The sequence below is a fragment of the Luteimonas sp. RC10 genome, from assembly GCF_014192745.1.
GTDB lineage: Bacteria > Pseudomonadota > Gammaproteobacteria > Xanthomonadales > Xanthomonadaceae > Luteimonas.
This window is the reverse complement of record NZ_JACHYJ010000005.1, coordinates 1-230,686: the sequence shown is the minus strand read 5'-3', so window position 1 is coordinate 230,686 and position 230,686 is coordinate 1. Positions and strand designations below refer to the sequence as shown.

Annotated in this window: 180 protein-coding genes, 2 tRNA genes and 1 riboswitch (1 of these 183 cut by a window edge); of the genes, 68 read left to right on the top strand and 114 right to left on the bottom strand. The window is 69.2% G+C overall.

All coding sequences use genetic code 11. From position 1 onward, the window contains the following. The 10 genes from FHW73_RS10845 to FHW73_RS10800 all read right to left on the bottom strand — a co-directional run. Positions 1–187, bottom strand: partial view of a hypothetical protein gene (locus FHW73_RS10845; RefSeq protein ID WP_183426727.1) — the 5' end (the start) only. Its footprint begins 353 nt before the window's first position; only the first 187 of its 540 coding nucleotides appear in the window; the start codon lies at positions 185–187; the stop codon falls past the left edge of the window. Positions 188–1,237: 1,050 nt separating this feature from the next. Beyond that, positions 1,238–1,633 (bottom strand): glycine cleavage system protein GcvH, encoded by a 396-nt coding sequence (gene gcvH, locus FHW73_RS10840; protein ID WP_183426726.1) that lies wholly within the window; start codon positions 1,631–1,633, stop codon positions 1,238–1,240. A gap of 68 nt (positions 1,634–1,701) precedes the next feature. Then, the gene (gcvT, locus tag FHW73_RS10835) at positions 1,702–2,799 is read right to left on the bottom strand and encodes a glycine cleavage system aminomethyltransferase GcvT (RefSeq protein ID WP_183426725.1); all 1,098 of its coding nucleotides are present in this window, start codon (positions 2,797–2,799) and stop codon (positions 1,702–1,704) included. 81 nt (positions 2,800–2,880) lie between these two features. Then, positions 2,881–3,312, bottom strand: a complete 432-nt coding sequence (locus FHW73_RS10830) for an NfeD family protein (protein ID WP_183426812.1) — start codon at positions 3,310–3,312, stop codon at positions 2,881–2,883. Positions 3,313–3,322: 10 nt separating this feature from the next. Continuing rightward, a complete protein-coding gene (locus tag FHW73_RS10825) occupies positions 3,323–4,285 on the bottom strand; it encodes an SPFH domain-containing protein (RefSeq protein WP_183426724.1) in 963 nt (320 codons plus the stop codon). Positions 4,286–4,432: 147 nt separating this feature from the next. Continuing rightward, complete coding sequence (locus FHW73_RS10820; protein WP_183426723.1) at positions 4,433–5,380, bottom strand: DUF6607 family protein; 948 nt, start codon at positions 5,378–5,380, stop codon at positions 4,433–4,435. Beyond that, positions 5,377–6,045 (bottom strand): Hemin transport protein, encoded by a 669-nt coding sequence (locus FHW73_RS10815; protein WP_183426722.1) that lies wholly within the window; start codon positions 6,043–6,045, stop codon positions 5,377–5,379. The genes FHW73_RS10820 and FHW73_RS10815 overlap by 4 nt, the downstream gene beginning before the upstream one ends. A 2-nt stretch (positions 6,046–6,047) precedes the next feature. Then, positions 6,048–8,315, bottom strand: a complete 2,268-nt coding sequence (locus FHW73_RS10810) for a TonB-dependent hemoglobin/transferrin/lactoferrin family receptor (RefSeq protein ID WP_183426721.1) — start codon at positions 8,313–8,315, stop codon at positions 6,048–6,050. A 134-nt stretch (positions 8,316–8,449) separates the two neighbouring features. Next, positions 8,450–8,671: a hemin uptake protein HemP gene (locus tag FHW73_RS10805; protein WP_183426720.1), complete on the bottom strand. Its 222-nt coding sequence runs from the start codon at positions 8,669–8,671 to the stop codon at positions 8,450–8,452. Between the two features lie 93 nt (positions 8,672–8,764). Then, a complete protein-coding gene (locus tag FHW73_RS10800) occupies positions 8,765–9,730 on the bottom strand; it encodes an aldo/keto reductase (RefSeq protein ID WP_183426719.1) in 966 nt (321 codons plus the stop codon). Between the two features lie 187 nt (positions 9,731–9,917). On the opposite strand from FHW73_RS10800, the gene FHW73_RS10795 reads away from it, so the two are divergent. The 4 genes from FHW73_RS10795 (at position 9,918) to dusB (ending at position 14,041) form a co-directional block, all read left to right on the top strand. Continuing rightward, positions 9,918–11,216, top strand: coding sequence for a nucleoside transporter C-terminal domain-containing protein (locus tag FHW73_RS10795; RefSeq protein WP_183426811.1), 1,299 nt, complete (start codon positions 9,918–9,920; stop codon positions 11,214–11,216). Positions 11,217–11,256: 40 nt separating this feature from the next. Further along, the gene (locus FHW73_RS10790; protein ID WP_183426718.1) at positions 11,257–12,210 is read left to right on the top strand and encodes a ribokinase; all 954 of its coding nucleotides are present in this window, start codon (positions 11,257–11,259) and stop codon (positions 12,208–12,210) included. Positions 12,211–12,272: 62 nt separating this feature from the next. Next, a complete protein-coding gene (locus tag FHW73_RS10785; RefSeq protein ID WP_183426717.1) occupies positions 12,273–12,995 on the top strand; it encodes a DUF4893 domain-containing protein in 723 nt (240 codons plus the stop codon). A gap of 50 nt (positions 12,996–13,045) precedes the next feature. Next, positions 13,046–14,041 (top strand): tRNA dihydrouridine synthase DusB, encoded by a 996-nt coding sequence (gene dusB / locus FHW73_RS10780; RefSeq protein ID WP_183426716.1) that lies wholly within the window; start codon positions 13,046–13,048, stop codon positions 14,039–14,041. 24 nt (positions 14,042–14,065) lie between these two features. Here dusB and FHW73_RS10775 read toward each other — a convergent pair whose 3' ends face one another. Next, a complete protein-coding gene (locus FHW73_RS10775; protein ID WP_183426715.1) occupies positions 14,066–15,115 on the bottom strand; it encodes a metal-dependent hydrolase in 1,050 nt (349 codons plus the stop codon). 199 nt (positions 15,116–15,314) lie between these two features. On the opposite strand from FHW73_RS10775, the gene metK reads away from it, so the two are divergent. From metK to FHW73_RS10755, 4 genes are all read left to right on the top strand, one after another. Next, positions 15,315–16,526: a methionine adenosyltransferase gene (metK, locus tag FHW73_RS10770; RefSeq protein ID WP_183426714.1), complete on the top strand. Its 1,212-nt coding sequence runs from the start codon at positions 15,315–15,317 to the stop codon at positions 16,524–16,526. Between the two features lie 214 nt (positions 16,527–16,740). Beyond that, a complete protein-coding gene (locus FHW73_RS10765; protein ID WP_183426713.1) occupies positions 16,741–18,153 on the top strand; it encodes a circularly permuted type 2 ATP-grasp protein in 1,413 nt (470 codons plus the stop codon). Positions 18,154–18,163: 10 nt separating this feature from the next. Further along, a complete protein-coding gene (locus FHW73_RS10760) occupies positions 18,164–19,171 on the top strand; it encodes an alpha-E domain-containing protein (RefSeq protein ID WP_183426712.1) in 1,008 nt (335 codons plus the stop codon). Between the two features lie 64 nt (positions 19,172–19,235). After that, positions 19,236–19,985 carry a peptidase gene (locus FHW73_RS10755; protein ID WP_183426711.1) on the top strand — a complete coding sequence of 250 codons (750 nt, stop codon included), beginning with the start codon at positions 19,236–19,238 and terminating at the stop codon, positions 19,983–19,985. A 48-nt stretch (positions 19,986–20,033) separates the two neighbouring features. Here the strand turns inward: FHW73_RS10755 and FHW73_RS10750 are convergent, their stop codons facing one another. Further along, a complete protein-coding gene (locus tag FHW73_RS10750; RefSeq protein WP_183426710.1) occupies positions 20,034–22,535 on the bottom strand; it encodes a prolyl oligopeptidase family serine peptidase in 2,502 nt (833 codons plus the stop codon). Between the two features lie 258 nt (positions 22,536–22,793). Next, a riboswitch (S-adenosyl-L-homocysteine riboswitch) is annotated at positions 22,794–22,909 on the top strand. Positions 22,910–22,944: 35 nt separating this feature from the next. Here FHW73_RS10750 and ahcY point away from each other — a divergent pair. Further along, positions 22,945–24,405: an adenosylhomocysteinase gene (gene ahcY, locus FHW73_RS10745; protein WP_183426709.1), complete on the top strand. Its 1,461-nt coding sequence runs from the start codon at positions 22,945–22,947 to the stop codon at positions 24,403–24,405. 90 nt (positions 24,406–24,495) lie between these two features. Here ahcY and FHW73_RS10740 read toward each other — a convergent pair whose 3' ends face one another. Together FHW73_RS10740 and FHW73_RS10735 are read right to left on the bottom strand one after the other, a co-directional pair. Beyond that, positions 24,496–25,728, bottom strand: coding sequence for a DUF4832 domain-containing protein (locus FHW73_RS10740; RefSeq protein WP_183426708.1), 1,233 nt, complete (start codon positions 25,726–25,728; stop codon positions 24,496–24,498). A 279-nt stretch (positions 25,729–26,007) separates the two neighbouring features. Continuing rightward, a complete protein-coding gene (locus FHW73_RS10735) occupies positions 26,008–28,866 on the bottom strand; it encodes a TonB-dependent receptor (RefSeq protein ID WP_183426707.1) in 2,859 nt (952 codons plus the stop codon). Positions 28,867–29,266: 400 nt separating this feature from the next. On the opposite strand from FHW73_RS10735, the gene FHW73_RS10730 reads away from it, so the two are divergent. Together FHW73_RS10730 and FHW73_RS10725 are read left to right on the top strand one after the other, a co-directional pair. After that, positions 29,267–30,556, top strand: coding sequence for a D-tagatose-bisphosphate aldolase, class II, non-catalytic subunit (locus FHW73_RS10730; protein WP_183426706.1), 1,290 nt, complete (start codon positions 29,267–29,269; stop codon positions 30,554–30,556). Next, positions 30,528–31,700: an SIS domain-containing protein gene (locus tag FHW73_RS10725; protein ID WP_255492923.1), complete on the top strand. Its 1,173-nt coding sequence runs from the start codon at positions 30,528–30,530 to the stop codon at positions 31,698–31,700. The genes FHW73_RS10730 and FHW73_RS10725 overlap by 29 nt, the downstream gene beginning before the upstream one ends. Before the next feature lie 57 nt (positions 31,701–31,757). Here FHW73_RS10725 and FHW73_RS10720 read toward each other — a convergent pair whose 3' ends face one another. Then, the gene (locus tag FHW73_RS10720; protein ID WP_183426705.1) at positions 31,758–32,315 is read right to left on the bottom strand and encodes a DUF3228 family protein; all 558 of its coding nucleotides are present in this window, start codon (positions 32,313–32,315) and stop codon (positions 31,758–31,760) included. Positions 32,316–32,400: 85 nt separating this feature from the next. Further along, positions 32,401–34,098: a malate dehydrogenase (quinone) gene (mqo, locus tag FHW73_RS10715; protein WP_183426704.1), complete on the bottom strand. Its 1,698-nt coding sequence runs from the start codon at positions 34,096–34,098 to the stop codon at positions 32,401–32,403. A gap of 183 nt (positions 34,099–34,281) precedes the next feature. Here mqo and metF point away from each other — a divergent pair, with 183 nt between their 5' ends. Beyond that, a complete protein-coding gene (gene metF / locus FHW73_RS10710; protein ID WP_183426703.1) occupies positions 34,282–35,106 on the top strand; it encodes a methylenetetrahydrofolate reductase [NAD(P)H] in 825 nt (274 codons plus the stop codon). A gap of 41 nt (positions 35,107–35,147) precedes the next feature. Then, the gene (locus tag FHW73_RS10705) at positions 35,148–35,726 is read left to right on the top strand and encodes a hypothetical protein (RefSeq protein ID WP_183426702.1); all 579 of its coding nucleotides are present in this window, start codon (positions 35,148–35,150) and stop codon (positions 35,724–35,726) included. An 88-nt stretch (positions 35,727–35,814) separates the two neighbouring features. Here the strand turns inward: FHW73_RS10705 and FHW73_RS10700 are convergent, their stop codons facing one another. From FHW73_RS10700 to FHW73_RS10675, 6 genes are all read right to left on the bottom strand, one after another. Continuing rightward, positions 35,815–37,155, bottom strand: a complete 1,341-nt coding sequence (locus FHW73_RS10700) for a HAMP domain-containing sensor histidine kinase (RefSeq protein ID WP_183426701.1) — start codon at positions 37,153–37,155, stop codon at positions 35,815–35,817. Next, complete coding sequence (locus FHW73_RS10695) at positions 37,142–37,825, bottom strand: response regulator transcription factor (protein ID WP_183426700.1); 684 nt, start codon at positions 37,823–37,825, stop codon at positions 37,142–37,144. Before FHW73_RS10695 ends, FHW73_RS10700 begins: the two co-directional genes overlap by 14 nt. Before the next feature lie 15 nt (positions 37,826–37,840). Continuing rightward, positions 37,841–38,308, bottom strand: a complete 468-nt coding sequence (locus FHW73_RS10690) for a hypothetical protein (RefSeq protein WP_183426699.1) — start codon at positions 38,306–38,308, stop codon at positions 37,841–37,843. A 252-nt stretch (positions 38,309–38,560) separates the two neighbouring features. Beyond that, the gene (gene rimK / locus FHW73_RS10685; protein ID WP_183426698.1) at positions 38,561–39,481 is read right to left on the bottom strand and encodes a 30S ribosomal protein S6--L-glutamate ligase; all 921 of its coding nucleotides are present in this window, start codon (positions 39,479–39,481) and stop codon (positions 38,561–38,563) included. Positions 39,482–39,587: 106 nt separating this feature from the next. Next, positions 39,588–39,661, bottom strand: a tRNA-Gly gene (locus FHW73_RS10680). 78 nt (positions 39,662–39,739) lie between these two features. Beyond that, positions 39,740–41,593, bottom strand: coding sequence for an autotransporter domain-containing protein (locus FHW73_RS10675; RefSeq protein ID WP_183426697.1), 1,854 nt, complete (start codon positions 41,591–41,593; stop codon positions 39,740–39,742). Positions 41,594–41,766: 173 nt separating this feature from the next. Between FHW73_RS10675 and thiS the strand changes: the two genes are divergently transcribed. The 4 genes from thiS to FHW73_RS10655 all read left to right on the top strand — a co-directional run bounded on the left by thiS (position 41,767) and on the right by FHW73_RS10655 (position 45,841). Continuing rightward, positions 41,767–41,967 (top strand): sulfur carrier protein ThiS, encoded by a 201-nt coding sequence (gene thiS / locus FHW73_RS10670; RefSeq protein WP_183426696.1) that lies wholly within the window; start codon positions 41,767–41,769, stop codon positions 41,965–41,967. A 376-nt stretch (positions 41,968–42,343) separates the two neighbouring features. Further along, a complete protein-coding gene (locus FHW73_RS10665; protein WP_183426695.1) occupies positions 42,344–43,144 on the top strand; it encodes a thiazole synthase in 801 nt (266 codons plus the stop codon). Between the two features lie 10 nt (positions 43,145–43,154). Beyond that, the gene (gene trmB, locus FHW73_RS10660) at positions 43,155–43,892 is read left to right on the top strand and encodes a tRNA (guanosine(46)-N7)-methyltransferase TrmB (RefSeq protein WP_183426694.1); all 738 of its coding nucleotides are present in this window, start codon (positions 43,155–43,157) and stop codon (positions 43,890–43,892) included. A 98-nt stretch (positions 43,893–43,990) separates the two neighbouring features. Continuing rightward, on the top strand, positions 43,991–45,841 hold the full coding sequence (locus tag FHW73_RS10655; protein WP_183426693.1) for an SLC13 family permease: 1,851 nt from the start codon (positions 43,991–43,993) through the stop codon (positions 45,839–45,841). Positions 45,842–45,897: 56 nt separating this feature from the next. On the opposite strand, the gene FHW73_RS10650 is transcribed toward FHW73_RS10655, so the two are convergent. Next, the gene (locus FHW73_RS10650) at positions 45,898–46,248 is read right to left on the bottom strand and encodes a Rieske (2Fe-2S) protein (protein ID WP_183426692.1); all 351 of its coding nucleotides are present in this window, start codon (positions 46,246–46,248) and stop codon (positions 45,898–45,900) included. A 78-nt stretch (positions 46,249–46,326) separates the two neighbouring features. On the opposite strand from FHW73_RS10650, the gene FHW73_RS10645 reads away from it, so the two are divergent. The 4 genes from FHW73_RS10645 (at position 46,327) to FHW73_RS10630 (ending at position 49,392) form a co-directional block, all read left to right on the top strand. After that, positions 46,327–46,623 carry a hypothetical protein gene (locus FHW73_RS10645; RefSeq protein WP_183426691.1) on the top strand — a complete coding sequence of 99 codons (297 nt, stop codon included), beginning with the start codon at positions 46,327–46,329 and terminating at the stop codon, positions 46,621–46,623. Positions 46,624–46,655: 32 nt separating this feature from the next. Next, entirely contained in the window at positions 46,656–47,381 is a 726-nt protein-coding gene (locus tag FHW73_RS10640; protein ID WP_183426690.1) for a fumarylacetoacetate hydrolase family protein, read from the top strand. 35 nt (positions 47,382–47,416) lie between these two features. Beyond that, complete coding sequence (gene mscL / locus FHW73_RS10635) at positions 47,417–47,854, top strand: large-conductance mechanosensitive channel protein MscL (RefSeq protein WP_183426689.1); 438 nt, start codon at positions 47,417–47,419, stop codon at positions 47,852–47,854. 95 nt (positions 47,855–47,949) lie between these two features. Further along, entirely contained in the window at positions 47,950–49,392 is a 1,443-nt protein-coding gene (locus FHW73_RS10630) for a M28 family peptidase (RefSeq protein WP_183426688.1), read from the top strand. A gap of 37 nt (positions 49,393–49,429) precedes the next feature. Here FHW73_RS10630 and FHW73_RS10625 read toward each other — a convergent pair whose 3' ends face one another. The 5 genes from FHW73_RS10625 to FHW73_RS10605 all read right to left on the bottom strand — a co-directional run bounded on the left by FHW73_RS10625 (position 49,430) and on the right by FHW73_RS10605 (position 57,168). Continuing rightward, positions 49,430–50,326: a TrmH family RNA methyltransferase gene (locus FHW73_RS10625; protein WP_183426687.1), complete on the bottom strand. Its 897-nt coding sequence runs from the start codon at positions 50,324–50,326 to the stop codon at positions 49,430–49,432. Position 50,327: 1 nt separating this feature from the next. After that, positions 50,328–51,818 carry an alanine/glycine:cation symporter family protein gene (locus FHW73_RS10620; RefSeq protein ID WP_183426686.1) on the bottom strand — a complete coding sequence of 497 codons (1,491 nt, stop codon included), beginning with the start codon at positions 51,816–51,818 and terminating at the stop codon, positions 50,328–50,330. Between the two features lie 129 nt (positions 51,819–51,947). Beyond that, positions 51,948–52,496: a GNAT family protein gene (locus FHW73_RS10615; protein WP_183426685.1), complete on the bottom strand. Its 549-nt coding sequence runs from the start codon at positions 52,494–52,496 to the stop codon at positions 51,948–51,950. Positions 52,497–52,921: 425 nt separating this feature from the next. Then, complete coding sequence (locus FHW73_RS10610; protein WP_183426684.1) at positions 52,922–56,056, bottom strand: efflux RND transporter permease subunit; 3,135 nt, start codon at positions 56,054–56,056, stop codon at positions 52,922–52,924. Further along, entirely contained in the window at positions 56,053–57,168 is a 1,116-nt protein-coding gene (locus tag FHW73_RS10605) for an efflux RND transporter periplasmic adaptor subunit (RefSeq protein ID WP_345776175.1), read from the bottom strand. Before FHW73_RS10605 ends, FHW73_RS10610 begins: the two co-directional genes overlap by 4 nt. A gap of 173 nt (positions 57,169–57,341) precedes the next feature. Between FHW73_RS10605 and cysK the strand changes: the two genes are divergently transcribed. Then, positions 57,342–58,301 (top strand): cysteine synthase A, encoded by a 960-nt coding sequence (gene cysK / locus FHW73_RS10600; RefSeq protein WP_183426682.1) that lies wholly within the window; start codon positions 57,342–57,344, stop codon positions 58,299–58,301. A 13-nt stretch (positions 58,302–58,314) separates the two neighbouring features. On the opposite strand, the gene FHW73_RS10595 is transcribed toward cysK, so the two are convergent. Then, positions 58,315–58,773 (bottom strand): hypothetical protein, encoded by a 459-nt coding sequence (locus tag FHW73_RS10595; RefSeq protein ID WP_183426681.1) that lies wholly within the window; start codon positions 58,771–58,773, stop codon positions 58,315–58,317. Between the two features lie 89 nt (positions 58,774–58,862). On the opposite strand from FHW73_RS10595, the gene FHW73_RS10590 reads away from it, so the two are divergent. After that, entirely contained in the window at positions 58,863–59,381 is a 519-nt protein-coding gene (locus tag FHW73_RS10590; protein WP_183426680.1) for an O-acetyl-ADP-ribose deacetylase, read from the top strand. Positions 59,382–59,463: 82 nt separating this feature from the next. Here the strand turns inward: FHW73_RS10590 and FHW73_RS10585 are convergent, their stop codons facing one another. The 7 genes from FHW73_RS10585 to gap all read right to left on the bottom strand — a co-directional run bounded on the left by FHW73_RS10585 (position 59,464) and on the right by gap (position 69,455). Beyond that, complete coding sequence (locus FHW73_RS10585; RefSeq protein ID WP_183426679.1) at positions 59,464–60,471, bottom strand: class I fructose-bisphosphate aldolase; 1,008 nt, start codon at positions 60,469–60,471, stop codon at positions 59,464–59,466. Between the two features lie 189 nt (positions 60,472–60,660). After that, positions 60,661–62,151 (bottom strand): pyruvate kinase, encoded by a 1,491-nt coding sequence (pyk, locus tag FHW73_RS10580; protein WP_183426678.1) that lies wholly within the window; start codon positions 62,149–62,151, stop codon positions 60,661–60,663. 129 nt (positions 62,152–62,280) lie between these two features. Continuing rightward, positions 62,281–62,925, bottom strand: coding sequence for an HAD hydrolase-like protein (locus tag FHW73_RS10575; RefSeq protein ID WP_183426677.1), 645 nt, complete (start codon positions 62,923–62,925; stop codon positions 62,281–62,283). Then, entirely contained in the window at positions 62,922–64,097 is a 1,176-nt protein-coding gene (locus tag FHW73_RS10570) for a phosphoglycerate kinase (protein WP_183426676.1), read from the bottom strand. The genes FHW73_RS10575 and FHW73_RS10570 overlap by 4 nt, the downstream gene beginning before the upstream one ends. A gap of 165 nt (positions 64,098–64,262) precedes the next feature. Then, on the bottom strand, positions 64,263–65,615 hold the full coding sequence (locus tag FHW73_RS10565; protein ID WP_183426675.1) for a DUF3999 domain-containing protein: 1,353 nt from the start codon (positions 65,613–65,615) through the stop codon (positions 64,263–64,265). Beyond that, the gene (locus FHW73_RS10560; protein ID WP_183426674.1) at positions 65,612–68,335 is read right to left on the bottom strand and encodes a DUF2339 domain-containing protein; all 2,724 of its coding nucleotides are present in this window, start codon (positions 68,333–68,335) and stop codon (positions 65,612–65,614) included. Before FHW73_RS10560 ends, FHW73_RS10565 begins: the two co-directional genes overlap by 4 nt. Before the next feature lie 115 nt (positions 68,336–68,450). Further along, the gene (gene gap, locus FHW73_RS10555) at positions 68,451–69,455 is read right to left on the bottom strand and encodes a type I glyceraldehyde-3-phosphate dehydrogenase (RefSeq protein ID WP_183426673.1); all 1,005 of its coding nucleotides are present in this window, start codon (positions 69,453–69,455) and stop codon (positions 68,451–68,453) included. A 226-nt stretch (positions 69,456–69,681) separates the two neighbouring features. On the opposite strand from gap, the gene FHW73_RS10550 reads away from it, so the two are divergent. From FHW73_RS10550 to FHW73_RS10510, 9 genes are all read left to right on the top strand, one after another. Then, complete coding sequence (locus tag FHW73_RS10550) at positions 69,682–70,299, top strand: OmpW family outer membrane protein (protein WP_183426672.1); 618 nt, start codon at positions 69,682–69,684, stop codon at positions 70,297–70,299. A gap of 43 nt (positions 70,300–70,342) precedes the next feature. After that, positions 70,343–71,152, top strand: a complete 810-nt coding sequence (locus FHW73_RS10545; protein WP_183426671.1) for a S1/P1 nuclease — start codon at positions 70,343–70,345, stop codon at positions 71,150–71,152. Positions 71,153–71,220: 68 nt separating this feature from the next. Next, complete coding sequence (locus FHW73_RS10540) at positions 71,221–72,084, top strand: MBL fold metallo-hydrolase (RefSeq protein WP_183426670.1); 864 nt, start codon at positions 71,221–71,223, stop codon at positions 72,082–72,084. Positions 72,085–72,159: 75 nt separating this feature from the next. Continuing rightward, complete coding sequence (locus FHW73_RS10535; protein WP_183426669.1) at positions 72,160–72,672, top strand: molybdopterin-dependent oxidoreductase; 513 nt, start codon at positions 72,160–72,162, stop codon at positions 72,670–72,672. 21 nt (positions 72,673–72,693) lie between these two features. After that, positions 72,694–73,479, top strand: coding sequence for a molybdate ABC transporter substrate-binding protein (modA, locus tag FHW73_RS10530; protein ID WP_183426668.1), 786 nt, complete (start codon positions 72,694–72,696; stop codon positions 73,477–73,479). 8 nt (positions 73,480–73,487) lie between these two features. Next, entirely contained in the window at positions 73,488–74,195 is a 708-nt protein-coding gene (gene modB, locus FHW73_RS10525; protein ID WP_183426667.1) for a molybdate ABC transporter permease subunit, read from the top strand. Further along, positions 74,192–74,857 carry a molybdenum ABC transporter ATP-binding protein gene (gene modC, locus FHW73_RS10520; RefSeq protein ID WP_183426666.1) on the top strand — a complete coding sequence of 222 codons (666 nt, stop codon included), beginning with the start codon at positions 74,192–74,194 and terminating at the stop codon, positions 74,855–74,857. The genes modB and modC overlap by 4 nt, the downstream gene beginning before the upstream one ends. A 127-nt stretch (positions 74,858–74,984) precedes the next feature. Further along, the gene (locus FHW73_RS10515; protein ID WP_221187517.1) at positions 74,985–76,406 is read left to right on the top strand and encodes a carbon-nitrogen hydrolase family protein; all 1,422 of its coding nucleotides are present in this window, start codon (positions 74,985–74,987) and stop codon (positions 76,404–76,406) included. A gap of 24 nt (positions 76,407–76,430) precedes the next feature. Then, positions 76,431–76,988: a flavin reductase family protein gene (locus FHW73_RS10510; protein ID WP_183426664.1), complete on the top strand. Its 558-nt coding sequence runs from the start codon at positions 76,431–76,433 to the stop codon at positions 76,986–76,988. Positions 76,989–77,058: 70 nt separating this feature from the next. Here the strand turns inward: FHW73_RS10510 and fhuE are convergent, their stop codons facing one another. Continuing rightward, positions 77,059–79,254: a ferric-rhodotorulic acid/ferric-coprogen receptor FhuE gene (gene fhuE / locus FHW73_RS10505; RefSeq protein WP_183426663.1), complete on the bottom strand. Its 2,196-nt coding sequence runs from the start codon at positions 79,252–79,254 to the stop codon at positions 77,059–77,061. A 216-nt stretch (positions 79,255–79,470) separates the two neighbouring features. Between fhuE and FHW73_RS10500 the strand changes: the two genes are divergently transcribed. The 4 genes from FHW73_RS10500 to FHW73_RS10485 all read left to right on the top strand — a co-directional run bounded on the left by FHW73_RS10500 (position 79,471) and on the right by FHW73_RS10485 (position 83,598). Continuing rightward, the gene (locus tag FHW73_RS10500) at positions 79,471–79,932 is read left to right on the top strand and encodes a transporter substrate-binding domain-containing protein (RefSeq protein WP_183426662.1); all 462 of its coding nucleotides are present in this window, start codon (positions 79,471–79,473) and stop codon (positions 79,930–79,932) included. Further along, on the top strand, positions 79,929–80,918 hold the full coding sequence (locus FHW73_RS10495; RefSeq protein WP_183426661.1) for a cation transporter: 990 nt from the start codon (positions 79,929–79,931) through the stop codon (positions 80,916–80,918). Before FHW73_RS10500 ends, FHW73_RS10495 begins: the two co-directional genes overlap by 4 nt. A 163-nt stretch (positions 80,919–81,081) precedes the next feature. Beyond that, a complete protein-coding gene (locus FHW73_RS10490) occupies positions 81,082–83,058 on the top strand; it encodes an acetyl-CoA hydrolase/transferase C-terminal domain-containing protein (RefSeq protein WP_183426660.1) in 1,977 nt (658 codons plus the stop codon). Positions 83,059–83,250: 192 nt separating this feature from the next. After that, positions 83,251–83,598 carry a BolA family protein gene (locus FHW73_RS10485; protein WP_183426659.1) on the top strand — a complete coding sequence of 116 codons (348 nt, stop codon included), beginning with the start codon at positions 83,251–83,253 and terminating at the stop codon, positions 83,596–83,598. 134 nt (positions 83,599–83,732) lie between these two features. Here the strand turns inward: FHW73_RS10485 and tkt are convergent, their stop codons facing one another. Both tkt and FHW73_RS10475 read right to left on the bottom strand, forming a co-directional pair. After that, positions 83,733–85,721, bottom strand: coding sequence for a transketolase (gene tkt / locus FHW73_RS10480; protein WP_183426658.1), 1,989 nt, complete (start codon positions 85,719–85,721; stop codon positions 83,733–83,735). 99 nt (positions 85,722–85,820) lie between these two features. Then, positions 85,821–87,239 (bottom strand): dicarboxylate/amino acid:cation symporter, encoded by a 1,419-nt coding sequence (locus FHW73_RS10475; protein WP_221187516.1) that lies wholly within the window; start codon positions 87,237–87,239, stop codon positions 85,821–85,823. Between the two features lie 79 nt (positions 87,240–87,318). Here FHW73_RS10475 and recQ point away from each other — a divergent pair, with 79 nt between their 5' ends. After that, positions 87,319–89,181 carry a DNA helicase RecQ gene (gene recQ / locus FHW73_RS10470; RefSeq protein ID WP_183426657.1) on the top strand — a complete coding sequence of 621 codons (1,863 nt, stop codon included), beginning with the start codon at positions 87,319–87,321 and terminating at the stop codon, positions 89,179–89,181. An 83-nt stretch (positions 89,182–89,264) separates the two neighbouring features. Here the strand turns inward: recQ and FHW73_RS10465 are convergent, their stop codons facing one another. The 23 genes from FHW73_RS10465 to FHW73_RS10355 all read right to left on the bottom strand — a co-directional run bounded on the left by FHW73_RS10465 (position 89,265) and on the right by FHW73_RS10355 (position 124,207). Next, a complete protein-coding gene (locus FHW73_RS10465; RefSeq protein WP_221187515.1) occupies positions 89,265–90,602 on the bottom strand; it encodes a DUF11 domain-containing protein in 1,338 nt (445 codons plus the stop codon). A gap of 132 nt (positions 90,603–90,734) precedes the next feature. After that, positions 90,735–94,409 (bottom strand): hypothetical protein, encoded by a 3,675-nt coding sequence (locus FHW73_RS10460; protein ID WP_255492917.1) that lies wholly within the window; start codon positions 94,407–94,409, stop codon positions 90,735–90,737. Positions 94,410–94,423: 14 nt separating this feature from the next. After that, on the bottom strand, positions 94,424–103,822 hold the full coding sequence (locus FHW73_RS10455; RefSeq protein ID WP_183426655.1) for an isopeptide-forming domain-containing fimbrial protein: 9,399 nt from the start codon (positions 103,820–103,822) through the stop codon (positions 94,424–94,426). A 966-nt stretch (positions 103,823–104,788) separates the two neighbouring features. Further along, the gene (locus tag FHW73_RS10450) at positions 104,789–105,514 is read right to left on the bottom strand and encodes a response regulator transcription factor (RefSeq protein WP_183426654.1); all 726 of its coding nucleotides are present in this window, start codon (positions 105,512–105,514) and stop codon (positions 104,789–104,791) included. A 90-nt stretch (positions 105,515–105,604) separates the two neighbouring features. Then, complete coding sequence (locus FHW73_RS10445; RefSeq protein ID WP_183426653.1) at positions 105,605–110,044, bottom strand: DEAD/DEAH box helicase; 4,440 nt, start codon at positions 110,042–110,044, stop codon at positions 105,605–105,607. A 151-nt stretch (positions 110,045–110,195) separates the two neighbouring features. Further along, positions 110,196–110,924 (bottom strand): hypothetical protein, encoded by a 729-nt coding sequence (locus FHW73_RS10440; RefSeq protein ID WP_183426652.1) that lies wholly within the window; start codon positions 110,922–110,924, stop codon positions 110,196–110,198. 177 nt (positions 110,925–111,101) lie between these two features. Next, positions 111,102–111,177: transfer RNA gene (locus FHW73_RS10435), tRNA-Lys, on the bottom strand. Positions 111,178–111,328: 151 nt separating this feature from the next. Beyond that, positions 111,329–111,502, bottom strand: coding sequence for a hypothetical protein (locus tag FHW73_RS10430; RefSeq protein WP_183426651.1), 174 nt, complete (start codon positions 111,500–111,502; stop codon positions 111,329–111,331). A 228-nt stretch (positions 111,503–111,730) separates the two neighbouring features. Further along, positions 111,731–112,411, bottom strand: coding sequence for a 7-cyano-7-deazaguanine synthase QueC (gene queC, locus FHW73_RS10425; RefSeq protein WP_183426650.1), 681 nt, complete (start codon positions 112,409–112,411; stop codon positions 111,731–111,733). A gap of 96 nt (positions 112,412–112,507) precedes the next feature. Continuing rightward, positions 112,508–113,188: a 7-carboxy-7-deazaguanine synthase QueE gene (gene queE / locus FHW73_RS10420; protein ID WP_183426649.1), complete on the bottom strand. Its 681-nt coding sequence runs from the start codon at positions 113,186–113,188 to the stop codon at positions 112,508–112,510. 4 nt (positions 113,189–113,192) lie between these two features. Further along, complete coding sequence (gene ybgF / locus FHW73_RS10415) at positions 113,193–114,020, bottom strand: tol-pal system protein YbgF (protein WP_183426807.1); 828 nt, start codon at positions 114,018–114,020, stop codon at positions 113,193–113,195. An 8-nt stretch (positions 114,021–114,028) separates the two neighbouring features. Next, entirely contained in the window at positions 114,029–114,541 is a 513-nt protein-coding gene (pal, locus tag FHW73_RS10410; RefSeq protein ID WP_183426648.1) for a peptidoglycan-associated lipoprotein Pal, read from the bottom strand. Positions 114,542–114,607: 66 nt separating this feature from the next. Next, on the bottom strand, positions 114,608–115,930 hold the full coding sequence (gene tolB, locus FHW73_RS10405) for a Tol-Pal system beta propeller repeat protein TolB (protein WP_183426647.1): 1,323 nt from the start codon (positions 115,928–115,930) through the stop codon (positions 114,608–114,610). Between the two features lie 80 nt (positions 115,931–116,010). Continuing rightward, on the bottom strand, positions 116,011–116,385 hold the full coding sequence (locus FHW73_RS10400) for a cell envelope integrity protein TolA (protein WP_183426646.1): 375 nt from the start codon (positions 116,383–116,385) through the stop codon (positions 116,011–116,013). A gap of 3 nt (positions 116,386–116,388) precedes the next feature. Further along, on the bottom strand, positions 116,389–117,399 hold the full coding sequence (gene tolA, locus FHW73_RS10395) for a cell envelope integrity protein TolA (RefSeq protein WP_183426645.1): 1,011 nt from the start codon (positions 117,397–117,399) through the stop codon (positions 116,389–116,391). Beyond that, on the bottom strand, positions 117,400–117,837 hold the full coding sequence (tolR, locus tag FHW73_RS10390; protein ID WP_183426644.1) for a protein TolR: 438 nt from the start codon (positions 117,835–117,837) through the stop codon (positions 117,400–117,402). 51 nt (positions 117,838–117,888) lie between these two features. Beyond that, the gene (gene tolQ / locus FHW73_RS10385) at positions 117,889–118,686 is read right to left on the bottom strand and encodes a protein TolQ (protein ID WP_183426643.1); all 798 of its coding nucleotides are present in this window, start codon (positions 118,684–118,686) and stop codon (positions 117,889–117,891) included. Positions 118,687–118,692: 6 nt separating this feature from the next. Next, positions 118,693–119,142: a tol-pal system-associated acyl-CoA thioesterase gene (gene ybgC, locus FHW73_RS10380; RefSeq protein ID WP_183426642.1), complete on the bottom strand. Its 450-nt coding sequence runs from the start codon at positions 119,140–119,142 to the stop codon at positions 118,693–118,695. A gap of 44 nt (positions 119,143–119,186) precedes the next feature. Beyond that, positions 119,187–120,224, bottom strand: coding sequence for a Holliday junction branch migration DNA helicase RuvB (gene ruvB / locus FHW73_RS10375; RefSeq protein WP_183426641.1), 1,038 nt, complete (start codon positions 120,222–120,224; stop codon positions 119,187–119,189). Positions 120,225–120,365: 141 nt separating this feature from the next. Then, positions 120,366–121,349, bottom strand: a complete 984-nt coding sequence (locus FHW73_RS10370) for an LLM class flavin-dependent oxidoreductase (RefSeq protein WP_183426640.1) — start codon at positions 121,347–121,349, stop codon at positions 120,366–120,368. A 148-nt stretch (positions 121,350–121,497) separates the two neighbouring features. Further along, the gene (locus FHW73_RS10365; protein WP_183426639.1) at positions 121,498–122,145 is read right to left on the bottom strand and encodes an anaerobic ribonucleoside-triphosphate reductase activating protein; all 648 of its coding nucleotides are present in this window, start codon (positions 122,143–122,145) and stop codon (positions 121,498–121,500) included. A gap of 14 nt (positions 122,146–122,159) precedes the next feature. Further along, positions 122,160–122,342, bottom strand: coding sequence for an anaerobic ribonucleoside-triphosphate reductase (gene nrdD / locus FHW73_RS10360; RefSeq protein ID WP_183426638.1), 183 nt, complete (start codon positions 122,340–122,342; stop codon positions 122,160–122,162). Positions 122,343–122,482: 140 nt separating this feature from the next. Continuing rightward, positions 122,483–124,207: a ribonucleoside triphosphate reductase gene (locus FHW73_RS10355; protein ID WP_183426637.1), complete on the bottom strand. Its 1,725-nt coding sequence runs from the start codon at positions 124,205–124,207 to the stop codon at positions 122,483–122,485. A gap of 266 nt (positions 124,208–124,473) precedes the next feature. Here FHW73_RS10355 and FHW73_RS10350 point away from each other — a divergent pair, with 266 nt between their 5' ends. Beyond that, the gene (locus FHW73_RS10350) at positions 124,474–125,355 is read left to right on the top strand and encodes a chorismate mutase (protein WP_255492913.1); all 882 of its coding nucleotides are present in this window, start codon (positions 124,474–124,476) and stop codon (positions 125,353–125,355) included. Positions 125,356–125,521: 166 nt separating this feature from the next. On the opposite strand, the gene FHW73_RS10345 is transcribed toward FHW73_RS10350, so the two are convergent. From FHW73_RS10345 to FHW73_RS10300, 10 genes are all read right to left on the bottom strand, one after another. Continuing rightward, entirely contained in the window at positions 125,522–126,406 is an 885-nt protein-coding gene (locus FHW73_RS10345) for a U32 family peptidase (RefSeq protein ID WP_183426636.1), read from the bottom strand. Between the two features lie 4 nt (positions 126,407–126,410). Further along, positions 126,411–127,409: a peptidase U32 family protein gene (locus FHW73_RS10340; RefSeq protein WP_183426635.1), complete on the bottom strand. Its 999-nt coding sequence runs from the start codon at positions 127,407–127,409 to the stop codon at positions 126,411–126,413. A 69-nt stretch (positions 127,410–127,478) separates the two neighbouring features. Further along, positions 127,479–128,951, bottom strand: a complete 1,473-nt coding sequence (locus tag FHW73_RS10335; protein WP_183426634.1) for a UbiD family decarboxylase — start codon at positions 128,949–128,951, stop codon at positions 127,479–127,481. 134 nt (positions 128,952–129,085) lie between these two features. Further along, the gene (locus FHW73_RS10330) at positions 129,086–130,375 is read right to left on the bottom strand and encodes a diguanylate cyclase (protein WP_183426633.1); all 1,290 of its coding nucleotides are present in this window, start codon (positions 130,373–130,375) and stop codon (positions 129,086–129,088) included. 101 nt (positions 130,376–130,476) lie between these two features. Further along, complete coding sequence (locus tag FHW73_RS10325; RefSeq protein ID WP_345776179.1) at positions 130,477–132,339, bottom strand: potassium transporter Kup; 1,863 nt, start codon at positions 132,337–132,339, stop codon at positions 130,477–130,479. 99 nt (positions 132,340–132,438) lie between these two features. Then, positions 132,439–133,029, bottom strand: coding sequence for a Holliday junction branch migration protein RuvA (gene ruvA / locus FHW73_RS10320; protein WP_183426631.1), 591 nt, complete (start codon positions 133,027–133,029; stop codon positions 132,439–132,441). Positions 133,030–133,096: 67 nt separating this feature from the next. Then, positions 133,097–133,618 carry a crossover junction endodeoxyribonuclease RuvC gene (ruvC, locus tag FHW73_RS10315; protein WP_183426630.1) on the bottom strand — a complete coding sequence of 174 codons (522 nt, stop codon included), beginning with the start codon at positions 133,616–133,618 and terminating at the stop codon, positions 133,097–133,099. 23 nt (positions 133,619–133,641) lie between these two features. Further along, on the bottom strand, positions 133,642–134,373 hold the full coding sequence (locus tag FHW73_RS10310) for a YebC/PmpR family DNA-binding transcriptional regulator (RefSeq protein WP_183426629.1): 732 nt from the start codon (positions 134,371–134,373) through the stop codon (positions 133,642–133,644). 32 nt (positions 134,374–134,405) lie between these two features. Further along, positions 134,406–135,029 carry an alpha/beta fold hydrolase gene (locus FHW73_RS10305; protein ID WP_183426628.1) on the bottom strand — a complete coding sequence of 208 codons (624 nt, stop codon included), beginning with the start codon at positions 135,027–135,029 and terminating at the stop codon, positions 134,406–134,408. Beyond that, positions 135,026–135,838 (bottom strand): AraC family transcriptional regulator, encoded by an 813-nt coding sequence (locus tag FHW73_RS10300; RefSeq protein WP_183426627.1) that lies wholly within the window; start codon positions 135,836–135,838, stop codon positions 135,026–135,028. Before FHW73_RS10300 ends, FHW73_RS10305 begins: the two co-directional genes overlap by 4 nt. Before the next feature lie 117 nt (positions 135,839–135,955). On the opposite strand from FHW73_RS10300, the gene FHW73_RS10295 reads away from it, so the two are divergent. Continuing rightward, positions 135,956–136,381 carry an organic hydroperoxide resistance protein gene (locus FHW73_RS10295; protein ID WP_183426626.1) on the top strand — a complete coding sequence of 142 codons (426 nt, stop codon included), beginning with the start codon at positions 135,956–135,958 and terminating at the stop codon, positions 136,379–136,381. A 34-nt stretch (positions 136,382–136,415) separates the two neighbouring features. Here the strand turns inward: FHW73_RS10295 and FHW73_RS10290 are convergent, their stop codons facing one another. The 10 genes from FHW73_RS10290 to bla form a co-directional block, all read right to left on the bottom strand. Continuing rightward, the gene (locus tag FHW73_RS10290; protein ID WP_183426625.1) at positions 136,416–136,973 is read right to left on the bottom strand and encodes a GNAT family N-acetyltransferase; all 558 of its coding nucleotides are present in this window, start codon (positions 136,971–136,973) and stop codon (positions 136,416–136,418) included. An 85-nt stretch (positions 136,974–137,058) separates the two neighbouring features. Beyond that, the gene (locus tag FHW73_RS10285; RefSeq protein ID WP_183426624.1) at positions 137,059–137,697 is read right to left on the bottom strand and encodes a cytochrome c3 family protein; all 639 of its coding nucleotides are present in this window, start codon (positions 137,695–137,697) and stop codon (positions 137,059–137,061) included. Beyond that, positions 137,694–138,209, bottom strand: coding sequence for a nitrate reductase cytochrome c-type subunit (locus FHW73_RS10280; protein WP_183426623.1), 516 nt, complete (start codon positions 138,207–138,209; stop codon positions 137,694–137,696). The genes FHW73_RS10285 and FHW73_RS10280 overlap by 4 nt, the downstream gene beginning before the upstream one ends. 1 nt (position 138,210) lies before the next feature. Beyond that, entirely contained in the window at positions 138,211–140,709 is a 2,499-nt protein-coding gene (napA, locus tag FHW73_RS10275) for a periplasmic nitrate reductase subunit alpha (protein WP_183426622.1), read from the bottom strand. After that, on the bottom strand, positions 140,706–141,023 hold the full coding sequence (locus FHW73_RS10270; protein ID WP_183426621.1) for a chaperone NapD: 318 nt from the start codon (positions 141,021–141,023) through the stop codon (positions 140,706–140,708). The genes napA and FHW73_RS10270 overlap by 4 nt, the downstream gene beginning before the upstream one ends. Beyond that, the gene (napF, locus tag FHW73_RS10265; protein ID WP_183426620.1) at positions 141,016–141,537 is read right to left on the bottom strand and encodes a ferredoxin-type protein NapF; all 522 of its coding nucleotides are present in this window, start codon (positions 141,535–141,537) and stop codon (positions 141,016–141,018) included. The genes FHW73_RS10270 and napF overlap by 8 nt, the downstream gene beginning before the upstream one ends. Before the next feature lie 12 nt (positions 141,538–141,549). Further along, positions 141,550–141,759, bottom strand: a complete 210-nt coding sequence (gene napE, locus FHW73_RS10260; protein ID WP_183426619.1) for a periplasmic nitrate reductase, NapE protein — start codon at positions 141,757–141,759, stop codon at positions 141,550–141,552. Between the two features lie 124 nt (positions 141,760–141,883). Continuing rightward, on the bottom strand, positions 141,884–143,647 hold the full coding sequence (aspS, locus tag FHW73_RS10255; RefSeq protein WP_183426618.1) for an aspartate--tRNA ligase: 1,764 nt from the start codon (positions 143,645–143,647) through the stop codon (positions 141,884–141,886). A gap of 122 nt (positions 143,648–143,769) precedes the next feature. Next, a complete protein-coding gene (locus FHW73_RS10250) occupies positions 143,770–144,105 on the bottom strand; it encodes a zinc ribbon domain-containing protein (protein WP_183426805.1) in 336 nt (111 codons plus the stop codon). 149 nt (positions 144,106–144,254) lie between these two features. Beyond that, positions 144,255–145,166 carry a class A beta-lactamase gene (gene bla / locus FHW73_RS10245; protein ID WP_183426617.1) on the bottom strand — a complete coding sequence of 304 codons (912 nt, stop codon included), beginning with the start codon at positions 145,164–145,166 and terminating at the stop codon, positions 144,255–144,257. A gap of 169 nt (positions 145,167–145,335) precedes the next feature. Between bla and FHW73_RS10240 the strand changes: the two genes are divergently transcribed. Continuing rightward, positions 145,336–146,223: a LysR substrate-binding domain-containing protein gene (locus tag FHW73_RS10240; protein ID WP_183426616.1), complete on the top strand. Its 888-nt coding sequence runs from the start codon at positions 145,336–145,338 to the stop codon at positions 146,221–146,223. 214 nt (positions 146,224–146,437) lie between these two features. Here FHW73_RS10240 and FHW73_RS10235 read toward each other — a convergent pair whose 3' ends face one another. The 4 genes from FHW73_RS10235 to FHW73_RS10220 form a co-directional block, all read right to left on the bottom strand. Then, positions 146,438–146,623: a hypothetical protein gene (locus tag FHW73_RS10235; protein ID WP_183426615.1), complete on the bottom strand. Its 186-nt coding sequence runs from the start codon at positions 146,621–146,623 to the stop codon at positions 146,438–146,440. A gap of 5 nt (positions 146,624–146,628) precedes the next feature. Next, positions 146,629–147,483, bottom strand: coding sequence for a hypothetical protein (locus FHW73_RS10230; protein WP_183426614.1), 855 nt, complete (start codon positions 147,481–147,483; stop codon positions 146,629–146,631). Positions 147,484–147,640: 157 nt separating this feature from the next. Beyond that, complete coding sequence (locus tag FHW73_RS10225) at positions 147,641–148,333, bottom strand: hypothetical protein (RefSeq protein ID WP_183426613.1); 693 nt, start codon at positions 148,331–148,333, stop codon at positions 147,641–147,643. 59 nt (positions 148,334–148,392) lie between these two features. Further along, a complete protein-coding gene (locus FHW73_RS10220; RefSeq protein ID WP_183426612.1) occupies positions 148,393–150,252 on the bottom strand; it encodes an ABC-F family ATP-binding cassette domain-containing protein in 1,860 nt (619 codons plus the stop codon). A gap of 163 nt (positions 150,253–150,415) precedes the next feature. Between FHW73_RS10220 and FHW73_RS10215 the strand changes: the two genes are divergently transcribed. Together FHW73_RS10215 and ybaL are read left to right on the top strand one after the other, a co-directional pair. Continuing rightward, positions 150,416–152,812: a TonB-dependent receptor gene (locus tag FHW73_RS10215; protein ID WP_183426611.1), complete on the top strand. Its 2,397-nt coding sequence runs from the start codon at positions 150,416–150,418 to the stop codon at positions 152,810–152,812. Positions 152,813–153,000: 188 nt separating this feature from the next. Continuing rightward, positions 153,001–154,725, top strand: coding sequence for a YbaL family putative K(+) efflux transporter (gene ybaL / locus FHW73_RS10210; RefSeq protein ID WP_183426610.1), 1,725 nt, complete (start codon positions 153,001–153,003; stop codon positions 154,723–154,725). 12 nt (positions 154,726–154,737) lie between these two features. On the opposite strand, the gene FHW73_RS10205 is transcribed toward ybaL, so the two are convergent. Both FHW73_RS10205 and clpB read right to left on the bottom strand, forming a co-directional pair. Beyond that, on the bottom strand, positions 154,738–155,637 hold the full coding sequence (locus FHW73_RS10205) for a TIGR01777 family oxidoreductase (protein WP_183426609.1): 900 nt from the start codon (positions 155,635–155,637) through the stop codon (positions 154,738–154,740). Between the two features lie 296 nt (positions 155,638–155,933). Beyond that, positions 155,934–158,519 (bottom strand): ATP-dependent chaperone ClpB, encoded by a 2,586-nt coding sequence (clpB, locus tag FHW73_RS10200; protein WP_183426608.1) that lies wholly within the window; start codon positions 158,517–158,519, stop codon positions 155,934–155,936. 188 nt (positions 158,520–158,707) lie between these two features. Here clpB and FHW73_RS10195 point away from each other — a divergent pair, with 188 nt between their 5' ends. From FHW73_RS10195 to otsA, 4 genes are read left to right on the top strand one after another with little or no spacing between them, the layout of a single operon-like run. Further along, a complete protein-coding gene (locus tag FHW73_RS10195) occupies positions 158,708–159,433 on the top strand; it encodes a glutathione S-transferase (protein WP_183426607.1) in 726 nt (241 codons plus the stop codon). Positions 159,434–159,485: 52 nt separating this feature from the next. Continuing rightward, on the top strand, positions 159,486–160,295 hold the full coding sequence (gene otsB, locus FHW73_RS10190) for a trehalose-phosphatase (RefSeq protein WP_183426606.1): 810 nt from the start codon (positions 159,486–159,488) through the stop codon (positions 160,293–160,295). Beyond that, entirely contained in the window at positions 160,292–162,082 is a 1,791-nt protein-coding gene (locus FHW73_RS10185; RefSeq protein WP_183426605.1) for a glycoside hydrolase family 15 protein, read from the top strand. The genes otsB and FHW73_RS10185 overlap by 4 nt, the downstream gene beginning before the upstream one ends. Then, complete coding sequence (otsA, locus tag FHW73_RS10180) at positions 162,079–163,449, top strand: alpha,alpha-trehalose-phosphate synthase (UDP-forming) (RefSeq protein ID WP_183426604.1); 1,371 nt, start codon at positions 162,079–162,081, stop codon at positions 163,447–163,449. Before FHW73_RS10185 ends, otsA begins: the two co-directional genes overlap by 4 nt. A gap of 102 nt (positions 163,450–163,551) precedes the next feature. Here the strand turns inward: otsA and gloA are convergent, their stop codons facing one another. The 6 genes from gloA to rluD form a co-directional block, all read right to left on the bottom strand. Continuing rightward, positions 163,552–164,085: a lactoylglutathione lyase gene (gene gloA, locus FHW73_RS10175; protein ID WP_183426603.1), complete on the bottom strand. Its 534-nt coding sequence runs from the start codon at positions 164,083–164,085 to the stop codon at positions 163,552–163,554. Between the two features lie 108 nt (positions 164,086–164,193). Next, complete coding sequence (locus FHW73_RS10170) at positions 164,194–164,748, bottom strand: DUF4166 domain-containing protein (protein ID WP_183426602.1); 555 nt, start codon at positions 164,746–164,748, stop codon at positions 164,194–164,196. A 53-nt stretch (positions 164,749–164,801) separates the two neighbouring features. Continuing rightward, positions 164,802–166,412 (bottom strand): hypothetical protein, encoded by a 1,611-nt coding sequence (locus FHW73_RS10165; RefSeq protein ID WP_183426601.1) that lies wholly within the window; start codon positions 166,410–166,412, stop codon positions 164,802–164,804. Positions 166,413–166,629: 217 nt separating this feature from the next. Further along, positions 166,630–168,894, bottom strand: coding sequence for a TonB-dependent receptor (locus FHW73_RS10160; RefSeq protein ID WP_183426600.1), 2,265 nt, complete (start codon positions 168,892–168,894; stop codon positions 166,630–166,632). Between the two features lie 223 nt (positions 168,895–169,117). Beyond that, on the bottom strand, positions 169,118–169,891 hold the full coding sequence (gene pgeF / locus FHW73_RS10155; RefSeq protein WP_183426599.1) for a peptidoglycan editing factor PgeF: 774 nt from the start codon (positions 169,889–169,891) through the stop codon (positions 169,118–169,120). Continuing rightward, a complete protein-coding gene (rluD, locus tag FHW73_RS10150) occupies positions 169,888–170,877 on the bottom strand; it encodes a 23S rRNA pseudouridine(1911/1915/1917) synthase RluD (protein ID WP_183426598.1) in 990 nt (329 codons plus the stop codon). The genes pgeF and rluD overlap by 4 nt, the downstream gene beginning before the upstream one ends. Positions 170,878–170,965: 88 nt before the next feature. Between rluD and FHW73_RS10145 the strand changes: the two genes are divergently transcribed. The 7 genes from FHW73_RS10145 to FHW73_RS10115 all read left to right on the top strand — a co-directional run bounded on the left by FHW73_RS10145 (position 170,966) and on the right by FHW73_RS10115 (position 178,945). After that, positions 170,966–171,823 (top strand): outer membrane protein assembly factor BamD, encoded by an 858-nt coding sequence (locus tag FHW73_RS10145; protein WP_183426597.1) that lies wholly within the window; start codon positions 170,966–170,968, stop codon positions 171,821–171,823. 66 nt (positions 171,824–171,889) lie between these two features. Beyond that, positions 171,890–172,816 carry a lauroyl acyltransferase gene (locus FHW73_RS10140; protein ID WP_183426596.1) on the top strand — a complete coding sequence of 309 codons (927 nt, stop codon included), beginning with the start codon at positions 171,890–171,892 and terminating at the stop codon, positions 172,814–172,816. Further along, positions 172,813–173,379 (top strand): PH domain-containing protein, encoded by a 567-nt coding sequence (locus tag FHW73_RS10135; protein WP_183426595.1) that lies wholly within the window; start codon positions 172,813–172,815, stop codon positions 173,377–173,379. The genes FHW73_RS10140 and FHW73_RS10135 overlap by 4 nt, the downstream gene beginning before the upstream one ends. Further along, on the top strand, positions 173,366–174,916 hold the full coding sequence (locus FHW73_RS10130; protein WP_183426594.1) for a PH domain-containing protein: 1,551 nt from the start codon (positions 173,366–173,368) through the stop codon (positions 174,914–174,916). The genes FHW73_RS10135 and FHW73_RS10130 overlap by 14 nt, the downstream gene beginning before the upstream one ends. Before the next feature lie 87 nt (positions 174,917–175,003). Further along, positions 175,004–177,130, top strand: coding sequence for a TonB-dependent siderophore receptor (locus FHW73_RS10125; protein WP_183426804.1), 2,127 nt, complete (start codon positions 175,004–175,006; stop codon positions 177,128–177,130). Between the two features lie 4 nt (positions 177,131–177,134). Beyond that, entirely contained in the window at positions 177,135–178,268 is a 1,134-nt protein-coding gene (locus tag FHW73_RS10120) for a PepSY-associated TM helix domain-containing protein (protein WP_183426593.1), read from the top strand. 236 nt (positions 178,269–178,504) lie between these two features. Then, complete coding sequence (locus tag FHW73_RS10115; protein ID WP_183426592.1) at positions 178,505–178,945, top strand: beta/gamma crystallin-related protein; 441 nt, start codon at positions 178,505–178,507, stop codon at positions 178,943–178,945. 27 nt (positions 178,946–178,972) lie between these two features. Here the strand turns inward: FHW73_RS10115 and FHW73_RS10110 are convergent, their stop codons facing one another. After that, positions 178,973–179,953 carry a glycosyltransferase gene (locus FHW73_RS10110; RefSeq protein ID WP_183426591.1) on the bottom strand — a complete coding sequence of 327 codons (981 nt, stop codon included), beginning with the start codon at positions 179,951–179,953 and terminating at the stop codon, positions 178,973–178,975. A 99-nt stretch (positions 179,954–180,052) separates the two neighbouring features. On the opposite strand from FHW73_RS10110, the gene FHW73_RS10105 reads away from it, so the two are divergent. Next, complete coding sequence (locus FHW73_RS10105; protein WP_183426590.1) at positions 180,053–180,802, top strand: glycosyltransferase family 2 protein; 750 nt, start codon at positions 180,053–180,055, stop codon at positions 180,800–180,802. Positions 180,803–180,913: 111 nt separating this feature from the next. Here FHW73_RS10105 and FHW73_RS10100 read toward each other — a convergent pair whose 3' ends face one another. From FHW73_RS10100 to def, 4 genes are all read right to left on the bottom strand, one after another. Then, a complete protein-coding gene (locus FHW73_RS10100) occupies positions 180,914–181,747 on the bottom strand; it encodes a glycosyltransferase family 2 protein (RefSeq protein ID WP_183426589.1) in 834 nt (277 codons plus the stop codon). A gap of 39 nt (positions 181,748–181,786) precedes the next feature. Further along, positions 181,787–183,085 carry a 16S rRNA (cytosine(967)-C(5))-methyltransferase RsmB gene (gene rsmB, locus FHW73_RS10095; protein ID WP_183426588.1) on the bottom strand — a complete coding sequence of 433 codons (1,299 nt, stop codon included), beginning with the start codon at positions 183,083–183,085 and terminating at the stop codon, positions 181,787–181,789. Between the two features lies 1 nt (position 183,086). Beyond that, on the bottom strand, positions 183,087–184,031 hold the full coding sequence (gene fmt, locus FHW73_RS10090; protein WP_183426587.1) for a methionyl-tRNA formyltransferase: 945 nt from the start codon (positions 184,029–184,031) through the stop codon (positions 183,087–183,089). Positions 184,032–184,135: 104 nt separating this feature from the next. Next, the gene (gene def, locus FHW73_RS10085) at positions 184,136–184,651 is read right to left on the bottom strand and encodes a peptide deformylase (protein ID WP_183426586.1); all 516 of its coding nucleotides are present in this window, start codon (positions 184,649–184,651) and stop codon (positions 184,136–184,138) included. 130 nt (positions 184,652–184,781) lie between these two features. Between def and FHW73_RS10080 the strand changes: the two genes are divergently transcribed. From FHW73_RS10080 to FHW73_RS10045, 8 genes are all read left to right on the top strand, one after another. After that, a complete protein-coding gene (locus tag FHW73_RS10080) occupies positions 184,782–185,945 on the top strand; it encodes a LysM domain-containing protein (protein WP_183426585.1) in 1,164 nt (387 codons plus the stop codon). A 109-nt stretch (positions 185,946–186,054) separates the two neighbouring features. Beyond that, positions 186,055–187,191: a DNA-processing protein DprA gene (gene dprA / locus FHW73_RS10075; protein ID WP_183426584.1), complete on the top strand. Its 1,137-nt coding sequence runs from the start codon at positions 186,055–186,057 to the stop codon at positions 187,189–187,191. 33 nt (positions 187,192–187,224) lie between these two features. Continuing rightward, positions 187,225–187,698 carry a DUF494 family protein gene (locus FHW73_RS10070; protein ID WP_183426583.1) on the top strand — a complete coding sequence of 158 codons (474 nt, stop codon included), beginning with the start codon at positions 187,225–187,227 and terminating at the stop codon, positions 187,696–187,698. A gap of 367 nt (positions 187,699–188,065) precedes the next feature. Further along, on the top strand, positions 188,066–189,037 hold the full coding sequence (locus tag FHW73_RS10065; RefSeq protein WP_183426582.1) for an RDD family protein: 972 nt from the start codon (positions 188,066–188,068) through the stop codon (positions 189,035–189,037). A 147-nt stretch (positions 189,038–189,184) separates the two neighbouring features. Beyond that, on the top strand, positions 189,185–191,752 hold the full coding sequence (locus FHW73_RS10060; RefSeq protein ID WP_183426581.1) for a DNA topoisomerase I: 2,568 nt from the start codon (positions 189,185–189,187) through the stop codon (positions 191,750–191,752). Between the two features lie 19 nt (positions 191,753–191,771). Beyond that, positions 191,772–192,341 (top strand): Sua5/YciO/YrdC/YwlC family protein, encoded by a 570-nt coding sequence (locus tag FHW73_RS10055; RefSeq protein ID WP_183426580.1) that lies wholly within the window; start codon positions 191,772–191,774, stop codon positions 192,339–192,341. 207 nt (positions 192,342–192,548) lie between these two features. After that, complete coding sequence (gene gltB, locus FHW73_RS10050; protein WP_183426579.1) at positions 192,549–197,006, top strand: glutamate synthase large subunit; 4,458 nt, start codon at positions 192,549–192,551, stop codon at positions 197,004–197,006. A 64-nt stretch (positions 197,007–197,070) separates the two neighbouring features. Next, on the top strand, positions 197,071–198,564 hold the full coding sequence (locus FHW73_RS10045) for an FAD-dependent oxidoreductase (RefSeq protein ID WP_183426578.1): 1,494 nt from the start codon (positions 197,071–197,073) through the stop codon (positions 198,562–198,564). Positions 198,565–198,660: 96 nt separating this feature from the next. Here the strand turns inward: FHW73_RS10045 and FHW73_RS10040 are convergent, their stop codons facing one another. Next, positions 198,661–201,744, bottom strand: coding sequence for a TonB-dependent receptor (locus FHW73_RS10040; RefSeq protein WP_183426577.1), 3,084 nt, complete (start codon positions 201,742–201,744; stop codon positions 198,661–198,663). Between the two features lie 825 nt (positions 201,745–202,569). On the opposite strand from FHW73_RS10040, the gene FHW73_RS10035 reads away from it, so the two are divergent. Then, the gene (locus FHW73_RS10035) at positions 202,570–203,082 is read left to right on the top strand and encodes a hypothetical protein (protein WP_255492909.1); all 513 of its coding nucleotides are present in this window, start codon (positions 202,570–202,572) and stop codon (positions 203,080–203,082) included. Next, entirely contained in the window at positions 203,079–203,699 is a 621-nt protein-coding gene (locus FHW73_RS10030) for a DUF4124 domain-containing protein (protein WP_183426575.1), read from the top strand. Before FHW73_RS10035 ends, FHW73_RS10030 begins: the two co-directional genes overlap by 4 nt. A gap of 22 nt (positions 203,700–203,721) precedes the next feature. Here the strand turns inward: FHW73_RS10030 and FHW73_RS10025 are convergent, their stop codons facing one another. From FHW73_RS10025 to FHW73_RS09995, 7 genes are all read right to left on the bottom strand, one after another. Continuing rightward, positions 203,722–204,498, bottom strand: a complete 777-nt coding sequence (locus tag FHW73_RS10025) for an SDR family oxidoreductase (RefSeq protein ID WP_183426574.1) — start codon at positions 204,496–204,498, stop codon at positions 203,722–203,724. 662 nt (positions 204,499–205,160) lie between these two features. Further along, entirely contained in the window at positions 205,161–206,273 is a 1,113-nt protein-coding gene (locus FHW73_RS10020; protein WP_183426803.1) for a GDSL-type esterase/lipase family protein, read from the bottom strand. Positions 206,274–206,355: 82 nt separating this feature from the next. After that, positions 206,356–206,994, bottom strand: a complete 639-nt coding sequence (locus FHW73_RS10015; RefSeq protein WP_183426573.1) for an RpiB/LacA/LacB family sugar-phosphate isomerase — start codon at positions 206,992–206,994, stop codon at positions 206,356–206,358. Positions 206,995–207,073: 79 nt separating this feature from the next. Continuing rightward, positions 207,074–207,829 carry a 2-dehydro-3-deoxy-D-gluconate 5-dehydrogenase KduD gene (gene kduD, locus FHW73_RS10010; RefSeq protein WP_183426572.1) on the bottom strand — a complete coding sequence of 252 codons (756 nt, stop codon included), beginning with the start codon at positions 207,827–207,829 and terminating at the stop codon, positions 207,074–207,076. A gap of 58 nt (positions 207,830–207,887) precedes the next feature. After that, positions 207,888–208,736 carry a 5-dehydro-4-deoxy-D-glucuronate isomerase gene (gene kduI / locus FHW73_RS10005; protein ID WP_183426571.1) on the bottom strand — a complete coding sequence of 283 codons (849 nt, stop codon included), beginning with the start codon at positions 208,734–208,736 and terminating at the stop codon, positions 207,888–207,890. A 219-nt stretch (positions 208,737–208,955) separates the two neighbouring features. Next, entirely contained in the window at positions 208,956–210,002 is a 1,047-nt protein-coding gene (locus FHW73_RS10000; RefSeq protein WP_183426570.1) for a LacI family DNA-binding transcriptional regulator, read from the bottom strand. Positions 210,003–210,086: 84 nt separating this feature from the next. Then, positions 210,087–211,721 (bottom strand): family 43 glycosylhydrolase, encoded by a 1,635-nt coding sequence (locus tag FHW73_RS09995; protein WP_345776174.1) that lies wholly within the window; start codon positions 211,719–211,721, stop codon positions 210,087–210,089. Between the two features lie 158 nt (positions 211,722–211,879). Between FHW73_RS09995 and FHW73_RS09990 the strand changes: the two genes are divergently transcribed. Continuing rightward, a complete protein-coding gene (locus tag FHW73_RS09990) occupies positions 211,880–212,749 on the top strand; it encodes a methylglyoxal synthase (protein WP_183426568.1) in 870 nt (289 codons plus the stop codon). 69 nt (positions 212,750–212,818) lie between these two features. Here the strand turns inward: FHW73_RS09990 and FHW73_RS09985 are convergent, their stop codons facing one another. The 4 genes from FHW73_RS09985 to FHW73_RS09970 are packed head-to-tail and all read right to left on the bottom strand — an operon-like array spanning position 212,819 to position 216,423. Continuing rightward, the gene (locus FHW73_RS09985; RefSeq protein ID WP_183426567.1) at positions 212,819–214,105 is read right to left on the bottom strand and encodes a TRAP transporter large permease; all 1,287 of its coding nucleotides are present in this window, start codon (positions 214,103–214,105) and stop codon (positions 212,819–212,821) included. 1 nt (position 214,106) lies between these two features. After that, entirely contained in the window at positions 214,107–214,625 is a 519-nt protein-coding gene (locus FHW73_RS09980; RefSeq protein ID WP_183426566.1) for a TRAP transporter small permease, read from the bottom strand. 17 nt (positions 214,626–214,642) lie between these two features. Then, positions 214,643–215,635: a TRAP transporter substrate-binding protein gene (locus tag FHW73_RS09975; RefSeq protein ID WP_183426565.1), complete on the bottom strand. Its 993-nt coding sequence runs from the start codon at positions 215,633–215,635 to the stop codon at positions 214,643–214,645. After that, positions 215,632–216,423, bottom strand: a complete 792-nt coding sequence (locus FHW73_RS09970; RefSeq protein WP_183426802.1) for a 2-keto-4-pentenoate hydratase — start codon at positions 216,421–216,423, stop codon at positions 215,632–215,634. Before FHW73_RS09970 ends, FHW73_RS09975 begins: the two co-directional genes overlap by 4 nt. A gap of 241 nt (positions 216,424–216,664) precedes the next feature. On the opposite strand from FHW73_RS09970, the gene FHW73_RS09965 reads away from it, so the two are divergent. Further along, a complete protein-coding gene (locus FHW73_RS09965; RefSeq protein ID WP_255492931.1) occupies positions 216,665–217,579 on the top strand; it encodes an alpha/beta hydrolase in 915 nt (304 codons plus the stop codon). Then, positions 217,576–219,171: a carboxylesterase/lipase family protein gene (locus FHW73_RS09960; RefSeq protein WP_183426563.1), complete on the top strand. Its 1,596-nt coding sequence runs from the start codon at positions 217,576–217,578 to the stop codon at positions 219,169–219,171. Before FHW73_RS09965 ends, FHW73_RS09960 begins: the two co-directional genes overlap by 4 nt. A gap of 51 nt (positions 219,172–219,222) precedes the next feature. On the opposite strand, the gene FHW73_RS09955 is transcribed toward FHW73_RS09960, so the two are convergent. From FHW73_RS09955 to FHW73_RS09945, 3 genes are all read right to left on the bottom strand, one after another. Beyond that, the gene (locus FHW73_RS09955) at positions 219,223–223,032 is read right to left on the bottom strand and encodes a LamG-like jellyroll fold domain-containing protein (RefSeq protein WP_183426562.1); all 3,810 of its coding nucleotides are present in this window, start codon (positions 223,030–223,032) and stop codon (positions 219,223–219,225) included. Positions 223,033–223,180: 148 nt separating this feature from the next. Next, the gene (locus tag FHW73_RS09950; protein ID WP_183426561.1) at positions 223,181–226,318 is read right to left on the bottom strand and encodes a TonB-dependent receptor; all 3,138 of its coding nucleotides are present in this window, start codon (positions 226,316–226,318) and stop codon (positions 223,181–223,183) included. A gap of 267 nt (positions 226,319–226,585) precedes the next feature. After that, the gene (locus FHW73_RS09945; RefSeq protein ID WP_183426560.1) at positions 226,586–229,348 is read right to left on the bottom strand and encodes a TonB-dependent receptor; all 2,763 of its coding nucleotides are present in this window, start codon (positions 229,346–229,348) and stop codon (positions 226,586–226,588) included. Between the two features lie 198 nt (positions 229,349–229,546). Here FHW73_RS09945 and FHW73_RS09940 point away from each other — a divergent pair, with 198 nt between their 5' ends. Continuing rightward, entirely contained in the window at positions 229,547–230,572 is a 1,026-nt protein-coding gene (locus FHW73_RS09940) for a sugar kinase (RefSeq protein WP_183426559.1), read from the top strand. Positions 230,573–230,686 lie beyond the last annotated feature (114 nt).

The following is a 230,686-nucleotide window of genomic DNA, read 5'->3' as shown; positions in this document are numbered from 1 at the left end:
TAGCCTTCTTGGCGGTCTTCTTGGTGGCCTTCTTCGCAACCTTCTTGGTCGCCTTCTTCGCGGCCTTGGCGACCTTCTTCGTCGCCTTGCTGGCCTTGCTCACGGCCTTCTTGGCAGCGGACTTGCGGACGGTCTTCTTGGCCGCCTTCTTGGCGGTGGTCTTCTTTGCAGCTTTCTTCGTGGCCATGGGATGGCTCTCCTCGTCAGTGGACTTGCATGTACAGCTGCCCAGTACTCAAAACGGCGCGCGGGAGTCGGACCCGCGTGCACCCGTCGACGCGCCCTGCGCATCGGGACGGATTCGGTCGGAAGGTCGTCGCATGAGCGACAGCATCCCGGTGATGCGAAGGCACCCGCGTCGCACGCGACGGGGTGCCGGATTCGATGTCGGGGAATTGCGGCGGAGATGCTGCCCGCATCCACCTTGTGATGTTCCTGGCGGAGGTCCGAGTTGTGCAGCGCGTTGTTGTCGGGGCTCGACTCACTCGTTTGATAGCGGGCGTGTGTTGCCGCGAAACCTAATCACGGTTTTTTCCACTGTCAACAGGCGGACATGCTTTTGTCGCGCCCGATCTCCGACCTCCGTCGCGGCGGTGATGCGCACGAGACGGATCGCTTGCTGACGTGACCCGCGGCGTGCGCGATCGGCCGTCGCATGCAAAGCGACGAAAGTGCTTGAAACAAGCACTTTGCACGACAGTCGTCCGGCATTGCGATGTCCACCGAGCACGCGCAAGCGACGCGGTGCGGTGTGGTGAAACATTCATCACCGCGCCAACCGGCCGGTGAACGCGATGTAGACACGGACCGGCCGATGCGTCGCCGCAACATCGGTTTGCGCGAAAAGTGCGCGACGCATTCGCCCCGCGACACCTCGCACAAGACACCTCGACCGGCATCGCCACGACGACCGACGATGAGAGACCAACCAACGACCGACGACCGACGACAAAGGACAGAGGACAGAGGACAGAGGACAGAGGACAGAGGACAGAGGGTCGACCGTCGAAGTCGGACTTTGCGCATCTGCCCCGATGCCGGAGCACAAGCCGCGGTGCGTGAGTCGCCATTCGCACATGCGCATCTGGCCGAACGTGGGCGCGTACCGGAACCACTGGGAACGAGACCTGACAGCGGCCTATCTCGCACCGCCTGCTTGCCGGATGATGCAGGGAAACAACCAAAAAAAACGCGCCCCTTGGGGCGCGCTTTGGTGAACACGGATCGCGAGGCGGCCTTAGTCGGCCTCCTCCTCCAGCAGTTCGGCGTAGTCGTCGGGCGAGAGCAGATCGGCGAGCTGGTCGGGATCGTCGAGCTCGATGACGAACAGCCAGCCTTCGCCGAAGGCGTCTTCGTTGATGGTCTCGGGCTTGTCGGCGAGCGAGGCGTTGACCGCCGCGATCTTGCCCGACACAGGGGCATACACGTCCGAGGCCGCCTTGACCGACTCGACCACGGCGACGCCGTTGCCGGCCTCGACGGTGTCGCCGACGGCGGGCAGTTCGACGTACACCAGGTCGCCGAGCAGGCCCTGGGCATGGTCCGAGATGCCGACGGTGACCTTGCCGTCGCCTTCGACACGGACCCATTCGTGTGACTTCAGAAACTTCAGGTCGCCAGGGATTTCGCTCATTGTCGGCTCCGGTGAAAACGTGACTGCGGGAAAGTGGCGCTAGTGTAAGCCAAGGGTCTTGCGGTGGATCAGATGCCGTCGACGACCCGGCCGTTGCGCACGAACGGGAATGCGACCACGCGCACGGGCACCTGGCGGCCGCGGATGTCGACGGTCACCTCGCCCGGCTCGCCGGCCGGCACGCGGGCGAACGCGATCGCCTTGCCGATCGTCGGCGAGAACGTCCCCGACAGGATCTCGCCCTGCCCCTGGGCGGTGGTCACCGTCTGGCCGTGGCGCAGCACGCCCTTGTCGTCCATGACCAGGCCGATCATCTGCCGCGGCGCGGCCGTGCTGTGCTGTTCGAGCAGCGCGCGGCCGTTGAATGCGCGGCCTTCGTCGAGCGCAACCGTCCAGCCGAGCGCAGCCTCGTAGGGCGAGACCGTCTCGTCCATGTCCTGGCCGTAGAGCGCGAGCCCGGCTTCCAGGCGCAGGGTGTCGCGCGCGCCCAGGCCAGCCGGCACGACGCCGGCGGCGTGCAGCGCCTCCCACAGCGCGACGGCATGGCGCTCATGGACGACGATCTCGAAGCCGTCCTCGCCGGTGTAGCCAGTGCGCGCGACGAACAGGTCGCCGAACGGCGTGGCCTCGAGTTCAGCGGCGGCGAAGCGGCCGAGCTTGTCGAGCACCAGCGCGTCGACCTGCCCGAGCAGCCCGGCAACCTTGGCCCGCGCCTGCGGTCCCTGCACGGCGATCATCGCCAGCTCCGGACGCTCGCTGACCTCCACCTCGAACCCGGCGGCCTGCGCCTGGATCCACGCCAGGTCCTTGTCGCGGGTGGCGGCATTGACGACCAGGCGGAACCAGTCATCGGCCATGAAGTAGACGATCAGGTCGTCGATGATCCCGCCTTCGGGCGTGAGCATGCAGGTGTAGAGCGCCTTGCCCGGGCTCTTGAGCTTGTCGACCGAGTTGGCGACGAGCTGGCGCAGGAATGCGCGGGTCTGCGCACCGCGCAGGTCGACCACGGTCATGTGGCTGACGTCGAACATGCCGGCATCGCGCCGCACATGGTGGTGCTCCTCGATCTGGGAGCCGTAGTTGAGCGGCATGTCCCAGCCGCCGAAGTCGACCATGCGCGCGCCCAGGGCGCGGTGCGATGCGTTGAGGATGGTCTTCTGGGTCATGTTGGACTGCCGGCTCGCCTGCGGAAAGGCGGCATTATCGCAGGTCGGCGGCGTCACCGGCCGCCTCCTGGAACAACGAGATCAGGCGACTTCGACGTGCAGATTCACCCCGTCGGTACCGACGATGCGCACCGGGGTGCCGGCCGGCAGGTCGGCCCCCTCGACGACCCAGAAGGCATCGCCGATCTTGACCCGCCCGCGCCCGGCCACGATCGCCTGATCGAGTGGCACGACGCGACCGACGTGCTGGGACGCGCGCCGGTTGAGCGTGGGGTGGTCGCTCGGACGCTCACGCTTGCGGAACCAAGTGCGGTACACCAGCACCGACACGAAGCTGAGCACGACGAACAGCGCGACCTGCGGCAGCAATGCGAGGCCCGGCACCAGCAGCGCGACGACGAACACCGCCGCGGCGGCGAATCCCATCCACAGCAGGAACGCGCCGGGCACCAGGGTCTCGGCCGCCATCAGCAGCAGCGCGACCGCAGCCCAGCCGACGACGTCCGCGCGCAGCCAGTCCATGTCAGAGCCCGCCGCGCTGCGGTGCCGGCGCACGCGCCGGTGCTTTCTGATTCTGGCCCAATGCCTCCTTGGCCAACTCGCCGATGCCGGCAATCGAGCCGATGATGCCGCTGGTCTCCATCGGCATCAGCACGAACTTCTGGTTCGGCGCCGTCGCCAGCTTCTCGAACGCTTCGACGTACTTCTGCGCGACGAAGTAATTGATCGCCTGCACGTCACCGTTGGCGATCGCGTTGGACACCATTTCGGTCGCCCGTGCCTCCGCCTCGGCCAGACGCTCGCGCGCCTCGGCCTCGCGGAACGCGGCTTCCTTCTGGCCCTCGGCCTGCAGGATGGCGGCCTGCTTGTCGCCCTCGGCGCGCAGGATCTCCGACTGCCGATGGCCTTCGGCCTCGAGGATGACGGCGCGGCGTTCGCGCTCGGCCTTCATCTGGCGCGCCATCGAGTCGACCAGGTCGCGCGGCGGCTGGATGTCGCGGATCTCGATGCGGGTGACCTTGATGCCCCAAGGGTTGGTGGCGTGGTCGACGACGTTGAGCAGCTGGGCGTTGATCGTCTCACGGTTGCTCAGCGACTCGTCGAGGTCCATCGAGCCGATCACCGTGCGGATGTTGGTCTGCACCAGCGCGATCGTCGCGATCTCCAGGTTCGAGACCTCGTAGGCCGCCTTGGCCGCGTCGAGCACCTGGAAGAACACCACACCGTCCACGCGCACGACCGCGTTGTCCTTGGTGATGACGTCCTGGCTGGGCACGTCGAGCACCTGCTCCATCATGTTGATCTTGCGGCCGACCCCGTAGACGATCGGGATCAGGAAGTGCAGACCCGGTGCCATCGAATGGGTGTACTTGCCGAAGCGCTCGACGGTCCACTCGTAGCCCTGCGGCACCATGCGCACCGTCTTGAACAACACGATGACGCCAGCGAGCGCGAGCACCACCGCCAGAAACAATCCCGTTCCCATGCGTTTCCCCTATTCGATCCGCGGACATCCGCGCTGGACCGAGTATAGGGCGGGCCGTCGTGACGCGCGGTCGCGATCCATCGCGGCCGGCAGTGGCTTGCGGCATCCCTGCCGCAAGCCGGGTGCAAGCGTGCCGCGCAGCGCCCGTTACGGCGTGGCGGTCGTCACCCAGGCCTCGAACACCGCATCGATCTGGGCATCGGTCACCGTGCCGCCGTCCTGCACGGTCTGCGCCTGTTCGAACAGCGGCACGATCAACGCCATGCCGTCGATCTTCGTCTTCAGCTGCACCCCCTCGGGCGCGGCCAGGCGCCGCTCCCAGCGCTCGCGCACGCGGGCCCAGTACGCCTGGGTGGCGTCCCAGTAGGCGTAGGCGGGCGAGAAGTCGATCGCCGTGGTCTTGACGTAGTCGTTGAAGCCGAACTCGCGCACCAGCTGTGCGGTCGGCCGGCCCTGCGCGTCGCGCACGGTCTTGGTGTTGTCCTGCTCGTGGGTCCAGCCGCCGGGCACGATCGTGTGACGGTTGATCGCCTCCAGCGCGTTGTAGTCGCTGCGCTTGGTGTACTCGCGGCGCGGCAGCGGGCGCCAATCCGCGTCCGAGGTCCAGGTCGAGATGCCGCCGGCGTGCACCCAGCGCCCGCTGCCGCAGTAGCGCGGCGCATCGCTGACTTCGTAGACGCACTGCGTCCAGCCACCGCGGACGAGCTCGGCCGGCACCTCGCGCTGCTGCCAGGTCTGGTCGGCGGTGAACTCCCAGCGCGTCGGCGCCTCGTAGTGCCAGTCCTGGCGCCAGTGCTTGACCACGTGTCCGCTCTTGACGTCGAGCAGCAGGTGCTGGAGCACGATGCGGTCGGGGGCGTCCTCGACCACGATCACGACCTCGTCGCCGCCGCTGTCCTTGGCGGCGACACGCTCGTAGCCCGGCGCCAGCACAGCGGTCTCCTCGAACGAGAAGCGCACGGTGTACTCGCCCTGCATCGCGAGAATGGCGGCACGGTCGGCGGCGGGGTCGTGGGCTGGCGTTGCGGTGGCGGACACTGCGAAGGCCGGGGCCAGCAGCAGGACGAACGCCAGGGCGGCGGCTTGCGGATTCATGCAGGTTCTCCGAAAACAGGTGGGAAACGGGCGTACGTGGGCGAGGACGCGGCGAGGCGGCATCGCCTGGCGGACTCGGCAGGATCGGGGGCCGACAATGGGGCTCGGTGGGCGGCACCTTCGGAGAATGCCGGGCCCGGGGCGATGCCGTAGGCGCGGACAATCTGCCGCGCGCAGTCGGCGCCCAACGGCGAGATCGCTGCCAGACTGGCGACCAGCATCGCGGCGCCGTCGATCGTCGTGCAGGCAGGCGTCATCGCATGGAAGCGCAGGACGCTTGCCTGCCACCCCCCGATCCACAGCCGCTGCGCCAAGCCGTGCCACAGGCGCTCGGCCAGGCCGGCCGGTGCACTGCGGGCGAGCGGGTAGCGCTCGACAAGCGCCTCCCATGCCAGGAAATCGCTGTCGGGCAGCAGATGCAGTTGCCAGCAGCAGGCGTCTTGGGCATCGAAGAACAACAGGTGCTCGCGCATGCCGTCACCATCGAGCGCGCGATGGGCCTCGACGCGGCGCGCCCGCGACCAACCGCCGAGCTCGCTCGCCGCCCCGGGCCGGTGCAGGCACAACACCGCGCCCAGGGTCGCCAGTTGCGCCGGCGTCGGCGGCGACGTCGCGACGACATCGTCCGTCGACGCCGCAGGCACGATCGCCGCCGCGCGCGCCATGATCAGAAATCGACCGCGAAACTGACCGCCAGGCTGCGCCCTGGTGCGGTGTAACGGTCGAAGGTGGTCGAGGTGGCGGCGACCAGCGGGACGTTGCCTGCCGGCCAGTACTTGCGGTCGGCGAGGTTGAGCACGCCCAGGTTGACCGTGGTGCCGGGCGCGAACGTCCAATGGGCGTAGAGGTCGAGCACCGCGTGGCCTGGCGTCTCCCGGTAACCGCCGGACGTGCTGGCCGGCGGCAGGCGGTCGCGACGGCCGGCGAAGCGCGCGGCCAGTTCAGCGCCCCAGCTGTCGCCCTCGAAAGCCAGGCCCAGCGCGGCGGTCAGCGGGTCGACACTGGCCAGCGGATCGCCCGTGGTGCGATCCTCGCCGCGCGACCAGGCCGCCGCGCCGCGCAGCGACCAGCCCGCGAGCGCTGGCGCCACTGCATCGAGGTCCAGTCCGCCCTTGAACTCCACGCCCCAGATGCGCGCGTCGTCGACATTCTGCGACTGGTAGACCATCAGGCCGCTGGCCGGATCGATGCCGACGAACCGCGTGGACTCGATGAAATCGTCGTACGTGTTGTAGTACCCGGTCAGGCTGGCATAGGCCGATCGGCCGGCGAAGCGCAGACCCAATTCCAGGCCGTCGCTGGTCTCCGGGCGCAGGTCCGGATTGGGGATCGCGGTGTAGCCGAAGGCGAAGTTGGTGAAGCCGATGTTGACGTCGTTGTACGGCGGCGCGCGGAAGCCGGCGGCATAGCCGCCGAACAGCGACCAGGCCTCGGCGAAATGCCAGACTGCGCCGAGCTTGGGCGACACCCGGGTCTTGCGGATGTCGGCGACCTGCGTGGTCGGGTTGTCCTCGCGGAAGATTGTGTCGACCTCGGGCTCGAGCCGGTAGTGGTCGACCCGGACCGCGGGCACCAGGCGGAAGGCGCCGTCGGCGAACGCGATCTCGTCCTGCACGTAGAGCGCAGCCTTGGTGGTGTCGCTGATCGGGAAATCGCGGACCGGGAAGACGTCCGGACTGATGACGTTGGTCACCGTGCCGGTCGTGAGATTGGTCGCCCGCCCATCTCGCTTCTGACGCGTCTCGGATTTCGACACGTCGAGCCCCCAGCTCAGGTCGTGGACGACGCGCTGTCCCAGAGACTTGCGGAAGTTCGCCTGCAGGCCGTACTCGCGCTGGTCGAAATCGAAGGCGCGCTCGCGCAACACCGGATTGACCGGTGCCCCACCGACCAGCGAAGACCGACGTTCCTCGGTCCGCTGAAGTGTCTCGCTGTCCTGGCGATAGACCTGCCAGTCGATCGCATCGGCGAAGGCGTTGTCCAGGCCGACGATCTCATGCCCGAACGACACCCGCGCACGGCTCTGGTGATCCTTGCCAACCTGCGACTGCACCCGCGCCGATGCCGGCACACCGGGCATCATCACGACATCACCATGCGCACTCAGCACGTCGGTCTCGACGTCGTCCTCGTTGCCCTCGACCGTCAGCCGGAAGCGTTGCCGGGCATCAGGGGCGAACACCGCCTTGGCCAGCACGCTGCGGCCGTTGGCCGATTGCGGGTTGGCCTGCGTGCGGGCGCTGCCCTCGCCGCCCACCTCGCCCATGGTCTCGGTCTCCTTGCCCTGGCGATGGCCGACCGCCACCAGGCCGGACCAGCGCGCGCCGCCGAACGCGGCGGTGGCATTGGCGAACAGGCCTTCGTCAGCGGTGGTCGCGCCGAGCTTGAAGCCGAAGTACGCATCGCGCCCGTCGGCCAAGTAATCGGCCGGGTCCTTGGTGACGAACGAGACCACGCCGCCGAGCGCGTCCGAGCCATAGAGCGAGCTCGTCGGTCCACGCACGACCTCGACCCGCTTGAGCGTGTCGGGATCGACGAAGTTGCGGTTGGCGTTGGAGAAACTGCCGATGGCGAACGCATCGGAGACCGCGATGCCGTCGGTCTGGATGCGCACGCGGTTGCCGCCCAGACCGCGGATGCGGATGTCCGACAGCCCGAAGCGACCGATGTTGTGGCCGACCGTCACGCCGGGCTCGTAGCGGAACAGGTCGGCGATGTCGCGCACCAGCAAGATGTCCATGCGCGCGCGATCGATCACGTCGACGGTATTGGGCACGTCGACGATCGCGCGCTCGGTGCGGGTGGCGGTGACGACGATCCGGTCGAACTCGGCCGCAGCCGGCGCGGCGGCGTCGATGGCGCTGTCGGGGGCGGCCAGTGCGGCGAACGGAGCCAGGCCCAGGGCCAGGGACACAGAAAGCGGGTGAAGGCGCATGCGCAGACTCGTGCTTGGAGGGCGACGGCTGGCTGGCGGGCGCGGGGAGAGGAACGCGCGGGCGGGCGACCGGAGAGATGGTTGGATGGACGGGGACCGCCGCTGGGGGACGGCGGCACCGGTCGACGGCGGGCTTACTTGGTCAGGATCAACTTGTCATTGCGGGTGTGGCGCAGGCGGTAGATCTCGTTGCCGTGACGGATCTGCAGTTCACGCTGGCCGCGCAGCAGCTGCGCGCTGTCGAGCTCGATCGGCTCGGGGGCACGGGCATCGTGGGCACGGGCCAGGCGATGCACGTTGTGGCCATCGGCCGAATCGCGGGCGGGAACGGAATCGCGGAGCTGGGGCGCAAGCATGGTCGGTTCCTCGGGATCGGGCCTCCAATGCTAGTGATTCTCATTTCCCAGTCAAGCCCCGTACGCGCGGTCCGACAGACAGCCACGCGTGTCTCAGTCCGCCAGCGCGTCCACCCGGGCCCACAGGCCGTTGTCGGGCAACGCCGCCAGCTCGAGCGCCTGCAGGTTCTCGATCAACTGCTCCACCCGGCTGGCGCCCAGCAGCACCGTAGACACGTGCGGATTGCGCAGACACCAGGCGATCGCCAGCGGCGCAGGCGCGACGCCCAGCTCGGCCGCCAATGCGACGAACCGCGCCGCGCGTGCCACCCGGTCCGCATTCCCCAGCAACTCGCGCTGCAACCAACCCAGCTCCGGCTGCGCCAGTCGGCTGTCGGCCGGCACGCCGCCGGCGTACTTGCCGGTCAACAGGCCCGAGGCCAGCGGCGACCACGTGGTCGCCCCCAGTCCGAGCTCGGCATACAGCGGGGCGTACTCCAGCTCGACCCGCTCGCGCCGCAGCAGGTTGTACTCGGGCTGCTCCATCGTCGGGCCGTGCAGGTGGTGCGTGCGCGCGATCTGCGCGGCCTCGCGGATCGCGGTCGCCGGCCATTCGGACGTGCCCCAGTACAGCACCTTGCCCTGGCGAATCAGCGTGTCCATCGCCCACACGGTCTCGGCGATCGGGGTGTCGGGATCGGGCCGGTGGCAGAAATAGAGGTCGAGATGATCGACCCGCAGCCGCCGCAACGCGGCGTCGCAGGCATCGCGCACGTGCTTGCGCGACAGGCCCCGCTGGGTGGGCCGGGGATCGCTCGCCGCGCCGAAGAACACCTTGCTCGACACGCAATAGCCATCGCGCGGCAGGCGCAGATCGGCGATCACATCGCCCATGACCCGTTCCGCCTCGCCGTTGGCATACCCTTCCGCGTTGTCGAAGAAGTTGATGCCGTGGTCCCAGGCCGCGGCCACCAGCTCGCGCGCCTGGCCCCGGCCGACCTGACGCCCGAACGTGGTCCAGGCGCCGAACGAGAGCGCCGAGAGCTGCAGGCCAGAGGTGCCGAGACGACGGTAATGCATGGGCGGGTTCCTCGCGGTCGGGCGCACCAGTGTATGCAAGCCGCGCCGACGCGCCGCCGGTCCGGCCCGACACACCGCGCCGACGGCGCCACGGGCCTGAACGACACCGCCTTCACATCGCCCGTGGTTGCCCGTGCCGGCCCGCTGCACTAGGCTGCGCGACTTGTCGACGGGCCTGGGGGCCACGATGGAAGACCTGACGCGGATCGGCTTCGGCCTGTTCGGACTCGCCGTGCTGCTCGCGATCACGTGGCTGTTCTCCAACAACAAGCGCGCCGTCGACTGGAAGCTGGTCGCCACCGGCGTCACCTTGCAGATCGCGTTCGCCGCGGTCGTGCTGCGCGTGCCCGGCGGGCGCGAGGTGTTCGACGCGCTGGGCCACGGCTTCGTCAAGGTACTCTCGTTCGTCAACGCCGGCTCGGAGTTCATCTTCGGCAGCCTGATGAACGTGGAGACCTACGGCTTCATCTTCGCGTTCCAGGTGCTGCCGACGATCATCTTCTTCGCCGCGCTGATGGGCGTGCTCTACCACCTGGGCGTGATGCAGGCGATCGTGCGGGTCATGGCGCTGGCGATCACCAAGGTCATGCGGGTCTCGGGCGCCGAGACCACCAGCGTCTGCGCCAGCGTCTTCATCGGCCAGACCGAGGCGCCGCTGACCGTGCGCCCGTACATCTCGCGGATGACCGAGTCGGAGCTGATCACGATGATGATCGGCGGCATGGCGCACATCGCCGGCGGTGTGCTCGCCGCGTATGTGGGCATGCTCGGCGGCGGCAACCCCGAGGAGCAGGCGTTCTACGCCAAGCACCTGCTGGCCGCCTCGATCATGGCCGCACCGGCGACGCTGGTCATCGCCAAGATCCTGATCCCCGAGACGCGCGAGCCGCTGACCCGTGGCACGGTCAAGATGGAGGTCGAGAAGACCACCGGCAACATCATCGATGCCGCGGCCGCCGGCGCCGGCGACGGCCTGCGCCTGGCACTGAACATCGGCGCGATGCTGCTGGCCTTCATCGCGCTGATCGCGATGATCAACTGGCCGCTGGAATGGATCGGCGAGGCCACCGGCCTGGCCGAAGCGATCGGTCGCCCGACCAACCTGGCGACGATCTTCGGCTTCGTGCTCGCCCCGATCGCCTGGCTGATCGGCGTGCCGTGGCAGGACGCGTCGGTGGTGGGCTCGCTGATCGGCCAGAAGATCGTCATCAACGAATTCGTCGCGTACCTGCAGCTGGCCGACATCGTCAACGGCCGCGTCGAGGGCATGGCGCTGACCGAGCAGGGTCGCCTGATCGCGACCTATGCGCTGTGCGGCTTCGCGAACTTCAGCTCGATCGCGATCCAGATCGGCGGCATTGGCGGCCTGGCCCCCGACCGCCGCCAGGACCTGGCGCGGTTCGGCCTGCGCGCGGTGCTCGGCGGCACCATCGCCACGCTGATGACCGCGACGATCGCCGGCGTGCTGACTTACATCGGCGCCTGACGCCGGATCACTGCGAAAGCGGGACAGAGAGGATGTGCGCGTGAGTCGTGTCGTCGTCGTCGGGTCGTTCAATGTCGACCATGTCTGGAACTGCAGCACCCTGCCGCGCCGCGGTGAAACGCTCAGCGGCCGCTACCACACCGGGCCGGGGGGCAAGGGCTTCAATCAGGCTGTTGCCTCGACCCGGGCGGGCGCGCAGACCACCTTCCTGTGCGCGCTGGGCGACGATGACGGCGGCCGCCAGGCGCGCGCACTCGCCCAGGCCGACGGGATCGCGATGCGCGTGCGCGAGAGCAGCCGCCCGACCGGCACGGCCGGCATCTATGTCGACGAGGCCGGCCACAACACCATCGTCATCGGCGCCGGCGCCAATGGCGACCTGTGCGCCTCCTGGGTCGGCCGGCAGGCCGAAGCCCTGGCCGGCGCCCGGGTGCTGCTGACCCAGCTCGAATCCCCGCTCGACAGCGTGCTCGAAGCGATGCGCCTGGCGCGCGCCGCCGGCACCTCGACGATGCTCAACCCGGCGCCGGCCAACGCACAGTGCCTGCGCGAACTGCTTGCCGCGGCCGACATCCTCACGCCGAACGAGACCGAGTTCGCCGGCCTGCTCGAGCGCCATACCAGCCATCGCATCGACAGCGAAGCAATCGCCGGCACTGCCGACGCGCAGTTGCATCGCTGGTGTCGCACGCTGTTGCCGCGCGGCACGGTGGTGATCACGCTCGGCGCCGCCGGTGCGTTCGTCTCCCACCGCGAGGACCTGACCCGCGGCGATACGCGGCCGTTCTATCGCGTACCGGCCGACAAGGTCGAGCCGGTCGACACCACCGGCGCGGGCGATGCTTTCAATGGCGCACTGGCCGCCTCGCTCGCCGGTGACCCGGCGGCGCCGTTCGACAGCCACGTGCGCTTCGCCGCGCACTACGCGGGACGTTCGACCGAGCGCGTCGGGGCCGCTGCGGCGATGCCGCACCTGCGCCCCACGACGGACTGACGACACCACACGCGCTACCCTCGCCCGGCCGCGGCGCCGAGGATCGCGGCGGAGTCCTGCCGATGTCCTGTGGTTCACGTTCTGCGCCGCTGCGTGCCGGCGCCGGCCTGGCGATCGCACTCGTCCTGGCCGCCTGCAGCCCGGCCGACCCTGCGCCGGCACCCGCGTCGCCGGGCGCAGCGTCGACTGCGGTCGATTCCGCGAACGCCGCTGTCACGCCCGTGACCGAGACGGCGGCGCCGGCGCGGGCGGACGAACACGACACGGCGCCGGATGACTGGCGCGCGCAGGCCTGGCCGGCCGACCGCGAGACCATCCTCGCCGAGCCCACGTTCGACCTGGCGCTCGACGACCACGATCCGGTGCTCGCCGATGCGCGACAGGCGCTGGCGCTGGCCGGCAGCGGACGTCCACTGGGCACGATCACCGGCGCATGGCAGGTCCGCTCGCTGCAGTTCGACGGCCGCGGCGGCGCCTATGCCTATCCCTGGTTCGACGCCACGATCGCGCGCCAAGACGGCGTGCTGACATTCGTCAAGACGAGCGGTTCGCAGCGCCGGCAGGGCCAGTTGTTCCCGATCGACCGCAGCACGCTCGCGTTCCTGGGCTCACAGTCGGTCAACGACGACCCCTCGCCCGGTTACAGCCGCCACTGGCCCACGCCACCGGCAGCGCGCGTCGAGGGCGACAGCGTCGGCCGCCTGGTGCGCACCGGCGAGAGTGAACTGCTGATGGTGCTCGACGTGGACGGCCCGCGCTTCGAGCTCTACCAGCTGCGCCGCTGAACCCGGGCGCCAAGCGCGACCGGGGCTCGCCGATCGGCGACAATGGGCGCATGCAGATCGGTCCCTACCGCATCGAACCCAATGTGGTGCTGGCCCCGATGGCCGGCGTCACCGACAAGCCGTTCCGGCAGCTGTGCAAGCGCCTGGGCGCTGGCCTGGCGATGTCGGAGATGACGATCAGCGATCCGCGCTTCTGGCGCACCGAAAAATCGCTGCGCCGCATGGACCACGACGGCGAACCGGCACCGGTCGGCGTGCAGATCGCCGGCACCGAGCCGGCCATGCTCGCCGAGGCGGCGCGCCACAACGTTGCGCACGGCGCGCAGATCGTCGACATCAACATGGGCTGCCCGGCCAAGAAGGTCTGCAACGCCTGGGCCGGCTCGGCGCTGATGCAGGACGAGGCGCTGGTCGCACGCATCCTGCAGGCGGTGGTCGCCGCGGTCGAGGTGCCGGTGACACTGAAGATCCGCACCGGCTGGTGCGCGGCGCATCGCAATGCGCCGACGATCGCGCGTATCGCGCAGGACGCGGGCATCGCCGCCCTCGCCGTCCACGGCCGCACCCGCGACCAGCACTACACCGGCAGCGCCGAGTACGACACGATCGCAGCGATCAAGGCGCACCTGTCGATCCCGGTGATCGCCAACGGCGACATCGACTCGCCGGAAAAAGCACAGGCGGTACTGCGTCACACCGGATGCGACGCGGTCATGGTCGGTCGCGCGGCGCAGGGCCGGCCCTGGATCTTCCGCGAGATCGCGCACTTTCTCGCCACCGGCCACCACCTGCCGCCGCCATCGTTGCAGGAGATCCGCGACATCCTGCTCGGCCACCTCCAGGCGCTGCACGCGTTCTACGGCGAAACCTCCGGCGTGCGCATCGCACGCAAGCATCTGGGCTGGTACGCGAAGGACCGGCCGGAGCATCATGCCTTTCGCGCCGTGGTCAACCGCGCCGATACCGTGCAGGAGCAACTCGCGCTCACACGCGCCTACTTCGACGCGCTCATCGCGGGCGAGGCGCAACCGACGCTGGCCGCCTGACAGGCCGCGGTCGCACGCCCGGCGTCAGTGGCTGCCGATGGCCGAGCGGTCTGCCGCTTCCGGTACCGGCGGCTCGTGCCACATCCGCGCCCAGGTCGCCTTCCACGTCGCCCCCAGGTCACGCGCCATCGGCGCCTGGGTCGGCGGCAACGCGGCCCAGCCTGCGGCGGTGCGCTCGGCGACGGTGAAGCGGAAGAAGTAGTCGGGTTCGTTGCCCATGCGCAGGTCGCTGAGCTGCAGCCGACCCTCGACGACCGTCGCGCCCATGAAGCCGTGGTTGAACCAGGCCAGCCGCTGCACCGCCGGCAGCGCGGCATTCGCCCGCAGGGCGGCAACGTCGGACGGATAGGCTGCAAATTGCATCGGGCCGCGGTCGGCGACCAGCGACCGGAACCCCTCGACATAACCGTCCGGCGTCATCGCGACCACCCGCCACAGCACGGTGTTGCCCGGCATCGGCACCGAGAAGCGCGGCGCGTCCGCCAGGCCCAGCGCCGCCAGAGCATGGTTGGCCTCGCGGTCGACGCATGACTTGGCGACCAGCGACCAGCCCAGATACGCCGTGCTCAACGCCAGCCCGACCGCCAGCGCGCGGCCGCCGACCCGGCGCGCGCCGGCAAACGCCGCGACCAGCACGCCGATCAGCAACCAGATCGTATACAGCGGATCGATGATGAAGACGCTCGACCACATCGCCGGCGGCGGCCGGAACGGCCACAGCAACTGCGTGCCATAGACCGTGAACGCATCGAGCAGCGGGTGCGTGACCAACGCGAGCTGGATCGCCCAGAACCAACGCCCCGGCGAGGCCGCGACCCGGCCGTTGCCGTAGCGGCGCAGTGCCCACCACAGCGCGGCGGCGGCGAGCGGCAGGACCAACAACGAATGGGTGATCCCGCGATGCAGGGTCATCCGCAGCACCGGGTCATCGGTCAGCAGCGCGATCACCAGACCATCAAGGTCGGGCACGGTGCCCAGCGCAGCACCAGCCAGCAACGCCGCCCGGCGATGCGCCGCCGGCACGACGGCCGCGGCGACCGACGCACCGAGGACGATCTGGGTCAGGGAATCCATGGTGCAGGGCGTTCCTTGGTTGCATCGCGTGGCAGTCGCCGATTGTCGCGAGCATGCGGGGCGGCGGCAAACCCGTCTTCGCCGCTGTCGCCCCCCCCTTAACTCTCCGGCAACACACAGGACGACAAGATGCGTTGTGCAGGCCGGGGGTGTATCATTCGCGGCCATCTTTTCATCCGAATATAGGGATATAGCCCTGATGTCCAGCTATCTCTTCACGTCCGAGTCCGTCTCCGAAGGCCATCCGGACAAGATTGCCGACCAGATCTCCGATGCCGTGCTCGACGCGATCCTGGCCCAGGACAAGCGCGCGCGCGTGGCGTGCGAGACGCTGGTCAAGACCGGCGTGGCGATCGTCGCCGGCGAGGTGACGACCAGTGCGTGGATCGACCTGGAGGCGCTGACCCGCAAGGTGATCCTGGACATCGGCTACGACAGCTCCGACGTCGGTTTCGACGGCGAGACCTGCGGCGTGCTGAACCTGATCGGCAAGCAGTCGCCCGACATCAACCAGGGCGTGGACCGCAAGAAGCCCGAGGAACAGGGCGCCGGCGACCAGGGCCTGATGTTCGGCTACGCGACCAACGAGACCGACAGCCACATGCCGGCCGCGATCCACCTGTCGCACCGTCTGGTCGAGCGCCAGGCGCAGGTGCGCAAGAAGAAGAACTCGCCGCTGCCGTGGCTGCGCCCCGATGCCAAGAGCCAGGTCACGCTGCGCTACGAGGACGGCAAGGCGACCGCGATCGATGCGGTCGTGCTGTCGACCCAGCACGATCCGGGCGTCAAGCAGAAGGACCTGATCGAGGCGGTGCGCGAGGAGATCATCAAGCCCGTGCTGCCGGCCAAGTGGCTGCACAAGGGCACCAAGTTCCACATCAACCCGACCGGCAAGTTCATCATCGGCGGGCCGGTGGGCGACTGTGGCCTGACCGGCCGCAAGATCATCGTCGACACCTACGGTGGCTGGGCCCGTCACGGCGGCGGCGCGTTCTCGGGCAAGGATCCGTCGAAGGTCGACCGCTCGGCCGCCTACGCCGCGCGCTATGTCGCCAAGAACGTGGTCGCGGCCGGCCTGGCCGACCGCTGCGAGGTGCAGGTGTCGTACGCGATCGGCGTCGCCGAGCCGACCTCGATCTCGGTGACCACGTTCGGCACCGGCAAGATCCCCGACGCGCAGATCGAGAAGCTGATCCGCCGCCACTTCGACCTGCGCCCCTACGGCATCATCCAGATGCTCGACCTGATCCACCCGGTGTACCAGCGCACCGCCAGCTACGGCCACTTCGGCCGCAAGCCGCAGCAGGTCAGCTACACCGACGGCGCGGGCGAGCAGCACACCGCCACCGCGTTCTCGTGGGAGAAGACCGACCGCGCCGAGGCCCTGCGCGCCGACGCCAAGCTCAAGTAAGGCCGGCGCCTTCCACCGCTTCGCCACGACGGGCCGCGCAAGCGGCCCGTCGTCGTTTATGGCCACCCGTCTGCGCAAGCGACATACCCGCTTCGGCCGCCCCAGCTCCCCGGAGCTCGGCGGCGGCCGTCTCACCCGGCGTGCACTGCCCTGGCGACATGCTATGTCCGGCCGCATGGTGCGGCGCCAGGGACAGCCAGGGGACGCTTCTTCGATGTCAGCCAGTTACGACGAGATGCGCGACGCCCAGGGCGCGGTCCGGCCGCACTACCGCGCGTTCGAAGACTGGCTGCAACGCACTCCGCCCGAGCAGGTTGCGCACAAGCGGCGCGAGGCGGAGATCTCGTTCCACCGCGTCGGCATCACCTTCTCGGTCTACGGCGAGGACTCGGGCACCGAGCGTCTGATCCCGTTCGACATCGTGCCCAGGATCGTGCCGGCCGCCGAGTGGCGGATGCTCGAGGCCGGGCTGCGTCAGCGGGTCCACGCGCTGAACCTGTTCCTGGGTGATGTCTACGGGCCGCAGCGCATCCTGCGCGATGGCCGTATTCCGGCCGCGCTGGTCCTCGACAACAGCGAGTACCGCAAGGAGATGCAGGGCCTGCAGGTCGCCTGCAACACCTATTCGCACGTCTCGGGCATCGACCTGGTGCGCGCCGGCGACGGCGAGTATTACGTGCTCGAGGACAACCTGCGGGTCGCCTCGGGCGTGTCGTACATGCTCGAGAACCGGCGGATGATGGCGCGCCTGACGCCCGAGCTGTTCTCCAGCCAGCAGATCGCGCCGGTCGAGCGCTACCCCGACGCACTGCTGGACGTGCTGCGCGAATGTGCGCCGGCCAATATCGACAACCCGGTGGTGGCCGTGCTCACGCCGGGCGCGGCGAACTCGGCTTACTTCGAGCATGCGTTCCTCGCCCAGCAGATGGGCGTGGAACTGGTCGAGGGTGCCGACCTGTTCGTGCAGAACGACATGGTCTATGCGCAGACCACGCGTGGCGCGCAGCGCGTGCACGTGATCTACCGCCGCATCAACGATGACTTCCTCGACCCGACGGTGTTCCGGCCCGAATCGATGCTCGGCGTGCCCGGGCTGTTCGGCGCCTACCGCGCCGGCAACGTGACCCTGGCCAATGCGCCGGGCACCGGTGTGGGCGACGACAAGTCGGTGTACCCGTTCGTGCCGGAGATGATCCGCTACTACCTCAGCGAAGAGCCGATCCTGCACAACGTGCCGACCTGGCAGCTGCGCAATCCCGATGACCTGAAGTACACGTTGGCGCACCTGCCCGAGCTCGTGGTCAAGGAAGTCCACGGCGCCGGCGGCTACGGCATGCTCGTCGGCCCGGCGTCGACGAAGGCCGAGATCGAGGCATTCCGCGCCCGCATCCTCGCCGACCCGGGCAACTACATCGCCCAGCCCACGTTGTCGCTGTCGACCTGCCCGACCTTCGTCGAAAGCGGGCTGGCACCCCGCCACATCGACCTGCGGCCCTATATCCTCAGCGGCAACCGCATCCAGGTCGTGCCGGGGGGACTGACGCGAGTGGCGCTGCGCGAGGGCTCGCTGGTGGTCAATTCGTCCCAGGGGGGCGGCACCAAGGACACCTGGATCATGGAAAACTAAGGCCGCACGCATGCTCTGTCGCACCGCGAACGATCTGTACTGGGTGGCGCGCAGCATGGAACGCGCCGAGAACACCGCGCGCCTGCTCGATGTCGCGCAGCGTATCGCCTTGTTGCCCGAGCGCCTGGACCGCGGCAAGGCGCAGGCCGCCGCCTGGCGGCGTTCGCTCGACTCGCTGGGGCTGGTGCAGCCGTTCCTCGAGCGTCACGGACGCATCGATGCCGAGGGCGTGGTCGGGCACCTGCTGCTGGCCCCCGACAATCCCAGCTCGATCCACAGCTGCTTCCGCAGCGCACGCGAGAACGCGCGCGCCCAGCGCGTGGCGATCACCTCGGAAATGTACGAGGACCTCAACAGCTCCTGGCTGGAGATCCGCAGGCTCGATGCCGCGCAATTGCGCCGCAACGGGCTGAGCAACACGCTCGAATGGGTCAAGACCCGCTCGGCGTCGTTTCGCGGCATCACGATCGGCACGCTCGGCCGCGGCGAGGGCTACCATTTCCTGCAACTGGGGGCGTTCATCGAGCGCGCCGAATGGTCGATCCGGCTGCTGGACATGATTGCCAGCGACGACGAACTGCCGGAGACCGGCGAGGCGCGCGACGCGGTCCAATACTTCCAGTGGAGCGCGCTGTTGCAGGCGCTGTCGGCGTTCGAGACCTATCGACGGCTCTACCGCGAGTCGGTCAGCCCGGCCGGCGTGGCGGCGCTGATGCTGCTCAACGGCGACAATCCGCGCTCGCTGCAGACCTGCGTCGAGGCGATTTCCTCGATCCTGCAGTCGCTGACCGGCGGGGCATCGGCGGAGGTCGCGCGCCAGGCCGGCGCGCTGGCTGCGCAATCGCGCTACGCCCGCATGGACGAGATCATCGCCGGCGGACTGGAGCCGTGGCTGCAGGACACGATGACCCGGCTGACCCGACTGGGCGCGGAGATCCACCATCAGTTCATGACCACCCGCGCCGTACCGGCACCGGCGCAGACGCAGGTTCAGGCCCCCTGGCAGACCACGGCCTGACGGGTGCCATGCCGCCCGCGCAGCGGGCACAATGGCCGTCCGCTCCGCTGTACCCGCCCCGCCCATGACCTATTGCATCGGCCTCAACCTCGACGAGGGGCTCGTGCTGGCCTCCGACTCGCGCACCAACGCGGGCGTCGACCATGTCCGCCGTGCCGGCAAGATGCGGGTCTTCGCCGAAACCGGCGCCTATGTGGTCGTGACCTTGTCGGCCGGCAACCTGTCGCTGACCCAGAACGTGCTCAACCTGATCGAGCATCGCGACCGGCACGAACCGGCGACGCCGGGCATCCGCAACGCGCAGTCGATGTTCCAGGTCGCCCAGGCGATCGGCGATGCGATGCGCGAGATCCGCGCCCGCGACGAAGCCTACCTGCGTGACAGCGGGATCGATCCCAGCGGCACGTTCATCGTCGGCGGCCAGATCCGCGGCGAGCCGCCGCGGCTGTTCCTGGTGTACTCGGAAGGCAACTTCATCGAGAGCACGCCCGAGACCCCGTTCTTCCAGACCGGCGAGATCAAGTTCGGCAAGCCGATCCTCGACCGGGTGGTGACCCGGCAGACCGACCTGGTCACCGCGACCAAGTGCACGCTGGTGTCATTCGACTCGACGATCCGCTCGAACCTGTCGGTCGGCACACCGATCGATCTGGCGGTCTATCGCCGCGACAGCCTGCAGCTGGAGATCCAGCAACGCTTCGAGGACGAGGATGCCTACCTGCGCTCGATCCGCGAGCGCTGGAACGACAGCCTGCGCGAGGCGGTCGCCGCATTGCCGGCGCCGCCGTGGGCGCCAGGCAACGCCCCGCGCTGACGACGACCGCAACGCCCGACATGATCGGGCGTTGCGGCGGCAGCGCGGCTACGGCGCCGCGGGCGCGTCGGGGCGATGCTTCACGTAACGATCGAGCCAGGCATTGGTCTCATAGAGCATGTGCAGGATCGATTCGCGGGCCCGGTAGCCGTGCGATTCCTTGGGCAGCATCACCAGCCGGGCGTTGCCGCCCAGGCCCTTGATCGCGGCAAACATGCGCTCGCTCTGCATCGGGAACGTGCCCGAATTGTTGTCCTCTTCGCCGTGGATCAGCAGGATCGGATCCTTGATCTGCCCGGCGTAGTTGAACGGCGACATGCGCAGATAGGTGTCCTGGGCCTGCCAGTAGTTGCGCTCCTCGGCCTGGAAGCCGAACGGCGTGAGCGTGCGGTTGTAGGCGCCACTGCGCGCGATACCGGCGGCGAACAGCCGCGAGTGCGCCAGCAGGTTGCCGGTCATGAACGCGCCGTAGGAATGCCCGCCGATCGCGATCCGACGACGATCGGCCACACCGCGGCGCACGACCTCGTCCACAGCGGCCTCGGCGCTGGCGACCAGTTGCTCGATGTAGGTGTCGTTGGGTTCGGCATTGCCTTCGCCGATGATCGGCATCGAGACATCGGCGAACACCGCATAGCCCATCGCCAGGAACGCCTGCGGTCCCCAGTAGCCGACCGCGTTGAACCGATACGGCGAATCGGTCACCTGGCTCGCGGCGTCTGCGGATTTGAACTCGCCCGGATAGGCCCACATCAGCAGCGGCAAGGGGCCGTCGCGCTGTGCGTCGTAGCCCGGCGGCAGGTACAGCGTGCCGCTCAGGTCGACGCCGTCCTTGCGCTTGAAGCGGACCAGCTCCTTGTGCACGTCGCGCAGCTGCGGCGTGGGATGCGCGAACGCGGTCAGCGCCGTCGGTGCGGCATCGGCGTCGTCCAGGCGCCGCAGCAGGAAGTTCGCCGGCTCGGCCGGGGTCTCGCGGGTGGTCAGCAGCCGCGTGGCCTGTGCGTCGAGCACCGCGACCGGCGCCTCATACGCCGGCGCCTGCGAATGGAACAGCCGCTCGGTGCGGCCGTCGGCCAGGTGCTGCCGGTCCAGGAACGGCCGGTCGCCCTCTTCCGACGCGCCGTCGCCGATGCGGTAAATGCTCTGGCCGTCGGCGGCGATCAGCAGCCGGCTGTTGCCGTTGTCGTCGGGCATCGTCACCGCCATGCCCGGGTCGGCATAGCGATCCTCGTAGGAGCCGTCGCGCACCAGCACCGGCGCGGCGCCGCCATCGGGATGCAGGCGCCACTCGCGGATCCGGCGGGTCTTCCACCAGTACTCGGTCAGCAGCGCAAGTTCACCATTGCCCCATTGCGTGCCGGCGTAACGCATCGACAGCTGTGCAAGTTCGCTCGGCTTGGTGCGGAACGGCGCGGCCTGCGCATAGACGATGTCGCGCACCGCGACCTCGCGCGCCGGATCGCCGCCGTCCTGCGCCTCGGCCCAGACCAGCGTCGCCGGTGCGTCGCTGCGCCAGGCGACCGAACGCACGCCGGTGGGCACCGCGTCGTTGCCGACCGGCAGACCCTCGACCAGCGGCAGGCGTGCCACCGTGTGCTGGACCTGGCCATCGAGTCCGACCACCTCGATCCGGCGCGGGAACCGGGTGTACGGCACCTGGTAGGAGAACGGCCGATCGATCTGCTGGCGCAGCAGATGACGCCCGTCGGGCGATGCGGTGGCGCTGACGGTCAGGCCGGGCGCGCCGATCGGCGACACCGTGCCATCAAGCGACACGCGCGCGAGCTGGCTGGTCATGTAATGCGCGAACACGCGCGCATCCTGCTCGCTGCGCAGCAGATCCTGGTAGGTCCGCAACTGCTGCACGGTGCCGCCGGCGCCGGTCTCCTGGACGTTGGGGCCGGCCGGAACGCCGTCGTCCTGCGGCGCTGCGCCCTGCCCTTGCGGGCGCAGCCGCACCAGCAGCGATTGCCCATCAGGCATCCATTCGAAGCCATTGCCGACGACGGCGTTGAGCGGCTGGGACAGCAGGCGCCGCGCCTGCCGCGTCGCCACGTCGACCAGCCACAGCTGCACTTCGCCCGCGTGCGTGTCGACCTGGCTGAAGGCGATGTGGCGCTGGTCGGGCGACCACAACAGCGAGGCCAGTGACAGCGGCTCGGGCAGGCCCGCGATGCGCTGCTCGGCGCCACCGTCGATCGGCTTGAGCCAGACATCGCTGACGTACGAGGCACGGCTGGCCGAGTAGGTCTTGGGATTGATCCGGATGCCACCGAGCTTGAGCTCGGGCTGGGAGACCTCGGCGATCGACGGCAGCGCCGGCGTCTGCAGGAAGGCGGCCAGGTCGCGCTTGGGACTCAACAACAGGCGCGGCGGACGCGGCGCGTCGACGATCGCGCGCAATGCTTCGGGCGGCAGTTGGTAGCCGCCATCCTCGGAGACGACCGCCGGCGCGGTCTGCGCGAATGCGGGGGCGACGCCGAGCGAGGCGACGAGCAAGGTGGCGGAGACGGCGAGGAACAATCGGCGACGGGCGGTCGTTGCAGGCATCAGAAGGCGATCCGTAAAAAAGCACACGAGGCCGTCGAGCATACCTGCCGCATCGCACCGTGTAGCGGTCAGGGGCCCGCGACCGACGGGACTTGTGCGACATCGCCGTGCGGGCCTGGGGCCTGCGCGACATCGCAGCAAGGGATCGCCGGCAACCGCGGCGCGCATGGTCGGCGCCTGAATCTCGGGAGTGCCTTCGGGACGCGTTCCAGGCCTGACCCGCCTCCAGTGGCGTGCTGCGATAGAATGGCGGTCCGCCTCGCCGAGGGGCGCTGCGACCATCGCGTGGCTTCGTCCACGACACGCCCCCGCGCAAGCGGGCGCTGCGATGGCCAGGCTCGGCGCAGGTGCCCTGCGAACGGCGCCCGTCATCGCGAATGCATCGATCGCATTCCGTAGGGAGCATGCAATGAACGCACAGTTGAAGTCCGGCGCCGAGCGCGCCTTCTCCCAGGATGGCGACTACAAGGTCGCCGACATCTCGCTGGCCGACTGGGGCCGCAAGGAACTCGACATCGCCGAGCACGAGATGCCGGGCCTGATGTCGATCCGCCGCAAGCACGCCGCCACCCAGCCGCTCAAGGGCGTGCGCGTGACCGGCTCGCTGCACATGACCATCCAGACCGCGGTGCTGATCGAGACGCTCAAGGACATCGGCGCCGACGTGCGCTGGGCCTCGTGCAATATCTTCTCGACCCAGGACCACGCCGCCGCCGCGATCGCCGCGACCGGCACGCCGGTGTTCGCCTGGAAGGGCGAGACGCTGGAGGAATACTGGGACTGCACGCTGGACGCGCTGACCTTCACCCTGGCCGACGGCACGCTGACCGGTCCGGAGCTGGTGGTCGACGACGGCGGCGACGTCACGCTGCTGATCCACAAGGGCTACGAGCTCGAGAACGGCAGCACCTGGGTCGACGAGCCCGCGAGCTCGCACGAAGAACAGGTCATCAAGGCGCTGCTCAAGCGCGTGGCCAACGAACGTCCGGGCTACTGGACGCGCGTGGTCGCCGACTGGAAGGGCGTCTCCGAGGAAACCACCACCGGCGTGCACCGTCTCTACCAGCTGGCCCAGGCCGGCACGCTGCTGGTGCCGGCGATCAACGTCAACGATTCGGTCACCAAGTCCAAGTTCGACAACCTCTACGGCTGCCGCGAATCGCTGGCCGACGGCCTCAAGCGCGCGATGGACGTGATGCTGGCCGGCAAGGTTGCGGTGGTCTGCGGCTACGGCGACGTCGGCAAGGGCTGCGCCGCCTCGCTGCGCGCCTACGGCGCCCGCGTCGTGGTGACCGAGATCGATCCGATCTGCGCGCTGCAGGCGGCGATGGAAGGCTTTGAAGTCAACACGATCGAGAGCACGCTCGGCCGCGGCGACGTCTATGTCACCACCACCGGCAACAAGGACATCATCACCGCCGAGCACCTGCAGGCGATGAAGGATCAGGCGATCGTCTGCAACATCGGCCACTTCGACAACGAGATCCAGGTCGATGCGCTCAAGGCGCTGGCGGGCGTGCAGCAGATCAACATCAAGCCGCAGGTCGACAAGTACGTCTTCCCGGACGGCCGTGCGATCTTCCTGCTCGCCGATGGCCGTCTGGTGAACCTGGGCTGCGCCACCGGCCACCCGAGCTTCGTGATGTCCAACTCGTTCGCCAACCAGACCCTGGCCCAGATCGACCTGTGGGCGAACAAGGACCGCTACGAGAAGAAGGTCTACCTGCTGCCCAAGCACCTCGACGAGGAAGTGGCCCGCCTCCACCTGGAGAAGATCGGCGTCAAGCTGACCAAGCTCACCCAGGCCCAGGCCGACTACATCGGCGTGCCGGTCGAAGGTCCGTTCAAGCCGGATCACTACCGCTACTGAGCGATCCGCACCACTGCAGTGACACGACGAACGGGCGCCTTGCGGCGCCCGTTCTCGTTGGTGGGCCAGCCGCCCGGCCCCACGCCTGGCCTACGGCAGCGAGGCGTTGAATTGGATCTGCTGCCCCGGCACGAGCCGGTCGCTCTCGATCGCAACCGTCAGCGAGGCGATCGCATGCGGGCCGATGCAGGCCGACGCAGAACGCTCGGCGTTGGGCAGCAGACCCTTGAGCGACGTACCCAGGCGATGGCCGTCGACCGCGGGCCAGGCATCGTAGTAGATCGGCGCGACGCCTTCGTTGCGCACCGACATCTGCACGCATTCGCCATCGCTCGACAGCGCCGTGATCCGGAACGCGTAGCCCGTCGCCAGCGCGGCCTGTCGGATCCGAGCGCGCGTCTGATAGCCCGGCTGGTCGTTGCCGATCATGTAGCTGATGCGGTACTGCGAGGCAAAGGACTCGAAACTGCGCCCCCAGGGCCCGTTGGGGTCGAGCACATGGGCCTGGTCGTAGTCGCTGTAGTAATTGAACTCGCCGCCCGCCGGGCTGTCCTGGTAGCGGGTGTTGCCGAAGAACAGCCATGAGGCGCGGTTGTACTCGCTGTTGCTGCTCGAATGCGTCTCGTGCATGAAGGAGTCATCGAACAGCCCGAAGCGCAACTGCCGCAACGACGACACGGCGGAGAACGGCGAGTAGGTCGCGCTCGCCGCATCGATCGACAGCGACCAGGAGGTCTGCGCGAAGGTCGCGCCCAGATGCTCCAGGAACTGCTGCTGGAACGCCTTCGACGGGAACGTCCGGCCCAGGGTCAGCGGCCCGTCCCACAGGTGGTACTCGGCATAGGAACCGAAGCCGACCTGCAGGAAGGCGAGCCGCGGATCGAGGTCGTAGCGCTGCGCGAATTTGCTGTAGAAGTCGAGAATGAAGGCCCGCAAGGTGGCCGAGCGCCAGTCGGGCACGAAGGTCTGCTCGCCTTCGACACTCTGATAGCCGATCACATGATCGGCGGCGTTGGCGACGTGGCTCGGAATCGAGATCGTGGTGTGGCCGGGATAGGTGTCGTGGAAGCGCACGATCATCTGATGGCCACGCGCCGCCGCCGATGCCAGCCGGGCGTCGACCGGCGCCCAGTTGTAGGTACCCGGCCCGGTGACGACGTCGCTGTACTTGAAGTAGGCGAATTCCAGTTGCACATCGTCGCCGAGCGCCGCCAGGCCCGACGCATTGTCGTTCCACAGCACGATGCCGGTCATCGGCTGCACGCGATCGATCGTCGCCTGCAGCGGGACCGGCACGTAGACCGCTTTGGCGCGTCGAGGCACTGCCGCGCCGGCGCGTGCGAGGGGCGCTGATTTGACCAAGCGTGCGCCCGAGCCTGGCGCATGTGCGCTCCTGTGGGCCTGCGCCGAAGCCGGCGCGCCATTCGGCGCCTCGGGCCGCGTGAGGCCCGCATTGGCGGTCGCGACGACCGCCAACAGCATGGCCGATGCTGCAATGCGCAGCCGATCTCGATGATGCTCCATGATCTAACCCCTCCCGTCGCCGGCATGGGATCGCGGCCGATCCAGGGGCGACGCCCGGACCGGCCGCGTCGAACGCGTTCAGAACCGGTAGCTCAACCCCAGCGTGACCGAGCGGCCGTAGCGGTAGTAGCCCTGCGACAGCAGCGGGTTGCCGTTGATGCTGGACGTGCTCTCATCGTCGAGCAGGTTGCTGCCCTCCAGCGAGATCGTGAAGCGGTCGTTGACGGCGTAGGACGCGTGCGCGGTCAGCCAGGTGATCGGATCGGACTGCTCGTTGTAGCCCTCGCCGAGCACGTTGATCGCGGTCACAAAGCCATCGGTGTGGTCGGCGGTGGCACCGATCGACCAGGGGCCCTTTTCGTACATCAGGCCCAGCGAGTACACCGACGGCGCGATGCCTTCGAGCGGGCGCTCGAACTCGCCGACCCAACTGCGTGCCCAGTTGCGGGTGTACTGCGCACGGAAGCCAAAGCCGTTGTCCCAGAAGTGCTGCAGCCCTGCCTCAATGCCACGCACCTTGGCGTAGTCGCCGTTGATCGGACGCATGACGTTGAACAGGGTCGGGCCAGTGCTCACCGGCGTCCCGTCGGCGTCGACGATGGGACCGACACCGATGTCCTGGCCCGGCTCCCAACTGGTGGTGATCTGGTTGGCGATGCGCTTGTAGAACACCGCGACGTTGAAGATCGACCGGTCGGTGAAGTACCACTCCAGCGACAGATCGCCCTGCTTGGCGCTGTAGGGCTGCAGATCGACGTTGCCGCCGTAGATCTGGGTGAACTCGCCCCAGGACACACTGGCCGTCGTATTGGTCGGTGCCAGCTTGTCGACCGGCGGCCGGGCCATGGTCTTGGCAGCGCCCACGCGAAGCTGCAGGTCGTCGGTGAAGCGCCAGATGAAATTCGCCGACGGCAGGTAGAAGGTGTAATCGCCCTTCTGCTCGATCGCGCTCGGGGCGTCGTAGACCGCAGTGTAGTTGAACGTCCCGTTCTCGACGATCTGCAGGATCTTGGCGTCCCAGGCATGGGCCGTGGTGTCGGTCTTGACCACGCGCATGCCGATATCGCCGCGCCAGCGTTCACCGACAAAGTCGGCCTGCACGTAGAACGCGTTGGTCTTCTCCGAGACGCGGTAGCTCTCGAGCGGGTTCCATTGCGGCGCGGCGTTGGCGAAATCGTAGGGCGTGCCGTCCGCACGCGGCCGACCGTCGTACTGCGCGAGATGGCCGAGGTAATTGGGGACGTCGAAGGCGATGAACGACCTCGGGAAGACCGCATTGACCCGGCTCATGAAGCTCGGCGGCGCCAGCGACTGCGAGATCACGCCCGCCCCCAGCTCACCGACGTTGATGGCATTGTCGCCCGAGTAGTAATCGGCGCCGCCATTGAGGGTGTTGTTGATCAGGTCGCGCGACTTCTTGCGATCGGTGACATTGACCCCGAAGCGCAGCCGATCGAATACCGAGCGACCGACAAACAGCTCGCCGCCGAGGGCGCCGCCGGTGATCTCGTCGACGATGTTGTCGCCGCGTAGCTCCATGTAGTGGGTGTTGAAATCGGACGCGCCGAAATTGCCGGTCCCGAAGCCGTCGGCCAGCGAACGACCATCGTCGAAGTCCACGCGGACGTTGGGCATCGCATCCCCACTCAGGTCGATGCGGGCGGTGTTGGGCTGGTTCATGCGCAAGACCACATAGGAATCCTGGCCGCCCGAGTAACGCTTGGAGGTCGAGCGGTACACGTCGGCGGTGAGCGTGAAATCGTCGTTGACCTGCCACTGCGCGTTGGCCCCGTACAGATCGGTGTCGACCACCCGGTGCTCGGTCATATTGAGCAGTTCGGGGTTGAGCCGCAGTTCCGGATCCGGGTTGTCCATCGTGAACCCGGTGACGATGCCGTTCTGGACGGTGATGTCGGACCAACGCCCGGGCGCGAACAGCGGATAGTAGGACTGCTGGTAGCCGACCTGCGGCGAGTCGAGCCGCGTGGTCAGACCGTCCACCGTGAGCCGGAAGCGATCGCTGGGGCGCCATTCCAGCTTGCCCGAGAACGCCCGCCGCTTCTTCTCCTCGATGATCGAGCCGGCGCGGAACTGGCCGGGCGAGATCAGGCCGTACTCCTCGGGGTCGAGCTCGCCGTTGCCGTTGAGGTCGACGTCGCCGCCCCAGGCGTTGCTGGACCAGGTGGGATCCCGCGGATCGGTGTTGCGGGTCCAGCCGCCATCGTTGCCGGCGATATCGGTGCGGTCCCGGCGCTTGCCGTAGACCACGCCGAGCAACACACCGACGGTGTCGTCGGCGAACGTGTTGCTGTAGGTCGCCGAGAACTTGCGCCCGTTGAGCTCGGACATCTGGTTGCGGTCGCCCTCGACGCGGACGATGCCGTGCTGACCGGTGCGGTCGAAGGGACTGGCCGAGCGCAGGTTGATCAGCCCGCCGATCGCGCCCTCGGCCAACGACGACTGCGCGCCCTTGATCACGTCGGCGCCACTGATCACGTCCGATGGCAGCACGTCGAACGCGAAATCGCGGCCTGCGCCGTCGGTCGCCAGCAACCGGCCGTTGAACGTGGTCAGGGTGTACTCCGGGCCCAGGCCGCGCACGCTGACCTTCTGGCCCTCACCGCCTGCGGTGCGACTGATCGAGACACCGGTGATGTGGCTCAGCGAGTCGGCGACGTTGTCGTCGGGGAACTTGCCCAGTTCCAGCGCGCTGATCGAATCCTGCACGGTGGCCGCATCGCGCTTGAGCTCGACCGCCCGCGCAAGGCTGCCGCGCACCCCGGTCACGATCACCGCGTCGAGCGATTCGATCCGTTCGTCGGCCGGTCCCGCCGGGTCCCCAGCGTCCTGGACCTGGGCCGACACGCCGGCCGGCACCACGAGCGCCAGCGCGATGCTGCAGAAAAGCGGATTGCGATGCGGACGAACGGTCTTCACAGAAGCATCCTCGATGTGGGTGGCTGTGGGGGCGACCTACAAAACGAAATCCAGCCTAAATCATGTTTCGTTTGGCATCAACACCTTCTTGTAACGAAATTTGGGCAGGTTCGAACGCGGGTCGCCTGCCTCAGGTCGCGCTGCAGCGTCATGAAGGCACTGATTCCGAGGCATACGATCAAGCTCCCGAGCGCCGGGGCCGTCATCGATCTGGCACACGGGGCCCAGCGGGACTCGCCCGGGCCTCCACCGCCTGCCCCAGCATCTCAACGTATTCGCATCATTAGAAACGAAAGAAAACGTTGCTAATCATTGTCTTTCGTCGCAGACTTCTCTGCGCGCGCGCCGGATGCCCTGTTAACCAGCGGCGCCCGCCCCCTTTTCTGAAACGAGGACCGCGATGCACGCCCTGCTCGAGCTGGTTGCCCGCCATCGGCGTGGCGACGCCGCCGGCATCACCTCCATCTGCTGCGCCCATCCGCTGGTGCTGGAGGCGGCGCTGCGCCATGCCCAGCGCCACGCCCTGCCGCTGGTGCTGGTCGAGGCGACCTGCAACCAGGTCAACCAGGACGGCGGCTACACCGGCATGACCCCGACCGACTTCGTCGCCTTCGTTGGCGGCATCGCCGAGCGGGTCGGCATGGACCCGGCGCGCATCGCGCTCGGCGGCGATCACCTCGGCCCCAATCCCTGGATCGCGCTCGACGCCGAGGCGGCGATGGCCAAGGCCGAGACGATGGTCGCCGCCTATGTCGCCGCGGGCTTTCGCAAGCTCCACCTCGACTGCTCGATGGCCTGCGCCGACGATTCGGTGCCGCTGCCCGAGGCGACGATCGTCGAACGCGCGGTGCGGCTGTGCCGCGCGGCCGAGGCCGCCCATGCCCAGGCCGGTGGCGAGCCGCCGGTCTATGTGATCGGCACCGAGGTGCCGGTGCCTGGCGGCGCGACCGAGGCCATCGAGGGCCTGGCGGTGACCGCGCCCGAGGCCGCGCTGGCGACGATCGAGGCCCACCGTGACGCATTCGCGGCCGCCGGCCTGCAGGCGGCGTGGACGCGGGTGATCGCCTCGGTGGTGCAGCCGGGCGTGGAGTTCGACCACCACCAGGTCATCGACTACGTGCCGGCCGCCGCGCGCGCGCTCAGCGCCGCGATCGAGCAGGTCCCGGGCCTGGTGTTCGAGGCGCACTCGACCGACTACCAGACCCCCGATGCACTGGCCGCGCTGGTGCACGATCACTTCGCGATCCTCAAGGTCGGCCCCGGCCTGACCTTCGCGCTGCGCGAGGCGCTGTGGGCGCTGGATGCGATCGAACGCGAGTGGATCGCGCCGGACCGGCGTGCGCACTTGCGCGAGACCGCATTGGCCCGGATGCGCGCGCAGCCCGGTCACTGGCAGCGCTACTACCACGCCCAGGGCGATGCACTGACTATCGACCTGCAGTACAGCCTCAGCGATCGCATCCGCTACTACTGGCCGGATCCTGCGATCGAGGCGGCCTGCCAGCAGTTGTTCGCCAACCTGCGTCAGAGCCCGCCGCCGATGCCGCTGGTCGGCCAGTACCTGCCGCAGGCGCTGCGCGCGCTGCGTGCCGACCGCGCCCCGCTCGATCCCGCCGCCCTCGTGATGGCCCACATCGCCATCGCCCTCGACGACTACCGCCATGCCTGCGTCCCCGATGCCCAGCCCTGAACACCTCGGCCTGCCCGAATCCGACCTGGCCGCCAGCGGCGCGCTGTGGACTGCGCGCGAGATCGAACAACAGCCGCGCATGCTCGTGCGCACCCATGCGCTGGTCGCCGAGATGGCCGAATCGCTTGCGGCCTTCATCGCGCCGGTGTCGGGCGACCCGACGGCGCGGGTGATCCTGACCGGCGCCGGCACTTCGGCCTACATCGGCGAATGCCTGGCGCCGTGGCTCGACCGCACACTCGCTGCGCGCGTCGATGCAGTGCCCACGACCGACCTGGTCAGCGCGCCGCAGCTGTATCTCGATCCGGCTCGCCCCTTGCTGCTGGTCTCGTTCGGGCGCTCGGGCAACAGCCCCGAGAGCGTCGCGGCGGTGGAACTGGCCGAGGCGCTGGTTGGCGAGGTGCGCCACCTGGTGGTGACCTGCAATGCTGACGGGGCGCTGGGCCGGGTCGCGGTGCGGCAGTCGATGACGCTGCTGCTGCCATCGGAAACCCACGATGTCAGCTTCGCGATGACGTCGAGCTTCAGCTGCATGATGCTGGCGACGCTGGCCGCGCTGTGCGGGCCGCAAGCCCTGGAGACCCGCGTGCACACGATCGCCGCCGCGACCGACACCGTGCTGCAGCAGGCGCGCGGGCTGACCCAGGAATTGGCGCTGTGCGGGTTCGAGCGCGTGGTGTATCTGGGCAGCGCGCTGTTCAAGGGCCTGGCGCGCGAGGCCGCGCTCAAGCTGGGCGAGCTGAGCAACGGCGCCATCGCGACCTGCTTCGAATCGCCGATGGGCTTCCGCCACGGCCCCAAGACCTTCGTCACTGCGCGCACGCTGGTGGTGGTGTTCGTGTCCAACGACCCGCTGACCCGGCGCTACGATCTCGACCTGCTCGACGAGCTGCGCAGCGACGGCGTGGCCGCGCGCGTGATCGAAGTCACCGCCGCCGCGCCGCATGGTCCGGTGCGCGATGCAGTGCGCGTGGCCGAGCTCGAACGCGCGCACGATCTCGACTTGCTGTGGCCCTATGTCGCCGTGGCGCAACTGTTCGCCTTCCACGCCTCGCGGGCGCTGGGCGTGCGGCCCGACAGCCCGAACGCACAGGGCACGGTGAACCGGGTCGTGCAGGGCGTGCGCCTGTACTCGCTGCCGTAAATCCTCGGGCCCGTCGGCACCATCCCGCGACACGACGCCGACATCGGCGTCGCGCGATCAGGGGCGCCAGTTGGCGTTGCGTTCCCAGAACGCGACGCTGCGCCGGTAGGCCTCGGGGTCCAGCGGCACGCCCGAACCGCCCTCTTCGACCCCGAGCGCATTGCGCATCATCGTGATCGGCGCCATCGGGATCTCCGCAGGCTCGGCCGTGTACAGACAGCCGACCACGCCCCAATCCGCATCGATCGGCGCGCCCTCCTTCGCCAGTTGCTCGGCGCTGTAGAGGATCACGACCAGATACTCCGCACGCGGCGCCGTCACACCTTCGAACCAGCGCACCAGCACCGGGAGCTCGGCGGAATTGCGCGCCTCGTAGGCCGAACGCAGCAGATGCCGGTTCGCCTCGGTGATCGGCACGGTCAGGCAGCGCGTCGACGTCCAGTTGCGGTGCACATGCAGCTTGCAGAACGGCGCATAGCCGTCGAGCACGGCGACCGGCGCTTGCGCGTTGAGATGCGCCTCGAACGCCTCGGGCGTCGTGTCCTGGATCGTGTTGCCGCGCGGGACGCGGGGAAACAGACGGGGGCGGGCGAAGGGCGTGAGAACGATGGACATCTTCGGGCCGTCGGCATGGCGCGCCAGGGTAACCGCGCGGAGAGCGGAGCACGAGGCGGCCCCAAAAGAGCCGCCTCCATGGCGCCTACAGGGCCTGCATGCGCCGGTCGAGCGCGGCCTCGTCCGGCCCTTCGTCGGGACCATGCAGTTCGTCGTTCGCGGCCGGCGGCTGCCCGTCGCCGACCGGCGGCACCTCGAGATACGGCAGGCGCAACACGCGGCTGGTCATGCCGCGGATGCGGTTGGTCAACGCCACGTCGGTGTTCAGCGACTGCCCATAGGAGGGCACGATCGTCTGGATGCGCTCGCGCCACGCCCCGTCCATGCGCTCGGGATACGCACGCCGCAGCACATCGAGCATGATCTTGGGCGAGGTCGATGCGCCGGGCGAGGCTCCCAGCAACGCCGCGATGCTGCCGTCGGCATCGGTGACGATCTCGGTCCCGAACTGGAGGATCGCGCCCATCTGCGGATCGCGCTTGATCACCTGCACGCGCTGCCCCGCGGTGACCAGACGCCAATCGGCCGGCTTGGCATCAGGGTAGTACTTCTGCAACTCGGCAAACCGATCGGCATCCGACAGCCGGGCCTGTTGAATCAGATAGCCCACCAGGTCGCGGTTCTCGGCGCCGACGCGCAGCATGCCGGTGACATTGTGGTTGTTGACCGACGAGAACAGGTCGAACCACGAGCCATGCTTGAGGAACCGCGTGCTCTGCAATGCGAACGGGCCGAACAACAGCACCGGTTTGCCGTCGAGCTTGCGTGCATCCAGATGCGGCACCGACATCGGCGGCGAGCCCGCTTCGGCCTTGCCGTAGGCCTTCACCTCGTGGCGGCCGGTGACCGCCGGATTGTCGGTCGCCAGGAACTGGCCGCCGACCGGGAAGCCGCCATAGTCGGCGGCTTCGGGGATGCCCGAGTGCTGCAGCAGCGTCAGCGCCGCGCCACCGGCACCGACGAAGACGAAGCGGGCGCGGACCGAGCGCGTGCGGTCGGACGACAGGTCGTGCACGGCGACCGTCCAGTTGCCATCGGCCTCGCGCTGCAGCTTGCGCACCTCGTGGCGCAGATGCAGCCCGAAGCGCGGACTGCGCGACAGTGCCTGCGTCAGCTGCCGGGTGATCACCCCGAAATTGACGTCGGTGCCCAATGGCATCCAGGTCGCCGCGATCCGCAGGGCTGGGTCCCGGCCCCCCATCATCAGCGGCGCCCAGCGCGCGATCTGCGCCGGATCCTCCGAAAATTCCATGCCGTGGAACAGCGGCTCCTTGGAGAGCGCCGCGTGGCGGCGACGCAGATAGTCGATGTTGTCGTCGCCCCAGACGAAGCTCATGTGCGGGGTCGGATTGATGAAATCGGTGGGCGTCCCCAGCCGTCCGGCCTCGACCTGGTGGGACCAGAACTGGCGCGAGATCTCGAACTGTTCGGCGATGTCGACCGCACGCGCGGTCTCGATCGAGCCGTCTTTGCGCTCGGGCGTGTAATTGAGTTCGGCGAAGCCCGAATGGCCGGTGCCGGCATTGTTCCAACCGTCCGAACTCTCCAACGCCACCCCGTCCAACCGTTCGTAGATTTCGATCCGCCAGTCGGGTTCGAGTTCCTGCAGGTAGGTGGCCAGGGTGACGCTCATGATCCCGGCGCCGATCAGCACCACATCCACCGGCTCGGCATTTTCCGGTTCCGGCGGCGCGCGCTCGAACAGCGGCCAGTACAGGAACACCCCGATGGCGATCGCGAGCACGACGAGACCGACGACGACTGCCTTGAAGATCTTTTTCATTTCCGACTCCTCGACGATCGGGTACCGGACACCCACCAGGAGCCGTATGCGGCGCCCTATCGGCGAGCGTAGTGAATCCGGCGTCAAGCCCATGGGAACGCCCGGCATCAGCCCATCCATCAGCGCTTATATCCATCGCGATAAAGAGATATGCTTCTGTCTCACCTCCGTCCCAGGTCGCGCATGATCCCGGTCAGCTTCGAGTTCTACCCGCCCAAGACCGACGAGCAACGCCAGCAGTTGCACCGGACCGCCGGGAAGCTCGCCGCGCATGCGCCCGAGTACGTGTCCTGCACCTTCGGCGCCGGCGGTTCGACCCTGAGCCACACGCCAGAGACCGTGCGCCGGCTCAAGCAGGACCACGGGCTGGAGGCGGCCCCGCATCTGTCGTGCGTCGGCGGCAGCCGCGAGGAGATCCGCGAGCTGCTCAAGCTCTATCGCGCGATCGGTTGCACCCGCATCGTCGCGCTGCGCGGCGACCTGCCCTCGGGCATGGGCCAGCCCGGCGACCTGCGGCATGCCTCGGACCTGGTTGCCTTCATCCGCAGCGAGTTCGGTGACCGCTTCCGCATCGAGGTCGGCTGTTACCCGGAAGTACATCCGCAGGCCGAGGACGCACGCCGCGATCTGGCGCATTTCAAGGCCAAGATCGATGCCGGCGCCGATGCCGCGATCACCCAGTACTTCTACAACGCCGACGCCTACTTCCACTTCGTCGACAGCGCGCGCCGCGCCGGTGTCGAGGTCCCGATCGTGCCGGGCATCATGCCGATTTCCAACTTCAGCCAGCTGCGCCGGTTCTCGGAAGCCTGCGGCGCCGAGATCCCGCGCTGGATGCAACGCAGCATGGCGGCCCACGGTGACGACGTGGCAGCGATCCGCGCGCTCGGCGCCGACATCGTCACCCGCCTGTGCGAACGGCTGATCGCCGGCGGCGCACCGGCGCTGCATTTCTACACACTCAACCTCGCCAAGCCGACCCAGACCATCCTGTCCCGCCTGGCCTGAGGCCACTGTCGCGGTCACCGGCCAGGCGCTAGGCTGCGCCGATGCCCCGTCGCGCCGTCACGCTGCTGCTCCCGCTGCTCGCCGTCGTCGCCGCGACGCCGGACAAGACAGCGCATGCCCAGATCCGGCGCTGCGTCGCGCCCGACGGCGGCACCGTCTATACCGACCGGGCCTGCAGCGCGGTCGGCGCAACGACCGGCCCCAAGCGCGGCGCCGGCGCGGCTGCCGTCACCGCGTACCGCAGCGGATGCCAGCGCCATCTGCGTGGTCTGATCCAGGAGTTGAGCCATGCGATCGACAGCCGCGACACCAACCGCCTGGCATCGCTCTACCACTGGCGTGGAATGAACAGCACCGGCAGCGACCGGATTCTCGACCGCCTGGACGCGATCGCGCAGCGCCCGCTGGTGGATATCGTCGCCCAGCGCCCGGCCGCCACGGCGACAAGCGCGCCTGGCGGGTTCGCCGGGTGGGCGAGCGCACGCGAGCTGCCGGCCGCCGCGCGCGTGCAACCACCGTCGTCGCTGCGCGTCACCCAGACTGGCCCCGGCGGGACCGGCGCCTCGCAGACGGTGTTCTCGCTCCACCGCCATTTCGACTGCTGGTGGATCCGGCTCTAGCGCCGCAAGCCGCATGCCGCAGCGCGGGCACCGAGGGCGACCGGACAGTGCGAGGAAGGCAACCTGCACACGGCGCGGCGCGCGCAGCTCAATCAGGGCGGAACGACAGGGTCGCCACGACTCCGCGCACCGCGCCGGGGACCACCCGCACCTGCCAGCCATACAGATCGCACAGCCGACGTACGATCGACAGGCCGATGCCACCGCCCTGCGAGTGCTCGGCATGCGTGCCGCGATAGCCGCGCTCGAACAGCCGGGCTGCATCCTCCGCGCTCAGACCCGGGCCACTGTCAGCGACCTCCACGGTGTGCGCACGCACGCGTACGACCACCTCGCCTTCCTGGGTGTACTTGATCGCATTGCCGACCAGGTTGCCCAGCGCGACGGTGACCGCAGCCTCGGGGGCGTCGACGACCAGCGGCTGCTCGGCCTCCAGCCGCAGTTCCAGTGGCTTGCCGACCAGTTGCGGGCGGTGCGCGTCGAACAACTGTTCGACGACACGGCCGATGTCGGTCGCGCCATGTCCGCGCTCCTCGCGCGAGAGCAGCAGCAGGGCGCTGATCAGGTCGGTGCACTGCTGCTCGGCGCGCTGGATGCGCAGCAACCGGGTCCGGGTCTTCTCGTCCAGGTCCGGCCGCGACAATAGCAACTCCACCGCGCCCTTGATGACCGCCAACGGCGTGCGCAGTTCGTGGCTGACGTCAGCATTGAACTCGCGGTCGCGCTGCACCACTTCGGTCAGCCGGAAGGCATAGTCGTCGAGCGCGCTGGCCAGCTGCCCGACCTCGTCGTCGGGAAAGTGCGGCGCCAGCGCCTGCGGCCGCGAACTGTCGCCCGAGCGGCTGAGCCGCTTGGCCAGCTCCGAGACCGGGCTCATGACCCGCGCGGCCGACCACCAACCGATCAGTCCCGACAGCAACGACACCATGACCACCGAACCGAAGATGGCGCGCTGGAACTGGGTCGCACCGCGTACAGTCTCGGTCATGTCGTAGGCCAGGAAGAACCACTCCTCCGGCGTCTTGCGCACCGCCAGCTTGTACATGAACGGCGTGCCGTCCTCGTCGACGCCGCTGAGGTTGTGGATGCCGTCGCCCAGCTCGTACCAGTCGGGCTGCTCATAGCGCAGCTCCTCGAACCGGTCGCGCTTGACCACGCGCGCGCGGATCTGCTCGACCGGGGCGGCGGGGTTGCGCGAGGGGTCGACGTAGTAGCGCCGCGCATACTCGTCGATGTTGCGATTCATCAGGTCCTCGACCAGCGTGTTCTCCACGCGGTCGCGGGCTTCCTGGGTCAGGAATGCGAACAGCGTCGTGAGCCCGAGCCCGAGCAGCACGAACGACAGGATGATGCGGCTGCGCAGGCGCCGCCGGTAGCGGCGCTCGCGGACCCGGGCCGGACGGCCCGTCGCGACCTCAGTTGGCGGCATCGGGCACGGCGATCCGGTAGCCGATTCCGTGCCGTGTCTGGATGTAGGGCGGATCGAACGGCTTGTCGACGACCGCGCGCAGGCCATGGATATGCACGCGCAGCGAGTCGGAGTCCGGCAGTTCCTCGCCCCAGACGCGGGTCTCGAGCTCCTGGCGCGTGACCACGGCCGGCGAGGCCTCCATCAACGACTGCAGGATCTTGAGTGCGGTCGGGTTGAGTTGCAGCAGCTTGCCCTGGCGACGCACCTCGAGGGTGTCGAGGTTGTACTCGAGCTCGCCGACTTCCAGCACGCGCGTGTGCGCGCCCTTGCCACGGCGCGACAGCGCATTGAGGCGGACCTCGACCTCCTGCAGCGCGAATGGCTTGACCAGATAGTCGTCGGCGCCCGAGTCGAAGCCGGCGAGCTTGTTGTCGAGGCTGTCGCGCGCGGTGAGCATCAGCACCGGTGTCTGCTTGCGCGCGTCGTTGCGCAGCTTGCGGCAGACCTCCAGGCCGTCCATGCCCGGCAGATTGAGATCGAGCACGATCGCATCGAAATCATGGACCACCGCCAGATGCAGGCCGGTGACGCCGTCGGCGGCGAAGTCGACGGTGTGGCCGCGGTCCTCGAGGTAATCCCCGAGATTGGCGGCGATGTCCTGGTTGTCTTCGATGACAAGGATATGCATGGATGCGCCTTTTTCTTACCTTGGGTCGGTCGGTTTCATTACACCACGGGAGCGCAGTCGTTCCTGTGATGTCTCGGTCGCACGTCGGCGCTCGGCGACCGTCATGCAGTTGGTTTGCGGGAGCCGCGATCCGATCGGCGTCTCGCGACGGCAGATCAGCCGGCTGTCGGCTTTCGCACGCGTCAGGATCGTGTTCACTTGCTCTTGGTCGTTGAACAACCGCACGCGTTCGGTTTCATGCAACGCATCCACGCTCGATGTCTTCTCGATCACGCCCTGCATCCGGTCCAGCAGCGAGACCACTGTCTGCTTGTCCGAGGGCGAAATCTCCGCGTACGCCTCGCCCCCGGACAGGTCTGCCAGCACCGCGGCGCGCTGCCGTTCGAAAGCACCACTTTCGATATCGACCACGCCATCACCGGCCCAGACCGCCTGCGAGAAGACACACAACACTGCAAGACCGATACCGATCGACCGCTTCATACGCGCCACTCCCTGGTGATCCGATTGCAAGGCGCCCGTCAGGCCGCCCGCGGATCATGCCATCGAACCGGGCCACCGCCCATGCCAAGGCGCGACACAAAAAGACCCGGACGTTGGCCGCCCGGGTCAAAGGAGTGTTGCCCCGATTGCCGTTATCCGCTGCGCCCCGGCCGAAGCCGGGGGAGAGAGCGCAAGCGCATTCCGGACGCTCAGATTAGGGGTGGGATCCGTCGAAATACGGAAAAAAAACGTTCAGGTTCCGTTGGATCCATGACGCCGCGCACGTCGCGGACGTCCAGCCCCGACCCGCGCGGCCAGGTGCTCGACGATGCCCCCGGCGATATCCTGCCCCGTCACCGCCTCGATGCCCTCCAGACCGGGTGAGGCGTTGACCTCGAGCACCAATGGTCCCCGGTCCGAACGGATCAGATCGACCCCGGCGATCCCCAGGCCCACCACTTGGGCCGCGCGCACCGCGACCGCCTGCTCTTCCTCGGTCGCCACCGCCGCACTCGCGCTGCCGCCGCGATGCAGATTGGAGCGGAAGTCCCCCGCCGGCGCCTGACGCTGCATCGCGCCGATGACCCGGTCGCCGACCACGAAGCAACGCAGGTCCGCGCCCTGGGCCTCGGCGATGAACTCCTGCACCAGGAAGTTGGCGTACAGGCCGCGCAGGGCCTCGACCGCGCCACGCGAGGCCGATGGTTTCTCGGTCAGCATGACGCCAGCGCCCTGCATGCCCTCGTTGAGCTTGATCACATGCGGCGGCGGGCCAAGCATCGCCAGCAGGTCGTCAGTGTCATCGGGGTTGTCGCCGAACACCGTGACCGGCAGACCGATGCCCTCGGCAGCCAACAATTGCTGGCAGCGCAGCTTGTCGCGCGCCCGTGCGAATGCTGCCGAGGGATTGGGCGCGAAGCTGCCCATCAACTCGAGCTGATGCAGCACCGCGTTGCCATAGCGCGCCACCGAGGTGCCGAAGCGCGGGATCACCGCATCGAATGCCTCGATCGAACGCCCCTTGTAGCGCAGCGAGAAGCCCTCGCTGCTGATGCGCATGTAGCAGCGCAGCGGATCGAGCACGCGCACGGTGTGCCCACGCGTGCGCGCGGCCTCGACCAGCCGGCGGGTGGAATAGAGCTTGGTGTTGCGGGACAGGATCGCGAGCTTCATCGCAGGACCGGGCAAGCACGCGGCGCCGACGGGCCGCATCGAGGATCGACGGGAACAGCTGCAACGAAAACGGCGACACCATCGTCGATGGTGCCGCCGCTGGAACTGGAGCGGGTGATGGGAATCGAACCCACGCTAGCAGCTTGGGAAGCTGCAGTTCTACCATTGAACTACACCCGCGCAGGGCCCCAGTCTATGCCGCCGCGGCGCGGCTTGGCAACGCCGCCGCGCGGGCGGCGGCGCGGCGGGCCTGAGCGGTCAGAACCCCGCGCCCAGGGTCGCGAACACCGTGGTGTGGCTGCCGGCCTTCTGGCCGACCGTCAGGGTGGCGCCGACATTGGCGTCCAGGCCGAACAGGCGCGCCTGGGTGCCGAGCGTCGCGGTGCCGTAGCTGCGGTCGTAGCCGCGAGCCGGCACCGCATAGTCCAGCGTCGAGGGCAGCGACTGCGCGCGGGCCCAGGCCTGGGTCGGTGCGTCCTCGAACTCGCGATCGACGGTCAGTCGCGCATACGGCCGCACGCCGCCGTCGCCGGCATAGGCGAACTGCCAACCGGCGCTGCCGATCAACGAGTCGATGTCCTGCGAGGGATAGGCCAGCGAGGTCGACATCGTCGGGTCGCTCTCGGCGAAGCCGTCGACCTCGATGCGCTGCCCCACCACCGACAGCACCGGACCATGCTCCAGCGGGCCGTTGCCGAAGGTCCAGCCGGCATACAGCGCGGCGGTCGTGTTGCTGCCATCGGCCTGGCCGCTGTGCACGCGCGTCGCCGGCCCGATCTGCACGGCGCGGTCGGTGTCGAAGTCCAGCCAGCTGTAGCTCAGCTGCAGGTTCACCCAGCCGCCGGCCGCACTGCGCCAGTGCGCGAAGCCGCCGATGGTCGCTTCGCTCTGGTCCCAGCTGCCGCGGCGCAGGCCCCAGTCGTTGCCCTGGCGGCCGTAGCCGACGAAGCCGCCGAAGGTCGTGGCGCCCGACGTCCAGTCCAGGCCGGCGGTCAGCGCCGGGCCGACGCCGTCGTAGGCATCGCCGTGGTCGTAACGCTGCATGTCGGCGCGCACGTCGGCCCACCAGCGCCGCCCCTCGACCGGCGCGGCGGCCAGGCTCATCCGGTTGGCGACGCGATCGGCGCGCGCGCGGCCGGTCATCGACGCAGACTGTGGCAGCACGGCGATCTGCTGCGGACCATCGATCATCGACACAGCCAGGTCGGCAATCATCGCCTGCGCACGGCTGGCCGGGTGCACACCGTCGGCGAACAGATAGGTGTTGGCCGCATCGGGCGCGACCAGCGAGCCCGGGTTGCAGAACAACGACGACGCACCGGCAGGCGCCGGCTGGGTCGCACAGGCGACCGAGGTGACATTGGTGAAGCCGTAACGCGAGGGATCGGCGGTCACTTCCTGCAGGAAGTGGAAGGTGTCGACCGGAATCACCCGCAGGCCCTGCGAGGCGAGACCGCCGTACAGCGCCTCGTTGTAGGCCGTCGACAGCGCGGTGCCCTGCGCCATCGCCGCGGCACCGCCGGCACGGAACTGCGGGGTCAGGCCGACGTCCGGGATCGACGGCACCAGCACGTAACGCGCGCCTGCGCCCTGCAGCGCGCCGACCAGGCCGACCTGCGCGGTCACCGCCGCGCCGATGATCTGCTGCGCCTGGCCCGGATTGGCCGCCACCGCGAACAGGTCGTTGGCGCCGCCCCAGACCGAGTACAGCGCGTCGGCATCGGCGCGGCCACCGTTGGCTGACAGGTAGGTGCGCACCTGGGTCGCCAGCGACGGCGTCGCGCCGAGCGCGCCGACGGTGTCGATCGCGACGCGGGCGCCGCCGACCGCGTAGTTGTCACCGGTCTGGCCGTTGCCGTTGGCACTGGCATCGGTGCCGTAGCGATCGGCCACGTGCTCGGCCCAGGTCAGCCCGGGGTTGGTCGTGAACCGGCCGAGGATCGCAGTCTGTGGCCCGACCTCGCGCACCAGCACCGGCCGGAAGTAGCCGGAATCGGTCAGGCTGTCGCCGAAGAACACGGTGCGGGAAAACGTGTCGGCGGCGAGCGTCGGAACGGCCGCTGCGGCAAGCGCGACGGCAAGGGCGGCACGGATCGGCCTGGATGACGACATGGGGGGCTCTCCTGAAAAGGGCGGCGATTATCTGCCGGTTGGCGACCGGGCCCCGTACGGGACCGCATTGCCGCGATGATCCCGCCGCGCGCCGGGCACGGCACGCCGCACTGCGTCATGCCCGCCGCCCGGCCCGGCGTGCGCCCTGCCCCGCGAACGGGGACAATCGCGGCATGAACATCCGACTCAACGGCGAAGACGCCGATATCGATCCGGGCAGCACGATCGCCGCCCTACTGCAGGCCCAGGGACTGGGCGGGCGCCGCGTGGCGGTGGAGGTCAACGGCGAGATCGTCCCGCGCGGTCGCCACGACACCCACGTCCTGGCCGACGGCGACCACGTCGAGATCGTCCACGCACTGGGAGGGGGGTAAGCGAATGCGCTTGTCCGAGCCTTCCGGCTCGGACGCATTCGCGAACGCCCGCACACGGATGTGCGGGCAGGGCAACCCGGAGCCAGCACCGCCCCGCCAGGGACGGCCACCACACCCCACCGCGCGTCCGGGCGCTGATCCGATGCCATCCGGCATCGGATGCGGGGGCGAACGCCCGCACAGGGACGTGCGGGCAGGACATCCCGACACCTGTACCGCCACGCCATGGATGGCACCGGGGCTGTCACCAGCACCATGAGCGCTTGTCCGAGCCCTCCGGCTCGGACGCATTCGCGGACCGCCCTTCCAAGAACCGCTCGCGAACGCGTCGCTGACGCGTCCGGCACACCCGCGCCGCTTGGGCGATAATCCCGGGATGAGCATTCCTTCCCCCTCGCGCGACGCCGGCCTCGTCATCGCCGGCAAGACCTACCGCTCCCGCCTGCTGACCGGCACCGGCAAGTTCGAGGATCTCGACCAGACCCGTGCGGCCACCGAAGCCGCTGGTGCGCAGATCGTCACCGTCGCGATCCGTCGCACCAATATCGGCCAAACCCCTGGCGAGCCCAACCTGCTCGACGTGCTGCCGCCCGACCGCTACACGATCCTGCCCAATACGGCCGGCTGCTACACCGCCGAAGAAGCCGTGCGCACCTGCCGGCTGGCCCGCGAACTGCTCGACGGCCACAACCTGACCAAGCTGGAGGTGCTGGGCGACCAGCGCACGCTGTTCCCCGACGTGGTGCAGACGCTCAAGGCCGCCGAGCAACTGGTCGCCGACGGCTTCGAGGTCATGGTCTACACCTCCGACGATCCGATCCTGGCCAAGCGCCTGGAAGAGATCGGCTGCGTGGCGGTGATGCCGCTGGCTGCGCCGATCGGCTCGGGTCTGGGGATCCAGAACCGCTACAACCTGCTGGAGATCGTCGAGAACGCGAAGGTGCCGATCATCGTCGACGCCGGCGTCGGCACCGCCTCCGATGCCGCGATCGCGATGGAACTGGGCTGCGACGGCGTGCTGATGAACACCGCGATCGCCGGCGCCCGCGACCCGGTGCTGATGGCCTCGGCGATGCGCAAGGCGGTCGAGGCCGGCCGCGAGGCCTTCCTGGCCGGGCGCATCCCGCGCAAGCGCTTCGCCAGCGCATCCTCGCCGGTCGACGGCCTGGTCGGCTGACGCCCGCGCGATGACCGACCCGTTCTCCAGCGAAGGCGCCAAGGCGCCGCCCAAGCCGTTCACGGTGACCGAGGGCCGGCGCGAAGTGCGCAGCTTCGTATTGCGCCAGGGCCGGTTCACGCCGGCGCAACAGCGCGCATTCGACGACGCCTGGCCGCGCTTCGGCCTGGACTACACCGGCACACCGCGCGACCTCGACGCCGTGTTCGGACGGCAGGCCTTGCGGATTCTGGAAATCGGCTTCGGCAACGGTGAGGCGCTGCGCCATTCGGCGCGCATGGACCTGGCCCGCGACCACATCGGCATCGAAGTGCATGCGCCGGGGGTGGGCCGTGTGCTCAATGGCCTGGCCGAGGACGGCAGCGACCATGTCCGCGTGTACCACCACGACGCGGTCGAGGTGCTGCGCAACGAGATCGCAGACGGCGCGCTCGACGAGATCCGGATCTACTTCCCCGATCCCTGGCACAAGAAGCGCCACAACAAACGCCGCCTGGTACAGCCCGCGTTCGCCGCGCTGCTGGTGACCAAGCTGCGGCTGGGCGGGCGCCTGCATCTGGCGACCGACTGGCAGGACTACGCCGAGCAGATGTGGGACGTGCTCGACGCCACGGCCGGCCTGCGCAACCGCGTCGGCCCGCGCGGCCATGTGCCGCGACCGCCGTGGCGCCCGCAGACGCATTTCGAGAGCCGCGGCCTGAAGCTGGGCCACGGGGTCTGGGATCTGCTCTACGACCGGGACCCATGATCCGTGATGCGTGATCGGGACCAGCAGGGCGCCTCCCCGGCGCGGAAGCACACTGGCTTGCGCCGGTCCCCGTCGCGTCGGAAAGCGTCATCGCCCTGATGGACACCGGCCTGGCACTCACCACCGATATGAAGATCGTCCTGGCCCTGGTGGGGCTGACGATGGTGCTGTTCTTGTTCCAGCGCGTGCGCGCGGACCTGGTGGCGCTGGTGGTGCTGGTGATGCTGGGCCTGACCGGTCTGGTGGCGCCCGAGGATGTCTTCAACGGCTTTTCCTCCAACGCGGTGATCAGCGTCATCGCGACGATGATCCTGGGCATGGGCCTGGACCGCACCGGCGCGCTCAACCGCCTCGCCGGCTGGCTGCTGCGACGGGCCCGGGGCATGGAGAACCGCCTGTTGCTGCTGACCGCGGCCACCGCCGGCCTCAATTCCTCGGTCATGCAGAACCCGTCGGTGATGGCGCTGTACATGCCGGTCGCGGCGCGACTGGCCTCGCGCTCGGGGCTGCGCCTGGCGCAGATCCTGCTGCCGGTCTGTGTGGCCATCGTCATGGGCGGCGCGCTGACGATGGTCGGCAACTCGCCACTGATCCTGCTCAACGACCTGCTGACCGCGGCCAACGCCAACATGCCCTCCGGCGCGGCGACGCTGGAATCGCTGAACATGTTCGCGCCGCTGCCGATCGGCCTGGCGCTGCTGATCGCCGGGCTCGCCTACTTCCATTTCTTCGGCAACCGGCAGCTGGGCGAACTGAGCGACGGCGGCGACGGCCCGGTGACCCCGGCGCGCACCCAGAGCTACTTCGCCAGCGCCTACGGCATCGAAGGCGACGTGTTCGAACTGGTGGTCACCGCCGAAAGCCCGCTGGTGGGCATGACGTTCGCCGAGGCCGAGGCGATCCACCACGCGCCGCTGCTGCTGGCGCTCAAGTCCGAGAACGAGTCGCGCCTGGCCCCGCCGGCCGATTCGCGCATCTGGGTGGGCAGCGTGCTTGGTGCGATGGGCCCGCGCCAGCAGGTGGCCGACTTCGCGCAGAACCAGTTCCTGCGCATGAGTTCGCGGCTGCGGCACTTCGGCGACCTGTTCAATCCCAGCCGTGCCGGCATCGCCGAGGCGGTGATTCCGCCGACCTCGAAATTCATCGGCAAGTCGGCCGCCGAGCTGAGCCTGGGCAAGAAGTACGGCGTCCGGCTGCTGGCGATCAATCGCGACAAGACCGTGCTGCGCGAGAACGTGCGCAAGATGACCCTGCGCGCCGGCGACATGCTGGTGCTGCACAGCATCTGGCAGGACCTGGCGCGTACCGCCAAGTCGCTCGATTTCCTGATCGTGACCGACTATCCCAAGGGCGAGCAGCGGCCGCACAAGTTCAAGATCGCGATGGCGATCTTTGCGGTGACGATGCTGATCGCCCTGTCCTCCCGCATCCCCACCTCGGTGGCGCTGATGACCGGCGTGGCGGGCATGCTGGTGTTCGGCGTGCTGAAGATGGACGAGGCCTACAGCGCGATCAACTGGAAGACCGTGTTCCTGATGGCTTGTCTGATTCCGCTGGGCTGGGCGATGGATTCGAGCGGCGCAGCGGCCTGGGTCGCCGGCCACAGCATCGAACGGCTGCCGACCGGGCTGCCGGTCTGGCTGCTGGAGATCGCAGTCGCGCTGCTGACCACCGCGTTCTCGCTGGTCATCAGCCACGTTGGCGCGACGATCGTCGTGGTCCCGCTGGCGATCAATCTGGCGCTGGCCGCCGGCGGCAACCCGACCGCATTCGCGCTGATCGTCGCGCTGTCGGCGTCCAACAACTTCGTCACCCAGTCCAATCCGGTGATGTCGATGATCATCGGCCCGGCCGGTTATACGGCCAAGCAGCTGTGGCGGATCGGGCTGCCGATCTCGCTGATGTACACCGCGATCGTGGTGCTGATGGTCAACCTGCTGTTCGACTGAGGGCTCGACCGGCGACGCCCGGCTGCCGGCGCGTGCTGCCGTCCAGCTCGCGGCGCTCAGCCCAGCACCACCTGCCCCTCGCACACCTGCACGGGCACGGCGCGCAACGCCTCTCCCTTGCACGGCCCGGCGACGCAGACGCCGTCGGCGGTGCGGAAACTCGCACCGTGCGCGGCGCAGACCAGATGCCCGTCCTTGGAGGCCAGGAACTGACCGGGCGCCCAGTCGAGCCGACGGCCGGCATGCGGACAGATGTTGAGCCAGGCGCGGACCTCGCCGCCGTCACGGTGCAGCACCAGCGACTCGGCTTCGCCATCGACGACGCCTTCCGCCTCGGCGAAGCCGCCATCGGCGATGGCATCGAGTGCGAGCAGACGGGCACCGTCACATGAATTTAACGAAGGCATTACAACTCCGGGCGGCGACCGACCGATACTGGACCCCTCGGCCCACCCGGCCATTGTGTCACGAGCATTGCAGCCGCCATGTCCAACGCCTTCTTCCGCGATCTTCACGCCCGTTTCGATGCCTCCGGTGTCCGTGCGGTGTTCGCGCCGCGCAAGCCGCGGCACCCGGTGTTGCGGGTGTTGCTGGGCCTGGTCGGCCTCGCCCTGCTCGCGGTGTTGCTGGTGGCCGGCCTGTTCGTCGGCGCGGCGATGCTGCTGTTCGGGCTTGCGCGCCGCTTGCTGGTGCGTGGCGACGCGTCGCCGGCCCGGGACGACCGCATCGTCGAGGCCGAGTACCGCGTCGTGCGCAATCGCGACCAGCCGCTGCTGCGCTGAGCGCTGCAGCGCCCGCATCCCGATCTGAGCCGATGACCGATCCGTCGTACGACGTGGTGCCCGCTGCGGCGCCGACCCGCCTGCCTGTGCGCGGTGGCGGCCAGTTTCCGATCCGGCGCGTGTACTGCGTCGGCCGCAATTTCGCCGACCACGCCCGCGAGATGGGCGCCCAGGCACCCGCCTCGAAGGCCGAGCGCGGTACGCCGGTGTTCTTCGCCAAGCCCGCCGATGCGGTGGTGACCTCCGGCGAAGTGCCCTACCCGAGTGCCACGCGCGAACTGCATCACGAGGTCGAACTGGTCGTGGCGATCGGCCGCGACGCGCCGCCCGGCGACCTGCCGGTCGACCGCGCTGCCGAGCTCGTCTACGGCTACGCAGTCGGCCTGGACCTCACCCGTCGTGACCTGCAGGCCGCCGCCAAGGCCAAGGGCCTGCCCTGGGACGTGGCCAAGGGCTTCGACGCCTCGGCGCCGGTCGGCGAACTGGTGCCGGCAGCGGTCGTTGGCACGCTGGCACCGCGGACGTTGTCGCTGGAGGTCAACGGTGTGCTGCGGCAATCGTCGACGCTCGCGCAGCTGATCTGGGATGTGCCCGAGATCCTGCACGAATTGTCCAAGCTGTTCGCGCTGCGCGCTGGCGACTTGGTGTTGATGGGCACGCCGGCCGGCGTCGCCGCCCTGCATCCGGGCGATGTCTGCGTCGCCCGGCTCGACGATGTGCTCGAGCTCCACTGCAAGGTCACTGCGCCGCCGCTATAGTCCTGCGCGCATCCACTTACAGCGCAGGAGACATCATGGGCATACTCGCCGAGTTCAGGGAATTCGCCGTCCGCGGCAACGTCATCGATCTCGCGGTCGGCGTGGTCATCGGCGCGGCGTTCGGCAAGATCGTCACGGCACTCGTCGAGAACCTCATCATGCCATTCATCGGCCTGCTGACCGGTGGCATCGATTTCTCCCGATGGGCCATCACACTGCGTGCAGCCCAGGTGGACGCAGCCGGCGAGGAGATTCCAGCGCTGGTGCTGGGCATCGGCAACGTCGTCAACACCATCGTGCAGTTCGTCATCGTCGCGTTCGCGATCTTCATCGCGGTGCGCTTCATCAACCGTCTCAAGCGCAAGCAGGCCGAAGCGCCGGTCGAGCAGAAGCCGGCCGAGCCGAGCGAAGAAGTGAAGCTGCTGCGCGAGATCCGCGATTCGCTTCGCAAGCCCGACGCCCCGGTCACCTGACCCGCATCCCACGCCGGACCTCCGGCACATCGCCTCAGAACGGGCCGCGCGCGACAATGCGCACGGCCCGTTCCTATTTCAGCCGGAGACCGCGCATGCGTCCTGCCCCGCTTCTGAATGCCCTCGCCCTCGCCCTGTTGTCGGGCGCCCTGCTGGTGCCCGCCACCAGCCACGCACGCGAGGCCACGGCCGCGCCGGTGGCGCAGGCGTCGCTGGACGCCGCCGCGCAACTGCGCGAGCGCGCATTGCAGGACGGCACCGCCTACCGGCTGATCGAATCGCTGACCACGCAGATCGGCCCGCGTCTGCCGGGCAGCGAGGCCGATGCGCGCGCGGTCGAATGGGCCAAGGCGCGCTTTGCCGAGCTCGGCTACGACCGGGTGTGGACCGAACCGGTGACTTTCCCGAAGTGGGAACGGCGCAGCGAGCACGCGGCGGTCGTTGGTGCCCACGCCCAGCCGCTGGTGCTCACCGCACTGGGTGGCAGTCCGGGCGGCGAGGTGTCGGCGCAGATCGCGCGCTTCGACAGCCTCGCCGCACTCGAGGCCGCCGACCCGGCGACGCTGCGCGGACGCATCGTGTTTGTCGACGTCCCGATGGCACGCTCGCGCGACGGCAGCGGCTACGGTGCCGCCGGCGCAATCCGCAGCCGCGGACCGTCGATTGCCGCGCGCAAGGGCGCGGCCGCCTACCTGATGCGCTCGATCGGCACCAGCCCGCACCGTGTCGCCAATACCGGCATCACCCGCTTCGATGCCGACGTCACGCCGATCCCGGCAGCCGCATTGTCGCTGCCCGACGCCGACCAGCTGACCCGCCTGCTGCGGCTGGGGCCGGTCGAAGTCGCCCTCTCGCTCGACTGCGGCTGGAACGGGACCTACACCTCGCAGAACGTCATCGCCGAACTCACCGGCCGCGAGCGCCCGGACGAGATCGTGCTGATCGCCGGCCATCTCGATTCCTGGGACCTGGGCACCGGCGCGGTCGACGACGCCTCGGGCGTGGGCATCACGATGGCCGCCGGGCACCTGATCGCGCAGCAGCCGCAGCGTCCGCGGCGCAGCGTGCGCGTGGTTGCGTTCGCGAACGAGGAACAGGGCCTACTTGGCGCGCGCGCCTATGCCGACGCGCACGGCGGCGCCGATGTGATCGCCCGGCACGTGATCGGTGCGGAGAGCGACTTCGGCGCCGGTCGCATCTACGGCTTCAACACCAGCGCCCCGGCGGGACAGCGCGCGACCAGCGACGCGATCGCCGAGGTACTGCGTCCGCTCGGCATCGACTATCTGCAGGACAAAGGCAGCCCGGGCCCCGACATCTCGCCGCTGGCGGCCAAGGGCGGCGCCTGGGGCTGGCTGGGCCAGGACGGCACCGACTACTTCGACCTGCACCACAACGCCAACGACACCTTCGACAAGGTCGACCCCGATGCGGTCGCGCAGAACACCGCGGCCTATGCAGTGTTCGCGTGGCTGGCTGCAGAATCCGACGAAAGCTTCGGCAGCGCGCCCAAGACCGACGCCACGCCGGCGCACTGAGGCAGCGCGCCCTCAGGCGCGCACGCGCGCGTGGCGGTCAGCGGTGCTGCTGCCGCCACTGCGCCAGCAGCACGGCGGTGGCCGAGGCGACATTGAGGCTCTCGACCGCGCCGCTGCCGGGGATACCCAGCTTGATATCACAGGCCTCGGCGAGTGCGGCATCCATGCCCTCGCCCTCGGCGCCGAGCACGTAGATCAGCCGCGGCGGCAGCGCGGCCTCGAACAGATCCTCGCCGCCGCGCACGACCGTGGCGGCCAGCTTGAAGCCCGCGCTGCGCAACTGCGCCAGCGCGTTCTCGTCTCGGCCCAGTCGGACGAAGCGCACAGCCTCCGCGCCGCCTTCGGCAACACGCGCGGCCGCGCCCGACAGCGCGAGCGATGCCTCCCGGGGCAGCAACACGGCACCGACGCCGAAGTGCGCGGCCGAACGAAGGATCGCGCCGAGGTTGTGCGGGTTGCCGACGCCATCGAGCCACAGTGCGCAGGCCGGCCCTTCGGGCAGGGTCTGCAGCCAGTCGCCCAGCGGCAGCGGCGCTTCGCGCAACACCTCGGCGACGATGCCCTCGTGATGCGTGCTCGCGGCGAGCTTGCGCAGGTCGTCCTCGCCGACGACGCGGTAGCCCACCCGGTTGGCCGCGCACCACTTGAGCATCGGCTGCAGCTGCGGGATGCGCGCCTCGAGCAGATACAGCTTGCGGATCGCCTCGGGTCGCCGCGCGAACACCGCCTCGATCGCATTGCGCCCATACAGGCGCAGTTCGCGACGGTCCTCACCTGATTCGTCCGCAGACGCCACGGCAGGAGCCGGCCGTGACGATGCTGCAGCCGGCGGCTTCGTGCGCGCACGCGCGCCCCATGGGCTGTCACGACCCGGCGTGGACGCCGGCGTGCGGGGCGTGTCGCGGCCGCTGCCGGACCAGGGGGACTTCGTCATGTCAGGGCACCTTGCGCCAGAAATCGGCATTGCGGATCCCGAGCTTGTCGGGATCGAACACGGGATCAAGCCCCTGCTTCTTCTGCTGCTCGTAATCGCGCAGCGCCTGCAATGCCGGCTTCTGCAGGATCAGGATCGCGACGATATTGAGCCAGGCCATCAGGCCCACACCGATATCGCCGAGCATCCAGGCCATCTCGGCACTGCGGACCGCACCGAAGATCACCATGCCCAGCAGCGCCACACGCAGCAGCAGCGTCCGGCCCGGACGCGCGACGTGGTTGTTGAGGTAGGTCAGATTGGTCTCGGCCATGTAGTAATAGGCCATGATCGTGGTGAACGCGAAGAAGAACAGCGCCACCGCGACAAAGATCGCGCCCCAGCCGGGCAGGATCGACTCGATGCCCGCCTGCGCGAAGCCCGATCCTGCCTCCACACCCGGCAGCGCTTCGTGCAGCATCACGCCCTCGGGGCCGACGACGTTGTACATGCCGGTCGCCAGGATCAGGAACGCGGTCGAGGTGCAGACCAGCATCGTGTCGAAGTAGATCGCCCAGGCCTGCACATAGCCTTGCTTGGCCGGGTGCGAGACCTCGGCCGCCGCGGCGGCATGCGGCCCGGTGCCCTGACCGGCCTCATTGGCGTAGATACCGCGCTTGACGCCCCACTCCACGGCCAACCCGAGCATGGCGCCGAAGCCGGCGTGCACGCCGAACGCACTCTCGAAGATGATGCGGAACATCGTCGGCACGAAATCGTAGTTGATGACCATCACCGTGACCGCGGTGAGGATGTAGGCGATCGCCATGAACGGAACCACCAGCTCGGCGAACGCAGCGATGCGCTTGACGCCGCCGAAGATGATCACCGCCAGCATCAACGCCACGACGATGCCGATGCCCGCCTTGAGCGCGGTGCGTGCTTCCATGCCCATCCACTGGCCGGACAGGTCGCCGCACACCGTGCTGCCGGCGCAGACATTGGCGATGCTGTCGGCGATCGCATTGGCCTGCACGCCCGGCATCAGCAGGCCTGCCGCCAACAGGGTCGCGAATGCGAACGCCAGCGCATACCACTTCAGGCCCATCGCCTTCTCGATATAGTACGCAGGACCGCCGCGATAGCGACCTTCGGCGTCCTTCTCCTTGTAGATCTGCGCCAGGGTGCACTCGACGTACGACGTCGAGGCGCCGAGGAAGCCCATCACCCACATCCAGAACACCGCGCCCGGGCCACCGAACGCGATCGCGGTGGCGACGCCGGCGATATTGCCGATCCCGATGCGCCCGGCCATCGACATCGCCAGCGCCTGGAACGAGGACACACCGGCATCGGACTTCTGGCCGGTGAACGTGAGCCGGGTCATCTCGACAAAGCCGCGCACCTGCATGAAGCGGGTGCGAAGCGTGAACCACAGGCCGGCGCCCAGGCACAGCGCGATCAGCGCCTTGCTCCAGATCAGACCATTGAGGGCGGTAAGCAACTGATCCATCGATCTGGCTCCGGGCTGGACGGGGGCGGATGACGCGGACGACACACGAAGGATCGATTTTCCACGATCAGGGGTCCGAATGCGACGCACTGTCGCAGCGGCGGGCATTGCACCTTCCGGCGCCAGGGGTCAGCCCGACTCAGGCGGCTCGTCGCGCAGCAGTCCGAACAGGCGAAGATCGTGCAGGCCATCGGCCTTGCGTATCGCGCCACGCAGCCGGCCCTCCTCCACGAAACCGCTGCAGACGAGCACCCGCGCCGAGGCCGGGTTGAGATCGAGCACGTTGGCCTGCAGGCGCGTCAGCCCGAGTGCGTCCATCACCCAGGGCACATAGGCCGCGACCACCCGGCGCATGATCCCGCGGTTCCAGTGCACGCGCGCCAGCCAGTAGCCGAGCTCTGCCGAATGCGCACGCTCGCCTGTCCCCTGCCGGGCATCGATGCTGCCGCAGGCCTTGCCGTCGATCTCGATCGCCAGCACCGGCCCGGACAGATCGACCACCTTGCCGGCCAGGAACGCCTCACCATCGGCGCGCGTGTAGGGGTTGGGAAAGCGATCGCTGAGCCCGCGCACGACCAGCGGATCGTCGGCATGGCGCAGCAACGTCTCGAGATCGCCGTCACGCCAGCGCCGCAGCACGAAGCCGTCCCCCTCGATCCGCACGTCGTCCCAACGCATCCCCATGCTCCACCTGAGAACCAGAGGTCAGAGTGCAGCACCGCGCGCGGAATTGCACAACGTTCTTATGGCCTGCGCGGCATGCCGCGCAAGCAGCCCACACTCACCATTTCTGACTCGCCGCTGTGGACCATCCATGGCCCGCTATCGCATTCCCCGACCAGCACAACGCACTGAGGCCCACAGCGCGCGACTTATTTCGGCGGGCGAGTCTGTGTCCACCGAAGTCGGGGTTCAAACGGCTATCGCGGCGGACTGACAGTCGGTGGCCGCGTCAAGCGCGCCATGGATGGCGCGCGCCCGAGTCAAGGCAGGATGCCTTGACCGAGGGGAGAGCGGCTTCCGGCTGGCAGGCCGCTGCTCCTCCGAAGTGAGCGCCCCACCCCCGCATTTGGGGAAAGAACTTTCTGCTTACCGGCCGCGGATCAGGCGTGACCGCCGACGGCGGGGGTTTCGGCTTCCAGGCGCTCGAGTTCCTGGGCCAGGGCTTCAGGCGAGCGCGTGAACGGCGCGAGCAGCGCGTAGAAGGCCGGGACCACGAACAGCGACAGCAGGGTCGAGAACGCGACACCGAAGATGATCACGATGCCGATCGTCGCCCGGCTCGCCGAACCGGGGCCACCGGCCACGACCAGCGGGATCGCACCGACGATGGTCGCCGTCGAGGTCATCAGGATCGGACGCAGACGCACCGCCGAGGCCTCGGCGATCGCCTCGCGGACGTTCCGGCCCTCGTCGCGCAACTGGTTGGCGAACTCGACGATCAGGATGCCGTTCTTGGCCGCCAGGCCGATCAGCATGACGATGCCGATCTGGCTGAACAGGTTGAGCGTGCCGCCCGTCGCCCACAGACCCAGCAGCGCGCCCAGCACCGCCAGCGGCACGGTCAGCATGATCACCAGCGGATGGATGAAGCTCTCGAACTGCGCGGCCAGCACCAGGTAGACGATCATCAGCGCCATCGCGAAGGTCAGCAGCACCGCGCCGCCGGCTTCCTGGAACTCGCGGCTCTCGCCCTTCCAGTCGATCTGCGCGTAGTCGGGCAGTTCCTCGGCGGCGACCTGGCGCGTCCATTCGAGCGCTTCGCCCATCGAGTAGCCCGGGGCGAGCCCGGCGCTGATGGTGATCGCGCGCAGCCGATTGAAGCGGTTGAAGCTGCCGGGCTCGGCGATCTCGCTGAGCGTGACCAGGTTGGCCAGCGGCACCAGCGCGTCGTCGCGCCCGCGCACATAGGTGTCGGCGAGGTCGGCGGGGTTCATGCGCCGCTCGCGACCGGCCTGCAGCAGCACGTCGTACTCCTCGCCGTTATCGACGAAGGTGGTGACCTGACGCGAGCCCATCATCGTCTCGAGCGTGCGTCCGATCTCCTGCACCGACACGCCCAGATCGGCCGCGCGCTGCCGGTCGATGTCCACACGCATCTGCGGCCGCGTTTCCTTGTAGTCCGAATCCGGATCCTGGATGCCGGGGTTCTCGCGCATGCGCGCGAGCATGCGATCGCGCCATTGCGCGATCTCCGCGTAATCCGGCCCGCCGAGCACCAACTGATAGCGCTGGCCGCGGCTGCCGACCAGACCGCCCGGCACGTTCGCGCGCACCTGCACGCCAGGCAACTTGGCGAACTCGGCGCGCAGCGTCTCGACCACCTCGACGGTGCTCTGCTTGCGGTGCTTCCAGTCCTGCAGGAACACGATCACCTGGCCGGTGTGCATGTCTTCGCTGCCGCCCCAACCGCGTGGCACGCGCGAGTTGGCGCGCGCGATCGGCTGGTCGTCGCCGACCAGCGGCGCAAAGATCGCCTCGACGTGCTGCATCTGGTCGACGGTGTAGTCGAAGCCCGCGCCTTCTGGGCCGTCGACGCCGACGAAGAACCGCCCGCGATCCTCGGCCGGCGACAGTTCGCTGGGCACGCGTGCGAACAGCAGCACCGCGGCCGCCACGCACACTGCGATCGCCGCGGCCAGCAGCAACAGCAGGCGACCGGCCGGCAACGCGACCAGTGAATCGACCCGCCGGCCGTAGCCGCTGCCCAGGCGCGCCAACTGCCGGTTCATCCATGCATTGAAGCCGCGCTGCTTGGTATGCGGCCGTACCAGCTTGGAGCACATCATCGGCGTCAGCGTCAGCGCGATGAACGCCGACAGCGCGACCGCGCCGGCCAGCGCGACCGACAGTTCGCGGAACAGCCGCCCCGAGTTGCCCTCCATGAAGCCGACCGGCAGGAACACCGCGACCAGCACCGCGGTCGTGGAGATCACCGCAAAGGCGACCTGCGCGGTACCGCGGCGTGCGGCCACCAGCGGTGGCTCGCCGAGATCGGCACGGCGCTGCACGTTCTCCAGCACGATGATCGCATCGTCCACGACCAGGCCGATGCACAGCACCAGCGCCAGCAGCGTGAGCAGGTTGATCGAGAACCCGAACACATACAGCGCGATGAACGCGGCGATCAGGCACACCGGCACGGTCAGCGCCGGGATCAGCGCCGCGCGCAGGCTGCCCAGGAACAGCCAGATCACCAGGAACACCAGCGCCATCGCCTCACCCAGCGTCCAGTAGACCCGGGTGATCGCCGCATCGATGAACACGGTGTTGTCGGAGGCGACGAAGATCTCGGTGCCTTCCGGCAGCGTCTGCTGGATGCGCTCGGCCTCGGCGCGCGCGGCATGCGCGACATCGAGCGCGTTCGCGGTCGAGGTGCGCACGATGCCCAGCCCCACGTTGGGGACCGAGTTGCTGCGCATGTAGGAGCGCCGCTCGGCCGAGCCCAGCTCGATCTGCGCGACATCGCCCAGGCGTACGACGTAGCCGTCGCTGCCCCGGCGCACCGGGATCTGCGCGAACTGCGAAGGTTCGCGGAAGCCGCGTTCCACGCGCAGCGTGAAGTCGCGCGTCTGCGACTCGATCCGGCCCGCCGGCAGTTCGACGTTCTCGGTGCGCAGCGCATTCTCGATGTCGGCCGCGGTGATGCTGCGCGCGGCCATCTCGTCGCGGTCGAGCCAGATCCGCATCGCGTAGCGATGGCCGCCGCTGAGTTGCACGCGCGCCACGCCGTCGAGCGAGGACAGCCGGTCGAGGATGTAGCGGTCGGTGTAGTCGGTCAGCTCGAGCGTATTCATCGTGCTCGAACGCAGGTTCAGCCAGACGATCGCGTCGGCGTCGGCCTCGACCTTGGAGATCTGCGGCGGGTCGGCCTCGATCGGTATGCGGTCGGTGACCCGGCTGATCGCGTCACGGACGTCGTTGGCGGCGGCCTCGATGTCGCGGGTCAGGTTGAACTCGATGGTGACGTCGGAGCGGCCGTTGCGGCTGCGCGACTCGATCGTGCGGATGCCTTCGATGCCCGACAGCGCGTCCTCGAGGATCTGCGTGATGCGGGTCTCGACCACGGCCGCCGAGGCACCGGGATAGCTGACGTCCACCGAGACGATCGGCGGATCGATGTTCGGCAGCTCGCGCAGCGTCAACCGGGTGAACGCCATGATCCCCAGCGCCACCAGCAGCAGACTGATCACCGCGGCAAACACGGGCCGCCGGATCGAGACGTCCGACAGTTTCATCGCACGTCGTCCTTGGGCGTGTCGGCATCCTCGGCCGGTTGCGCCTTGGCCTCCTGCACCGTGCCTTCGACGATCTTCATGCCCGGCCGCAGCTTGCCGGTGCCGTCGAGCACGATGCGCTCGCCCGGCGTCAGGCCTTCAACCAGTTCGGCCAGGCCGTCCTGGCGCACGCCGATCTCGACCGGCGCCTGCTCGACCGTCTCGTCTTCGCGCACGCGGTACACGAAGGTGTCGCGGCCAACCTGGATCACCGCGATCTCCGGCACCATCAGCGCCTGGCGGGTACGCTGCTGCAGGCGGACCTGGATCAGCATGCCCGGGCGCAGCCGGCGGTCGGGATTGCCGAACGCGCCGCGCACCGTCACCGCACGGGTGTTGGCATCGACGCGGGCATCGATCGTCTGCACCACGCCCTCGAACTCGTCGGCCGGGTACGCCGCGCTGCGCCCGAACACGCGCTGGCCAGGCGCGATGGCCGCCAGCCGGGTCTCGGGCACGGGGAAATCGACATAGACGGTCGAGATGTCGTCGAGCGTCGCGATCGGGGTGCCCGGGGTGACCAGGGCGCCCGGGCTGACCTGGCGGATGCCCAGCACGCCGGCGAACGGCGCGCGGATGGTGCGGTCGCCGACGTTGGCGCGCATCTCGGCCACGTTCGCACGCGCGGCGTCGCGGGTCGCGCGCAGGGTGTCGAGCGAGGCGCGTGCGATCAACTGCTGGTCCACCAGCCCGGCGCCGCGCCGGTACTGCTGCTCGGCCTCGATCGCCGCGGCCTCTGCCGCCTCGAGCGCCGCCTGCTGCTGGCTGCCGGTCAGCGTGACCAGCACCATGCCGGCGTCGACATCGTCGCCGCTGTCGAAGTGCACCCGCTGCACCGTTTCGCTGACCTTCGCGGTGAGCATGATCGACTCGCGCGCCTTGACCGTGCCCAGCGCCGCGACCGTGTCATTCCAGTCGCGCAGCGCGGCCACCGTCGTGGTCACCGGGACCGCCGCACCGCCCTCCGGGCGGGCCGCGCTCTCGGGGCTGCCACAGGCTGCAAGCATCGATGCGAGGAGGGCGACGAGCGCGCACGACACGGTGCCGCGGCGGCCTGGGGCTTGCTCGGACAAGGGAAGACCCTGAGACGGTGAAAGCGCGGGAGTGTACCCGCTGCCCCGTGACGCCGACCGTGCCATCGGATGGTGTCGAAAAAACAGCGTTCCATGTCAACGCATGGTCCGCCGGCGCGTTTTGTCGCAGTCTGGGACGACCGCGCACCGCGCCTGCCCCGCGAGCTCTCCCCATGGCCCTGTACGACAGCATCCTCGACACCGTCGGCAATACGCCCATCGTCCGGCTGAACAGGTTGGCGCCGGCCAACGTCACACTCTACGCCAAGGTCGAATCCTTCAATCCCGGCGGCTCGGTCAAGGACCGTCTGGCGCTGGCGATCGTGCTCGACGCCGAGCGCCGCGGCCTGCTCAAGCCCGGCGACACCATCGTCGAGGCCACTTCGGGCAACACCGGCGTCGCCCTGGCGATGGTCGCGGCTGCGCGCGGCTACAAGTTCGTCGCCACGATGGTCGAGACGTTCTCGATCGAACGCCGCAAGCTGATGCGCGCCTACGGTGCCAAGGTGATCCTGACCCCGGCCGCCGAACGCGGCTCGGGCATGGTGCGCAAGGCACGGGAACTGGCCGAGCAGCACGGCTGGTTCCTCGCCAGCCAGTTCGCCAACCCCGCCAACCCTGCCTACCACCGCAACACCACCGCGGCCGAGATCCTGCGCGACTTCGCCGGCCGCAGGCTCGACCACTTCGTCACCGGCTGGGGCACCGGCGGCACACTGACCGGCGTGGGCGAAGTCCTCAAGGTCGCCCGCCCCGAGGTCAAGGTCACCGCCGTCGAGCCCGCGGGCGCCGCGATGCTGCAGGGCAAGGACTGGGCGCCGCACAAGATCCAGGGCTGGACCCCGGACTTTGTGCCCGAGGTGCTCAATCGCGACATCGCCGCCCAACTGCTGTCGATCGACGACGCGCTGGCGATCGAGACCGCACGCCGGCTCGCGGCCGAGGAAGGCATCTTCGTCGGCATCTCCGCCGGGGCCACCGTCGCTGCCGCGCTCGAAGTCGCCAAGTCCGCCAGCGACGGCGAGGTGATCCTGGCGATGCTGCCCGATACCGGCGAGCGCTACTTCTCCACGCCGCTGTTCGCCGACGTCAACGAAGGCTCGGACGACGACTGGCTGGCGGGCCTGCCTTGAACGCCACCCGGCGCTAGCCCCGCCCCATCCACAGCGCCAGACCGACGCCGAGCACCAGCAGCAGCGCGACCCACAGCAGCCAGCCATAGCGGCCACTGTCGCCGACGACGACGGTCTCCTGGCGCGCCTCGCGCAGCAGCGGCGAGGCGTGCCGGGACACCGTCTGCCGCGCCGCCTCGTCGTCGAGCGCCGGGTCGAGCTCGCGCAGGCGCCGCGCCGCGTCCTCGGTATTGCCCGTCGCGATCCGCGCTGCGACCTCGGTGGGCAGGGTCGCCTCACCCACGGGGCGCGCCTGGGATGAGGGGCGGTAGGGGTCGTCGCGCCCATCGAGCGCCTCGACCGTGTCCTTCGCGGCCCGCAGCGACAGCCCGGGATTGGCATCGCGCAGGGCCTTGATCGCCTCGATCGTGCGCCCGCGGCGCATCAGGTCGTGGACGGGAGGTGGGACGTGCAGGGGCGCGCGATCGCTCATCGAAAAGTCGCTCTCAGGACAAGACCGACGGCCAGCATCGCGCAGACGGCGTGATGCCACGATCCAGCCGCCCTCGATATGCTGCGCCGATGGACCGTCTCCGCGCCCTGCAAGCCGACATCACCCGCTGCGACGTCGACGCGACCGTCAATGCCGCCAACCCCTCTTTGCTCGGCGGCGGCGGCGTCGACGGCGCGATCCACCGGGCAGCCGGGCCCGACCTGCTGCGCGCCTGCCGCGCCCTGCCCGAATCGCGGCCGGGCGTGCGCTGCCCGACCGGTGAGGCCCGGATCACGCCCGGCTTCGGGTTACCGGCACGCCATGTGATCCACACCGTCGGCCCCATCTGGCAGGACGGCCAGCACGGCGAGCCCGCACTGCTCGCCGCCTGTTACCGCAACGCGCTTGCGCTGGCGCAGGCACACGGACTGGCGTCGATCGCGTTCCCGGCGATCAGTTGCGGCGTCTACGGCTATCCGCCCGATGCCGCGGTCGCAATCGCCGTCGCCCAGGTGCGTGAGTGTCTGGCCGAGGGCCCATTGGACGTGCTGTTCTGCTGCCACGACGCCACGATGCTGGCGCGCTACACCGCGGCGCTTGCGGCCTGAGCCACCATCGCGGCATTGCCTGGCCCATAACACGAAACGCCGGCGCAGGGCCGGCGTTTCGAGAGGCAAACGGGGATCAGGCTCAGCCCTTCTTCCACTTGCCCTGTGCGGCCAGGCCGTTGTCGCGGGCGCGGGCGAACACCGTCTCCTGGGCCTTGGCGACGTTGTTGGCCAGATCCTGCGACCACAGCTTGAGCGCGGCCTGCTGCATCGCACGGCCATAGGAGAACGACAGGGGCCACGGGTTCGGCCCAAGGCGGTTCATCGCGTCCAGGTGCGCGGTCGACTGCTCGTCGCTCTGCCCGCCCGACAGGAACACGATGCCCGGCAGGATCGCCGGCACCGCCGACTTCAGGCACATCAGCGTGGCCTCGGCGACCTCGTCGACCTCGGCGGTCTCGCCGCTGTCCTTGCCCGGCAGCACCATCGAGGCCTTGAGAATCGTGCCCTCGAGCATGACGTTCTGGTTGTACAGCGCGTCGAACAGCGCGCGCAGCGTGACCTCGGTGACCTCGTAGCAGGTCTCGATGTCATGGCTGCCGTCCATCAGCACTTCCGGCTCGACCATCGGCACCAGGCCCTGCTCCTGGCACAGCGCGGCGTAGCGTGCGAGCGCGTGGGCGTTGGCCTCGATGCAGGTGCCCGACGGGATGTCCTCACCGATGTTGATCACCGCACGCCACTTGGCGAAGCGGGCGCCGAGCTTGTAGTACTCCTCCAGACGCGCGCGAAGGCCGTCCAGGCCTTCGGTGACGAGCTCGCCCGGGAAGCCGGCGAGCGCGTGCGTGCCCTTGTCGACCTTGATGCCCGGGATCATGCCGTGATCGCTCATGTACTTGGCGAACGGCACGCCGTCCTTGGTCGACTGACGGATGGTCTCGTCGAACAGGATCGCGCCGCTGATGTGGTCCGACAGCTTGGGCGTGGTCAGCAGCAGTTCGCGGTAGGCGCGACGGTTTTCCTCGTTGTTTGGAATGCCCACACCCTCGAACCGCTTGGCGATGGTGGAGGTGGACTCGTCGATCGCGATGATGCCCTTGCCCGGGGCGACCATGGCCTGGGCGATGTCTGCAAGCTGTTCGATGCTCATGTGGCGGTGACGTCCATCGGCGGGGAAAGGCGCCCATTATAGCCCGCCGACCTCGAGCGAGCGCCCGGGGCGCAGTGCCGCCGCGCGCGGAAATCGCGCGCAACGTCGGGGAAAACGTTTACAGCGCGCTGTGATCCGCGCAGGCAGCGCGGGACGGCCGGTGACGGGCCGGTCCCGCGCGCGGGCCGGTTACAGCTCGCCCAGCCCCTCGGCCCGGCCGTCGGCGCCGACCTGCAACAGGCGCAGCGTATTGGTCGCGCCATGCGTTTCCATGTGCTCGCCGCTGGTGAACACCACGCGCTCGCCCGGACCCAGCAGACCGGCGTCGACCAGCAGGCGGATGCTGCCGCGCGCCGCTTCGCGCGGGGTCTGGCCGCGGCTGTCGTAATTGAACGGGAACACATCGCGCATCAGCGACATGCGCCGGCGTGCGCCGTCGTGGCGGGAGAACGCGTAGATCGAAGCGCCTCCGCGGAAGCGCGAGAGGTAGCGCGCAGTGCCGCCCGACTCGGTCATCGCGACGATCGCGCCGACGCCGACGTGCTCGGACAGGAACATCGCCGCCATCGCGATCGCGTGGTCGGCGCGTTCGAGGTTGCGCTGCGCCTTCTCGAAATCGGTGTCGTGCGCGAACTGGCGTTCGGCGCCGACGCACACGCGCGCCATCGCTTCGACCGCGCGCACCGGGTACGCACCGGCGGCGGTCTCGGCCGAGAGCATCACCGCATCGGTGCCGTCGATGACCGAGTTGGCGACGTCGAGCACCTCGGCACGCGTCGGCATCGGGCTTTCGACCATCGACTGCAGCATCTGGGTGGCGGTGATCACCACCTTGTTGCGCGCCAACGACTCGCGAATGATCTTCTTCTGCAGGCCTGGCAGCTCGGCATCGCCGATTTCCACGCCCAGGTCGCCACGCGCGACCATGACCACGTCGCTGGCGTCGATGATCTCGGTGAGGTTCTCGATCGCCTCGGTGCGCTCGATCTTCGACACCAGCGCGGCATCGCTGCCATGCGCACGCGCGATCGAACGGGCCTCTTCCATGTCGGCCGCATTGCGGCAGAACGAGACCGCGATGAAGTCCACGCCGATCTCGGCGGCGACCTGGATCAGCGCGCGGTCGTGGTCGGTCAGCGCGCCCAGCGACAGGCCGCCGCCCTGCTTGTTGAGCCCCTTGCGGTTGGACAGCACGCCATCGTTGAGTACGGTGGTGACGATGCGCACGCCCTCGACGGCGGTCACCTGCAACTGCATCAGACCGTCGTCGAGCAGCAGCACGTCGCCTGCCGCCACATCGCCGGGCAGCCCCAGATAGCTGACGCCGACCTCGTCGACCGTGCCCAGGGGTGCGTCGGGATCGGCGACCAGGTCGAAACGCGCGCCCGCGCGCAGCGTCACCTTGCCGTCGACGAACTTCTCGATGCGAATCTTGGGGCCTGGCAGGTCGGCCAGGATGCCGATCTCGACGCCGGCGCGATCGGCCGCGGCGCGGACGGCCTCGGCGCGCACCTTCTGCGAAGCCGGGTCGCCATGCGAGAAGTTGAGGCGGACGGCGTTGACGCCAGCGGCGATCAGCGCGTCGAGCACACCGGGCGCGTCGGTGGCAGGGCCGAGCGTGGCGAGGATGCGTGTGCGGCGCCGATGCGCCGGGACGGGAGGCAATTCGTTGGCAGTCATTCCGCGATCTTAGTGTCCACCGATGGTCAGGCGCGCGCTGGCGGGCAACGCAACCGAGGCATCCCGGAACGGCATGCCGCCTGCGAGCTTACTTGGAAACGCTTGCAACGGCATGGCGACCGCTGACGGTCAGCTCACCGCCGCGACCAGCGCGGCCGGCGAGTCGACCACGCGGTCGGCACCGGCCTGGCGCAGTTCATCGGCCGAGCCGAAGCCCCACAGCACGCCGATCGCGCGCATGCCATGCTGGCGCGCGCCCTCCATGTCCATCCGCCGGTCACCGATCATCGTGCAGCGCGTGGCCGGCAGCGCCAGCCGCGACAGCGCTTCGGCGATCAGTTCGCGCTTGTAGCGGCGCACGCCGTCGTCGCTGGCGCCCACGATCGTCGTGAACGCATCGCCGAACGGCAGCGCCTCGACGATCCGGCGCGCGAAGCGCTCGTTCTTCGAGGTCACCACCGCCAGCGTGCGGCCGCCCGCCCGCAGGGTCTCGATCGCGGCTGCCACGCCGGGATAGACGGTGTGCTCGCGCCAGCCGATCGCGTCGTAGCGTTCGCGATAGATCGAGATCGCGCGGTCGACCCGGTCGGCATCTCCTGCGAACAGCGCATCGAAGCTGTCGCGCAGCGGCGGGCCGATCCACGGCAGCAGCGTCTCGCGCGGCAGCGGCGCATGGCCCAAGGTGTGCAGCGCATGGGCGATGCCGCCCAGGATGCCGGGTTCCGAATCGATCAAGGTGCCATCGAGATCGAAGAACAGCGCATTGCCACTCACGCCCCGCGCGCCTCCAGCGCCGCGACCGCCGGCAGCGTCTTGCCTTCGAGGAACTCCAGAAACGCACCGCCACCGGTCGAGATATAGGACACGTCGTCGGCGATGCCGTACTTGTCGACCGCTGCCAGCGTGTCGCCGCCACCGGCGATCGAAAACGCCTTCGACGAGGCGATCGCGCGCGCCAGCGCTTCGGTGCCGTGGCCGAACGCGTCGAACTCGAACACCCCGACCGGACCGTTCCAGACCACGGTGCCGGCGTCGGCGATCATCGCCGCATAGCGCTTCGCAGTGTCCGGGCCGATGTCGAGGATCATGTCGTCGGCCTCCACTGCGTCCACGGCCTTGACCGTCGCCGGCGCGTCGGCCGCGAAGGCGGGCGCCACCACGACATCGGTCGGCACCGGAATCTCGGCGCCGCGCGCCTTGGCGTCGGCCATGATCTGCTTCGCGGTCTCGATCAGATCGGTCTCGACCAGCGACTTGCCCACGCCGTGCCCGAGCGCGGCGATGAAGGTGTTGGCGATGCCGCCACCGACGATCAGCTGGTCGACCTTGCCCACCAGCGACGACAGCAATTCGAGCTTGGTCGAGACCTTGCTGCCGGCCACGATCGCCAGCAGCGGGCGCGCCGGCGCGTCGAGCGCCTTGGCCAGCGCGTCGAGTTCGGCCATCAGCAGGGGGCCGCCGGCGGCCTGCGGTGCGAAGCGGATCACGCCGTGGGTCGAGGCCTGGGCGCGATGCGCGGTGCCGAACGCGTCCATGACGAAGACATCGGCGAGCGCCGCGTACTTGCGCGCCAGCGCCTCATCGTCGGCCTTCTCGCCGACGTTCATGCGGCAGTTCTCCAGCAGCACCAGTTGCCCGGGCGCGACCTCGACGCCGTCGACCCAGTCGCGCACCAGCGGCACCTCGATGCCCAGCAGCTCGGACAGGCGGCGGGCGACCGGCGCCAACGAATCGGCCTCGCTCCAGCTGCCCTCCTTCGGCCGGCCCAGATGCGAGGTCACCATCACCGCCGCGTTCTGTGCCAGGGCCTGACGCAGCGTGGGCAGCGAGGCGAGGATGCGCTGATCGGACGTGACCTTGCCGCCATCGACGGGGACGTTGAGGTCCTGTCGGATCAGCACACGCTTGCCGGAAAGGTCGAGGTCGGTCATGCGAACGATGGTCATTGGGACTGGACTCGCTTGAGAAGAGGGAAATGGGTCGCGCCATGCCGTCCATGGCGCCGCATGACGGCTTCGGATGCACCTGCCCGGCCATCCATGGCCGACAATGCCGTGCGCACCGGGCATTGTCGGCGCAGCCGTCGTGGCCAGGCAAACGTCGCCCAGGACTCAGGCGGCCTTGCGCCCACGCAACAGGCTCAGCGCGAAGCCGCCGACCACGAGCACGCCGAGCAGCAGCACGCCCCACAGCGTCCAGGTCTTCCAGTCGCGCGCCGGTGCCGCCGGCTGCAGCGCCGCTTCGCCGGCCAGGGGCACCATTGGACCGGGCACGGCGTCCGCCGGATGCCAGCCAAGACCGTGTTGAGCACGCAGCGCATCGAGCAGCGGCGCGACCGGCGCATCGATGCGCGCCGCGCGGGCGCTGCCGGCCTGCAGCGCATAGGGCGGACGGCCCTCGGCGACGAACACCAGCGTCTCGGGTCGATAGCCCAGACGCAGCGCCGGCGGCGCGCCAGGCGCCGCGGTGGTCGGCGTGAGCCGCCACTGGCGATCGCGGACCGGCGCCGTCAGCGCCAGCGGCGGCGAACGCCGCAAGTCCGCGCTGCTGCCGGCCTGGAACACCACGTGATCGCGCGCGACGGTATGCCAGGGCGCATCGTCGGCATCGCGCCGCTCGAGCGTCCAGCGCCCGGTGCCGTTGCCGGCGAGCGCAATCTCGATGCGCTCCACCGGGAAGCGGCCGTCGCTGCGATAGACGATCGCGCCGCGGTCGTCGGCGGGCTGCGGCGCCGGCACCTGCCAGTGCCAGGCCACCGGCGCCTGCATCGGCGCCAGCTCGGCCTCGATCGCCTGCAACCGCAGCGGCGCCGCGGCTGCATGCAGCGGCGTCAATCGCAGATAGCGCGCATGCACCGGCGTGGGCAGCGCGATGCGCCGTTCGACCAAGCGCTGCGCGTCGCGGCGCAGGTCGAGCACACGGGCTTCGTCATGCACGCTGTGCCACTGGCGCAGATCGTCGGACGCCTCGATGCGGTAGGCCTGCTCGAACGGCGGCTGCGTGTCGTCCCAGCGCAGCCCGAGCGCGGCCACCGGCCCCTCGACCGCGCTGGCATCGACCAGGAACGCGCCGGCAGCCTCGCCGCCTGACGTGCGCATCTGCACGCGCCGCAGGCTGCCGTCGGCGGCGATCTCGCTGATCGCGGCGATGTCGCCATCGCGGCGGCCGGTGTCGGCGGGCAGCGGAAACCACGGCAGTTCGCGCGGTGTCGGCGTCGCCGGCGCCATTGCGGCGTCGACGAAGGCCGCCGGCACCGGACGGCCGTCGCCATCGACCACGACCACGTCGCGCAACGATGGCGACCAGACCTGGGCGTAGATCTCGGGCGTGAGCGTGATGCGGTAGGCACTCGCCGACGGATCCTCGAGCGTCAGTGGCCACTGCGCGGCGAAGTCCGCGTCCGCCGCGGCGACCGCGGATGCGCCAAGCAGACAGACGGCGATGGCAGGACGGAATCGGATCATGCGGGCGCCTCCTCGCGGGGAACGATGGCGCGCGGCGGTGCCGGCGCGAAAAAGCCCACGACCGTGCACAGCAGGCCGTAGGCGATGAACGAGCCGATGCCCCACAGATTGCCGAGGTGGCCGCGATCGACCAGCACCAGCTTGGCCAGCACCACCGCCATCAGCACCGCGCCAGCGAGCCACAGCGCGCGCTGGCCGCGGCGCGAGCCGATGATCCAGCCGAGCACGCCGAGGATGCTCCAGACCACCGTGAGGCTGGTCTGGGCCAGGCTGCTGCCGGCCAGACGCGCAGTCCACGGCGCACCGCCCCAGTGATGCGCGGCGCGCAGCGTGATCGCGGTGACCAGCACGAAGGCCAGCAACGACAGCAGCGGAACACGCGGCACACCCTGCGGCGCGGTGCCGTCCGGCGACCACAGCCAGCGCGCGAGCAGCAGCACCACACCGAGTTGCGCGAGATCGAGCGGGTTGAGCAGCACGATCCACGGCAGCGGTGAACTGTCGCCGGGGTTGCCCAGCGCGACCAGCCACCACAACGCGAGCACGCCCAGCAGCGCGCCGCGCAACGCCGTGCGGATCGGATCGAAGCGCTCGCCCAGCGGCTGCGCCAGCCACGGCCAGCGCCACAACGACAGCGCCGAGACGAGCAGCCACGGCAAGGCGATGGCGACTGCGAACCAGCCGCCAGCCAGCCCGGCCACGCGGGCGACATACCCCAGCAGCAGCGACAGCACCAGCGGCCACAGCAGCCACCACAGCAGTTGCGCCGCCCACGCCAGGCGATCCTCTCCCGCGCGCAGGCACACCAGGCCGCGGAAGCCAAGCGCGGCGAACGCCGCCCAGGCCGGTGCGCCGTACCCGGCGAACGGCTGCACATGCGCCTGCATCTGCCAGAACGCCAACGGCGCGGCGACCAGCAACGCGGCGAACAGCGTCGCGCCCAGTGCCGGGTCGGGCCGGCGGTGATGCACCTCGGCGGCGAGCCAGCCGGTGACCACCGCCAGCACCAACAGCGCGTCGGGCAGCGAGGCCGACGGCACGGCGCGGGTCAGTTCCTGGATCCAGGCGCCCAGCCACCAGGCCAACGCCCAGACATAGGCGATGCGAGCGATGGGCACGCGCCCGGCCTGCCGATAGGCGGCCGCGATCGCCAGGCCCGACAGCGCGATCAGCAGCGCGCCGACGAAACCGCCATTGGCGAACACCGGATCGACCGGCCGCGGCCAGGCCGTGGCCCCGAGCGCATAGGCCACCGCCGCAGCCAACTGCAGGCCCACGCCGGACAGTTGCGGCAGCATGCGGCGCTGGCGCAGGCCCAGCCAGACCAGCCCGGCGCCTTCGAGCGCGAACACGCAGGCGGTCGCACGGGCCGACAGCGCCAGCGGCACGGCCAGCGTGGCGAAACCGACCGCGAGCAGCGCATAGGCCTGGCCGAGTACCGCTTCGCGGCGACGCCGCAGCAGCGCCCAGGCCAGCGCGGCATAGACCGCGCCCACGCCCAGCGCGCACAGCGCGAGCGCAAACGTGCGCCCCTGCAGCAGGCCAGCCTGCAGCGAGAACGCAACCAGCGGAGTGCCGAACACCAGGCAGCCGTCGACGACATCGCGCCGCGACGGCGGCCGGCGCCGCGCGTAGAGCGGCGGGATCGCCAGGTAGAAGGCGAAGAACAGCGCCAGGAACGGTTGGGTCGTGGCGAAATCGCCGGGGCTGTAGCGCAGCACGCCCCAGAGCGTGCCGATGCCGAAGGTGAAGGCGAAGCCCAGCAGGTTGAGCACCCGCCATGCCCGGAACCAGGCGATTCCCAGGATCGCGGCATTGAGCACCGCGTAATACGCGAACAGCGCGACATGGCTGCCACCGCCGCTCGACAGCCAGATCGGTGCGAGAAACCCGGCCAGCACCGCGAACACCGCCAGCGCGCGCGCGTTCTGCAATACCGCCAGCACGCCGGCACCAGCGACCAACGCCACGCTGGCGGCGAATGCAGCGCCACCGGGCAGCATGCCGAACAGCCGGTAGGCGGCGAACACGACGAGCAGCAGGATGCCGATCATGCCGCCCTGCAGGCTCAGCGCGAAGGTGCGATGGCTGTCGCGGCGGCGCCAGCCGAAACCCAGACCGCCGATCGCCGCGGCCGCGACCGCAGCCAGCCGCAGTTCCACCGGCACCGACACCCAGCCCTGGTCGCTGGCGTACTTGAGCAGCGCGGCGACGCCGGCAAACAGCACCAGCATGCCGATCTTCACCGGCACGTTGCCGGTGGTGAACCAGCCGCGCACCCAGCGCGCCGCGCGCGCCAGCGGATCGGGCCCGGCCGGGCGCGGCGCATACTCAGGCGTCGTCTCGGACGCCACAGGCGCGGGGTCGGCATCGCGCCAGGCTGCACGCGGCGGCGCCGGCGGCAACGGCGGTGGCATCGAGGTGGGCGGTGCGGGCCAGGGGTCGGCCAATGACGACGCCTCGCCGCGGTCAGTGATCGGGCCGTCATCGGCCCATGGGCCGGAGGCATCGTCGAACGCGCCGTCCTGCCCGTCCACCGCCAGTGCAGCGGCATCGACCGCCGCGTCCGGCGTTGCGCTCGCGCGCGCCTGCAGCGCTTCGAGCTGGGACTCGAGCCCGGTCACCCGGCGACGCAGGTCGAAGACCGTCACCACCGCGACGATCGACATGATCGGCACCGCGACCAGCAGCGCGACCCCCAGAAAGAGCAATGCTTCCATGGCGCCTATCCATCCGCGCCCACGGCGCGTCTGGGCGCACCTTACCCGGCCGGGCGCGAAAACGAGAAGCCCCGCACAAGGCGGGGCTTCGGGTCGAGCAGGGGCGTGCGAGGGCTTACTTGCCTGCCACCACTCGGGCCAGTTCCAGGCACTTGTTGGAGTAGCCCCACTCGTTGTCGTACCAGGCCACGAGCTTGACGAACGTGGCGTCGAGCGCGATGCCAGCCTCGGCATCGAAGATCGACGTGCGCGCATCGCCGCGGAAATCGGTCGCCACGACCTTGTCCTCGGTGTAGCCCAGCACGCCCTTGAGCGCGCCTTCGCTCTGCGCCTTGATCTCGGCCTTGATCTCGTCGTAGGTCGCCGGCTTTTCCAGTTCGGCGGTCAGGTCGACCACCGACACGTCCGAGGTCGGCACACGGAAGCTCATGCCGGTGAGCTTCTTGTTGAGCGAGGGGATCACCACACCGACCGCCTTGGCCGCACCGGTCGAGGACGGGATGATGTTCTCCAGGATGCCGCGGCCGCCGCGCCAGTCCTTGTTGGACGGGCCGTCGACGGTCTTCTGGGTCGCGGTCGCCGCGTGCACGGTGGTCATCAGGCCGCGCTTGATGCCCCACTTGTCGTGGATGACCTTGGCCAGCGGCGCCAGACAGTTGGTCGTGCACGAGGCATTGGAGACGATCGCCTCGCCCGCGTAGCTTTCATGGTTGACGCCGAAGACGAACATCGGCGTGTCGTCCTTGGACGGCGCCGACAGGATGACCTTCTTCGCACCGGCATCGATGTGCTTCTGCGCGGTGTCCTTGGTCAGGAACAGGCCGGTCGACTCGATCACGACCTCGGCGCCGACCGCGTCCCACTTTAGGTTTGCCGGATCGCGCTCCTGGGTCAGACGGATCTTCCGGCCGTTGACGACCAGCGTGTCGCCGTCGACCGACACCTCGCCCTGGAACCGGCCATGCACCGAGTCGTACTGCAGCATGTAGGCCAGGTAGTCGGGCTCGAGCAGATCGTTGATCGCGACGATCTCGATCTCGCCGTCGAAATTCTGCACCGCAGAGCGCAGCACGTTGCGGCCGATGCGGCCGAAGCCGTTGATGCCTACCTTGATCGCCATGAATCCGGACTCCTGCAGCCGCGCGGGTGCGGCACGTGAAAGGGAAGGAACGCCATGCCGGCGATGCCGGCATCGGAGACAGCACCGCCGATTCTACCGCGAGGCCGGATCGCGCGTTGCCCTGCGGCCCAAGCGCAGAACGATTGCGATGGCGTTGATCGGGATCAAGGCGCACGCCTGTTAAGCGGCGGACACTGGCGCCAGTTCCCACGAAGAGACCGCCACGATGCGTCCGCTGTCCATTGCCCTGCTTGCCCTCGCCTGTGCTGTTCCCGCCCTCCCCGCCGCCGCCCAGTCGGCTGGCGAGTGGACCGTCGCGATCGGTGCCCACAACGTCAATCCCAAGTCCGATAACGGCGCGCTCGCCAACGGCACCCTGCCGCTGTCGATCGGCAGCAGCACCCGTCCGACGATCGCCGTCGAGTACTTCGTGCGCGACAACCTCGGCGTCGAAGTGCTGGCCGCCACCCCGTTCCGCCACGACATCAACATCGAAGGCCTCGGCCAGGTCGGCAGCACCAAGCACCTGCCGCCGACGGTGAGCCTGCAGTACCACTTCAACGGTGCCGGCACCGTCTCGCCGCTGGTCGGCGTCGGCGTCAACTACACCACCTTCTTCGATGAAGAAACCCGCGGCGCACTGGCCGGTTCGCGCCTGGCGCTGAGCAACTCCTGGGGTCTGGCCGCACACGTCGGCGTCGACTTCAAGGTCGGCAACGGTGCCATCCGCGTCGACGCACGCTGGATGGACATCGACAGCGACGTCCGCGTGGACGGCGCCAAGCTCGGCACCGCGAACATCGACCCGCTGGTCTACGGCGCGGCGTACGTGCTGAAGTTCTGATCCATCGAGGTCGACAGGCGGCGCATCCGATACAATGGATCGGATGCGCCGTTTCGTTCTGTCTTCCTGTCTGCTCGCCCTCGCGGCAGCCTCCCCATCCGCACTTGCCTGGGGCCAACTCGGCCACCGGCTGGTCGCCCAGCTCGCCGAGCGCGACCTCACCCCGCAGGCGCGGGCACAAGTCGATGCGCTGCTTGCAGATGAACCCGACCCGACCCTGGGGGGCATTGCCTCCTGGGCCGATACCCTGCGTGAGCACGACCCGGACCTGGGCCGCCGCTCGGCGAAATGGCACTACGTCAACATCGGCGAGTCGGGCTGCCGTTATCAGGCCACACGCGACTGCCCGAACGGCGATTGCGTGGTCGAGGCGATCGTCGCCCAGTCCGCGATCCTGGCCGATACCGCGCGCCCGCACGCAGAGCGCGTCACTGCGCTGAAATTCGTCGTGCACTTCGTCGGCGATGCGCACCAGCCGATGCACGCCGGCTACGCCCACGACAAGGGCGGCAACACCCACCAAATCAACCACCGTGGACGTGGCACCAACCTGCACGCGTTCTGGGACAGCGGCATGCTCAACAGCGCCGGGCGTCGCGATGCCGACTGGCTGACGCACCTGGCGACGCTGCCGGCGCCTGCACCCGCGGCACGCGTGCTGCCACCGCCCGCCCAGGACTGGGCCGAGGCGGCCTGCCGCATCGCGGTCGCACCCGGTGTGTATCCCGCGCGTGGCCGGCTCGGCCAGGATTACGTGAGCGCCCACCTGCCGACCGTCGAGCAGCAACTGCGCGACGCCGGCGCCCGGCTGGGCACGCTGCTCAACGCCGCCCTGGCGCCCGCGGCGCCCTGAATCGCCACACGCACCTTCCCGTCACGGCGGGGTCCTACAGTGGTCTGGCCCGCCCGCAGGAGCCGTTGATGCCACCCGAGGTCGCCCCGTTCTTCCACGCCGCCAGCAGCACGTGGAGCTACGTCGTCCGCGATCGGGCGTCGCGCGCGGCCGCGATCATCGATCCGGTGCTCGACTTCGATGCCGCCTCGGCGAGGACGGGCACGGTGTCGGCCGGCCACCTGCTCGACCATGTGCGCCGCCACGACCTCGACGTGCAGTGGATCCTGGAAACCCATGCCCATGCCGACCATCTCTCGGCAGGCGACTGGCTGCGCCGGCAACTGCCCGGCGCGTGCCTGGCGATCGGCGAGGGCATCCGTACGGTGCAGAAGACCTTTCGCCCGATCTTCAATCTCGGCGAGCACTTCCCGGTGGACGGGTCGCAGTTCGACCGGTTGTTCGCGCCCGATACCGTGTTCGCCATCGGCGAGGTGGCAGCGCAGGTCATCCCCGTGCCCGGGCACACCAGCGACAGCAATGCGTATCTGATCGGCGATGCGCTGTTCACCGGCGACTCGCTGTTCATGCCCGACGGCGGCACCGCGCGCTGCGACTTCCCGGGCGGCGATGCGGCGACGCTGTACCGCTCGATCCAGCGGCTGTTCGCCCTCCCAGATGCCACCCGCGTGTTCGTCTGTCACGACTACGGACCGGGCGGTCGCCCGGTGGCCTGCGAGACGACGATCGGCTGCCAGCGGCGCGAGAACATCCACGTCCGCGACGGCATCGACGAGGCGACGTTCGTGGCGATGCGCACCGCGCGCGACGCGACGTTGGCGATGCCGGCGCTGTTGCTGCCGGCGGTGCAGACCAATCTGCGCGCGGGCGCCCTGCCCGAGCCCGAAGCCAACGGCGTGCGCTATCTCAAGCTGCCGATCGACACGCTGTAGCCGGGCGCCGGGCCACGCTTTACCGGCCATCCCGCCCCCGTTATTCTCGGTCAGACATAACGATTGAACCGGACGATGCCCCTGCCCCGCTCCCTGCTGCCGGCCCTGTTGCTGACCTTGCCGCTGTGGGTGGGCGCGCAGGACGCGCGTCCAGATACAGCGCCTGGACGGGCGTCGCCGCCCGCGGCCATCGCCTCGCCCCAGGTGGTGCCGCTCGACGAGGCGGCGCGTGCGACGCTGGAACGCCATGACGTCGTGTTCGACGACCATGGCACCACGCGCCGTTGCGAAGGCGTATCGCTGGCTGCGCTGCTGCAGGCCAGCGGCGCGATGCCGGTCGCTCCGCTGCGTGGCGGAGACCTGACGCGCTACGTGCTGGTGAGCGCGCGCGACGGCTACCGCGCGCTGTTCTCGCTGGCCGAGCTCGACCCCACGCTCGGTGGCCGCACCGTCCTGCTGGCCGACCGCTGTGATGACCGGCCACTGGAGGCGACCCGCGGTCCGCTGCGGCTGGTGATCGCCGGCGACACGCGCGCGGCGCGCAGCGTGCGCCAGGTCGAGCGGATCGTCGTGGTCGCCGCCCCCTGATCCCGAACCGGACGCCTTGCGATGCCTCCCTCCTTTTCCCGCCATCTCCGCGCCTGGCTGCTGCCGGCCCTGCTCCTGTTCGCGGCGGTGCCCGCCTCCGCGCAGACACCGCTGACGGTATTCGCGGCCGCCAGCCTCAAGGAATCGCTCGATGCCGCCGCCGCCCAGTACACGCGCCAGACCGGCCAGCCGGTGCGGGTGTCGTACGCGGCCAGTTCGGCATTGGCGCGCCAGATCGCGCAGCGCGCGCCGGCCGACGTGTTCGTCTCCGCCGACCAGGACTGGATGGACTGGCTGGCCGAGCGCGGGCTGATCGATGCCGGCTCGCGGCGCGACCTGCTGGGTAACGCGCTGGTGTTGATTGCGCCGGCCGGTAGCGCCGCGCAGCCGTTCGCGCTGGACGCGCGCAGCGACCTGCGGCCGCTGCTGGGCGCGCGCGGGCGCCTGTCGCTGGCGCTCACCGCCAGCGTGCCGGCCGGCAAGTACGCCAAGGCCGCGTTCGCGTCCTTCGGCACCTGGGACGCACTGCGCCCGCGTGTCGCCGAGTCCGACAGCGTGCGCGCGGCGCTCGCCCTGGTCGCCCGCGGCGAGGCGCCGCTTGGCGTGGTCTACGCGAGCGACGCGCGCGCCGAGCCGCGGGTCAAGGTGCTGGCGACGTTCCCGGCCGACAGCCATCCGCAGATCGTCTATCCGGTCGCGCGCGTGGCGGGCAGTGCGCAACCGCGCCAGGCCGACGCGTTCGTGCACTGGCTGGGCAGCGACGCCGCGTCGGAGATCTTCCGCCGCCACGGCTTCACGATCCGCTGAGCCGCACGATGGCGCCCACGGCCTGGTACGCCTTCTCGCCCGACGAACTGGTCGCGATCGGGCTCAGCCTCAAGGTCGCGACCGCGGCTGCACTCGGCAGCCTGCCGCTCGGCATCGCGATCGCCTGGCTGCTGGCGCGCCGGCGCTTCCCGGGCAAGGCGCTGCTCGACGCCCTGGTGCACCTGCCGCTGGTGCTGCCACCGGTCGTGGTGGGGTACGCGCTGCTGGTGATGCTCGGCGGCAACGGCCCGGTTGGCCTGTGGCTCGAACGCACATTTGGCATCAGCCTCGCATTCCGCTGGACCGGTGCCGCACTGGCCAGCGCGCTGATGGGCTTTCCGCTGATGGTGCGCACGATCCGGTTGTCGATCGAGAACGTCGACCGCCGGCTCGAGCAGGCCGCGGCAACCCTCGGCGCCGGGCCGTGGCGCGTGTTCCTGACGATCACGCTGCCACTGGCCTGGCCGGGCGTGGTGGCCGGTGCGGTGCTCGCCTTCGCCAAGGCGCTGGGCGAGTTCGGCGCAACGATCACCTTCGTCTCCAACATCCCCGGCGAGACACAGACCATGTCCTCGGCGATCTACGGTCTGCTGCAGGTGCCCGGTGGCGAAGCCGGCATCTGGCGCCTGGCCCTGGTCGCGGTCGCGATCTCGCTCGCGGCGCTGCTGGCCTCCGAATGGCTGGTCCGCCGCCAGCGCGGAGACCGCGACGCATGAGCCTGGCGATCGACATCCAGCTGCGCCTGGGCCACTTCGCGCGCGCAGTGCGCATCGACGCCGACCAGCGTGTGGTCGCACTGACCGGGCCTTCCGGCGCGGGCAAGACCAGCGTGCTCAATGCCATCGCCGGCCTGGTGCGCCCCCACGCCGGGCGCATCGAGATCGACGGCCGCGTGCTGTTCGACAGCGCGCGCCGGATCGACCTGCCGGTGCATCGGCGACGCGTGGGCTACGTATTCCAGGACGCCCGGTTGTTCCCGCATCTGGACGTCCAGCGCAACCTGGGCTACGGACGCCACACGGGCCCGCAGACCGTCGCGCTGGACGACGTGGTCGAGTTGCTCGGCATCGGCCACCTGCTCACGCGCCGGCCTGCACATCTGTCGGGCGGTGAAGCGCAGCGCGTCGCGATCGGACGCGCGCTGCTCTCGCAGCCGGCAGTGCTGCTGTTCGACGAGCCGCTGTCGGCACTCGACCAGGCACGCCGGGAGGAGTTGATTCCGTGGCTGCAGCGCGTCCGTGACGAAGTCCGGCTGCCGATGCTCTACGTCAGTCATCATCCCGATGAAGTCAGGCGGCTGGCGGATACGGTGCATGTGCTCGACGCCCCGGTCGCATCGGCGACGCCCAGCGAGGGCCGACCGCTCTCACATCGATGACCTTCGGCACTGCGTGCCGTCGCTCGGGATCGCCATTCTCCCGCTCCCGCATCTCGTGTCGGCATCCATGGTCCAGTCGCGCACTCCGTCGCTGCTTCATCGCCCCATCGTCGTCCTCGTGCTCGCCGTGGCAGCCGGTCTGCTGCTGCGCTCGGCCATCGGGCCCGAGCCCAACGTCTGGCTGATCTGGTTCGCCCCCGTGCCCACGCTGTGGCTCGCGCTGTCGCTGCGGCGACGCGGGTTGGCGCACGCGGCGGTGCTGACCGCCACCCTGGTCGCGGCCACGACCTATGCCAGCTATCTGCGCATGCTGATGCCGACGCCATTCGCGGCGCTGGCCGTGTGCGGGTTCGCGGCAGGCTGGTGGCTGGCGATCATGCTGGCGCGACGGATCGTGCTGCGCTTCGCCCGCTGGTGGACCGTACTGGCCTACCCGCTGGCCTGGGCCGCCATCGACCTGGCCATGGGCCGGCTGCTCCCCGACGGCCAGTGGGGCGGCGCCGCCTACAGCCAGAGCGAGTGGCTGCCGATGCTGCAGACGGCCGCACTGGGCGGCACGCCGGCCCTGTTGTTCGTCCTCTGTTTGCCCGCATCCGGGCTGGCGCTGCTGCTCGCAACGTCCTGGCCACTTCGACAGCGCCTGCTCGCCCTCGCAGTGGCCGCGATCCTGCCGTTGGCTGCGTTCGGCTACGGCAGCGCCCGACTGCAGGCCGCGCCGGAGGCCGACGGCCACCTGCGCATCGGCCTGGCGTCGATCGACGATCTCGTACTGCCGCGCATGCCCGAGGCCATCGCGACCGAAGTCCGCGAGGGCTACGCCCGCCTGGTGACGCAGTTGGCCGACGACGGCGCCGAGCTGATCGTGCTGCCGGAGAAGGCCGCGATCCTGACCCCGGCGGCCGCAACCGCCTGGCAGCGCGACTTCGCCGCGCTCGCCCGCCAGCACGGCGTATGGCTCGAAGTGGGCGTCGGGATCGACGACGGCCGCGCGCCACGCAACCAGGCTTGGCTGTTCGACCCCGAGGGGCGGCTGCGCCAGGACTACGAGAAGCTGCGGCTGGCCCCGCCCGAACGCCGCCAGGGCTACCGCCATGGCAGCGAGATCTCGGTGCAGGAGATCGACGGCCTGCGGACCGGCCTTGCGATCTGCAAGGACATGCACTTCGCCAGCGTCGGCCGCCGCTACGGTCGCGACGCTGTCGGACTGATGCTGGTGCCGGCCTGGGACTTCGACTACGTCGACGCCTGGATGGGCGCGCGCATGACCCTGGTGCGCGGGGTGGAGAATGGCTACGCCGTCGTGCGCCCCGCACGGGAAGGCCTGATGAGCGTCAGCGACGGCTGGGGCCGGCTCGTCGCAGAGGCGCGAAGCGCACCGCTGCCCGGCGCCCGGCTGCTGGCCGAATTGCCACGTGCCTCGCCCGGCATGACGCCTTACGCGCGGGTCGGCGACCTGTTCGGACTGCTCTGCCTGCTCGTCACTCTGGCACTGGTGCTGGCGACATGGCGCCGCGGTCACGCCTCCCCGACGGCACGCCGCGCACACTGAGCGCCTCGTCACAAGGCATCGCCGATGCGTCGTCCACGCAAGCACTCGGTCCCGGTCGAACACACCCGGCGCTACCTGGAGCCGGGACCGGTCGTGCTGCTGTCGACCGCCCACCGCGGCGAGCGCGGGATCATGACGCTGGGCTGGCACATGATGCTGGGCTACGACCTGGTCGGCACCTACCTGTGGCAGGCCAATCGCAGCCACGCACTGGCCAAGCGCAGCCGCGAATGCGTCATCAATCTGCCCACCGACGCATTGCTCGACACCGTCGTGGGCATCGGCAACTGCAGCGGCCGCGAGGGCGACAAGTTCGAACGCTTCGGGCTGACCGCGCACGCGGCGACCGACGTCGGTGCGCCGTTGATCGCCGAGTGCCATGCCAACTTCGAGTGCCGGCTGCACGAAACGCGGATCACCGCCGACTACCCACTGTTCGTGTGGCGCGTGGTCCGTGCCCACGTCGCGCCGCGGCCGGTGTGGCCGCGGACTGTGCACTATCGCGGCGAGGGCCGCTTCATGATCGCCGGCCCGACGCGCGCACGGCGCGCGCTGTTCCGGCCGGACATGCTCGACAACTGACGCCGCTGTCGCGCGCCGCGAGCGCCGCGGGTGTTCGTGCGAGCGCCCGCCCTACGTGCGTGCGGGGCCTTCAGAAGCTGTAGGTGAAGGTCAGCTGGCCGTTGCGCTTGTCGCCATAGGCGCCGTAACCGCTGATCTGCGTGGAGTACTGCTTGTTCAACAGGTTGTTGGCGTTGAGCTGCACGCTGAACTGCGGCGCCAGGCGATAGCGCACGAAGGCGTTGACCAGTGCATAGCTGGACTGCTCGAAGCGGCCATAGGCCGGCACCGGATAGTAGATGCCGTTCTGCCAGTTCACGCCGCCACCGAGGGTCAGTTCCGGCGCACTGCGCGGGGTGTAGCTGGTGAACGCCTTGATCGTGGACTGCGGCAGGCGGGTGTTGATGTCCACGCCGTCGGCGTCCTGGGCCACGTAACGCGAGGCACCGAAGGTCGCATTCCAGCCCGGCGCCAGCTCGCCGTTGAGCTCGAACTCGAAGCCGCGGCTGACCGTGCCGCGTGCAGCGACCGATGCAGTCTCTCCTGCCGATCCACCGGGAATCGGCACATTGGTCGACTGCGCCACGTTGTCCTGCTCGATGCGGAATACCGCGAGCGAGGCGTTGAGGCGATTGTCGAACCAGGCACCCTTGACGCCGACCTCGTAGCTCTTGCCGTCGACCGGGTCGAGATAGCGGTTGTTGATGTCGCGCGCGACCTGCGGCTGGAAGATCTCGGTGTAGCTGGCATACGTCGACCAGGTGTCGTCGATGTCGAACACCAGGCCGGCGTACGGCGTGACTGCGTCGTGCTTGCGATCGGCGCCCTCGCCTTCGCTCTGCCATTCGGTATAGCGCGCACCGACGATGAGCTTGAGCGGATCGGCCAGCGACAGGCGCGTCGCCGCGTAACCGGCCTTCTGCGTGATCGTGCCCTGGCTCTGCAACGGCAGCACCGCGACCCAGTCAGGCTGGGAGATATCGCCGGTCCAGCCAAGATAGCTGTCGAACGGGTCCCACGGCAGGCTGTTGCCGAACGCGTCCTTGCCGCCGACCTGGTAATCGCCGTAGTTGGCGTACTCACGCTGGTTGTAGCTCACGCCGGCCATGAACTGGTGTTCGCGTCCGAACGCCTGGAACGGCCCGTCCACGTAGCCATCGACGCCGTCGACCTTGCGGTGGGTGTTGTAGAAGCCCGCCGATGGCGAGACGCCCGTACCGGTGACAGGGTCGAAGTTCGACGCACCCGTCGCCCAGTCGTTGTAGGCCGGGTAGAACAGCTTGTCGTCGGCGTCAGTCTTGTCGTGGGTCGCGCCGATCTTGAACTTCCAGCCATTGGCGAAAGCGTGCTGCAGCGTCGCGAATGCACGCTTGCTGGTGGTGTCCCAGTAGGTCCAGTCGGGCGAAGGATTGAACGTGACCGGGTAGTTGGTCGAGCTGCCGTCGGAGAACACCATCGGGAAGCCGCCCCAGGTCGCCCCGTTGGCGCGCTTGTGCTGGTAGTCGTAGCCCACGCTGAGCTGCGTGTCGGGCGTGAGGTCGGCATCGATCACCACATAGCCCAACTGCTTGCGCTGGCTGTAGCGCTCCATCTGGGCATCGGTCTCGAGATAGCTGCCGATCGCACGGGCGCGTACGGTGCCGCTGGCGTTGAGCGGCGTGGTCACGTCGACAGTCGTGCGGTTGCGGCCCCACTCGCCGATGTTGAGCGACACGGTGCCGGTCAGTTCCGCGCTGTCGGCATGCTTGCGGACCAGGTTGACCGAGGCCGACGGATTGCCCGCGCCGCTGAGCAGGCCGGTCGCCCCGCGCACGATCTCGACCCGGTCGTACAGCGCCAGGTCGAGCCCCGAGTCGCCATAGCTCCAGTTCTGCACCATCTGCGTCGGCAGCCCGTCGAACTGGTAGCTGTCGATGTAGAACCCGCGCGCATAGAACTCGGTGCGCTCGCTGTCGGACTGCGTGCTGCTGACGCCAGTCGTGTTGGCCAGCACGTCGATGATGTCATCGAGGTTCTGGTCGGCGATGCGCTCGTGACTGATGATGCTGACCGACTGCGGGATCTCGCGCGCGGTCAGGTCGAAGCGGGTACCGGCCGAGGTCCGACGCACCGAATAGCCCTCGGCGCGCTCGCCCTTGACCTGCAGGCCATCGAGCGTGGTGACCCGGTCGGCGGCATCGTCGGCGAGCGCGCCCGACGCGAACCCCAGGGAGGACAGCGCGACCAGGGTCGCACAGGCGAGCGGTGCCCGCCGGACAGAGGCAAGACGCAGAGAACGACGGCGCATGGGGGATCTTCTGATGATGGCGGGGAGAGGGCCGCGCGACACAGCCGCATCGCGCCAATACGCGAATGCTAACGATTCTCACTCAATCCCGCCACCCGAAACCGGGGTCAGCGTGCAATTTCCGATGCTGTTCGCTCGAAATTGCACGCTGACCCCCAGTTCTGGGCGACGTGCCCACGACGGCGCCTGCACATCGGCTGGCCGATAACGCCGCCCATGTTCATCCGCATCTGGCTTGCCCTGCTGCTCTTGTCGCTGACCGCCTGCGATGGCTATCCGCGCGATACCCAGGGCAGCACCGAGCGTGCGCGCCAGACCATGCGCGTCGGCGTCAGTCACGACCCGCCATTCGTCGAAGTGCGGGCCGGTCAGGCGCCGAGCGGGACCGAAGTCGAACTTGTCCAGGCCTTCGCGCACGAACACGGCTACCCGATCGAGTGGGTCGAGGGCGGGCACGACCAACTGATGACGGCCCTGCTCGACAACCGGTTGCATCTGGTCGCCGGCGGACATGACGAGGACTCGCCCTGGACGGATGTCGGCTGGTCGCGCGCCTTCGTGCTGCGCGACCCAGAGGGCGGCTTCGCCCGACGCCGACTCGCCTTGCCGCCCGCCGAGAACGCCTGGCAGCTGTCGGTCGACCGCTATCTCCATGCCCGCGAACGGACACTGCGATGAGCGCCGGCGCCAACCGTCCCCACCCGCCTCCCGTCGAACGCGCCCCGGACCCGCTCGGACCGGCGCAGCAACGCGAGCTTCAGCGCGCCGCTCGCCTGTGCTGGTGGTCGCTTGGGCTGCTTGGCGCGGTGTCGGTGATGATGTACGTCGCGATGGGCGGCTCGAAGGCGATGCAGACCGCGCTGGTCGAGGACCTGCTGAGCCTGTTGCCGCCGGCCGCGTTCCTGATCGCGCTGCGCTTTCGCGCCCGCGGCGTCGACCGCACCTATATCAACGGCCGCGAACGCGCGTTCGATATCACCTTCCTCGCGTCCTCGGTCGCGCTGACCGGCATGGGCGCCCTTTTGGTGCTCGACGGCCTGCATGTGCTGATCACGCGGGCGCATCCGGTTGTCGGAACCGTGCTCATCGGCGACACGGTGGTCTGGCAGGGCTGGCTGATGATCGCCGCGCTCGCAGTCTCGGCGATCCCGCCGGTGATCCTGGGCCGCATGAAGCTCAAGGTCGCGCTCGCGCTGTCGTCCAAGCCGCTCTACACCGACGCCGACATGAACAAGGCCGACTGGATGACCGCGCTCGCGGGCATCGCCGGCGTGCTCGGCATCGGCTTCGGCCTGTGGTGGGCGGACGCCGCGGCCGCGATCTTCATCGCCATCGAAGTGCTGCGCGATGGCGTGCGCAACCTGCGCAATGCCGTACGCGACATGCACGACGCTCGCCCGCAGCGCGCCGACCGCAGCGACGACGACCCGCTGCCCGCGCAGGTTGATCAGGCGGTCCGCGCACTCGAGGGCGTGCGCGCCTGCCGCGTGCGCTTCCACGAGGAAGGCCTGCGGCTGTCGGGCGTGGTGTTCGTGGAGACCGAGGATGGCACCCTCGATACGGCGATGGCACAGGCCGTGCGCGAGACCGCCCGCGCCGTCCACTGGCGGATCGACGACATCACCGCGACTGCCGCGCAGCCGCCGCGCACGCCGTCCGCCTGATGGCCCCGCCCCCAAAACCGGGGTCAGAGTGCAATTTCGAGCGCCATCCCCCAGCCCATCACGCTGGAGGAAGGAATCAGGCACTCGGCCCTGGTTTGCGGATGCGTAATCGTGAGGCACCCCGCGCTGCGCGCCCACCCATGCGTCCGGTAGGCTTGCCGGCATGACGTCCCATCTCCACGATCTCGACGCCGCCGTCGCCCGCATCCGCGCCCATGTCGATGGCCCACTGCACATCGGCGCCCCGCTGGGCATCGGCAAGCCGCACCGCCTGCTCAATGCGCTGTACGCCGCGGCGGTGGCCGACCCGTCGCGTCCAATGACGCTCTACACCGCGCTGTCGCTCGATCCGCCGTCAGCTGGCGCCGACCTGCAGGGTCGCTTCCTCGGCCCGTTCGCGCAGCGCCACTTCGGCGAGGATTTTGTCCGGCTCGACTACGTACAGGCGCTGCGGCGCGACGCGCTGCCGCCACACATCAGCGTCGAGGAGTTCTACATGCAGTCCGGCGCGATGCTGGGTTCCACCCAGGCCCAGCGCCGTTACGCCAGCCTCAACTACACCCATGTCGCCCGCGCCCTGGTCGACCGCGGCGTCAACGTGCTGGTGCAGAAGGTCGCGGCCAACGAGGACGGCAGCCGGCTGTCGCTGTCGTCGAACACCGATCTGACCTTCGACACCATCGACGCCCTGGTCCAGGCCGGGCACCCGCGGCCGCTGCTGGTGGCCGAGGTCGACCCCGAACTGCCGTGGCTCGGCGGGACGGCCGCGGTCGACGCCGACTTCTTCGACCTCGTCGTGATGCCACCGCCCCCGTATCCCCGCCTGTTCGGCCTGCCGCGGCAACCGGTCTCCGATGCCGACTACGCGATCGGCTTCTACGCCAGCGCCCTGGTCCGCGACGGCGGCACGCTGCAGATCGGCATCGGTGCGCTGGCCGATGCGCTGTGCCACGCGCTGGCGTTGCGCCACATCGACAACGCCGCCTACCGCCGGGTGCTGCATGCGCTCGACCCCGACCTGATCACGCATCCGACCGTCGTCGCCTGCGGTGGACTCGACCCGTTCGAGACCGGCCTGTACGGCTGCAGCGAAATGATCAACGAGGGGTTCAAGCGCCTGGTCGAGGTCGGCGTGATCCGTCGCAAGGTGGTCGACAAGGCCGCGTTGATGCGGCGGGCCAACGACGGCACCGCCAGCGCCCTGGACCGGGAGCTGATCGAGCGCGACGGCGAGTTCCTGCACGGCGCGTTCTATCTTGGCTCACCGGACTTCTACGCCTGGCTGCGCGGGCTCGACGAGGACACCCGGCGCGGCATCGGCATGAAGCGCGTGGGCGAGGTCAACGAGCTCTACGGGCTGGACGAAGGGCTCGAGCGCCTGCAACGCCGTGACGCGCGCTTTTTCAACAGCTGCATGATGGCGACCGCGCTCGGCGCCGCAGTGTCCGATGCCCTCGACGATGGCCGCGTCGTCTCGGGTGTGGGCGGGCAGTACAACTTCGTCGCGATGGCGCACGCCCTGCCCGACGCACGCTCGGCGCTGTTGTTGCGCGCCACGCGCGAGGCCGGTGGCCGACACGAATCGAACATCCGCTGGCAGTACGGGCACACGACGATCCCGCGACACCTGCGCGACCTCTACATCACCGAGTACGGCATCGCCGACGTGCGTGGCGCGACCGACGAGGACTGCGTACGGGCCATGGTGCGCGTGGCCGATGCCGACCACCAGCCCGCGCTGCTCGAACGCGCCCGCGCGGCCGGCAAGCTCGATTCCCACTTCGTCCGGCCTTCGGCCTGGGGCCGCAACAGTGCCGCACATCTGCGCGACGCCCTGGCACCGTTGCGCCGCGACGGCACGCTGCCGGCCTATCCGCTGGGCAGCGACTTCGACGCCGTCGAACAGCGCCTGTTGCCCGCCTTGGCTTGGCTCAAATCGGCCTCCGTGACCCGCGCGGGCAAGCTGCGCACCGTGCTCGCAGCGCTACGTGAGGGCCGCACCGACGACACCGCCGCGCTGCAACGCATGGCACTCGACGCGCCCCGCGGGCTGCAGGAACGCCTGCTCGCGCGTCTGCTGGCCCTGGGGCTGCGCAGGGCGGCGGCGGCCGACAGCGCGGCCTCCTCACCGGGCGGCTGACCGGCTCCGACCAGCCTCCCTACGTCGGAAGGAGGCCACGCTGGCGTGCAGCCGTCCGGCACCACGCACGCCGATTGCCCGCCGCTTTCGGCCACGCTCGGCCAAGGCATGACGCCCCGCGCGTACGCCCAAGGATTGCAATGCCGGGCATCGCCACCATCATGATGCTTGCCTTCCTGCCCTGCCGATGCCATGACCACGCGAGCCGACCACCTGCGCGATGCCCTCGCCGCCCTGCAGCCGAGCCACCTGGAAGTGCACGACGAGAGCCATATGCACAGCCGCGGGCTCGAAACGCACTACAAGGCGGTGATCGTCAGCGAGGCATTCACGGGCAAGCGCGCGATCCAGCGCCACCAGCTCGTCTACCGCACGCTGGGCGAGCAGATGCAACGCATCCACGCACTGGCGCTGCACACCTTCACCCCGGACGAATGGACCGCCGAGGGACATGTGCCCGATTCGCCGACCTGCCGCGGCGGCAGCAAGCACGACCTGAAGAACGCGGCCGCGCCCAAGCCCCCCACACGCACGCCGTAAGGGCCGAAATCGGGTTCCAAAACCGGGGTCAGAGTGCATTTTCGCGAGGCGAAATTGCACTCTGACCCCGGCTTTTTAGAGCAGAAAGAAGGCCCGCTTGCGCGGGCCTTCGTGTGTCGGGGTGGCCGCGGCGATCAGAGCGCCTTGGCCGCCTCGACGATCTTCTCGACGGTGATGCCGAAGTAGGGATAGAGCTTGTCGGCCGGGGCCGAGGCGCCGAAGCGGTCGATGCCGATGACCGCGCCGTCCAGGCCGACATACGCCCGCCAGAAGCCGGTGACGCCGGCCTCGATCGCGACACGGCGGCGCACCGCATTGGGCAGCACCGATTCGCGGTAGGCCGCGTCCTGGCGCTCAAACACGTCGGTCGAGGGCATCGACACCACGCGCACGCCATCACCAAGCTGCGCGGCGGCCTCCATCGCCAGCCCGACCTCCGAGCCGGTCGCGATCAGGATCAACTCCGGCGTGCCAACGGCATCCTTGAGCACGTAGCCGCCCCGTGCGATGGCAGCAACCTGCGCCGCATCGCGCGCCTGGTGCGGCAGGTTCTGGCGCGAGAACACCAGGCAGCTGGGGCCATCGCTGCGCAGCACCGCCGACTTCCACGCGACCGCCGACTCGACCGCGTCGCAAGGACGCCAGACATCGTTATTGGGGATGTAGCGCAGGCTCGCCAGATGCTCGACCGGCTGGTGCGTCGGGCCGTCCTCGCCCAGGCCGATCGAATCGTGGGTGTAGACATGGATCGCATGCGCCGGGATCAGCGCGCTCATGCGCACCGCGTTGCGGGCGTAGTCGCTGAACACCAGGAAGGTCGCGTCGAACGGCACGAAGCCGCCATGCAGCGCCAGACCGTTGGCGATCGCGCTCATGCCGAACTCGCGCACGCCGTAGTAAACGTAGTTCGCATCGGCATCGTGGCTGGCCGCCGTCTTGCAGCCCTTCCACAGGGTCAGGTTCGAGTGCGCAAGGTCGGCCGAACCGCCGACGAGCTCGGGCAGCAGCGGCGCGAACGCCTCGATCGTCATCTGCGAGGCCTTGCGCGAGGCGATCGTCGGGCCGTCGGCCTGCAGCTTGGCGACGAACGCGTCCGCAGCCTCGGCAAAGTCGGCCGGCAGCTCGCCGCGCGTCCGGCGCAGCAACTCGGCCGCCAGTTCGGGATGCGCGGCCTGGTAGGCCTCGAAGCGGCGGTTCCATGCCTCTTCGCGAGCCTGGCCGGCCGCATTCGCGCGCCAGGCGTCGCGGATCGCCTCGGGGATCTCGAACGGGCCATGGGTCCAGCCGAGCGCGGCGCGCGTAGCGTCGGACTCTTCCTTGCCCAGAGGCGCGCCGTGCGAGGACTCCTTGCCGCCGCGGTTCGGCGAGCCGAAGCCAATCGTCGTGCGGCAGCACACCAGCACCGGCCGGTCGTCCTGCGCGACGGCTTCGCCGATCGCGCGCGAGATCGACTCGGCGTCATGGCCGTCGACGTCACGGATCACGCGCCAGCCGTAGGCCTCGAAGCGCGCCGGGGTGTCGTCGGTGAACCAGCCGGCGGTATTGCCGTCGATCGAAATGCGATTGTCGTCCCAGAAGGCGACCAGCTTGCCCAGGCCGAGGGTGCCGGCCAGCGATGCGGCCTCGTGCGAGATGCCTTCCATCAGGCAGCCGTCGCCCAGGAACACCCAGGTGCGGTGGTCGACGATGGCGAAGCCGTCGCGGTTGAACTGCTGGGCGAGCAGCCGTTCGGCCAGCGCGAAGCCGACCGCATTGGCGAAGCCCTGCCCCAGCGGCCCGGTGGTCGTCTCCACACCCGGCGTCTCGTAGCGCTCCGGATGCCCGGCGGTGCGGCTGTGCAGCTGACGGAAGTTCTTCAGCTCCTCGATCGGCAGGTCGTAGCCTGACAGGTGCAGCAACGCGTACTGCAGCATCGAGCCGTGGCCGTTGGACAGCACGAAGCGGTCACGGTCGATCCAGTCCGGATTGCCCGGGTTATGGCTGAGGTGGTCGTTCCACAGCACCTCGGCGATGTCGGCCATGCCCATCGGCATGCCGGGGTGGCCCGACTTGGCGGCATCGACCGCGTCGATGGCAAGGAAGCGGATGGCGTTGGCGAGTTCGCGACGGGTCGGCGTGGTCATGGGCTCGGGAGCAGCGGACGGAAGCGCCCATTGTCCCACGCCCGCCGCTCCGCTGCCGGCCCACGCGCAGGCCACGCCGCGCCGGCTGTCGACCGGGGCTCAGCCCGGCCGCTGCGGCGCCTCGCCGTCGCCGTGCACGTGGTGCACATGCAGTTGTCCGTCGGCGCCGGCCTCGAGATCGTCGTGGTCGTGCGCGGCCTCGCTGCGCCCGATCACGACCGAGGCCACCATGTCGCCGCCGATGTTCACCGTGGTCCGGCACATGTCCAGGAACCGGTCCACGCCCAGGATCAGTGCGATGCCTTCGGCCGGGATGCCGAACGTCACCAGGATGCTTGCGATCACCGGCAGCGAACCGCCCGGCACACTGGCCGCGCCGATCCCGCCCATGATGCACATCACCAGGATCATCAACTGCTGCACCAGGGTCAGCTCCACGCCGAACAACTGGGCCAAAAACAGCACAGTCACGCCCTCGTAGAGCGCGGTGCCATTCGCGTTGACCGTGGCGCCGAGCGTACACACGAAGCGCGCCACCCGCCGCGGCACGCCGAGGTTCTCTTCGGCGGTCTTGAGCGAAGTGGGCAGCGTCGCCGCACTCGAAGAGGTCGAGAATGCGGTCAGCAGCGCCGGCTGCGCGCCCCGGAGCACGCCAAGCGGGGAGCGTCGGGCCAGCAACGCGATCAGCAATCCGTACACGCCAAAGAAGTGCAGTCCGAGGGCCAGCGCAGCGGTCAGCACGAACCATCCCAACTGCACCATCAGGCCCAGCCCCATCCGTGCGGTCAGCGTGAACAGCAGGGCCGCGACGGCATAGGGCGCCAGGCGGATCACCCAATCGATCAGCTTCAGGCTGATGTCGTACACGCCCTGGACAGCCGATACGAAGCTGCGTGTGCCCGGGGAATCGACCACGGCGGCCGCGATGCCGAACAGCAGCGAGAAGCACATCACCGCGATCAGGTCGGTGTTGGCCGCGGCCGCGACTGGGTTGCGCGGCACCATATTGAGCAGCATCTCGATCACGCCGACCGGCTTATGGTCGCCTGACACGACCCCGGCAGCCGACGAATCGGAGAGCGCGGCCTCCAGCAGAGCCCGGTCGATCCCGGCTCCCGGCTGCAGTAGATGGGTCATCGCCAGGCCGATCAGCACCGCGATGCAGGTGGTGCCAAACACCCATATCAAGGTCTTCCCACCCAGGCGCCCCAACGCGCGCGGATCGCCGATCTCGACCACGCCCAGGATCAGTGCCGAGAACACCAGCGGCACGACCAGCATGAACAACAGCCGCAGGAACAGCTGGCCGACGGGCTCGGTGAGATTGACGATCAGCCCCTCGACCCACGGCTGGAATGCCGGGATGGCCTGGCCGTTGCCCCCCGTCACCAGCCACAACTCGTTGGCGACCGCGTAACTGCTCAACAGGTTGATCGACAGTCCGGCGATGGCACCGATTGCGAAGCCGATCAGCATCTTGGTGTGCAGCGCCATGCCGCGCCCGTTCGATGAGGTCATCCGCCCGTCCCATGCAAAACAGGGGAGCTTAGCAAAGCGTCTCGATGGCCCCCGGCCTGCGAGCCGGTATCCTAGGCGCATGCTCCCGCTCCCCGACACCGGCGCGCCCCCCGCGCGCACGCCGGCCCAAGACGCGCTCGGCGTGCTCCAGCGCGTGTTCGGCCACGCCGCATTCCGCGGCGAGCAGGCGGCGATCGTCGAACACGTCGCCGCCGGTCATGATGCCCTGGTGCTGATGCCCACCGGCGGCGGCAAGTCGATGTGCTACCAGGTGCCCGCGCTGTTGCGCGACGGCGTGGGCATCGTCGTCTCGCCGCTGATCGCGCTGATGCAGGACCAGGTCGATGCGCTGCTGCAGTCGGGTGTGCGCGCGGCCTACCTCAACTCCACGCTCGACGCCGAGACCGCGCAGCGGGTGGAGCGCGAACTGCTGGCCGGCGAGCTCGACCTGCTCTACGTTGCGCCCGAACGCCTGCTCACCCCGCGCTTCCTGTCGCTGCTCGACCGCGCCCCGCTGGCGCTGTTCGCGATCGACGAGGCGCATTGCGTTTCGCAGTGGGGGCACGATTTCAGGCGCGAGTACCGCGAGCTGACGATCCTGCACGAACGCTGGCCGCAGGTGCCGCGGATCGCGCTGACCGCGACTGCCGATCCGCCGACCCAGCGCGAGATCGCCGAGCGCCTGCAACTCGAGGACGCGCGCCGGTTCGTCAGTTCGTTCGACCGCCCGAATATCCGGTACACCGTCGTCCAGAAGGACAACGCCAAGCGCCAGTTGCTCGACTTCCTGCAGGCCCATCGCGGCCAGGCTGGCATCGTCTACTGCCTGTCGCGGCGCAAGGTCGAGGAGACCGCCGAGTACCTGGCCGGCCAGGGCATCGACGCGGTGCCCTACCACGCCGGCATGGACGCGTCGCTGCGCGCAGCCAATCAGCGCCGCTTCCTGCGCAGCGAGGGCGTGGTGGTCGTGGCGACGATCGCCTTCGGCATGGGCATCGACAAGCCCGACGTGCGCTTCGTCGCGCATACCGACCTGCCCAAGTCGATCGAGGGCTACTACCAGGAGACCGGCCGCGCCGGGCGCGACGGCGAGCCCGCCGAAGCCTGGATGTGCTACGGCCTGGGCGATCTGGTGTTGCTGCGACAGATGATCGAGCAGTCCGACGCCGGCGACGAGCGCAAGCGCCTGGAACACCGCAAGCTCGATGCGCTGGTCGGCTATTGCGAGACCATGCGCTGCCGGCGCCAGGTGCTGCTGGCGAACTTCGGCGAGGACTACGCCGGCACCGGCGAAGGCCGGGCCTGCGGCAACTGCGACAACTGCCTCGATCCGCCGGCCGCCTGGGATGCAACCGTCGCCGCGCAGAAGGCGCTCAGCTGTGTGTACCGCAGCGGCCAGCGCTTCGGCGCCGCGCACATCGTCGACATCCTGCGCGGCAGCGACAACGAGCGCATCCGCCAATTCGGCCACGCCCAGCTCAGTACCTACGGCGTGGGCAGCGACCTCGACGCCCGCGCCTGGAAGGCGGTGCTGCGCCAGCTCGTCGCCCACGGCCTGCTCGAGGTCGATGCCGAAGGCTACGGCGGCCTGCGCCTGACCGAGGCCAGCCGCGCCGTACTCAAGGGCGCCGAAAGGGTGATGCTGCGCAAGCCCACCGCCGCCCGCGAGCGCGGACGGACCGCGCGTGCAGTGGCGACGGCCGACATCGAACTGGCGCCGGTCGACCGCCCGCTGTATGAAGCCCTGCGCGCACTGCGCGCGACGCTCGCGCGCGAGCAGAACGTGCCGGCCTACGTGATCTTTCACGACGCCACGCTGCGCGAGATCGCGCGCCAGCGGCCACTGACGCTGGGCCAGCTTGGCGGCATCGGCGGGGTCGGCGCCGGCAAGCTCGAGCGCTACGGCGACGCCGTGCTCGAGACCGTGCACGAAGCCGGCTGATGCGCCCGGCTCCGTGACCGCCGGGCCACGGGTCGCCGCCGAAGCGACGCGCCCGCCGCATCGCCGCCCTGTTGCGCGCTGCGCTACGGCGAAGCGGTCACGACGCAGCTGAAGCCCAATTCCAGTTGTCCGCCGGCCGGTAGCGTCGGGACAACCAGGCCAGCGTTCTGCAAGGCACCGATCGTTGGCGACGCCGGACAGACGGCGCCGCCGCTCGCGCTGCACGAGACGACGGCCGCGCTGCAGTCCAGGCCCGCCACGGCGGGATCGCGAATCACCGCACCGCTGCCGTCCACGCCGTCCAGATGCGCGACTTTCAGGGTGAACGCGACATTGCCGCCCACCGGCACATTGGTCGCTGACGCGGTCTTCTCGATCGACAGATCCAGGTCGTCGTCGAGCAGCGTCCACGTGGCCTGGGCGATCGCGGCGGCGCCACATGACTGGGTGGAGCTGAGCAGGTAGTCGTTCGGGCTCGGCTGCAGGGTCAGTTGCACGGTCCGGCTGCCGTCGATGATGGCATTGCCCAGCGCCGTGAGGCCGAGCGGCCGCGCGACGTTGCCCTCGTAGGTGCCAGCCGGGATGAAGACGCTGAACGTGTTGGTGCCGCTGGGCGTGGTGAAATCCGTCCCCAGCACGGCGGTGCCGCCCGTGACCGAGACCAGGATGTTCAGGTCGTCGTCGAGCGTGCCGACGACCCGCAGCTCCGGCAGGCCGGCGCTGGTCCCTTCCACGGTCTGGAACCCGGTGCCCGTCAGCTCGATGAAGGGCTTGAGATAGACCTGGATGTCGTCGAGGAAGTTGCCGGTCGTCGCCGCACCCGACAGCGCTTCGAAGCCGATGTTGGTGACACCGCCGGTGCCGTTGTAGGCGAAGCTGCCGTTGTAGTCGCGCCACCCGTTGGGCCCGAGCACGGACGTCGCTGTGCCTTGCGATACAGAGATGACTCGGCCGGTGCCGTCGTTGGTGGTGCCCACCTGCACGATCGGTGCGGTGCCGAGCAGGAACGCCATGCGGTCCTCATTGACCGCACTGCTGCGCCCGCGATGACTGAACTGCCAGCGCACCACGTCGCCGGGGACCAGGCAGACATTCTGCGAGATACGCGAGAGCTGTTCCGCATTGAGCTCGGCCAGCTGCGAACCACTGCGCGCGTTCACCGTCAGCCCGCCGTTGGTTCGCGGGGTGCGCCACAGTTCGAGGATGCGCGCCTGCTGGCCAGCGACGAAACCGGCTGGCGGCACACAGTTGCCGACGTTCTCCTGCCCCCACAGGCCATGGCTCGTCGTCCAGCCGGGCACGAACTGCTCGCCGATGTACATGCGGCACCCCGCGGTTTGCAGGTTCGGCTCTTCGAAGCTCAGATTGATGAAGCTGCGTTGCACCGAATTCACCCCCACCTGGGCGGACGCCTGCGGCATGGCGAACGCGGCGATCGCGGCCGCCAGGGCGGCCCCCAGCAGGGAGCCGCGGCGCGGCGCGGAAACAACGGAGTGGCGATCTTTCATAGTCGAACCCTTGCTCATCGATGCGGACAGCCTGCGCTGCGTCTTTTAGTAGCTGCCCACGAAGTTGACGAACCAGCCCCGATGGTCGTAATCGAAATCGGTGAGGTCGTCGGTGAAGTCGGTGAAGTTGTAGCCGGCGCCGATGCGGAAGTTCCGACCGATGTCGCGATCGATTCCGGCCATCCAGCCCTTGCGCGTGCCGCCGTCCTTGACGTCCAGCCAGCGGTACTCCGCCATCGCGTGCCAGCGCTCGATCAGTTCGTAGCGGACCTGGCCCGCGGCGAACGTGGTGGCCGAATCGAACCAGGCACCGGTACCGCGACCGAAGCGCACATCGCCCTCGCGCCGCGCCAGCTTGCCGGCGAGCTCCCAGTGATGATCGAGCCGATACACGCCCTCCAGCGACAGCACCTGCGTCCGCTGATCGTACTGCGCGCCACCGAGCTGGCCCAGCGTCGCCAGGTCGTACAGATAGGTGTAGCGACCGAACAGGCCCCAGCGCGTGCTGTTCCACGGGCGATAGGCGAAGCCGAGATTGCTCTCGATGAACTTGGCGCTGGCGAGCGGGTTCAGGTCGTCCTGGGTGTCGGCGTAGTTGAAGCGCGCGGCAATGCGCCAACTCTCGTTGAGCTTGTGGGTCAGGCGATGGGTGGTGACCCACTGGGTGATCCGCTCGGCGCCGGTGTCCTCACGCCACTCCAGCTTGCTCTGCCAGCTGGTGTCGCCGGAAGTCCGCCCACCGCTCAGGCTCACTGCACGCCGGTCGACCTGGCCGCCGTCGCTGTTGGTCAGTTCGCCGTCGCTCAGGGTGAAGCCGAGGTTCCAGCCGTAGGCCGGGAAGAAATCCATGCCGTAGGTATGGGCCAGGCCGCTCTCGCGCCGGCTCTTGAGGAACTGGCTTTCATTGAAGAGGTTGACCTGGTTGGACAGGCGCCAGCGTTGGCCGAGGGTCCAGCCGTTCTGCGCATTGGGGTTGAACAGCGGGTCGTAGTCGCTGCGGTCGGTCGAATAGGTGTAGGCCCCGTAGAAGCTGTGCTGCGGCGACAGCCGGTACTCGGCATCCACGCGCGCGGCATCGCCGCGATCGCCCGTCGTCAGTTCCGCGCCCACAGTGGAGAGATTGGCGAAGTTGTAGCGCCCCCCCAGCGTGAACGCATCATTGTCCGCGTAGCGGCCGCTGTCGTCGTCCAAGGTCAGCTGCGCGGTGCCGTAGACATCCAGCGCAGTGCCGAAGCGGCGGGTGTAGCGCAAGGCACCGAGCAGGCCTGCGGCGTCGAAGAAGGCGCGCGACTCCTCGACCCGGCGCAACTCGAACGCGAGCGCATCGGCCTCGCCGATCCGCCACTCGGCGTTGGCCTGAGCCTGCGTGAGGGCTTCGGCATTGCGCTCGGCCCGGCTGAAGCGCGCATAGACGCCGACGTTGGCCCCGAACTGGCCCAGCACCTCGGCCCCGTACTCCTCGATCTGCGCACCAGTATCGAAGCGCGAGATCGAATAGCCCGCATCGACCTGGCGCCACCACGCACCCGCACTCCACGGCTGCTCGCTCCAGCCCAGCTCCTGGAAGTTCGCGCGGGCCTCGACCGCCGTCGCCTCACCCTCCCGGGCCCCGCCGGGATTGAGCCGGCTGAAGCTCAGGCCACCGTTGTCGGAGAAGAACACCGGTGCGCTCGTCGATTCGGTCCGGCTGTGCTCGAGCTTGAGGTAGGTGCCCTTGCCGGCCTGAAGCGTGACGTCGGCCGACATCAGCGAGTAGTCCTCGCCGGCACGATTCTCGTCGACGTAGGTCAGACCGACGCCCAGGTGATCGCCAAACCAGTGCTTGCCGCGCACGCCGGCAGCGATCTCGTCGGCATTGAAATCGTTGGGCACCCATTCGTAATCCACGAGCAGCCGCTGTTCGAGACCGTCGAGCGGCGCATCGCGCGTCAGCGTGGGCATGTTCTGCCGCGTGATCTGGGCCAGCGCCCGGGTCAGCAGGATGCGGCCCTGAAGTTCGTCGATCTCGTAGTCGGCGCCGCGCAGCAGCACCACCCGCTGCTCGACGCGGCCGGTGGTCCGGTCGCGCACTTCCAGCACCACCTGGTCGGACCCGGGCAGCACGTCGGTGTGGCGCAGGTAGTACAGGCTGCCGCCGGTGCCGATGAACTCGCTATGGCCGGGCGCGGTCTGCGCTTCGGACGCGAACGTCCGCAACTGGGTCACCGGATCGCCCCAGGCATTGGCACCGCGCGACCGCCAGTTCAGCGCCGCACCGTAGAGCGAGCGCACATACTGGCCGTACTCGGTGCCCGTCAGGCCGGTACTGAAGTTACCCCACAGCGCCTCGTTCTTGTCCCACTCGGCGCGCAGGTAGAAGCGGCCCATGGTGTCGACATCGCGCCAGACGCTCGAGTCATCGCCATAGGTCGGGTAGTACAGATCCGGGTCGAGACGACGGAAGACGTCCTGCGGATCGGCGGATGTGAAGCCGTCGAACAGATCCTCCAGCGGGCGATTCTGGGTGTCGGCCTGCGCGGTGATCAGATACTTGCCCTGGGCTTTTGCCTTCATATAGAAGGCCAGGCGCCCATCGCTGAGGATATCGTCCTCGCGGCCGGCCATAGCCAGCGAGCGTCCAGGCCCGCTGGCTTTGTTCTGATACACCGTGACGTCGGCCAAGCCCACGCCGAAGAAATAGCGACCGCTGACGTCGAGCTCCAGCGCCCGTTGCAGCGGCGCCTCGCCCTCCGACGATTCAAGGCTGATCTCGAAACGATGGTGGCCGATCGGCATCAGGTACTCGGCGACGAACTTGCGCTCCAGATCGACGGGATAGTTCTCGCCGTTGATGCGCAGGCCGTAGCCGGCGGGCAGGTTGCGGCCCTGCACGCGCACCCGAGATCCGTAGATCGGGATGTTCTGCTGGCGCAGCCCGTTGTCGGCGAAGACATCGTCGATCAACGCCTGGTTGCGCGCCTGCTCGATGCCCAGCGCCGTGCCGAGCGAGCGCTCGACCCCGTCGCGTAGCCGCTGGATGCCACGCTCGGCCTCGTCGGGGCGCACCAGTTGCAGCTTCCGCGGCGAGGTCTCGTCGAAGTTGCCCGCGGCGTCGTAGGCGCGCAGGACATAGACCAGTTCGTCTCCGGTCCGTAGCGACAGGCCCGCCGGCAACGCGCCATCCCACTCGCTCTGCGAGACCGCTTCGACCGGCAACCCGAAGCGGGCGACCGGCTCGACCAGATCGGCATCGTTGCCGCGATAGAGCGTCAACTCGTATCGCTCGACGAACGATACATAGTTGCTGCGGACGAAGAACTTGACCGGCTCGGCGATCCGCCCGCCATCGAAGGCCACCATCGCCGGGGCCGACACCGTCAGTTCGGGCGCCCCCAGGCTGGGGTCCTCGGTGGCCCAGACCACGCCACCACCGGGCAGCTGGGCGGAGAACGCGCCACGGACGATCGCACGGCCGGGTTCGTCCAGAGCGACGGACACCCGGCGGTCGGGCTGCAGTGCCTCGGACGACGAGCGCGCGTCGGTGCCGACGCTCACCGGCTGGTCGAAGCTGCGGGTGCGCACCCGGAACACCAGGTCGCCGGCCTCGGTGGTGCAGGCACCGTCCTCGCAATCCATCGTCGGATCGGTCGCGGGTGCCGCCGGCCGGGGCTGCCCCAGCACGGCGGAACTCATGCCCGCCAGGATGCCGATCAAGGCGGTATCGAGCAGTTTCATCTTCATGATCCGGCGATTCCTCACTTGCGCTCTTCATCGACAGGCGCGGTCGGATCGGCGCTGGATTCCACGCGGACCTTCTGCCTGGTCTCCTCACGCAACCGCGCTGTCAGCGCCTGTTGCACCGCAGTCGCACGGCGCAGCCCCAGTGCCGCGTTGTAGGCGTGCGATCCGCGCACGTCGGTGTGACCGACGAGCACCACCACGCCGCCGCCGAGCGCGTCCAGACGCCGGGCGACCTCGTCCAGCAGCGCACCGAACTCCGGCTTGACCTCAGCGCGATCGGTGTCGAACAGGACGGTTCCCAGCAACGCGCCGCGGGCATCGACACCGGCAACCAGTGCGTGCTGGTCGTCCACCACCGTGCGCAGCGCAACCGACAGTCCCGCCCGCGCTTCCGGCCCGACCTGCGCCTGCAGGGCATCGCGCACCGCCGCCGCACGGGCGAATGCCAGTGCTTCTTCGCCAGCCTCGGCGACGATGGAGACATCGCCGCCGCCGTAGCGTTCGACCTGCTCGGCCATGCGCTCGATCGCCGGCAACCACATCGCGCTGACCTCCGCGCTGCCCGGCGCGAAGATGACTTCGCCCAGTTCCAGATCGATCCGCTGCTCGCCACCCGGTATCTGCTCGACCGGCAGGCGCACACCGAAATCGAAGCGGACCGGCAAGCCGGGCGTGACACGCCGCACCAGCGGGTTCGCGGTGGTGAACTCGGTGCCCGGCGGCAATGTGGCCGGATCGACCTTCAGGATGAAGTTGCGACCATGGCGCCAGTCCCCGCCCTGCACATCGGCCAGGTGATAGCGGCCGTACTGATCCGTCTCGATCAGCAGCCCCTCCACCGACGCGATCCGCACGCCAGGAATACCACGCTCGTCGATGCCGTGGTTCTCGACGATGTAGGCCACTTCGTATCCGTTCTCGACCGCCGACACGCGGCGCGTCACCACCGGCTCGGCGGCATTGAGCCCCTTCGCCGCCTCGCCATCGCGCTCTGTCCGGGTCGACCCGTCGGCCGCCATGCGCACCGTGACGCCCTGCCCACTGACCAGAACGAAGTCGTCGGTGAAATCGGGCGCGGTCAGACGCTGGCGGATGATCACACGATGGGCCTCGGCAGGATCGCCCACGGACTGCCGCGCGGAGATCGCACCGATCTCGATGCCGTGGAGCAGCGGCGCGCTGGCATCGGCGAGCGGCTGCGGGCCATTGCCGCGGTCGATCGTCGTCGACCCGGCAACGTACAGGTCGGACGCGAAGCCGCCCTGCACCTGCACTTCGGACAGATCCGCGCGGTCCTGCCAACCGTCACCGTCGCGATCGTCGAACACGGTGCCGAAGACCAGGCTGTCGTCGAGCAAGGGGTCCGACTCCAGCGACACCTGAGCAGTCGCCACATTGGACACCGGCGTCCCGGTCGCATCGACCGCGACCGCTTCATTGATGTGTACGCCCTGTCGCACGCCTGCGCCCACACGCAGCAGATACACGATGGTGGCGCGGTCACCGACAGCGATGTCGATGCCACCGATGCGCAGCGGGTACTGGCCGGTCAGAGTGAACGCGCCATCGCGATCGGCGACCGCCATCGACCCTTCGACGTAGCTGAAGCCCGCAGGCGGCGTGTCCACGACGATGCCGTCGGTCACGTTCACCGCGCCCACGTTCTCCACCGTCACGGTGTAGCGCACCAGGTCCCCGATCTTCACGGTTCGGCTGCCGACCGCCTTGCTGATGCGCAGCTGCGCCTTGTCGGACACCTCATGGCGGGTCTGACAGGTGGTGCACTCGGGCTCCGAACCACCGCCTTCGTCCGTATAGCCACCGAACACCCGGTTCTCCACCGTGCCGATCGCATCGGCGGTCACCGTGGCCGGATAGACGAAGGTGTAGGTGCCCGGCACGGTGCCGGCGGGCAGCATGCAGACCACGTTGCCGCCCTCGGCAAGACAGCCCGTCGGCAACATACCCACCGCCAGGCCCTGCCCGGGGGTGTCGGACAACCGCAGATCCGAGCGTGTGGCCGAATTCGCGACATCCACGGTCAGTGTGTACTCGATGACGTCGCCGACCTTTACTTCCTGCGCCTCGCCGGGCGTGGCGTGCTTGGCGATGCGCACGCGCGGCTCTGCCAGCGGATGCTCAGTGCTGCACGCGCCGCACACTGGGGGAGGACCGTTCTCGCCGGTGCCGCCGCTGGCGATCACGACGTTGCCGACGGTTCCGGTGGCGGTGCTGTCCACGGTGGCCGTGTACGTCAGCGCATAGCGGCCCGGGAGCGTGCCCGCAGGCAAAGTGCAGGTCAGCGCGCCCGTGCAGGTGAACGCGCCAGCGTCGGTCACTTCGCCGAAGCTCAGGCCGGCGCCGAGCGTGTCGGTCAGCGTGAGCGTGTCGAGGGTGGCCGAGTTGGCAACGACCACGGTCAGCGTGTAGACGAGCACATCGCCTGCGCGCACTTCCGTACCGTTCCCTGGCTCGGAAGTCTTGATGACCTCGATCGTCGGCTGCTCAACCTCATGCTCGGTCTGGCAGGTGGTGCACACCGGCTCGGGATCATTTCCACCCGGCGGCGTGCTCGCCACGACGACGTTGCTCAGGGTGCCGGTCGCATCCGCATTGACGGTCGCGGTGTAGGTCAGCGTGTACGTGCCCGGCAGGGTGCCGGCCGGCAGCGTGCAGGTCAGCGCGCCCGTGCAGGCAAACGCGCCCGCATCGGTCACGGCACCAAAGGTCAGACCTGCGCCCAGCGTGTCGGCCAGGGTCAGCACTTCGGTCGTCGCCGAGTTGGCGACCGTCGCGGTCAGCGTGTAGGTCAGCGTGTCGCCAGGCGACACCTCGCTGCCCGACGCCGGGTTGGAACTCTTGCTCACGGTGATCGACGTGGCGACGACCGGATGCTCGGTCTCGCAGGTCGTGCACACCGGCTCGGGGTCATTGCCGCCCGGCGGGATGCTCGCCACGACGACATTGCCGACACTGCCGGTTGCATCCGCATTGACGGTCGCGGTGTAGGTCAGCGTGTAGACACCCGGCAGCGTGCCAGCCGGCAGCGTGCAGGTCAGCGCGCCCGTGCAAGCAAACGCGCCCGTATCGGTGACGGCACCGAAGGTCAGGCCGCTCCCCAGCGTGTCGGCCAGGGTCAGCACTTCGGTCGTGGCCGAGTTCGCAACCGTCGCGGTCAGCGTGTAGGTCAGCGTGTCGCCAGGTGACACTTCGCTACCCGAGGCCGGGTTGGAGCTCTTGCTCACGGTGATCGACGTCGCGACGACCGGATGTTCGGTCTCGCAGGTCGTGCACACCGGCTCGGGGTCATTCCCGCCCGGCGGGTTGGTCGCCACAACAACGTTGCCCACCGTCCCAGTCGCATCCGCATTGACGGTTGCGGTGTACGTCAGCGTGTAGCTGCCTGGCAGCGTGCCCGCTGGCAAGGTGCAGGTCAGTGCGCCCGTGCAGGCAAACGCGCCCGCGTCGGTGACCGCACCGAAGGTCAGACCGGTGCCGAGGGTATCGGCCAGCGTCAACACTTCGGTCGTGGCAGAGTTCGCAATCGTCGCGGTCAGCGTGTAGGTCAGCGTGTCGCCAGGCGACACTTCGCTGCCCGACGCCGGGTTGGAGCTCTTGCTCACGGTGATCGACGTCGCGACGACCGGATGTTCGGTCTCGCAGGTGGTGCACACCGGCGGCGGATCGTTCCTGCCAGGCGGGTTGGTCGCAATCACGACATTGCCCACGCTACCGGTCGCATCCGCATTGACGGTCGCGGTGTAAGTCAGCGTGTAGCTGCCCGGCAAGGTGCCCGCCGGCAGCGTGCAGCTCAGCGCACCGGTGCAGGCAAACGCGCCCGCATCGGTCACGGCACCGAAGGTCAGGCCCGCGCCGAGCGTGTCAGAGAGCGTCAGCACCTCGGTCGTCGCCGAGTTGGCGACCGTCGCGGTCAACGTGTAGGTCAGCGTGTCGCCAGGCGACACCTCACTGCCCGACGCCGGGTTCGAGCTCTTGCTCACCGTGATCGAGGTCGCAACGACCGGATGCTCGGTCTCGCAGGTCGTGCACACCGGCTCGGGGTCATTACCGCCCGGAGGCGTGGTTGCCGTCACGACATTGCCCACGCTGCCCGTCGCATCCGCATTGACGGTCGCGGTATAGGTCAGCGTGTACGTGCCCGGCAAGGTGCCGGCAGGCAAGGTGCAGCTCAGCGCACCGGTGCAGGCGAATGCGCCGGCGTCGGTGACAGCACCGAACGTCAGGCCCGCGCCCAGCGTGTCGGCGAGCGTCAGCACCTCGGTCGTCGCCGAGTTGGCAATCGTCGCGGTCAACGTGTAGGTCAGCGTGTCGCCAGGCGACACTTCGCTGCCCGAGGTCGGATTCGAGCTCTTGCTCACCGTGATCGACGTCGCGACGACCGGGTGTTCGGTTTCGCAGGTCGTGCAGACCGGCGGCGGGTCGTTCCCACCCGGCGGTGTGGTCGCTGTCACGACATTGCCCACGCTGCCCGTCGCATCTGCATTGACGGTCGCGGTATAGGTCAGCGTGTACGTGCCCGGCAAGGTGCCGGCAGGCAAGGTGCAGCTCAGCGCACCGGTGCAGGCGAATGCGCCGGCGTCGGTGACAGCACCGAACGTCAGGCCCGCGCCCAGCGTGTCGGCGAGCGTCAGCACCTCGGTCGTCGCCGAGTTGGCAATCGTCGCGGTCAACGTGTAGGTCAGCGTGTCGCCAGGCGACACTTCGCTGCCCGAGGTCGGATTCGAGCTCTTGCTCACCGTGATCGACGTCGCGACGACCGGGTGTTCGGTTTCGCAGGTCGTGCAGACCGGCGGCGGGTCGTTCCCACCCGGCGGTGTGGTCGCTGTCACGACATTGCCCACGCTGCCCGTCGCATCTGCATTGACGGTCGCGGTGTAGGTCAGCGTGTACGTGCCCGGCAACGTGCCGGCCGGCAGCGTGCAGGTCAGCGCGCCGGTGCAGGTGAACGCGCCGGCGTTGGTGACCGACCCGAAGGTCAGGCCAGCACCGAGCGTATCGCTCAGGGTCAGCACCTCGGTCGTGGCCGAATTGGCAACCGTCGCGGTCAGCGTGTAGGTCAGCGTGTCGCCGGGCGACACTTCGCTGCCCGAGGCCGGGTTCGAGCTCTTGCTCACCGTGATCGACGTCGCGACGATCGGGTGTTCGGTCTCGCAGGTGGTGCACACCGGCGGCGGGTCGTTGCCACCCGGCGGGGTGGTCGCCGTCACGACGTTGCCCACGCTGCCCGTCGCATCCGCATTGACGGTCGCGGTGTAGGTCAGCGTGTACGTGCCCGGCAGGGTGCCGGCAGGCAGCGTGCAGGTCAGCGCGCCCGTGCAGGTGAACGCACCGGCGTTGGTGACCGACCCGAAGGTCAGACCTGCGCCCAGCGTATCGGCCAGGGTCAACACTTCCGTCGTGGCCGAATTGGCAACCGTCGCCGTCAGCGTGTAGGTCAGCGTGTCGCCGGGCGACACTTCGCTACCCGAGGCCGGGTTCGAGCTCTTCGTCACTGTGATCGCCGTCGCGACGACCGGATGCTCGGTCTCGCAGGTCGTGCACACCGGCTCGGGGTCATTCCCGCCCGGCGGGTTGGTCGCCACAACAACGTTGCCCACCGTCCCAGTCGCATCCGCATTGACGGTTGCGGTGTACGTCAGCGTGTAGCTGCCTGGCAGCGTGCCCGCTGGCAAGGTGCAGGTCAGTGCGCCCGTGCAGGCAAACGCGCCCGCGTCGGTGACCGCACCGAAGGTCAGACCCGCGCCCAGCGTATCGGCCAGGGTCAACACTTCCGTCGTGGCCGAATTGGCGACCGTCGCGGTCAGCGTGTAGGTCAGCGTGTCGCCGGGCGACACCTCGCTACCCAAGGCCGGGTTGGAGCTCTTGCTCACGGTGATCGAGGTCGCAACGACCGGATGTTCGGTCTCGCAGGTGGTGCACACCGGCTCGGGGTCATTGCCACCCGGCGGCGTGCTCGCCGTCACGACATTGCCCACGCTGCCGGTCGCGTCCGCATTGACGGTCGCGGTATAGGTCAGCGTGTACGTGCCCGGCAGCGTACCGGCCGGCAGCGTGCAGGTCAGCGCACCGGTGCAGGCAAACGCGCCCGCGTCGGTGACCGCACCAAAGGTCAAGCCAGCCCCAAGCGTATCGCTCAGGGTCAGCACTTCGGTCGTCGCCGAGTTCGCGACCGTCACGTTCAGCGTGTAGGTCAGCGCGTCGCCAGGTGACACCTCGCTACCCGATGCCGGATTCGAGCTCTTGCTGACCGTGACCGAGGTCGCAACGACCGGATGCTCGGTCTCGCAGGTCGTGCACACCGGCTCGGGGTCATTGCCGCCCGGCGGGTTGGTTGCCACAACGACGTTGCCGACGCTACCAGTTGCCGCGGCGTCCACCGTGGCCGTATAGGTCAGCGTATAACTGCCCGGCAAGGTGCCGGCAGGCAGCGTGCAGCTCAGCGCACCGGTGCAGGCAAACGCGCCCGCATCGGTCACGGCACCGAAGGTCAGGCCCGCGCCCAGCGTGTCGGCGAGCGTCAGCACCTCGGTCGTCGCCGAGTTGGTAATCGTCGCGGTCAACGTGTAGGTCAGCGTGTCGCCAGGCGACACTTCGCTGCCTGACGCCGGGTTCGAGCTCTTGCTCACGGTGATCGACGTGGCGACGACCGGATGCTCGGTTTCGCAAGTCGTGCACACCGGCTCCGGATCGTTGCCACCCGGAGGCGTGGTTGCCACGACGACATTGCCCACGCTGCCGGTCGCGTCCGCATTGACGGTCGCGGTATAGGTCAGCGTGTACGTGCCCGGCAGCGCGCCGGCCGGCAGCGTGCAGGCCAGCGCACCAGTGCAGGCAAATGCACCTGCATCGGTCACTGCACCAAAGGTCAGACCTGCGCCCAGCGTGTCAGAGAGCGTCAGCACCTCGGTCGTGGCCGAGTTGGCGACCGTCACGGTCAGCGCATAGGTCAGCGTGTCGCCAGGCGACACTTCGCTGCCTGACGCCGGGTTCGAGCTCTTGCTCACGGTGATCGACGTGGCGACGACCGGATGTTCGGTCTCGCAGGTCGTGCAGACCGGCGGCGGATCGTTGCCGCCCGGCGGGGTGGTCGCCGTCACGACGTTACCGACGCTCCCCGTCGCATCCGCATTGACGGTCGCGGTGTAGGTCAGCGTGTACGTGCCCGGCAGCGTACCGGCCGGCAGCGTGCAGGTCAGCGCGCCCGTGCAGGCAAACGCACCTGCATCGGTCACTGCACCGAACGTAAGACCTGCGCCCAGCGTATCGGCGAGCGTCAGCACTTCGGTCGTCGCCGAATTGGCGACCGTCGCGGTCAGCGTGTAGGTCAGCGTGTCGCCAGGCGACACCTCGCTACCCGAAGCCGGGTTGGAGCTCTTGCTCACGGTGATCGACGTCGCGACGATCGGATGTTCAGTCTCGCAGGTGGTGCACACCGGCTCGGGGTCGTTGCCACCCGGAGGCGTGGTCGCCGTCACGACATTGCCCACGTTGCCGGTCGCGTCCGCATTGACGGTCGCGGTGTAGGTCAGCGTGTACGTGCCCGGCAGCGTGCCCGCCGGCAGCGTGCAGGTCAGCGCGCCCGTGCAGGCAAACGCGCCCGCTTCGGTGACTGCACCGAACGTCAGACCTGCGCCCAGCGTGTCGGCCAGCGTCAGCACCTCGGTCGTGGCCGAATTCGCAACCGTCGCGGCCAGCGTGTAGGTCAGCGTGTCGCCAGGTGACACCTCGCTACCCGATGCCGGATTCGAGCTCTTGCTCACCGTGATCGAGGTCGCGACGACCGGATGTTCGGTCTCGCAAGTCGTGCACACCGGCTCGGGGTCATTGCCACCCGGCGGCGTGCTCGCCGTCACGACATTGCCCACGCTGCCGGTCGCGTCCGCATTGACGGTCGCGGTGTAAGTCAGCGTGTAGCTGCCCGGCAAGGTGCCAGCAGGCAAGGTGCAGCTCAGCGCACCGGTGCAGGCAAATGCGCCGGCATCGATCACGGCACCGAACGTCAGACCCGATCCGAGCGTATCGCTCAGGGTCAACACTTCGGTCGTGGCTGAGTTCGCGACCGTCGCGGTCAGGGTGTAGGTCAGCGTGTCGCCAGGCGACACCTCACTGCCCGAGGCCGGGTTGGAGCTCTTGCTCACCGTGATCGAGGTCGCGACGACCGGATGTTCGGTTTCGCAGGTGGTGCACACCGGCTCGGGGTCGTTGCCACCCGGAGGCGTGGTCGCCGTCACGACATTGCCCACGTTGCCGGTCGCGTCCGCATTGACGGTCGCGGTGTAGGTCAGCGTGTACGTGCCCGGCAGCATGCCAGCCGGCAAGGTGCAAGTCAGTGCGCCGGTGCAGGCGAATGCGCCGGCGTCGGTGACGGCTCCGAAGGTCAGACCTGATCCGAGCGTATCGCTCAGCGTCAGCACTTCGGTCGTGGCCGAGTTCGCAACCGTCGCGGTCAGCGTGTAGGTCAGCGTGTCGCCAGGCGACACCTCGCTGCCCGAGGCCGGGTTGGAGCTCTTGCTCACCGTGATCGACGTCGCGACGACCGGATGCTCGGTCTCGCAGGTCGTGCAGACCGGCGGCGGGTCGTTGCCACCCGGCGGCGTGGTCGCCGTCACGACGTTACCGACGCTACCGGTTGCCGCGGCGTCCACCGTGGCCGTATAGGTCAGCGTGTACGTGCCCGGCAGGGTGCCCGCCGGCAGCGTGCAGGTCAGCGTGCCCGTGCAGGCAAACGCGCCCGCATTGGTCACTGCACCGAAGGTCAGACCCGCTCCCAGCGTATCGGCCAGGGTCAACATTTCGGTGGTCGCCGCACTGGCGACCGTTGCGGTCACCGTGTAGGTCAACGTGTCGCCAGGCGACACCTCGCTGCCCGACACCGGGTCGGAGGTCTTCGTCACCGTCACGACCGAGGCCAAGGGATGCTCGGTGGCGCAGCTCGTGCAGGTCGGCGAGGGGGGCTGCGGATCGTCCGGATCGCCGCCGCCCGTGGCGATCACCACGTTCCCGACCGACGTCTGCGCATCCGCGCTGACAGTGGCGGTGTAGACGACGCTGTACTCGCCCGGCGCCGTCCCGGTCGGCAAGGTGAAGGTGCGGGCGTTGCCGCTCCCCCCTTCGACGAAGCTGCCGGCGCTGGTCACCGCGCCGAAGATCAGGCCCGCGCTGAGCGTATCGCTCAACACGACGTCGGACTGGGTGGCGGCTTCGGTCACACGTACGTTCAGCGTGTAGGTGATGACCTGCCCTGCGGTCACGATCGAGCCGGCAAGCGGGTCAGCGCTCTTGACGACCTCCACGACCGGACGCGCCACAGTGACCGTCGCGTTCGCGGTGTTGTTGGCAAGATCGATGTCGTTGGTACCCGCCGGCGCGGAGACGGTCGCGACGTTGGTCACGGACGTCGACTGCGCGAACGCCGGAGACGCTCCTGCCAGTCCCAGAAGACACGCCAATACCGTACCGCCGGCGGCCGATGCGGCCGCCCGGATGTTGTTCAACAGCATCCCGCAATCCCCCGAAAAACCTGCCATGGCCCGAGATCGACGGACCCGCATTTCCCTGAACGACGATTCGGCCGCGCGACAAAAGAGCTCGATCGAGCTCGTCGTTCAGAAAGGACGTTCCCCGCGTAATAAGTCGCCCGCGCCAAAAGCACCCACGGCGGGCGGACGGCATTTTATGCACGCAATAATTCGACGTCAATCACAGATTTTCTACATCGCCTTATGTTAGCGAGTGAGAGAATCGGTGAGATAAATAACACGCATTCAGAAAACACTGGCCGATCCGATGACACTGAAAACTGGCGTATTCATTCAGTTCTTGGGCGCTGTCGATCCGACGCAGGGCCACGTAAAACAGGGCAATCTGTGTCCGGCCTTGCCGTCGCCGCCCTAAGATGAAGTCCAGGCGGCACGCGATTGCGCTCGACTGAAGATAAGACGGGGGATGGTTCAAGCCCGGCAAGTGCGTCTTCGGCAACCGTCCACATCGGACTCGCCCTCTCCCGGCGGACGACGGCAACTGGGCCATCGATCGCGTCCGGCCGACGGCTGTACAGCTCTGCGGCTGGTCAGCGCACGCACCCGGCGGAGTGATCCCGAGAGACTGCAGGCAGATCAGACAACCATTGCAGGTGGCGTCAGGCCGGCACCACGACGGACGCACTGCCGGCGCTGCTGTCATCGGGGTGCCCCCTGCAATTTCTGCGCATCGAGGCTGCGCGCTTGATCGCATCGGGGGATCGCCGAACCGCCCATTGCTCCGGTTCGGATGCCACGAACATCCAGACCCCGCACCGAAGCGCCCGCCTCGGCCGGTCCATGCCCGGCGCGCCTCGCATCAGCCCGCCAGTACCACCATCACCAGGTCAGCACGTACCCTACCCCGCGGACCGAGCGCAGTGGCAGTGCCATCCCGGTGCTGTCCTGGCATTTGCGCCGCAGGCGATAGACCAGCATCTCAAGCCGATGGGGATCGAACTCGTGCACGTCGTCGACGAGCCCGGCGATCAGGTCCTCGCGTCGCACCGGCTGTCCCGGCGAGCCGGCGAGTCGGCGCATGACTTGCTGCTCGGCGAGCGTGAGTTCGACCGCGCGGCCGTCGGGCAGCAGGATGTTCCACCCACGCTCGTCGAGCCGCCAGCCGGTCTCGCCACTGCCCTCCTCCCCCATCTCGCCGCCTTCGCTGCCGTCGGAAGGGACGACGCGGCGCGAGAGGTTGCGCAGCGTGGCGATCAACGCGCTGGCCTCGACCGGCTTGGTCAGATACGCATCGACCCCGGCTTCCAACCCACGCAGCCGGTCGCTGTTGGACACGTAGCCGGTCAACATGACCAGCCCGATCGTGGGGGCAGCCTCGCGCAGATGGCGGGCGATCGCGAAGCCGTCCTCGTCCGGCAGGCCGACATCGAGCAGCACCAAGTCGTACCGGCTGGCCACCAGATCGCGATACAGCGCCAGCGCGCCGGGCATGCCGGTCGCCTCGAACCCGGCTGCACGCAGCAAGGGCACCAGGATCTCGTCACGCAGCTCGTCGTCGTCCTCGACCACCGCGACTCTGACACGCTCAACCGCCGCCCCGTTCACGCCATCTATCCCATTCCGAAGCGGGCGCCTCTCCCCGCGGGTCATTCGACAACGATAGCAAAACCCCGGTGAGCGCTGATCCTGGCACCGTCACCTGGCCTGATCACCAGCCACAGCTGCACCAAGCCAGCCGTGGCCGGGACGCGGCATCGGCCCGGGAGACTGGAGCAGCACCCGCGCGGCGGCGGCCGCCTGGGCCGAGAGCGCATCGTCGACACTGCAGCGATCAGCTACGCGGCTGGCGACCACACGGCCATCGCGCAGGACCAGCCGCGCGCCCAGCTGCCGGGGCACGCGCTCGCCGGGCAGCAACGTCCCGGCGAGATTCAGCGGATCGGACGCGCCCACACAGATCAGTTCGCCGTCCGCAGGACGCGCACGGACCGCACGCAGCAGGCCGACGGCCTCGGGCAGCGCGTACTGCTCGCCCGACAGCCCGGCCACGAAGCGGCCGCCGCGGATCTCGCCGCGGGCCTCGAGCCGGCGGTAGACCCGCACCAGCTCCCGCCATGGCGGCAGCCAATCGGGTTCCCGATCGAGGATCCGCCAGCAGACCACGCCGTAGCGCCGCAACAGCACGCGCGCCACGTGCTCCAGGTCCTCGGCATCGGCACCGCCGGCACCGCGCCTGGGCTGGCTCCAGCGCCCGGCATCGGCGATGCCGACCAGCGGCCTCCCGCGCCGGCGCCCACCGGTCGCCGGCCGACGCGAGGGCGGCACCAACAACGCGCGCAGGCCCGTGAAGCTGTCGCAGTGCGCGCGCCCGGCAGCGACCAGCTCCGACAGCCCGTCCTCCAGCTCGGTCTGCAGCAGTCGTGTATGCGCCTGCAGGTCGTCGAAGAACGACGCCCCCTGCCGTGCCAGCACCTCGTCGACCCGGCGCGCGCGCGAAGACAGCGCCTCCGCGTCTGCGGGCGCGGGCGCGGGCGCCAGGCGCATCCAGCGCGGCGCATCCGGCCTCGGCAGCAATGCGATCGGGATCTGCCGCAGGTGGCCGCTGCTCCCTTCGCCAGCACGCGGCCGTAGACGCAGCCAGGCCAGGCGTCCGGTGGTGCACAACGCATCGAGCCAGCCGGGCGAGAAGTCCGGCACCCGCGCCGGCAGCAGATCCGCCTCCCATGCCGCCGCAGGCGCCTCGTAGCCTTCGAGCTGCGCCAGCACGCCGGCCAAGGCCTCGGCACCGTGCACGCGAGCGCCCTGCGACACATGTTGCCAGTCGCACAGGAAGCGCACGTAGTCGGTCACTGGTACCGGCTCGATCTCGCGACGCAAGCGCCCCAGCGTCTCGCGATGGATGCGGGCCAAGAGCCCACGCTCACACCACTCGACCGGCCCCGCCGTGTCGCCGCAGAACCAGCCCTGCATCGCGGTGCCCTCGTGCTCGAGCGCGTGCAGCGCCGGCAGCAGCGCAGACGCCGCCAGGCCGAGTCGCGCAGCCAAGGCCTCGGCCGTCACCGGCCCGAGCCCGCCCAAGCGTGCACGGACCAGTTCCAGCAGCGCGGCCTCACGCGTCCACGCCACTGCGTATTCGTCCGGTACCGCAACCTCGGGCCGGATCGCAGCCTCGGGATGCAATGCGCGCAGCAGCGGCAGTCGCTCGACCGCAACCCAGACCGCGGCCTCGTCGCCCACGGGCACGCGCGTCGCACGCGCATCGCCGGCCAGCGCCGCCAGCAGCGCAGGCCAATGCGCGACGGCCATCCCCTCATCTTCGGCGATGGCACCCAGCATCATCAACGCGTCGTGCATCTCGTCGGGCGTCGCCGCTTCCGGCCACGCCTCCTTGCGTACCCGCGCGATCGCCGCCGGGTCGAGCCGCCCCAAATCGTCCGCCGTCGCTGGATCGTCCCAGCGACGCTGCTGCACCGCCTGGGTCCGACGTTCCTCCAATGGCGCATCGTCGAGAAAGGCATAGGGGCGCGCATTGATCGCCTCGGCGGCCAGCGGCGACGGCGCGGTCAGCTCGCAGGTGCGTACTGCGATCCGGCCGGCCTCGATGTCGCGCAGCACCGCCAGCCAGCCTGACGCGTCCATCGCGACTTCCAGGCAGTCATACAGCGTCTGCGCGACCAGAGGATGTTCGGGGATCTCGCGCTCGCCGACGATGTTCTCCAGGCACGCGACCTGGTCGGGGAATACTGCCGCAAGCAGATCCTCGCTCTTCATCCGCTGCAACTGCGGCGCGACCTTGCGGCCGCCGGCAAAACGCGGCAACGCGAGCGCGGTGGTCGCATTCCAACGCCAGCGCACGCCGAACAACGGCGCGTCCAGCAACGCCTGCACCAGCACCTCACGCGCACTCGCTGCGCGCAGATAGTCCATGACCTCGGCCAGCGGAAAACTGTGGCTGGTCGAGAGCGACAGCACGATCGCGTCCTCGGTCGCCGCCGCCTGCAGTTCGAAATTGAACTTACGGCAGAAGCGCTTGCGCAGCGCCAGGCCCCAGGCGCGGTTGATGCGGCTGCCGAACGGCGTATGCAGCACCAGTTGGGTGCCGCCAGTGGCGTCGAAGAAGCGCTCGAGCACCAGGCACGACTGGGTCGGCAGCACCCCGAGCGCATCGCGTGCACGCGCCAGGTAATCGACCAGTTGCGTGGCCGCTTCAGCCGATAGACCCGCCTCATCCTGCAGCCAAGCGCGGGCACGCGGATGCCCCGACGCCTCGCCCGGCGCGTCGAGCAGGGCCTCGACCTGCACACGCAGCCGCGCCACGCCCGCCGACAACGCGTCCGTGCGACCGGGCGCCTCACCGATCCAGAACGGGATGTTCGGCGGCAGGCCCTGCGCATCCTCCACACGCAACCGCCCTGCTTCCACCCGCAGGATCCGGTAGCTGGCATTGCCCAGTTGGAACACGTCGCCGGTCAGGCTTTCGACCGCGAAGTCCTCGTTGACGGTGCCGATCGACTGCGACTCGGGCTCGAGCAGTACGGTGTAGTCGCCGGTGTCGGGGATCGTGCCGCCGGACATCGTCGCGACCATGCGCGCGCCCTTGCGCCCACGCAGCCGGCGATGCACCGCGTCGCGATGCACGTGGCCGGCGCGCGGTCCGTGGCGCCCGACAAAGCCCTCGGCGAGCATGCGCACAACCGCGTCGAAATCCGCGCGCGCCAACTTGCGATATGACCACGCCCGGCGTACCAGCGCGAACAACGCGTCCTCGTCCCAATCCTGCATCGCAGTTTCGGCGACGATCTGCTGCGCCAGCACGTCGAGCGGCGCCGGCGGGATGCGCAATGTGTCCAACTCGCCGCGGCGCACGCAGTCGAGCAAGGCTGCGCACTCGACCAGTTCGTCGCGTGTCGTCGCCAGCAGCCTGGCCTTCGGCACGCCACCGACCTGATGTCGTGAACGGCCCGCCCGCTGCAGAAACGCGGCGATCGAACGCGGCGAGCCGATCTGGCACACCAGGTCGACATCGCCGATGTCGATGCCCAACTCCAGTGACGCAGTCGCCACCAGCACGGTCAGCTCGCCGCGCTTGAGCCGTTGCTCGGCGTCGAGCCGCGCCTCGCGCGCGAGGCTGCCGTGGTGCGCCGCGACGCGCTCGCGGCCCAGCAGTTCGCCGAGGTGACGCGCCGCCCGCTCGGCCATACGCCGCGTGTTGACGAACACCAGCGTCGTCCGGTGCGCCTGCGCCAGGTCGGCGATGCGCCGATAGAGCTGCATCGCCTGGTCGTTGGACAGCACCGCCGACAGCGGCGTGGGCGGCAACTCGAGCGCCAGGTCGCGCGGCCGGTCCAGTCCGACCTCGACGATGGTGCAGCCGCTGTTCTCCGGCTCCACTATGCCGGCCACGACCTCGCCCGCCCCCGCATGCGGGGCCGAGCCAGGCTGGGCCTGCGCAGTCGCTGCAATGTCCCCACCGCGCTCGCCGACCAGGAACCGGGCCACCGTGTCGATCGGCTTCTGCGTCGCCGACAACCCGACCCGCTGCAATCGCCTGCCGCACAGCGCCTGCAGGCGTTCCAGCGTCAGTGTCAGATGGCTGCCGCGCTTGTCGCCGGCGACCGCATGGATCTCGTCGACGATGACGCTACGCACGTCGCCGAGCATCGCCCGCCCCGAGGCCGAGCCCAGCAGCACGTACAGCGACTCGGGCGTGGTCACCAGGATGTGCGGCGGCCGTCGGCGCATGCGCGCGCGCTCGGCCTGCGGCGTGTCGCCGGTTCGCACCGCTGTGCGGATCGCCACCTCCGGCAGCCCCATCGCCGCCAGCGCCGCGCCGATGCCCGCCAGCGGCGCCTCGAGGTTGATGCGCACGTCGTTTGACAGCGCCTTGAGCGGCGACACATAGACCACTCGCGTCGCGTCCGCCAGCGTGCCGCCGGCCTCGAGGCCCTCGCGCACCAAGCCATCGATCGCGACCAGGAAGGCAGTCAGGGTCTTGCCCGAGCCCGTCGGTGCCGACACCAGCACGTCGCGCCCGGCCGCGATCGCCGGCCACGCCGCGACCTGCGCCGGCGTCGGCGCCGCGAACGTGTCGCCGAACCACTGCGCGACCGCGGGATGGAGGGTGTCGAGGGGCATGGCGCACATGATCGCGGTGGCGACCGGGCGGACGGGTCGGCGGCTACAAGATCCACGATATGCGCCCGCCGCGCGCCTGCTTCAACCGGCGCCGCAGTGCGTGTTCAGCAGTGCCGCAGGATGCCCAAGGGCTGCTGTGCAGCGGGTCCGCTCATCGCGTCCCGTGCACCGCGCCGGCGATCGTTTTCTGGATGCTGTCACTGCGTGTACCCCAGTCGGGGTGATCACCATCGCTCTCGTGACCGGCCAGCGCCTGCCTTGCGCCGTCCAAGATCGTCTCGCACGACAAGCCCAGTACGCACAGCGCCAAGGCGGCGAATGCATCGGCGAACAGCTCCGCAGCGCGCATGTCCGTATGGTCCGAACGCCGGATCGCTTGCTTGATTGCAGCGGGGACCGTCGCCTCATGATCGATCGCGTGCCCGAGCTCGTGAAGAATCGCGAACCGCGTCGTCGTCGGCCCTTGCTCGATCACGTCCCGGGCGATGTTAATCCGCCCGTTCTCGATTCGAGTGCTACCGCCGATCTCCACCACCAGGCATTCGGACAACGTGGTCAGCGTGTCGGCCAGCGCATCGCGATCCTCGGGCAAGACGGCCTCGAATACCGACAACCCGTCGATCGCCGAGCAGATCACACGCAGGTCGTCTTGCCATCGGTCGACCACATGCTGCGACCCGACCACTGCCTGCGCGATGGGCAGATAGTCGTCGATGATGTCGCCGATCGTGAGCGTGTCGTCGCAGAGCGTCTCGCGAAAGTAGTGGACGATATCGTCCAACGCAGCCTCGCCAACCACGCCTCCCTGGTAACGCACGTAGGCGGCCAGCGCATCGACGGCGAGCTGACGGGAATCGGGGGTGTCTTGTCGGCGGGGCATCTCGGCGTCTCCATGGCAGGTGGAAACAGCCTGAGCGCAGGCGACAGCGCATACGATCGGACCGGAACTGATTCGGCCCTCGGTCGTTGTCCGATCTGCGCGGCGTCAACAGCACGCATCGCGCTGCCTCCAGACGGCCAGAACGTTTCCAGAGCGCCGGAGATCTCGTCGACGGAATGGTGGGTCGTGATGGATTCGAACCATCGACCAGCGGATTAAAAGTCCGATGCTCTACCGACTGAGCTAACGACCCATCGACGGGCGGCGTACCACCCGGTCAGCACCTTCTGACCACCAGGGTGGCGGAGGATGCCTGCCGCCCTGTGGCGGCACCGGCGCCAGGCCGGAGGCGCATTGTACCGGACAGGAGCCGTCGTCTGCAGCGGTGCGCCACCGGGCGTGCTCTAGGCGTACGGACAGCCGATGAGCTCGCGCCCCTGCTCGGTCAAGTCGATGTCGCCGTCCTCGGCCAGCACCGCGTAGCCGGCACGCACGGCCCAGTCGGTCTCGGCCTCGGTGATCGGCATGGTGGCGTCGATATCGCGCAGGATCCGCATCTGGTCGTCGGTCAGGGGCATGGGAGGTGTCCGCGGGTGGAGTCCATGCCCACGGTACGGACGCGCCGTGACAGGCACGTCGCGGCGGCATCCGCGCTATGCGTGAAGCCGGCAGACGCCCTCGACAGCGACGACAGGCGATACAGGGGCTGGCTGCTCGTCCGTATCGCCGACCTGCAAGCGACGCGCAATGCGGGACGCCGCGCGCCCCAGGTTGCGGCCGGAGACGGCCGCAAAGCGATCGGCGGCTCAGCCAGCGACGGTGAGCACGTAGTGCGTCGGGTCGGCCGCGCCCGCAGCGGCAAAGCCATCGGCGCGCAGACGGCAGGCGTCGCAATGACCGCACGCCCGACCCTGCGCGTCCGCGCGGTAGCACGAGACGGTCAGCCCGAAATCCACGCCCAGGCGCAGGCCCTCACGAACGATATCGGCCTTGCTCATGTGCTGCAGCGGCGCGTGGACGCGGATGCCGGCGCCCTCGACGCCAGCCTTGGTCGCCAGGTTCGCCAGCCGCTCGAACGCGGCGACGAACTCCGGCCGGCAGTCCGGATACCCCGAATAGTCGACCGCGTTGACGCCACAGAACAGGTCGGCCGCGCCGATCACCTCTGCCCAACCCAGGGCCAACGACAGCATGATCGTGTTGCGGGCCGGCACGTAGGTTACCGGAATGCCGGCACTGCCGGCCTCGGGAACCTCGATGTCGTCGGTCAGCGCCGAGCCGCCGAACGCGCGCAAGTCGACGTCGACGGTCTTGTGCGCGACCGCGCCCAGAGCGGTGGCCACGCGCGCGGCAGCGTCGAGCTCGGAGGTATGCCGCTGCCCGTAGCGCACGCTCAACGCATGCACGGCGAAACCCTGCTCGCGGGCGATGGCGACGACGGCGGCGGAATCCATGCCCCCGGACAACAGGACGACGGCGTTCTTCATGGTCGGACTTCGTGTTTCGTGTTGATCGAAGGCTAGCGCATCGTGCAACCGCCGCGGCTGCGGATCGTCAATGGCCGTTGCGCTGTGCGGCGTTGGCTACCGCCCGGGCTCGTCGTTCCACAGCAGCTTGTGCAACTGCATCTGGAACTTTACCGGCAGGCGGTCGGCGACGATCCAGTCGGCGAGGTCGCGTGCGGAAATTTCGCCCTTGCTCGGTGAGAACAGCACATCGCAGCGCTGGTGCAGGCCCCGCTCAAGGACAAGATCGCGGGCCCATTCGTAGTCGGCGCGCGAGCAGATCACGCACTTGATCTGATCGTGCGCAGTCAGCAGCGCGAGGTTGTCCCACAGATTACGGTGCGCCTCGCCCGAGCCCGGCGTCTTGATGTCGACGACCCGGCTCACGCGCGGGTCGACGTCGGAGACATCGAGCGCGCCCGAGGTTTCGAGCGAGACCTGGTAGCCGGCATCGCACAGCCGCTCGAGCAGACCGATACAGCGCTTCTGCGCCAGCGGCTCGCCGCCGGTCACGCAGACATGCCGCACGCCCTGGCGGGCGACTTCGGCGAGGATCGCGTCGATCGTCCACCACTCACCGCCGTGGAAGGCGTAGGCGGTGTCGCAGTAGCCGCAGCGCAGCGGGCAGCCGGTCAGACGGACAAACACCGTGGGCCAGCCCGCGTCACGGGCCTCGCCCTGCAGCGACAGGAAGATCTCGGTGAGCTTGAGCCGGTCGGCCGCGGATGCGGCGACCGCATCGGGCGCGACGGCGGTCATCGGGTCAACGCAGGCGCGAGAGCTGGATCGCGCGCAACCGGTCGGCTGCCGTGCGGGCCGCATCGGTGCCCGGATACTGTGTGCCGACCTCGGCCAGCGTGGCCTCGGCCGCGTCCAGATTCTTCAGCCCGTACTGCGACAGGCCGACCTTGAGCAGGGCGCCGGGCGCCTTGTCGCTGGTCGGATAGCGCTGCAGCAGCGCGCGGAACTGCTCTTCGGCCAAGGCGTAGTTCTGGGTGACGTAATAGCTCTCGCCCAGCCAGTACAGCGCATTGGGCGCATAGCTGCCCTGCGGATGCTGGGCCAGGAAGGCCTGGAACAAGGTCGCCGATTCGGCGTAGTCGCCATTGCGCAGCGCGGCAAACGCCTGCTCGTAGGCGCCGCGCTCGTCGGCCGGCGCCTGCGCCGTCGTCGGCGAGGCGGCAGGCGGCGGCGTGACCCCACCTTGTGACGCCGGCGCGGGCGCGGACCCGACGGCCCCGCGCCCAAGCTCGGGGAGCTCCATGCCGCCGGCACCACCGGCGCCACTCGCACCGCCTCCAGCGCCCTCGAGCCGGTTAAGCCGGCCGTCGATATCCAGGTACTGGCTACGGTTGCTGTTCTTGAGCTGTTCGTTCTGCTGCTGCAGTTCCTCGACCTGCGAACGCAGAGCGACGAGTTCCTGCCGCAACTGGTTGACCTGGTTGAGCAGGTCCATGTTCGCGCTGGTATCTCCCGAGCGGGCCTCGAGCGCGGCGACGCGGTCGGCCAGGCTCGCACGCTGCGCGGACGCGGGCGCGGCGACCACGAGGGTCGCCGCGAACGCAACTGGGAGTACCAGCCATTGACGCATCGAAAGCATCAGCGGGCGGTGTAGATGATCTCGACGCGACGATTGCGGGCCCAGCAATCCTCGTTCGACTCGGTGCACACCGGACGCTCTTCGCCGTAGCTCACGACAGCCAGCTGGGCAGCCGAACCACCGTTGGCCTGCAGCGCCGAGGACACGCCATTGCCACGGCGCTCGCCCAGGCCCTGGTTGTACTCGCGGCTACCGCGCTCGTCGGCGTGGCCTTCAAGCGAGATGCGCGCCGAGCTGCGGTCGCGCAGGTACTTGGCGTGGCAGCTGACGATGGCCTGGAACTCCGGACGCAGCGAGTCCTGATCCAGATCGAAGTACACCACGCGCTGGCGCAGGCAGGCATCGCTGTCCAGGTCGGCCGGCGTGTAGGCACCTGCGGTCGACGGGGTCGGCGCGACCGTGCCGGTGGACGGACCGGTGTCGACCGGCGCTTCTTCCTTCACCTTCTTGGAACACGCGACGGCGGCGGTGCAGAGCAGCGCTGCCAGCATCACACGGGTGGTCGTCTTCATCTCGTCGATCCTTGGTTATGTCGAATCAGGGCAGTGAGTATTGTTGTTAAGGACGTGCAGGCAGCGTCAGCGCTGTTCCCGGAACGGACCCCATGCCGGTTCGCGCACATCACCATCGGCGAGGACGAGGCGCTGGCGTACCCGGCCATCCGAAGAGACCGCGTACAGCACACCCCTACGCCCCTCGCGCGCCGCGTACAGGACCATGCCGGCGTTCGGAGCGAAACTCGGCGATTCGTCGAGCGATCCGGGCGACAGCGTGGACCAGCGGGGCGACCCCAGGCTGCGATCCAGCAGTGCAATACGGTACACGTTGCCCGACCCTTGCGCCACGACGATTTTCTTGCCATCGAAAGAGACCGACGGGTCGGCGTTGTAGCTGCCCTCGAAGGTCACCCGGGTGGCGTTGCCGCCGCTCGCCGGCGCCTGATAGACCTGCGGCCGGCCGCCCCGGTCGGAGATGAAGTACAGGCTGGCACCATCGGGCGCCCAGACCGGCGACGTGTCGATCGCGAAGTGGTTGGTCACCTGGGTCAGCGCCTTGCTGCCCAGGTCCATGACGTAGATCTCGGGGTTGCCGCTGCGCGAGAGCGACAGCGCCAGACGCCGGCCATCGGGCGAGAACGCCGGGGCGCCGTTGATGCCGCGGAAGCTGGAGACCAGTTCCCGGCCACCGGTCGAGATGTCCTGGATGTAGATCGCCGAATTGCCGCGCTCGAAGCTCACGTAGGCGATGCGGCGACCGTCCGGGCTCCAGGCTGGCGAGAGCAGCGGCTCGTTGGAGCGCACCACGGTCTGCGGGTTGTGGCCATCGGAATCGGCGACGACCAGCGCATACCGGGCGCTCTGCCCCAACCCGGTCTGGGTCACGTAGGCGATCCGGGTCCAGAACGCACCGCGCACGCCGGTGATCTTCTCGTAGATCGCGTCGGCCATCTGGTGGGCGACGTCTCGCATCGCGTTGGCGCGAGCGGTCATCGCCAGGCCGAGCATGCGTTCCTGCTTGGCGACGTCGAACAGCTCGTACTCGACCCGGTAGCCACCGCCGCCGGCGTCGACGACCCGGCCCACGACCAGGAAGTCCTGGCGCAGCGCGCGCCACGTCGGGTACTGCACCTCGCTGCCGCGGGTCGGGCGCTCGACGATGTCGCGGTCGGGCAGCGTACGGAACTGGCCGGAGCGGTCGAGGTCGGCGCGGATCACTGCGGCCACGTCGGTGTCGGGCGCGGTGCCGCTACCCTGGTAGGGCATCGGAACGACCGCGATCGGCATCGCCTGCGCGCTGCCGCCGGTGATATCGATCTCCAGCCCCTGCTGCTGCGCACTGGCCATCATCGGCAGCGCGAGCGCGAACAGGGCGATCAGACAACGGATCAGGATGGGTTTCATCGGCCTACCGGACATGGGAATGGAGAGAGACCCGCGCAGCTTGGCCGCTGCACGGCGCAACAGGATGAATCCGGGCGCAATCATGGCGCGCCGCTGGTGAAGGTGATGACGAGCTGGCGCTCGAACACCCGCTCGAACCCCGCGTACGGCAATGGCGAGGCCCGGTATACCGCCTCGAGCAAGGATTGCCGGGCGCTCGCATCGAATCCGCATTCGAGCACGGGCTCGACCGACACCACGTCGCCGCCGGGCAACTGCCGGACCAGGACCCGGCAACGCACATCCCCGGCGATGTCGGGCTTGCGCCACTGGCTCTGCACGGCCTGATGCAGCGCCATCCGATAGCGAGCCTCGAGCGCGTCGTCAGCACGGCCAGCGCCCGGTGTCGCCAAGCCGCACAGCGCCAGCACGCCCGCTACGAAGGCCGCCCGGGCCGTCGAAACCGCAGCCGGCATCGATCAGTCCTGCGCGGTGAAGTTGAAGTTGAGCCGGCGGTTGAAGACCGATTCGAAGCCGGCGTACGGCAGCGGTTCGGCGGCACGCACCGCAGCCTCGACCGAGCGCCGCCCCTGGGCGTCGTAGGGGCACGATGGATCGAACTCGACGCTGATCACCTCGCCGCCCGGCAACTGGGTGATGTACAGGCGACAGCGCTGGCCCAACTGGACGTTATCGGGCCGACGCCAGTTGCGGCGCACGGCTTCCTGGATCGCCGCCGCGTACTTGGCGGCCAGGCCGCTGTCGCCGTCGGGACGGCCGGGTGGCGGGCTCGCCGCCGACGACGCTGCGGATGCGGCCGCACGCTCGGCCGCCTGACGCGCCTCGCGGTCGGCGATCTGCTTGAGCCGCTGTTCGGCCAGGCGCGCCTCGCGCTGGGCCTTTTCGCGCTCGGCGCGCAGCTTCTCCAGTTCCTGACGGGCAAGCCGGCGCTTCTCTTCGGCTTCCTGCTGCTTCTGCTGTTCGGCCAGCTCGATCTGCGCCTGCCGGCGCTTCTCTTCCTGTTCTCGTTCACGCGCCTCGGCCGCCTGCGCCTCGCGCCGCACGGCGTCCTGGGACACGCTGTCGGGCTTGGGCACGACTTCCTGCGGGGCCGGCTGGCGGGGCTCGACCGCATCCTCGGGACGCGGTTCGGGCAGCGGCTGCGGCGGCGCGGCGACCGGTTCGGGCTCCGGTTCGGGCTCCGGTTCGGGCAGCGGTTCGACCACAGGTTCGGGCGTGGGCTCTTGCGCCGGCTCCGGTTCGGGCACGGGCTCGGCGACCGGCTCGGGGCGACTGGCAAGCGCGCGCCGGTCGGCCGCGCTCAGCGCGTTGGGGTCGATGACGTCCGCCGAGACCGGCGAGCCGGCGGCCGAGGTCGGGCGCGACGACGCGCTCCACAGCGCGCCGAGCAGGATCAGCCCGAACAGCAGCACGTGGACCAGGATCGCCAGTCCGACTGCGATCGCGTCGTCGGAGCGCGATTCACGCATTCAGTTCGCGCCCTCCTGCGGGCGGCTGATCAGGCTGACCTTGGAGATCCCGGCCTCGTTGATGAGGTCGATGGCGTTCATGATCCGCTGGTAGCTGGCGGCGCCGTCGCCGTTGATCAGGATCGTGGCTTCCGGGTTCTGGGTGTGGATGCCGCGCAGGCGCGCGACCAGATCCTCACGCGTAACCGAGGTGTTCTGCTGCTCGACCATCAGTGCCAGTTGGCCGTCGGGATAGACGCTCACGACCACCGGGTCCTTCGGCGTGCCGAGCGACTTGGCGCGCGAATCAGGCAGATTGATGTCGGTGCCCAGGTTCATCAGTGGCGTGGTGACCATGAAGATGATCAGCAGCACCAGCATCACGTCGATATAGGGCACGACGTTGATTTCGTTCTTGAGCTTGCGCCGCTTGGCACGGCGAAGGGAGATCGACGACATGGTGGGGTCCGGGTTCGTGGACGGTCCAGCGACCGCCCGGCGCGGCTGGGGTCAGTCGGCGCCGGTCTGACGTTCGAGGATCGAGGAGAACTCGTCGGAGAAGGCCTCATAGCGCGTGGCGATGCGCTCGACCTTGGTTGCGAAGCGGTTGTAGGCCCACACCGCCGGGATCGCCGCGAACAGGCCCATCGCGGTCGCGATCAGCGCCTCGGAGATACCGGGCGCGACGGTGGCGATGGTCGCCTCCTTGACGCTGGCCAGGCCGTGGAACGAGATCATGATGCCCCACACCGTGCCCAGCAGGCCGACGTACGGCGCGATCGAGCCGACATTGGCCAGGAACTCCAGGTTGCGCTCCAGGCCGTCGAGCTCGCGGGCGCCGGCCACGCGCATGCCGCGCTGGGCGCCTTCGAGCTGGGTGCGGCTGTCGATGCCGCGGCGCTGGCGCTGGCGCGAGTACTCGCGATAGCCGGCCTCGAAGATCGCCTCCAGGCCTTCGATCTCACGGCTGCGTTCGGTCGCCGAACTGTAGAGCTTGCCGATCTCGGCGCCCGACCAGAAGCGTTCCTCGAAGCGGTCGGCCTCCTTCTCGGCGCGGTCGAGCATGCGCTTCTTGCGGAAGATGATGACCCACGAGGAGATCGACGCCAGCAACAGCAGCAGCATCACCAGCTGCACCGGAATCGAGGCGTGCAGGATCAGGTCAAGGATGCTCAGATCGTTGGGCAGCGGCGCGGTCGCGGCGGCGGCCGCACCGGTGTTCGCCAGATCGGTGGCGCTGGCAGCCGCCTCCTCGGGCAGCGCCTGCACCTGGGTGGCGGACTGCAACAGCACGGGCATGGGGCTCATCCAGGATTACTCCGCTGACGTTTCGAGTGACTTGAGTTGGGTGTACAGCGCATCGGGCAGCGCGCGCGGACGGAAATCGGCCGTGCCCAGCGCCGCCACGCGCACCTCGGCATCGACCAGCAGTACGCCGTCCCGGCGGATCCGCTGGACGAACACCGCGCTCGCGCGTCGGCACTCACGCAGCACCACCTCGACCTCCAGCGCATCGTCGAGGCGTGCGGGGCTGCGGAAATCGATCCGCATCGCGCGCACCGCGAACAACGTGCCGTGCGCCTCCTGCAGCGAGGTCTGGCCATGGCCGTGGGCACGTAACCACTCGCTGCGTGCGCGCTCCATGAAGGCGACGTACTGCGCGTGATAGACGACACCGCCGGCGTCGGTATCTTCCCAGTAGACGCGTGTCGGCCAACTGAATGCAGGCGAACTGGAATCGGGCATTGGTGATGGGGCGCTCATTGGGTCGGCTGACGGTTGGTGGCGTGCGGAGGGCGCGCGGGCACTCAGAACAAGGCCCCGGATTCCCCACTGCCCAATGCAGGTTCCTTGGGCTTGAGCCCCAGATGCAGGTAGGCCTTACGCGTGGCCATGCGGCCACGCGCGGTGCGCACCAGAAAGCCCTGCTGGATCAGATAGGGTTCGATCACGTCTTCGAGCGTGCCGCGTTCTTCGCTGAGCGCGGCAGCCATCGATTCGACGCCGACCGGGCCACCGTCGAAGTTCTCGATGATCAACTGGAGCAGACGCCGGTCGAGCTCGTCGAAGCCCTCGGGATCAACCTTGAGCATCTGCATCGCGGCATGCGCGACGGCGTGATCGATGCGGCCGCCGGCCCGGACCTGAGCGTAGTCGCGCACCCGACGCAGCAGGCGGTTGGCGATGCGCGGGGTGCCGCGCGCGCGCCGCGCGATCTCGGCCGCACCTTCCGGCTCGCAGGCCATGCCCAGGATCTGCGCCGAACGCCGGACGATGCGGGTCAGCTCCTCGGTGCTGTAGAACTCCAGACGCTGGACGATGCCGAAACGATCGCGCAGCGGAGCGGTCAGCAGGCCGGCGCGCGTCGTCGCGCCGATCAGCGTGAACGGCGGCAGGTCGATCTTGATCGAGCGCGCAGCCGGGCCCTCGCCGATCATGATGTCGAGCTGGAAGTCCTCCATCGCCGGATACAGGACTTCCTCCACGACCGGCGACAGGCGGTGGATCTCGTCGATGAAGAGCACATCGTGCGGCTGAAGGTTGGTCAGCAACGCGGCCAGGTCGCCGGCCTTCTCGATCACCGGACCCGAGGTCACGCGCAGCGCCACGCCCAGTTCGTTGGCGATCACATGGCTGAGCGTGGTCTTGCCCAGACCGGGCGGCCCGAACACCAGCACATGGTCCAACGCCTCACGGCGCTGCCGGGCGGCCTCGATGTAGATCGCCAACTGCTCGCGGACCGGTTGCTGGCCGAGATAGTCGTCGAGCCGCTGCGGCCGGATGCTCGCCTCGACGGCGTCGTCCTCGCGGGTGGCGTCGGCGGCGATGATGCGATCCTGGGTCATCCCGGCATGATCGCACGCCGCCGCCCCGAACCAGAACCGGGGTCAGTGTGCATTTTCCCTCGGGCCTCGATCAGCCCAGGCCCGAACCGGGGTTGGAGCGCGTTTCTTCAAAAAAATGCACGCTGACCCCAGTTCTTGAGGTCAGCCGCGCATGGCCTCGGCGGCCAGGGCGAAGCTGTGGCGACGGGCGTCGTGGTCGAAGATGTTGGCGGTGAGCATCAGTTCGTCGGGCCGATGCCGGGCGACGAAGTCGGCGATGCCTTCGCGCACGTCGGCCGGATCGCCGACCACCGAGCAGGCCAGAGCCTGGGCCACCATGGCTTTTTCCGCCGGGTTCCAGAACGCCTCGATGTCGTCGATCGGCGGCGGGATCAGGCCCGGCATGCCACGGCGCAGGCGCACGAAGCTCTGCTGCTGGGTGGTGAACAGCCGCTGGGCCTCGGCGCGCGTATCGGCGGCAACGACGTTGAGCGCGAGCATCGCATGCGGCTGCTGCAGCCGCTTGGACGGGCGGAAGTCCCGGTGATAGAGCGCGAGCGCCTCGGTCATCGCGGCCGGTGCGAAGTGCGAGGCGAACGCATACGGCAGGCCGAGCGAGGCGGCCAACTGCGCGCCGAACAGGCTCGAGCCGAGGATCCAGACCGGTACGTCCAGCCCGGCACCAGGCACGGCCTGCACCGGTTGACCCGGCTTGGCGGGCTCGAAGTAGCGCAGCAGCTCCATGACGTCGGACGGGAACGCGTCGGCGCCCGCGTAATAGCGCCGCAGCGCCTGGGTGGTCGCCTGATCGGTGCCCGGTGCGCGCCCCAGCCCCAGGTCGATACGCCCTGGATACAGCGAGGCGAGCGTGCCGAACTGCTCGGCGACCTGCAGCGGCGCGTGGTTGGGCAGCATCACGCCGCCAGCGCCGACCCGGATCGTCGAAGTCCCCCCGGCAATATGGCCGATCAGCACGGCGGTCGCGGCGCTGGCGATGCCGGGCATGTTGTGATGCTCGGCCAGCCAGTAGCGTCGGTAGCCCAGCGCCTCGGCGTGACGGGCGAGATCGAGCGAGCGGGCGAACGAGTCGGCGGGCGTCGAGCCCTCGGTGACAGGCGCGAGGTCGAGAACGGAGTACGGAATCATCGGTGGGCCTGGAGGGGGCATGCCCAGGGACATGGGGTCAGGGTCGGCGAACTCCATGGAAGGCAGGTGGAACGCTGCCGTGCGGTTGCCGTGACGGCTGTCGGCTGGGCACCGCGTGCTGCATCCGGCCGCATCGCGGGCCCTTTTCTCAGGCCCGACGCAGGACGAAGTGCGCGAATCGCGCCGCGAGCGCATCGGCGGCATGGAGCTGCCATTCCTCGGCCGGGTAGCCCGGCCCACGGCATTGCTGCAGCGACCAGTGGCGCACGCCGCGCGCAGCGAGCGCATCGGCCAGCCGCAGCAGTTCGTCTTCCGGATACAGCCGTGGGTGCCAGGTCGTGCGGCACTCGTAGGCGATGCCGCTGTCGAGGACATGATCCAGCGACCGCCAGACGCGCTCGCCGCTGCCGGCAGCTGTCGTGACCTCGGCATTGCGCGCCGGCAGGGCCTTGATGTCCAGACCCACCCAGTCCAGCGCCGGCAGCAGCGCAGCCAACCGCGACGGATACATGCCACCGGTATGCAATGCGACCTGGAACCCCAGACCGCGGACCGCGGCGACCGCGTCCCCGAGTGCCGGCTGCAGCGTCGGTTCGCCGCCCGAGAAGACCACACCGTCGAGCAGCCCCTGGCGGCGATGGAGGAAGGCCTCGACCGTCGACCAGGGGATCTCGACATCGCCGCGCGCCGGCAGCAGATCCGGGTTGTGGCAGTACCCGCAGCGCCACGGGCAGCCCTGCAGGAACAGCACGGCCGCCAGCCGACCGGGAAAGTCGATCCCGGTCATGGCGGTCATGCCGCCGATGCGGATCACGCGGCGCGCGCCGGACGTCCAGGCTCGGCGAAGAAGCGGCGCTCGGCATGCTCGCCACGCTTGCCGATGTTGAAGCTGGACACGGGCCGGTGATAGCCCATCACGCGGGTCCAGACCTCGCAGCGCTGGCGCTCGTCGTCGCGCAGGGAGGTGGTGGCGGCAGGGGCGACATGGGACATACAAAGCACTCCTTGGAGGTCATGGGTAAGCAGTGGTGCAGCGAGTTAAGAAGCGGGGTCAGAGTCGATTTTTCGATGCCCGGAAATCCCGCTGATCCGGCCCTGGTGTTTGAAATTCGACTCTGACCCCGGTCTTGGGGTCAGGCGGTGGCGCGGCGCTTCTCGGCCAGGCGCTCGTCGTCGCAGCGCGGGCAGAACGGATGCTCGCCGGCGAGGTAGCCGTGGGTCGGGCAGATCGAGAAGGTCGGGGTCACGGTGACGTAGGGCAGCCGGAAGCGGCTCAGCGCGCGCCGCACCAGGTCCCGGCAGGCATCGCCGCTCGATAGCCGCTCGCCCATGTACAGGTGCAGCACGGTGCCGCCGGTGTAGCGCGACTGCAGCGCCTCCTGGCGCTCCAGCGCCTCGAACGGGTCATCGGTGAAGCCGACCGGCAACTGCGAGGAATTGGTGTAGTACGGCTGGGCATCGGTGCCGGCCTGCAGGATGTCCGGCCAGCGGCGGCGGTCCTCCTTGGCGAAGCGGTAGGTCGTGCCCTCGGCCGGCGTGGCCTCGAGGTTGTAGAGGTGGCCCGTCTGTTCCTGGAACTCGACCATCCGTGCGCGCACGTGATCGAGCAGGCGCACGGCGAATGCATGACCCCAGTCGCTGGTCAGGTCGTGCGCATCGCCGGTGAAGTTGCGGATCATCTCGTTGATGCCGTTCACGCCCAGCGTCGAGAAGTGGTTGCGCAGCGTGCCCAGATAGCGCTTGGTGTACGGGAACAGACCGTCGTCGATCAGCCGCTGGATCACCTCGCGCTTGATCTCCAGGCTGCGCCGGCCCAGCTCGAGCAGGGCGTCGAGCCGCTCAAGCAGCGCTGTCTCGTCGCCGCGATGCAGGTAGCCCAGTCGCGCACAGTTGACCGTGACCACGCCCAGACTGCCGGTCTGCTCGGCGCTGCCGAACAGGCCGTTGCCGCGCTTGAGCAGTTCGCGCAGGTCGAGCTGCAAGCGGCAGCACATCGAGCGGATCATTCCCGGATCGAGCTCGGAGTTGATGAAGTTCTGGAAGTACGGCAGGCCGTACTTGGCGGTCATGTCGAACAGCCGCTGCGCGTTTTCCGACTCCCACGGGAAATCGGCCGTGATGTTGTAGGTGGGGATCGGGAAGGTGAACACCCGGCCCTTGGCATCGCCCGCGCTCATGACCTCGATGTAGGCGCGGTTGATCATGTCCATCTCGACCTGCAGCTCGCCGTAGGCGAACGGCATCGGCTCGCCGGCGATCACCGGCACCTGCGTGCGCAGATCCTCGGGGCACACCCAGTCGAAGGTGAGGTTGGTGAAGGGCGTCTGCGTGCCCCAGCGTGAGGGCACGTTGAGGTTGTAGATCAGTTCCTGGATGCACTGGCGCACGTCGTCGTAGGACAGCGCGTCCTTGCGCACGAACGGCGCCATGTAGGTGTCGAACGACGAGAACGCCTGCGCGCCGGCCCATTCGTTCTGCAACGTGCCCAGGAAATTGACGATCTGCCCGACCGCCGAGGACAGGTGTCGGGGCGGGCCGGCTTCGACCCGGTTGGGCACGCCGTTGAGGCCTTCATGCAACAGCGTGCGCAGCGACCAGCCGGCGCAATAGCCCGACAGCATGTCGAGGTCATGGATGTGCAGGTCGCCATCGCGATGGGCGCGGCCGACCTCGGGCGGGTAGACCTGCTCGAGCCAGTAGTTCGCGGTGACCTTGCCGGCCACATTGAGGATCAGGCCGCCCAGCGAGTAGCCCTGGTTGGCATTGGCATTGACCCGCCAATCGGCCCGGCTCAGGTACTCGTCGATCGAAGCGACCGGATCGATCAGGGCGGGCGCCCGGGTGCGTGCCATCGGCATTGCTTTCTTCCTCGACCACAATATGTGGTGCGCATTCTGATTTTGATCACCACATATTGGATTGACCTGGATCAAGCACCACACAGATCGCCTGTTCCCGCATGACTGGGTTCGGATCGGACACGCACCTGACGCGGATCAAGGCGGCGACCGCGTGGCGGTGGCACCGTGGCTCGCCTGGCGGCCCCTGACCGCCCCGTCGGATCGAGGAGCCTTGCGATGTGCGTGTCGTTGCAGCGGGTTGCGCCGCCACCGGTGCCGGGCGCATGAGTGGCGACATCGCCATGCCCAACAGCCATGGCCGCCCTGCTCCGCCACTGGCCGCGATCGCATTGGAGGCGGCGCGCCACGGCATCGACCGCATCGATGCAGCCCTGATCGCATTGCTGGCCGCGCGCCGCGGCGTTGCGGCACTGGCCGGTGGCATGAAGCGCGCGCTGGACCGCCCATTGCGCGATGCCGGCCGCGAGGCCCAGGTCCGGGCGCACGCACATCGGATCGCCGCGCGCCTGCACGTGCCCGGCGACACGGTGGACCGGCTGGCCACGCTGCTGATCGCCGACGCCTGCGACCGGCAGTCCCGCTCCACCTTCCCTCCTCCCCGACCGGCCCCCGCCATGACCGCGACCGCTTCTGCCTTCGATCCAACCGATCCCTCCCCGGCCGCCGCGCTGCTGCGCCTGCTCCCCCCGCCCGCGCGCTGGAAGCCGGTGCTGCGGCGCCTGCCACAACCGGTTGTCGAGGCCCCGCTCGAACGCGCGTTATCTCAGGTGTTGCAGACCGCGCAGATCGGGCCTGCGCTCGACCTGGTCGCCGGTCGGCGGCTGGGCATCGAGGTCGAGGATCTCGGCATCGCGATGGTCCTGAGCTGGACGCAAGGCCGACTGCGGGCCGTACCCGGTCCGGCCGAGGCCAGCGTCCGCGGCAGCGCGACCGACCTGATGTTGCTCGCCAGCCGCCTGGAAGATGCCGACACGCTGTTCTTCCAGCGCCGACTGGTGCTCATCGGCGATGTCGAGCTCGGGCTGACCGTGCGCAATCTGCTCGACCGCATGCCCTGGGACACGCTGCCACTGGGCCTGCGCATCGCGCTGCAACGCAGCGCCCGAATCGCACGCGCCGCCCGCAAGGCGCATCGCTCGGCCTGAGGCGACAGCGCGCCGCCACGCAAGCACAAGCCGGGTGAGCGATCCGCCCCGCGCGACGGGCCAAACGGCTGTCCTGCGGCACGTTGCAGGCGCTGCGCGCATGCGCACCCCGCAAGGAGATGCGCCGCACGGCAGCGGCGCGATCGCGCGTTGACAAGAATCGGGATCAGGCCGGCTGTGCGGGCAGCGTCCCCAGGCCGGGCGTGCCGTGCCAGTAGCCGTTACGGGCGCCCATGGGCGCGGGTGGCTCCGGTGCGTCGAGCATCGTGCGGAAACGCTCGACGATGGCTGCCATATCGCCGACCTGCGGCGACAGGCGCAGTACATCGACGCCACAGGCGTGCAGCGCGTCACGCTCGGGCGCCATGTCGATCACATCGGCGCCCTGGACCTGCACGCCGTTGATCGTCAGGAACGGGTCACCCTCGCGCGTCTGCAACGGCAGCCCGTCGGGATGCTCGATGCAACGCAGGCCGCAACGGTCCTTGGGCAGATCGAGCGCGCGGGCGGTGAAGCAGCGCGCCGAGTACGACAGCGGCAGCCGGCCCCAGGCCAGCACCTCGAGTTCGGGCATTGTGCCGCCGTCGGCCTGGAGCGCGGCACGCAATTCGGTCAGCAGCGTACGCCCCTGCTCGACACCCGGTACCCAGCGCTGCAGACCGTCCTCGACCAGCATCGCCAGCGCACGATGGTTGTAGACGTTGAGCGTCGGGCCACCGACGAACGGCAGTCCACGCTCGCGGCACAGTTGCACGGCCGACAGGTCGTTGGCCTCGATCATGAAGCGGCCGTTCTCGACCAGGCGCTGCATCGCACCGAGCTCGGACTCGGCCTCCAGCAACGCCAGCGTCGACAGCACGACCGCCTTGCCCGCCTCGGCCAGCATGTCGGCCAGCGCCAGCCAGTCGGCGCCGCGCAACTCGCGGCGCTTGCTGCACACAGTCTCGCCTAGGTAGACGATATCGACCGGCCAGGCAGTGACATCTCGATAGAACGCGAGTGTGGTCGCGCGCGGCCAGTAGTACTGCAACGGTCCAAGGCTGAGCTTCATCGAATCAATGCCAGGCACGGTGATAAGGCCCCAACGTGGTCTGCTGGCCTTCGGCATGCGCCGACAGCGCACGTTGCCAGTCGGGCTCGGTACGCCAGCGCTGCGGATCGTCGCGGTGACGGTCCAACGCCCGACGCCAGGTCTGCGCCACTGCGCGCACATACGCCACACCACGCTGGCGCCCCTCGATTTTCAGCGCCGCGACGCCGGCCTGCGCCAGCCGCGGCAGCAGTTCCAACGTGTTGAGACTGGTCGGCTCCTCGAGCGCGTGGAAGATCTCGCCGCCGACGTCGTAGCGGCCCTTGCACACGGTCGGATAGCCGGCCGGTTCGCCGTCGGCGAAGCGGTCGATCAGCATGCCGTTCACCCGCACGCTGCGGCTGCGGTCCGCGTGTTCGTCCCAGCGCACGAAGGCCGCGGGCGAGCACACACCGTGGCGATTGGGCGATTGCCCGGTCACATAGCTCGAGAGCTGGCAGCGGCCCTCGACCATGATGCACAGGCTGCCGAACGCGAAGACCTCCAGCGGCACCGGCGACGCCGCGCACAGGCGCTCGACCTGCTGCACCGACAACACGCGCGGCAGTACCGCGCGCGCGATGCCGAAGCGCTCGTGGGCGTAACGCAACGCGGCCGCAGTGGTCGCCGATCCCTGCACCGACAGATGCCGGGCAAGCTGCGGATAGCGGCGCGCGGCGTAGTCGAGCACCGCCATCTCGGCCGCGATGATGGCGTCTGCGCCGAGCGCCGCCGCGCGGTCCACCGCGCGCAGCCACTGCGGCAGCCGAACGCTGTCTGGATAGGTGTTGAGTGCAAGGTAGACCTGACGACCGCGCGCGTGCGCATAGGCGATGCCTTGGCGCAGTTCGGCCTCGTCGAAGTTCAGCCCTGGAAACGCGCGCGCGTTGGTCTGGTCGCGCAGGCCGGCGTACACCGCGTCGGCGCCGGCCTCGATCGCCGCCTGCAGCGCGGGCAGGTTGCCCGCTGGACACACCAGTTGCATCGCTCGTCCTCGTCATTGCGCAGGGGCTTGCATGCTAGGCGCCGCCCCTGCACGGCTCATTGACCCAGGTCAGGCGCTGCGTGCATCGCGCAATGCCTCCCACAGCCGCCCCACGCGTGCGGCGACCTGCGGGTCGGGCACGATCGGTCGGCCCCAGTCGCGTGCGGTCTCGCCGGGCCACTTATTGGTCGCATCGAGCCCGAGCTTGGAGCCGAGCCCGGCGACCGGGGATGCGAAGTCGAGGTAGTCGATCGGCGTGTTGTCGACCAGCATCGCATCGCGCGCAGGATCGACCCGGGTCGAGATCGCCCACAGCACCTGGCCCCAATCGCGCGCGTCGATGTCGTCGTCGACCACGATCACGAACTTGGTGTAGGTGAACTGGCGCAGGTACGACCAGATGCCCATCATCACCCGCCGCGCATGGCCGGCGTACTGCTTGCGGATCGAGACCACCGCGACCCGGTACGAGCACGCCTGCGCCGGCAGGTGGAAGTCGACGATCTCCGGGAACACCTTGCGCAGGATCGGCACGAAGACCTCGTTGAGCGCCATCGCCAGCACCGAAGGCTCGTCATGCGGCGCGCGCCCCATGTAGCTGCCGTGATAGATCGCACCGCGACGCAGGCGCATGCACTCGATCGTAAGCACCGGGAACGCATCGCGCGCGTTGTAGTAGCCGGTGTGGTCACCGAATGGGCCCTCGGGCGCGGTGTCGCCGGGATGGATGAAGCCTTCGAGCACGATCTCCGCACCCGCCGGCACGTCGAGTCCGGTCAGCGCGCTGCGCCACACCCGCGTACGTGCACCACGCAGCAGACCGGCGAACTCGTACTCCGACAGCGTGTCGGGCACCGGCGCGACCGCGGCAAGCAACGTCGCCGGATCGGCTCCGATCGCGACCACGACCGGAAATGGGCGGTCGGGGTGCATGCGCTGCCAGGCTGCATGATCCTGCGCACCGCCGCGATGCGGCAGCCAGCGCATGATCACGCGGTTGCGCCCGATCGGCTGCTGGCGGTAGATCGCCACGTTCTGCCGCGCCTGTTCGGTGCCGCGAGTGACGACCAGACCGAAGGTGATCAGGCGGTCGACGTCGCCGGGCCAGCAGCGCTGGATCGGCAGCCGCGCCAGATCGATGTCGCCACCGTGGACGACCTCCTCGCAGAACGCCGCCTCCTCCACGCGGCGCGGCGCGACATGCGCCAGTTGCGCCAGCCCCGGCCAGGCCTCGAGCGCGCCCCGCAGTGACGACGGCCAGCGCGGTTCCTTGAGCTCGGCGAGCAATTCGCCCAGTTCGCGCAGCGAAGCCAATGGCCGCTCACCGAGCGCCAGTTCGATGCGTCGACGATGCCCGAACAGGTTGCCGAGCATCGGGTGCGCCGATCCGACCGACCGGCGCATCAGCAGCGCCGGCCCCTGTTCGCGCAGCGCATGGAGCGACAACGCCGTGCTCTCGAGCTCAGGATCGACCGGCGCGCCGACCTCCCACAGCTGGTCGTGCCGGGTCAGGCGGTCGAGGAACTGGCGCAGATCGTGCAAACGGGGCTCCGGCGCGGACGCTCCCGGCCGGGAGACGATGCCGGCAAGGCTAGGCAGCGGCCGCAGCGGCTGCGATGACGCAGATCAAGCGCATCGAATGCAGCATCGGCGCGCCTGCATGGCGCGCCGCGCAATCAGCCGGCCACCACCACGCGGTTGCGGCCGCCGGCTTTGGCCAGATAGAGACGACGGTCGGCCTCGGCCAGCAGCCGGTGCAGGTCGTCGCTGGTGGAGGCCGCGCACACGCCGATGCTGACGGTCATCCGCAGATCGCCGCCGCGCACCGGCACCCGCAGATCCTCGACACTGGCGCGCAGGCGCTCGAAGTACGCGGCCAGCGCGTCGGCATCGAGCCCGGGCACCAGCAGACAGAACTCCTCGCCACCGAAACGCGCGATCAGGTCCTGTGGGCGCGCGTGCGCCGACAGCGCGGTCGCCAGCGCACGCAGTGCGTGGTCGCCGGTCTCGTGCCCCCAGCTGTCGTTGATGTGCTTGAAGTGGTCGACATCGAGGATCGCCATCGCCACCGGCGTGCCGCCGTCCTGCAGTGCCGGCAGTTGCTGCTCGGCACGCTCGAGGAAGCAGCGCCGGTTGGGCAGGCCGGTGAGGAAATCGCGTGTCGCCAGGTCCTGCAGGCTGCCGATGAGCTCGAGCTGGTCGACGTTCTGCGAGACGCGGCAGAAGAACTCCTCGCGCGAGTAGGGCTTGCGCAGGAAATCGTTGGCGCCGTTCTTGAGGAAACGCGCGACCAGGTCGGCATCCTCGCAGCCCGACACGCCGATCACCGCGACCCGGTCGCGAGCGCGCAGCGCGCGCAGGCGCCGTGTCACCTCCACGCCCTGCATGCCCGGCATTTCCTCGTCGATCAAGGCCAGGCGGATCGTCGGGTCGGCTTCGAGCGCGCGCAGCGCGGCATCGCCTTCGGCGGCCTGCACCACCCGGTAGCCGAACATCTCCAGCAACCAAGCGGTGCGCTCGCGCGCGGAGGCCGAATCGTCGACCACCAGTGCGGAGATCCGCCGGTTGCGCTCCAGGCGCTGCACCAGCCAGACGATGTAGTCCAGGCTGCCCGGCGTGCTCTTGAGCACGAAGTCGATCACCTGTCGGCGCAGCAGGCGGTCGCGCAGTTCGCGGTCGTAGACGCCGCTCACGACGACCGTTGCCAGGCCGCGCGCCAGGAAGAAATCGACGACCGAGTCACGATCGCCGTCGGCCAGGACCAGCCCGGTCAACACCAGGAACCAGTCGTCGTGCGCGTCGAGCGCCCGCTTGGCCTCGGCCAGCGATCCGGCAACGGTCACCGGCAGCTCGAGCCGGCTCTCGATGGTGCCGGCCACGGCCTGGGTGTAGGCACGCGAGTTCTCCACCAGCAGCACGCGCTGCGGCAGGGGCGAGGTCGGGATCCTGGGCAGGAGCGCGTGCATGCGGTTCGGCGTCCGGCGGTACTCGCCGACGTTAGCGACCGCCGGCGGGCAGACTTGACTGCGACGCAGCGTCGCACCCGCCCGACGGGGCATGCCCCCGGCTAGATATGCACCTGCGATCCGAGCTCGACCAGGCGGTTGCCGGGGATGCGGAAGAAGCCCGTGGCCGGCGCCGCGTTGCGGTGCATCAGCGCGAACAGCTTGTCGCGCCAGACCGGCATGCCCCGCCGCGGCGTGGCGACCACGGTCTCGCGGCTGGTGAAGTAGGTGGTGTCCATCGGATCGATCACGATGCCGCCCTCGACGTCGCCGCAGCGCATCAATGCCATCGGCACGTCCGGCGTTTCCATGAAGCCGAAGCGCAAGGTGATGCGATGGAAATCGTCGCCGACCGGCTCGATCCGCATCCGCCGCGAGGGCGCCGCATAGGGCACGGTGAGCGTTTCGACGGTCAGGAACACGTTGCGCTCGTGCAACACCTTGTTGTGCTTGAGGTTGTGCATCAGCGCCTGCGGCACCACGCCGCGATCGGCGGTCAGGAACACCGCGGTGCCCGGCACCCGCACCGGCGGGGCGAGCATCAGGCCGGGCAGGAAGGTATCCAGGCGGATGCCCTCCTTCTGGATCTCGTCACGCAGCAACTGGCGGCCGCGCCGCCAGGTCCTGAGCAGCGTGAACAGCGTGATGCCCAGCACCAGCGGGAACCAGGCGCCCTGCAGCACCTTGGCGCCGTTGGCGATCACGAACGCGATGTCGATCAGGATGAACACGGCGCACGACGGCAGCACCCAGCGTCGCCAGCGCGGCCACAGCGCGCGCGCCACCACGATCAGCAGCAGCGTGTCGATGAGCATCGTCAGCGAGACCGAGATGCCGTAAGCGGCCGCGAGCGCCGACGAGGTCTGGAACGTGAGCACCAGCGCGATCACCACCACCGCCATCGCCCAGTTCACGCCCGGGATGTAGATCTGGCCGATGGTATCGCTGGAGGTGTGGCGCACGTGCATGCGCGGGATGTAACCCAGCTGCATCGCCTGCCGGGCGACCGAGAAGCCGCCCGTGATCACCGCCTGGGACGCGATCACCGTCGCCGCGGTCGCCATCACGATCATCGGCCAGCGCGCCCATTCGGGCACGCCGACATAGAACGGGTTGCGGATCGCCGCCGGGTCCTCGAGCACCAGTGCACCCTGCCCCAGGTAATTGAGCATCAGCGCCGGCAGCACGAAGAAGTACCAGGCGTAGCGGATCGGCCGCGCACCGAAGTGGCCCATGTCGGTGTAGATCGCCTCGCCACCGGTCACCGCCAGCACCACCGCGCCCAGGATGAAAACCCCGCCCCAGCTGTGCTCGACGAAGAAGCGCCCCGCCCACCACGGATTGAGCGCGTGCAGCACTTCGGGCGCGTGCAGGATGTTGAGCACGCCCAACATCGCCAGCGAGGCGAACCACAGCACCATGATCGGGCCGAACACCCGCCCAACCTTGGTGGTGCCGAAGCGCTGGGTCGCGAACAGGATGCCGAGCACGAGCACGGTGATGGGAATGATCCACGCGTGCAGGCCCGGGGCCACGACCTCCAGGCCCTCGACCGCCGACAGCACCGAGATCGCCGGGGTGATGACGCCATCGCTGAAAAACAGCGAGGCGCCGAAGACGCCGAGGATGCCGACCAGATACGCAGACTTCCCGCCCTTGGCGAGGCAGCGCTGGGCGAGCGCCATCAGCGCCATGATGCCGCCCTCCCCGTCGTTGTCGGCGCGCAGGATGATGGTGACGTACTTGTAGGTCACCACGATCGTCAGCGACCAGAAGATCATCGACAGCACGCCGAGCACGGTGTCGTGGTCGGCCACCAAGCCGTAATGCGACGAGAACGCCTCGCGCAGTGTGTACAGCGGACTGGTGCCGATGTCGCCGAAGACGACGCCGATCGCGCCGGCGACCAGCCCCGCCAGGCCGATCTGGCCATGGGTCTGGCCGTGCCCGGGCGGACTGCGCGGATCGGGCGCCGCCTGGCGCGTGGACTGGGTCATGACGTGGGGCCCCTGACGGGCGGAGGGTCAGCGAAGCGCGGACTGTAGCGCTTTGCGGATGATGATTTCGGCCGCATCGCCATCACGCGCCGCGGCCTTCGCCATCTTGGCCGCCTCGGCCGGCTTGTAGCCCAGTTGCTGCAGGGCGACGGTCGCCTCCGACAGCGGATCGGCGGGCCCGGTGCGGCCGCCCATCGCCCCGCCCACGCCGCCGAGGTCGGCGACGCGGTCGCGCAGTTCGACCACGATCCGCTCGGCGGTCTTCTTGCCGATGCCCGGGATCCGGGTCAGTGCGGTGACGTCGCCGGCCTGCACCAATTGCGCGAACGCATCGACGCTGACCCCCGACAGCACCGCCAGCGCGATCTTGGCGCCGATGCCGCTGACCTTCTGCACATCGCGGAACAGCCGGCGCTCGGACTCGTGCAAAAAGCCGTACAGCGAGACGGTGTCTTCCTTGTGCGCGTAGTGCGTGAACAGCGCGACCTCGCGCCCGACCTCGGGCAGGTCGTAGAACGTGCTCATCGGGGCTTCGAGCTCATACCCCACCCCGCCCACGTCGACGACCAGCCAGGGGGGGGCCTTGTGCACGAGCTTGCCGCGCAGTCTTCCGATCATTGGGCACCTCCGGCCGCAGGCCGGTCATGGAACGTGGGAAGGGGGGCGGACAGGGCCGCGATGTCGCTCATTTCCTGCTCCAGGCCTGGCGCGCGTCGAGCCCCAGCCGGCCAGCCGTCGCGCGCACGTGGGCATGGGTGATCGCCACCGCCAGCGCATCGGCGGCGTCGGCCTGCAACTTGCCGGTCAGCCCGAGCATCAGGCCAACCATGTGCTGGACCTGGCCCTTCTCGGCACTGCCGCGGCCCACGACCGCGAGCTTGATCTCGCTGGCCGCGTACTCATGCACCGGCAGGTCGCGCAGCACCACCGCACCGATCGCAGCCCCGCGCGCCTGGCCAAGCTTGAGCGCCGAGTCGGGATTGCGCGACATGAACACCCGTTCGATCGCGACCTCGTCGGGCCGGTGCAGCTCGACCAGTTCGCCCAGCCCCACCAGCAACCGGCGCAGCCGCGCCGGAAAATCGCCGGCCGACAGCAACGACAGCGGCGCGTGATGCACATGCGTGACGCGGCCGGCCGCATCGACGTCGATGATGCCCACGCCCGTGCGCTGCGAGCCGGGATCGATACCGAGGATGCGGGTCATCGGGCGACGGATCACCGGCGCCGTCAGGCGCCGTCCAGCGAGGCCTGGTCCACGTTCGAGTAGACGTCCTGCACGTCGTCGAGATCCTCGAGCAGGTCCAGCAGCTTGCGGACCTGCTGCGCGGTCTCGGCATCCACCGCGACATCGTTGTCGGCGCGGAACGTCAGCTCGGCGTGCTCGGGCGCCAGGCCCGCGGCGGTCATCGCCTCGCGCACCGCGGCGAAGTCCTCGGGCGCGGTGACCACGTCGATCGCGCCGTCCTCGGGATAGACGATCACGTCGTCGGCCCCGGCCTCGATCGCGACCTCGGTGATCCGTTCTTCATCGGCGCCGGCGTCGTAGCTCAGCACGCCCAGGCGCTTGAACATGAAGGCCACCGAGCCATCGGTGCCGAGGTTGCCGCCGCATTTGCCGAATGCATGGCGCACGTCGGCCACGGTGCGGACCTTGTTGTCGGTCAATGCATCGACGATGACCGCCACCCCGCCCGGCGCGTAGCCCTCGTAGCGGATCTCCTCGTACTCGACCCCTTCCAGCTCGCCGGTCGCCTTCTTGATCGCGCGCTCGACCACGTCCTTGGACATGTTCTGCGCCATGCCCTTGTCGATGGCAGCGCGCAGGCGCGGATTGTTGGCAGGATCGCCGCCACCGGCACGGGCGGCGACGCCGATCTCGCGGATGATCTTGGTGAAGATCTTGCCGCGCTTGGCGTCGGTCGCGTTCTTGCGGGCCTCGATCGAAGGTCCTCGTCCCATGGTCGTTCTTTTCAGGCGTCGAAGGCGCGATTTTAGCGCGCGAAGCGCCCTGCGCGCAGGAACGCAGCGGTCTGGACCACCGCCTGCGAGGAGAACAGCAGGCCGCTGTGGCTGGCCTCGACGACCACGTGGTCGGCCAACCCCGGCGCGTGCGTCTCGGCCACCGCCACGGTGCCGTCATGGGGACCGTCGAAGCGCGCGAACAGCGCCCCCAGCCCGCGTGGCACCCGGCCAGCGACCATCCCGACCGCCACCTGCGGCGGCCACTGCGCGCAGCCGGTGAGCAGGATGTCGGCACTGCGTCCGAAGTACAGCCGCGAGATCGGCCACCGTGACAGCGCGGCGGCCGCGCCACTGCCGCACACCGGCGAGCCCAGGCAGACCACGCGCCCGACCGGCACCTCCGGCGCCTGCGCCAGCGCCTGCAGCGCCACCAGGCCCCCGAGGCTGTGTCCGACCAGATGCGCCGGCCCGCCGCGACGCAGCTGCGCGAGCAGGCCGTCCACCGCCGCCTGCGGTCCGCCGGTGATGCTGGGATAGCCGAAGATCTCCGGGGCGAACCCTTCCGCCTCCAAATGCCGCGCGAAGCGCCGCATCGTCAGGCCGACCATCCAGATGCCATGCAGCAGCACGACACGCTGCGGCCCGCCGCTCATGCGGCCGCGTCCCGCAGACCCATCGTCTGCCGCCAGGCCCTGGGCGAGAGTCCACTGCGGGCCTTGAACGCCCGCGACAGGGCCGCCTCGCTGCCGTAGCCAACTTCGTCGGCGATCACCTTCAGTGGCCGGCCGCGCCGCAGTGCCCGCTGCGCGAGCGCGATTCGCCAGTCCTGCAGGTACTGGCCCGGCGTCTGCCCGAGCGCCTCGCGAAAGCTCTGCGCGAAGGCGCTGCGCGACATCCCCGCAGCCTGCGCCAGCGACGCCAGCGTCCAGTCGCGTGCCGGCGCTTCGTGCAACGCGACCAGCGCGCGTCGCAGCCGCAGGTGGGCCATGCCCGCCAGCAGGCCGCCTCGCAGGTCGCCCGACTCCATCTGCTGGCGCAGCACCTGGACCAGCAAGGCCTCGATCAGCCGATCGAGCAGCACCGTGCGTCCACAGCGGCCGTCGAAGGCCTCCTCGAACAACAGCGCGAACAGCCCGGCCGACCCTGGCACCGCATCGGCGGGCAGCCACAACACCGTGGGCAGGGCCCGCACCAGCGGGTTGTCGGCGCCACCCTCGAAGCGCAGCCGGGCCGCGAGCACGCGCGCCCCCGGCCCGGCGATGACCCCGTCGGCCAGGGCGCGCTGCGGCGCGAGCAACAGGCCCGGCCCGGCCATCGGCGGCGACGGCGCGGCCATGTGCAGCGATCCGGCGGCGACCAGCCACAACGCGCCGTCGTCGTGCGTGCCGACCTCGCCAGGGCCGGCATCGACATCGGCGGTGATCCGGAACCGGTCCAGCAGCACGGCGAGACGATCGACCATATCAGGACTCCAAGCCAAGTTTCCTGGACTTGGCATGCCCAAACGTATCAGCGAACGGCGCACAGTGTCGATACCGCGCCGGCATCCCGCCGCCTGCCACCCACGGAGATCTTTCGTATGTCCCTCGACACCGTGCTCTACACCGCAACTGCGACCGCCACCGGCGGACGCGAAGGCCGCGCCGCCTCCAACGACGGTGCGCTCGATATCGCTCTGTCCACGCCGCGCGAACTGGGCGGCGCCGGCGGCCCTGGCACCAACCCCGAGCAGTTGTTCGCCGCCGGCTATGCCGCGTGCTTCCTGGGTGCGCTCAAGCTGGTCGCCGGCAAGCAGAAGGTGACGCTGCCCGCCGACACCACGATCACCGGCGAGGTCGGCATCGGCCCGATTCCGGCCGGCTTCGGGATCCAGGCCACGTTGACGATCCGCGCGCCTGGCGTGCCGCGCGAGCAGTTGCAGCCGCTGGTCGACGCCGCGCACGCGGTCTGCCCCTACTCGAATGCGACCCGCGGCAACATCGATGTGACCCTGGTCGTGGCCTGAGCGCAGCGGCCGGGCGCCGTCGCAGGCGCCCGGCTCAGCGCTGTGCGGGCCGACGCAGGATGAACTCCAGATCCTGCGTTGCGCCGACCGGAAACAGATACTCGCCGACCTTGCCGAAACCGTAGCGTCCATAGAACCGCTGCGCGCCGTGGTTCTCCGACCACACGCCGACCCACAGCGTGCGCGGGCCGTCGCGCAGCAGCCAGTCCATCGCGGTCTGCATCATCCGAGTGCCGAACGCGGCCCCCTGCAGGCCACGGACGAGATACAGCCGCTTGAGCTCGCCATCGCCCGGCGCCACCTCGGCATGCGGCAGGCCGCAAGGACCGGCGGCCGCATGGCCGACGGCCTCGCCGTCGCGCTCGAGCAGCCAGACCGCATAGTCGGGATGGCTCAGCACGATGCGCTGGCGCTCGACGGCATAGGCCTCCTCGAGAAACGCCTGCAGGTCGCGCCGCGGATATAGGTGCCCAAAGGTCTCGGTGAACGTGCGGGCGGCGAGCGTGGACAGCCGCGCGGCGTCGGCCTCGACGCCACGGCGCAATACGAAACCCGGCGGCAGCGCCGCGCCGGAAGATGGGGAGACGGTCATCGCGTCATTGTCGCGCGATGCCCCGCCGGCCTCCAGCGCAACGACCGGCGGCGCCATCCCGGCCACCGCATTGCCCCGTCAGGCGTCAGTGCGCGGTATGGGCCGCCGGCACCGCCTGCACACCCTGCTGCACACCGGTCATGTCGGGCAGCCGGTGCGCGATGCCCTTGTGGCAGTCGATGCAGGTCGCCTGCCCCGTCGCCAGATACGTGCGGTGGATCTGCGCCGCTCGGCTCGCCTGGCGGGTCAGGTCCATCGAGTCGTAGTCGTGGCAGTTGCGGCACTCGAGCGAATCGTTGGCCTTCAGCCGCGCCCACTCGTGCTCGGCCAGCGTCAGGCGCATGTCCAGGAACTTCTCGCGCGTGTTGATCGTGCCGAAGATCTTGCCCCAGACCTCCTTGGACGCCTGCATCTTGCGGCCAATCTTGTTGGTCCAATTGTGCGGGACATGGCAGTCGGGACAGGTCGCGCGCACGCCCGAACGGTTGTTGTAGTGGATGGTGGTCTTGAGCTCCTCGAAGACGTTGTCGCGCATCTCGTGGCAGCCGGTGCAGAACGCTTCGGTGTTGGTGACCTCGAGCGCGGTGTTGAAGCCGCCCCAGAAGATCACCCCGGCAATGAACCCGCCCAGCGTCAGAAAGCCCAGGCTCAGGTGGACTGCCGGCGAGCGCAGCGTCTTCCAGAACGACCGGACCGTGGTCGCAACCCGCCCGAACGCCTTCATTCCGACGGCTCCGCGCGCTCGGACCGCAGCACGCTGTCGATGTCGCGGAAGCCGTTGGCGACCAGCGGCTGCGCGTCGGTCTGCACGACATGGCACTGCAGGCAGAAGTAGCGGCGCGAGGACACCTCGGCCAGGAACTGGTCGTCGCGATCCATGTAATGGGTCACGCTGATCTCCGGCGCCTGGAACTGCGCAGCGTTGCTGCGCGCGTGGCACAGCATGCAGCGGTTGGAGTTCTTGTCGACCTGGTAGCCCTCGATGCTGTGCGGCACGGTCGGCGGCTGCATCGGGTAGGCACGGCCGCGGCGACGGTCGAAGTTCTCGACCCGCGCCATTGGCAGCGGCGTGATCTCGGCGGTGATCGGCACGTTACGACGCAGGTTGTCGATGTCCTGGGCGGGATTGCCGCGCGCCCCGACTTCAGGCGCCGGCGGCACGATCTCGGGCTTGGGGTCGCGGTCGCCGCACGCGGCCAGGACGAGCGTCAACACGATGGCGAGGATCTTGCGCATGTCAGGCCACTCCCACCGCGGCGACCTTGGCCGCGCATTTCTTGAAATCGGTCTGCTTGGAGATCGGGTCGGTCGCATCGAGCGTGACCTTGTTGATCAGCTGGGCGGCATCGAACCACGGCACGAAGATCACCCCGCGCGGCATCCGGTTGCGGCCGCGGGTTTCCACGCGCGTGCGCATCGCACCGCGGCGCGACGATACCGAGACCTCATCGCCGCGCTTGAGGCCACGCGCGCGGGCGTCGTCGGGATGCATGAACACCACCGCCGACGGAAACGCGCGATACAGCTCGGGAATGCGCATGGTCATCGAGCCCGAGTGCCAGTGCTCGAGCACCCGCCCGGTCACCAGCCACAGGTCGTACTCGTCATCGGGCGATTCGGCCGGCGGCTCGTAGGGCAGCGCCCAGATCACCGCGCGGCCGTCCTTGTTGCCGTAGAACTGGAAGCCCGTACCCGGCTTGACGTACGGATCGGCGCCCTCGCGGTAACGCCAGCGCGTCTCCTTGCCGTCGACCACCGGCCAGCGCAGGCCGCGCTCGCGGTGGTACATGTCGAACGGCGCCAAGTCGTGCGCGTGGCCGCGGCCGAACTCGGCATACTCCTCGAACAGGCCCTTCTGCACGTAGAAGCCGAACGCATCGGCCTCGGCGTTGGCGTAGCCTTCCTCGATCTGCTCGACCCCGAACGCATCGACCTTGCCGTTGCGATAGAGCACGTCGAACAGCGTCTTGCCGCGGAACTGCGGGTTCGCCGCGAGGATCTCCTCGGGCCAGCATTCGTCGGTGGTGAAACGCTTGGAGAACTCCATCAGCTGCCACAGGTCCGAACGCGCCTCGCCCGGCGCATGCACCAGTTGATGCCAGAAGTGCGTGCGACGCTCGGCGTTGCCGTAGGCGCCCTCCTTCTCCACCCACATCGCCGAGGGCAGGATCAGGTCGGCAGCCTGGCAGGTCACCGTCGGGTAGGCGTCGGAGACGACAATGAAGTTGTCGGGATTGCGGTAGCCGGGGTAGCCCTCCTCCAGCATGTTGGCGCCGGCCTGCATGTTGTTGTTGACCTGCACCCAGTACGCATTGAGCTTGCCGTCGCGCAGCGCGCGGTTCTGCTCGACCGCGTGGTAGCCGACCTTGTCCTTGATGATCCCGTGCGGGATCTTCCAGATCTCCTCGGCGTGGTGGCGGTGCTCGGGGTTGGTGACCACCATGTCGGCCGGCAGGCGGTGGCTGAACGTGCCGACCTCGCGCGCGGTGCCGCAGGCCGAGGGCTGGCCGGTCAGCGAGAACGGGCTGTTGCCCGGGGTCGCGATCTTCCCGGTCAACAGGTGGATGTTGTAGACCATGTTGTTGGCCCACGTGCCGCGCGTGTGCTGGTTGAAGCCCATGGTCCAGAACGACATGACCTTGATCTTCGGATCGGCGTACAGCTCGGCCAGTTGCTCGAGCCACGCGCGCTCCACGCCGGTCATCTCGATGGCGCGCTCGAGCGTGTACGGGGCGACGAAATCGGCGAACGCCTGGAAGTCGATCGGCGTGCCGCCGTTGGGGTCCTGCGCGTTCTTGGCCGCGACCTCCAGCGGGTGCTCCGGCCGCAGGCCGTAGCCGATGTCGTCGTTGCCGCGCTTGAAGGTCGTGTGCTTGTCGACGAAGTCGTGGTTGACCCGGCCGGTCTTGATGATGTGGTTGGCGATGAAGTTCAGGATGACCAGGTCGGTCTGCGGCTTGAACACCATCGGGATGTCGGCCAGCTCGAAGCTGCGGTGCTCGTAGGTCGACAGCACGGCGACCTTGACGTGCGGGTGGGTGAGCCGGCGATCGGTCACGCGCGTCCACAGGATCGGATGCATCTCGGCCATGTTCGAACCCCACAGCACGAACGCATCGGCCGCCTCGATGTCGTCGTAGCAGCCCATCGGCTCGTCCATGCCGAAGGTACGCATGAAGCCGGTCACCGCCGAGGCCATGCAATGGCGCGCGTTCGGGTCGATGTGGTTGCTGCGGAAGCCGGCCTTCATCAGCTTGTTGGCTGCGTAGCCTTCCCACACGGTCCACTGCCCGGAGCCGAACATGCCGATGCCGTCGCCGCCCTTGGCCTTGAGCACGGCGCGGAACTTCTCGGCCATGACATCGAAGGCCTCGTCCCAGCTGACCGGAGTGAAATCGCCGTCCTTGGCGAACACCCCGTTGCGCTTGCGCAGCATCGGCGTGGTCAGGCGGTCGGCGCCGTAGAGCACTTTCGACAGGAAATAGCCCTTGACGCAGTTCAGGCCGCGATTGACCTCGGCATGCACGTCGCCGTGGGTGGCGACGACCCGCCCATCGCGCACCGCGACGTTGATGCCGCAACCGGTGCCGCAGTAGCGGCACGGCGCCTTGCTCCACTTGAGCTGCCCGTCGCCCTCGGTCATCGCCTCGGCCAAATGAGCGGGCACCGGCATGCCGGCGGCGGCCGCGGCGCTGGCGATGGCGGTGTTGCGGATGAACTCGCGGCGGCTGGTCATGCCGTTGCTCCTGTCGTGTCTTGTGTACGGGTGTCGGCCGGCGCGAGGTCGCGATCGATCGCGGATGTCGGCTCGGCATGGTGGTAGACGAGGTTGACGGCCATCACCCCGGCCACGGCCTGCAGGACATCGATGCTCGCCATCAGGCCGCGCGTGCCGTCGCTCTCCTGCAGCAGCACGCTGCAGGTGTCCTCCTGCATCGCGAGCTCCAGGCCGTCGGTGGTCGCGACCGCAGCCGCCAATGCATCGCGCGCCTCGGGACGGTGGCGGACCACCAGGCTGGCGACATGCCATTCGGGACGGGGGTCAGACATGGGCGGCGTCCTCAGAGGTGACGGGCCGCAGCGAGATCGCGGCCGATGGGCAGCCGGCGACGCAGGCGCCGCAGCCGGTGCAGCGGTCCGCGGCCACGACCGGCGTGGGCACGCGCGAGGTCACCGGAAAACGGATCGCCGATTCGCCGCAGGCATCGCGGCAGCTCGAACACACGATGCCGTGCAGCGTCAGGCAGGTCTCGGCGACGCGCGCCTGCAGCGCCCAGGCGATGTCTGTGACCGAACGGAACGCGCGGGCCTCACAGGCGGACGCGCAATCGGTGCAGAACGTACATTCGCCCAGCGCCGGATCGAACACCGGCAGGCGCCCCTCGCCGATCACCAGCACACGCTCGGGACAGGCCGCCACGCAGGCGCCGCAGCCGGTGCAGGCATCGACGAACGCGCGCTCGTCCAGCGCCCAGGGCGGGCGCAAGGGATGCGGGGCGTGCAGACGACCGCGCAGCAGCGCGCGTCGGCGCGGATCGGGCGGTCTGGTGGCGGCGGCTACCATGACGAAGGCGGCCTAGTGCGTGGGTGGGCCAGTGAACATCTGCCAGAACCACACGGAGAACCCGTAGCTGGCGACGATCAGCACCGACAGTATCGGGAACATCACCACCGTGATGAACAGGAACAGCAGCAGTTCCTTGCGCTTGGCCCGGCGCGGATCGACCGGCTCGGCCGGTTCGGCGGGGGCGGTCAAGAGGGCAGCCTCCTGCGCTTCGGGCTTCATGGGCGGTCCTGTCGAAGAAGAAGTCGCGCTCGGAGGATACCCAACCGGCGCGACAGATGTGTTGATCGCGATCAACAATGGGCCACTGCGCGATACCGGCCGCGCAGCGATGGGGGCCGCGCGGTCATTCAGCGCGGGCGCGCACCTGGATGTGGACTTCGGCCAGCTGCGCGTCGGCGATCGGCGACGGCGCATCGGTCATCAGGCACTGCGCGCCGGTGGTCTTGGGGAACGCGATGACATCGCGGATCGATTCGGTGCCGGCCATCAGTGCCGCGAGGCGATCGATGCCGAACGCGATCCCGCCGTGCGGTGGGGCGCCGTACTTCAAGGCATCGAGCAGGAAGCCGAACTTGGCCTGCGCCTCCTCGGCACCGATGCCCAAAAGGTCGAACACCGCCGACTGCATCGATGCGCGATGGATGCGGATCGAACCGCCGCCGACCTCGTTGCCGTTGAGCACCATGTCGTAGCCGCGCGAGACCGCGGTCGCCGCATTGGCCCGCAGGTCGGCCTCGTCATCGACCGCCGGCGCGGTGAAGGGATGATGCAAGGCGACGTAGCGCTGCGCCTCGTCGTCCCATTCGAACATCGGAAAATCGGTCACCCACAGCGGCTTCCAGCCGTCGGCCACCAGACCGAAGTCCTTACCGGCCTTCAGACGGATCGCGCCCATGAAGTCGCTGACCGTCGCGTACTTGCCCGCGCCGAAGAACACCAGGTCGCCGTGGCCGGCACCGACCTGCGACACCAGCGCGGCGAAGGCCGCCTCGTCGAAGAACTTCTGGATCGGCGAACTGACCTCGCCGGACTCGGCGATCTTGATGTACGCCAGGCCCTTGGCGCCGTACTTGGCCGCGTGGGCGGCGTACTCGTCGATCTGCTTGCGGCTCAGCGACGCGCCGCCGGGAATGCGCAGCGCGCAGACGCGGCCGTTCGCCTCGTTCGCAGGACCCGCGAACACCGCAAAGCCGCAGTCCTTGACCAGATCGGCGACGTCGACCAACTCCAGCGCGATGCGCAGGTCCGGCTTGTCGGAGCCGTAGCGGCGCATGGCTTCGGCCCAGGTCATGCGTGGGAACTGCGCGTCGAGCTCGACCCCGGCGACCTCGCGGAACACATCACGGATCATCGCTTCGACCGTGTCCTGCACATCGCGCTCGGACACCCAGGCGAATTCCATGTCGAGCTGGGTGAACTCCAGCTGGCGATCGGCGCGCAGGGCCTCGTCACGGAAGCAACGTGCCACCTGGTAGTAGCGGTCGAAGCCGGACATCATCAGGATCTGCTTGAACAGTTGCGGCGACTGCGGCAGCGCGTAGAACTCGCCCGGATGCATGCGCGCAGGCACCAGGAAGTCACGCGCGCCTTCCGGCGTCGCCTTGGTCAGGATCGGGGTCTCGATGTCCTGGAAGCCGCGCGCGTCGAGCCAGTGGCGCAGCGCACTGACCAGCTTGGTGCGCGTGCGCATGCGGCGCTGCATCTGCGGATGGCGCAGGTCGAGATAGCGGTACTTGAGTCGCGTCTCCTCGCCCGGGTTCTCGTGGTGATGAAACGGCAGCGGCTCGGCCTTGTTCAAGACCTCGATGGTCTGCGCGACGACCTCGACCTGGCCGGTCCGGATCTTCGGGTTGACCGAATGCCGACGACGGACGACGCCGGTGATGCGCAGGCAGTCCTCGTAACCCACCTGCTCGGCCCGGGCCAGCACGTCCGCGTTGCCCGGCTCGGCCGACGGCTCGGCGACGACCTGGACGATGCCCTCGTGGTCGCGCAGATCGATGAAGCAGACGCCGCCGAGGTTGCGGGCGACATCGGCCCAGCCGCACAGGGTGACGGTCTGGTCGATCAGCGCCTCGTCGACGAGGCCGCAGAAATGGGTACGCATGGACACTCCGAACGCGGAAAAGACACGGGATACCGACCGCCCGGCGGGCGGAACCCGATAGTGTAAGGCGTGCGCGGCGATCCGCGCGCGCCTGCGTTGGGAGCGGCGTCGGCCGCGCGGCGTCAGTCGGCTGCGGCGGCGGGCTTGGCGGCCGGCTTGGTCTCGACCTTGGGTGCGGCCGTGTCCGACTTGGCCGCCGGTGCCGGGCTCGCGGCGGCGTCGCCGGCAGGCTTGGCGGACTCGCCGCCTTCGGCCAGGTTGCGCTTCTTGTCGCCGTCCTTCTTGAAGTCGGTCTCGTACCAGCCGCTGCCGGCCAGACGGAACGCAGGCGCGGTGAGCTGGCGCTTGACGGCCGCCGCGCCGCAGGCCGGACAGGTCTCGGGATCGGGATCGGAGAGCTTCTGCAGACGGTCGAAGTCGTGGCCGCAGTCGGCGCAGCGGAAGGCGTAGATCGGCATGGTGGGAAAGAAGGAACCTTGACTGGGCGTGGACATGGGGGCGTCGGCGCCCGGATCAAGCCCGCCGCACGCCGTCACGACGCGCTCGCACGATCGTCCACCCGACCACTTGTCGGTTCCCGTCCACGGGCCTCCGCTCGCCTTGGACGCTACGCGCTGAGCACCTGGGCAAGCGCCAGCTCGCTGGCGCGACGCAGCACGGCTTCGCGCGCCGCGCCATCGAGCGCCGAGCCCTGCAGATAGCAGGCCAGCAGCCACGGCCGTCCGCCATCGGCAGGCCACAGCACCGCGATGTCGTTGCTGATGCCGCTCGCGCCGCCGGTCTTGTCGCCGACCCGCCAGCCGGCAGGCGCACCGGCGCGGATACGCGCATCGCCGGTGCGGTTGCCGATCAGCCAGTCCGTCAGCTGCAGGCGCGAGGCTGGCGACAGCACGTCGCCGAGCACGAACCGTTGCAGATTGCCGGCCATCGCCAGCGGCGTGGTGGTGTCGCGCGGATCGCCGTCCGCGAACAGGTTGACCTCCGGCTCATTGCGGGCGCAGACCGTGACCGTGTCGCCCGCGGCGCGCAGGAACGCGGTGAGTCCGGCCGGGCCGTCGACCAGCGGCAGCAGTAGGTTCGCCGCCGGGTTGTCGCTCCAGACCATTGTGGCCTGGCACAGGTCGCGCACGGTGAGGTCGCGTCCGACATGCCGGGCGGTCACCGGCGCATGCTCGAGCATGTCGGCATCGCGCACCACGAGCCGCTGATCCAGCGACAGCGCGCCGCGATCGACGCGGGCGAGCACCGCCGAGGCCAGCAGGAACTTGAAGGTGCTGGCCATCGGGAAGCGCGCGTCGACCCGGTGCCCGACACGCACAGCCGGATCGCCATCGCGCAGCAGTGCCACACCGAGCCGGCCACCGCTCGCCGCCTCGAGCGCGGCCAGGTCCGGCGCCCCGGCGATCGCGTCCGGGCTCGCCTCCGGCCCCGCGGCGCGCGCGGCGGCCGGCAATGCGGCCATCGGCAGCGACAGGGCGGACAGGCCGGCGAGTTTCAACAGCGTGCGTCGCGATGCCATCAGGCGGTCTCCGAAGCTGGGGGAGCCCCGATTCTCCCGCCCGCGCGGCAGTCGCCACCAGTGCGAAGAATCAGGAGCAGCCATGAGCGAATTCGATGACAGAACGGTGATTGACGCCATTCGAGGCCCGAAATGCGATCATCGATCGATCCCGCTCACCCCTGCCGCCATGTCGCGTCCGCCGCTGCCGCTCAACGCATTACGCGCCTTCGAGGCCGCCGCGCGCCACCAGAACTTCACCCGTGCCGCGCTCGAACTGTGCGTGAGCCAAGCCGCGCTCAGTCATCAGATCCGCAGCCTGGAGGATCGCCTGGGCGTGCGCCTGTTCCATCGCCTGCCGCGCGGCGTCGCGCTGACCGACGAGGCCAGCGCGCTGTATCCGGTCCTCCACGACGCCTTCGACCGCATCGCCACCGCGGTCCAGCGTGCCGGCGGCACCGCCGAGCGCCAGGTCCTGAGCCTGGGCGTGGTCGGCACCTTCGCCACCGGTTGGCTGTTGCCGCGCTTGCCGGCGTTCGAGGCGGCGCATCCGCAACTCGAGCTGCGCCTGCAGACCCACAACAACCGCATCGACCTGGCCAGCGAGGGGCTGGATGCGGCGGTGCGCTTCGGCGACGGCGACTGGCAGGGCCAGGCCTGCACGCCGATCGTCGATACGCTGTTCGCGCCGGTCTGCGCGCCTGCGCTGGCGCGCCGCCTCGCGCACCCGCGCGACCTCGACCGCGCGACACTGCTGCGCTCCTACCGCGGCGACGAGTGGCCGCGCTGGCTGCAGGCAGCCGGCGCCGACGCGATCGACGCACGGGGGCCAGTCTTTGATTCGTCGCTGGCGCTCGCCAGCGCCGCTGCGGCCGGCGCCGGCGTGGCGCTGCTGCCGCTGGCGATGTTCGAACGCGAACTGCGCGAGGGCCGTCTGGTGCAGCCCTTCGACACTGGCATCGCCCTGGGTCGCTACTGGCTGACCCAGTTGCGCTCCCGACCGGAACCGGCGCCGCTCCAGCAACTGCGCGCATGGCTCCTGGCGCAGCGCGCGCTGACACCCGAGAGGGAACACTGATTAACATGCCACACGTGCCAAGGTATCTGAACACTCGCGCCGGCAACACATGCAGCATGCGCAAGCAAACCGACTGCAAACGCTTCTACTGCATTTAGCAACGACCATATACCTCAGACGGCTCAAACATCCAACCCCAAAAACAACGCTGGGCGCCCTACCTGAGCAGGCCGCCCAGCGCTACACCAGCCTCATTACGCCCTAGCCAGGCAAATCATCTTCTCCAAACCAAATCAATCACCTGCGGCACTCCAACAAGAAGAATGACGCAGACGAAGAACCCCAGCGCAAAAAATGAGAACGCGCGACGCTTGGAATCATCGGATCGTTTTAGAAAATATCTGAACAGAAAGCTCAGGGGAACAATCAAAAGTATGGGCAGCCACAACCAGAAATTCATGCCACTCACCAATTCCCAGGGCCAGGGTACGAGCTCATACATGTGTGAGCTGCAGAAGAATACTCAGCATAAAGTGCTATTGTCCCTACAATGCCAGCCGCACAGGCCAACGCCGTCACTCCGACAACCGGCGATGTAAGGCAAACCATGCCGGCTCCAACACCTGCTGCCACAGCTGCAACCCCCATAAGCGAAGCCCGATTACACGCATCCGATCGATTTCTGCTCCACGCATTGAAATCATTCGCGTAGTACTCCTGATACTCCAAGTACCCACCACCGGCACCAACGTTTTCATAGTTTCCAAGAAATCCACTGGAATAGAAGGAGCCACCACCGGTATTAGTGATCAGATGAGGGCGCAACGCATGGACGGTCTCCATGTCAACAGGCTTCTCAAGCGACGAATCGTCCTCGCCTCCACTTTGAATAACAACCCCAAAGCCGCCATCAGGGTTGAAGTTACACTCTTCCTCCCACCCGCCAGGGTTAGACCCGGCGTCACAAGGATTATTTGACTGTGGGAAATACTCCAAACTCTTCACAGGAATGGCAAAGGCGCCAGCAAACTCCGGCGTCGTAAGCCCCCTCCAGAACGACTCACGCAATGATTCCCTTGCCGCAGGATTGGGCTCAGCGTGTCCAATTGCCTGATCGAATGTCACCTCACTCATACTGCCATCCGTGCCGGAGATATATATTCTCCGACTATGCGGGTCAGCAACAATAAGCGTTCCATCTTGGGCTCGAATCCGGAATGTACCGTCAGCCTGATCGGTGTATCCACTGATGAACTGCGCATTAGCAGCAGACGAAAAGCAGAACACAGAAAAGAATAGAACGAAAATCGACAATCTCACAATACTCTCCTTGTAGGCACTCGAAACTTCCGGTACAAAATTCTAAATTTCTACGTAGCTTATAACTATACTTCTAGACCAATATCGCCCTCCTATTCCATGCATTAACTTTCACTTTTATCTCAATTGATTTTGACACTCCGTCTCGACACGCCGGTCAGTAGCCCCAAGGCGTCGGCGGGGCTGCGACGGTCTTGGTCAGGTCGAACTCGACCTGGAACTTGCGCCCGCCGGGCCGGGTGAGCTCGTAGACGAAGCGCTCGCCGGGATGGATTTCCATCGCCCAGGTGTTGGTGACCGAGTCGTTCAGGCCTTCCTTCTCGAACAATGCGATCGACTCGGCATCGACCGGGAATTCCTGGCGCTGGTCGGTGCCGGCGTTCTGGGTCTCACCGCCGTACATCGTCACCGGATCCTCGCTGCCATCGGGCTTGCGGTGATCGTGCTTGAGCTGCAGGCCATGCTCGGTGCGGGTCAGGATCCAGGTGCGCGAATGGTCGTCGCCGACATGGAAGGGGATCCGCAGTTCGCGCGTCTTGTCGCTGCAACCGCGCACGTGCATCACCAATTCCTTGCCCTCGAACGGATCGGGCGCGGCATCGGCGGCCGGCGCCGGTTCGTTGGCGACGATACGGCCGGCGAAGGCCTCGCCGCAGTGGCGCGCGATCGCCGCCAGGAATGCGTCGGCGGGCACATGCTCACGCGCGGCGGCCTCGGCGGCCGCAGCCGCGGCGGCGTCGGCGGTCGGATTGGCCGGCGGCGGACGGGTGTCGGCGGCCGGTTCGGTGTTGCCGCAGGCGGCGAGCACGAGGGCGGCGGCCAGGGCGGTCGGGATCAGGAGTCGGTTCATCGCGCCACCCTACCCGCCCATGCCGCGCAACGGCAACCCGGGCCCGCCCGGGTTGCCGATCAGGCGTCGTAGAGGGCCAGCAGCTCGGCCTCGGCCGTCTCCAGCTCGTCGCGCAGCGCCGCCTGCTGCTGGCCCAGTTCGGCCACGCGCGGGCCATCGGCATAGGTCGCCGGGTCGGCCAGCGTCGCCTCGATCCGGGCCAGTTCAGCCGCAAGTTCGGAGACCCGCGTCTCGACCTTCTGCAGCCGGTGCGGGTTGACCTTGGTGCGCGGCGCCGGCGGGGCCGGCGGCGCCTCGGCGACGGGCGTGGCGGCCGGCGTGCGCAACTCGCCGGCATTGCCGCGCGCGCGCAGCCAGGCTGCGTACTCGTCGAGGTCGCCGTCGAAGGGCACGACCTTGCCATCGGCGACACGCCAATAGATGTCGCTGACCAGGCCGATGAGGTGGCGGTCGTGCGAGACCAGCACGATCGCGCCGGGGAAGTCGCTCAACGCCTCGGCCAATGCCTCGCGCATCTCCAGATCCAGATGGTTGGTCGGCTCGTCGAGCAGCAGCACATTGGGCTGCAGCCAGGCGATCAGCGCCAGCGCCAGCCGCGCGCGCTCGCCGCCGGAAAAGCCGTCGATGCTCTCGAACGCGCGGTCGCCGGGAAAGCTCCATTTGCCCAGGAAGTCGCGGAAGGCCTGGGTGGCGACATTGGGCGAGAGTTCGCGCAGGTGGTCGATCGGCGACGTGCCGGCGACCAGCGACTCGACCGTATGCTGGGCGAAGTAGCCGATCCGCAGGTCCGGATGCGCATAGCGCTCGCCGGCCAGCAACGGCAGGTCGCCGACCAGCGACTTGACCAGGGTGGACTTGCCGGCGCCGTTGGGGCCCAGCAGGCCGATGCGGTCACCGGCCTCAAGCCCGAAGCCCACCTTGTCCAGAATCACCACCTGCCCGTCGGCCGACGGATATCCGCACACGCCATCGTTGATGCGCAGCAGCGCATGCGGCAGCTTCAGCGGCTGCGGGAAGTCGATCCGCACCTCGCGCTCGGCGCGCACCGCCTCGGTGTCGGCAAGCTTGGCCAGGCGCTTGACCCGCGACTGCGCCTGCTTGGCCTTCGCCGCGCTGGCCTTGAAGCGGTCGATGAACTTCTGCAGGTGCGCGCGCTCGGCCTGGGTCTTTTCGTGGGTGATCTGCTGCAGGCGCAGCTGCTCGGCGCGCTGGCGCTCGAACGCGGTGAAGTTGCCGGTGTAGAGCTTGGCGCCGCCGCCGTGCAGGTGCAGGGTGTGGGTGCAGACGTTGTCGAGGAACTCGCGGTCGTGGCTGATCAGCAGCAGCGTGCCGGGATACTTGAGCAGCCACTGCTCCAGCCACAGCACCGCATCGAGGTCGAGGTGGTTGGTCGGCTCGTCGAGCAGCAGCAGGTCGCTGGGTGTCATCAGCGCGCGCGCCAGATTCAGGCGCACGCGCCAGCCGCCGGAGAACGTGGCGACCGCGCGCTGGTGGGTCTCGGCCGGAAAGCCCAGGCCGTGCAACAGCTTGCCGGCGCGCGCCGAGGCGTCGTAGGCGCCGAGCTCGGCCATGCGCACATGGGCTTCGGCCACGGCCTCCCAGTCCTCGGCAGCCATCGCGTCGGCTTCGGCCTTGAGCACGCCCGCGACTGCGGCGTCTCCGCCAAGCACGAACTCGATCGCTGGGTCGGGCAGCGACGGCAGTTCCTGGGCGATGCTCGCCACGCGCAGTCGATTGGGCAGGTCGAGGTCGCCGCGATCGGCCTCGACTTCGCCGCGCACGGCCGCGAACAGCGACGACTTGCCCGCGCCGTTGCGGCCGACCACGCCGGCGCGCCAGCCCGAGTGCAGAGTGAGGTCGACGTCGGACAGCAGCAGGCGTTCGCCGCGCCGCAGGGCGAAATTCTTGAAAGAGATCATCGGCCGATTTTACAGGAGCGCGGCCCGGAACCCGCCGACCGGCCCGATCGTTTCAAAAAGAGAACAATCGGAACCTATTGCTGGCTGCATTGACGTCTTTGAAACACGCCTGTTAAATCGCCATTAACACCGCCTCCCCTTCCCCCCAAGCTCGAGGTCTGCCATGTCCCGCCATCGCCTCACCCTCGCCGTGCTCGCGGCCCTGTTGCCCGTCGCTCCCACTGCACTCGCGCAGGACGCCCAGCCGCAGACCCGCACCTCCACCCTCGATACGCTGATCGTCACCGGCACCCGGGTCAGCGACCGCACGGTCGCCGAATCGCAATCGCCGATCGACATCATCACCGCCGAATCGCTGCAGGCCACCGGCACGACCGAGCTGGCGACTGCCCTGGCGCGCGCGCTGCCGTCGCTGAACTTCCCGCGCCCGGCGCTGGTGGACGGCTCCTCGGCGATCCGTCCGGCGCAGTTGCGCGGTCTGTCGCCCGACCAGGTGCTGGTGCTGGTCAACGGCAAGCGCCGCCACGCCTCTTCGCTGCTCAACCTCAACGGCACGATCGGCCGCGGCTCGGCGCCGGTCGACCTCAACACGATCCCGGTCTCGGCAATCGAGCGCGTCGAAGTGCTGCGCGACGGCGCCTCGGCCCAGTACGGCTCGGACGCGATCGCCGGCGTGGTCAACATCGTGCTCAAGGGCGCCTCGCAGGGCGGCAGCCTGGCGGTGAACCTGGGCCAGTACTCGGCCGGCGACGGCACCCAGCACCAGATCGCCGGCGACACCGGCCTGGCCCTGGGCGAGCGCGGCTTCCTGCACCTGTCGGCCCAGGTCGGCCAGCAGGAGGCGACCAACCGCGCGCGGCCGTTCGCCGGCACGCCCGGCCCGACCCAGCCCGCGCTCGGGCAGAAGGCGTTCGTGATCGGCGAGCCGGAGGTCGACTTCGGCGCCGTCGGCTTCAACACCGACATCGCGCTGACAGATGCGATCAGCGTCTACGGCTTCGGTACCGCCAGCAACCGCGATGTCACCTCGTTCGCATTCTTCCGCGCCTCGGCCAACCCGACCCAGAACATCCGCAGCATTTACCCCGACGGCTTCCTGCCCGAGATCAACAACATCTCCAAGGACCGCGCGATCGTCGCCGGGCTCAAGGGCCACACCGCCAGCGAATGGAACTGGGACCTGAGCTACAACTACGGCTACAACCGGCTGGAGTTCTATACCCGCAACTCGCTCAACGCGAGCCTGGGGCCGGATTCGCCGACTTCGTTCTATGACGGCGCGCTGGAGACCACGCAGAACATCATCAACTTCGATGTCAGCCGGCAGTTCGACTGGGGCCTGGCCTATCCGGTGACGCTGGCCTTCGGTGCCGAGGGCCGTAACGAGAAGTGGAACCAGTCGCCGGGCGAGCCGGGCTCGTACATCGACGCGGGCGCGGGCGTGCCCGGTGCGGCCGCCGGCGCGCAGGGCTTCGGCGGCTTCGCACCGGGCATCGCCGGCGCCTACGACCGCGACAGCCACGCGGTCTACGCCAACCTGGAAGCCGATCTCACCGAGAAGTTCTCCAGCGGCGTGGCCGCGCGCTGGGAGGACTACGACGACTTCGGCAGCCAGCTGTCGGGCAAGCTGTCGGCCCGCTACGCGTTCACCGATGCGGTCGCGCTGCGCGGCACGGTGTCGAGCGGCTTCCGCGCGCCGTCGCTGGCCCAGCAGTACTTCCAGACGGTGAGCACGGTGTTCCTGCCGGGCATCACCACGCCGTTCGAGATCCGCACGTTCCCGGCCAGCAGTGCGGTCGCACGGGCCTTCGGCGCCGAGCCGCTCAAGCCCGAGGAATCGCTGTCCTACAGCCTGGGTCTGGTACTGCAGCCGGTCGACAACCTCTACGTCACCGTCGATGCCTATCAGATCGACGTCGACGACCGCATCGCGCTGTCGTCGAACCTGACCGGCGACGCGGTACGCGCGCTGCTCGAGTCGCAGGGAATCTTCGGCGTCAACGGCGGCCGCTACTTCACCAACGCCATCGACACCCGCACCCGCGGCGTCGATGTCGTCGGTACCTACCGTTGGGACCTGGCCGCCGGCAGCCTCGACCTGACCGCCGGCTACAACCATTCCAAGACCGAGATCACCCGCATCGCCGACAACCCGGCCGCGCTCGAGGCAATCGGCGTGGATCTGGAGCGCATCGATCGCGTCGAGGCCGGCCGCATCGAGCAGGGCTTCCCGCGCAACAAGCTGCTGCTGGCCGGCACCTGGAACGCCGCCGACTGGGGCTTCTCGCTGTCCACCACCCGCTACGGCAGCGTGCGCACCACGCCCAACAACCCCGCGCTGGACCAGAAGTACGGGGCCAAGTGGCTGGTCGACGTGTCGGCGACCTACAAGCCGGGCGAGAACTGGGCATTGACGCTGGGCGCCGACAACGTGCTCAACGAATACCCGGACGAGAACATCTTCGGCAACTCGACCAACGGGCAATTCCCGTACAGCAACCTGTCGCCGTTCGGTTTCGGCGGCGCATTCGGCTACGCCAAGATCGCCTATACCTGGTGATCCACGCCCCGGCGCCTGCGAGGCGCCGGGCATCCAATGCGCCGTCGCTCGTGCAGGCGACGGCGCGCCGATGTCTGCGCTCGCCGCCGTGATGGCGCGCATTGCGGCATCCGTCTGACTGCGGGTGTGGGTTGCCTGGATACGGACGCGTCGGCGACACTGCAATACTTGTCCCCCACACTTCGCCGATGCCGCACAACACCGACCTGATCAACATCGTCGCCGTCGGCCTGGGCATGGCCTTCGTGTTCGGCGCGCTCGCCAACCGGCTCCGGCTCTCGCCGCTGGTGGGCTATCTGGTCGCAGGCATCCTCGTCGGACCGTTCACGCCCGGCTTCGTCGCCGACCAGGCGCTGGCCGACCAGTTGGCCGAGATCGGCGTGATGCTGCTGATGTTCGGCGTCGGCCTGCACTTCTCGCTCAAGGACCTGCTCGACGTGAAGTCGATCGCGATCCCGGGCGCGTTGACCCAGATCACCGTGGCCACCCTTCTGGGCTGGGGGCTGGCGGCGCTGATGGGCTGGCCGACCGTCCAGGGCATCGTGTTCGGCTTCGCGCTGGCGACCGCCAGTACCGTGGTGCTGCTGCGGGCGATGGAAGAACGCCGGTTGCTCGACACCACGCGCGGCAAGATCGCGGTCGGCTGGCTGATCGTCGAGGACCTGGCCTGCGTGATCGCCCTGGTGCTGATGCCGGTGCTGGCCGATGTGATGCACAGCAGCGGCGGCGAGCAGACGACGGTCGGCTCGGTGCTGCTGAGCGTCGGCTGGACGCTGCTCAAGGTCGCGATGTTCGTCGCGGTGATGCTGCTGGTGGGGCGGCGCGTGATCCCGTGGGTGCTCGAGCGCATCGCCGGCACCGGTTCGCGCGAGCTGTTCACGCTGTCGGTGCTCGCGATCGCGCTGGGCGTGGCCTTCGGCTCGGCGGCGATTTTCAGCGTGTCGTTCGCGCTCGGCGCGTTCTTCGCCGGCATGCTGCTCAACGAGTCGGAGCTCAGCCACAAGGCCGCGAACGATTCGCTCCCCCTGCGCGATGCGTTCGCGGTGCTGTTCTTCGTCTCGGTCGGCATGCTGTTCGACCCCCGCATCCTGCTGGTGCATCCCTGGCAGGTGCTGGCGACGGCGCTGATCATCATCTTCGGCAAGTCGGCGGCCGCGTTCCTGATCGTGCGCGCGTTCAAGCACCCGACCAGCACCGCATTGACGATCTCCGCCAGCCTGGCGCAGATCGGCGAATTCGCCTTCATCATCGCCGGGCTTGGCGTGGCACTGGACATCCTGCCGCCCGACGGCCGCTCGTTGGTGCTCGCCGGCGCGCTGATCTCGATCATGGCCAACCCGCTGATCTTCGGCCTGCTCGACAGCTGGCAGGCGCGTCGCGCGGCCGCTGCGGCGGCATCGGCACCTGAGCCGGCGCAGCCGGTCCAGGCGATCCCGGCCGACCTGCGCGGCCACGCGATCCTGGTCGGCTACGGCCGCGTCGGTCGGCAGTTGGCCGAACTGCTGCAGCAGCGCGAGGTCCCGCTGGTGATCGTCGAGGACGACCACGACCTGGTGCGCAAGGCCCGCGACCGCGGCCTGCTGGTGGTGCGCGGCAACGTCGCCTCCGAACCGGTGATGCGCGACGCCGCCCCCGAGCGCGCGGCATTGGCGATCTTCGCGATCCCACAGGCGCTGGAGGCCGGCGAGGCGATCGAACGCATGAAGGCCATCAATCCGGGCATCACGGTGCTGGCACGCGCGCACAGCGACGGCGAGGTCCGCCATCTACTCGAGCACGGTGCAGACGGCGCGGTGCTGGCCGAGCGCGAACTGGCCTATTCGCTGGCCGAGATGGTCATGTCGACGCCGCCGTTCCGCCCGGTCCGTCCGGGCAGCGACGCAGCCGCGCCGCCGGCGCCGCAGCCGGGCTGAGGCACACTTGGGTCAGCGCAATTCGGCGTCGAGGTAAGGCGCCAGGCGCGGCCACGCGAACTGGAAGCCTGACGCCAACAAGCGCGTCGGCAGCACGCGCTGCCCGTCCACCAACAGCGTGGCCATTTCACCCAGGCCCAGCGCCAGCGCGCGCGCCGGCACCGTTAGCAGCACCGGGCGCCGCAGGGCGTCGGCCAGTGCGCGGGTGAATCCGATGTTGTCCACGGGCTCGGGCGCGGTGAGATTGCACGCGCCGACCGGCGCCTGCGGCTCGCCGCGCAGATGTGCGTGCAGCAACGCGAGCACCGCCGCCACCCAGTCCTCGCGTGCGATCCAGCTCAGCATCTGACGACCGTCGCCGAGCCGGGCACCGAAGCCGAGCCGGAACGGGGGCAACAGCCGATGCAGCATGCCGCCGTCGGGATGCAGGACCACGCCGGTCCGCAGCCGCACCACCGGCACGCGGTCCTCGGCGGCGCGGGCGGCGGCCTCCCATTCCTCGCACAGGCGATGCTGGAACTCGTCGTGCGGCGCGCCCGCCTCGTCCAGCGGCAGGTCGCCTTGGGCGCCGTACCAGCCGACCGCCGAACCGCTCAGCAATACCTTCGGCGGGACGTGCGCCGAGCGAATCCAGTCGACGAGGACACGCGTCGGGATCAAGCGGCTGTCACGCAGCACCTGCTTGCGCGCGGCGCTCCAGCGGCGTTCGGCGATGCCGGCGCCGGCCAGATTGACCACCGCATCGAAACGGTCGTCCGACCACAACGCGGCGTAGTCGCGGACCTCGACGCCGTCCGGGGCCGGGGTCGAGGCCCGGCGCGAAAGCCAGGTCACACGCGCGCCCTCGCGCTGCAACGCGCGGGTCAATGCGCTGCCGAGAAAGCCGCTGCCGCCGGTGATCAGGATGTGCATGCGTGGGTCCCCATCGCGTTGCCCGGATGCTCGCGCGGGAGTGGGGAAGCGAGCGTCAAGGTCATGGCGAACCGCGCTTCGGCGGGTCGAAGGACGTGTATCGGGAAAGGCCCATGCCCCCACCCGGCGCGCTTGCGCGCGCCGACCTCCCCCGCGCGCGGAGGAGGTGTCTGGATGACCTTGTACAGGTCCAGATTGAACAGCGGCCTCCCCTCGGGCGGGAGGCGTCCGTATTCGCTCGCGCCGAGACCACGCGACGGGTGAAGAGGTGCAGGCTGTGGGCGCGTCAGCGGGGGTCAGGCCTTCGTGAAGCCCAGTTCGCCGCCGGCCGCGTCGACCACGATCGTGTCGCCGCTGGCGAATTCGCCGGCGAGGATGCGCGAGGCCAGCGGGTTCTCGAGCTGCTGCTGGATCGCGCGCTTGAGCGGCCGCGCGCCGTAGACCGGGTCGAAGCCGACATTGCCCAGCAGGTCGAACGCCGCGTCCGAGACCTCGATGCGCAGCCCGCGCTCGGCCAGGCGCTTTTCCAACCCGCGCATCTGGATCTTCGCGATCTCGCGGATCTGCGCCTTGCGCAGCGGGTGGAACACGACGATGTCGTCGAGCCGGTTGATGAACTCGGGCCGGAAATGCGCCTGCACCACGCCCATCACCGCGGCCTTCATCTGCGTATAGGCCTCGGCCGAATCGTCGCCGGCCAACTCCTGGATCTGGTGCGAACCGAGGTTGGAGGTCATCACGATCACCGCATTGCGGAAATCGACCGTGCGGCCCTGGCCATCGGTCAGACGGCCATCGTCGAGCACCTGCAGCAGGATGTTGAAGACGTCGGGATGCGCTTTTTCGACCTCGTCGAGCAGGATCACGCTGTAGGGCCGACGGCGCACCGCCTCGGTCAGGTAGCCGCCTTCCTCATAGCCGACGTAGCCCGGAGGCGCGCCGATCAGTCGGGCGACCGAGTGCTTCTCCATGAACTCGCTCATGTCGATGCGCACCATCGCGTCCTGGCTGTCGAACAGGAACTCGGCGAGTGCCTTGCACAGCTCGGTCTTGCCGACGCCGGTCGGCCCCAGGAACAGGAACGAACCGGTCGGACGATCGGGATCGGACAGCCCGGCGCGCGAGCGGCGCACCGAGTCGGACACGACCTTGATCGCCTCCTCCTGGCCGACCACGCGCGCATGCAGCTGCGACTCCATCGCCAGCAGCTTCTCGCGCTCGCCCTCGAGCATCTTGCTGACCGGAATACCGGTCCAGCGCGCGACGACCTGCGCGATTTCCTCGGCGGTGACCTTGTCCTGCAGCAATTGGAAGCCCTGGGTCTCGGCCTCCTGCGCGGCCTTGAGCTGCTTCTCCAGTTCCGGGATGCGGCCGTACTGGATCTCGCTCATGCGCGCATAGTCCTGCGTACGTTGCGCCGATTCGAGATCGAGCTTGGCCGCCTCGATCTGCTCCTTGATCTTGGTCGCGCCCTGCACCGTGGCCTTCTCGGCCTTCCAGACTTCCTCCAGGTCGTTGTACTCACGCTCCAAGGTGCCGATCTCGGCCTCGAGGTCGGACAGGCGCTGCTTCGACTCGGCGTCCTTCTCCTTCTTCAGCGCCTCGCGCTGGATCTTGAGCTGGATCAGCCGGCGCTCCTTGCGGTCGAGTTCCTCGGGCTTGGAGTCGATCTCCATGCGGATGCGGCTGGCCGCCTCGTCCATCAGGTCGATGGCCTTGTCGGGCAACTGGCGGTCGGCGATGTAGCGGTTGGACAGCGTGGCCGCGGCGACGATCGCCGGATCGGTGATCTCCACGCCGTGGTGCACCGCATAGCGCTCTTTGAGCCCGCGCAGGATCGCGATCGTGTCCTCGACACTGGGCTCGCCGACGAACACCTTCTGGAAGCGGCGCTCGAGCGCGGCGTCCTTCTCGACGTACTTGCGATACTCGTCGAGCGTGGTCGCGCCGATGCAGTGCAGCTCGCCGCGGGCGAGCGCGGGCTTGAGCATGTTGCCCGCGTCCATCGCGCCGTCGGCCTTGCCGGCGCCGACCATCGTGTGCAGTTCGTCGATGAACAGGATGATCTGGCCCTCGTTCTTGGCCAAGTCATTCAGCACGCCCTTCAGGCGCTCCTCGAATTCACCGCGATACTTGGCACCGGCGATCAGCGCGCCCATGTCCAGCGAGAGCACCCGCTTGCCGCGCAGGCCTTCGGGCACCTCGCCGTTGACGATGCGCTGGGCCAGACCCTCGACGATCGCGGTCTTGCCCACGCCGGGCTCGCCGATCAGCACCGGGTTGTTCTTGGTGCGCCGCTGCAGCACCTGCACCGTGCGGCGGATTTCCTCGTCGCGACCGACGACCGGGTCGAGCTTGCCGCTCTCGGCGCGCGCGGTCAGATCGATCGTGTACTTCTCCAGCGCCTGACGCGCGTCCTCGGCATTTTCGTCCTGCACGCTCTCGCCGCCACGGATCTTCGCGATCGCGGCCTCGAGCCGGGCCTTGTCCGCGCCCGCCGCCTTCAGCGCCTTGCCTGCGTCGCCGCCGTCGTCGAGCGCGGCCAACACGAACAGTTCGGAGGCGATGAAGGCATCGCCGCGCTGCTGGGCGAGCTTGTCGGTGACGTTGAGCAGGCGCGACAGGTCATTGCCGACCGACAACTGGCCGGCCTGCCCGGTCACCTTGGGCATGCGCTCGAGCGCCTCGGTCAGCCGCTCGCGCAGCACCGGCACGTTGACGCCGGCCTGGCCCAGCAGCGGCCGGGTGCCGCCGCCCTGCTGGTCGAGCAGCGCCAGCAGCAGGTGCGCCGGCTCGATGAAATTGTGGTCGCGGCCCACGGCCAGCGACTGCGCGTCGGCCAGCGCCTGCTGGAAACGCGACGTGAGCTTGTCCATCCGCATGACGGGTGTCCTCGAAGAGAGAGGCCGGCGCCTGCCGGCGATGTCCACCAGATGCGGCCGAAGCGGCCGGTTGCAAGCGTCCGCCCGCGTTTTCGTTGGCCCTGAGCCGGCGAACGGCCGCCGTGTCCTCACCCGGCGCAGGCACCGCGCCCGGCAGGATGCGGGCGATTCCGCCTGGAGGCATACCCATGCAGTACCGCCTGTATTACTGGAACGGCCTCCAGGGGCGCGGCGAGTTCGTTCGCCTGGCGCTCGAGGACGCAGGCGCCGACTACATCGACGTGGTGCGCGAGCAGGGCGATACGGCAATGGACTCGTTCCTCGCTGGCCAGGCGAGCGGCCTGCGCCCCTTCGCCGCCCCGTTCCTGGAGGCCGGCAGCCAGGTGATCGCCCAGGTTGCGGCGATCCTGCACTTCCTCGGCCCGCGGCTGGACCTGGTGCCCGACGATGCGGCGGGCCGGCTGCAGGCGCTGCAACTGCAGCTCACGATCGCCGACCTGGTGACCGAGATCCACGACAGCCACCATCCGATCGCCAGTGCCGCGTACTACGAGGACCAGAAGGAGGCCGCGGCGCGCCGGGCGGCCGACCTGCGCCAGCACCGCCTGCCGAAATTCCTCGGCTACTTCGAAGCCGTGCTCGGCCAGGCCGGCGGCGCGCACGCGCTCGGGCGTCATTCCTATGTCGACCTGTCGCTGTTTCAACTGCTGCGCGGCCTCGACTACGCCTACCCCGAGGCGATGGCGTCGCTGTCGCCGACACTGCCGCGGCTGCGCGCGCTCGAGGCGCGGATCGCCGAGCGCCCGAACCTCGCAGCCTACTTGGCCTCGACGCGTCGGCTGCCGTTCAACGAACAGGGCATCTTCCGCCACTACCCCGAACTCGATGGCGCGATTGCACGCTCGAGCCTGTGACACGCTGCGCGGATTCACATCGGTTTATCGCCGCGCAGGCAATCATGTTGCGATGCGCCAATCACTGGAAGCCACCGCGCCCTCGTCCCCCAACCCCGCCCCGCACCGCGGGCCGCCCCCGCCTCCCGCCGACGACTGGGCCTTGTTCCTCGATGTCGACGGCTGCCTGCTGCCATTCGCCGAACGTCCCGATGCGGTGTCCGTGCCCGCCACGCTGCTCGCGCGGCTAGTCGCACTGCGTGCTTCGCTGGGCGGCGCACTGGCGCTGGTCAGCGGGCGCAGCCTGACCACGCTCGACCGGCTGTTCGCACCCGAACGGTTCACCGCCGCCGGCCTGCACGGCGTCGAGCGGCGCCGTGCCGATGGCATCGGTCATGGCGCGCCGTCGCCGGCCGCACTGGCGGCGATTCGGGACGAGGCCGTGGTGGTCGCACGTCGCTATCCGGGCGCCGTGGTCGAAGACAAGGGCGCGGCGCTCGGCCTGCACTGGCGCGGCGCGCCGCAGGCCGAAGTCGCACTGCGCACGTTCGCCCAGGCCATGCTGCCGCGGCTGCCCGGCTACCAGCTCCAGCCCGGCGACCATGTCGTCGAACTGCGCCCCGAGCATGCCGACAAGGGCAGTGCGATCCTCGCATTCCTGGAAGAGGCACCGTTCGCCGGCCGCCGTCCGGTGTTCGCAGGCGACGATCTGACCGACGAGACCGGCTTTGCCGCGGTCAATGCCCGTGGCGGCATCAGCGTGCTGGTCGGCGACCGCGCTGCCTCGGCCGCCCAGTTCGCGCTGGCCGACCCGGCCCAGGTGCATCGCTGGCTCGGCGTGCCCGCCTCCCTTCCCGCCCCGCCCCTGGAGATCTCCCGATGACGCCAGCCGACACCTCCACCCTCAACCTGGGCCTCGTCGGCAACGGCAGCTTCGGCGCGCTGTTCGACGCGAAGGCCCGGTTGGTCTGGTCGTGCTTGCCGGCCTTCGACGGCGATCCGACATTCTGCGCCCTGCTCTCGCCCAAGGCCGGCCATGGCGACTGGTCGATCGAACTCGACGACTTCGCGCGCAGCGAGCAGGCCTACATCGAGAACACCGCAATCCTGCGCACGGTGTTGCACGACCGCCACGGCGCCTCGATCGAGATCCTCGACTTCGCGCCGCGCTGGCGCCAGCACGGGCGGTTCTACCGCCCTGTCATGCTGACGCGCCGGGTCCGCCTGCTCTCGGGCAGCCCGCGCATCCGCGTGCTGCTGCGCCCGCTCGCCGACTGGGGCGCGCGCACGCCGGAAAGCACCTGGGGCAGCAACCACATCCGTTTCCTGCTGCAGGACTTCGCGCTGCGCGCGACCACCGACATGCCGATCCGGTTGCTGCGCGAAGGCCTGGCGTTCGTGCTCGACCGCGACCTGCACTTCGTGCTCGGCCCGGACGAAACGCTGACCCAGCCGATCGCCGAGTTCGTGCGCGACGCCCTGCACCGCACCACCGACTACTGGCGTGAGTGGGTGCGCTACCTGTCGATCCCGCTCGACTTCCAGGAGGCGGTGATCCGCAGCGCGATCACCCTGAAGCTGTGCCAGTACGAGGACAGCGGCGGCATCATCGCCGCGATGACCACCTCGATCCCCGAGGCACCGGGCACCGCGCGCAACTGGGACTATCGCTATTGCTGGCTGCGCGACGCGGCGTTCGTCGTGCGCACGCTCAATCGCCTGGGGGCGACCCGGACGATGGAGGAATACATCCGCTACATCTTCAACCTGGCGGTCAGCGACGACGGCGACATGCAGCCGGTCTACGGCATCGACTACGCGCACGAGTTGACCGAGGAGGAGATGCCGGCCCTGGCCGGCTACCGCGGCATGGGCCCCGTGCGTCGCGGCAACCTGGCCTATGTGCAGCGCCAGCACGACACCTACGGCAGCGTGGTGCTGGCCTCGGCCCAGCTGTTCTTCGACCGCCGCCTGGAACACCCGGGCGATGCGGCGACCTTCGCCAAGCTCGAACCGCTCGGCGACCTGGCCTGGAAGCTCTACGACCAGCCCGATGCCGGCCTGTGGGAATTCCGCGGCAAGGCCCACGTGCATACCTATTCCAGCGCGATGTGCTGGGCGGCCTGCGACCGACTGGCACGGATCGCGGTGCAGCTTGGCCTGGACGCGCGCGCCACCCACTGGCGCGAGCGCGCCGATACGATGCGCACGCGGATCCTGGCCGAAGCCTGGAACGCCGAACTCGGTCATTTCGCCGATGCCTTCGGCGGCGACCGCCTCGACGCCTCGCTGCTGCTGCTTGCCGATCTGGGCTTTGTGACGCCCGAGGACCCGCGCTTCATCGCCACCGTCGATACGATCGGACGCACGCTGCGCCATGGCGACGGCCTGTTCCGCTACGTCGTCCCCGACGATTTCGGCGCGCCGGAAACGAGCTTCACGATCTGCACGTTCTGGTACATCGACGCGCTCGCCTCGATCGGGCGCCACCACGAAGCGCGCAGCCTGTTCGAGACCATGCTCGCGCGACGCAACCATCTGGGCCTGCTGTCGGAGGACATGTCGTTCGAGGACGGCGAGGCCTGGGGCAACTTCCCGCAGACCTACTCGCATGTCGGCCTGATCATGGCGGCGATGCGGCTCTCGCGTTCCTGGCAGGAGGCGGCATGAGCCGCCTGGTCGTCGTCTCCAACCGGGTGGCGCTGCCGGACTCGGACCAGAACGGCGGCCTGGCGACCGCGCTCGATGCCGCGCTCAAGGAGGCCGGCGGCCTGTGGTTCGGCTGGAGCGGCAAGGTCGCCCGCGCGCATTCGGGCGAGGTGCACCGCGCCACGCACGAAAACATCGACTACCTGACCATCGACCTGTCGCGGGAGGACTACGAGGGCTACTACAACGGCTTCTCCAACCGCACGCTGTGGCCGCTGCTGCACTTCAGGCTGGACCTGGTCGACTACAACGCGTTGACCCAGGCCGCCTACCGCGGCGTCAATGCGCTGTTCGCCGAGAAGCTGGCCAAGGAGATCCGCGACGATGACATCGTCTGGGTCCACGACTACCACCTGCTGCCGCTCGCGCAGGAACTGCGCCGACGCGGCGTGCGTGCGCGCATCGGTTTCTTTCTGCACGTGCCGTTCCCCTCGGCCGACATCGTGGCCGGGCTGCCGCACCACGAGAAGACCTTCGGCGCACTGGCTGCCTACGACCTGGTCGGCTTCCAGACCGAACGCGACCTGGAGCGATTCCAGGACTACATCCGGCTGTTCCGCGGCGGCAGCGTGGCCACGCGCGGAACGCTGCGCGACCACGATGGGCGCAGCTTCCAGGCCGACGCTTTTCCGATCGGCATCGACGCCTCGGCCATCGCGTCGCTGGCGGCCAACGCCGCGCGCAACCCGGCAGTGCGCCGGATGCAGGCCAGCCTCACCGGGCGCGCGCTGGCGATCGGCGTCGACCGCCTGGACTACTCCAAGGGTCTGCCCGAGCGCTTCCGCGCGTTCGAGCGCGTGCTCGACAAGCACACCGACCTGCGTGGCCAGCTGACCTATCTGCAGATCGCCCCGGTCTCGCGCGGCGGCGTTGCCAGCTATCGCGCATTGCGCCGCGAGCTCGAGCAGTACGCCGGCCACATCAACGGCGCTCACGCCGACCCCGACTGGACGCCGGTGCGCTACGTCAACCGCACCTACCCGCACGCGACACTGGCCGGCTTCTACCGGCTGGCGCGTATCGGCCTGGTCACCCCGCTGCGCGACGGCATGAACCTGGTCGCCAAGGAATACGTCGCCTCCCAGGATCCCGAGGATCCCGGCGCACTGGTGCTGTCGATCTTCGCCGGCGCCGCCCGCGAACTCGACGGCGCCCTGCTGATCAATCCGTTCGACAGCGACGGCGTCGCCGATGCGATCGCTGCGGCCCTGAAGATGCCGCTGGACGAACGCCGCGAGCGTTGGCAGTCGATGATGCAGCGCATCTCCAGCTACGACATCCACGCTTGGCGCCGCGACTTCCTCGACCGCCTCCAACAGACCCGCTGAAACCGGGGTCAGAGTCGCTTTTCCTGCGATTTGGTCGACGCCCTCAAGCGTTCCTACGCGAAAAGCGACTCTGCCCCCGGTTTTTGGCGATCCTGGTTTGGGTCAAAGCGGGGCGGGCTGGATGATCTCGACCCAGTAGCCGTCGGGGTCCTTGATGAAGGCGATCGAGCGCATGCTGCCGTCGCTGAGCCGCTTCTGGAACGGGACCTCCAGCGCTTCGAAGCGGGCGCAGGCGGCGCGGATGTCGGGCACACTGACACAGATGTGGCCGAAGCCGCGCGGGTCACAGTTGCCGTCGTGGTAGACGGGGCCGTCCTGGTGTTCGGTGCCGTGGTTGTGGGTCAACTCGAGCACGCCACGCTGCTCGGCCAGCCACTGGCGGCGCGCTTCGTCGTCGTCGGGCAGGACGCCGGCGTCGTCGATCAGGACCAGGAAATACAGCGAGAACTTCGCGTCGGGAAAATCCACCTTGCGCGCGAGGGTGAACCCGAGCACGCGGGTGTAGAAATCCAGCGATGCGACCGGATCCTTGACCCGCAGCATCGTGTGATTGAAGACGAAGTCGCGCGTGGCGGTGTCGCGTTCGGCGGCGACGCCGGGGACCTGGGCGAGTGCGGCACGGGTCTGTGCGGTCATGGCACGGCATCCAAAAGGCGGGGGATGCATCATTATCGGCGATCGGCCGACTGCCTGCGGCGAGCGCGCGCAACGCTGCGTCACGGACCCGCATGCCCACGCCTCCCGTCAACCCTTGTCCGACTCCGGTTGCAACCAGCCGCGAGCGCGGAACACCGGACCGACCAGCGGCAGCACCGCCTCGACCTCGAACACGCAGCGCCCGTCGACCTCGCGCTCGTTGCCACGCACGTCGGCCAGCAGCCGCGCCGGCAGCGGCAGTGCGCCGAGCACGCGCGCGCCGACCACGTTCCAGTACAGCGTCCCGCCATGATGGTGGAGGACGCAGCGCAGTTGCAGCGCGCCGCGGCGCAACCGCAACTGGCCGTTGCGGTGCCACAGCCGCCAGCGCGCCTGGGCCCGTCGCGGCGTCGTGTCCAACTCGCGCAGCCAGATTTCCCCGCGCGGCCCGGTCGTGCAGTCCAGGGTCAGCGCCGCGTCCGTGGTGGCGCCGGGGACGCCGGCCAGACGCGCGCACAGCCGCGCCAGCAGCCCCCGACTGCGCTCGATCGTCATCGCGCCGGCATGGCGCGCCTGCCCGTGCACGCCGTGCAGCGTGCGCAGCGCATCGGGCATCCGGAAGAACGCGGCGCCGAGCAGGGTCTGGAACAGCGTCGGCGCCATCGCGCGGCCTGGAACGGATCGGGCGCGCAGGATAGCGCTTGCGCGCCTTGCGTTCAGCCCGGATCGATCGCCTCGGCAGGTCGTCGCTGCAGACCGAGCAGGCCGATCGCCACCGCCAGGACCGCGTACGCGGCCGCGAACTGGAACGCGATCGCCTGGCGCAGCCCCTCCAGTTGCCACGGCAGCACCAGCGCACCGGCCGGGTGCACCGAATGGATCACCCCGAACAGGGTCGCGACCGCAGCCACCAGCAGCGTCGCCACGGCCGTGCCCGGGCGCCGATCGACCAGCGCGACCAGCGCCGTCGCCCACAGCATCGCGGTGATGATGAAGCCGTTGCCGAGCACGACGATCGCCGCCATCTCGGGCAGGCCATGGCCGGCATCGACCTGCGCATACAGCGCGGCCATCCGCGCAGGATCGATCCAGGCCGGATTGCCGAACTTGATGTTGAGCAGGTAGGCAATCGCCGGCAGGAATGCGAGCGCCACCGCGATCGCGTGCTCGCGTCGGGTGCTGTGGAAGGCCTGCACGGTGATGTCGATCCCGACGAACACGATGATCGGTGCCAGGACCGCGACCGGCAGCCACTGCACCAGTCCCGACACCAGGCCGAGCATGCCACCGATGCCGATGAACAGTCCCGTCAGCAGCGTGTAGCCGCTGCGCGCGCCCATGTGTTTGTAGGCCGGCTGGCCGATGTAGGGCGTGGTCTGGACGACACCGCCGCAGACGCCCGCGACCAACGTCGCGATCGCCTCGACCAGCAGCACATCGCGCGTGCGGTAGTCGTCGCCGGCCGCGCGTGCGCTTTCGCTGACGTTGATGCCACCCACGACCATCAGCAGGCCGAACGGCAGCAGCAGCGACAGATACGGCAGCGTGGCAGGCAGCCCGGCGACGAAACCCAGGTTCGGCCACGGCAGTGCAGGCGCCGGCCAATTCGCGTCCGGCAACGCGAAGCCCGGCGAGAGGCCAGCGAGACCGAGGCCGTAGTACAACGCGAGACCGACCAGCAGCGCGAACGGCACACCCGGTAGACGGAACGGCACGGGGCCGCGCGCGACCAGCACGTAAAGCAGCAGGCCCAGCGTCGCGATCCCCGCGACCGGTGAGCGCAGCGTCTCGATCAGCGGCAGAAAACCCAGCAGCATCAGCGCCGCGCCCCCGATCGAACCCAGCAGTGCTGCCCGCGGCACGACGCGCGTGATCCAGTCGCCGGCGAAAGACAGCGCGAGCTTCAGCACGCCCATGACGACCAGCGAGGCCATGCCCAGCTGCCAGGTCGCGATGCCGGCGGCGTCGGCGTCCATCCCCTGCCGGCCGAAGGCGAGAAACGCGGGACCCAGCACCAGCAAGGCCATGCCGATGCTGGTCGGGGCATCCAGGCCGAGCGGCATCGCGGTGACATCGTCGCGGCCGCTGCGCCGTGCAAGGCGCCGCGCCATCGCCGTGTACAGCAGATTGCCGATCAGCACGCCGAGCGCGGTGCCCGGAAACATGCGGCCGAACACGATGTTAGCGGGCACCCCGAAGATTCCGATCAGCGCGGCGGCGATGAAGCCGAGGATCGAGAGGTTGTCGACGACGAGGCCGAAAACGCCGTTGATGTCGCCGGCGACGAACCAGCGAAGACGAGAGCGGGGAGCGGCAGCGGTGGACATCGGCATTCCGGAAAAACGGGGGGGGGGGTCGAGCGCACGGTCACCGCCACAGACGCCGACGCATCCGTCGTCAGGAGACCCATGCCGACAGGCTGCGCGCGCGCCGACATCGCGATCTTGCGGCGCCTGCCGGGAGACGGCAACGGGCAGGCGCACCCCATGGCGCGCGTCCCACGCCGGTGCCCGCCGCGCCATCGGCGGCGGGCAGGGTCGGCCTTTAGAACTTCGCCATGAACTCCACGCCCCAGGTCCGGGGCTCGTTGACGAATCCGGTCAGGTTGTTGAAGTCGATGCCGCCGACGATGCGCGTGGTGTCGGTGATGTTGCGACCGAACACCGCGAGATCGTAGCGGCCCTGGTTCCAGTTCGTGCCCACGCGCAGGCCGCCTTCCAGCGTCGAGCGGCCGCGGAACTCAGGCGACTCGTAGAGGAAGAAGTTGACCTGTCCACGGTACGCCCAATCGGTGTAGACGTAGAACTCCGCGTCGTCGCCGACCGGCACGCCCCAGCGCGCGGTGAGGTTGTGAATCCACTTCGGTGCCTGCGGCAAGGCATTGCCGTCCACGCGCGCGAAGGTCTGCCCGTCGATGACCACCGTGGGATCGGTGACCGTGCAACCGCCGCCGCAGATCGCGACCGCGAGGTTCGGATCGCGGATCTCGGTGTCGTTGTAGCTGGTGCCCCAGGTCACCAGCAGGGTGTCGGTGAGCCAGGCCTGCAGGTCGAGCTCGACGCCCTGGCCGATCGACTTGTCGGCGTTGAGCAGGATCGCCTGATTGGTCGCGCCGCCCACGGCGATCAGCTGCTGGCCGTCGACGTTGTAGCGGAACAGGTTGAAGCCGATCCGGCCGCGGCGGTCCCACAGGTCCGCCTTGATCCCGACCTCGTATGAAATCACTTCTTCCGAATCGGCGACCGAGATGCCGCCGAATGCCAGCCGCCCCTGGATCGAGGGCGCGCGGAAGCCCTTGGCGACGCGGCCATAGACGTTGACGTCCTCATTGAGCTCGTAGACCGCGCTCGCATCCCAGCTGATGTCGTCGACATCGGTGTCGGCGAAATAGGGGCCGCCGACCGGCGTGCCGAACGGCACCGCCTGCAGCACACTGGCGCTGAAATCCTTCTTGTCCTGGGTGTAGCGCAGGCCGCCGCGCAGCTTCAGGCGATCGGTCGCGGCGTATTCGCCGGACGCGAACAGCGCCCAGGCGGTATTGCGCTGCTGCTGCACGGCATGGCCGGTCTGTGGATTGCCGGGGCTGAGTGAATCGTAGTTGAGGCTGTCGACGGTCAGTTCCTCGCGGAACCAGAACGCGCCAGCCTGCCAGTCGAACGGGCCATCGAGATTCGATTCCAGGCGCACTTCCTGACTGATCTGCTTGTGATCGGGAATGCCGTCGGCCGATTCGGACGAAAAGGGAATCAGCCCCGGCCCCGAGTCGGGCAGGAAGGCCGCGCCGTAGCCGCCGTCGATGTCGCCGCGGTTCAACGACTCCAGGGTTTCGTAGCCGGTGACGGAGTACAGGCTGTACTGCCCGAAGTCCCAGCGCAGCCGGGCACTGGCGCCCCAGGTCTCGAGATCAGAGAAATTGACGCCGTCGAGCGCGACGCGATCGCGGTCGAAACCGGGACGGAACCGGTTGCTGCCCGGCGAGACGAGGTTGGCGCGGAACAAGCGCGCCGTGCCATTGAGATCGCGCCGATGCAGGTTGAACAGCCCCTCGAAGCCGTCGCCCTCATACAGAAACTGCACGCGCGCAGCCGATTCGTCGTAGCCCTCGAAGCCGTCGTTGGGCGCACCGGCCAGGGTGTTGCGCACCGAGTCGTCCCGGCGCTGGTAGAGCGCCGACACGCGCGCCGACCAGCGCTCGGTCAACGCGCCGCCGACCGCGCCCTCGAAGTTCCACATGTTGTCGCTGCCGTAGGCGAGCTTGCCGTAGCCCTCGAAGTCCTGGCTCGGACGCACCGAATCGAACTTCACCACGCCGGCCGGCGTGTTGCGTCCGAACAGCGTGCCCTGCGGGCCGCGCAGCACCTCCACGCCGGCGATGTCGAACACCGGGAAGCCCTTCAGCAACGGGTTCTCCAGCACCACATCGTCGTAGATCAGCGACACCGGCTGCGAGGCGTTGAGATCGAAGTCGGTGTTGCCCAGGCCGCGGATGTAGAAGCGCGGAAATGCGCGTCCGTAGCTCGACTCGATGTTGAGGCTGGGCACGCGTCCCGACAGGAACCGGATGTCGGTACCGCCGCTGCCCAGCACGCCGAGCTTCTCGGCATCGAGGGTGGTGATCGAGACCGGCACGTCCTGGATGTTCTCCACGCGCCGCTGCGCGGTCACTTCGACCGCATCGAGCGTGGCGGCCGTCGTCGGCGGCGCGTCGGTGACCTGGGCGAAGGCGACCAGCGGCAGTGCAGCGGCGAGCGCTGCGGCGAGCTGCGAACGGGACGGACGGCGCGCTTGGCGGAAAGGCTTGAGCGACATGGCGGGGATCTCGAACAGGGGGGAGGAAGATCGGCTGGAGAACGATAAGTCGACGCGCGGCCACGCGCGACGCACGCGCAGCCGACGCCGGGCGGCTCGGACAGCAGACGCACAACGGACACGGCAGGACGATCGTCGGCAAGGTGGGGCGCATCCCGGAACCGGGACGCGCCGCCCACTGTATTGCGATCTCCGACTGGACGCCTGAACCGGTTGTGCGGACCTAGTCGCCGATCCAGGCGAGCGTCGCGATCCGGCCGCTGCGGCCGTCGCGCCGGTGCGAGAAGAACGCCGACGGCTCGGAGATCGTGCAGCGTCCGCCGCCGTGCAGGGCGCCCGGCCGCAAGCCCGCGGCGATCAGCCGGCGGCGTGCCAGCGCAAACAGGTCGACCCGCCAGTGGCCGGGACGGGTGGCGACGAAGGCCGCTGCCGCGCCTGCGTCCTGCCCGACGAAGGCATCGTGCACCTCGGCGCCGACTTCATAGGCGCGCGGGCCCGCCGCCGGGCCCAACCAGGCGCGCACATCGCCAGGCGGCGTGCGCATCGCGCCGAGCGTGCGTTCGAGCACGCCGGCCGCCAGGCCACGCCAGCCCGCATGCGCCGCGGCGACCTCACGGCCGTCGTCGGCAGCGAACACCACCGGCAGGCAGTCGGCGGTCAGGATCGCCAGCACGGTCCCGGGGACCGACGTCACCGCCGCATCGGCTTCGGGCTCGGCATCGATCGACTCGGCGCCGGTGGCCGGCCCATCGAAGCGCAACACCGTCGTGCCATGCACCTGGCGCAGCCAGTGCGGCGGCGACGGCAGCGCGAGCAGTCGCGTCAACGCGGCCCGGTTGCCGTCGACGACCGCCGGGTCGTCGCCCTCGGGCGAAGAGCGGTTGCCGAGATTGAACTGGTCGAACGGCGGCACCGACGCGCCCGCGCCATGACGCAGCGTGGTCCCGGCGCGCACACCCGGCGGCGCGGGCCAGTCGGCGGGCAGCCAGGCGCTCATCGGCGCGCCAGGTCGCCGTGCTCGGCGGCGTCGGCGCGAAGCGCTTTGAGCAGGGCCTGCATGTCGGCCGGCAGCGGCGCACTGCAGCGCACCGCTTCGCCGGTCGTGGGATGGCGGAACTCCAGCGTCTCGGCATGCAGCGCCTGGCGGCGGAAGCCACGCAGCATCGCCGCGGTCTCCTCCGACGCGCCCTTGGGCAGCTTCAGCGCGCCGCCGTACAGAGGGTCGCCGAGGATCGGATGGCGCAGATGCGCCATGTGCACGCGGATCTGGTGGGTGCGCCCGGTCTCGAGCCGGCACTCGAGTGCGGTATGCGCGCGAAACCGCTCGCGCAGACGGTAGTGGGTGACCGCCTCGCGGCCGTCCTCGCGCACGGCCATGCGCAGCCGGTCGCGTGGGTGCCGGTCGATCGGCGCGTCCGCGGTGCCGCCCGAGACCAGCGCCCCGACGACGACCGCCAGGTACTGGCGATGCACGTCGCGCGCCGAGAGCTGCTCGACCAGCGCGTTGTGCGCCTCGAGCGTGCGCGCGACGACCATCACGCCCGAGGTGTCCTTGTCGAGCCGGTGGACGATGCCCGCACGCGGCAGCGCGGTCAGTGACGGATCGCGGAACAGCAGCGCGTTGACCAGGGTGCCGTCGGGGTTGCCGGCGCCCGGGTGCACGACCAGGCCGGCCGGCTTGTCGATCACGAACACCTGGTCGTCCTCGTACAGCACCGACAGCGGGATGTCCTGCGGCAGCGCCTCGGTCTGGACGTCGAGGACGACGTTCAGGCGGACGGTCTCGCCGCCGACCACCGGGTTGCGGGGGCGCGGCACGGTCCCGTCGAGCAGGACATCGCCGGCCTTGATCCAGGCGGTGAGGCGGGAGCGCGAGAACTGCGGAAACAGCTCGGCCAGGACCGCGTCGAATCGGCGTCCCGCGGCGTCGTCGGGCACTTTGGCGGTGCGCTGGTCGGGAAGGTCGCTGGGGGCTGGCTGCATTGGACGGCTCGGATTCAGGCGTGGGCGACGGGCGCGGGGCCCGGACTGGTATTATCCGCGGTTCGTGCCCCGACCGCCCATCGCCTCCATGACCCCACGCCTTGCATCGACGACCCGCGCCCTGGTGTGCCTGCTGCTGGCTGTGCTGGTCGCCACTGGCTGTTCCCGCGGCAAGACCAAGGACGACGAGAACGAGGGCGTGCCGGTCACCGAGCTCTACGACAAGGGCCATGCATCGATGCGCATGGGCAACTGGAGCAACGCGGCGACGACCTTCCGCCGCCTGGTCGCCCAGTACCCCTACGGGCCGCATACCGAGCAGGCGCTGATCGAGATCGCCTACGCGCAGTACAAGATGGGCAACAACGAGGAAGCGATCTCCAGCATCGACCGCTTCATCCGGACCTATCCCACGCACCGCAACATCGCCTACATGTACTACCTGCGCGGGCTGGTGAACTCCAACCGTGACACGGTGTTCCTGCAGCGGGTGTGGAGCCTGGACAGCAGCCGCCGCGACCTGGCCTCGCCCAACCAGGCCTACGCCGACTTCAACACCGTCACCGAGCGCTTCCCCAACAGCCGCTACGCCGCCGACGCGCGTCAGCGCATGGTCGCGCTGCGCAATATGTTCGCGCGCCACGAGATCGAGACTGCGCTGTACTACCTGCGCCGCGGTGCGTACGTCGCCGCGACCGAGCGGGCGACCTACCTGCTGGAGACCTATCCGCAGAGCGAGTACCAGAACGATGCGGTCGCGGTGCTGGCGCTCGCCTACGACCGGCTCGGCAACGACACGCTGTCGGCCGACGCGCGCCGCGTGCTGGAGCGCAACGAACCCGATCACCCGTATCTGACCGGGTCCTGGCCGAACGAGCCCTGGCGCATCCGCCGCCTCAACCCGTTCGCGACCGAGCGCACCGCGATCGACAGCGACCGCGACTGACGATCCCAACGCCGCCCTCCAAGGCGGCGTTCTTCGTTCGGGGGCCCGGGCGCTTAAACTCCCCGGATGCCCGCCTTGCTCGCCCGCCTGCTGTACCTGCTCGCCACGCTGGTCGGCCTGTTGCCGCCTGTCGTGCAACGCGCGATCGCCAGCGCCGTCGCCACCCTCGGTCGCCTTGCCGGCAGCCGCGAAAGCCGCGTCGCGCTGCGCAATCTCGAACTCGCCTATCCCGAGCTTTCGCCCGACGAGCGCGAGGCCTTGCGGCGTGCGGTGCTGCGCACCACTGCGCTGCAGACGCTCGAGACGCTGCGACTGTGGACCCGCCGACCGGCGCAGAACCTGCGCATGATCCGCGAGCAGCACGGCGTCGGGCTGTTCGATGCGGCGCTGGCCTCGGGCCGCGGCCTGATCGTCGTCGCGCCGCACTACGGCAACTGGGAACTGCTCAACCAGTGGCTGGCCGCACGCACGCCGATCTCGATCCTCTACCGCGCCCCGGAATCGGCGGTCGGCGAAGCCTTCCTGCGGCTGGCGCGCGCACGCGCCGGTGACGACAGCCGTGTGACCCAGGTGCGCGCCGAAGGCCCGGCGGTGCGTCAGTTGTGGAAGACCCTGCGCGACGGCGGCGTGGCCGGCATCCTGCCCGACCAGCAACCCAAGGCCGGCGACGGCGAGTTCGTGCCGTTCTTCGGTCTGCCGGCGCTGACGATGACCCTGGTGCCGCGGCTGGCCGAACGCACCGGCGCGACCGTGCTCTACGCCTACTGCGAGCGCATCGACGACGGCCCCGCGTTCGCACTGCGCATCGAACCCGCGCCCGACGGCATCGCCGATGCCGACGTGCCGCGCGCGACCGCCGCGCTCAACGCCGGCGTTGAGCACATCGCCCGCCGCGACCCGGCGCAATACCAGTGGACCTACAAGCGCTACAAGGCGCGGCCGTCGGGTTCGCACGACGACAACCCCTATCTCGACCTGGAGCGCCGCCGATGACCCTGCCGACCGAGGGTCGCGACGACACGCCGGCCGATCCGTCGCCACAAACGTTGGTGACCAGTGCCGCGGCCCCGATCGAGACCGGCGCCTGGCAGCCGCTGCCGGTCGCCGCACGCACGCTGTCGACGATCACCGCATTGATCGGCACGTTGCTGCCGCTGGCGGCCCTGCTGGTGCCGGGGCTGCTCACGTTCGGCCGCTCGCCACTCTCGCTGGCTGCACACGCCGGCGCGCTGGTGCTGCTGCCGGCATGGACGGTGTGGATCGCACGGCGGCGTTGGCTGCGCACACGTTGGCGGCTCGACGACGATGGCCTGGGCATCCGCCGCGGGCACCTGTGGCGCAGCGACGTACGCGTGCCGGGCAACCGCGTGCAGCATCTGGACATCCGGCGCGGGCCGCTGGAACGCGCGTTCGGCCTGTCGACGCTGACCGTGCACACGGCCGGCACCCGCAACAGCGCGGTGGCGCTGTCCGGTCTGGATCACGCCCAGGCCGAGCGGCTGCGCGATGCACTGGCCGCGCGCGCAGCCCGCGACGACGACCATGACGACGCCTGAGCCGCCGCCGCTAGCGCCCCTGCCCCCTGCCGCAGGGCCCGGCGATGCCGAGCGCCGGCTGCACCCGGCCTCGTGGCTGTTCGTGCTGCTGCAGAACCTGCGCCAGTTCATCGTCCCGCTGATCGTGCTGCTGGTCGCCGGCCGGCGCGCAGACGACGGGCCGGCGTGGTTGCCGCTGATCGGCATCGGCACGCTGGTCGCGGTGTCGGTGTGGCAATACCTGACGTTCCGCTACCGCATCGCCGACGACCGCCTGGTGGTGCGCAGCGGCCTGCTCGAGCGCAGCGTGCGCCAGATCCCCTACTCGCGCATCCACAACGTCGCGATCCATCAGTCGCTGCTGCATCGCCTGGTCGGCGTGGCCGAGGTCCGGCTCGAGTCGGCCGGCGGCACCCGCCCCGAGGCGCAGATGCGGGTATTGCGCTTGCCCGAGGCGCTGGCGCTGGAGCAACTGATCCGCGACCGCGGCCGGACCGATGATGCAGGGTCGCCGCAGCCGGCGTCGGCGGCCACGCCCGGCGACACCCTGCTGGCGCTGTCGACGGCCGAGGTCGTCAAGCTCGGGTTGATCTCCAATCGCGGCATGATCGTCGTCGCCGGTGCGCTGGCGCTCGCGTTCCAGGCGCTGCCCGACCGCACCGCGGGACGCTGGCTCGTCGAGGGCGGGCGCGAGGCGTTCGGTTACGCCAACGCCTTCGCCGCGACCTGGATGGCCAAGACGCTGGTACTGGCCGGCGCGGTGGCGTTGGCGCTGCTGGCGATCCGCGCGTTCTCGGTGGCACTGGCGCTGGTGCGCTACCACGGCTTCCGGCTGCTGCGGCAGGGACGGCGACTGACTGTCGAGCGCGGCCTGCTGAGCCGGTCGCGCAGTTCGGTGCCGCGCCGGCGCATCCAGGCCTGGACGCTGCGCGAAGGCGTGTTGCATCGGCTGTTCGCGCGGCGCACGCTGGAGATCGACACTGCCAGCGCACGCGGCAGCGACGGCCAGGGGCAGCAGGACGGCCGCGGGCTCGATGCGCTGGCGCCGATCGCGACCGCGGCGACCTGCGACGCGATCGTGCGCGATGTGGCCGCGCTCGCCCATTGGCCGCCGACGCACTGGCAGCCGCTGCACCGCCGGGCCTGGCTGCGGCTGGCACTCGGCGCGTGGTTGCCGACCACCGTGCTGTGCCTGGTGCTGGGCTGGTTCTTCGGCCGCTGGGGCCTGCTCGGGCTGCTGTGGCTGCCGTGGTCGGCGTTCGTCGCGCATCGCCATGCGGCCCGCGCCGGCTATGCGATCGATACCGCCATGGTCGCGGTACGCGAGGGCTGGTGGCGCCGGCACTGGCGCTTTGCCGAGATCGGCAAGCTGCAGGCGGTGGAACTGCGCCAGTCACCGCTCGACCGTTGGACCGGCATGGCCGCGCTGTGGCTCGACACCGCCGGTGCGCAGCCCCTGGCACCGCCATTGCGTTTGCGCTTCGTCCCGCTCGCCGAGGCCGAACGCCTGCATGCAGCGCTGTCGCGCGAGATCGCCCGGCGACCGCTGCGCTGGTAAGCGGGACCGCACTCCATTCAAAATGAGAATGGATGTCATTTATACTGGGCGACTGCCTCCCGACGCCCCAGGCCCCGCGTGCCTTCGATCCCTCGCTTCCGCCCGCTCACCAGGTGGCTGATCGCCGCCCTTGCCGTCCCCTCTCTGGCCGCCGCGGCCGAGCCGCCGCAGGCCACCGACCTTGACGCAGTGCACGTCGTCGGCCGCGCGCAGGCGCTTTACCGCAGCGACGATGCCGCGGTCGCGACCCGCACCGGCACGCCGCTATCGCAGGTCCCGGTCTCGGTCCAGGTCCTGCCGCGCGAACTGATCGACGACCAGGCCGCCTACGAAGTCACCGATCTGTACCGCAGCATCAGCGGCGTGAGCTTCTTCAGCTACGCCGGCGTCACCCTGCGCGGCTTCCGCCAAGAGAACGTGCTCTACGACGGTCTGCGCGGCGACCCCTACGCAGGCTTCTCGGTGCCGCAGTTGTTCAACATCGAACGGCTGGAAGTGCTCAAGGGGCCGGCCGGCGCGCTCTACGGCGGCGGCGAGCCCGGCGGGATCATCAACTACGTGACCCGCAAACCGCAGCGTCGGGCGTTGCGCCGGGTCGAGCTGGCGGCCGGCAACGCCGCGTTTGCGGCCGGCTCGTTCGAAGCGACCGGCCCACTGTCCGATCGCGTGCGCTACCGGGTCGGCATGCATGCCGACGGTGACGAGGGCGTGCGCTGGAACGCCGACAGCGAGAGCCGGATCGGCGATGCGTCGCTGGCCTTCGACATCGGCGACACCGGCGAGCTGACGCTGCAGGTGACCGACATCGAGCAGAACCTGGGCGGCAACCGGCTGCGCGGCGTGCCGGTCGACGACAACGGCGTCTTCCTGACCGATCGCCGCTGGAACCACAACGAGGCGACCGACTTCCTCGACATGGACGCACGCGTGGCGCTGGTGCAATACCGCGCTTCGCCGTCGGCGGACTGGGACGTGGACCTGTCGGCACGCTGGTTCGAGAACGGCGAGCACCAGATCTACCACGAGCCGATGGGGCTGATCGACCGCGACGGCGACGGCCGCGCCGAATGGATGACCCGGCAGTTGCGCAACCAGTTGCGCGACAACGAAGGACTGACGGTCGCCGGCAACGCGGTCTGGCGCTTCTCGACCGGCGCACTTGGCCACACGCTGCTGTTCGGGGCCGATGGCTATCGGCTGGATGCCGACTTCAGTGCGCAGACCGCCAACAGCGCCGATCTCGCCCGTGGCGCTGGCCCAGTGCCGGGCATCGACCTGGACGCACCGGTCTACGGCCGCAGTGGGTACTTCGACTATGGGCTCGACGCCCTGCCCTGGCGCAGCACCCGCACACGCGGCTTGCGCTACGGCGGCTACGTCCAGGACGAGATTGCGATCACGCCGAACTGGCAGCTGCTCGCCGGGCTGCGCTGGGACGGCTTCGAGGACGAGGACCGCCTCGGCGGCAGCCGGGTCGAGGGCCGCGATCTGAGCTGGCGCCTGGGCAGCACGGTCACGTTGCACGAGGGCATCAACGCCTATGCCAACGTCGCCAGCGGTTTCCTGCCGCAGGCCACGTCCAACCAGGACCCGGCAGCGGGCGGCCCGTTCGACGCCGAACGCAGCCGGCAGTGGGAGGCCGGGCTCAAGACCGCGCTGGCCGACGGCCGCGTGACGCTCGGCACCGCGCTCTACCGCATCGAGCGCAGCAACATCGTGCAGGCCACCGGCGAGATCGTCGACGGCGTCAACCAGCTCGCCCCGCTGGGCCTGGTACGCAGCGAAGGCCTGGAGGTCGACCTGCTCGCCGACCTGACCCCACAGTGGGTGCTCAACATCGCCTATGCCTATAACGACGCCCAGGTGATCGATGCCGGCAGCAACGGCATCGTCAATGCCGCCGGCGACCGCTTCGCCAATGCGCCGCGCAACAAGCTCGGCGTGTGGACGCGCTACGACCTGCCGGCGCTGGCCTCGGCGATCGGTTTCGGCCTGGATCACACCGGCGAGCGCCTGAGTCTGGACGGCCAGCGGGTCAAGCCGTACACCGTCTTCGATCTGAGCTGGCAGACGCACTGGCAGCGCTGGAAGTTCCAGGCCAACGTCAAGAACCTGTTCGACAAGGTCTATGCGGCCAGCGGCTTCACCGAGCGCACCGGCCATTTCCCCGGCGAGCCGCGGCGGCTGTACCTGCAGGCTGCGTACACGTTCTGAGCCGATGCCCGCCGACGCACCCGCCCATCGCCAGCGCCCACCCGCCGCCGCGAAGAAGACCGGCGGCCGCCGGCTGTGGTTCGACCTGCACAGTTGGGTCGGACTCAAGCTGTCGCTGCTGATGGGCTTCGTGTGCCTGACCGGCACGTTGGCGACAGTGTCGCAGGAGATCGACTGGCTGGTCTTTCCCGAGGCGCGGGTGGCGCCGTCCAGCCAGCATGCGAGCTGGGGCACGTGGGTGGCTGCGGTGCAGCGCGCCTATCCGGCGTGGACGCTCGAATCGCTGGCCGCCCCGCACGCATCGCGCTTCGCCGCGCGCGCGGTGATGCGCCTGCCCGACGGCGAGCGTCGCTTCGTCTGGGTCGATCCGGGCAGCGGCCGGGTGACCGGCGACACCCCCTGGTTCAACGCCCAGCGGATCCTGCGCAACACCCATCGCCATCTGATGCTGCCGCTGAAGATCGGCGTGCCGCTGGTGGCGGCGTTGTCGCTGCCGCTGCTGCTGTCGCTGGCCACGAGCCTGGTCATCTACAAACGCTGGTGGCGCGGATTCGGCGTCTGGCCGCGCGGCGACCGGCCCCGCCGGCTATGGGGCGATGTGCATCGACTGGCGGGTGTCTGGAGCCTGTGGTTCATCGCGCTGATCGGGCTGACCGGCGGCTGGTATCTGGTCGAATCGCTCGGCGGCGACGCCGGGCCCGCGGCGAAGATCGCGCTACCCGAGGCTCCCACCCCAGCGCCCGCCGATCCGGCGGCGATCGACCGCGCGATCGCCGAGGCGATGCGACGCTGGCCACAGTTGCAGATTCGCGGCGTGCACGAGATTTCGTCCACATCGCTGCTGGTCGACGGACAGGCGCAGGCCTGGCTGGTGCGCGACCGTGCGAACGCGATCGGGTTCGATCTGCGCGACGGCACGGTCACCGGCCTGCGTGACGGCCGCGACATGGGCCTGCACCAGCGCATCGCCGAACTGGCCGACCCCTTGCACTTCGGCACCTTCGGCGGCTGGCCGGTGCGTTGGCTGTGGTGCGCGTTCGGCGCACTGCTGACCGCCCTGTGCGCGACCGGTGTCTACCTCTACGGCCTGCGCGTGGCCGATGCCCTGCGCTCGGCGCAGCGCCGGAGGCCGACGTGAAGTCGCCCGGCCCCTGGCGGACCGCCTGGCGCGGCATGGGTCACTGGCGCTGGGCGTGGCTGGCGCTGCTGGTGCTGTGGGCGGTGCTGCTGGCGGATGCCTTGCGGACGGTATAGCCAAGCAACGGACGCTGACCGCGGCGCATCCGGTGGCGCTCGCGTCGGATTCGGCCAGCCATTCTTCAGCTGGGCGTGGCTAGGGTGTGCTCGCCCGACACCCCATTCGAAGGACCCATCATGTCAGCAAGTCTTCGCACCGCACTTGTACTTGCAGCGCTGTCCCTTGTCGGTACGGGCACCGCGCAGGCGTTTCAGGATGGCGATCGCCGTGGATATGACCATCGTCACGAGCGTGACGATCGAGACGAGCGCTGGGGACGCGAACGACGCGATCGGCGTTCCGACCGCTACGGCCCGTCGATCACGGTGTACGAACACGCCGATTTCCAAGGCCGCACGCAAACATTCAGTCGCGGCATTCGCGATATGCGAAGTGTCGGCATGAACGACATGATCAGCTCGGTCGAGGTGCGCGGCGCATGGGAAGTGTGCGAGCACGCGGATTTCCGCGGCCGCTGCGAAATCATCGATCGGGATGTACGCAATTTCGAGCGCATGCGCATGAACGATCAGATCTCGTCGCTGCGGCCGGTCGAGTCTCGCCGACGCGGTTGGTAACCCATCCCCGCCGACCCGAGCCTCACTTCATCGACGCGTGGCGCCTGCAATCGCCAGGCATTGCGGTACCAGCGTGTTGCGGAAACGGGCATCGCGGTCCAGGAAGCGTCGACGCGCGCCGGCGCGCCGGCGTTCCAGTTCGGCGTCATCGAATGCCAGCGCCCGGGTCACCCCTGATTCGATTGCAGCGACATCGACGACGAATCGTTCTGCCAGCCCTTCGGGGATACGCACGCTTGGCGTGAGCAGTACACCGTCATCAGCCGACACCAGCTCGTTCATCGGCGCGCCATCTGTCGTCAACACGATTGCACCGACGGACATCGCCTCGTTGAGGTAATGCCCAAAGCCCTCCATCTCGGACGGACACAGGTGGAAGAGGCTCGCGTTCTGCAACTGGCGCAGTTCGTCCGCCCCCAGGTACTCGAGTCGGTGCGAGACGTTCGCAAGCGCCATCCGCCTGACTGCAGTCTTCGGGTTCTGCACGACCACCAGTTGCGGCCACTCGGGGTGCCGCTCCCAGGCGTCGAGCACGACCTGGGTGCCCTTCGCGCTGCTTCTGCCGGCCAGGTGGAAGAACTGACGCACGCGGGCGACCCCGGGATCGAAGACATCGTCGCTGGTGAACCCGATCTCGCGCACCTCGCAGCCCAGGGCCGCGAAGGCGTGTGCACCATGCTGGGTTTTGCACAGCACCGCATCGAAGCGGGGCAAAAACCGCTGCCAGGCAGGCTGGAACCACTCGGGATTGGGGATCAGCAGGTTGCAGTCCGCCAATGACAGGAACCGGTGATACACGCGTTCGAGGAAGATCTGCATGTCCACGCGCCGGCCCAATGCATGCCGCACACGGTGTCCGATCTCCATGCAGCGATCCAGGGTCCGATTGCCGCCGTAGGCGACGACCTCCACCGCATGCCCGGCGTCCCGGAACAAGGCCGCGACCAGCGCCATATCCCGGCTGAGTCCGACCCCGTTGTCGCGGGAAATGATGCGGATGTTCGCCATGCCCTGCCGGTTCACTGAGGATCGAATCGAGACAGGATGCATGATGCGCCCTGGCAATGCGATTCTAGACAATCGCACTTACCTCGATGTGCCTGCCCTATGTCCGCCCCGCTTCCCCTCTCCGGCGTCGTCATCACCCGCAACGAGGCCGACCGCATCGGCCGCTGCCTCGATTCGATGCGCGGGCTGTGCGCAGAACTGCTGGTCGTCGATTCGGGCTCGACCGACGACACGGTCGCGGTTGCAGCCGCGCACGGCGCCCGGGTCGTGCACCAGGACTGGCTGGGCTACGCCGCGCAGAAGACCTTCGCCAACACGCTGGCCACGCACGACTGGCTGCTGCTGCTCGACGCCGACGAATGGCTTTCGCCCGGCACCGCGGACACGATCCGCACGCTGTTCGCCGACGGCCGCGTCGAGCAGGCCGATGCCTGGCTGCTGACCCGCCGCAACTGGTTCCTCGGCCATCGCCTGCGCGGCGGCGAACCGATGGAACGGCTGGTGCGCGCCGGCTGGTGCTACCTGCCCTCGCAGGTGCACGAACGACCGGATCTCGCCGGCAAGACGGTGCGCGCGCTCGCTGCCGACTTCGAACACGACACCTCGCGCAGCCACGCCGAGCACGTCGCCAAGCTCTCGCGCTACGCCCAGCTCTGGGCCCAGCAGCGCTTCGACGCCGGCAAGCGTGCCGGTGCCCTCGACGGCCCATTGCACGCCGTCGCCTATCTGCTCAAGCAGTACCTGCTGCGCGGCGCCTGGCTCGACGGCGCCGCCGGCTGGCGCTTCCACCGCGCCCAGGCCGGCTACGTCCTCGAAAAATACCGCCGTCTGCGCGCACTCGCCCCCTGAAAACCGGGGTCAGAGTCGTATTTCCAAGGCAGCGTTTTGCGCCAACCTCAGGCATTCCGGGAGGAAATACGACGCTGACCCCGGTTTAGGAAAAGGACTCTGACCCCGGTTTCAGGGGGGTGGGCCGGGGATGAGGCCGTAGTCGGTCCAGGTGCGGCGGCCGGCTTTCACGGCGTCGCGGATGGCCTGGTTGGCGGCCTTCATTTCGGGCTTGACGTAACCGCGGGCATGGTCGAGGTGCACGCACACCGCCGAGAAGCGGATCTGCTTGCCGGTCACGCCGGCGTTGGCCAGGCGTTCGCCCAGTTCCAGGTCCTCGCCGCCGTAGGTCATGCGCTCGTCGAAGCCGTTGACGCGGACCAGGTCGGCCTTCCAGCCCGAGGCGTTGTTGCCGGCCCAGCGCGGCGGCGTCGGGGTGACGGCGTTGAGCAACCGCTCGCGCCAGCCAGGCCGTGCCCACAGCTTGAGCGAGCGCTTGTTGCGCGGCAGACCGTTGGCCTTGAGCCAGTGCAGATCGGTATGCAGACCGCGCACGATGACCTCACGGTCGATCTTCAGGCTCACGTCCATCGGCAGCTTGCAGTAGCCGCCGCCCAGGTAACGGCCCGGCTCGCGCAGGCGCAGGTGCTGGGAGACGAAATCGGCCCGCGGCACGCAGTCGCCGTCGGAGAAGATCAGGTAGTCGGATCGGGCGTCCTCGATCCCACGGTTGAGGATGGTGCACTTCCGGAAGCCGGCGTCCTCGTGCCAGACATGCCGCAGCGGATACGGCAGCGTCGGCGCCATCGCCTCGAGCATCTCGCGCGTCGCCGGGCCGGAGCCGTCGTCGGCGACGACCAGCTCGAAATCCAGGCGGTCCTGCTGCGCATAGCCCCACAGACAGCGTTGCAGCCAGTCGGTGTTGTTGTAGGTGCTGATGATCAGGCTGGCGGCAGGCGTCGTCATGCCGGTGATTCTAAGCGAGCGCCTGCGCGGCCGCGGTGCTCAGTGCCCGCGGCGCAGCCGCGCGTAGAAGAAGCCGTCCATGCCGTCTTCGCCCGGCAGGCGCTGGTGGCCGGCACCGGTATCGCGGCCGAAGCCCGCGTCCAGCGGCTGCACTGCGAAGTCCGGATGCCGGGCCAGGAACGCCTCGACCTGCGCGGCATTCTCGCGCCGCAGGATCGAGCAGGTCGCGTACAGCAGCACGCCGCCGGGCGCGACCGTCGGCGCCAGTGCGTCGAGCAGGCGGGCCTGCAGCGCCACCAGCGCCTCGAGATCGGACGCACGCCGGTGCAGCAGCACGTCGGGCTGGCGACGCACGACGCCGGTCGCCGAGCACGGCGCATCGAGCAGCACCGCATCGAACGGCGTGCCGTCCCACCAGCGGCCCACCTCGAGGGCGTCGACCGTGCGAAGCGACGCCTGCTCGCCCACGCCGAGCCGGGCGAAGGTCGCGGCGATCCGCGCCACGCGCGGCGCGGCGACATCGAGCGCGGTCAGCCGCAGCGCCGGATCGCGCTCGAGCAAGTGGGCACTCTTGCCGCCAGGCGCGGCGCAGGCGTCGAGCACGCGCGCCCCCGGGGCCGGCGCCAGCGCGGCGGCGACCTGCTGGGCCGAGCCGTCCTGCACCGAAAACAGACCGCCGGTGAAGCCGGGCAACGCGGCCACCGCAAATGGCGCATCGACCCGCAGCGCATCGGGCAGCCCCGGAAACGCGACCGCCTCGACGCCCGCCTCGGCGAGCGCGGCGATGCAGGCCGCGGGCGTGCTGCGCCGACGGTTGACCCGCAGCCAAGTCGGCGCCTGCGACGCGCTGGCCTCGAGGATCGCCTCCCAGGCATCCGGCCAGTCCTCGCGCACCTGCGCCAGCAGCCAGGCCGGCCACCCGTCGCCGGGCGCCGGCGGCGGCAGGCCGTCGCGCTGGGCCCGGCGCAGCAGTGCATTGACGAGCCCGGCCTGGTGGCTGCGGCCCATCGCACGCGCGGCCTCGACCGTCGCCGACAGCGCAGCATGCGCCGGCAGACCGAGCGGATCGAGCTGGGCGAAGCCCACATGCAGCAGCGCACGCAGCGAGGCGTCGCGACGTGGCAGCGGCCGCGGGATCCAGGCCGCGAGCGCGCGGTCATAGCGGGCGGCACCGCGCAGCGCGCCGAAACAGATCGCCTCGAGCAAGGCGCGATCGCGCGGATCGGCGAGCGTGGGCAGCGCCGTGGCCAGCGCGGCCTTGAGCGAGGTACCGCGGTGTGCGACCGCATCGAGCACCTGCGCGGCCTGCACACGGACGGTGGCGCCGGGCGCGCCCATGTCAGTCCTGTCCCGCCGGGGCGGCGACCAGCGCCTTGAGATCCTGGCGGGCGTTGAGATAGTCGGCCGCGGCGACGACCTTGCCGCCGGCGCGCTGCAGCCGCAGCACGCGCAGCGCACCGTCACCGCAGGCAATATCGAGCCCGTCGCGACCGGCTGCCAGCAAGGTGCCCGGCGCACGGTCATGCGCGAGCGGCAACGCCTGCGCCGCATGCACGCGCACGCGCTCACCGGCGATGTCGGCCTCGGCGATCGGCCAGGGGTCGAACGCACGCACCGTATCGGCCAGTGCGCGCGCCGGACGCGTCCAGTCGAGCCGGGCCTCGGCCTTGTCGAGCTTGTGGGCGTAGGTCGCTCCGGCCTCAGCTTGCACCTCGGGCACCGGCCGGATGCCGGCGCGCAGCAGGCCCAGGCCGTCGGCAAGCACCTGCGCGCCGAGCTCGGCCAGGCGGTCGTGCAGCCGGCCGCCGGTATCGTCGGGCGCGATCGGCGTCGATTGCCGCAGCAGCACCGGCCCGGTGTCCAGGCCCTTCTCCATCTGCATCAGGCAGACGCCGGTCTGCGCGTCGCCGGCCTGGATCGCACGCTGGATCGGCGCCGCGCCGCGCCAGCGCGGCAGCAAAGACGCATGGACGTTCCAGCAGCCCAGGCGCGGGATGTCGAGCACCGCCTGCGGCAGCAACAGACCGTAGGCGACGACGACCATCAGGTCGGGTTCGAGCGCGCGCAGCGCATCGAGGACCTCCGCGCCGCGCAACCGCTCGGGCTGACGCACGATCAGCCCGCGGTCGAGCGCCGCCTGCTTGACCGGCGAGGCGGTCAGCGCACGTCCGCGCCCGGCCGGCCGGTCGGGCTGGGTGTAGACGGCCACGACCTCGCGCCGCGCATCGGCGGCGAGCAGCGAGGGCACGGCGAAGTCCGGGGTGCCGGCGAAGACGATTCTCATGGGACGGCGTGGAGATCCGAAGAACGGGGAGTCGGGAATCGCGAGTCGAAAACTGCGGGCTCGGAGGGGCGGGCTTGGCGCGACGACGCCCCGACCCGGATTGCTTAGTCGCGGCCCTTGCGCAGCTTCTCGAGCTTCTTGAGCGCGCGGTCGCGCTTGAGCGGCGACAGATAGTCGATGAACAGCTTGCCGTCGAGATGGTCGATCTCGTGCTGCACGCAGGTCGCCAGCAGGCCGTCGACGATCAGCTCGAACGCCTTGCCGTGACGGTCGAAGGCCTCGACGACGATGCCGTCGGCGCGGGTCACATCGGCAAACACGCCGGGGATCGACAGGCAGCCCTCGGTATGCACGCGCAGATCGGCCGAGCGGTCGCGGATCGTCGGATTGACGAACACCAGCGGCTGGTCGCGCGTCTCGGTGACGTCGATGACCATGAAACGCTCGTAGGTGTCGACCTGGGTCGAGGCCAGCCCGATGCCCGGCGCCTCGTACATGGTCTGGAACATGTGGTCGAGCAGGCGCTGGAACGCCGGGTCGGCGAAACGGTCGGCGGGCACGGGCGCTGCGACCTTGCGCAGGCCGGTGTCGGGGTATTCGAGGATCGGGAGCAGGGCCATGGATTGGACGGCGTAGGCGGCGAGCGCAGGCGGAAGCCGGGCATTGTAACGCGGCGCGCAGTTGCTTCCGTTTCGCGGTTTCAGGCTATATTGCGGCGCTGCAAGGGGAGAAACCCAAGGGGAGCTGTAGATGGCCGGCACGCTTGAACGCCTTTCCGGAACGCTCCGCACGGTGTGTGCCGTCGCGCTGCTGACCGTGACCACGTATGCCGCGGCCCAGCAACTGCGCGGCGACCATCCCGACACCTACGTCGTGGTGCGTGGCGACACGCTGTGGGACATCGCGGGCCGTTTCCTCGACCGCCCGTGGCTGTGGCCGGAGATCTGGCAGGCCAATCCGCAGATCGCCAACCCGCATCTGATCTATCCGGGCGACGTCATCAGCCTGGCGTACCTCGACCGGGTCACCGCGACCGTGCGCCCGGGGCCGCGCACGACCGCGCAGGCGCCGGTCGATGCGGTCTCGCTGTCGGACATCGAGCCGTTCCTGAAGAACCGCAGCATCGTCTTCGACTTCGACCACCTGCCCTACGTGCTCGGCAGCGAAGGCACCCGGCTGCGCGGCAGCATCGACCGCGACATCTACGTCAAGGGCCTGGAGAACGCGCTGCCGGGCCAGCGCTACGCGGTACAGCGGCCGGCGACCGAGTTCTATGGCGCGCGGCGCGCCCGCGACCTCAACTACCGCGGCAAGCGCGTGGCCGGCGAAAGCCACCTGTGGCGGCAGACGCTGCCGCGCCTGCGCGGCCAGGATGCGTTCCTGGGCGTGGAGATGGTCCAACTGGGCGTGGGCACCGTGGTCTCGGGCCCCACCGAGGACACCGACACCACCACGATCGCGCTCGATGGCGGCGGCTTCGAGGCGCGCCCGGGCGACCGCGTGGTGCCGGTCGACCCGCAGCCCTACGACCTGCAGTTCTTCCCGCACGCGCCGGCCGCCGATGCGATCGCCGCCGACGTGCAGGTGCTCGCGGTCGCCGACACGCTGATCACCGGCGGTCCGCGCGATGTGATCGCGATTTCGGCCGGCCGCGCCTCGGGGATCGACAACGGCACGGTGTTCTCGATCTGGAACAGCGGCGACTACGTCGTCGACCGTGTGCGCCATCCCAACACTTCGCGCATCGACGCCGCCCCCGACCGCGGCTCGCGCCGCGACCGGCTGCCCGACGAGTACGCCGCGCACGCGATGGTGTTCCGGACCTTCGACCACGTCAGCTATGCGCTGGTCATGGAAGGCACCAAGCCGGTCCAGATCGGCGACCGTCTCAAGCACCCCGACGCGACCCACTGACCCGCGCTGCGGGGCCACGCGCCCCGCACCGTCGCGCGCGGGCATTCCCGACCCGCACGCGCGGCTTGCGCCGACGGCCGGCGCGCCCGGGCGCGCCTAGCCTGGGCGCATGCCCGACACTGCCCACTCCGATGCCGACGCGCTGCTGCAGCTGATCCACGCCGCCGGTCCGCTGTCGCCGCGCCGCGCCGTGCTCGACCGCCACGGCGGACCTGCCGCCGCACTCGCTGCCGGCGCCGACGCCTGGCGCGAAGCCGGCCTCAGCCCGGCGCAATGCCGTGCGCTGCGCATGCCCGATCCCGCATGGCGCCGCTCGCGCGCCTGGCTGCAAGCCGCCCCCGGGCGCCACCTCGTGGGCTGGCACGACCCCGACTACCCCGCGCTGCTGCGGCACACGCCCGGTCCCCCGCTGGCGCTGTTCGTCGACGGCGATCCCGCGCTGCTCTGGCATCCGGGTGTCGCCGTGGTCGGCAGCCGCGCGCCGACTGCGGCCGGGCTGGACACCGCCGCCGCGTTCGCCCGGCGGTTCGCCGCACAGGGCCTGGCGGTGCTCAGCGGCCTGGCCGGCGGCATCGACGCCGCGGCCCACCTGGCCGCGCTCCAGGCCGGCGGCGTCACGGTGGCGGTGCTCGGCAGCGGTATCGACGTGCCCTATCCGCGTTGCAACGCCGGCCTGCACGCGCGGATCGCGGCGGAAGGCGCGGTGGTCAGCGAGTACCCGCCCGGCACCCCGGCGCGGCGCGCGCAGTTCCCCAGCCGCAACCGCATCGTCGCCGGCCTCGCGCTTGGCACCCTGGTCGTCGAGGCGGCCTACCGCTCGGGCGCCTTGATCACCGCGCGCCTGGCCGGCGAGGCCGGCCGCGAGGTGTTCGCGATCCCCGGCTCGATCCGCAACCCCAAGGCCCGCGGCTGCCACCGTCTGCTGCGCGATGGGGCGATGCTGGTCGAATCGCCGGACGAGGTGAGCGCCGCGCTCGGCCCGGTCGCTACCGACCTCGCCGATGCCTTGCGCGGGCGCCTGGCCGCCCCCACCCAAGAGCCGACGGCGACACCGGCGCCCGCCGTCCCGAGCACCGACCCCGACTACAACCGCTTGTGGCAGGCCCTGGGCCACGACCCAAGCGGTATGGATGAACTGATCGCCCGCACCGGATTGACGGTCGCCCGTGCGTCGGCCATGCTCCTGGCCATGGAGCTGGATGGACGCATCGACGTCGCGCACGGTCGCTATTGCCGAAAGTCCTGAATGACGCGCCCCTTGGGGCGCAGGCCGGGGAACATGAAAGAAAGCATCCTGGATGTCCTGCTCTATCTGTTCGAGCACTACTTCACCGAGGACGCGGACCTGGTCCGCGACCGCGACTCGCTGCAGAGCGGTCTGCTGCAGGCCGGATTCAGCCCGGCGGAGACCAGCAAGGCCTTCGACTGGCTCGACGCCCTGGCCGAGCAGCGCCCGGCCGTGTCGGACGTCCGTGCGAACGGGCCCACCCGCGTGTATTCGGCCCCCGAGATCGACCGGCTGGATGTCGAGGGCCGCGGCTTTCTGATGTTCCTTGAGCAGCATGGTGTGCTCGACGCCGACCAGCGTGAACTGGTGCTCGACCGCGTGATGGCGCTCGACCAGGACGAGCTCGACCTCGACGACCTGAAGTGGGTCGTGCTGATGGTGCTGTTCAACCAGCCCGGCAGCGAGGCGGCCTACGCCTGGATGGAAACCCAGATGTTCATCGACGAGCCCGAGCCGGTGCACTGATCGGGCCAGCCGCGGGCCTGACTGCCGACGATGACCCGGCCCCGTTCCGCCGCCACGGAACGGGGCAAAATCGCGCCGCACGGGTTAGCATGCCGCCCACGACGCCCGCACGGCCGGCCAGGCCAGCGGCCATCGCGTTGCAGGGGGCAGGACGTCCGGCGGGTCAGGCCATATCGTATCCATGGCCTCCGACGTTGGGCGATGCATGCCACGCGTGCTGCCGATGCTCACCGCCCGCAACGCGATGTGGCCGATGGCCTGCCTGTGTGCAGCACGCTGCCGCCAGGCGCCTGCGTGTGCGGATGCAGCGTCGCCCCTTCGTTTCTGCCGCAGCTGCGGCACCGCTCCCAGCACAGGATCCGCCCCGATGACCGACTGGTTCTACGCCGACGCCACGCATGCCCGCCGGGGGCCGGTCCCGGCCACCGAACTGCTGCGCCTGTACCAGGCCCGCCAGATCGACGACCGGACCCTGGTCTGGCGCGACGGCCTGGCCGAGTGGGTGCCGCTGGATGCGGTGCGCGGCGAGTTTGCCAGCGCGGCCTCCCCGGTCCCGGCGACCTCGGAATGGACCTTGGAGGCGCTGGCGCCGACGCAAAGCGACATCGACGGCGCCCCGGCGCCTGGCGATGCCTGGCGGCCGGTCACCGAAAGCGCCCATACAGCCGCGATGATGGCAGCCGGCCCGGCGGCCAGCGCCTCTCCATACGCGCCCCCGACCGCGCCTGTCGCCCGCGTCGATACGGTCGTGCACGGTGGTGAGGTGGTCTACGCGGGCTTCTGGAAGCGGGTGGCGGCCTATCTGATCGACGGCCTGATCGTCGGCGTCATCGGCATGGTGATCGGCGGGATCGCTGTCGCCGTGCTCGGCGGCATCATCGCGGTCGGCTCGGATTCGGCCACGGGCATCGGGATCGTGCTGGTCCAGCTCCTGTCCAACCTGCTGTCGATCGCACTCAGCGCGGCCTACTACGCCTGGTTCCACGCGTCCGCCTCGATGGCCACGCCGGGCAAGATGGCAGTGGGCATCAAGGTGGTCCGCACCAACGGCGAGCGCATCTCGCTGCTGCGCGGCATCGGCCGTTATTTTTCGACCATCCTCAGCGCACTGATCCTGATGATCGGCTTCCTGATGGCCGCTTTCACCCAGCGCAAACAGGCGCTGCACGACATCGTGTGCGACACGCTGGTGGTCGACAAGTGGGCCTTCACCGAGCGTCCCGAGCTGCAGCGGCGCGAGCTCGGCACGGTGACGGTCGTCGTGCTGGCGATCTTCGGCGCCCTGTTCGGACTGGTGCTGGTGGGCGTGATGATCGCCATCGGGTTCGCTGCGATGTGAACCCCGGCAGGGCTTGCGCTTGACAGCCCTGCCCGCCCGTGATTCCACTATAAAAGCAACCGACCGCCCGGGGTCCTCCTCGGGCGGCGGCGTCTTCACACCTTTCGGGGCGCCGGGCCAACGGCGCACCCACGGATGTCGCCCACCATGGCCAAACACCTTCTCATCGTCGAGTCGCCCGCCAAGGCCAAGACGATCAACAAGTACCTCGGCAACGACTTCCAGGTCTTGGCGTCCTATGGTCATGTGCGCGATCTGATTCCAAAGGAAGGCGCGGTCGATCCCGACCACGGCTTCGCGATGCGCTACGACCTGATCGAGAAGAACGAAAAGCACGTCGAGGCGATCGCCAAGGCCGCACGCGGCGCGCAGGACATCTTTCTGGCGACCGACCCGGACCGCGAGGGTGAGGCGATCAGCTGGCACATCGCCGAGATCCTGAAAGAACGCGGGTTGCTCGAGGACCGGTCGCTGCAGCGCGTGGTGTTCACCGAGATCACGCCGCGGGCGATCAAGGAAGCCATGCAGAAGCCGCGTTCGATCGCCGGCGACCTGGTCGATGCGCAGCAGGCGCGTCGCGCGCTCGATTACCTGGTCGGCTTCAACCTCTCGCCGGTGCTGTGGCGCAAGGTGCAGCGCGGACTGTCGGCCGGCCGCGTGCAATCACCGGCGCTGCGCATGATCGTCGAGCGCGAGGAGGAGATCGAAGCCTTTATCGCCCGCGAGTACTGGTCCATCGAGGCTGCGCTCGCCCACCCCTCTCAGCCGTTCAATGCGCGCCTGACCAAGCTCGACGGGCAGAAGTTCGAGCAGTTCACCGTGACCGATGGCGACACGGCCGAGGCCGCGCGCGCGCGCATCCAGGCGGCCGCCCAAGGTGCGCTGCACGTGACCGACGTCGGCGCCAAGGAGCGCAAGCGTCGCCCCGCTGCGCCGTTCACCACGTCCACGCTGCAACAGGAGGGCGCGCGCAAGCTCGGCTTCACCACGCGCAAGACCATGCAGGTCGCGCAGAAGCTCTATGAGGGCGTGGCGATCGGCGATGAAGGCACGGTCGGCCTGATCACCTACATGCGTACTGACTCGGTCACCCTGTCGCAGGATGCGGTGGGCGAGATCCGCGACGTCATCGCACGGGACTATGGCACGTCCTCGCTGCCGGACAAGCCCAACATCTACACCACCAAGTCCAAGAATGCGCAGGAGGCGCACGAAGCGGTGCGTCCGACCTCGGCGCTGCGCACGCCCGCGCAGGTGGCGCGCTTCCTCACCGATGACGAGCGCCGCCTGTACGAGCTGATCTGGAAGCGCGCCGTCGCCTCGCAGATGATCCCGGCCACGCTCAACACCGTCTCGGTCGACCTGGCCGCTGGCAGCGAGCACAGCTTCCGCGCCTCGGGCACGACGGTCGTGGTGCCGGGCTTTCTGGCCGTCTACGAGGAAGGCAAGGACACCAAGGGCAAGGACGACGAGGACGAGGGCCGCAAACTGCCGCAGATGAAGCCGGGCGACCGTGTGCCGCTCGACCGCATCATCGCCGAGCAGCACTTCACCCAGCCGCCGCCGCGCTTCACCGAAGCGGCGCTGGTCAAGGCGCTCGAGGAGTACGGCATCGGCCGGCCATCAACCTACGCCTCGATCATCCAGACCCTGCTGTTCCGCAAGTACGTCGAGATGGAAGGCCGCAGCTTCCGTCCCAGCGATGTCGGCCGCGCAGTGTCGAAGTTCCTGTCCAGCCACTTCACCCGCTACGTGGACTACGACTTCACCGCCAAGCTCGAGGACGAGCTCGATGCGGTCAGCCGCGGCGAGGAGGACTGGATCCCGCTGATGGAGAAGTTCTGGGGCCCGTTCAAGGAACTGGTCGCCGAGAAGACCGAGTCGGTCGACCGCACCGAGGCCACCGGCGCACGCGAACTGGGCACCGACCCGAAGACCGGCAAGCCGGTCAGCGTGCGGCTGGGCCGCTTCGGGCCCTATGCCGCGATCGGCAGTACCGCCGAGGACGCCGAGGAGAAGCCCAAGTTCGCCTCGCTGCGCCCCGGCCAGAGCATGCACACGATCACGCTCGAGCAGGCGCTCGAACTGTTCCTGATGCCGCGCATCCTCGGCGAGGACAAGGGCGAGCAGGTCAGCGTGGGCATCGGCCGCTTCGGCCCCTTCGCCAAGCGCGGCAGCACCTATGCCTCGCTGAAGAAGGAGGACGATCCGTACAAGATCGACCTGGCGCGCGCGGTGTTCCTGATCGAGGAGAAGGAGGAGATCGCGCGCAACCGGATCATCAAGTCCTTCGACGGCAGCGACATCCAGGTGCTCAACGGCCGTTTCGGGCCGTACATCAGCGACGGCAAGCTCAACGGCAAGATTCCCAAGGACCGCGAGCCCGCGTCGCTGACATTCGAGGAGGTCACGCGCCTGCTCGAGGAAACCGGCAAGCCGGTGCGCAAGGGCTTTGGTGCGAAGAAGGCCGCCGCCAAAAAGGTCGCGACGAAGAAGGCCGCGCCCGACAAGAGCCCGACCGCCAAGAAGGCCGCGACCAAGAAAGCGCCTGCGAAGAAGACCGCCAAGAAAACCGCAAAGAAGGCGACCAAAAAGGTCGCCAAGCAGGCAGTCGCAGCGCCCGAGCCGGCGAAATCGTTGCTGACGCCGGCCAAGGTCGCGCCGGGCAAGAAGCGCGTGGTCAAGGCCGCGTCCGACGACGCCGCGCCGTTCTGACCCGCGGTTGGTCTTGCGCATGTCCACAGTCGCGCGTCTGGACATCGCCGCCGCGGCCGCCGTGCTCGCGCGCGGCGGCGTGATCGCCTACCCCACCGAAGGCGTGTGGGGGCTGGGCTGCGATCCCTTCGACGCAGCCGCGGTCGGGCGCGTGCTCGACATCAAGCGCCGGCCGGTCGACAAGGGCGTGATCCTGATCGCCGGCGCCACGGCGCAACTGGCGAACATCGTCGACTGGTCCGGGCTGGATGCCGACCGCCAGGCCGCCGTGCATGCCACCTGGCCCGGCCCGCACACCTGGATCGTGCCGGCGCTGTCCGGCGTTCCGGCCTGGCTGACCGGGGCCCATGCCGGCATCGCGGTGCGCGTCAGCGCCCATCCCGGCGTCGTCGCACTGTGCGCCGCCTTCGGCGGGCCGTTGGTGTCGACCAGCGCCAACCTCTCGGGCGAACCGGCGGTGCACGCGGCCGCCGCGCTCGACCCGCGACTGCTGGCGCAGATCGACGGCGTGGCTGCCGGCGAGACCGGCGGTCGACGCGAGCCGTCGACGATCCGAGACGCGGCCACCGGACGCGTGCTCCGCGGCTGACCGCTGCGTCCAGGACGCGCTTGCACCAGCGCCGGTGCTGCGTCGCAATGGTTGCATCGGAAACGTCCGAAGCGCCGCAAATCGCATATTGCCGCACTGCACAAACTGTGCTCTAGTCGATGGCCCGACGTGGACGCGTTGCGAGACCGCCACACGCTCCGATCCCCACGCCGGCTCTGCTCCCCTGACCGGATGGCAATGACGACGATGCGGGAATCCCCGGTGCGCGGGCTGTACGACCCCGCTGACGAACGCGACGCCTGTGGCTTCGGCCTGATCTCCACGATCGGCGGCGAGGCCTCGCGCGAGATCGTCGACGGCGCGCTGCAGGCGCTGTCGCGGATGGCGCATCGTGGCGGCATCGCCGCCGATGGTCTTTCGGGCGATGGCTGCGGCGTCTTGCTGGTCGGCATCGAGGCCTTCGTGCGCACGCTTGCCGCCGAGAGCGGCTTCGTCGTCACCGGTACTCAACTCGCTGCCGGCATGGTGTTCCTGCCGCATGACGCGACAGCGGCGGCGCAGTGCCGCGAGACCCTGTCCGCGCAACTGGCGGCGCTGGACGTGCGCACGCTCGGCTGGCGCGACGTGCCGCTCGACACCGCCGCGCTCGGCCAACTGGCGCTGTCGTCGCTGCCGCGCGTGGCCCAGGTGTTTGTCGAAGCCGATGGCGACGATGCACCGGCATTCGAGCGCGCGCTGTACCTGGCGCGGCGGCGCGCCGAGCAGGCGCTGCGCGAGGTCGCCGACTTCTACGTCGTCGGCCTGACGCCGGGGCTGCTCGGCTACAAGGGCATGGTGCTGCCGCGCCATCTGACCCAGCTGTTCCCGGACCTCGCGCGCCCCGACCTGGCCGCGGTCACGGTGGTGTTCCACCAGCGCTTTTCGACCAATACATTGCCGCGCTGGCCGCTGGCGCATCCGTTCCGCCGGCTGGCGCACAACGGCGAGATCAACAGCATCGAAGGTAACCGGCGCTGGGCCCAGGCGCGCCGCGGGGTCTGGGCCTCGCCGCTGCTCGACATCGGCGAGTTCGACGCGCCGGTCACGATGCACGGCTCCGACTCCCAGACGCTCGACAACATGCTCGAGTGGCTGCTGCTCGGCGGCATGGACCTGCTGCAGGCCATGCGCATCCTGATGCCGCCGGCGACCCAGTCGCTGGAGTACAAGGACGCGGATCTGGCTGCGTTCTACGAGTACTACGCGATCAATTCCGAGCCGTGGGACGGCCCGGCCGGCGTGGTGATGTGCGACGGCCGGTACGCGGCCTGCACGCTCGACCGCAACGGCCTGCGCCCGGCGCGCTGGACGCTGTCGCATGACGGCATCTTCGTGATCGCCTCCGAGACCGGCGTGTGGGACGTCGCGCCCGAGCGCGTCAAGGCCAAGGGCAAGCTCGGGCCTGGCGAAATGATTGCGATCGATCTGGCCGCCGGCACGCTGCTCGACAACGACGCGATCGATGCGGTCAACCGCGCACGCGCGCCGTACAAGCAATGGCTCAAGCGCGGCATGAGCTATCTGCACACCGAACTGATCGACCCGGCCCTGGCCGCAGAGCCCTTCCCGGCCGACACCTTGCTGGCGTTCCAGAAGCTGTTCCAGCTCACCCGCGAGGAACAGGAATCGGTGCTGCGGCCGCTGGCGCAGACCGAGCAGGAAGGCATCGGCTCGATGGGCGACGACGTGCCGATGGCGGCGATCAGCCAGCGCGTGCGTCCGCTCTACGATGGCTTCCGCCAGGCGTTCGCGCAGGTCACCAATCCGCCGATCGATCCGCTGCGCGAAGGCGGGGTCATGACCCTGGCCACGCAGATCGGACGCGAGGGCAACCTGTTCCTCGACCGCGCCGAGAACGTGCACCACGTGCTGTTGAACTCGCCGGTGCTCTCGCAGCGCAAACTGCGCCAGTTGCTCGCGCTGCCGCGCTTCGAACACGCCAACCGGCTGCTGCACCTGTACTTCGGGCAGGACGAGACGCTCGAGGCCGCCCTGCACCGGCTGTGTGCCGAGGCCGAAGCCGCGGTCCGCGAGGGCGCGGAGATCCTGCTGCTGAGCGATCGCTATCCCAAGCGCGGCACCGCGCCGGTGCATGCGCTGCTGGCGACCGGCGCGATCCACCTGCATCTGGTGCGCGCGGGACTGCGCTGCGACGCCAATCTGCTGGTGGAGACTGGCACCGCGCGCGACCCCCACCACTTCGCCTGCCTGATCGGCTTCGGCGCGACCGCGGTCTATCCCTATCTCGCCTACCAGACCCTGCACGGGCTGGCGCGGCGTGGCGTGCTGCCGACCCAGAGCGGCGACGAGATGCTGCAACTGGGTCGCAGCTACCGCCGCGGCGTGCGCAAGGGCCTGCTGAAGATCCTGTCGAAGATGGGCATCGGCAGCATCGCCAGCTATCGCGGCGCGCAGCTGTTCGAGATCGTCGGACTCGATGCCGAGGTCGTCGCACTGTGCTTCGAAGGCACGCCGTCGCGCATCGGCGGCGCCGGCTTCGCGCGCCTGGAAGCCGACGCCTGGGCACTCGCCGCGCAGGGCTGGGACGACACCGCGCTGCCCGAGCCCGGCGGCCTGCTGCACTACGTGCACGGCGGCGAGTACCACCAGTTCAATCCCGACGTGGTGCAGGCGCTGCAGCGCGCGGTCGCCACCGGCGCGCGCGAGGACTGGCGCCGCTACTCGGGCTTCGTCGACACCCGGCCGCCGGCCGCGCTGCGCGACCTGCTGCGCCCGCGCGCAGCCGCCGCGCCGGTGCCGCTCGACGAGGTCGAGCCGGTGTCGTCGATCGTGCGCCGGTTCGACTCGGCGGCGATGAGCCTGGGTGCACTGTCGCCCGAGGCGCATGAGGCGCTGGCGATCGCGATGAACCGGCTGGGCGGGCGCAGCAACTCCGGCGAGGGCGGCGAGGACCCGGCGCGCTACGGCAGCGAGCGGCGCAGCAAGATCAAGCAGATCGCCTCGGGCCGCTTCGGCGTGACGCCCGAGTACCTGATCAACGCCGAGGTGCTGCAGATCAAGGTCGCGCAGGGCGCCAAGCCTGGCGAAGGCGGCCAGTTGCCGGGCAGCAAGGTCGACGCGCTGATCGCGCGCCTGCGCTACGCCAAGCCGGGCATCGGCCTGATCTCGCCACCGCCGCATCACGACATCTATTCGATCGAGGACCTGGCGCAGCTGATCTTCGACCTGCGCCAGGTCAACCCGCAGGCGCTGATCTCGGTCAAGCTGGTCAGCCATGCCGGGGTCGGCACGATCGCCGCCGGCGTGGTCAAGGCCGGCGCCGACCTGATCACGATCTCCGGCCACGACGGCGGCACCGGTGCCAGCCCGCTGGGCTCGATCCGCTACGCCGGCGCGCCGTGGGAGCTGGGCCTGTCGGAGGCGCGCCAGGCGCTGCAGTTCAACGACATGCGCGACCGCGTGTTGCTGCAGACCGACGGCGGGCTCAAGACCGGCCTGGACGTGATCAAGGCCGCGCTGCTGGGCGCCGACACGTTCGGCTTCGGCACCGCGCCGATGATCGCGCTGGGTTGCAAGTACCTGCGCATCTGCCACCTCAACAACTGCGCCACCGGCGTGGCGACGCAGGACCCGCGGCTGCGCGAACACCACTACAGGGGCCTGCCCGAGCGCGTGGAGGCGTTCTTCCGCAATGTCGCCGAGGACGTACGCGAGCACCTGGCGGCGCTGGGCGCGCGCTCGCTCGACGAGATCGTCGGCCGCACCGACCTGCTCGAGCAGCATCTGCGTCGTACCCGCGACCATGTCGATATCGACCTGTCGATGCTGCTGCGCCGCGACCCCGACAAGCCGCTGGGCTATTGCGGCGCGTCGGCGCTGCAGGCGCCGCCCGACGGCCTGGCGGCCGCGCTGGAGGCGCGCGTGTCCAAGGCGATCGCACGCGGCGACGGCGGCAGCTACGACTTCGAGATCCGCAACACCGACCGCAGCATCGGCACGCGCCTGTCGGGGGCGATCGCGCGCGTGCACGGCAACACCGGCATGGCCGACCGGCCGCTGACGTTGCGCCTGCGCGGCACCGCGGGCCAGAGCCTGGGCGCGTTCAACGCCGGCGGCCTGCACCTCGAGCTCGAGGGGGAAGCCAACGACTACGTCGGCAAGGGCATGGCCGGCGGCCGGATCGTATTGCGTCCACCGGCCGGCAGCGCGTTCGAGTCGCGGCTCACGCCGATCCTCGGCAACACCTGCCTGTACGGTGCGACCGGCGGCGAGCTGTACGCCGCGGGCCGCGCGGGCGAGCGCTTCGGCGTGCGCAACTCCGGCGCGGTCGCGGTGATCGAAGGTGCCGGCGACCACTGCTGCGAGTACATGACCGGCGGCGCGGTCGCGGTGCTGGGCCGCACCGGCCTGAACTTCGGTGCCGGCTTCACCGGCGGCATCGCCTACGTGCTCGATCTCGATCGCGACTTCGTCGATCGCTACAACCACGAACTGATCGACATCCTGCGCGTCACCCCCGAAGCCTTCGACAATTACCGCTCGCATCTGCGCGACCTGATCGAGACCCACGCCCGCCTGACCGGCAGCGCCTGGAGTGCGCGCATCCTTGACGAATTCCGCGATTTCGTCGGCAAGTTCTGGCTGGTCAAGCCCAAGGCCGCGAGCCTGGCGGCGCTGGCCGAAGACCTGAGGCGGGCGGCATGAGGCCTGTGCTGCGCATCCCTGTGTCCACGCTCTGCTTCGCCCCTCGCGCAACGGAGTCCACCCCATGACCAAGCGCGATGTGTTCCGGTTTCTCAAGGAGCCGCGCGAGATGCCGGGCAAGGTGCCGCTGGCGCTGCGCACGGCCGGCGACTGGAACGAGCTCTACGGCGGTTTCGGACCGAGCGAGGCCGCGCACCAGGCCGATCGCTGCCTGGACTGCGGCAATCCGTACTGCGAAGCCAAGTGCCCGGTGCACAACTACATCCCCAACTGGCTGAAGCTGGTGCAGGAAGGCCGCGTGCACGAGGCCGCGGCGCTGTGCCATGAGACCAACCCGCTGCCGGAGATGTGCGGCCGGGTCTGCCCGCAGGACCGGCTGTGCGAGGGCGCGTGCACGCTCAACGACGGCTTCGGCGCGGTGACCATCGGCGCGGTCGAGAAGTACATCGTCGATACCGCATTCGCCCAAGGCTGGCGACCGGACCTGTCGAAGGTCGTGGCCACCGGCCGGCGGGTCGCGGTGATCGGCGCCGGCCCCGCGGGACTGGCCTGCGCGGACAGACTGGTGCGCGCGGGCATCGAGGCGGTGGTGTTCGACCGCTACGAGCAGATCGGCGGCCTGCTGCAGTTCGGCATCCCCAGCTTCAAGCTCGACAAAACCGTCATCACCACCCGGCGCGCGGTGCTCGAAGGCATGGGCGTGACGTTCCGGCTCGGCGTCGAGATCGGGCGCGACGTCGCACTCGACACGCTGCTGGAAGAGTTCGACGCGGTATTCCTGGGCACCGGCGCCTACCGCTACACCGACGGCGGTCTGGCCGGCCAGGATCTGCCGGGCGTGCTGCCGGCGCTGCCGTTCCTGGTGCACAACGGCCGCCTGGTCACTGGCGGCGACACCTGGGGCCGGCCGATCGCCGGTTGGGAGGACACACTGACGCTGCCGAAACTGACCGGCAAGCGCGTGGTCGTGCTCGGCGGCGGCGACACCGGCATGGACTGCGTGCGGTCGGCGGTTCGTCTGGGCGCGGCCAGCGTCACCTGCGCCTACCGCCGCGACGAGGCCAACATGCCGGGCTCGGCGCGCGAGGTCGCCAACGCCCGCGAGGAAGGCGTGCGCTTCCTGTTCAACCGCCAGCCGCTGGCGATCGAAGCCGATGCGGACGGCAACGCGGCCGGAGTGCGCATGGTCGAGACCCGGCTCGGCGAGCCGGACGCGAATGGCCGCCGCGCCGCCGTCCCGGTCGCAGGCAGCGAATCGACGCTGGCCGCCGACGTGGTGATCATCGCCTTCGGCTTTTCGCCGGCCGTGCCGGCTTGGCTCGACCCGCATGGCGTCGGGGCCCAGGCGCCGGGCAGCGGGCGCATCCGCGTTGGCGGCGAGCGGCGGCTGCCCTACCAGACCGCGCACGACCGGGTGTTCGCCGGCGGCGACGCGGTGCGCGGCGCCGACCTGGTGGTGACCGCGGTCCAGGAAGGCCGCGACGCAGCCGCGAGCATCGCCCGCATGCTGCGCCGGCAGGCCAGCGACACGACCCGCGCCGCGCTCGACGCGATCTGATCGCCCGCGCGTCGCCGCACGACTTGGATGGCAGACAGCGCAACGCAGAACGGGGCCCGAAGGCCCGTTCTGTTTCCTCATCGATGCGGCGTGGCCTCAGAACTTCAGGCCCACTTCCACCGTCAGCGTACGCGGGAAGTAGAAGATCCCGCCATTGCGATTCACCGACACGTAGCCGGTATCGAGCTGGCCGTCCTGGCCGAAGTAGTCGCGGCCGCCGTCGGGGCCGCCGTAGACGTAGCTGTCGTAGTTCTCGAAGTTGAACGCGTTGAGCAGGTTCACGCGCGCGGTCAGCCGCGTGTCGCCACCCAGCACGAACTCCTTGGTCGCCTGCAGATCCACGGTGCGGTAGCTCCAGATGTCGCCGCCGACGAGGAACTTGCCGTTGCCCGGCGGCACGAAGCCGACCAACTGGCAGGTCGAACCGTCCCAGCCCTCGACGCCGTAGCAGGCCACGGTGTTGATCGGGTTGGCGGTCTCGAGCACCAGCTTGGCGCCGTAGGTCACGCCCCACGGCCCGTCAACCGAGGCCGAGGCGGTGAAGCGATGCTTGGGCTGGTTGCTGGACTTCACGAACGGGAAGTACTGCAGCCGCGCCTTGTCGAAGTAGTCGAACTGGCTGTCGTTGTTGCGGCTGTTCTGGCGCGCCTGGGTGTGGGTGTAGGCGATGTTGGCGCCCCAGCCCGATTCCCGGGTGTACGGCTTGTCGGCCGCCAGCAGGATCTGCGTGCTGCGCTGCTCGACGCCGTTGTCGCCCAGGATCACACCGCCGAAGCCCGGCGGCACGCGGTCGGACGCGCCCCACGGCGGGCTGCCGCCAGGGCTGAAGAACGCCCCATCGGGATAGCGGTTGCCGAGCGTGTAGCCGAAGCCGTCGCGGGCGAGGATGCGCTGCACGGTGACGTCGGTCAGCCACTGGCCGACCTGGTTGCTCATGCCCAGGCTGAACTGGTCGCTGTAGGGCGTCTTGAGCCGGTTGTTGAGCATGAACGCCTCGGCGGCATCGCGCGAGCCGGTGATGCCGGCGAGCACGTCCGCGCCGCCCAGGTAGGCCGGGTCCCAGGCGACACAGCGCGACCCGGTGATCGCCACGCATTCGCCGGTCGTGGGATCGGCGAACTCCAGGCGCACCAGCGAGATCGAGCCCTTGTGGCGCTCGAACGCGAGGTCGCGGAACAGGTTGCGGTCGTAGGACCGGCCGGCACCGCCGTGGATCACGTGGCGCTCGTCGGCACCCAGGTCGTAGGAGAAGCCGAAACGCGGTGCCCAGGCGTCCTTGAAGTTCTTGCGGTTGCTGCCGGTGCTGATGTAATCGAGCGGGTTGATCGCATCGATGCCGCCGTTGATCCAGCGGTCGACCCAGCGCTGGCCCGGGTTCTGCGGATCGGCCGCGTAGAGCGCGTCGACGAAGGCCTTCGGGGTGACGTGGTCGGTGTAGGCCGGCACGTCCTCGTAATCCCAGCGCACGCCGAAGTTCAGCATCAGGTGCGGGTTCACCTGCCAGTCGTCCTGGATGTAGAAGCCGTACTGCTTGGCGGAGGTTTCCACGCGCGGGGTCAGGCCCGGGGTCGCGAACGGCGCGATGAACTCCACGCGGTAAGGCTGCGCGGCGACCTGGCCGGTGGCCGGGTCGAACTCCCACGAGAACTGCGGATTCAGCGGCTCGCCGTCGCTCGACTCCAGGTCGATGTCGCGGTAGTTCACGCCCACCTTGACGGTGTGGTCGCCCTTGAACTCGAAGCTGTTGAAGGTCAGGTCGTTCTGCAACGACCAGCCCTTCTGGCGCTGCGACTGCAGGCTGAAACCGCTGGCCGGGCCGACCTGCAGCAGCGTGGCCTCGGTCAGCGGCTCGCGGCGGTCGATCACGGTGTAGATGGCGCCGTTGCCGAACGAGACCGGGGTCTTGGAGTTCTGCGAGTCCTGGGTGCTGACGATCAACTCGTTGTAGAAGCGCTGGCCGTAGTGCATCCACTTGAGGTTGACGCGCTTGTCCTCGTTGATGCGCGCATCGCCGTGTTCGGGCGTGCTGACGCCGCCGACATTGCCGAGCACGTCCTCGTCGCGGTACTGGCCGCTCAGTTCCAGGCGGTCGTTGTCACCGATGTCCCAGCTGAGCTTGGCGAAGTACAGGTCTTCCTCGAACGGCAGCGTGGTCGCGCCGTAGTAGCTGCGCAGGTTCTCGGGCAGGCGCAGGTAGGCGTCGCCGGAGGCCGCGTCTGGCTGCACCGAACGCGCGTAGATGTTCTCCTTGCCCTCGTAGGCGACGAAGAAGTGCATGCGGTCCTCGATGATCGGACCGCCGAACGCAAAGCCGTACTCCTTGACCTGCGAGTCGTCCTTGTCGGTCTCGTCGGGCCGCTTGGCGCGCATGCGCTCGTTGGTGTAGCGATAGAACATCTCGCCTTCGAACTCGTTGGTGCCCGAGCGCGTGGCGGCGGTGATCGCCGCACCACTGACCTGACCGTACTCGGCCTTGTAGTTGGAGGTGATGACCTTGTACTCGCCGATCGCCAACTGCGGGAACGGGTTGCCCGGGCTCTCGTTCTGGCCGGCCACACCGCCCTGCTGGACGTAGCTCTTCTGGCTCACACCATCGATGTAGAGGTTGGACGAGCTGGTGTTGGTCGCGCCGGCGCGCAGCGTGGCGCGGCCCTGGGCGTCGATCTTGAACTGCATGCCCGGCACGGTGTCGGCGAACTCGAGGAAGTTGCGCGTGGCCTGCGGCAGTTGCTGGATCTGGCGCAGCGAGATCGTATTGCCGACCTCGGACGTGCGCACGTCGCGCAACAGCGGGGCGGTCACGGTGACGCCATTGATGTCGGTGACCGGACCCTCGGCCGGCACGCCTTCGGCGGCTGCCCCCTGGATATCGAGCGTTGCGGTCGAGGCCACCGACAGTGTCACCGTCTGCGGCTGACCACCGGCGTCGACGCGATAGGTGCCCGGCGGCAGGCCGACCAGCGTGTAGGCGCCGCCGGCGTTGGTCTGCACGCGGCGCACCGCACCGGTGGCGACGTTGGTCGCGGTCACCGTGGTGCCGGCTTCGGCCGAACGCACCTGGCCGCGCAGCGTGGCGCTGGTGGATTGCGCGAAGGCAGGCGCGGCGAACGCCAGACAGGCAGCCAGCGCACAGGCCAGCAGGGCGGGTTGGGGCACACGGGGCGAACGGGTTGCGTTCATGACATCCCCTCCAGGGGGCTTTTTGATGAGTGGAAAAACGCTCGGGACAACGTGGAACGGCACCGCACAACAGCGCATCCATGCGCGGGCATGCGCCGGTCCAGGCCCGGCACATGTCGGAATACGAACAGCCGGACCATCGGCGAGCCGGCGGCCGGCGCGCCACGCGTGCTGCGTCTGGCAGCGCGTTGCGGACCTGCACCTGCCGGCGCACCAGACACCAAGAACATCGCGGGACAGAGCGCGATGCATCGCTGCAGTCGCTCCGGGCCGGACCGGTCTCCACCGATCGCACAGGCCGTGGCGCGCTGGGGCGCGTCGCGACGAACGCCGGGGACCGTGGCATCGCCCGCCCTGGCTTTGTGCAGAGCGGATGGAGGTCCCGATCCGGCGCGCATCGTAATCCTGCCGTCGAACCGCGTCCATGGGCCGGCAGCGCCGCAAATCGCGGCCGGTGTCGGGGCATGGCCGACGGGCGGCCTGCGGATCACGGCGCCCCACCCTCGCCCTGCGACCCGTTGTCGCGGCTGCCGTGGCGCGGTGCGGCCCACCTGTCTTCGCAGCAACTCGCCAGGCTGCAGCGCCGGCGGATCCCCCGGCCCTCCGCTGCCCGCGCGCCCGGTTTCACCCGGCCGCCAGTCGTCGCATCATGGCGGCATGCGCCGCGTCCCGAGCCTCCTCGTCCTGACCGCATGCCTGACCGCCGCCTGGCCCCCGGCGGCGGCTCGCGACGACGTCGTCGTGTACCGGTGCACGGATGCGCGCGGGCAGGTCGCGCTGCGCGACTCGCCGTGCGCCGGCGGCCATCGCCAGGAGGTCCGCACGATGATCCGCCCGATCGATGCCGCGCCCGCGCCGCGACCGCCGCGGCCGGCGCCTTCGGCCGAACCGGCGACCGCCCCTGCGCCACCGCAGATCGTCGTCGTCCGTCCAGCGCAACCGATGTACCGCTGCGTGCGTCCGGACGGCAGTACGTATACCAGCGATTCGTCGGCAGGCAATCCGCGTTGGGTGCCGCTGTGGACACTGGGGTACGGGCCGCCGCGGCGCGGTCCCTCGACCCGGATCGGTGTCGAGGCCGGCCATGGCGGCGGCCGAGTGGACGTGGACATCGACGCGGGCACACGGCGCGGGTGGCGCGGTGGCAACGGCGGGGCCGGCACCTGGGTCCGCGACGACTGCAGCCCGCTGCCGCAGGCCGAGGTCTGCAGCCTGCTGGCCGAGCGCCGCGAAGAGATTCGGCGCCGGTTCTTCAACGCCCAGCCCAGCGAACGCGCGCGCCTGCGCGGCGAGGAGACTGCGATCAACGCCCGCCTCGGACAGGACTGCGGCCGATGACCCACGGCCTGCGCGCGGCCGTGGCGCTCCTGCTGTTGGCCGTGGCCGTCGGCACGGCCGCTGCCGACGCCGTCATCTACCGCTGCACCGATGCCGATGGCGCGGTGACGTTCCAGAATGGCCGCCCCTGCGCGCCCGGGCAACAGCAACAGCGGCGCGTGGTCGAAATCGCGGCGCCGATGCCCGCCTATGTCGTCCCGGGACGCCCGGCATCGGCACCGACGCCCGCACCGGCGGCGCCGCGCACGCCCCCGGACGTGGCGCCCGAGCCGACGGCCCTGCGCGCACCGCCACCCGCGCTGTACGCCTGCCGCAGCTACGACGGCAGCATCGACTGGCGCGAGGACGCCACCCCGCCCACGCGCTGCCGACCGATGCAGACCGTCGGCATCGGCGGGCTGCCTGGCCTCGGCGCCGGCCAGGCCTGCGAGCGGGTCGAGGACAGCTGCGAAGCGGTCGCCGCAGATGCGCTGTGCGCGGCCTGGGAGGCCCGACTGCACGAAGCGGAGTTCCGCTGGCGCTACGCCGACAGCGCGAGCAGCCCGGCGCTGCGGCAAGCCTACGAGCGGCTACGTGCGACCTGGGATGGGAGCACGTGCGCGGCGGACGCCCCCTGACGCCACCCAGACCGTATCCGCCTCAGAACCCGTAGCGCAGGAACCCGCCGTCGACGGCGATGCATTCGCCGGTGATGTAGCCCGCCGCCGGCAGGCACAGAAAAGCGACCGCCGCCGCCACCTCCTCCGGCTCGCCGATGCGCCCCATCGGCGTGCGCAGCAGCACTTCGTCGAGATAGTCGGGATCGGCCAGCGGCCCGGAGGTCCGCCGGGTGCGGATGTACCAGGGCGCCACTGCATTGACGCGCACCCCGTCCTCGGCCCATTCGGCCGCGAGGTTGCGCGTCATCTGATGCAGCGCCGCCTTGCTCATGCCGTAGACCGCGCCGGTGCGCACGTGGGTGATGCCCGACACGCTGCCGACGTTGACGACGCTGGAACTGGCATGGCGGGTGAGCAGCGGATGTGCCAGGCGGGTGAGTTCGAACGCACTGAACACATTGACCTCGAAGATCTCGCGCCACTCGTCCTCGCCGTACTCGGTCGCCGCGCGCGGCACGTTGCCGCCGGCGTTGTTGACCAGGATGTTCAGGCCTTCGCCCTGGTCCTCGACCCAGTCGAGGATCTCGCCGCGCTGCTCCTCGTCGACGACATCGGCAATCAGCGCGCGGATATCGGCCTGTGGGAGTTCCTCCAGCAATTCCTCGCGCGCGGCCTCGAGCGTGTCGCCGTTGCGGCCCACGATCAGCACCGTGGCACCGAATCCGGCGAGTTCGCGCGTGATCGCCCGTCCGATGCCGGCGCTGCCGCCAGTCACCAGGGCAAGTTGGCCGTCCAGGCGCCAGCGCTGCGGATCCATCGACATGTCCTCGATTCGACTGCGCGTAGGATACCGTCGAGCCTGCCATCGGGGAGACTGCCACGATGCCTACGTTCCGTCGCTCGACCGCATTTGCGCGCCATGGCGCACGCCGCCTCCGTTGGATGACCTGTGCGGCAGCGCTGCTGCTCGGCCTCGCCGCCTGCACACCGCCGCCCGACGAACCCACCGAGAAACCCACTGAGCCACGCGCAGCCCCGACGCGCTGACGCGAAGGCGCCCCCATCCCAGCCTTCCCCCGTTCTACGGGGGAAGGCGCGGTGCAGCACGGCGATTGGATACGCCGCGATCTCACCTCCCCCGCTCGCGAGGAGGTCGACGCCGGCATCGCCGGCGTGCAGTGAAGAAGGAGCGACGCGGCGCGGCGATTGGGTGCGCCGCGATCTCACCGCCCCCACTCGCGAGGAGGTCGACGCCGGCATCGCCGGCGTGCAGCGAGGAAGGCGCGACGCGGCGCGGCGACTTGGTACGCCGCGATCTCACCGCCCCGCTCGCGAGGAGGTCGATGCCGGCGCCGCAGGCTTGAGGCGGGGAAGGCGCGGCGCGGCGATTGGGTGCGCCGCGATCTCACCTCCCCCGCCCGCGGGGGAGGTCGACGCGCAGCGCGCGTCGGGTGGGGGCACGGGCTTTCCCGCAAGCTCTCAGCGTCGCACCGGCCGGTAGACGATGAAGATCACCAGGTCCTCGTCGCCGACCTGGTCGAGCGCATGGCGGTCGCCGTCGCGGGTCAGGATCGCATCGCCCGGGCCGACCTCGCGCACCGTGTCGCCGAGCAGCAATCGCCCGCGCCCGGACAGCACGTAGTAGATCTCGTCCTTGTCGTTGACGTGGTCGCCGATAGTCGCGCCCGGGTGCAGGGCGCGCTTGCGGAACACGAGGTCCAGGCCGGTGGCATCACTGAAGAACGGATAGGCCGTGGTCGTGCCGGCACCGTCGTGCGGGCCGGGCTGTTCGATCGCGATGTCGCGCTCCTGCACGACGACCGACGGCGACACCGATGCCGACGGCGGCGCAGGCACCGCCATGCAGTCGGCCGCGGTGACGGGCTTGACCGGCGCGTCGGTATCGAGCTCGCGCCAGCCGGCGGCGACGAGGCAGGCGACCGCATCGGCACCGGCCTCGCTGAAATGGGTGCCGTCGGCCTTGCCCTGCGCCGGCACGTGCATGAAATAGGGCTTGGCACCGTCTTCGCCGTGGGCACGGATCCAGTCGCTGGACGCGGCATCGAGATCGATCAGCGCCACGCCCTCGCGGGTCGCCAGGGCCTGCATCGCCAGCGTGTAGCGACCATGCGTGTCGATGAGCGAACGGAAGTCGTAGAGCAGCCGCGCGACCGGGGTGATCAGGATGGGCGTGGCGCCCTGCGCGCGCGCCAGGTCGATATAGCGCTGGAGCAAGCGCGGGTAGTCGGTCGCCGGATCGGTGTAGCGCGCGGGGTCCTCGCGCTTGGCATCATTGTGGCCGAACTGGATCAGCAACACATCGCCGGCACTGATCTCGCTGGCGATCGCGTCCAGCCGGCCTTCGTCGATGAAACTGCGGGTGCTGCGCCCGCCCATCGCGTGATTGCGCACCTCCCAGCCGCCGGCGATCCAGCGCGGCAGCGCTTGGCCCCAGCCGGCCTGCGGCGCCCGCTCGGGGCCGTAGGTCGCCGCGGTCGAATCGCCGGCGATGAAGATGCGATGCGGTGTGGGCGAGGCGGCGAACGCGGTGCCCACGGCGCCCAGGCACAACAGCGGCAATAGACGTTTCATCATGAAAGCGCTCCGCTGGAAATCGGGTTCGATCCGCAGGCCGCCGCGCGCCGGCGGCCTGCGTCGGACAGCGACGAGGGGCTTACTGGCCCAGCACGCCCTTGACGTAGGCGACGATCGCCTCGTCCTTCGCGTTGTCGAAGAACGCCTTCTGGAAGCGCGCGCCGCCGACAGCCTGCTTCACCAGGTCCTGGTCGATCGCCTTCAGGCCGTCGATGAAGTCCTTCGACGCGCCCTGCTTGACCTGCGCCAGGATGCCGGCGTTGGTCATCTGCGATTCCTTGCGCTCGGCCGGGTAGCCCTGGCCACGCTCGCCGTCGAACGCCTTCTCGAAGATGTAGCGGATGTTGATCTCCGCGCCCCAGCCATAGCCCTTGGCGAACGGCAGTGCCAGCGCGTTGCCGTTGTTGACCTGCGCGAACAGGAACGCATCGGTCGGCTCGATGCAGTAGCCGCAGTACACACCCGGCCATGCATTGAGCGACATCATCGCGCCCTGGCCCGTGCCGCAACCGGCGACGACGAAGTCCACGGCCTTCGCATTGAGCAGCAGCGCGGCGCAGATCCCCAAGTGGATGTAGGTCAGGCGGTGGTCGTTGTCGCCGTCCATGCCGACGTTGAAGACCGTGTGGCCCTTGTCCGCGGCGACGGTATTGAGCTGCTCCAGCACGACCGGGTTCTTGGCGGCCTGGCTGAATTCCTGCATTAGTGCGATTTTCATTGCCTGTCTCTCTTGCGTGTTCGAAAGGGAAGAGCGCGGGCCCGCCGGCATGGCGGGCCCGCCGGGAAACGTGCGTGGATCAGCGCGCGAGCCAGCCGCCATCGACCGGGATCACCGCGCCGTTGACGTAGTCCGAAGCGCGGCTGGCCAGGAACACCGCCGTGCCGCCCAGATCCGACGGCTCGCCCCAGCGGCCGGCCGGGATGCGATCGAGGATCGACTGGTTGCGGGCCTCGTCGGCGCGCAGCTGCGCAGTGTTGTCGGTGGCCATGTAGCCGGGCGCGATGGCGTTGATGTTGATGCGCTTGCCGGCCCACTCGTTGGCCAGCAGGCGGGTGATGCCGGCGATACCGGACTTGCTGGCGGTGTAGGACGGCACCCGGATGCCACCCTGGAACGACAGCATCGAGGCGATGTTGATGATCTTGCCGCCGCCGTTGGCGATGAAGTGGCGGCCCACGGCCTGCGACAGGAAGAACGCCGACTTGATGTTGACGTTCATCACGTCGTCCCAGTCCTGCTCGCTGAAGTCGACCGCGTCGGCGCGGCGGATCAGCCCGGCATTGTTGACCAGCACGTCGAGGCGACCCAGGCCGTCGAGCGTTTCGCGCACGATGCGATCGACCGGCTCGATGCTGATCAGGTTCGCCTCGATGGCGACAAAGCGCCGGCCCAGCGCCTCGACCTTGGCCTGCGTTTCGCTCGGCGGCTGGATGCCGGCGGCGGCGATGTCGGCGCCGGCCTGCGCGAGCGCCAATGCAATGCCCTGCCCCAGACCGGTGTTGGCGCCGGTGACCAGCGCGACCTTGCCTTCGAGGCTGAACGGATTCGTCATGGTGAAACTCTCCTGTGGAGCGATGGCGAAAATGCCGCGCGCGGCGCGGCGGGAAACGTCACTTGAGCTGGCAGATGTCGAGCACGTGCATATCGGTGTAGTCGAGGTTCTCGCCGCCCATGGCCCAGATGAAGCAGTAGTTCGAGGTCCCGGCGCCCATGTGGATCGACCAGGGCGGCGACACCACGGCCTCGCCGTCGGCCACCACGATGTGGCGCTGCGCGTGCGGCTCGCCCATGAAGTGGTAGACGCGGTCGTCGGCGCCCAGATCGAAGTAGAAATAGACCTCGCTGCGCCGGTCGTGCAGATGCGGCGGCATCGTGTTCCAGACGCTGCCCGGCTTGAGGATCGTCAGGCCCAGCAGCAACTGCGAGGACGCGCAGGTGGCCGGCACGATGTACTGGTAGATCGTGCGCTCGTTACTGGTCGCAAGCGATCCGCGCTCGAGCGGCACCGCCTCGGCGATCGAAATCTTCCTGGTCTCGAAACGCGCGTGCGCGGGCGTGGACGCCAGATAGAACTTCGCCGGCGCGGCCGCATCGTCGGACGCGAACACCACCTCGGCGCTGCCCATCGGCACGTACAGGCCGTCCTTGGGCGCGAGCGCGTACGCGGTGCCATCGACGGTCACGGTGCCCGGACCGCCGCCGACGTTGACCACGCCGAGTTCGCGCCGCTCCAGGAACGGCCGACCCGCTGCGGAGGCGGGTTCGGTCTGCACGGGCAGCGACAGCGGGCCGGAGACCGGCGACGCCCCGCCAATGACGAAGCGCTCGTAGTGCGTGTAGCTCAGGCGGATCGCATCGTCGGCGAACAGGCCATCGAGCAGGTACAGATCGCGCAAGGCGTCGTTGTCGATGCCCTGCATCACGCCCGGGTGGGTCGCGTGGTAGGTCTTCTGGTACATGGCGGCTCCGAGCGGCGGAACGTCGGGAACAGGCATTCTAGGCCTTTCGGTAACCGGTGTCATACCGCGGCGCGGCAAACGGGCCGGCCTGTCTTGCGGCATAGCCGACGCGGCTGGACGAACCTCAACGGGCAGTGTGCGACAGACGCGCGATCGCGCCACGTGCGGTGGGCGGCCGCGCGCGCGGCGTCGCGGCCATGGCGGGATCGGCCGGCGCCTTCAGTCCGGCGGCTGGCAGGAGTCGCGGACCACCAGGTGCGGCCGGACGCTCGCCAACGGGCGTGGTGCGCCCTCGGGCTGGAGCAGCATCGCGGCCGAGATCCGGCCGGTGTCGCGGGTGTCGCGGCGGACCGAGGTCAGCGGTGGCCACAGCCGGGAGGCCAGCGGGCTGTCGTCGTAGCCGACCACCGACAACTGCCGGGGAATACTGATGCCTGCGCGCATCGCCACGCGGTAGACGCCGGCGGCCATCTCGTCGTTGCCGCAGAAGATCGCCGTCGGCCGCTTCTTGGCGCCGAGCAGCTTCTCGGCTGCGGCCACGCCCGATTCGAAGGTATAGCCGGCCTCGACGATCCGCGACTTGGGCATCGCCACGCCGCGCCGCTCGAGCGCGGACACAAAGCCGGTCGAACGCTCGATCGAGGAGCGGTAGTCGCGGGGCCCTGTGATCATCGCGATATCGCGGTGCCCCAGCGACTGCAGGTAGTCGGCGACTTCGGCCGCGCCGTCGTGGTCGTGGGTCACGACCATGCGCTCGGGTGTGTCCATCGACACCGCAGCGATGCGCACATAGCGGCAACCGGTCTCGGCCAGCATGTCGGCCAGTGCCTGGTCCTCGGACACGCGCGGCACCAGCATCACCCCGTGGAGCTTCTGCTGCTGCACGAAGCGGCGCACGCCGTCGATGTAGTTCGGACTGCGGCTGTCGCAGGGATGGACGACCAGTTCGTAGCCCGAGTCGCGCAGCGTGTCGAGCGCGCCGTACTGCATGTTGACGATGAACTGCGCGGTCGGATTGTCGTAGACCATGCCGATCAGGAACGAGCGACGGAACGCTAGGCCGCGCGCCAGCGGGTCGGGCACATAGCCGACCTCGCGCATCAGCGCCTCGACTTTCTCGCGCGTGTCCTGCCGCACCAGCGGCGAGTGGTTGATGATGCGCGAGACGGTCTTCTTCGAGACCCCCGCCAGGCGGGCGATGTCGTTGATCGTGGCCGCGCGCGGCATCGTACCGCCGCCCCGGATCGTCTTGTTCTCTGTGGGCATCCGTGGTCCCCCAGGGGCCGGTTGTCGTGCGGTTTCCATTCTAGCGACAGTTGTGCGCCCCCGCCCTCCACGCCCCGGTCATGTTCAGTCCAGGGCCCGGAAGCGGAAGTCGCGGAAATGGACCTTGCCCTCCCCGGCGGCATAGAGCGCAGGCTTGAGTGCCAGAAAGCCGCCAGCGACATTGTGGTGATAGCCCGAGACCTCCATCTGCACCGGGTATTTCTCCCAGGTCCGACCATCGGCGCTGGTATGGATGGTGACGATGTGGCGGTCGTTGGTCACCCGCAGCCACAACCGGCCGCCCTGGCCCGCCGGCAGCCCGCCGCTGGGACGCTCCAGCCCGTAGCGATGCATGACCATGCGCTCGCCGTTGCTGCCCACCCCCACATACAGTCGGTCGCTGTAGAACAGCAGCGCGCCGCCGATCGCGCCCGGCTCGATCTCCATCTCGACCTCGAACTGGTAGGCCTTGTCGCCGGCGATCAGCGTCAGCGGCGACGCATCGCGTGGGGTGCGGCCCTTGCCCTGCAGGGTCAACGTGCCGTCGCCGAAGGCCAGCCGCGCGTACTCGTCGGGCGCCGGGTCGAAGAACGCCCACTGGTGGCCCAGGCGGCCGCTGCTGAAGTCGTCCGACAGCGCCATACCGTGCTCGCCGACCGCGCTGCCGGCCGGCTTGGCCAAGGGTTGGCCCAGGTCGCCGCCGCGGGCCACGAACCAGCCGTCGTCGGTCCATTCGATCGGCTCGAGCAGCGCCTGCCGGCCAAGCGTCCAGTACCCGTTCTCGTAGCCGTGGTAGATCATCCACCAGCGATCATCGGTGCCCTCGATCACCGTCGCATGGCCGCGCGACCACCACGGCTCGCTGCGATCGACCGTGCGCACGATCGGGTTGTACGGCGAGTTCTCCCACGGGCCGTGGATCGAGCGCGCGCGCGCAGTGATCACCATATGCCCGGTCGGCGGGCCGGCCGTGCCGCCGACCGCGGTGGTCATGTAGTACCAGTCGCCGCGCTTGTGGATCTTCGGGCCTTCCTGCGCGTAGGCCTCGACATCCCAGTCCTGCGGATACTGCCAACCGTCGTACACGTGCCGCGGCGCACCGACGACCGACAGGCCGTCGTCGGCCAGCTGCACGTAGTCGCCGCCGCTCAGGAACAGGTAGCGCTTGCCGTCCTCGCCGACCGCATGCCCCGGATCGATGTAGCGGCTCAGGCCGATCTCGACCGGCTCGCTCCACGGCCCGCGGATGTCGTCGGCCCAGACCACGTAGTTGCTGCGTTCCGCGCCCTCGGTGCCACCGGTGCGGGCCGGGAAATAGATGTAGTAACGCCCGTCGTGCCTGACGATGTCCGGCGCCCAGATCGAGCCGACATTCTTCGTGATCGCATGCCCCAGCGGCTGCCAGTTCACCAGATCGCGCGAATGCCAGAGCGGCAGGCCGGGATAGGCATCGAACGAGGACAGCGTGAGGTAGTAGTCCTCGCCGTCCTTGAGCACCGAAGGATCGGGCCGGTCGCCGGCGAACACCGGATTGAGGAACGTGCCGTCGCCCAGATCCGCCTTGCGCTGGTGTTCGATGCCGCGCGCCCAGCCCTGGCTGGCGGGCGCGGCGGACGGCGTGGGCGAATCGGGTGGCGCGGCGGCAGCGCTGGCGGCGAGCAACAGCCCGGCGACGCAGACGCCGGAAAGCCGCGGGGAACGACGCGGATACATGCGCATCTCCTTGGGAAAAGGGGCGAGGCGCCAGCACGCTGCAAGGCGATGACACCGATGGTCATCCGACCGTAGCAGAGCGCGCGCCGACACGCATTCCGCAATGCGGCAGACAGCGTGGCGCGTGCTAGCGTGCACACCTTCGCCGCTGCCCTATGCCTTCGATGCGACTCGGACTTGCCGCCAACCGACGCCACCATGCCGACCGCGAGGCCGCCCTGTTCCGCTGGCTCAAGGCCAGTGGCGCGGGCATCCGCGAACTGGAGATCGCGCTGCACGTCGTCGGCCGCACCTTCGACGCGATCGCCCGTCACGGCGTGCTCGACGACCACACCCGGATGCAGCGCTACCCCTACGGCCGCGAGGGCGGCCTGATGAAGCTGGTCGCCGAAGTCGTCGGGCTGGGCGACGGCCGCACGCTCGACGGCGTGGTCTACCTGATCGACCCGGTGGACCCCTCGTCGATCTTCCCCGAGGCGGTCGCGCTCAAGCGACAGTGCGTGATCCAGGGCAAGCCGTTCCTGTCGACCGTGGCGTCGGCGCGCGACTGGATCGAGTGCGAACGCCTCCACGCCGGCCTGCCGCCCGATCCCGGCGCCGACGACTTGCACGCATTCGAGACCCAGACTGTCGCGCTGATCGCCCACGACGCGATGAAGCCGCAGATGCTCGACTTCGCCGACCGCCATTTCGAGCTGCTGTCGCGCTTTCGCACGCGAGTGGCCACCGGTACCACCGGCCAGCGCCTCAACGAACTGGCCTGGCGCCGCGGCTGGCCGGTCGGCGAGGCCTGGGCGCAGCGCTTCAACAGCGGCCCACTCGGCGGCGACGCGCAGATCGCCGACCTGGTGCTCGACCGCAAGTGCCGGCGCGCGATCTTCTTCGAAGACCCGCATGTCGCACGCCAGCACGAGGCCGACATCCAGCTGCTCGAGCGCGCGGTGACCACGGTCACCGACGACGTCGCCTGCCTGACCTCGCCCCAGGTCGCCGAGCGCTGGGCCCAGGCCGCCGAAAAACGCGCCACCCCGTAAACCGGGGTCAGAGTCGAATTTTTACCGTCCGCCAACGCCAATGCGCGATGGCGGGCCCCATTGCGCGCCTTAGCCGGCGCGCAGCACCGCCGGCAGCCACAGCGACAGGCTGGGGAACAGGGTCACGATCAACAGCACGCCCAGGCCGGCGAACCAGAACGGCCAGATCGTGCGCATGCTCTGCCCGACGGTGATCTTGCCGATCGCGGTGCCGATGAACAGCACCGAGCCGACCGGCGGCGTGACCAGGCCCAGGCCGCCGGTGAGCACCAGCACCAGGCCGAAATGGATCGGGTCGATGCCGTAGGCACGCGCCACCGGCAGGAAGATCGGCGTGCAGATCAGGATCAGCGGGGCCAGGTCCATGAATGTGCCGAGCAGCAGCAGCATCAACACGATCATCAGCAGCACCGCCAGCTTGCTGTGCGCGAACGACTGCAGGAACTCCACGGCGGCGCTCGGCACCTGGAGATAGGCCAGCAGCCAGCCGAACACCGACGCGGTCGCGATCACGAACAGGATCACGCCAGTGCTGCGCGCGGCATGGGTGATCGTTTCGACGAACTCGCGCACACGCAATTGGCGATACAGCACGATCGTCACCAGCAACGCGTAGACCACCGCGATCGCCGCGCTCTCGACCGCGGTGAAGATGCCGGCGCGGATGCCGACGAAGATCAGCGCGACCAGCCCCAGGCCCGGCAGCGCCGACACCGTGCGCAGCAGCACCGCACGCCAGCCGGGGAAGATCTCCACGCCGTAGCCGCGGCGACGCGCGACCAGGTAGCCGGTGACCATCAGCGCCAGCGTCATCAGCAGCGCCGGCACGATGCCGGCCGCGAACAGGTCGGCGATCGACAGCCCGCCGCCCGCGGCGGCCGAGAACAGGATCAGGTTGTGCGAAGGCGGCACCAGCAACGCGACCAGAGCGGCGGTGATGCTGACATTGACCGCGAAGTCCCGGTCGTAACCGCGCTTGACCATCTGCGGGATCATCGTGCCGCCGACCGCCGAGACGTCGGCGATCGCCGAGCCCGAAACGCCGCCGAAGAACAGCGATGACAGGATCGACACCTGACCCAGGCCGCCGCGCATGCGCCCGACCAGCGACGAGGCCAGCGCGATCAGACGCTCGGAGATGCCGCCGCGCATCATGATTTCGCCGGCGAAGATGAACAACGGAATGGCGATCAGCGAGGCCGAGCCGGTGCCGGCCGAGATCTGCTGCACCAGCACGATCGATGGCAGGTCCAGATACAGCAGCGTCGCCAGCGCCGCGGCGGCCAGCGCGAACGCGACCGGGACGCCGAGCACCAGCAGCACGGCAAAGACGATGAACAGGATCGCGATCGCCATGTCAGTGGCCCTCCTCTTCGACGCGCGGACGCAGCGCCAATGCGAAACGGTTGAGTGCGAAGACCACCATCAGCGCGCCGCCGATCGACAGCGGCAGGTAGTTGATGCTCTGCGGCATCGCCGCGCCCGCGGCCTTGATGTGCAGCCCATCGAGCAGCAGCAGCGCGCCCCACCAGGCGATGACCGCGCCGATCGCGGCGATCACCAGCGGCACCAGCAGGTCGATGCCGCGCCGGACCGCCGGGCGCACGTGGTCGTGCAGCAGGTAGAAGCCGAAGTGCCGGTTGGTGTGCACGCCGGCGGCCGCGCCCAGGCTCATCGCCGTGCTCAGCAGCAGCAACGTGACCGGCTCGGTCCAACTGGGCGAATCGTTGATCACGTAGCGGGCGAACACCTGCCAGCCCTGCACGATGACCAGCCCGAACAGGGCGGTGGCGGCGATGGCGATAGCGAGATGGGCGATCCGCTCGAGCAGGCGCCCGGCGGCGCCCAGCGGTGGGAGAGTCGAGGCTTCGGACATCGCGGGGTCCCCGTGTGTCAGGCGAAGTCGCGGATGCGACGGTAGAGGGTCTGGAGTTCGGGCTGGCGCAGGTAGCGCTCGCGCAGCGGCGCGGCCGCGGTGCGGAACGCGTCCATGTCGACCTCGTTGAACGCGATGCCGTAATCGCGCACGGCCTGGCGCGCGGCTTCTTCGGAGGCGTCCCACAAGCGGCGCATCACCGGCACCGAGGCGCGCGCAGTGTCGATCAGCAGGTCGCGGTCGGCAGGCGCCAGCGCGTCGAGCGAGCGGCGCGAGATCAGCAGGATGTCCGGCGCGTAGGAGTGCTCGCTCTGCGACCAGAACCGTGCCGCCTCGAAGTGACGGCTGGAATGGAAGCTGCGCATGTTGTTCTCGGCGCCGTCGATCATGTGCGTCTCCATGCCCGAGAACGTGTCGCCGAGCGACATCGGCGTGGGATTGGCGCCGAGCAGCCGCATCAGGTCGATGAACATGTCCGACGAGGCCACGCGCAGCTTCAGGCCGTGGAGATCGGCGGGCGTGCGGATCGCGTGCCGCGTGTTGTAGAAGCAGCGTGCGCCGCTGTCGTAGACCGCCAGCCCGACCAGGTCGCGGCTGCCGAAGCCGTCGAGCACGGTCTGTGCGATGCCGCCGTCGAGCGCATGGCGCAGGTGCGCGACCGAATCGAACGCGTACGGCAGACACAGCGCGGTGGTCAGCGGAAAGGCGTTGTTGAGCGCGCCTGCGTAGACGCGGGTCATGTCGATCGCGCCGAAGCGGGCCATGTCGATCGCTTCGGCCTCGCGGCCCAGCTGACCGGAGTGGTACTGGCGCAAACGCACCCGACCGCTGGTCTCGCGCTCGAGTGTCTCGCCGATCCACTTCACCGCCTCGACGGTCGGATAACCGGCGACGTGCACGTCGGTGGCGGTCAGTACGGTCGCGCCGTCGTCGGCATGCAAGGCCGCGGGCAGCAACGGCGCGGCGCACACCGCACCGAGCCCGGCCAGAAAGCGCCGCCGCGAGGTCATGCGACCGTCCCCGGCGCCTGGGGCGCGGCGGCCTCGACATCGACGGTGATCGTGCCGTGGCCGTCGAAGATCACCTCGGCGCGCTGGCCGGGCGCGATGTCGTGGATACCGGTGGCATTGCCGGTCGCGATCAACTCGCCGCGGCGCAGCGGACGGCCGCGTCGCGCCGAGCGCGCCAGTGCGAACGCGAAGGCCGCGCGCAGACCGCCAGGCAGCGTGGTCGCACCGCCGCTGCCCACGACCGCGCCATCGATGCGGCTCTCGACGCGCAGGCGCGCCTCGTCCAGCCCGGTCCAGTCGGCGATCTCGCCGCCGACGACCAGGCCGTTGTTGTTGCCGAAATCGGAGATCACCACGCGCGGGCCGAGCACGTTGATCGTCGCCAGCGGGCTGCTCGCCACCTCCAGCCCGATGAACAGCGTGGCCGGGTGCGCGGCGGCTTCGTCGGGCGTCCAGTCCAGCTTGTCGGCAGGCGCGTCGGCATCGAGGCGCAGCACATACTCGGCCTCGATCGCGCCGAAGCCACCGGCGAACACCGCGATGCGCGTGGCCTGCCCCGCCTGCTGCAGGTTGCGCCGGAAGATCGGACCCAGCAGGCGGTCGTCGCCGGAGATGTCGCGCCGCTCGGCGGCGATGTAGCCGACCTTCCAGCCGACCACCGCATCCGGCCAGGCCGCGATCGCGGCGTCCTGCACGGCATAGGCGTCGACCAGCGTCTCGGGAATGACCCCTGGGAAGTCGGGAAGCGCAGCGCCGTTGCGGCGCGCGTGCCCGAAGGCGTCGACGATGCCCTGTGTCGGGTCCGCAGGATCGTCCTGCGCGGTCGGATGCGCGGTGCCGTTGTTCAAACTCGATCTCCTGACCTGGTCGTTGCTGCGCCGCAGATCGCGGCCGCTGGGGATGTCTTGTATGGTAAACCGGTGTCATCTTCAATGTGCAGTGCGGCAAAACGCATCGCACCCCACGCCCATCATCGGAACGCTCCCCATGCTGCGCAGGTCCATCCGCCCGCTGTGCTGTGCGCTGCTGATGCTCGCTGCCTCCGGCCTCAGCGCCGTCCAGGCCGCGCCCGTTGCCAGAGAGCAACGCATCGACCTGTGGCCGGCAGCCGACGCGGCAGGCGGCGACCGGGTCACCGAGCGCAGCCAGGATCCGGCGCGCCCGGACCGGATCGTCGAGGATGTGCGTACGCCCTATCTCGCAATGTACGCGCCGGCACGTCCCAATGGCCAGGCGTTGCTGGTCGTACCCGGCGGCGGCTATGCGCGTGTGGTGCTCGACAAGGAAGGCACCGCCTTGATTCCCGCCTTCGTCGACGCGGCCGGTATCACACTGTTCGTGCTGCGCTACCGCCTGCCCGACCGGCGCCATGCTGAAGGGCCCGACGCCCCGCTTGCCGATGCCCAGCGCGCGTTGCGGATCATCCGTGCCCGCGCCGGTGACGACGGCATCGACCCGGCACGCATCGGGGTGATGGGGTTCTCGGCCGGCGGCCATGTCGCCGCCCGCCTGGCGACCCATCCGGCACCAGCGTACACGCCGGTCGATGCGATCGACCGGATCGACGGGCGCCCGGACTTCGCGCTGCTGATCTACCCGGTGATCTCGATGCGCGACGGTCTCGCGCATGCCGGGTCGCGCGATCGCCTGCTGGCCGCGAGCGACGCGCCGGCGGACCTCGCATTGGCACGCCTGTCACCCGAGCGCCATGTCGACGCACGCACCCCGCCACTGTTCCTGCTGCACGCACAGGACGACCCCACGGTGCCGGTCGGCAACGCGCTGGCGATGCACGCCGCGGCTCTCACGGCCAGCGTGCCGGCGTCGCTGCACGTCTTCCCCACCGGCGGCCACGGCTTCGGCGTGCGCGATGCGCACGGCCCGTTGGCGCGTTGGCCGCACCTCGCCCTCGACTGGATCGACAGCCTGCCGCCACGCCCATGACCGACACCCCGACCGATCCCCACCGTCGCCGCCTGCTCCAGGCCGGCGCGTTCGCCGGCGCCCTCGCCGCCCTGCCCGCTGCCTTCGCCGCCGCGCCCCGCACCAGCGTCGCGCGCGTGGCCGGCGGCCGCATCGGCGGCGCGATCGAGGACGGCGTGCACGTCTTCCGCGGCGTGCGCTACGGCGCCGATACCGCACCGCGACGGTTCATGCCCGCCGCGCCCGCGCCGGCCTGGCGCGGCGTGCACGACGCGTTGGCCTATGGCGCGTCCGCCCCCCAGCGCGGCGGCGAAGGCCCAGGCAGCGAGGACTGCCTGTTCCTCAACGTCTGGACACCCGGCCTGCGCGACGGTGCGCGCCGGCCGATCCTGGTCTACATCCACGGCGGCGCATTCTCGACCGGATCGGGCAGCGATCCGCTCTACGACGGCGGCCCCCTGTGCCGCCGCGGTGATGTCGTGGTCGTCACCGTGAACCATCGCTTGAACGCGTTCGGCTACCTGGCGCTGCGCGACCTCGGCGGCCCGGCGCTGGCGCAGTCGGGCAATGTCGGCCAGCTCGATCTGGTACAGGCACTGCAGTGGGTCGCGGCGCATGCCGAGGAGTTCGGCGGCGACGCGGGCAACGTGACGCTGTTCGGCCAGTCCGGCGGCGGCGCGAAGATCGCCACGCTGATGGCGATGCCGTCCGCGCAGGGGCTGTTCCACCGCGCCTGGACGATGAGCGGGCAGCAGGTCACCGCGGCCGGGCCGCGCGCCGCCGACCAGCGCGCGCGTCTGTTTCTGGACGCGCTGGGCGTGGCGCCCGCGGACGTCGAGCGGCTGCGTACGCTGCCGATGCAGGCCCTGCTCGACGCGCAGCTCGTCCGCGACCCCTCACGCGTGGAGGACAGCAGCCTGTACTTCGGCCCGGTCGTGGACACGGTCACGTTGCCGCGCCACCCGTTCTGGCCGGATGCGCCCCCGCAGTCGGCGCAGATCCCAATGGTGATCGGCAACACGCGCGACGAGACCCGCGCCTTCCTCGGCCACGATCCGGACAACTTCAGCCTGGACTGGGAGGCGCTGCCGGCCAAACTGCGCACGCAACAGTTCGTCGATCTCGACCCCGCGGTCGTGATTGCCGAGTACCGGCGGCTGTACCCGGACTACACGCCGTCGGAGGTGTTTTTCGCCGCCACCACTGCCGGCCGCTCGTGGCGCGGCGCGATCGAAGAGCTGGAAGTGCGCACCGCCCAGGGCCACAACACCTGGGCCTATCAGCTCGACTGGTATCCGCACGGCGGCGAGCGGATGCGCGCCTTCCACACCCTCGACATCCCGCTGGTGTTCGGCACGATCGATCGTGCCGGTAGCCGCACCGGCGACGATGCGCGCGCACGCGACATGGCCGCGGTGATGCAGGGCGCCCTGCTCGCCTTCGCGCGTTCGGGGAATCCGAACCATACCGGCCTGACGCACTGGGCGCCGTACAGCCTGGCGCGCCGCGAGACGATGGTCTTCGACACGCCTTCGCGACTCGAGGACGACCCGCGCGGCGGCGAGCGCCGGCTCTACCGGCAAGCACCCTTCGTGCAGCGCGGCACGCAATAGCCGGGTCGGGCGCCCGGCGCATGCCGGACGCCCCCAAGCGCCGCGCGTCCCTCAGCGCACCGGCGCGACGTTGTTCAGGCGCGTGACTTCTTCGGCATCGCCCGGCAGCGCGATCCGCACCTGTGCGCCATCTGGCAGGCGGCCCGCAGGCTGCAGGCGCACGGTGGCCGTGCGCGGACGCAGGTCCCGCGGCGCCGCGAGCGGCGGCAGGTCCGCCCGCGCGAGTTCGCGCCCATCCGCAGTCTCGAGGATCGCCACGCCGCCCGGCGCATCGGCATGGCCGAGACTGTGCACGGTCGCTTCGACTGCACCGTCGACCACGCGCACATCGCCGCGGCCGATGCCGATGTCGGGACGCACGTCGACCGGCGTGCCGGCTTCGATGCGTTCGAACTCGAACACCTGGGTCTGGCCGGGCACGAACACCAGATCGACCGATGCACTCGATTCGAGCCGAATCTCGCGCGTCTGCGCGCGACCGTCGATGCTCTCGTCGCCGCTGCGGTCCACGCCACTGACCATCCGCCAGCGCCCGGGGGCGACGTTCCAGCCGGTCATCGTCGCGTGCGCGGTGCGCGTGCCGGTGTTGTACGCGATGACCTTGAAACGTTCGCGCGAGGGCGCCGAGACCAGCAGCGCGACCTGTTCGGCCTGCGCGTCGTCGGCGAAGCGCCAGCTCACCGTGTGCCCGGGATAGGTCGTGTTGCGCTTGAGCGCGAGCCCGCCCAGCCGTGCGCGCTGCAGGAATTCGCTCGGCGCCTCCACCCGGTCCGACCACCAATGGCCTTCGGTGTTCATGTATTCGCGCTGCGCCTTGGCTTGGATGCCGTCGGCATGCAGCGCCTCGAGATAGCGCTTGTCGCCGGTCTGCTGCCAGGCGAACACGCTCTGCACGCCGGTCTCGCCGCTGTCGGCCGATTGCTGCAGACGCTGGCCCCAGTCCGCGCGCCGGCCGAGCGCATCGACATAGTTCTCCGCCAGGTTCGACAGACCGGCCGGGCCGCTGCGGTCCACCCGGTACTGCAGCGGACGCAGGTACTTCGCATCGCCGGTCCAACGCCACGCCGCCCAGTACAGGTGCATGGTGTCAGCGCCGCCGGAGCCGTCGAAGAGGTCGCCGCCACGCCGCTCGCCGGTCGCCCAGTGGATCTCGTTGGGCAGTTGCCAGACGCCTTGTGCGTCGGTGTAGGCATGGGCCAGATAGCCGTCAGCCAGTCCGGTGATCATCGCCCGGCTGGTCGGATCGGCATTGAACACGCCGAGCACGAAGGCCGGGTGCAGCACCGGGAACGAGTACGGCTTCTGCCACTGCCAGCGCGGCTCGCGGTAGACCTTGCGCCCGCCGAACCAGTTACTCGAGAACAGCCGATGCCCCTGCGGGTTGCGCAGCACGATCTTCTCGTCGAGGTCGCGCACGGTCTCCATCAGCCGGGTCATCGTCAGCGGATCGCCCCAGTTGAGCAGGGCCATCGCGCTGTTGGTGTTGATGCCCTCCTCGTAGGCATGCAGCTCGTCGGTCTCGATCGTCGACAGGCCGCCGGTGAACATGCCATTGGCATAGGCCGCGTCGGCCAGCGCAGTCAGCGAGGCATTGAGCTTGTCGGGCAGCACGCCCATCAGTGCCAGGCCCGGCCACTGCTGCAGCAGATCGCTGTCGTCGGAGATGCCGCCGCCGAAGTCGCCGAACGGCACCTGGCGCTCGTCGATCCACCATTCGACGAAGCGCCGGACCGCCTTGAGATCCTCGAGCTGGCGGAACGCCCACAGCGGCACACCGGCCGGCGGCTCGGGCTGCGCGAACGGCGGCCGGCCCTGGCTGTTGTAGCTCATGTAGTTCCAGTACAACCGGCCCAGCGCGTGGTCGGGATCGACCCGCAGCAGATCGCTGATGTCGGCGTAGGCGCGTGCGTAGAGTCGCTGGCGCTTGGAGGTGGTGTGTTCCTCGACCAGGAAGCCCCAGTTGTCGCGCACCTGGTTGAAGCGGTCGGCGACATGCTCGACCAGCGCCTCGGCGCGGGGCTTGTAGACCATCCGGATCTGCGCCCCGTCGAGCGCGGCCGCGTCGAAGCCCGGCGCCGCCGAGGCGATGCTGATCCACAGGCTGTCGTCGCTGAGGATGCGATCGCGCAGGTCCAGCCACAGCGTGCGTGCCTGGCCCGGGCGCACCGAGACCGAGACATCGATCATGTCGCGCGCCGGCCAGATCGGGTCCTTGATGCGGATGTTGAGCGGGATCGCCCCGGTGCCGTCGATGGTATGCGTGGCCGGCAGGTCGAGCGCAGGCAGGTCGATCGCGATGCCGTCGAGCCCGTCGTACATGTTCTCCCAGCTGTGCGCCCAACTGCGGATCAGCGGCTGCGCGGCCGGCGCATCGCCGATGCCCGAGGGAATCAGCACATGCACCACCGGCTGCCGCGGCGCATCGGCTGACGCCGGCGCACGCTTGCGGTAGGCCGCCCGGCCGGGCAGCGCGATCACCGTGCTGCGCTCCTCCGGTGCGAACCGCCCCTCGATGTAGCCGCGCAGTTCGGCGAGATTGGTGTAGTCGACCTCGGCGTCGCTGCGCACGGTGTAGACCTGCCGGACCGAACCCGCCGGCTCGTCGGCGGCCTCGACGCGATAGGCCCAGATCTCCTGGATCGGGGTTTCCTGCGCGACGTTCTCGAAGCGCAGATGGCCGCCGCGGCGCAGCGGAAAGTCGTCGACGCTGCGCACGATACCCTGCGGCCGTTCGAACAGCGGCTGCAGCGTGTCCGCATCGTCACCGGCCAGGACGCGGCCGTAGGCGGCGCCGCGGATCTCGACCCGGTTGACCGACTCGTCAGGCAGGGTCAGATCCAGCGCGCGGCCGCCCTCGACGTAGGTGTTCCAGTCCGGCAGCTGGAAGTAATCGTCGCGCCCGCGCAGCCGCGAGCGGTTGTAGACACCGGGCCAGGTGGTCTCGGCGATACCGTCGGTGGCCTTCCACATCCATTGCTTGAGATCGCGTGTGTCGGCGAACTCGACCTTGCGGATCGACGTGGTCGGCGCGTCGAGCAGCGGCGGCGCCGCGCCGTCCTGCCAACCGTGCCGGAACCACCAGGCGGCCTGGCGCTGCGCCGGCGCGACCGACGTGGTCGGCGCCGCGAACGCGCGCACGGCCTGGACGCCGGCCGCGTCGAGCATGCGGTCGTGGATGCGGATGTCGTCGAAGTCGCTGCCGCGCAGGAAGTTGTAGCGGCTCTGCACCTGGTGCGGCGCGAGCACGCGCGCGGCCAGGCCGAACTGGTCGAGGCCGGCGTCATAGTCGAAACTCGCCTGGGCGTTCGCCGGGCGCTCCTCGCGCGCGACCTCGCGCCCGTCCACATACAAGCGTACCCCGAGCGTCTCATCCCAGCCGAAGGCGATATGGGTCCAGGCGTCGGCCGCGGGCGGCGTGTCCATGCGGAACGACACCCGCGAACGTGCGAGGTTGGCATCGGTCACGAACGCATCGAAGCCGTGCCCGTTCCAGTCGATCCGGAGCCACGCCATGTCCCAGCTCGAATGGTCGGCATAGCCGACGCGGAAGATCACGAACGGCGCCTCGCCCAGCGGATCGCGCGCACGCCAGAAGAAGCTCAGCGTGCCGCGCTGCGCGTCGATGTTGCCCGGCGCATCCCACGACAGCACGCCATCATCGTCCCAGGTGATCGCGCTGCCGCGCACGCCGTCTTCGACCAGACGCACCTTGTCCTGGAAGTTCGGCACCGGATCGCCGGCGGCGACATCGGCCACCAGCCCCTGGTCGGCCGAGACGTGGAACAGCAGCCGGGGCGCCTGCGCATGGGCGGCGGCGGACAGGCCCAACGCGCACGCGGCGGCCAGGACTCGGATCGACATCGGGTTCAAGCGGTTGCCTCCCTCGACGGATGCGCCGGCCGCAGCTGGCGCGTGTACGGATTGTCGGACGATGCCGCGCCGGCCGCACGCGTTCGATATGCCGACGGTGATGCGCCGGGCGTGTCGACGCAGCCGACGCAGGATGGGCTCAGAAGCGATACCGGGCACCGACGTAGTACTGCCGCCCGGTCACCGTGTAGCGGTCGGGCAGCATCAGGTCCGAATCGACATAGCGCCGGTCAGCGGTGTCGAGCAGGTTGATCGCCTCGAACGTCAGACTGAGCTTGTCGTTGACGCGATAGGACATGTTGAAGTCGACGTTGCGCACGCTGTGCTTGCCGGTCACATCGGCCGTGGCGAACTGGTTGCCGTCCAGGTCCCAGACGTTCTCGCGGCTGAGCACCTCGCCGATGTACCCGTCGCGATAACTGGTGGACGCGCGCGCACTGAAGCGGCCGTCGTCGTAGTACAACGTGGCGTTGTACGAGTTGGGCGAGAGGTTGACCAGCTGATTCTCGGTCACCTGGGTCACCACCGAGGCATTGCTGTTGGCCGCAGTGCTGAACACGTATTCGATGTCCGAATCGACATGGGTGTAGTTCATCTGCACGCCGAAGTTGCGCCAGAACCCGGGCAGGAACGAGAACGGCTGCTGGTAGGTCAGCTCCCAACCCTTCAGCGGACCACCGGGCGTGTTGTAGTAGCTCTGCACGTTGAAGATCGTCTCGGGGGTGAAACCCGGTGGCAGCAGATCGAGGGCGTAGCCCAGGTCGGCCCACGTGCTCAACAGGCGGGTGCGCTGCACATAGCTGTCGATGTCCTTGTAGAACACCGCCGCCGACAGCAGCCCGCCCTCGGCGAAGTACCACTCGGCGCTGAGGTCGTAATTGGTCGAGCGGAACGGATCGAGCTTGGGATTGCCCAGGTTGATCGAAAACACCCGGCCATCGTCGAAGAAGTTCGTCGGCCCACCGCTGACGCTGGGCGACATGTAGGTCAGGGTCGGCCGGGCCATGGTCTTGGCGGCGCCGAAGCGCAGCACGACATTCTCGGCCACGTCCCAGGACAGGTTCAGCGACGGCAGCACGTCGGTGTAGCTGTGGCCGACGGTCGTGCCCACCAGCAGGCGCTCACCGGCATCGGCGGTCGCGCTGGCCACGCCGAAGAAACGCTCGCAGTTCGCCTCGCCGCCGGTGGGGCACGGTGCCCAGCCCGACGCGTCGATCTGGGTCCGGACCACGCGCACACCGACATTGCCGCGCAGCGCGCGCTCGAGCAGGTCGGTGTTGAAGTCGAGCTGGCCGTAGACCGCCATGCTGCGCTCGGTCACCTCGAAGTTGTTGTTCGAAGCACCGAAATGGCCGATGCCGGCCAGCCGATAGTCGCCGCCGGGCACGCCGTTGTCGGCATTGCTGTAGATGTCGAGCAGATCGGCGATGCGATCGAAATCCGGGATCAGCCACGAGGCCGGCATGCTGCCCGAGAGGTTCTTGCCGAAGCCGTCAAGCGTGGTGCTCAGGTCGCCCAGCGTCACCCCGGCCGGCAGCGCCTGCGGCAGGCGGCCGTAGCTGATGTGGCGGTACTCCTGGCTGCGCATCTCGTAGTCCTTCCACGCCAGGCCGGTGCGGAAGGTCAGACTCGGCGTGAAGTCGACGGCCAGATCCACCTTGGCGCTGTCGAAGGCGTTCTTCACATAGCTCGGATTGAGCCGCACCTCGCTGATGTTGGCGCCGCGCGCGGTACCGTTGCTGTTGACCGGCACCGCACCGTAGCCCAGCCACGACCAGGCATCGGCGCTGCTGGTGTCGAACGGAAAGGTCATGCTCGGCATCTGCGGATCGCCGCGCATGTCCAGTACGAAACCGTCGAGGTTGGCGTTGTCGAAGCTGACCATCGAGAACACCGGCCGCGCGTAGTCGGACACCGAGTGCCCGAGCGTGGCGTCCAGGCGGACCGCGTCGTTGAACCGATGCTCGAGCTGCAGGCTGAACTGCTTGAACTCGGTCGACTCCTCGATCTGGCTCGACTCGGTGCGGAAATCGACATTGTCGAACACGCCGTAGACCAGGCGATTGCGGTCGTCGACCTGGGCTTCGCGCACGATGATCTGGGTCTTGCCGCCGAGATTGGCCGCACGGTGCAGATTGGCGCCGAGCGAATCCTCGCGCTGGTCCTTGTCGAGCTTGGAGTACATCGCATCGAAGCTCAGCAGGGTGTCGTCGCTGATCCGGAACTGCAGCGCGCCGGTCACACCCAGGCGTTCGATCTCGTGCTTGGTGCGGATGTAGCGCGGGTAGCGCGGGATCCAGGCGTTGGTCGCGGTCTCGTAGGCGTCGATGTTCGCTTGCGACCCTTCCGGCCGCGGCAACCCGGCGCCGCAGTTGGCCGCGTCGATGCCCCAGGTGCCGTAACCGTTGTTGCTGCTCGGGTTGCCCAGTTCACCCGACGTGGGGTTGCGCGGGGTCTGCGGGTCGTAGCCCGCGGGCGAGCAGAAGCCATAGGTGCCGTTGTTGTTGGCGTTGGACTGGTTCGAGTTGCGGTGGTTGCCATGCTCCCAGCGCACCGGGTTGTAGCCTTCCTCGTAGATCGAACGCTCGCTGTAGGACGCCGACAGCAACGCGCCGACCCGGCCATCGGCCCAGGTGTTGCTGATCAGCCCCGATACGCGCGGGTCGCTTTCCTCCGACAGCTGGTTGTAGCCCAGCTGGCCGCTGGCCGAGGCGCGGAAGCCGTCGAAATCGAACGGGCGCGAGCCGCGCAGGTCGACCGTCGAGCCCAGCGAACCTTCGTCCATCTGCGCCGACTGGGTCTTGTTGACCTTGACCTGGCTGAAGAGCTCGGAGGCGAAGGTGTTGAAGTCGAAGCCGCGCGAGCGGTTGACGCCGGCGCTGCCGCTGCCGGCCGTCGCCAGCGCCTCCAGGCCGTTGAGGCGGACGCGGGTGAAGTCCGAGCCCAGGCCGCGCACGGAGATCCGCTGGCCCTCGCCGCCTTCGCGGTCGATCGAGATGCCGGCCACGCGTTGCAGCGACTCGGCGAGGTTCTGATCGGGGAACTTGCCGATGTCCTCGGCGAAGATCGCATCGACCTGCTCGACGCTGTAGCGCTTCTCGTCGAGCGACTTCTGCAGGCTTTCGCGATAGCCGGTCACCGTGACCGCAGCCATGTCGGAGACGTGGGCAGGGCCCTCGGCGGCCTGCTGGGCAAAGGCCGGCGACGCCAGCGCGACGGTGATCCCGGCCGCGAGTAGGGAAACCGGTGTCTTGCGGCGATCGGTCATGTCTTGCATGGTCGGGCTCCTCCCCTGTATCGCGTATCGAGCGGTGGCATCAGCACCGCGCCCCCAGAATGACACCGCTGGTCATTCGGGCCGAAACGGTAACAGCGGCGACATGCGCGGTGCATCTTGCAGCGCAACACGCGCGGCATCGGATGCGTGTATCGAGTACACGACAGGCGCTGAGCACAAGGCCTCCACACCGCTACCCACCGCAGATCCGCACATACGAAAACGGGGCGGCCCGCAGGCCGCCCCGTTTTGCCACACACAGATCGATCAGAACTTGTAACGCAGACCCAGCAGGTACTGGCGGCCGGTCTGGCTGTACTCCAGCGGCAGTTGCAGCGCCGGATTGGCGACCCAAGACTCCTGCGCCACGTTCGTCAGGTTGATGCCTTCGAGCGTGATTTCGAACTGCTCGTCGAGCTTCCAGCGCAGCGACGCGTCGATGGTCGTGGTACCGGACTGCCCGTGCACACCGTTGGCGGCGCTGTCGAAACCGACCTCGGTGCCGGGCACCTGGATCAGGTAGTCGTCCCGGTTGGTGGCCGACACACGCCCGGAAAAGCGCTCGCCCTCGTAGAACAACGTCGCGTTCCAGGAATGCTTCGACAGACCGGTGAGATCGGTCTTCTGCGCATTCGCGCCGGACGAGGTCAGGTACTGGATCTGCGAGTCGACATAGGTGTAGTTCAACTGCACGCCGAAATCGCGCCAGATACCGGGCAGGAACGTGAAGGGTTGCGTGTAGTTCGCCTCCACCCCTCTGAGCTTGCCGCCCGGGGTATTGATCGGCACCGAGAACACGAAGTCCTCATTGACCGACACGCCCGTGCCGTCGAGCAGGCTGGCCGGCAAGCCGCTGGACGCGAAGGAACGGGTCTCGCGGGTGTTCTGGATGAAGCTGTCGATGTCCTTGTAGAACAGGCCCACGCCCAGCATCGCGCCTTCGTCGAAATACCATTCCAGGCCCAGGTCGGCAGTCTTGGCGCGGATCGGATCGAGCAGCGGATTACCGCCCGCGACAGTCCGCGCCGAGCCACTGACGTTGACCGTCACGCCGGGCGTCAGGCTCCCAAGTCCCGGACGCGACATCACCTTGGCCGCCCCGAGTCGGATCAGCACATCGGGCGCGATCTCGGCCACCAGGTTCATCGAGGGCAACGTATCGCTGTACTCGCGCGCGACCGTGGTCGGCGTGGGCGTACCGCTCGCGGACGCGATGCCGGTCGACGACTGTTTGGTGCGCACATAGCGCACACCGAAGTTGCCCGAGAACGGAATGGAGCCCAGATCGGTCGAGAATTCGCCCTGCAGATAGGCGCCGCGATCCTGCTCATCGACGCTGCGCGTGCTCGCGGCGAACTCGCCCTGCGCGAACGTCCCCTCACCGCTGAAGATGCCAAACAGATTGGCAATCGCGTTGAAGTCCGGCACCACCCAGGTGCCGGGGGCGCCGGACAGCCCACTGAGACTGGCGAGGGCCACCAGGTCGGTCGGGACCTGCGCCGAGCCATCCGGGAATGCCGGCACGAGGGCCTCATTGGCGGTGCGCCGGAACTCACGCGAGCCGAACGAATAGTCCTTGGCCAGAATGCCGCCCTTGAGACGGAAGCCAGGCGACAGGTTCCAGTCGAAGTCCACCTGCCCGGAGTCGAAGTCGTTCTCGACATAGTTCTGACGCAAGCGGATCGTCGACAGCGTCCAGCCGGCCGGATCGGTCGGATCGATGCCGTAGTCGAAGACCGGCCGATACGGATCCTGACGGTAGTCGTAGCTGTAGCCGTCGACATTGAGCTTGTCCATCATGATCGTCGCTTGCACGGGATTGCCGTGCTCGGACCGCGAGGTTCCGACGCGCCCACTCAAACGGAAGTCGCTGCTGAAGCGATGTTCGGCTTCCAGGCTCAACTGGCGGAACGTGGTGCTCCACTCGTCATGGCGACTTTCCGAGCGCAGATCCACGTTGTCGAACACGCCATAGACCAGCGCGCCATTGCGGATTTCGCCGTCGCGGACGATCGTCTCGGGCTTGCCGGTGCCGCCTCGGCTGAACGAGTAGGCCTCGATATAGCGCTCGTCACGCGAGGCATCGATCTTCGAGTACAGGCCGTCGAGCGAAATCGTGGTCCGGTCGGTCGGCTTGAACTGCAGCGACGCGGTCACGCCGGTGCGCTGCTGGTCGTGCTCCATCAACGTGTAACGCGGGAAGCGCGGGTGGTAGACATCGGCGCCGCGCGCCGCCTGGAACGGCGAGTCCGCGCTGAAGCCGCCGTTGCTCGTGCCATTGGCCCAGCGCACCGTGCCCGTGCCCTCTTCCACGCCCTTGCGCTCGCTGATCGCGAACGACACCAACGCGCCGATGCGACCATCGGCCCAGGTGTTGGACACCAAGGCCGCCAGGCGCGGCGACGTGGTTTCCGATGCGTCCTCGTAAGCTGCCTGCCAGCTGGCGGCCATCGTGAAGCCGTCGTAGTCGAACGGACGCGCCGTGCGCAGGTCCACCGTGGCGCCGAGAGAACCTTCTTCGACCTCGGCAGACGCCGTCTTGCGGACGATGAGCTGGGAGAACAGGTCCGAGGCGAAGACGTTGAAATCGAAGCCACGCCCACGGTTGGTGCCGCCCGCGCCGTCGCTGCCGCCGACCGTGCTCAGTGCCTCCATGCCGTTGATCCGCACGCGCGTGAAGTCGGGGCCGAGCCCGCGCACCGAGATGTTGCGACCCTCGCCGGCTTCGCGCGTGATCACCACACCAGGAATGCGCTGCAGCGACTCGGCGAGATTGAGATCCGGGAACTTGCCGATGTCCTCGGCCACGATCGCGTCGACCACGCCGGCCTCGCCGCGCTTGATGTCGAGCGCCTTTTCCACGCTCGCGCGGTAGCCGACCACCCGCACCGTGTCGAGCTCGGCGGCCTGATCGTCAGCACCGGCAGCCTGCTGCGCAAGCACGGGGAATGCGGCCGCCTGGAGCGCCAGCGCGATGCCGGTCGCCAGCAAGGTAACCGGTGTCTTTTTTGAATCGACCCACTGCCTCATACGTCCCCTCCCAGGGTGCCCGGTGCATCGTGTGGCGCGGCTTGACTGCATCGTCGCGCTTGCTAATGTGGTGACGGCGCCCGAAATGACACCGCGGGCCAAACGCTATCAGAACGCCGCGAGCGACGCATGCTGCGGCGCGACAGACTCACTTTTCGGCCTGCGCGCGTCGCCGGCCCACCCCACAGGTCATTGGTCATGGGCAAGCGCATCCTCTGTTTCGGCGAACTGCTACTGCGCCTGGGCGCGCCGGGGCGCGAACTCCTGCTGCAGAGCCGACAGTTGCAGGTGCACGTGGGCGGCGCGGAAGCCAATGTCGCAGTCTCGCTCGCGAGGTTCGGACACGACAGCGCATTCGCAGGCACCGTCGCCGACAACGCGCTGGGCGAGGCCGCGCTCGGCGAGCTGCGCCGCCACGGCGTCGACGTGTCGCGCGTGCGCCGCGTTCCCGGGCGCATGGGCCTGTACTTCCTGGCGACCGGCGCCGGACTGCGCCCCAGCGATGTCGTCTACGACCGCGCCGACTCGGCGTTCGCACGCGCCGCGGCCGAGGCCTACGCGTGGCCGTCGCTGCTGGAGGGCATCGATTGCCTGCACGTGTCCGGGGTGACCGCTGCGGTCGGCCCGAGCAGTGCGCAGGCCGCCGCCGACGCGGTCCGTGCCGCGCGCGTACATGGCGCGCTGGTGTCGTTCGACGGCAACTTCCGGCCGAAGCTGTGGGCGACGTGGAACGACCGGCCCGCGCCGCTGCTGCAGGCCCTGCTGGCCGAGGCGGACCTGGCGTTCATCGACTATCGCGACGTCGATCTGATTCTGGGGCCAGAGGCCGGTGAGGCGGGCCTGCCGCCCGCCGAGCGCACGATCGCCGCCGCCGCGCGCGCATTCGCGCGTTTCCCGTATCTGCAGCGGATCGCCTGCACCCAGCGCGACGTGCGCAGTGTGGACAGCCACTTGCTCGGCGCCTTGCTCGTGCACCGCGACGGCGCGGTCCATCGGCTCGATCCATTACCGGTCGACGGCATCGTCGATCGCATCGGCGGCGGCGACGCCTTCGCCGCCGGCGTGCTGCACGGCGTGCTGTCGGGCATGGAGGACGCGCAAGCACTGGCATTCGGCCTGGGCGCGGCGCGCCTCAAACACAGCGTCCCCGGCGACTTCAACCTCGTCGGCGCAGACGATGTCGCCGCCCTCGTCGACAGCGGCCGCCTGGACGTGCGCCGCTAAAAAGAACCGGGGTCAGAGTCTGAGGTATCCCCACATTTTCCTGAGCTAGATCAGGAGGTTGCGTTCGGGAGAGATGGAAACAAGTGCGCGCATGGCGCAGTCTTCAAGGTGACT

Excerpts from the sequence above, each read along its gene's own strand:
- gcvH (WP_183426726.1), bottom strand. The coding sequence starts at position 1,633 with ATGAGCGAAATCCCTGGCGACCTGAAGTTTCTGAAGTCACACGAATGG.
- gcvT (WP_183426725.1), bottom strand. The coding sequence starts at position 2,799 with ATGACCCAGAAGACCATCCTCAACGCATCGCACCGCGCCCTGGGCGCG.
- FHW73_RS10825 (WP_183426724.1), bottom strand. The coding sequence starts at position 4,285 with ATGGGAACGGGATTGTTTCTGGCGGTGGTGCTCGCGCTCGCTGGCGTC.
- FHW73_RS10820 (WP_183426723.1), bottom strand. The coding sequence starts at position 5,380 with ATGAATCCGCAAGCCGCCGCCCTGGCGTTCGTCCTGCTGCTGGCCCCG.
- FHW73_RS10815 (WP_183426722.1), bottom strand. The coding sequence starts at position 6,045 with ATGGCGCGCGCGGCGGCGATCGTGCCTGCGGCGTCGACGGACGATGTC.
- FHW73_RS10810 (WP_183426721.1), bottom strand. The coding sequence starts at position 8,315 with ATGCGCCTTCACCCGCTTTCTGTGTCCCTGGCCCTGGGCCTGGCTCCG.
- FHW73_RS10805 (WP_183426720.1), bottom strand. The coding sequence starts at position 8,671 with ATGCTTGCGCCCCAGCTCCGCGATTCCGTTCCCGCCCGCGATTCGGCC.
- FHW73_RS10800 (WP_183426719.1), bottom strand. The coding sequence starts at position 9,730 with ATGCATTACCGTCGTCTCGGCACCTCTGGCCTGCAGCTCTCGGCGCTC.
- FHW73_RS10795 (WP_183426811.1), top strand. The coding sequence starts at position 9,918 with ATGGAAGACCTGACGCGGATCGGCTTCGGCCTGTTCGGACTCGCCGTG.
- FHW73_RS10785 (WP_183426717.1), top strand. The coding sequence starts at position 12,273 with ATGTCCTGTGGTTCACGTTCTGCGCCGCTGCGTGCCGGCGCCGGCCTG.
- dusB (WP_183426716.1), top strand. The coding sequence starts at position 13,046 with ATGCAGATCGGTCCCTACCGCATCGAACCCAATGTGGTGCTGGCCCCG.
- FHW73_RS10775 (WP_183426715.1), bottom strand. The coding sequence starts at position 15,115 with ATGGATTCCCTGACCCAGATCGTCCTCGGTGCGTCGGTCGCCGCGGCC.
- metK (WP_183426714.1), top strand. The coding sequence starts at position 15,315 with ATGTCCAGCTATCTCTTCACGTCCGAGTCCGTCTCCGAAGGCCATCCG.
- FHW73_RS10765 (WP_183426713.1), top strand. The coding sequence starts at position 16,741 with ATGTCAGCCAGTTACGACGAGATGCGCGACGCCCAGGGCGCGGTCCGG.
- FHW73_RS10760 (WP_183426712.1), top strand. The coding sequence starts at position 18,164 with ATGCTCTGTCGCACCGCGAACGATCTGTACTGGGTGGCGCGCAGCATG.
- FHW73_RS10755 (WP_183426711.1), top strand. The coding sequence starts at position 19,236 with ATGACCTATTGCATCGGCCTCAACCTCGACGAGGGGCTCGTGCTGGCC.
- FHW73_RS10750 (WP_183426710.1), bottom strand. The coding sequence starts at position 22,535 with ATGCCTGCAACGACCGCCCGTCGCCGATTGTTCCTCGCCGTCTCCGCC.
- ahcY (WP_183426709.1), top strand. The coding sequence starts at position 22,945 with ATGAACGCACAGTTGAAGTCCGGCGCCGAGCGCGCCTTCTCCCAGGAT.
- FHW73_RS10730 (WP_183426706.1), top strand. The coding sequence starts at position 29,267 with ATGCACGCCCTGCTCGAGCTGGTTGCCCGCCATCGGCGTGGCGACGCC.
- FHW73_RS10725 (WP_255492923.1), top strand. The coding sequence starts at position 30,528 with ATGCCTGCGTCCCCGATGCCCAGCCCTGAACACCTCGGCCTGCCCGAA.
- FHW73_RS10720 (WP_183426705.1), bottom strand. The coding sequence starts at position 32,315 with ATGTCCATCGTTCTCACGCCCTTCGCCCGCCCCCGTCTGTTTCCCCGC.
- mqo (WP_183426704.1), bottom strand. The coding sequence starts at position 34,098 with ATGAAAAAGATCTTCAAGGCAGTCGTCGTCGGTCTCGTCGTGCTCGCG.
- metF (WP_183426703.1), top strand. The coding sequence starts at position 34,282 with ATGATCCCGGTCAGCTTCGAGTTCTACCCGCCCAAGACCGACGAGCAA.
- FHW73_RS10705 (WP_183426702.1), top strand. The coding sequence starts at position 35,148 with ATGCCCCGTCGCGCCGTCACGCTGCTGCTCCCGCTGCTCGCCGTCGTC.
- FHW73_RS10700 (WP_183426701.1), bottom strand. The coding sequence starts at position 37,155 with ATGCCGCCAACTGAGGTCGCGACGGGCCGTCCGGCCCGGGTCCGCGAG.
- FHW73_RS10695 (WP_183426700.1), bottom strand. The coding sequence starts at position 37,825 with ATGCATATCCTTGTCATCGAAGACAACCAGGACATCGCCGCCAATCTC.
- FHW73_RS10690 (WP_183426699.1), bottom strand. The coding sequence starts at position 38,308 with ATGAAGCGGTCGATCGGTATCGGTCTTGCAGTGTTGTGTGTCTTCTCG.
- rimK (WP_183426698.1), bottom strand. The coding sequence starts at position 39,481 with ATGAAGCTCGCGATCCTGTCCCGCAACACCAAGCTCTATTCCACCCGC.
- FHW73_RS10675 (WP_183426697.1), bottom strand. The coding sequence starts at position 41,593 with ATGTCGTCATCCAGGCCGATCCGTGCCGCCCTTGCCGTCGCGCTTGCC.
- thiS (WP_183426696.1), top strand. The coding sequence starts at position 41,767 with ATGAACATCCGACTCAACGGCGAAGACGCCGATATCGATCCGGGCAGC.
- FHW73_RS10665 (WP_183426695.1), top strand. The coding sequence starts at position 42,344 with ATGAGCATTCCTTCCCCCTCGCGCGACGCCGGCCTCGTCATCGCCGGC.
- trmB (WP_183426694.1), top strand. The coding sequence starts at position 43,155 with ATGACCGACCCGTTCTCCAGCGAAGGCGCCAAGGCGCCGCCCAAGCCG.
- FHW73_RS10655 (WP_183426693.1), top strand. The coding sequence starts at position 43,991 with ATGGACACCGGCCTGGCACTCACCACCGATATGAAGATCGTCCTGGCC.
- FHW73_RS10650 (WP_183426692.1), bottom strand. The coding sequence starts at position 46,248 with ATGCCTTCGTTAAATTCATGTGACGGTGCCCGTCTGCTCGCACTCGAT.
- FHW73_RS10645 (WP_183426691.1), top strand. The coding sequence starts at position 46,327 with ATGTCCAACGCCTTCTTCCGCGATCTTCACGCCCGTTTCGATGCCTCC.
- FHW73_RS10640 (WP_183426690.1), top strand. The coding sequence starts at position 46,656 with ATGACCGATCCGTCGTACGACGTGGTGCCCGCTGCGGCGCCGACCCGC.
- mscL (WP_183426689.1), top strand. The coding sequence starts at position 47,417 with ATGGGCATACTCGCCGAGTTCAGGGAATTCGCCGTCCGCGGCAACGTC.
- FHW73_RS10630 (WP_183426688.1), top strand. The coding sequence starts at position 47,950 with ATGCGTCCTGCCCCGCTTCTGAATGCCCTCGCCCTCGCCCTGTTGTCG.
- FHW73_RS10625 (WP_183426687.1), bottom strand. The coding sequence starts at position 50,326 with ATGACGAAGTCCCCCTGGTCCGGCAGCGGCCGCGACACGCCCCGCACG.
- FHW73_RS10620 (WP_183426686.1), bottom strand. The coding sequence starts at position 51,818 with ATGGATCAGTTGCTTACCGCCCTCAATGGTCTGATCTGGAGCAAGGCG.
- FHW73_RS10615 (WP_183426685.1), bottom strand. The coding sequence starts at position 52,496 with ATGCGTTGGGACGACGTGCGGATCGAGGGGGACGGCTTCGTGCTGCGG.
- FHW73_RS10610 (WP_183426684.1), bottom strand. The coding sequence starts at position 56,056 with ATGAAACTGTCGGACGTCTCGATCCGGCGGCCCGTGTTTGCCGCGGTG.
- cysK (WP_183426682.1), top strand. The coding sequence starts at position 57,342 with ATGGCCCTGTACGACAGCATCCTCGACACCGTCGGCAATACGCCCATC.
- FHW73_RS10595 (WP_183426681.1), bottom strand. The coding sequence starts at position 58,773 with ATGAGCGATCGCGCGCCCCTGCACGTCCCACCTCCCGTCCACGACCTG.
- FHW73_RS10590 (WP_183426680.1), top strand. The coding sequence starts at position 58,863 with ATGGACCGTCTCCGCGCCCTGCAAGCCGACATCACCCGCTGCGACGTC.
- FHW73_RS10585 (WP_183426679.1), bottom strand. The coding sequence starts at position 60,471 with ATGAGCATCGAACAGCTTGCAGACATCGCCCAGGCCATGGTCGCCCCG.
- pyk (WP_183426678.1), bottom strand. The coding sequence starts at position 62,151 with ATGACTGCCAACGAATTGCCTCCCGTCCCGGCGCATCGGCGCCGCACA.
- FHW73_RS10570 (WP_183426676.1), bottom strand. The coding sequence starts at position 64,097 with ATGACCATCGTTCGCATGACCGACCTCGACCTTTCCGGCAAGCGTGTG.
- FHW73_RS10565 (WP_183426675.1), bottom strand. The coding sequence starts at position 65,615 with ATGATCCGATTCCGTCCTGCCATCGCCGTCTGTCTGCTTGGCGCATCC.
- FHW73_RS10560 (WP_183426674.1), bottom strand. The coding sequence starts at position 68,335 with ATGGAAGCATTGCTCTTTCTGGGGGTCGCGCTGCTGGTCGCGGTGCCG.
- gap (WP_183426673.1), bottom strand. The coding sequence starts at position 69,455 with ATGGCGATCAAGGTAGGCATCAACGGCTTCGGCCGCATCGGCCGCAAC.
- FHW73_RS10550 (WP_183426672.1), top strand. The coding sequence starts at position 69,682 with ATGCGTCCGCTGTCCATTGCCCTGCTTGCCCTCGCCTGTGCTGTTCCC.
- FHW73_RS10545 (WP_183426671.1), top strand. The coding sequence starts at position 70,343 with ATGCGCCGTTTCGTTCTGTCTTCCTGTCTGCTCGCCCTCGCGGCAGCC.
- FHW73_RS10540 (WP_183426670.1), top strand. The coding sequence starts at position 71,221 with ATGCCACCCGAGGTCGCCCCGTTCTTCCACGCCGCCAGCAGCACGTGG.
- FHW73_RS10535 (WP_183426669.1), top strand. The coding sequence starts at position 72,160 with ATGCCCCTGCCCCGCTCCCTGCTGCCGGCCCTGTTGCTGACCTTGCCG.
- modA (WP_183426668.1), top strand. The coding sequence starts at position 72,694 with ATGCCTCCCTCCTTTTCCCGCCATCTCCGCGCCTGGCTGCTGCCGGCC.
- modB (WP_183426667.1), top strand. The coding sequence starts at position 73,488 with ATGGCGCCCACGGCCTGGTACGCCTTCTCGCCCGACGAACTGGTCGCG.
- modC (WP_183426666.1), top strand. The coding sequence starts at position 74,192 with ATGAGCCTGGCGATCGACATCCAGCTGCGCCTGGGCCACTTCGCGCGC.
- FHW73_RS10510 (WP_183426664.1), top strand. The coding sequence starts at position 76,431 with ATGCGTCGTCCACGCAAGCACTCGGTCCCGGTCGAACACACCCGGCGC.
- fhuE (WP_183426663.1), bottom strand. The coding sequence starts at position 79,254 with ATGCGCCGTCGTTCTCTGCGTCTTGCCTCTGTCCGGCGGGCACCGCTC.
- FHW73_RS10500 (WP_183426662.1), top strand. The coding sequence starts at position 79,471 with ATGTTCATCCGCATCTGGCTTGCCCTGCTGCTCTTGTCGCTGACCGCC.
- FHW73_RS10495 (WP_183426661.1), top strand. The coding sequence starts at position 79,929 with ATGAGCGCCGGCGCCAACCGTCCCCACCCGCCTCCCGTCGAACGCGCC.
- FHW73_RS10490 (WP_183426660.1), top strand. The coding sequence starts at position 81,082 with ATGACGTCCCATCTCCACGATCTCGACGCCGCCGTCGCCCGCATCCGC.
- FHW73_RS10485 (WP_183426659.1), top strand. The coding sequence starts at position 83,251 with ATGACCACGCGAGCCGACCACCTGCGCGATGCCCTCGCCGCCCTGCAG.
- tkt (WP_183426658.1), bottom strand. The coding sequence starts at position 85,721 with ATGACCACGCCGACCCGTCGCGAACTCGCCAACGCCATCCGCTTCCTT.
- FHW73_RS10475 (WP_221187516.1), bottom strand. The coding sequence starts at position 87,239 with ATGACCTCATCGAACGGGCGCGGCATGGCGCTGCACACCAAGATGCTG.
- recQ (WP_183426657.1), top strand. The coding sequence starts at position 87,319 with ATGCTCCCGCTCCCCGACACCGGCGCGCCCCCCGCGCGCACGCCGGCC.
- FHW73_RS10465 (WP_221187515.1), bottom strand. The coding sequence starts at position 90,602 with ATGCCGCAGGCGTCCGCCCAGGTGGGGGTGAATTCGGTGCAACGCAGC.
- FHW73_RS10460 (WP_255492917.1), bottom strand. The coding sequence starts at position 94,409 with ATGAAGATGAAACTGCTCGATACCGCCTTGATCGGCATCCTGGCGGGC.
- FHW73_RS10445 (WP_183426653.1), bottom strand. The coding sequence starts at position 110,044 with ATGCCCCTCGACACCCTCCATCCCGCGGTCGCGCAGTGGTTCGGCGAC.
- FHW73_RS10440 (WP_183426652.1), bottom strand. The coding sequence starts at position 110,924 with ATGCCCCGCCGACAAGACACCCCCGATTCCCGTCAGCTCGCCGTCGAT.
- FHW73_RS10430 (WP_183426651.1), bottom strand. The coding sequence starts at position 111,502 with ATGCCCCTGACCGACGACCAGATGCGGATCCTGCGCGATATCGACGCC.
- queC (WP_183426650.1), bottom strand. The coding sequence starts at position 112,411 with ATGAAGAACGCCGTCGTCCTGTTGTCCGGGGGCATGGATTCCGCCGCC.
- queE (WP_183426649.1), bottom strand. The coding sequence starts at position 113,188 with ATGACCGCCGTCGCGCCCGATGCGGTCGCCGCATCCGCGGCCGACCGG.
- ybgF (WP_183426807.1), bottom strand. The coding sequence starts at position 114,020 with ATGCGTCAATGGCTGGTACTCCCAGTTGCGTTCGCGGCGACCCTCGTG.
- pal (WP_183426648.1), bottom strand. The coding sequence starts at position 114,541 with ATGAAGACGACCACCCGTGTGATGCTGGCAGCGCTGCTCTGCACCGCC.
- tolB (WP_183426647.1), bottom strand. The coding sequence starts at position 115,930 with ATGAAACCCATCCTGATCCGTTGTCTGATCGCCCTGTTCGCGCTCGCG.
- FHW73_RS10400 (WP_183426646.1), bottom strand. The coding sequence starts at position 116,385 with ATGCCGGCTGCGGTTTCGACGGCCCGGGCGGCCTTCGTAGCGGGCGTG.
- tolA (WP_183426645.1), bottom strand. The coding sequence starts at position 117,399 with ATGCGTGAATCGCGCTCCGACGACGCGATCGCAGTCGGACTGGCGATC.
- tolR (WP_183426644.1), bottom strand. The coding sequence starts at position 117,837 with ATGTCGTCGATCTCCCTTCGCCGTGCCAAGCGGCGCAAGCTCAAGAAC.
- tolQ (WP_183426643.1), bottom strand. The coding sequence starts at position 118,686 with ATGAGCCCCATGCCCGTGCTGTTGCAGTCCGCCACCCAGGTGCAGGCG.
- ybgC (WP_183426642.1), bottom strand. The coding sequence starts at position 119,142 with ATGAGCGCCCCATCACCAATGCCCGATTCCAGTTCGCCTGCATTCAGT.
- ruvB (WP_183426641.1), bottom strand. The coding sequence starts at position 120,224 with ATGACCCAGGATCGCATCATCGCCGCCGACGCCACCCGCGAGGACGAC.
- FHW73_RS10370 (WP_183426640.1), bottom strand. The coding sequence starts at position 121,349 with ATGATTCCGTACTCCGTTCTCGACCTCGCGCCTGTCACCGAGGGCTCG.
- FHW73_RS10365 (WP_183426639.1), bottom strand. The coding sequence starts at position 122,145 with ATGACCGCCATGACCGGGATCGACTTTCCCGGTCGGCTGGCGGCCGTG.
- nrdD (WP_183426638.1), bottom strand. The coding sequence starts at position 122,342 with ATGTCCCATGTCGCCCCTGCCGCCACCACCTCCCTGCGCGACGACGAG.
- FHW73_RS10355 (WP_183426637.1), bottom strand. The coding sequence starts at position 124,207 with ATGCCGATGGCACGCACCCGGGCGCCCGCCCTGATCGATCCGGTCGCT.
- FHW73_RS10350 (WP_255492913.1), top strand. The coding sequence starts at position 124,474 with ATGAGTGGCGACATCGCCATGCCCAACAGCCATGGCCGCCCTGCTCCG.
- FHW73_RS10345 (WP_183426636.1), bottom strand. The coding sequence starts at position 126,406 with ATGAAGCTCAGCCTTGGACCGTTGCAGTACTACTGGCCGCGCGCGACC.
- FHW73_RS10340 (WP_183426635.1), bottom strand. The coding sequence starts at position 127,409 with ATGCAACTGGTGTGTCCAGCGGGCAACCTGCCCGCGCTGCAGGCGGCG.
- FHW73_RS10330 (WP_183426633.1), bottom strand. The coding sequence starts at position 130,375 with ATGCACGCGCTCCTGCCCAGGATCCCGACCTCGCCCCTGCCGCAGCGC.
- ruvA (WP_183426631.1), bottom strand. The coding sequence starts at position 133,029 with ATGATCGGAAGACTGCGCGGCAAGCTCGTGCACAAGGCCCCCCCCTGG.
- ruvC (WP_183426630.1), bottom strand. The coding sequence starts at position 133,618 with ATGACCCGCATCCTCGGTATCGATCCCGGCTCGCAGCGCACGGGCGTG.
- FHW73_RS10310 (WP_183426629.1), bottom strand. The coding sequence starts at position 134,373 with ATGGGACGAGGACCTTCGATCGAGGCCCGCAAGAACGCGACCGACGCC.
- FHW73_RS10305 (WP_183426628.1), bottom strand. The coding sequence starts at position 135,029 with ATGAGCGGCGGGCCGCAGCGTGTCGTGCTGCTGCATGGCATCTGGATG.
- FHW73_RS10300 (WP_183426627.1), bottom strand. The coding sequence starts at position 135,838 with ATGGTCGATCGTCTCGCCGTGCTGCTGGACCGGTTCCGGATCACCGCC.
- FHW73_RS10295 (WP_183426626.1), top strand. The coding sequence starts at position 135,956 with ATGTCCCTCGACACCGTGCTCTACACCGCAACTGCGACCGCCACCGGC.
- FHW73_RS10290 (WP_183426625.1), bottom strand. The coding sequence starts at position 136,973 with ATGACCGTCTCCCCATCTTCCGGCGCGGCGCTGCCGCCGGGTTTCGTA.
- FHW73_RS10285 (WP_183426624.1), bottom strand. The coding sequence starts at position 137,697 with ATGAAGGCGTTCGGGCGGGTTGCGACCACGGTCCGGTCGTTCTGGAAG.
- FHW73_RS10280 (WP_183426623.1), bottom strand. The coding sequence starts at position 138,209 with ATGCGCAAGATCCTCGCCATCGTGTTGACGCTCGTCCTGGCCGCGTGC.
- napA (WP_183426622.1), bottom strand. The coding sequence starts at position 140,709 with ATGACCAGCCGCCGCGAGTTCATCCGCAACACCGCCATCGCCAGCGCC.
- FHW73_RS10270 (WP_183426621.1), bottom strand. The coding sequence starts at position 141,023 with ATGTCTGACCCCCGTCCCGAATGGCATGTCGCCAGCCTGGTGGTCCGC.
- napF (WP_183426620.1), bottom strand. The coding sequence starts at position 141,537 with ATGGTAGCCGCCGCCACCAGACCGCCCGATCCGCGCCGACGCGCGCTG.
- napE (WP_183426619.1), bottom strand. The coding sequence starts at position 141,759 with ATGAAGCCCGAAGCGCAGGAGGCTGCCCTCTTGACCGCCCCCGCCGAA.
- aspS (WP_183426618.1), bottom strand. The coding sequence starts at position 143,647 with ATGCGTACCCATTTCTGCGGCCTCGTCGACGAGGCGCTGATCGACCAG.
- FHW73_RS10250 (WP_183426805.1), bottom strand. The coding sequence starts at position 144,105 with ATGCCGATCTACGCCTTCCGCTGCGCCGACTGCGGCCACGACTTCGAC.
- bla (WP_183426617.1), bottom strand. The coding sequence starts at position 145,166 with ATGGCATCGCGACGCACGCTGTTGAAACTCGCCGGCCTGTCCGCCCTG.
- FHW73_RS10240 (WP_183426616.1), top strand. The coding sequence starts at position 145,336 with ATGTCGCGTCCGCCGCTGCCGCTCAACGCATTACGCGCCTTCGAGGCC.
- FHW73_RS10235 (WP_183426615.1), bottom strand. The coding sequence starts at position 146,623 with ATGAATTTCTGGTTGTGGCTGCCCATACTTTTGATTGTTCCCCTGAGC.
- FHW73_RS10225 (WP_183426613.1), bottom strand. The coding sequence starts at position 148,333 with ATGAACCGACTCCTGATCCCGACCGCCCTGGCCGCCGCCCTCGTGCTC.
- FHW73_RS10220 (WP_183426612.1), bottom strand. The coding sequence starts at position 150,252 with ATGATCTCTTTCAAGAATTTCGCCCTGCGGCGCGGCGAACGCCTGCTG.
- FHW73_RS10215 (WP_183426611.1), top strand. The coding sequence starts at position 150,416 with ATGTCCCGCCATCGCCTCACCCTCGCCGTGCTCGCGGCCCTGTTGCCC.
- ybaL (WP_183426610.1), top strand. The coding sequence starts at position 153,001 with ATGCCGCACAACACCGACCTGATCAACATCGTCGCCGTCGGCCTGGGC.
- FHW73_RS10205 (WP_183426609.1), bottom strand. The coding sequence starts at position 155,637 with ATGCACATCCTGATCACCGGCGGCAGCGGCTTTCTCGGCAGCGCATTG.
- clpB (WP_183426608.1), bottom strand. The coding sequence starts at position 158,519 with ATGCGGATGGACAAGCTCACGTCGCGTTTCCAGCAGGCGCTGGCCGAC.
- FHW73_RS10195 (WP_183426607.1), top strand. The coding sequence starts at position 158,708 with ATGCAGTACCGCCTGTATTACTGGAACGGCCTCCAGGGGCGCGGCGAG.
- otsB (WP_183426606.1), top strand. The coding sequence starts at position 159,486 with ATGCGCCAATCACTGGAAGCCACCGCGCCCTCGTCCCCCAACCCCGCC.
- FHW73_RS10185 (WP_183426605.1), top strand. The coding sequence starts at position 160,292 with ATGACGCCAGCCGACACCTCCACCCTCAACCTGGGCCTCGTCGGCAAC.
- otsA (WP_183426604.1), top strand. The coding sequence starts at position 162,079 with ATGAGCCGCCTGGTCGTCGTCTCCAACCGGGTGGCGCTGCCGGACTCG.
- gloA (WP_183426603.1), bottom strand. The coding sequence starts at position 164,085 with ATGACCGCACAGACCCGTGCCGCACTCGCCCAGGTCCCCGGCGTCGCC.
- FHW73_RS10170 (WP_183426602.1), bottom strand. The coding sequence starts at position 164,748 with ATGGCGCCGACGCTGTTCCAGACCCTGCTCGGCGCCGCGTTCTTCCGG.
- FHW73_RS10165 (WP_183426601.1), bottom strand. The coding sequence starts at position 166,412 with ATGTCCACCGCTGCCGCTCCCCGCTCTCGTCTTCGCTGGTTCGTCGCC.
- FHW73_RS10160 (WP_183426600.1), bottom strand. The coding sequence starts at position 168,894 with ATGTCGCTCAAGCCTTTCCGCCAAGCGCGCCGTCCGTCCCGTTCGCAG.
- pgeF (WP_183426599.1), bottom strand. The coding sequence starts at position 169,891 with ATGAGCGCCTGGCTGCCCGCCGACTGGCCCGCGCCGCCGGGTGTGCGC.
- rluD (WP_183426598.1), bottom strand. The coding sequence starts at position 170,877 with ATGCAGCCAGCCCCCAGCGACCTTCCCGACCAGCGCACCGCCAAAGTG.
- FHW73_RS10145 (WP_183426597.1), top strand. The coding sequence starts at position 170,966 with ATGACCCCACGCCTTGCATCGACGACCCGCGCCCTGGTGTGCCTGCTG.
- FHW73_RS10140 (WP_183426596.1), top strand. The coding sequence starts at position 171,890 with ATGCCCGCCTTGCTCGCCCGCCTGCTGTACCTGCTCGCCACGCTGGTC.
- FHW73_RS10135 (WP_183426595.1), top strand. The coding sequence starts at position 172,813 with ATGACCCTGCCGACCGAGGGTCGCGACGACACGCCGGCCGATCCGTCG.
- FHW73_RS10130 (WP_183426594.1), top strand. The coding sequence starts at position 173,366 with ATGACGACGCCTGAGCCGCCGCCGCTAGCGCCCCTGCCCCCTGCCGCA.
- FHW73_RS10120 (WP_183426593.1), top strand. The coding sequence starts at position 177,135 with ATGCCCGCCGACGCACCCGCCCATCGCCAGCGCCCACCCGCCGCCGCG.
- FHW73_RS10115 (WP_183426592.1), top strand. The coding sequence starts at position 178,505 with ATGTCAGCAAGTCTTCGCACCGCACTTGTACTTGCAGCGCTGTCCCTT.
- FHW73_RS10110 (WP_183426591.1), bottom strand. The coding sequence starts at position 179,953 with ATGGCGAACATCCGCATCATTTCCCGCGACAACGGGGTCGGACTCAGC.
- FHW73_RS10105 (WP_183426590.1), top strand. The coding sequence starts at position 180,053 with ATGTCCGCCCCGCTTCCCCTCTCCGGCGTCGTCATCACCCGCAACGAG.
- FHW73_RS10100 (WP_183426589.1), bottom strand. The coding sequence starts at position 181,747 with ATGACGACGCCTGCCGCCAGCCTGATCATCAGCACCTACAACAACACC.
- rsmB (WP_183426588.1), bottom strand. The coding sequence starts at position 183,085 with ATGGGCGCGCCCGGCGCCACCGTCCGTGTGCAGGCCGCGCAGGTGCTC.
- fmt (WP_183426587.1), bottom strand. The coding sequence starts at position 184,031 with ATGAGAATCGTCTTCGCCGGCACCCCGGACTTCGCCGTGCCCTCGCTG.
- def (WP_183426586.1), bottom strand. The coding sequence starts at position 184,651 with ATGGCCCTGCTCCCGATCCTCGAATACCCCGACACCGGCCTGCGCAAG.
- FHW73_RS10080 (WP_183426585.1), top strand. The coding sequence starts at position 184,782 with ATGGCCGGCACGCTTGAACGCCTTTCCGGAACGCTCCGCACGGTGTGT.
- dprA (WP_183426584.1), top strand. The coding sequence starts at position 186,055 with ATGCCCGACACTGCCCACTCCGATGCCGACGCGCTGCTGCAGCTGATC.
- FHW73_RS10070 (WP_183426583.1), top strand. The coding sequence starts at position 187,225 with ATGAAAGAAAGCATCCTGGATGTCCTGCTCTATCTGTTCGAGCACTAC.
- FHW73_RS10065 (WP_183426582.1), top strand. The coding sequence starts at position 188,066 with ATGACCGACTGGTTCTACGCCGACGCCACGCATGCCCGCCGGGGGCCG.
- FHW73_RS10060 (WP_183426581.1), top strand. The coding sequence starts at position 189,185 with ATGGCCAAACACCTTCTCATCGTCGAGTCGCCCGCCAAGGCCAAGACG.
- FHW73_RS10055 (WP_183426580.1), top strand. The coding sequence starts at position 191,772 with ATGTCCACAGTCGCGCGTCTGGACATCGCCGCCGCGGCCGCCGTGCTC.
- gltB (WP_183426579.1), top strand. The coding sequence starts at position 192,549 with ATGCGGGAATCCCCGGTGCGCGGGCTGTACGACCCCGCTGACGAACGC.
- FHW73_RS10045 (WP_183426578.1), top strand. The coding sequence starts at position 197,071 with ATGACCAAGCGCGATGTGTTCCGGTTTCTCAAGGAGCCGCGCGAGATG.
- FHW73_RS10040 (WP_183426577.1), bottom strand. The coding sequence starts at position 201,744 with ATGAACGCAACCCGTTCGCCCCGTGTGCCCCAACCCGCCCTGCTGGCC.
- FHW73_RS10035 (WP_255492909.1), top strand. The coding sequence starts at position 202,570 with ATGATCCGCCCGATCGATGCCGCGCCCGCGCCGCGACCGCCGCGGCCG.
- FHW73_RS10030 (WP_183426575.1), top strand. The coding sequence starts at position 203,079 with ATGACCCACGGCCTGCGCGCGGCCGTGGCGCTCCTGCTGTTGGCCGTG.
- FHW73_RS10025 (WP_183426574.1), bottom strand. The coding sequence starts at position 204,498 with ATGGATCCGCAGCGCTGGCGCCTGGACGGCCAACTTGCCCTGGTGACT.
- FHW73_RS10020 (WP_183426803.1), bottom strand. The coding sequence starts at position 206,273 with ATGAAACGTCTATTGCCGCTGTTGTGCCTGGGCGCCGTGGGCACCGCG.
- FHW73_RS10015 (WP_183426573.1), bottom strand. The coding sequence starts at position 206,994 with ATGAAAATCGCACTAATGCAGGAATTCAGCCAGGCCGCCAAGAACCCG.
- kduD (WP_183426572.1), bottom strand. The coding sequence starts at position 207,829 with ATGACGAATCCGTTCAGCCTCGAAGGCAAGGTCGCGCTGGTCACCGGC.
- kduI (WP_183426571.1), bottom strand. The coding sequence starts at position 208,736 with ATGTACCAGAAGACCTACCACGCGACCCACCCGGGCGTGATGCAGGGC.
- FHW73_RS10000 (WP_183426570.1), bottom strand. The coding sequence starts at position 210,002 with ATGCCCACAGAGAACAAGACGATCCGGGGCGGCGGTACGATGCCGCGC.
- FHW73_RS09995 (WP_345776174.1), bottom strand. The coding sequence starts at position 211,721 with ATGCGCATGTATCCGCGTCGTTCCCCGCGGCTTTCCGGCGTCTGCGTC.
- FHW73_RS09990 (WP_183426568.1), top strand. The coding sequence starts at position 211,880 with ATGCGACTCGGACTTGCCGCCAACCGACGCCACCATGCCGACCGCGAG.
- FHW73_RS09985 (WP_183426567.1), bottom strand. The coding sequence starts at position 214,105 with ATGGCGATCGCGATCCTGTTCATCGTCTTTGCCGTGCTGCTGGTGCTC.
- FHW73_RS09980 (WP_183426566.1), bottom strand. The coding sequence starts at position 214,625 with ATGTCCGAAGCCTCGACTCTCCCACCGCTGGGCGCCGCCGGGCGCCTG.
- FHW73_RS09975 (WP_183426565.1), bottom strand. The coding sequence starts at position 215,635 with ATGACCTCGCGGCGGCGCTTTCTGGCCGGGCTCGGTGCGGTGTGCGCC.
- FHW73_RS09965 (WP_255492931.1), top strand. The coding sequence starts at position 216,665 with ATGCTCGCTGCCTCCGGCCTCAGCGCCGTCCAGGCCGCGCCCGTTGCC.
- FHW73_RS09960 (WP_183426563.1), top strand. The coding sequence starts at position 217,576 with ATGACCGACACCCCGACCGATCCCCACCGTCGCCGCCTGCTCCAGGCC.
- FHW73_RS09955 (WP_183426562.1), bottom strand. The coding sequence starts at position 223,032 with ATGTCGATCCGAGTCCTGGCCGCCGCGTGCGCGTTGGGCCTGTCCGCC.
- FHW73_RS09950 (WP_183426561.1), bottom strand. The coding sequence starts at position 226,318 with ATGCAAGACATGACCGATCGCCGCAAGACACCGGTTTCCCTACTCGCG.
- FHW73_RS09945 (WP_183426560.1), bottom strand. The coding sequence starts at position 229,348 with ATGAGGCAGTGGGTCGATTCAAAAAAGACACCGGTTACCTTGCTGGCG.
- FHW73_RS09940 (WP_183426559.1), top strand. The coding sequence starts at position 229,547 with ATGGGCAAGCGCATCCTCTGTTTCGGCGAACTGCTACTGCGCCTGGGC.